The organism is Mesorhizobium sp. M8A.F.Ca.ET.161.01.1.1 (genome assembly GCF_004792105.1).
Taxonomy (GTDB): domain Bacteria; phylum Pseudomonadota; class Alphaproteobacteria; order Rhizobiales; family Rhizobiaceae; genus Mesorhizobium.
The window spans coordinates 115343-282120 of sequence record NZ_SRTD01000009.1; the positions used below are offsets into that span (position 1 = coordinate 115343).

General features: G+C 63.8%; 165 protein-coding genes and 1 pseudogene. 85 read left to right on the forward strand and 81 right to left on the reverse strand.

The window, feature by feature from the left end:
* Positions 1-38: 38 nt before the first annotated feature.
* Both EN804_RS21675 and EN804_RS21680 read right to left on the reverse strand, forming a co-directional pair.
* Positions 39-818: an alpha/beta fold hydrolase gene (locus tag EN804_RS21675; protein WP_127870581.1), complete on the reverse strand. Its 780-nt coding sequence runs from the start codon at positions 816-818 to the stop codon at positions 39-41.
* Positions 815-1693: a fumarylacetoacetate hydrolase family protein gene (locus EN804_RS21680; RefSeq protein WP_135921323.1), complete on the reverse strand. Its 879-nt coding sequence runs from the start codon at positions 1691-1693 to the stop codon at positions 815-817. Before EN804_RS21680 ends, EN804_RS21675 begins: the two co-directional genes overlap by 4 nt.
* A gap of 222 nt (positions 1694-1915) precedes the next feature.
* Between EN804_RS21680 and EN804_RS21685 the strand changes: the two genes are divergently transcribed.
* Positions 1916-2587, forward strand: coding sequence for an FCD domain-containing protein (locus tag EN804_RS21685; RefSeq protein WP_127277803.1), 672 nt, complete (start codon positions 1916-1918; stop codon positions 2585-2587).
* Between the two features lie 42 nt (positions 2588-2629).
* Here the strand turns inward: EN804_RS21685 and EN804_RS21690 are convergent, their stop codons facing one another.
* From EN804_RS21690 to EN804_RS21720, 7 genes are read right to left on the reverse strand one after another with little or no spacing between them, the layout of a single operon-like run.
* A complete protein-coding gene (locus EN804_RS21690) occupies positions 2630-3421 on the reverse strand; it encodes an SIS domain-containing protein (protein ID WP_135921326.1) in 792 nt (263 codons plus the stop codon).
* Positions 3422-3460: 39 nt separating this feature from the next.
* Complete coding sequence (locus tag EN804_RS21695; protein WP_135881657.1) at positions 3461-4231, reverse strand: GntR family transcriptional regulator; 771 nt, start codon at positions 4229-4231, stop codon at positions 3461-3463.
* Entirely contained in the window at positions 4228-5103 is an 876-nt protein-coding gene (locus EN804_RS21700) for an ROK family protein (protein ID WP_127870577.1), read from the reverse strand. The genes EN804_RS21695 and EN804_RS21700 overlap by 4 nt, the downstream gene beginning before the upstream one ends.
* The gene (locus EN804_RS21705; RefSeq protein WP_127277766.1) at positions 5100-5840 is read right to left on the reverse strand and encodes a PIG-L family deacetylase; all 741 of its coding nucleotides are present in this window, start codon (positions 5838-5840) and stop codon (positions 5100-5102) included. The genes EN804_RS21700 and EN804_RS21705 overlap by 4 nt, the downstream gene beginning before the upstream one ends.
* On the reverse strand, positions 5837-6691 hold the full coding sequence (locus EN804_RS21710; protein ID WP_135921328.1) for a carbohydrate ABC transporter permease: 855 nt from the start codon (positions 6689-6691) through the stop codon (positions 5837-5839). Before EN804_RS21710 ends, EN804_RS21705 begins: the two co-directional genes overlap by 4 nt.
* A complete protein-coding gene (locus tag EN804_RS21715; RefSeq protein WP_127277764.1) occupies positions 6688-7620 on the reverse strand; it encodes a sugar ABC transporter permease in 933 nt (310 codons plus the stop codon). The genes EN804_RS21710 and EN804_RS21715 overlap by 4 nt, the downstream gene beginning before the upstream one ends.
* Before the next feature lie 48 nt (positions 7621-7668).
* Positions 7669-8940, reverse strand: a complete 1272-nt coding sequence (locus EN804_RS21720) for an extracellular solute-binding protein (protein WP_135921330.1) — start codon at positions 8938-8940, stop codon at positions 7669-7671.
* A gap of 325 nt (positions 8941-9265) precedes the next feature.
* Between EN804_RS21720 and EN804_RS21725 the strand changes: the two genes are divergently transcribed.
* From EN804_RS21725 to EN804_RS21735, 3 genes are read left to right on the forward strand one after another with little or no spacing between them, the layout of a single operon-like run.
* Complete coding sequence (locus EN804_RS21725) at positions 9266-10558, forward strand: extracellular solute-binding protein (protein ID WP_135921332.1); 1293 nt, start codon at positions 9266-9268, stop codon at positions 10556-10558.
* A gap of 13 nt (positions 10559-10571) precedes the next feature.
* Positions 10572-11462 (forward strand): sugar ABC transporter permease, encoded by an 891-nt coding sequence (locus tag EN804_RS21730; protein ID WP_135921334.1) that lies wholly within the window; start codon positions 10572-10574, stop codon positions 11460-11462.
* Entirely contained in the window at positions 11459-12322 is an 864-nt protein-coding gene (locus EN804_RS21735; protein ID WP_135916165.1) for a carbohydrate ABC transporter permease, read from the forward strand. The genes EN804_RS21730 and EN804_RS21735 overlap by 4 nt, the downstream gene beginning before the upstream one ends.
* 98 nt (positions 12323-12420) lie before the next feature.
* Here the strand turns inward: EN804_RS21735 and pobA are convergent, their stop codons facing one another.
* Genes pobA through pcaD form a run of 6 tightly spaced genes read right to left on the reverse strand, consistent with a single transcriptional unit; the run spans position 12421 to position 17232 of the window.
* Positions 12421-13593 (reverse strand): 4-hydroxybenzoate 3-monooxygenase, encoded by a 1173-nt coding sequence (gene pobA, locus EN804_RS21740; protein WP_135921336.1) that lies wholly within the window; start codon positions 13591-13593, stop codon positions 12421-12423.
* The gene (locus EN804_RS21745; protein ID WP_127277758.1) at positions 13593-14645 is read right to left on the reverse strand and encodes a 3-carboxy-cis,cis-muconate cycloisomerase; all 1053 of its coding nucleotides are present in this window, start codon (positions 14643-14645) and stop codon (positions 13593-13595) included. Before EN804_RS21745 ends, pobA begins: the two co-directional genes overlap by 1 nt.
* Positions 14646-14660: 15 nt before the next feature.
* On the reverse strand, positions 14661-15275 hold the full coding sequence (gene pcaG, locus EN804_RS21750; protein ID WP_135921339.1) for a protocatechuate 3,4-dioxygenase subunit alpha: 615 nt from the start codon (positions 15273-15275) through the stop codon (positions 14661-14663).
* Positions 15275-16027 carry a protocatechuate 3,4-dioxygenase subunit beta gene (gene pcaH, locus EN804_RS21755; protein ID WP_127277756.1) on the reverse strand — a complete coding sequence of 251 codons (753 nt, stop codon included), beginning with the start codon at positions 16025-16027 and terminating at the stop codon, positions 15275-15277. Before pcaH ends, pcaG begins: the two co-directional genes overlap by 1 nt.
* Positions 16020-16430: a 4-carboxymuconolactone decarboxylase gene (gene pcaC, locus EN804_RS21760; RefSeq protein ID WP_127277755.1), complete on the reverse strand. Its 411-nt coding sequence runs from the start codon at positions 16428-16430 to the stop codon at positions 16020-16022. The genes pcaH and pcaC overlap by 8 nt, the downstream gene beginning before the upstream one ends.
* Positions 16423-17232, reverse strand: a complete 810-nt coding sequence (pcaD, locus tag EN804_RS21765; RefSeq protein ID WP_135921341.1) for a 3-oxoadipate enol-lactonase — start codon at positions 17230-17232, stop codon at positions 16423-16425. Before pcaD ends, pcaC begins: the two co-directional genes overlap by 8 nt.
* A gap of 93 nt (positions 17233-17325) precedes the next feature.
* Here pcaD and pcaQ point away from each other — a divergent pair, with 93 nt between their 5' ends.
* The 8 genes from pcaQ to EN804_RS21805 all read left to right on the forward strand — a co-directional run bounded on the left by pcaQ (position 17326) and on the right by EN804_RS21805 (position 25408).
* Positions 17326-18243: a pca operon transcription factor PcaQ gene (pcaQ, locus tag EN804_RS21770; protein ID WP_135921343.1), complete on the forward strand. Its 918-nt coding sequence runs from the start codon at positions 17326-17328 to the stop codon at positions 18241-18243.
* 140 nt (positions 18244-18383) lie between these two features.
* Entirely contained in the window at positions 18384-19700 is a 1317-nt protein-coding gene (locus EN804_RS21775; RefSeq protein ID WP_135921345.1) for an ABC transporter substrate-binding protein, read from the forward strand.
* 21 nt (positions 19701-19721) lie between these two features.
* Entirely contained in the window at positions 19722-20465 is a 744-nt protein-coding gene (locus EN804_RS21780) for an ABC transporter ATP-binding protein (protein WP_127870563.1), read from the forward strand.
* Positions 20462-21190 (forward strand): ABC transporter ATP-binding protein, encoded by a 729-nt coding sequence (locus tag EN804_RS21785; protein WP_127870562.1) that lies wholly within the window; start codon positions 20462-20464, stop codon positions 21188-21190. Before EN804_RS21780 ends, EN804_RS21785 begins: the two co-directional genes overlap by 4 nt.
* The gene (locus tag EN804_RS21790) at positions 21187-22083 is read left to right on the forward strand and encodes a branched-chain amino acid ABC transporter permease (protein WP_135881673.1); all 897 of its coding nucleotides are present in this window, start codon (positions 21187-21189) and stop codon (positions 22081-22083) included. Before EN804_RS21785 ends, EN804_RS21790 begins: the two co-directional genes overlap by 4 nt.
* Positions 22080-23141: a branched-chain amino acid ABC transporter permease gene (locus EN804_RS21795; RefSeq protein ID WP_135921346.1), complete on the forward strand. Its 1062-nt coding sequence runs from the start codon at positions 22080-22082 to the stop codon at positions 23139-23141. Before EN804_RS21790 ends, EN804_RS21795 begins: the two co-directional genes overlap by 4 nt.
* Positions 23142-23143: 2 nt before the next feature.
* Complete coding sequence (locus EN804_RS21800; protein ID WP_135921411.1) at positions 23144-23929, forward strand: coniferyl-alcohol dehydrogenase; 786 nt, start codon at positions 23144-23146, stop codon at positions 23927-23929.
* 33 nt (positions 23930-23962) lie between these two features.
* Positions 23963-25408 carry an aldehyde dehydrogenase gene (locus tag EN804_RS21805; RefSeq protein WP_135921347.1) on the forward strand — a complete coding sequence of 482 codons (1446 nt, stop codon included), beginning with the start codon at positions 23963-23965 and terminating at the stop codon, positions 25406-25408.
* A gap of 25 nt (positions 25409-25433) precedes the next feature.
* Here EN804_RS21805 and EN804_RS21810 read toward each other — a convergent pair whose 3' ends face one another.
* Positions 25434-26363, reverse strand: coding sequence for an aldose 1-epimerase (locus EN804_RS21810; RefSeq protein ID WP_135921348.1), 930 nt, complete (start codon positions 26361-26363; stop codon positions 25434-25436).
* Between the two features lie 61 nt (positions 26364-26424).
* On the opposite strand from EN804_RS21810, the gene EN804_RS21815 reads away from it, so the two are divergent.
* From EN804_RS21815 to EN804_RS21850, 8 genes are all read left to right on the forward strand, one after another.
* Positions 26425-27216, forward strand: coding sequence for a FadR/GntR family transcriptional regulator (locus EN804_RS21815; protein WP_189524545.1), 792 nt, complete (start codon positions 26425-26427; stop codon positions 27214-27216).
* A complete protein-coding gene (locus tag EN804_RS21820) occupies positions 27213-28940 on the forward strand; it encodes an IlvD/Edd family dehydratase (RefSeq protein WP_135921349.1) in 1728 nt (575 codons plus the stop codon). Before EN804_RS21815 ends, EN804_RS21820 begins: the two co-directional genes overlap by 4 nt.
* An 11-nt stretch (positions 28941-28951) precedes the next feature.
* On the forward strand, positions 28952-29731 hold the full coding sequence (locus tag EN804_RS21825) for an SDR family oxidoreductase (protein ID WP_135865110.1): 780 nt from the start codon (positions 28952-28954) through the stop codon (positions 29729-29731).
* 32 nt (positions 29732-29763) lie between these two features.
* Positions 29764-30762: an AraD1 family protein gene (gene araD1 / locus EN804_RS21830; protein WP_127870555.1), complete on the forward strand. Its 999-nt coding sequence runs from the start codon at positions 29764-29766 to the stop codon at positions 30760-30762.
* Between the two features lie 53 nt (positions 30763-30815).
* Positions 30816-31841 carry an ABC transporter substrate-binding protein gene (locus tag EN804_RS21835; protein WP_127279053.1) on the forward strand — a complete coding sequence of 342 codons (1026 nt, stop codon included), beginning with the start codon at positions 30816-30818 and terminating at the stop codon, positions 31839-31841.
* Positions 31842-31917: 76 nt separating this feature from the next.
* The gene (locus EN804_RS21840) at positions 31918-33021 is read left to right on the forward strand and encodes an ABC transporter ATP-binding protein (protein WP_127279052.1); all 1104 of its coding nucleotides are present in this window, start codon (positions 31918-31920) and stop codon (positions 33019-33021) included.
* On the forward strand, positions 33018-33890 hold the full coding sequence (locus tag EN804_RS21845; RefSeq protein ID WP_127279051.1) for an ABC transporter permease: 873 nt from the start codon (positions 33018-33020) through the stop codon (positions 33888-33890). The genes EN804_RS21840 and EN804_RS21845 overlap by 4 nt, the downstream gene beginning before the upstream one ends.
* Complete coding sequence (locus EN804_RS21850) at positions 33887-34687, forward strand: ABC transporter permease (RefSeq protein ID WP_127279050.1); 801 nt, start codon at positions 33887-33889, stop codon at positions 34685-34687. The genes EN804_RS21845 and EN804_RS21850 overlap by 4 nt, the downstream gene beginning before the upstream one ends.
* A 17-nt stretch (positions 34688-34704) precedes the next feature.
* Here EN804_RS21850 and EN804_RS21855 read toward each other — a convergent pair whose 3' ends face one another.
* The 7 genes from EN804_RS21855 to EN804_RS21885 all read right to left on the reverse strand — a co-directional run bounded on the left by EN804_RS21855 (position 34705) and on the right by EN804_RS21885 (position 40659).
* On the reverse strand, positions 34705-36108 hold the full coding sequence (locus tag EN804_RS21855) for an FAD-binding oxidoreductase (RefSeq protein WP_135921350.1): 1404 nt from the start codon (positions 36106-36108) through the stop codon (positions 34705-34707).
* Positions 36109-36299: 191 nt separating this feature from the next.
* Positions 36300-37559: an ABC transporter substrate-binding protein gene (locus tag EN804_RS21860; RefSeq protein ID WP_135881684.1), complete on the reverse strand. Its 1260-nt coding sequence runs from the start codon at positions 37557-37559 to the stop codon at positions 36300-36302.
* A gap of 47 nt (positions 37560-37606) precedes the next feature.
* Complete coding sequence (locus EN804_RS21865) at positions 37607-38029, reverse strand: DUF4440 domain-containing protein (protein ID WP_135881685.1); 423 nt, start codon at positions 38027-38029, stop codon at positions 37607-37609.
* A 4-nt stretch (positions 38030-38033) separates the two neighbouring features.
* Positions 38034-39089: an aldo/keto reductase gene (locus tag EN804_RS21870; RefSeq protein ID WP_135881686.1), complete on the reverse strand. Its 1056-nt coding sequence runs from the start codon at positions 39087-39089 to the stop codon at positions 38034-38036.
* Positions 39086-39445, reverse strand: coding sequence for a TIGR04076 family protein (locus EN804_RS21875; protein ID WP_127280858.1), 360 nt, complete (start codon positions 39443-39445; stop codon positions 39086-39088). The genes EN804_RS21870 and EN804_RS21875 overlap by 4 nt, the downstream gene beginning before the upstream one ends.
* The gene (locus EN804_RS21880) at positions 39446-39928 is read right to left on the reverse strand and encodes a DUF3830 family protein (RefSeq protein ID WP_135881687.1); all 483 of its coding nucleotides are present in this window, start codon (positions 39926-39928) and stop codon (positions 39446-39448) included. It abuts the gene before it with no gap.
* A complete protein-coding gene (locus EN804_RS21885) occupies positions 39925-40659 on the reverse strand; it encodes a GntR family transcriptional regulator (protein ID WP_135881688.1) in 735 nt (244 codons plus the stop codon). Before EN804_RS21885 ends, EN804_RS21880 begins: the two co-directional genes overlap by 4 nt.
* A 126-nt stretch (positions 40660-40785) precedes the next feature.
* Between EN804_RS21885 and EN804_RS21890 the strand changes: the two genes are divergently transcribed.
* The 5 genes from EN804_RS21890 to EN804_RS21910 are packed head-to-tail and all read left to right on the forward strand — an operon-like array spanning position 40786 to position 45515.
* Positions 40786-41586, forward strand: coding sequence for an ABC transporter ATP-binding protein (locus EN804_RS21890; RefSeq protein WP_135881689.1), 801 nt, complete (start codon positions 40786-40788; stop codon positions 41584-41586).
* Complete coding sequence (locus EN804_RS21895) at positions 41583-42329, forward strand: ABC transporter ATP-binding protein (RefSeq protein WP_135921351.1); 747 nt, start codon at positions 41583-41585, stop codon at positions 42327-42329. The genes EN804_RS21890 and EN804_RS21895 overlap by 4 nt, the downstream gene beginning before the upstream one ends.
* Complete coding sequence (locus EN804_RS21900) at positions 42326-43234, forward strand: branched-chain amino acid ABC transporter permease (RefSeq protein ID WP_127280491.1); 909 nt, start codon at positions 42326-42328, stop codon at positions 43232-43234. Before EN804_RS21895 ends, EN804_RS21900 begins: the two co-directional genes overlap by 4 nt.
* Positions 43231-44214, forward strand: a complete 984-nt coding sequence (locus EN804_RS21905; protein WP_189524546.1) for a branched-chain amino acid ABC transporter permease — start codon at positions 43231-43233, stop codon at positions 44212-44214. Before EN804_RS21900 ends, EN804_RS21905 begins: the two co-directional genes overlap by 4 nt.
* Complete coding sequence (locus tag EN804_RS21910; RefSeq protein WP_135921352.1) at positions 44211-45515, forward strand: FAD-dependent oxidoreductase; 1305 nt, start codon at positions 44211-44213, stop codon at positions 45513-45515. Before EN804_RS21905 ends, EN804_RS21910 begins: the two co-directional genes overlap by 4 nt.
* Before the next feature lie 22 nt (positions 45516-45537).
* Here EN804_RS21910 and EN804_RS21915 read toward each other — a convergent pair whose 3' ends face one another.
* The 4 genes from EN804_RS21915 to EN804_RS21930 are packed head-to-tail and all read right to left on the reverse strand — an operon-like array spanning position 45538 to position 49878.
* Entirely contained in the window at positions 45538-46194 is a 657-nt protein-coding gene (locus tag EN804_RS21915) for a GntR family transcriptional regulator (RefSeq protein WP_135916119.1), read from the reverse strand.
* Positions 46195-46207: 13 nt separating this feature from the next.
* The gene (locus EN804_RS21920) at positions 46208-47521 is read right to left on the reverse strand and encodes an aspartate aminotransferase family protein (protein WP_189524116.1); all 1314 of its coding nucleotides are present in this window, start codon (positions 47519-47521) and stop codon (positions 46208-46210) included.
* Entirely contained in the window at positions 47522-48580 is a 1059-nt protein-coding gene (locus EN804_RS21925) for a phosphotransferase (RefSeq protein ID WP_127277725.1), read from the reverse strand.
* Positions 48577-49878: an ArgE/DapE family deacylase gene (locus EN804_RS21930; RefSeq protein ID WP_167531353.1), complete on the reverse strand. Its 1302-nt coding sequence runs from the start codon at positions 49876-49878 to the stop codon at positions 48577-48579. The genes EN804_RS21925 and EN804_RS21930 overlap by 4 nt, the downstream gene beginning before the upstream one ends.
* A 177-nt stretch (positions 49879-50055) precedes the next feature.
* On the opposite strand from EN804_RS21930, the gene EN804_RS21935 reads away from it, so the two are divergent.
* From EN804_RS21935 to EN804_RS21970, 8 genes are all read left to right on the forward strand, one after another.
* On the forward strand, positions 50056-50703 hold the full coding sequence (locus EN804_RS21935; protein WP_135865074.1) for a GNAT family N-acetyltransferase: 648 nt from the start codon (positions 50056-50058) through the stop codon (positions 50701-50703).
* On the forward strand, positions 50700-53414 hold the full coding sequence (locus EN804_RS21940) for a LuxR C-terminal-related transcriptional regulator (protein WP_135921353.1): 2715 nt from the start codon (positions 50700-50702) through the stop codon (positions 53412-53414). The genes EN804_RS21935 and EN804_RS21940 overlap by 4 nt, the downstream gene beginning before the upstream one ends.
* A gap of 84 nt (positions 53415-53498) precedes the next feature.
* Complete coding sequence (locus EN804_RS21945) at positions 53499-54620, forward strand: class II histone deacetylase (RefSeq protein ID WP_135921354.1); 1122 nt, start codon at positions 53499-53501, stop codon at positions 54618-54620.
* 4 nt (positions 54621-54624) lie between these two features.
* Complete coding sequence (gene urtB, locus EN804_RS21950) at positions 54625-55482, forward strand: urea ABC transporter permease subunit UrtB (protein WP_135921355.1); 858 nt, start codon at positions 54625-54627, stop codon at positions 55480-55482.
* Positions 55479-56465 (forward strand): branched-chain amino acid ABC transporter permease, encoded by a 987-nt coding sequence (locus EN804_RS21955; RefSeq protein ID WP_135921356.1) that lies wholly within the window; start codon positions 55479-55481, stop codon positions 56463-56465. Before urtB ends, EN804_RS21955 begins: the two co-directional genes overlap by 4 nt.
* The gene (locus tag EN804_RS21960; protein ID WP_135921357.1) at positions 56462-57166 is read left to right on the forward strand and encodes an ATP-binding cassette domain-containing protein; all 705 of its coding nucleotides are present in this window, start codon (positions 56462-56464) and stop codon (positions 57164-57166) included. Before EN804_RS21955 ends, EN804_RS21960 begins: the two co-directional genes overlap by 4 nt.
* 2 nt (positions 57167-57168) lie before the next feature.
* Positions 57169-57870, forward strand: coding sequence for an ABC transporter ATP-binding protein (locus EN804_RS21965; protein WP_135921358.1), 702 nt, complete (start codon positions 57169-57171; stop codon positions 57868-57870).
* A 42-nt stretch (positions 57871-57912) separates the two neighbouring features.
* Positions 57913-59082 carry a substrate-binding protein gene (locus EN804_RS21970; protein WP_135921359.1) on the forward strand — a complete coding sequence of 390 codons (1170 nt, stop codon included), beginning with the start codon at positions 57913-57915 and terminating at the stop codon, positions 59080-59082.
* A gap of 36 nt (positions 59083-59118) precedes the next feature.
* On the opposite strand, the gene EN804_RS21975 is transcribed toward EN804_RS21970, so the two are convergent.
* Together EN804_RS21975 and EN804_RS21980 are read right to left on the reverse strand one after the other, a co-directional pair.
* A complete protein-coding gene (locus tag EN804_RS21975) occupies positions 59119-60765 on the reverse strand; it encodes an acetolactate synthase large subunit (protein WP_135921360.1) in 1647 nt (548 codons plus the stop codon).
* A gap of 94 nt (positions 60766-60859) precedes the next feature.
* On the reverse strand, positions 60860-61762 hold the full coding sequence (locus tag EN804_RS21980; RefSeq protein WP_135921361.1) for a LysR family transcriptional regulator: 903 nt from the start codon (positions 61760-61762) through the stop codon (positions 60860-60862).
* 102 nt (positions 61763-61864) lie between these two features.
* Between EN804_RS21980 and EN804_RS21985 the strand changes: the two genes are divergently transcribed.
* The 3 genes from EN804_RS21985 (at position 61865) to EN804_RS21995 (ending at position 64405) form a co-directional block, all read left to right on the forward strand.
* Positions 61865-62854 carry a zinc-dependent alcohol dehydrogenase family protein gene (locus EN804_RS21985; RefSeq protein WP_135921362.1) on the forward strand — a complete coding sequence of 330 codons (990 nt, stop codon included), beginning with the start codon at positions 61865-61867 and terminating at the stop codon, positions 62852-62854.
* Positions 62855-63041: 187 nt separating this feature from the next.
* Complete coding sequence (locus EN804_RS21990) at positions 63042-63341, forward strand: zf-TFIIB domain-containing protein (protein WP_167531354.1); 300 nt, start codon at positions 63042-63044, stop codon at positions 63339-63341.
* 71 nt (positions 63342-63412) lie between these two features.
* Positions 63413-64405, forward strand: a complete 993-nt coding sequence (locus EN804_RS21995; protein WP_135865051.1) for a Tim44 domain-containing protein — start codon at positions 63413-63415, stop codon at positions 64403-64405.
* A gap of 21 nt (positions 64406-64426) precedes the next feature.
* Here EN804_RS21995 and EN804_RS22000 read toward each other — a convergent pair whose 3' ends face one another.
* Positions 64427-65533: a lactonase family protein gene (locus tag EN804_RS22000; RefSeq protein ID WP_135921363.1), complete on the reverse strand. Its 1107-nt coding sequence runs from the start codon at positions 65531-65533 to the stop codon at positions 64427-64429.
* A gap of 198 nt (positions 65534-65731) precedes the next feature.
* Here EN804_RS22000 and EN804_RS22005 point away from each other — a divergent pair, with 198 nt between their 5' ends.
* Genes EN804_RS22005 through EN804_RS22015 form a run of 3 tightly spaced genes read left to right on the forward strand, consistent with a single transcriptional unit; the run spans position 65732 to position 68588 of the window.
* Positions 65732-66283 (forward strand): MaoC family dehydratase, encoded by a 552-nt coding sequence (locus EN804_RS22005; RefSeq protein ID WP_127278599.1) that lies wholly within the window; start codon positions 65732-65734, stop codon positions 66281-66283.
* 2 nt (positions 66284-66285) lie between these two features.
* The gene (locus tag EN804_RS22010) at positions 66286-67446 is read left to right on the forward strand and encodes a CaiB/BaiF CoA-transferase family protein (protein ID WP_127278598.1); all 1161 of its coding nucleotides are present in this window, start codon (positions 66286-66288) and stop codon (positions 67444-67446) included.
* Positions 67443-68588, forward strand: coding sequence for an extracellular solute-binding protein (locus EN804_RS22015; RefSeq protein ID WP_135921364.1), 1146 nt, complete (start codon positions 67443-67445; stop codon positions 68586-68588). The genes EN804_RS22010 and EN804_RS22015 overlap by 4 nt, the downstream gene beginning before the upstream one ends.
* Before the next feature lie 18 nt (positions 68589-68606).
* Here EN804_RS22015 and EN804_RS22020 read toward each other — a convergent pair whose 3' ends face one another.
* A complete protein-coding gene (locus EN804_RS22020) occupies positions 68607-69446 on the reverse strand; it encodes an amidohydrolase (protein WP_135865047.1) in 840 nt (279 codons plus the stop codon).
* A gap of 66 nt (positions 69447-69512) precedes the next feature.
* The gene (locus tag EN804_RS22025) at positions 69513-70298 is read right to left on the reverse strand and encodes an IclR family transcriptional regulator (protein ID WP_127870527.1); all 786 of its coding nucleotides are present in this window, start codon (positions 70296-70298) and stop codon (positions 69513-69515) included.
* A 168-nt stretch (positions 70299-70466) separates the two neighbouring features.
* On the opposite strand from EN804_RS22025, the gene EN804_RS22030 reads away from it, so the two are divergent.
* The 8 genes from EN804_RS22030 to EN804_RS22065 all read left to right on the forward strand — a co-directional run bounded on the left by EN804_RS22030 (position 70467) and on the right by EN804_RS22065 (position 77776).
* Positions 70467-71786 carry a sugar ABC transporter substrate-binding protein gene (locus EN804_RS22030; RefSeq protein WP_135921365.1) on the forward strand — a complete coding sequence of 440 codons (1320 nt, stop codon included), beginning with the start codon at positions 70467-70469 and terminating at the stop codon, positions 71784-71786.
* A 119-nt stretch (positions 71787-71905) separates the two neighbouring features.
* Positions 71906-72802: a sugar ABC transporter permease gene (locus EN804_RS22035; protein WP_135921366.1), complete on the forward strand. Its 897-nt coding sequence runs from the start codon at positions 71906-71908 to the stop codon at positions 72800-72802.
* Positions 72803-72819: 17 nt separating this feature from the next.
* The gene (locus EN804_RS22040; protein ID WP_127279176.1) at positions 72820-73686 is read left to right on the forward strand and encodes a carbohydrate ABC transporter permease; all 867 of its coding nucleotides are present in this window, start codon (positions 72820-72822) and stop codon (positions 73684-73686) included.
* A 4-nt stretch (positions 73687-73690) separates the two neighbouring features.
* On the forward strand, positions 73691-74788 hold the full coding sequence (gene ugpC / locus EN804_RS22045; RefSeq protein ID WP_135921367.1) for a sn-glycerol-3-phosphate ABC transporter ATP-binding protein UgpC: 1098 nt from the start codon (positions 73691-73693) through the stop codon (positions 74786-74788).
* Between the two features lie 5 nt (positions 74789-74793).
* Positions 74794-75906 carry a mandelate racemase/muconate lactonizing enzyme family protein gene (locus tag EN804_RS22050; RefSeq protein WP_135921368.1) on the forward strand — a complete coding sequence of 371 codons (1113 nt, stop codon included), beginning with the start codon at positions 74794-74796 and terminating at the stop codon, positions 75904-75906.
* Between the two features lie 10 nt (positions 75907-75916).
* Positions 75917-76246, forward strand: a complete 330-nt coding sequence (locus EN804_RS22055; RefSeq protein ID WP_135921369.1) for an L-rhamnose mutarotase — start codon at positions 75917-75919, stop codon at positions 76244-76246.
* Complete coding sequence (locus EN804_RS22060; protein WP_127870522.1) at positions 76239-77324, forward strand: Gfo/Idh/MocA family oxidoreductase; 1086 nt, start codon at positions 76239-76241, stop codon at positions 77322-77324. The genes EN804_RS22055 and EN804_RS22060 overlap by 8 nt, the downstream gene beginning before the upstream one ends.
* Positions 77321-77776, forward strand: a complete 456-nt coding sequence (locus EN804_RS22065; protein ID WP_189524549.1) for a MaoC/PaaZ C-terminal domain-containing protein — start codon at positions 77321-77323, stop codon at positions 77774-77776. The genes EN804_RS22060 and EN804_RS22065 overlap by 4 nt, the downstream gene beginning before the upstream one ends.
* Positions 77777-77786: 10 nt before the next feature.
* On the opposite strand, the gene EN804_RS22070 is transcribed toward EN804_RS22065, so the two are convergent.
* From EN804_RS22070 to EN804_RS22110, 9 genes are all read right to left on the reverse strand, one after another.
* Positions 77787-78584: an ABC transporter permease subunit gene (locus EN804_RS22070; RefSeq protein ID WP_135921371.1), complete on the reverse strand. Its 798-nt coding sequence runs from the start codon at positions 78582-78584 to the stop codon at positions 77787-77789.
* 1 nt (position 78585) lies between these two features.
* On the reverse strand, positions 78586-79446 hold the full coding sequence (locus EN804_RS22075; RefSeq protein ID WP_135921372.1) for a 2-aminoethylphosphonate ABC transporter permease subunit: 861 nt from the start codon (positions 79444-79446) through the stop codon (positions 78586-78588).
* On the reverse strand, positions 79439-80584 hold the full coding sequence (locus EN804_RS22080; protein ID WP_127275868.1) for an ATP-binding cassette domain-containing protein: 1146 nt from the start codon (positions 80582-80584) through the stop codon (positions 79439-79441). Before EN804_RS22080 ends, EN804_RS22075 begins: the two co-directional genes overlap by 8 nt.
* Before the next feature lie 32 nt (positions 80585-80616).
* Positions 80617-81645 (reverse strand): 2-aminoethylphosphonate ABC transporter substrate-binding protein, encoded by a 1029-nt coding sequence (locus tag EN804_RS22085; RefSeq protein WP_127870518.1) that lies wholly within the window; start codon positions 81643-81645, stop codon positions 80617-80619.
* Positions 81646-81899: 254 nt separating this feature from the next.
* Positions 81900-82910: an NAD(P)-dependent oxidoreductase gene (locus tag EN804_RS22090; protein WP_135921373.1), complete on the reverse strand. Its 1011-nt coding sequence runs from the start codon at positions 82908-82910 to the stop codon at positions 81900-81902.
* A 2-nt stretch (positions 82911-82912) separates the two neighbouring features.
* Positions 82913-84271, reverse strand: a complete 1359-nt coding sequence (locus EN804_RS22095) for an aspartate aminotransferase family protein (RefSeq protein ID WP_135921374.1) — start codon at positions 84269-84271, stop codon at positions 82913-82915.
* 71 nt (positions 84272-84342) lie between these two features.
* Positions 84343-85800 carry a phosphonoacetaldehyde dehydrogenase gene (phnY, locus tag EN804_RS22100; RefSeq protein ID WP_135921375.1) on the reverse strand — a complete coding sequence of 486 codons (1458 nt, stop codon included), beginning with the start codon at positions 85798-85800 and terminating at the stop codon, positions 84343-84345.
* Positions 85801-86033: 233 nt separating this feature from the next.
* The gene (gene phnA, locus EN804_RS22105; protein ID WP_135921376.1) at positions 86034-87293 is read right to left on the reverse strand and encodes a phosphonoacetate hydrolase; all 1260 of its coding nucleotides are present in this window, start codon (positions 87291-87293) and stop codon (positions 86034-86036) included.
* 24 nt (positions 87294-87317) lie between these two features.
* Entirely contained in the window at positions 87318-88517 is a 1200-nt protein-coding gene (locus tag EN804_RS22110) for a 2-aminoethylphosphonate--pyruvate transaminase (protein ID WP_135881811.1), read from the reverse strand.
* Positions 88518-88782: 265 nt separating this feature from the next.
* Between EN804_RS22110 and EN804_RS22115 the strand changes: the two genes are divergently transcribed.
* On the forward strand, positions 88783-89652 hold the full coding sequence (locus tag EN804_RS22115; protein ID WP_135865027.1) for a LysR substrate-binding domain-containing protein: 870 nt from the start codon (positions 88783-88785) through the stop codon (positions 89650-89652).
* Positions 89653-89702: 50 nt separating this feature from the next.
* Here the strand turns inward: EN804_RS22115 and EN804_RS22120 are convergent, their stop codons facing one another.
* The 13 genes from EN804_RS22120 to EN804_RS22180 form a co-directional block, all read right to left on the reverse strand.
* Positions 89703-92180 carry an FAD-dependent oxidoreductase gene (locus tag EN804_RS22120; protein ID WP_135921377.1) on the reverse strand — a complete coding sequence of 826 codons (2478 nt, stop codon included), beginning with the start codon at positions 92178-92180 and terminating at the stop codon, positions 89703-89705.
* 82 nt (positions 92181-92262) lie between these two features.
* Positions 92263-93051 carry a DeoR/GlpR family DNA-binding transcription regulator gene (locus EN804_RS22125; RefSeq protein ID WP_135921378.1) on the reverse strand — a complete coding sequence of 263 codons (789 nt, stop codon included), beginning with the start codon at positions 93049-93051 and terminating at the stop codon, positions 92263-92265.
* 105 nt (positions 93052-93156) lie between these two features.
* Positions 93157-93825, reverse strand: coding sequence for a GntR family transcriptional regulator (locus EN804_RS22130; RefSeq protein WP_167531369.1), 669 nt, complete (start codon positions 93823-93825; stop codon positions 93157-93159).
* 174 nt (positions 93826-93999) lie between these two features.
* Complete coding sequence (doeB, locus tag EN804_RS22135) at positions 94000-95001, reverse strand: N(2)-acetyl-L-2,4-diaminobutanoate deacetylase DoeB (protein ID WP_135921379.1); 1002 nt, start codon at positions 94999-95001, stop codon at positions 94000-94002.
* Positions 95002-95006: 5 nt separating this feature from the next.
* Positions 95007-96185 (reverse strand): ectoine hydrolase DoeA, encoded by a 1179-nt coding sequence (gene doeA, locus EN804_RS22140; protein ID WP_127275879.1) that lies wholly within the window; start codon positions 96183-96185, stop codon positions 95007-95009.
* Positions 96186-96323: 138 nt separating this feature from the next.
* The gene (gene eutC, locus EN804_RS22145; RefSeq protein ID WP_135921380.1) at positions 96324-97316 is read right to left on the reverse strand and encodes an ectoine utilization protein EutC; all 993 of its coding nucleotides are present in this window, start codon (positions 97314-97316) and stop codon (positions 96324-96326) included.
* The gene (gene eutB / locus EN804_RS22150; RefSeq protein WP_135921381.1) at positions 97313-98305 is read right to left on the reverse strand and encodes a hydroxyectoine utilization dehydratase EutB; all 993 of its coding nucleotides are present in this window, start codon (positions 98303-98305) and stop codon (positions 97313-97315) included. The genes eutC and eutB overlap by 4 nt, the downstream gene beginning before the upstream one ends.
* Positions 98306-98310: 5 nt before the next feature.
* Positions 98311-99090 (reverse strand): ectoine utilization protein EutA, encoded by a 780-nt coding sequence (eutA, locus tag EN804_RS22155; RefSeq protein WP_135921382.1) that lies wholly within the window; start codon positions 99088-99090, stop codon positions 98311-98313.
* A gap of 3 nt (positions 99091-99093) precedes the next feature.
* Positions 99094-99753 carry an ectoine/hydroxyectoine ABC transporter permease subunit EhuD gene (gene ehuD, locus EN804_RS22160; protein WP_127870505.1) on the reverse strand — a complete coding sequence of 220 codons (660 nt, stop codon included), beginning with the start codon at positions 99751-99753 and terminating at the stop codon, positions 99094-99096.
* Between the two features lie 34 nt (positions 99754-99787).
* Positions 99788-100447, reverse strand: coding sequence for an ectoine/hydroxyectoine ABC transporter permease subunit EhuC (gene ehuC / locus EN804_RS22165; protein ID WP_127275884.1), 660 nt, complete (start codon positions 100445-100447; stop codon positions 99788-99790).
* Positions 100448-100613: 166 nt separating this feature from the next.
* Positions 100614-101465 carry an ectoine/hydroxyectoine ABC transporter substrate-binding protein EhuB gene (gene ehuB / locus EN804_RS22170; protein ID WP_135921383.1) on the reverse strand — a complete coding sequence of 284 codons (852 nt, stop codon included), beginning with the start codon at positions 101463-101465 and terminating at the stop codon, positions 100614-100616.
* Positions 101466-101536: 71 nt separating this feature from the next.
* A complete protein-coding gene (gene ehuA / locus EN804_RS22175; protein ID WP_127279510.1) occupies positions 101537-102328 on the reverse strand; it encodes an ectoine/hydroxyectoine ABC transporter ATP-binding protein EhuA in 792 nt (263 codons plus the stop codon).
* Positions 102329-102509: 181 nt separating this feature from the next.
* Positions 102510-103895: a PLP-dependent aminotransferase family protein gene (locus EN804_RS22180; protein ID WP_127870502.1), complete on the reverse strand. Its 1386-nt coding sequence runs from the start codon at positions 103893-103895 to the stop codon at positions 102510-102512.
* 83 nt (positions 103896-103978) lie between these two features.
* Here EN804_RS22180 and EN804_RS22185 point away from each other — a divergent pair, with 83 nt between their 5' ends.
* From EN804_RS22185 to hutH, 5 genes are all read left to right on the forward strand, one after another.
* Entirely contained in the window at positions 103979-104470 is a 492-nt protein-coding gene (locus EN804_RS22185) for an Lrp/AsnC family transcriptional regulator (protein ID WP_127870501.1), read from the forward strand.
* 130 nt (positions 104471-104600) lie between these two features.
* Positions 104601-106094 carry an NAD-dependent succinate-semialdehyde dehydrogenase gene (locus EN804_RS22190; RefSeq protein WP_135921384.1) on the forward strand — a complete coding sequence of 498 codons (1494 nt, stop codon included), beginning with the start codon at positions 104601-104603 and terminating at the stop codon, positions 106092-106094.
* Between the two features lie 36 nt (positions 106095-106130).
* Positions 106131-107510, forward strand: coding sequence for an aspartate aminotransferase family protein (locus tag EN804_RS22195; protein ID WP_135921385.1), 1380 nt, complete (start codon positions 106131-106133; stop codon positions 107508-107510).
* 9 nt (positions 107511-107519) lie between these two features.
* On the forward strand, positions 107520-108623 hold the full coding sequence (locus EN804_RS22200) for an alcohol dehydrogenase family protein (protein ID WP_135921386.1): 1104 nt from the start codon (positions 107520-107522) through the stop codon (positions 108621-108623).
* A 142-nt stretch (positions 108624-108765) separates the two neighbouring features.
* The gene (gene hutH / locus EN804_RS22205; RefSeq protein WP_135921387.1) at positions 108766-110262 is read left to right on the forward strand and encodes a histidine ammonia-lyase; all 1497 of its coding nucleotides are present in this window, start codon (positions 108766-108768) and stop codon (positions 110260-110262) included.
* Positions 110263-110272: 10 nt separating this feature from the next.
* Here the strand turns inward: hutH and EN804_RS22210 are convergent, their stop codons facing one another.
* Positions 110273-111715, reverse strand: coding sequence for a 2-hydroxyacid dehydrogenase (locus EN804_RS22210; protein WP_135921388.1), 1443 nt, complete (start codon positions 111713-111715; stop codon positions 110273-110275).
* Positions 111716-112035: 320 nt separating this feature from the next.
* On the opposite strand from EN804_RS22210, the gene EN804_RS22215 reads away from it, so the two are divergent.
* The 3 genes from EN804_RS22215 (at position 112036) to EN804_RS22225 (ending at position 116304) form a co-directional block, all read left to right on the forward strand.
* On the forward strand, positions 112036-113889 hold the full coding sequence (locus EN804_RS22215) for an ABC transporter ATP-binding protein (RefSeq protein ID WP_135921389.1): 1854 nt from the start codon (positions 112036-112038) through the stop codon (positions 113887-113889).
* Positions 113889-115781: an ABC transporter ATP-binding protein gene (locus tag EN804_RS22220; protein WP_135921390.1), complete on the forward strand. Its 1893-nt coding sequence runs from the start codon at positions 113889-113891 to the stop codon at positions 115779-115781. Before EN804_RS22215 ends, EN804_RS22220 begins: the two co-directional genes overlap by 1 nt.
* Positions 115782-115974: 193 nt before the next feature.
* Positions 115975-116304, forward strand: coding sequence for a hypothetical protein (locus tag EN804_RS22225; RefSeq protein ID WP_127276165.1), 330 nt, complete (start codon positions 115975-115977; stop codon positions 116302-116304).
* 30 nt (positions 116305-116334) lie between these two features.
* On the opposite strand, the gene EN804_RS22230 is transcribed toward EN804_RS22225, so the two are convergent.
* The 8 genes from EN804_RS22230 to EN804_RS22265 form a co-directional block, all read right to left on the reverse strand.
* Entirely contained in the window at positions 116335-117117 is a 783-nt protein-coding gene (locus tag EN804_RS22230; protein WP_127276163.1) for an ABC transporter ATP-binding protein, read from the reverse strand.
* Positions 117118-117127: 10 nt separating this feature from the next.
* Positions 117128-117991: an ABC transporter permease gene (locus tag EN804_RS22235; RefSeq protein WP_127276161.1), complete on the reverse strand. Its 864-nt coding sequence runs from the start codon at positions 117989-117991 to the stop codon at positions 117128-117130.
* Between the two features lie 28 nt (positions 117992-118019).
* Positions 118020-119030, reverse strand: a complete 1011-nt coding sequence (locus EN804_RS22240; RefSeq protein WP_127276159.1) for an ABC transporter substrate-binding protein — start codon at positions 119028-119030, stop codon at positions 118020-118022.
* 233 nt (positions 119031-119263) lie between these two features.
* Positions 119264-120559 carry a hypothetical protein gene (locus tag EN804_RS22245; RefSeq protein WP_189524547.1) on the reverse strand — a complete coding sequence of 432 codons (1296 nt, stop codon included), beginning with the start codon at positions 120557-120559 and terminating at the stop codon, positions 119264-119266.
* Positions 120560-120660: 101 nt separating this feature from the next.
* A complete protein-coding gene (gene hutC / locus EN804_RS22250; protein ID WP_127870491.1) occupies positions 120661-121392 on the reverse strand; it encodes a histidine utilization repressor in 732 nt (243 codons plus the stop codon).
* A 1-nt stretch (position 121393) separates the two neighbouring features.
* The gene (locus EN804_RS22255; protein ID WP_135921392.1) at positions 121394-122422 is read right to left on the reverse strand and encodes a zinc-binding dehydrogenase; all 1029 of its coding nucleotides are present in this window, start codon (positions 122420-122422) and stop codon (positions 121394-121396) included.
* 14 nt (positions 122423-122436) lie between these two features.
* A complete protein-coding gene (hisD, locus tag EN804_RS22260) occupies positions 122437-123759 on the reverse strand; it encodes a histidinol dehydrogenase (protein ID WP_135921393.1) in 1323 nt (440 codons plus the stop codon).
* An 87-nt stretch (positions 123760-123846) separates the two neighbouring features.
* Positions 123847-124620, reverse strand: coding sequence for a glucose 1-dehydrogenase (locus EN804_RS22265; protein ID WP_135921394.1), 774 nt, complete (start codon positions 124618-124620; stop codon positions 123847-123849).
* Between the two features lie 216 nt (positions 124621-124836).
* Between EN804_RS22265 and EN804_RS22270 the strand changes: the two are divergent.
* Together EN804_RS22270 and EN804_RS22275 are read left to right on the forward strand one after the other, a co-directional pair.
* Positions 124837-125939, forward strand: a pseudogene (locus EN804_RS22270) (histidinol-phosphate transaminase).
* A 129-nt stretch (positions 125940-126068) separates the two neighbouring features.
* Complete coding sequence (locus EN804_RS22275; RefSeq protein WP_135921395.1) at positions 126069-127352, forward strand: FAD-binding oxidoreductase; 1284 nt, start codon at positions 126069-126071, stop codon at positions 127350-127352.
* A 24-nt stretch (positions 127353-127376) separates the two neighbouring features.
* Here the strand turns inward: EN804_RS22275 and EN804_RS22280 are convergent, their stop codons facing one another.
* Together EN804_RS22280 and EN804_RS22285 are read right to left on the reverse strand one after the other, a co-directional pair.
* Positions 127377-128183 (reverse strand): SDR family NAD(P)-dependent oxidoreductase, encoded by an 807-nt coding sequence (locus tag EN804_RS22280; RefSeq protein ID WP_127870485.1) that lies wholly within the window; start codon positions 128181-128183, stop codon positions 127377-127379.
* A complete protein-coding gene (locus EN804_RS22285) occupies positions 128180-129034 on the reverse strand; it encodes an NAD(P)-dependent oxidoreductase (protein WP_127870484.1) in 855 nt (284 codons plus the stop codon). The genes EN804_RS22280 and EN804_RS22285 overlap by 4 nt, the downstream gene beginning before the upstream one ends.
* Positions 129035-129269: 235 nt before the next feature.
* Between EN804_RS22285 and EN804_RS22290 the strand changes: the two genes are divergently transcribed.
* From EN804_RS22290 to EN804_RS22300, 3 genes are read left to right on the forward strand one after another with little or no spacing between them, the layout of a single operon-like run.
* Entirely contained in the window at positions 129270-129914 is a 645-nt protein-coding gene (locus tag EN804_RS22290) for an isochorismatase family cysteine hydrolase (protein ID WP_127276138.1), read from the forward strand.
* Between the two features lie 43 nt (positions 129915-129957).
* Positions 129958-130506 (forward strand): MarR family winged helix-turn-helix transcriptional regulator, encoded by a 549-nt coding sequence (locus EN804_RS22295; RefSeq protein WP_135921396.1) that lies wholly within the window; start codon positions 129958-129960, stop codon positions 130504-130506.
* Positions 130507-130548: 42 nt separating this feature from the next.
* Positions 130549-131742, forward strand: coding sequence for an amidohydrolase family protein (locus tag EN804_RS22300; protein ID WP_135921397.1), 1194 nt, complete (start codon positions 130549-130551; stop codon positions 131740-131742).
* Between the two features lie 21 nt (positions 131743-131763).
* Here the strand turns inward: EN804_RS22300 and EN804_RS22305 are convergent, their stop codons facing one another.
* Both EN804_RS22305 and EN804_RS22310 read right to left on the reverse strand, forming a co-directional pair.
* Positions 131764-132348, reverse strand: coding sequence for an amino acid synthesis family protein (locus tag EN804_RS22305; protein WP_127278034.1), 585 nt, complete (start codon positions 132346-132348; stop codon positions 131764-131766).
* Entirely contained in the window at positions 132345-132929 is a 585-nt protein-coding gene (locus tag EN804_RS22310) for an amino acid synthesis family protein (RefSeq protein WP_127278033.1), read from the reverse strand. Before EN804_RS22310 ends, EN804_RS22305 begins: the two co-directional genes overlap by 4 nt.
* A gap of 256 nt (positions 132930-133185) precedes the next feature.
* Here EN804_RS22310 and EN804_RS22315 point away from each other — a divergent pair, with 256 nt between their 5' ends.
* The 6 genes from EN804_RS22315 to EN804_RS22340 all read left to right on the forward strand — a co-directional run bounded on the left by EN804_RS22315 (position 133186) and on the right by EN804_RS22340 (position 139843).
* The gene (locus EN804_RS22315; protein ID WP_127278032.1) at positions 133186-134190 is read left to right on the forward strand and encodes a BMP family ABC transporter substrate-binding protein; all 1005 of its coding nucleotides are present in this window, start codon (positions 133186-133188) and stop codon (positions 134188-134190) included.
* 104 nt (positions 134191-134294) lie between these two features.
* A complete protein-coding gene (locus EN804_RS22320) occupies positions 134295-135860 on the forward strand; it encodes an ABC transporter ATP-binding protein (RefSeq protein WP_127278031.1) in 1566 nt (521 codons plus the stop codon).
* Positions 135857-136900, forward strand: a complete 1044-nt coding sequence (locus EN804_RS22325) for an ABC transporter permease (RefSeq protein WP_167531357.1) — start codon at positions 135857-135859, stop codon at positions 136898-136900. The genes EN804_RS22320 and EN804_RS22325 overlap by 4 nt, the downstream gene beginning before the upstream one ends.
* Positions 136888-137874, forward strand: coding sequence for an ABC transporter permease (locus tag EN804_RS22330; protein WP_127870479.1), 987 nt, complete (start codon positions 136888-136890; stop codon positions 137872-137874). The genes EN804_RS22325 and EN804_RS22330 overlap by 13 nt, the downstream gene beginning before the upstream one ends.
* Positions 137875-137884: 10 nt before the next feature.
* The gene (locus EN804_RS22335) at positions 137885-138898 is read left to right on the forward strand and encodes a nucleoside hydrolase (RefSeq protein WP_127870478.1); all 1014 of its coding nucleotides are present in this window, start codon (positions 137885-137887) and stop codon (positions 138896-138898) included.
* Between the two features lie 12 nt (positions 138899-138910).
* The gene (locus EN804_RS22340; protein ID WP_127870477.1) at positions 138911-139843 is read left to right on the forward strand and encodes a nucleoside hydrolase; all 933 of its coding nucleotides are present in this window, start codon (positions 138911-138913) and stop codon (positions 139841-139843) included.
* A gap of 65 nt (positions 139844-139908) precedes the next feature.
* Here the strand turns inward: EN804_RS22340 and fghA are convergent, their stop codons facing one another.
* The 6 genes from fghA to EN804_RS22370 form a co-directional block, all read right to left on the reverse strand.
* Entirely contained in the window at positions 139909-140766 is an 858-nt protein-coding gene (fghA, locus tag EN804_RS22345) for an S-formylglutathione hydrolase (RefSeq protein WP_189524548.1), read from the reverse strand.
* 208 nt (positions 140767-140974) lie between these two features.
* Positions 140975-141535, reverse strand: a complete 561-nt coding sequence (gene msuE, locus EN804_RS22350) for an FMN reductase (RefSeq protein ID WP_127870476.1) — start codon at positions 141533-141535, stop codon at positions 140975-140977.
* A gap of 300 nt (positions 141536-141835) precedes the next feature.
* Positions 141836-142855, reverse strand: coding sequence for an NADP-dependent oxidoreductase (locus EN804_RS22355; protein WP_135921398.1), 1020 nt, complete (start codon positions 142853-142855; stop codon positions 141836-141838).
* A gap of 25 nt (positions 142856-142880) precedes the next feature.
* Positions 142881-144206 carry an LLM class flavin-dependent oxidoreductase gene (locus EN804_RS22360; RefSeq protein ID WP_135921399.1) on the reverse strand — a complete coding sequence of 442 codons (1326 nt, stop codon included), beginning with the start codon at positions 144204-144206 and terminating at the stop codon, positions 142881-142883.
* Positions 144207-144304: 98 nt separating this feature from the next.
* Positions 144305-145420: an alkene reductase gene (locus EN804_RS22365; RefSeq protein WP_127279602.1), complete on the reverse strand. Its 1116-nt coding sequence runs from the start codon at positions 145418-145420 to the stop codon at positions 144305-144307.
* 33 nt (positions 145421-145453) lie between these two features.
* Positions 145454-145744, reverse strand: a complete 291-nt coding sequence (locus EN804_RS22370; protein WP_127279601.1) for a metalloregulator ArsR/SmtB family transcription factor — start codon at positions 145742-145744, stop codon at positions 145454-145456.
* A gap of 74 nt (positions 145745-145818) precedes the next feature.
* On the opposite strand from EN804_RS22370, the gene EN804_RS22375 reads away from it, so the two are divergent.
* The 7 genes from EN804_RS22375 (at position 145819) to EN804_RS22405 (ending at position 151479) form a co-directional block, all read left to right on the forward strand.
* Entirely contained in the window at positions 145819-146253 is a 435-nt protein-coding gene (locus tag EN804_RS22375) for a hypothetical protein (protein ID WP_245464446.1), read from the forward strand.
* Positions 146254-146346: 93 nt separating this feature from the next.
* Positions 146347-147318 carry an SDR family oxidoreductase gene (locus EN804_RS22380; protein WP_135921400.1) on the forward strand — a complete coding sequence of 324 codons (972 nt, stop codon included), beginning with the start codon at positions 146347-146349 and terminating at the stop codon, positions 147316-147318.
* A 10-nt stretch (positions 147319-147328) separates the two neighbouring features.
* Positions 147329-149041, forward strand: a complete 1713-nt coding sequence (locus EN804_RS22385) for an HAD-IIB family hydrolase (protein ID WP_135921401.1) — start codon at positions 147329-147331, stop codon at positions 149039-149041.
* A 107-nt stretch (positions 149042-149148) separates the two neighbouring features.
* Positions 149149-149466 (forward strand): hypothetical protein, encoded by a 318-nt coding sequence (locus EN804_RS22390; RefSeq protein ID WP_023771230.1) that lies wholly within the window; start codon positions 149149-149151, stop codon positions 149464-149466.
* A gap of 8 nt (positions 149467-149474) precedes the next feature.
* Positions 149475-150476: an ATP-dependent DNA ligase gene (locus EN804_RS22395; RefSeq protein WP_127870471.1), complete on the forward strand. Its 1002-nt coding sequence runs from the start codon at positions 149475-149477 to the stop codon at positions 150474-150476.
* 137 nt (positions 150477-150613) lie between these two features.
* Positions 150614-151132: a ferritin-like domain-containing protein gene (locus EN804_RS22400; RefSeq protein ID WP_127281179.1), complete on the forward strand. Its 519-nt coding sequence runs from the start codon at positions 150614-150616 to the stop codon at positions 151130-151132.
* Between the two features lie 65 nt (positions 151133-151197).
* Positions 151198-151479, forward strand: a complete 282-nt coding sequence (locus EN804_RS22405; RefSeq protein ID WP_127281180.1) for a hypothetical protein — start codon at positions 151198-151200, stop codon at positions 151477-151479.
* A gap of 23 nt (positions 151480-151502) precedes the next feature.
* Here the strand turns inward: EN804_RS22405 and EN804_RS22410 are convergent, their stop codons facing one another.
* The 8 genes from EN804_RS22410 to EN804_RS22445 all read right to left on the reverse strand — a co-directional run bounded on the left by EN804_RS22410 (position 151503) and on the right by EN804_RS22445 (position 157765).
* On the reverse strand, positions 151503-151667 hold the full coding sequence (locus EN804_RS22410) for a hypothetical protein (RefSeq protein WP_127281181.1): 165 nt from the start codon (positions 151665-151667) through the stop codon (positions 151503-151505).
* A gap of 119 nt (positions 151668-151786) precedes the next feature.
* Positions 151787-151981 carry a hypothetical protein gene (locus EN804_RS22415; protein WP_127870469.1) on the reverse strand — a complete coding sequence of 65 codons (195 nt, stop codon included), beginning with the start codon at positions 151979-151981 and terminating at the stop codon, positions 151787-151789.
* A 174-nt stretch (positions 151982-152155) separates the two neighbouring features.
* Positions 152156-153178 carry an acyltransferase gene (locus EN804_RS22420; protein ID WP_246693463.1) on the reverse strand — a complete coding sequence of 341 codons (1023 nt, stop codon included), beginning with the start codon at positions 153176-153178 and terminating at the stop codon, positions 152156-152158.
* 104 nt (positions 153179-153282) lie between these two features.
* Complete coding sequence (locus EN804_RS22425; RefSeq protein ID WP_135921402.1) at positions 153283-153822, reverse strand: prepilin peptidase; 540 nt, start codon at positions 153820-153822, stop codon at positions 153283-153285.
* Position 153823: 1 nt separating this feature from the next.
* On the reverse strand, positions 153824-154384 hold the full coding sequence (locus tag EN804_RS22430) for a tetratricopeptide repeat protein (RefSeq protein ID WP_167531359.1): 561 nt from the start codon (positions 154382-154384) through the stop codon (positions 153824-153826).
* A 52-nt stretch (positions 154385-154436) separates the two neighbouring features.
* Positions 154437-155387, reverse strand: a complete 951-nt coding sequence (locus EN804_RS22435; RefSeq protein WP_135864984.1) for a type II secretion system F family protein — start codon at positions 155385-155387, stop codon at positions 154437-154439.
* Between the two features lie 18 nt (positions 155388-155405).
* Positions 155406-156263, reverse strand: coding sequence for a type II secretion system F family protein (locus EN804_RS22440; RefSeq protein WP_245512068.1), 858 nt, complete (start codon positions 156261-156263; stop codon positions 155406-155408).
* Positions 156264-156376: 113 nt separating this feature from the next.
* Entirely contained in the window at positions 156377-157765 is a 1389-nt protein-coding gene (locus EN804_RS22445) for a CpaF family protein (protein ID WP_127870465.1), read from the reverse strand.
* A gap of 540 nt (positions 157766-158305) precedes the next feature.
* Between EN804_RS22445 and EN804_RS22450 the strand changes: the two genes are divergently transcribed.
* From EN804_RS22450 to EN804_RS22500, 11 genes are all read left to right on the forward strand, one after another.
* Positions 158306-158521, forward strand: coding sequence for a Flp family type IVb pilin (locus EN804_RS22450; protein ID WP_135864980.1), 216 nt, complete (start codon positions 158306-158308; stop codon positions 158519-158521).
* A 16-nt stretch (positions 158522-158537) separates the two neighbouring features.
* Complete coding sequence (locus EN804_RS22455) at positions 158538-158753, forward strand: Flp family type IVb pilin (protein ID WP_135864977.1); 216 nt, start codon at positions 158538-158540, stop codon at positions 158751-158753.
* Positions 158754-158847: 94 nt separating this feature from the next.
* Positions 158848-159882 (forward strand): Flp pilus assembly protein CpaB, encoded by a 1035-nt coding sequence (gene cpaB / locus EN804_RS22460; protein WP_135864975.1) that lies wholly within the window; start codon positions 158848-158850, stop codon positions 159880-159882.
* Positions 159883-159945: 63 nt separating this feature from the next.
* Positions 159946-161382 carry a type II and III secretion system protein family protein gene (locus tag EN804_RS22465; RefSeq protein WP_135921403.1) on the forward strand — a complete coding sequence of 479 codons (1437 nt, stop codon included), beginning with the start codon at positions 159946-159948 and terminating at the stop codon, positions 161380-161382.
* 4 nt (positions 161383-161386) lie between these two features.
* On the forward strand, positions 161387-161662 hold the full coding sequence (locus EN804_RS22470; protein ID WP_245511741.1) for a hypothetical protein: 276 nt from the start codon (positions 161387-161389) through the stop codon (positions 161660-161662).
* Positions 161663-161706: 44 nt separating this feature from the next.
* Positions 161707-163248: a pilus assembly protein TadG-related protein gene (locus EN804_RS22475; protein ID WP_135921404.1), complete on the forward strand. Its 1542-nt coding sequence runs from the start codon at positions 161707-161709 to the stop codon at positions 163246-163248.
* Between the two features lie 4 nt (positions 163249-163252).
* Positions 163253-163747 (forward strand): TadE/TadG family type IV pilus assembly protein, encoded by a 495-nt coding sequence (locus EN804_RS22480; RefSeq protein ID WP_167531360.1) that lies wholly within the window; start codon positions 163253-163255, stop codon positions 163745-163747.
* On the forward strand, positions 163741-164376 hold the full coding sequence (locus EN804_RS22485; RefSeq protein ID WP_135921405.1) for a TadE/TadG family type IV pilus assembly protein: 636 nt from the start codon (positions 163741-163743) through the stop codon (positions 164374-164376). Before EN804_RS22480 ends, EN804_RS22485 begins: the two co-directional genes overlap by 7 nt.
* Positions 164373-165536, forward strand: a complete 1164-nt coding sequence (locus tag EN804_RS22490) for an AAA family ATPase (RefSeq protein WP_135921406.1) — start codon at positions 164373-164375, stop codon at positions 165534-165536. Before EN804_RS22485 ends, EN804_RS22490 begins: the two co-directional genes overlap by 4 nt.
* The gene (locus EN804_RS22495) at positions 165523-166095 is read left to right on the forward strand and encodes a L,D-transpeptidase (RefSeq protein WP_135921407.1); all 573 of its coding nucleotides are present in this window, start codon (positions 165523-165525) and stop codon (positions 166093-166095) included. Before EN804_RS22490 ends, EN804_RS22495 begins: the two co-directional genes overlap by 14 nt.
* The gene (locus tag EN804_RS22500) at positions 166092-166655 is read left to right on the forward strand and encodes a hypothetical protein (protein WP_135921408.1); all 564 of its coding nucleotides are present in this window, start codon (positions 166092-166094) and stop codon (positions 166653-166655) included. Before EN804_RS22495 ends, EN804_RS22500 begins: the two co-directional genes overlap by 4 nt.
* The last annotated feature ends 123 nt before the right edge of the window (positions 166656-166778 follow it).

Genomic DNA, 166778 nt, shown 5'->3' on the forward strand with positions numbered 1-166778 from the left:
CTTGCCGAGCGCATAAGTTTACGCCCGATCGGAATTCCTCACCTATCAACCCGTCTCAAAAAATCAGCGAGCTTTTGGGTGCTTTCGCGCGGGCTCTCGACCGTTGCCCAATGTCCGCACCGATCCAGCGATGAGAATACGGCGCCCTTGATTCTATCGGCAAGCGCCTGGGCGACGCCGGGCGGATTGACCGTGTCGGCATCGCCGGTGACCAGCAGTGTCGGCGCCGAGATCCGGCGCACATCGACGGCGGTCGCCTTGGCCAGCACCTCGCAGGTGCGGGCATAGGATTCGGGATCCTGCCTCGTGATCGATTCCCGCACGAAGGCGACTGCCGCCGGCGAGGTTTCCCTGCTGTGTGCCGAGATCGCGTTGGCGACGATCTGGTCGGCTATGTCGGCCATGCCGCCCGAGCGCGCCAGTTGCGCCCGCTTGCCGAGCCCTTGCCGTGTCGCTTCGGTCGGCTCGGCCAAGGCCCCAAACAGGGCGAGCGACCTAACCAGCGAAGGCTGCGCCGCCGCGATCTGCTGACAGACGATGGTGCCCATCGAATGGCCGACGAAATGGGCTGACGTGACCCCCATGCCGGCCAAGGCGCGGATCACCGCCTCGCTCATGCCTTCGATGGTCAGCGGCTCGATCGGACGCGGCGAACGGCCGGAGCCCGGCAAATCGAGCCGGATGACGCGATAGGCGGACAATGCCGCCATCTGCGGCTGGAACATGTTCGAGGTGCCGCCAAGGCCGTGGATCATCGCCACGGCAGCCCCCTCGCCGACAGTTTCGGCAACGACCTGGCCAACCGTCACCGTCGTCATTGAGCATGCTCCGCGAAGCGGTTTTCCAGCGTGCCGATGCCGTCGATTTCGATGCGCACAACGTCGCCAGCCTTCAGGTATTTCGGTGGATCGAAGCCGATGCCGACGCCGACCGGCGTGCCGGTGGCGATGATGTCGCCGGACTTCAGCGTGATGCCCTGCGACAGGGTGGCGATGATGGTGGGAATATCGAAGATCAGCAGCGATATCCTGGAATCCTGGCGCAGATCCTCGTTGACGAAACACCTTATTCCGGCGGTCGCCAGGTCGAGTTCGTCCCTGGTCACCGCCCAGGGGCCCATCGGGCAGAACGTGTCCTGCGACTTGCCGATCAGCCACTGGCTGTACTTGCCCTGCAGGTCGCGCGCGGTGACGTCATTGACGATGGTGTAGCCCCAGACGTGATCGAGCGCGTTCTCCCTGGAAATGCCGCGTCCACCTTTGCCGATGATGACGGCGAGTTCCGCCTCGTAGTCGATAGCCGTCGAGACGGAGGGATCGATCAGCACGCTGGCATGGTTGGCGACCACCGATTCCGGCACTTTGGAAAAGATGATCGGGTGCTTCGGGATCGCGCCGGCGCCGGCACTGGAATCAAAGCCCGAGCGGGCGAACTCATGCGCGTGCTCGTGATAGTTCTTGCCGACACAGAAAATGTTGCGGCGCGGCTGGGGGATCGGCGCCTCGATCTCGACCTGCGCAAGCGGGATCGGCGACAAGGTACGCGGGATGCCGGCGCCGTTGCGCTCGACCAGCGCCAAGATGCCGGACCTGGCCTGGTCGACCGAAAAAGCGAAAGGCGCGATAGTCTGGGCATCGAGGTCGACAAGACCGACGCGACGTTCGCCGGATATCGAAAAAGTCGCGACCCGCATCCAGTTCCTCCCTGAACCAATATTGAGCCAATTTTTTGCTCTTTCGCTACACGCTATCGCCGATTGGTTTAGGCCGCAAGCGGAATCTCGGCTGATCGCACCAAAAGTATCCGGCCGCGATATGCCAGTTTCAGCGGACTCGCTCCGGTGCTGCGTAATGGACGGCGGCGCAAGAAGCTGATATGCGTGGTTCAGTATCGGATCAGATAAAAGTTGCCAGACATGCCAAAGCTCGTCGCCAACGATATCGCCACCGTCCTGAAAAAACGCATCTCCTCGGGCGAGTGGATCGAGAATGGCCGCATGCCGCCGGAGCGCGATCTGGCGAGTGAGTTCGGCGTCGCGCGCAACACGGTGCGGCGCGCCGTTTCCTTCCTCGAGGAGGACGGCACGGTGGTGCGCCATGTCGGGCGCGGAACTTTCCTGACCGCCACCAATCCGGCCTCGATGGCGGCGGTTGTCGGCCGGATGGAAGGCACCAGCCCTGCCGATATGATGGAGATCCGGCAGTTGCTGGAACCGGCGGCGGCATCGTTCGCCGCGACCAATGCCAGCGCCATGGAACTCAACGCGGTGCGCGAGGCGCACAAGATCGCCTGCGAAGCGCAGGACATGCCGACCTTCGAACACTGGGACGCGGAGTTCCACCACCGCATCTTCGCCTGCTCGCGCAACGAATTCCTCAAGGAGATCCACAATCTGATGCGCATCCTGCGCAATCAGGCACCGTGGTTCGAAATGAAGAAGCGCTCCTTTTCCGAGGAGCGCCGCGGCATCTATTGCAGCGAACACCAGACGGTTCTCGACGCGCTGCTGCGCCGCGATCCGGAGAGCGCCAGCCAGGCCATGCTAGCGCATCTGAAAACCGTCGAGCGCAATCTTTTGGGGCGGTGATCGCGCCGGGAAGGCGCGGCAGCGCCTCCCCCGCCCCTAGTATCACTCGCCGCGCATCGTTGCCTGGAAAGTCGGCAGGTGCTTCTTCTGCGCTTCCAGCATGCGTTCGCGGTAGACACCGTAGATGACGTCGGTGTCGTGCAGCGTGACGCCCGCGATCGTCGGCGAGGCAAAGACCGGCAGTTCGATGCCGCGCTTGGCGAGCTGCTCGGCGGTGCGGGCAATCAGCTCATGCGCCAGGATCATGGCGAGCACCGTCGACGAACCGGACACCGGACGACTCCAGCCCTCGACCGGCACGATGGCGTCCTCGATCGGCGAGCAGGTGTCGATGACGAGATCGGCCGCATCCGCCAGCCGCTTGCCGGAGGAATGCGTGGCAGGCTTGTCGAGATTGTTCTTGCTGGTCACCGCGACGACGAAGATGCCGCGTTTTTTCGCGTAGAGCGCGGTGTCGATGCCCGACGAATTGCGGCCGCTATGGCCGAAGATGATGATGGAATCGCCCTTGTTGAGCGGCTGGTGATCGAGGAACTTCTCGGCGTATTTCTCGGTCCGCTCCAGCCACAGAAGCTCGCGCACGCCGCCGGCGCCGAGCACGTTGTGCCACATCACGCGCGGGTCGGTCAGCGGATTGAAGCCGACATAGCTGCCGTAGCGCGGGAACACTTCCTGCACCGGCAGCACCGAATGGCCCGAACCGTAGAGATGGACCAGACCGCCGCCTTCAAGCGAATCGGCGAAGCGGGTGGCGGCCTGGCCGAAGGCCTCTTCGTTGGTTTTCGCTGCCTTGTCGATGAGAGCGGCGAGACGGTGGATGTAGAGATCGGACACGTGGGTACTCCTGTTTAAGTGTCTGCTTGGGAGGGTGGATCAGCTTCGCGGGTTCGACGGGACGCGCCCGGCGCGCAGCGTCGAGCGGATTTCGTAGCGGTCGCCGCGCATGATGGAGACGGTGAATTCGAACGGGCCGCGCTCGTCGGTGGTGATGCGTTCGACGATGAAGGCGGGGCTGCCGGCGGGCAGATCGAGCAGGTCGGCGTCCGCCGCGCCAACGGCACCGACGCGGTAGTTTTCCCGCGCGGCCACCGGCACGATGCCGTAGTGACGCTCGAGCGCTTCGTAGAGCGAGCCTTGCAGCAGGCCGGCGTCGAGGAACCCCGGCACGCGCGCCGCCGAAAGCTGCGCCGTCTGGATGCCGATCGGCTCGTTGTTGCCCAACCTGAGACGCCGGATGCGCACCACCGGATCGCCTTCCTCGATCTCCAGCGCGCCGGCCGCCGCAGCATTGGCCGTCGTCAGGCTGCAATCGAGCAGGCGCGAGCCGGCGACCACGCCCATATTGCCCATTTCCTGGGTGAAGCTGGTCAGCTCGCGCGTGCCGGCCACCAGCGTGGTCGAGCGCACGAAGGTGCCGCGGCCATGCTCGCGCCGCAGCAGCCCGCCTTCCTCCAGATTGCGCAGAGCATGGCGCAAGGTGATGCGGCTGACGCCAAACAGAGCGCACAGCCGGTCTTCCGCCGGGATCTGGTCGCCGGTCGCCCATTCGCCGCTCTTGACGATGGCGCGGATAGCCTCCTCGACCTGATACCAGAGCGGCTCCGGGCGTCTGCGGTCCGGCTGCTGAAAGCTCGCTTCGCTCATCGCACCTGTCTCCACTCTTTCCCGGCGCGACCAGCCAGCGCCGCGCCGACAAGACCGGCACCCGGACCGAACCGGCCGGGCCGGACATCGATGCCACGCAGATGCGCCGGCAACTGACGCCGCAGCGCGGCAAGCAGCGGCGGCCGCATCACCTCCAGCGCCTCGGCCAGTCCCCCCGAAATCAAAACCGCCTGCGGATCGAGAAGCGCCACGGCCCCGGCCAGCGCCGTGCCGAGCCGCCGCGCCGGCACTTCCAGCAAGGTCTGCGCTGCGAGTTCGCCTGCCTGAGCGGCGGCGATCAGTTGGCGGCCATCGGTGAGGCCGATCTGGCCGGCAAGCGCATCGAGCGCCCGGCCCGAGGCGACGCGCTCCAGCCAGCCGCTGCGCTCCTCGCCATGATCCTTGATGTCGGCGCAAGCCCAGCCGAACGAGCAGGCGCCGCCATGCGCGCCGGCAACGATGCGGCCGTTGGCCAGCACCGCCGAGCCGATGCCGGTGCCAATGGCGAGCAGGATCGCATCCGACATGCCTTTTGCCGCACCCTCGACGGCTTCCGCCAGCAGCGCGATCTGCGCGTCGTTGCCGAGCGCCACGGGCAGGCCTGGAAACAGGGCCTGGACGTCGACGCCGTCGAGAAACGGCAGGTTCGGGATCCAGCGGCAGACGACACCTTCGACGAGCCCGGGCACCGCGATGCCGAGCGCCTCGACCGCCCCGGCTCCAGCGCGCAGCGCCTGGGTGCGGGCGACGAACGCATCAAGGCTTGCCGGAGCCGGCTCGCGGCTCGGCATGTCCAGCGCGCCGACATCGCCGGTGAAGACGGCGGCGCGCAGATTGGTGCCGCCGAGATCGATGGCCAGAACCCGCGTCATCGGCCGGGCCCCTTGCCGAACGGCGGCGCGAACAGGCCGCTGCCGGCATTCCACGAATGCGACGCCGCCGCGAAGGCTTGTGCGTAACGCGTACCGCGCAGGCAGCCGCGCAACCGGTAGAGCGCGCTGTAGTAATCGACATAGGGAAAGCTGCTCAGGCCCCGCGCCAACTCGTACTCCTTGACCGCCTCGCTCCAGGCCTCGAAGCCGTCGCTGACATCGACGAGATGTTCGGGCCGAAAACCGTCATCATCCTCCCAGTTCTCGCCGAACAGGAGCAGTTGCGGCGTGTGCGCCGGGTTGTCGCTGGCTACCGTCGGCAGGGCGGCGTAGAAGATGCCGGTTTGCGTCAGATGCGCGGCGGCGCGATGGTCCTTGTGCCAGCTGCCGTGCCAATGAGTGATGACGATCTCGGGTTTGAGTTCGCGAATGATGTCGCATACCTCGAGCGCCGTCTCGTCGTCCGACGGTAGGAAGGCGTCGCGCAGGCCGAGGCTGCGCACCTTGACACCAAGCCGCTCGGCGGCCCTGCCCGCTTCCTCTTCCTTCTGCACGCAATAATGCGCGGGGATGAGGCAGGGATGCCCCTGCTCGCCCATGGTCAGGTGCAGGAAGGTCACCGAAGCGCCGCGTTTAACGGCGGCGGCGGCCAGCGGCCCAGCGATCACCTCGGCATCGAAGGCGTGCGCGCCGACGACCAGGATGGAGCTTGCGGCGTAGATCCTGTCTTCGATCATTTCATGCCTCCCCCGGCGCCGACGCCTTCGCGAATCTGGCGGGCGAGCAGACAATACATGATCAGGATGGGCGCCATGGAGATCGCCAGCGAGGCGAAGACCAGGCCCCAGTCGGTGCGGAACTGGCCGACGAAGACGCTGATCGCCAGCGGCACGGTCTTGTAGCGGTCGTCGAAGATGAAGATCAGCGGGAAGAAGAAGTCGTTCCACACGGCGATCGCCGTGAAGATGGCGACGATCGACACCGCCGGCTTCACCATCGGCAGGATAATCTGGAACAGGATGCGGGCCTCGCCGGCGCCATCCATGCGCGCCGCCTCGTCGAGTTCGGAGGGCAACACGCGCATGAAGTTGGCGAAGATGAAGACGGCGAAGGGAATGCGGATCGCCGAATAGACGAGGATCAGCCCGGTCAGCGAATCGAGCAGGCCGAGATTGCGCATCAAGGTAAACAGTTCGACCGAGGCCAGCCTGATCGGCAGCATGATGCCCGACAGGAACAGGCCGAGCATGATGGCGTTCCAGCCGAGCCGGTAGCGGCTGAGCGGATAGGCGGCCATCGCCGAGACGACGATGGTGAGAATGACCGCGCCGCCGGTGACGATCAGGCTGTTGATGAAATTGTGGCCGAGATCGGCGCGCGTCCACGCCCGGACGAAATTGTCGAAGGCCCAGCTTTGCGGCAGGCCGAGCCGATTGTCATAGATCTCGGCGGTCGTCTTGAAGCAGGAGACGACGAGGATGTAGAGCGGCAGCAGAACCGCGGCCGTCCAGCAGACCAGCACCGTCCAGCCGGGCAGCCGCGCCAGTCTCGGCGAGAAGGTCCTGTGCGGGATCGCCAGCGCGCTCACAACTGCACCGTGCGGCGATCGAAGAAGCGCAGCATCAGAAGCGTGCCGATGCTGAGGATCAGGAACAGTACGGTGCCCAAGGCCAGCGCCAGCCCGATATCCGTGATGCCGACAGCGCCCTCGGCGCCAAAGGCCAGCCGGTAGAAATAGGTCACCAGCGTGTCGGTCGCGTAGCTCGGATTGCCCTGCACGCCCTGCATGACATAGACGATGTCGAACTGGTTGAAGGTGTTGATAAACGACAGCGTCGTCAGCGTGCCGAGCGCCGGCATCAAAAGCGGCAGCGCGATCGAAAACAGCATGCGTGCATTGCCGGCGCCGTCGAGCTTGGCCGCCTCGAAGATCTGGCCGGAAATCTGCCGCAGGCCGGCCGTGTAGATCAGCACCGGCAAGCCCATCCAGTTCCAGACGTCGACGGCGATCAGCATTCCGAGGGCCGTGTGGCTGTTGCCGAGCACGGTGAGGCTGCCCTCATGCAGGCCAAGCCCGTTCAGCGCCCATTCGACGACGCCGCCGGGCGCCAGGAGCAGCCGCCACAGCGCACCGACGATGACCGGGCTCAGCACCGCCGGAAAGAAAAACACCGACTGGAAGAAGGCCGCGCCCCTGTCGCGCAGGAACAGCAGCCAGGCGAACAAAAGACCGATGCCGTTCTGGAAGACCATGATGCCGAAGAACCAGGCGGTGTTGTGCCAGAGCGCGCCGTAGAGCCGCGCGCCGCTCGGGAAGACGAACAGCCGCGAGAAATTCGACAAACCGGCAAACTCGACCATGCGCAGCCCCTTCCAGATGAAGAAGCTGCCCCACAGCGACATCGCCAGGGGATAGAGGACGAAGAGCGCATAGACGGCCAGCGCCGGCAGGATGAAAAGCACGGCCATGCGCTGCTGCGTGCGTTTCAGGCTGCTTGTGCGGTGAAGGTTGGCCATACGTTCTGTCCGGCGAGAGGCCGGCCGCGATGCGACCGGCCCGGCTCCTCACTGCTTCGGCTTGAACCAGGTGGCGACGGCGGCCTGAATATCGGCGGCCAGCTTCTCGGGTGCGATGTTGCCTTCGACCATGTCGATGATCTCCGACTGCAAGACCGAGGAGGCCGTCGGCGACTGCCAGCGAAAGCCGACCAGCGTCAGATAGGGTGTCGAGTTCTTCGACATTTCCATCATCTGCGCCAGCACAGGATCCTTCACCGTCACATCGGTGCGGGCCGGAGGCCAGCCGAGCTCGTCTGCGAACAGCTGGGCGAATTCGGCCGAGGCCATGAAGCCAAGCACCTTGGTGGCGGCCTCCTTGTTCTGACTCTCGGAGACGAGACCGTAGGAGCCGTCCGAGAAGGCCGAGGTATAGAGCTTGGTCCCGGCATCGTCGGCCGGGAATGGGAAGATGGAGAATTTCAGCTTCGGATTCTGCGCCTTGAAACTGCCGTTCTCAAAGGACCCGCCGAGGAACATCGCCGCCTTGCCGCCGATGAACTGCTGCGTGGCCGTGGTGTAGTCGATGCCGGCGAAGCCGTCGGGAAAATAGGGCTTCAGCTCGGCGAAGCGCTTCAGTGCCGCGACATAGCGGGGGTCCTCGAAGGTCGCCTTGCCGGTCATCATCTCGTCGTAGAAGCCGGGGCCGTAGACGGTCGGGCCGATGACGCCGACGCCGATCTCCAGTTCCCAGGCGGAGCCATTGGCGCCGCCGGTGGCGATCGGGGTGATGCCGGCCGCCTTCAGCCTCTCGCAGGCGGCGACGAAATCCTTGTAGGTCTTGGGGATCTCGATGCCTTGCGCGGCAAAGATATCCTGGTTGTAGAACACCCCCATCATCGGCACCGAATAAGGCACGCCGTAGACCTTGCCGTCGGTGCGGCCGCGCGCGCCGCCAAGGGCTGCGTCCGGCATGTTCTTCAATTCCGGCACGCTGTCGTCGAGCACGTCGAGATAGCCGGCATCGACGAAGGGCTGCAACTCGCCATAGGCCTTGAGCTGGGCGATATCAGGCCCGCGGCCGCCGCGCAGCGCCGTGCTCAGCCGGTTCTGGTAGTCGGCATCCGGGGTGAACTGGATGTTGACCTTGATGCCGGGGTTCTTGGCCTCGAAGGCGTCGAAGATGCGGCGCATCGCCGCCTCGTCCTCGGTGCGCCAGCTCCACAATGTCACCGTGCTGTCGGCCCTGGCCGGCAGGGTCGTGAAGATGCCCGCGCAGGCGGCGGCAAGGCCGCCGATCAGCCCTAGCGCGGCGCGCCGGTGAATTGAAAGCATGCTCATTGCCAGTTCTCCCGTTTTTCTCTGTCCTTGGCGTCCCGCGACACTTCGATGCCGCGCGAGAGTCATTCGCTCGGCCTAAGTCATTATAACGACATAGCGTTGTTAGCAAGAGGTGTCATTTTCCCTCAGAACGGCATCGTCGAATGATCTGATTCAATAAATTCTAATAACTTATTGTTTTTGAATAACTAAATATCTCACTGTGGTGGCCATGGAAAGATGGTGCCAGTTTCTGCATGCAGCTTTTTCGCAAACGGGCCTTGCGCGATCGCTTCATGTTGTCATAACGTCATCGTGATCGCTATGCTCAAGTGGAGGATGAGGGATGTCGTTTGCCTGGACGTCGAAACTGGCACTGGCCGCAGGTCTTGCCATCCTGCCCGCCAGCGGCTGGGCGCAATCGGTCAACATCTCCTACCTGACGCACTGGTCGCCCGAGACGGTGGCGCTGCTGGAAGCGGCGGCCAAGGATTATGCCAAGACCAATCCCGACATCAGCGTCACCGTGCGCGCCGTTCCTTTCGGCGATCTCCTGACCACGCTTCGCTCCCAAGGCGGCGGTGCGGACGGTCCGACAATCGGTGGCATCTACGATCTCTGGCTGCCGGAACTCGCCCGCGACAAGCTCGTCGCTCCTGCCCCCGATGCGGTGGCGAGCGAGGTCAAGGGCGCCTGGCCGGCGGGCGTCGTCAGCGCCGCTTCGGTCGGCGACAAGCTCTACGGCATACCTAACGAGATCGACGTCTACGCGCTCAACTACAACAAGGCGCTGTTCAAGCAGGCCGGCATCGCCGCTCCGCCAAAGACGTGGGACGAGTTCAAGGACGCGGCGCGGAAACTGACCAACAAGGACGCCGGCCAACAGGGTTTTGGCATGATCAATTCATGGGCCGCGGGCGTCGTCCATCCCTTCGCGTCACTGCTGGTTTCCAATGGCGGCGAGTTGGTTAGGGAGGGCAAGCCGGCGCTGGACAGCAAGCAGGCCGGCGAGACGTTCCAGCTTTATGAAGACCTCATCAAGTCCGGCGCCAGCGTGCCGGCCATGGCGACCGCCGACGCCAACACGACCGGCCCGTTCCTCGACAATTTCGTCTCCGGCAAGACCGGCATGATCATCATGGCCAACTGGTGGGAGAGTGCGCTGAAGACCGGCATGGGCGACAAGTTCACCGACATCGCCACGGCCCCCATCCCCGTCGGCCCGAGCGGCGACAAGCCGCATGCGATCTCCTATTCCTGGATGACCGTGGTCAACGCCAATGCGGGCCAGGCCGAGCAGAAGGCGGCATGGGATTTCCTGGCCTGGCTCAACAATCCGAAGTCCGGCAAGAACGGCGCGTCGGCCATGTCCGACATCCTGATGTCGATGGGCATCCTGCCGTCGCGCACCTCCGACATCGAGGCGCACAAGGACAAGCTCGGCTCGGAATTCCTGTCCGGCTATGTCAGCGTGCTCGCCGACGCAAAGCCCTTCCCGGTGGTGCCCGGCGGACAGGAATTCTCGGAATCCCTGCAGCAGACGATCGAGGCGTTGCAGTATGGCCAGGTCTCGGCCAAGGATGCGCAGGCGACGGCGCAGGCCGACGCCACCTCGATCCTGGAGCGCGCCGCCAAATAATGATCAGACCGTAATGATCCAGAGGTACTGTGCCTCGGCGGGCATCATGCTTATGCCCGCCGTGACGCTGATCGGCATCTTCATCCTGCTGCCGATGCTGCTCACCGTCTGGCTGTCCTTTCAGGACTGGTCGACGCAGACACCGTTTTCCAGCGCCAGCTTCATCGGCCTTGACAATTTCCGCGAGATCTTCGGGCCGACCTCGGTCGGGCGCGACTTCAAGGGCGCGCTGACCAACACCGCCATTTATACCGCACTGTCCGTCGTCCTGATCCTGCCGCTGTCGGTGGCTTTCGGCCTGATGGTTTACCAGCACGATGTCGCCGGCGGCACGGCGCTGAGGACGGTGCTGTTCTCCACCTATATGGTGCCGATGATCGCGGTGGGGCTGGTCTGGTCGAAACTCTATTCGCCGAGCGAGGGGCCGCTCAACCAGATGCTCGGCCTGATCGGCGTCGGACCGCAGCCCTTCTTGTCGTCGCCGCGCTCGGCGCTGATCTCGATCGTCTTCCTCAACGTCTGGCAGCAGGTCGGCTATTTCACCGTGCTGGCAATCGCAGGGCTAACGCAGATTCCGGGCAGCCTCTACGAGGCGGCGAAGCTCGACGGCGCCAACCGATTCGAGCAGTTCCGCTTCATCACCTTGCCGCTGATGCGGCGCACGCTTTTGTTCAGCGCCGTCATCGCCATCATCAACGCAGTGCAAGTGTTCGAGCCGGTGGCGCTGATCACACAGGGCGGGCCGGTTGGCTCGACCAATGTCTTGACCTATCACATCCGCCGTGTCGGCATCGAACGCGCGCAGGGCGGACTGGGCTCGGCCATGGCTGTCATGCTGATGCTGTCGCTGATCGTCGTTGTCTGTGCGCTCTTCGCACTCGCCAACCGGAAGAACCAGGAATGAGCGCGGGATCGTCGAGCTGGCTTCCGCGCGGACGCCCCTCCGGCCGCAAGGCGCTGCTGGCGACGCTGATGCTGCTGGCCGCCGTCGCATCCGCCTTCCCGCTGGTGTGGATGGTGCTGTCGAGCCTGAAAACGCCGGCCGAGAGCATGCAGGTGCCACCGGTCTGGATACCGCATGCGCCGAGCCTCGAGGCCTATGAAAAGGTTTCGGGTGTGGTCAATGTCGGCCGGTCGATGTGGAACTCGCTGGTGATCGCCTCGATCACCACGGGCGGCGTGCTGGTCACCAGCATGATGGCCGGCTACGCCTTCGCCAAATACCACTTCCCCGGCCGCTCGCTTTTGTTTTCGGTGCTGATCGCCACCATGTTCCTGCCGCCGATCGTGACGCTGATCCCGCTCTATCGTCTTGTCGGCTCGATCGGCCTCAATGCCAGCCTTGCCGGCATCATCGTGCCCAACCTCGCCAATGCCTTCGGCATTTTCCTGATGCGCCAGTTCATCGCCGGGGTGCCCGACGACCTCATCGACGCCGCGCGCATGGACGGTGCCTCGGAACTTTTGATCCTGTTCAAGATCGTGGCGCCGAGCGTGGCGCCCGCGATCGCCGCACTTGCGCTGTTCGCCTTCGTCTATCACTGGAACAGCTATCTGTGGCCGCTGACGGTGCTGCAGGGCAACGCCGACGCCTATCCGATCGTCATCAGCCTCAGCCGGCTGTTGAGCTACAACAGGGGCGCGGTCAACACCGGACTGGTGATGGCCGGCGCGACGCTGGCCGTGCTGCCGCCTCTCATCCTGTTCGTCTTCCTGCAGCGCTTCTTCGTCGATTCCATCGTCGGCTCGGCGATCAAGGGGTAGCCAAGGCATGATCCCGAAAAGTGGATACCGGTTTTCGAATAAGATCATGCTCAAACAGAGATAGAGCCCCATCCCGATCCATCGGGATGGAACAGGCTCTAATAAGGCAGGCCGACATAGTTTTCCGCCAACGCCGTCGACGCTGCGCGCGAGTGCACGAGATAGTCGAGTTCGGCCTCCTGGATGCGCTGGCCGAAGTCGCCGGTATCGGGAAAGCGATGCAGCATGGTCGTCATCCACCAGGAAAAGCGCACCGCCTTCCACACCCGCGCCAATGCCTTTTGCGAATAGGCGTCGATGCCGGCCATGGATTTCTCGCGGTAGAAGTAGCGCAAACCGGCAAAGAGATAGCGCACGTCGCTGGCGGCGAGGTTGAGACCCTTGGCGCCGGTCGGCGGCACGATGTGGGCGGCATCGCCGACCAGGAACAGCCGGCCGAAGCGCATGGGTTCGGCGACGAAGGAGCGCAGCGGTGCGATCGACTTTTCGAAGGACGGTCCGGTGGTGACGCCTGCTGCCGTCCGCTCCGGCAAGCGGCGGCGCAGCTCGTCCCAGAAGCGGTCGTCGGACCATGCCTCGACCCTGTCGTCCTGAGGGCACTGCACATAGTAGCGGCTGCGGTGCGTCGACCGCATCGAGCACAGCGCGAAGCCTCGCTCATGATTGGCATAGACCAGTTCATGATCGGCCGGCGGCACTTCCGCCAGCACGCCCAGCCAGCCGAACGGATATTGCCGCTCGAAGGTTTTCAGCGCCCGCGCTGGTGCCGATTTGCGGGAGACACCGTGATAGCCGTCACAGCCGGCGATAAAGTCGCAGTCGATGCGATGGCTGACGCCATCCCTCTCATAGGTGACGAAAGGCGCGGCACCGTCGAAATCGTGCAGCGCGACATCGGCTGCTTCATAGACGGTGACCAGTCCCGCCGCTTCGCGCTTGTCCATCAAATCATGTGTCACCTCGGTCTGGCCATAGACGGTGACATGCTTGCCACCGGTGAGTGCAGTGAGATCGATGCGGTGCAGCCGTCCGTCGAAAGCAAGCGAGATGCCGGAGTGCGGAAGGCCTTCGGCATGCAGCCTTTCAGCAGCACCAGCCTCCCCAAGCAGGTCGACCGTGCCCTGTTCGAGCACGCCGGCCCGCACGCGGCCAAGCACGTGCTCGCGGCTCGACCGCTCGAGGATGACGGTCTCGACGCCGATGGTGGCGAGCAACTGGCCGAGCAGCAGGCCGGACGGTCCCGAGCCGACGATGACGACCTGGGTGCGCATCAGTGGCCGAGGCTTTCGACCTGCGCGGCCAGTTCGGCGGCAAGGCGCAGGGATGCGGCCGTCGCGACGACCATCTGCGGCAGCAGCAGCCATTCCAGCGTCCAGGCGGAACCCGAACGCTCCTGCTCATGCACCAGCGCCTGATGCATGCCGGAAAGTTGCGTGGCGTTGAAACGAGCAAGCGCCACCAATGCTTCGGCCTTCACCGGGTTCTGCTTGTGCGGCATCGCCGACGAGCCGCCACCGCCCGATAGCTCGATGTCGGTGCCGCCTTGCGCCAGCAGCGCGATGTCCTGGCCGAACTTGCCGAGACTTCCCGTTATCAGCGACATCAGGCCGGCCAAGTCAGCGAGCGCATCGCGCTGGCTCTGCCATTGCGAGGCATCGCCGAGGCCGAGCCTGGCGGCAAGTGCGGCGCGCACCGCCAGCCCCTTGTCGCCAAGCTTTTCCAGAGTGCCGGCGGCGCCGCCGAACTGGAGGACGAGCAGGCGCGTCGACTGTTGCGACAGCCTCTCCTGGTGCCGCTGCAGTGGCGCCCGCCACGCCGTCACGCGATCCGCCACGGTGATCGGGATCGCCGGCTGCATGCGGGTCACCCCGGTCAGCGCCCTACCCCCGAAGCGCTCCTCCAGGGACGCGAGCCTTATGATTGTCTCGGTCAGCAGCAGGCCGAGATGCTCGACGACGGATTTCAGCCGGAGCACAAGGCTGGTGTCGATGACGTCCTGGCTGGTGGCGCCGAAATGGACCGAACCGCCATGCGGTTCGCCGACGGCCAGTTTGATCTGGCGCACCAGCTCCGGGACCACGACGCCATCCTTGGTGACCCCAGCGCGCAGCTTGCCGGTATCCGGCCGGAACGAGGCAATCGCCTTGACGATCGCCGCCGCGGCCTCCCTGGGGATGATGCCGCGGTCGGCCTCGGCTTCGGCCAAGGCACGTTCGAAATCCAGCATCGCGGCAATGTCGGCTTCCACCGAAAAATGCCGCGCCGCCTCCTCGTCGCCGAGCAGGCCCGAAAGCAGCGGATGGTCGAAGGGCGATACGGTCATGTCCTGCTCCGTCCATCAACTGTCGAAGAAGACGGTTTCCTTCTCCCCCTGGAGATGGATATCGAAGATATAGGCGTCGCCCTGGCGCTCGGCGATCAGCGTCGACACGCGAACGCGGTGCTCGATACGCGCCAGGATCGGATCCTCGCCATTGGCTTCTTCCTCGTCGGAAAAATAGAGCCGTGTATGCAGACCGAGGTTGATGCCGCGCGCGACGATCCAGAGCGTGATGTGTGGCGCCATCAGGCGACCGTCGCGGAACGGCACGCGGCCGGGCTTGATGGTCTCGAACGAGCAGAGCCCGGTTTCCATGTCGGTCGGGCAACGGCCCCAGCCGAAGAAGTTCGGATCGGCGGCACCGCGCATCTCCGCGGACGAATTGTAGAGCCCGTCGGCATCCGCCTGCCAGATCTCGATCAGCGCGTCCTTCAACGGCGTGCCGGTGCCGTCGAGCACGCGAATGCGCAACTCGATGCGCTCGCCCTTGGTCCGCTCATTGACCATGGCCGAGCCAAGATCGTCCTCATAGACGCCGCCGATGCCGCAGAAATTCGGCGTCAGCCCGATATGGACATAGGGTCCGGCGGTCTGCGAAGGGCTCTCTTTCGGCCGGTCGAGCGACTGCGCCATCAATTGCCCTCCGGTCTGTTTTCGAACAGCGTCGAGCGGCGCCCGCGCAGCACGATATCGAATTTGTAGGCAAGCGCGTCCATCGGGATTGTCGATTGCATGTCGAGCGCGGCAATCAGCGCTTCGACGGCCGCCTTGTCGCGAATGCCGCCGACGATCGGACAGCGCCAGATCAGCGGATCGCCCTCGAAATACATCTGCGTGATCAGCCGCTGCGCGAAGCCGTGGCCGAAAACCGAAAAATGGATGTGCGCCGGCCGCCAGTCGTTCGGGCCGTTCGGCCAGGGATAAGGACCGGGCCTGACAGTGCGAAAGGCATAGGCGCCGTCCTCGCCGGTGAGGGTGCGGCCGCATCCGCCGAAATTCGGATCGAGCGGCGCCAGATAGCCGTCCTTCTTATGGCGATAGCGGCCGCCGGCATTGGCCTGCCAGAATTCGAGCAGCGCACCAGGAACGCCAACGCCGCGCTCGTCGAGCACCCGCCCATGGACGATGATGCGCTCGCCGATGGCGCTCTCGCCCGGCCTGGCGAAATTGTGGATCAGGTCGTTGTCGCGTTCACGGATCATGGCATGGCCAAACACCGGGCCGGTCAGTTCCGACAGCGTGTTGTCGAATGACAGCAATGCCTTCTGTGGAGAACGCAGCACAGAACTCTTGTAACTCGGCGTGAACGCCGGCGGGTGCCATTGGCGGTCGCGCTGGAAGAAGGCGCCGGTTTCCGGCGTCTGGTTGGAGCCGGGCTCAGCCATGGGCAGCCTTGTCTGCGTCCATTTCCGCAAACACCTCCTTGGCAATCCTGAAGGCGCGGTTGGCCGCCGGCACGCCGGCATAGATCGCGACATGCAGGAAGGCCTCGCAAATATCCTCGCGCGTCGCACCGGTGTTGGCGGTGGCGCGCACATGCAAGGCGACCTCTTCATCATGGCCGAGTGCGGCCAGCAGCGCCAGCGTGACGATCGAGCGTTCGCGCTTGCTGAAGCCTGGTCTGGCCCACACCGTTCCCCAGGCAGCCTCGGTGATCAGTTCCTGGAAAGGCTGGTCGAAATCGGTGGCAGCGACCTCGGCCCGGTCGACATGCGGATCGCCGAGCACGGCGCGCCGCACCGCAAGGCCGGTGCGATATCTGGTCGCGTTGCCGGGGACTTCATCCATGAGTTTGTGCTCCAGGGGCAAGCGATGCGATGAAATCGCGGATCAGCGCGGTGAGCGCCTCGGGTTGTTCGACGCAGGGAATGTGCCCGGCGTCGCGGATGATCTCGAAACGCGCACCGGGGATCAGGGCGGCCAGCGAACGGACGAGATCGGGTGGTGTCGAGCCATCCTGGTCGCCGGCGATACAGAGCGTGGGCACCGCGATGCGGCGTGCGGCATCGGTGAAATCCGCGTCGCGAACCGCCGCGCAAGTCCCGATATAGCCGGCGGGCGATTGCCGGGTCATCATGTTCCAGTAGCCGTCAAGCTCGGCCACCCGCGCCGCGTGAAAGGCAGGGGTGAACCACACTTTGAGGACGCCATCGGCAACGGCCTGAATGCCCTTGCTTTCGACCGTCGCAATGCGTGTGTTCCAGCTGTCCATAGTGCCTATCTTGTGGGCCGTGTCGCAAAGGATCATGGCCTCGACGATCCCAGGGCGCCTGGCATAGAGCCCTTGCGCGATCATGCCACCGACCGACAGGCCGCACAGCACGACCTTCTCCAACCCGAAATGATCGATGAGCGCCGAGAGATCGTCGACATGATCGTCGATCGACCTGATGTCACCGATGTCGGACAGTCCGTGGCCGCGCTTGTCGTAGACCAGCAAGGGCATTTCCCCCTCAAGCGCCGAGACAGTTTCGTCCCAGATGCGAAAGTCGGTGCCCAGCGAATTGATGAACACCACCGGTGGCGTCCTGCCGTTCGCCTCGACATATCGGTGATGCAGCGTGATGCCGCCAAGGGTGACGAATGGCACGATTTCAATCCTCCATCTCCACATTGCACAAGGCGTTTGGTTCGGTAAAATGATATTTTGCGCCGTTTCATTAACTCAGGGGTTATCAAATTCATGTCCGAGAGCCGCATCCGGTTCCGTCACCTGCAGGCATTCCTGGAAGTCGCGCGACAAGGCAGCGTGGCCCGCGCCGCCGATTTTCTGCATGTCAGCGCGCCGGCGGTGACCAAGACGCTGCGTGAACTGGAAGAAGCGCTCGGTGTCGCCGTCGTCGAGCGTGACGGGCGCGGCATCCGCGTCACGCGGCTTGGCGAGATCTTCCTCGGCCATGCCGGTTCGGCGATAACGGCTCTCAAGCGCGGTGTCGATTCCGTCCGCCAGGACGGCGCCGTCAATCGCCATCCGATCCGCATCGGCGCGCTGCCGACCGTGTCGGCGAAGGTCATGCCGCGAGCCATGAGCCTGTTCCTGCGGGAAAATACCGGCGCCGCGCTCAAGATCGTCACAGGCGAAAACGCCGTTCTGCTCGAACAGTTGCGCACCGGCGCGCTCGATCTCGTCGTCGGACGGCTGGCGGCGCCCGAGAACATGACCGGCTTCTTCTTCGAACATCTCTACTCCGAACAGGTGCTGTTCGTGGTGCGGGCCGGACATCCGCTGCTGCAGCCGGGAGCCGACATCTTCGCCAGCCTCGACGAATTTCCGGTGCTGATGCCGACCCGGGAATCCGTCATCCGGCCCTTTGTCGATCGCCTGTTCATAACCAACGGCATGACCGCGCCGGCCACGGAGATCGAGACCGTCTCGGATTCGTTCGGCCGCGCCTTCATGCGGCAGAGCAATGCGGTGTGGATCATTTCGGCCGGCGTGGTCGCCAACGAGATCGCCAACGGCGCCTTCGTCTCCCTGCCGGTCGACACCGACGAGACCAAGGGGCCGGTCGGCCTGACGATGCGCACCGACACCGCCCCCTCGCCGGCCTTCACCATTCTGCTGCAAACCATTCGCGAGGCGGCCAGATCGGGCAGCTAAGGCATCGACTGGTCAGACGGGCTCCGTCTTCCCTCAGGAATCCGCTAACCCCAGGGTTAATGAAACACCGCAAAATATCATTTTACCGAACCAAATCACTGGTGCACTGTACCGATGGAGGACCACAGAGGGAGGAATGCATGACCTACGCTAGCAGTAGCAGATCCAGTATTCGTGGCGTGTCGCGGCGCCAGTTTCTCGCCACCTCGATGGCTGGCGGCGCGGCACTCGCGCTTGGTGGCGGCAAGGCCTTCGCCCAGGCTGAGAACAAGCTGAAGGTCGGCTTCGTCAGCCCGCGCACCGGACCGCTCGGTGGCTTCGGCGAGACCGACGGCTATGTGCTCGACCTAGCCCGCAAGGCGCTGGCCGGCGGCATCGAGCTCGGCGGCAAGAAATACAGCGTGGAAATCCTCGACCAGGACACGCAATCGGATCCCTCCCGCGCGGGCCAGCTCGCCAAGGACCTGATCAACAACCAGGCCATCGACCTGATGCTCGCGGTATCGACGCCCGAGGTGATCAACCCGGTGGCCGATGCCTGCGAAGCCGCCGGCGTGCCGTGCCTGTCGACGGTCATGCCGTGGGAAGCCTGGTATTTCGGCCGCGGCGCCAAGCCCGGCGCGCCCTCGCCGTTCAAATGGACCTATCATTTCGGCTTCGGGGTCGACGAATTCTTCAGGGCCTACGTCTCGCAGTGGAACCTGATCGAGACCAACAAGAAGGTCGGCGTCATGTATCCGAACGACGCCGACGGCAACGCCATCCGAGCTCATCTCGCGCCGTTGCTGGCCAAGCAGGGTTTCACCATCGTCGACCCGGGCGCCTATGAGACCGGCACCACCGATTATTCCTCGCAGATCGCGCTGTTCAAGCAGGAAGGCGTCGAGATCTTCAACTCGTTCCCGATCCCGCCTGACTTCGCCGCCTTCTGGCGTCAGGCGGCCCAGCAAGGCCTGATCAAGCAGATCAAGATCTGCCAGGTCGCCAAGACCGGGCTGTTTCCCTCCGACATCGAGGCGCTCGGCGACCTCGGCATGAAGATTTCGAGCGCCGCCTACTGGCATAAGGCCTTTCCATACAAGTCGCCGCTGACCGGCGTCTCGGGGACCGAGCTTGCCGACGGCTACGAGGCGGCGAGCGGCAAACAATGGACGCAGCAGCTCGGCGCCTCGATGTCGCTGCTCGACGCCGGCTTCGAGGCGCTGAAAGCGAGCTCCAATGCCAAGGACAAGGCGGCGGTCGCCAAGGCGCTGAGCACGCTCAAGACCGAAACCATGATCGGCAAGGTCGACTTCACCGGCGGCCCGGTGGCCAACGTGTCGCCCGGCCCGATCATCGGCACGCAATGGATTGCCGCCAAGGAAGGCAGCAAGTTCCCGCTCGACTACGTCGTGACCGAGAACGCCACCGATCCGAACGTTCCGGTCGAAGCCAAGCTTCTGCCTTACAACGGCTGATGGACCGCTGACGAGGACCACCTGGTGACCCATCCGCAACAACAGGCTGTTCTCGCCGCCGCCGGCATCCACAAGCGCTTCGGCGCGCTCGTGGTGCTGGAGGCCGTCGACTTCGCTATGGCCGCCGACGAGGCGGTCGGCATTGTCGGCCCGAACGGTGCCGGCAAGACCACGCTGCTCAGCGTGCTTTCAGGCGCCTTTCCTCCGAGCGCCGGCTCGGTCTCCTTCAAGGGCGGCGATGTAACAGCGCTGCCGGCCACGGCGCGCTGCCGGCTGGGCCTGGTGCGCACGCATCAGGTGCCGAAACCATTCAGCGGCATGACCACCTTCGAGAATGTTTTTGTTGCCGCGTCACATGGCGCGGGGCTCGGCCGCGACGAGGCCTATGAGGAGGCGCTCGGCTCGCTGAAGCTGTGCGGCATGCTTGGGGTCGCCAACCGGCGCGCCGAGACGCTCGGCCTGCTCGACCGGAAACGTCTGGAATTGGCACGCGCATTGGCGGCCCGGCCAACGCTGCTGCTGCTGGACGAGATCGGCGGCGGCCTGACCGATGGCGAAGCCGGCGAGCTTGTCGACACGATCAAGGAATTGCGCCGGCGCAAGATCGGCATCGTCTGGATCGAGCATATCGTGCACATCCTCTTGCAGGTGGCCGAACGGCTGATCTGCATGGACGCGGGAAGGATCATCGCCGATGGCGAGCCGCAAACGGTGATGGCCGACCCGGAGGTCGTGCGCGCCTATCTCGGCGGAGGCCCGAAATGAGCCTGCTGTCGGTCGAGAACCTGGTTGTCCGGCACGGCCTGCTGCAGGCGGTGCGCGGCGTCAGCTTCGGCGTCAAGCGCGGCGAAACGCTGGCGCTGGTCGGCGCCAATGGCGCCGGCAAGACGACGCTGCTCAGGGCCATCGCCGGCGCGCACCAGCCGGCGGCCGGCCGTGTGCTTCTGGATGGCGCCGATCTCACCAGCGTGCCGTCGCACAGACGCGTCGGCATGGGCATAGCGCTGGTGCCGGAAGGGCGAAAACTTTTCGTGCGGATGACGGTCGAGGAGAACCTGCTGCTGGGCAAGACCACTGGGCGGCCGGGCGACTGGAGCGTCGACAGAGTGCTGGACATGTTTCCCAATCTGAAGCCGCGCCGACACGCCAAGACCGGTCATCTCTCCGGCGGCGAGCAGCAGGCGACGGCGATCGGCCGGGCGCTGATGAGCAATCCCGACGTGCTGCTGCTCGACGAGGTTTCGCTTGGTCTTTCGCCGCTGATCGTCGACCGGGTCTATGCGGCACTTCAGGGGCTGATCGCTTCGGGCACGACAATCATCCTCGTCGAACAGGACCTCAATCGGGCGCTGTCGGTTTCGGACAAGGTCATCTGCATGCTGGAGGGGCGCATCGCGCTCGAAGGGCCGAGCAGGAGCGTTTCGCGCGACGCGGTGACGAAAGCCTATTTCGGCCTGCACCGGAAGGGCACCGGGAGCGTTCCCGCATGAGCAACCAGATCATCCAGGGCATCCTGCTCGGCGGCTATTACGCGCTGATCGCCTGCGGCCTGTCCTTCATGTTTTCGGTGATGCGCATCATCAACCTCGCCCATGGCAGCCTTGCCGTGTTCGCCGCCTATGCGCTGTGGTTTTTGGCCTCGCAGTTCCACATCCCGCCGTTTCTCGGCCTGCTCATCGTCTTGCCAGTGATGGCGGCGATCGGCTGGGCGCTGCAGCGCTTCCTGCTCGAGCGCAGTGCGCGCGGCGGCGCCCTGCTGCCGATCCTGACCACGTTCGGCCTCGCCATCGTCATCGACAACATGCTGTTCCAACAGTTCGGCGCCGACACCCGTTCGCTGGCGCCCTTCATCGGCAGCCTGTCCTATGATTCCTGGGAATGGCCGGGCAGCATCTATGTCGGCAAGCTCGCGGTGATCATGTTCGCCACCGCCGTGGTCCTGCTTGGCGGGCTGCAGCTGTTCCTGACCCGCACCCGGCTTGGCCGCTCGATCCGCGCCACCTCGGAAGACCCCGACACCGCCGGCCTGGTCGGCGTCGATGCACGGCGTGCCAACGCCGTTGCTGCCGCCATCGCCATGGTCACCGTCGGCCTTGCCGGCGCGTTCCTCGGCATGCGCGCGACCTTCGATCCCTATGCCGGCGCGCCGCAATTGCTGTTCGCCTTCGAGGCGGCGGTGATCGGCGGCGCCGGGTCGCTGTGGGGAACGCTGATCGGCGGCATCGTGCTGGCGCTGGCCCAGACGCTCGGCGCGCAAGTGCATCCGCAGGGATTTCTGATCGGCGGTCATGCCGTGTTCCTTGTCGTGCTGTTCGTGCGGCTTTCGGCATCCGGCTTTGGCCTGCGCTGGCTGTTGCACCTGCCTTCCCGGAGCGCACCATGAGCGTCGGTCCGACTTCGCCCATGATCGAGCGTGGTACCGCGACCTCGCGCATCGCGGCTATCGCCGTGGCCATCGTCATCGCGCTGCTCGCCATCGCGCCGCAATTCCTCTCGGCCGGCGCGGTCGACCGCATGACGGCGCTGTTCATCTATGTGATCCTGGCGGCGATGTGGAACGCGCTGGCCGGTTTCGGCGGCCTGGTCTCGGTCGGCCAGCAGGTGTTCTTCGGGCTTGGCGCGTATTTCGCCATCCGTCTTGCCGATGCCGGTCTCAATCCTTTCCTGGCGCTCTTTGCATCGGGAATTATCGTCGGCGCGGTTTCCTGGCCGCTGTCGCTGTTCATGCTGCGGCTGAGGAATGGCGAGTTCGCCATCGGCATGTGGGTGATCGCGGCGCTCACCCATCTGCTGGTCAATCTCGACCGGCTGGTGCAGGGCGAAACCGGCACCTCGCTGATCTCGCTCAACGTCTACGATGCCTCGATAAGGCGGGTGACCATCTACTGGCTGGCGCTGGCCTCGATGACGGCCCTGCTCGCTGCCCTCTTCGGCCTGCTGCGCGGCAGCACGGGCGCCGCCATCCGCGCCATTCGCGACAATGAGGATGCGGCCGCTTCGGTCGGCGTGCGCGTCACCGGCACCAAGCGGCTGCTGTTCGTGCTTGCCGCCTTCGGCATCGGCATTGCCGGCGCATTGTGGCTGGCGACCTCCATCACCTTCCAGCCGAAAACCTACTTCAACGTGCAGTGGACAGCCTACATGATCTTCATGGTTCTGGTCGGTGGCATCGGCACGTTCGAGGGCGCCATTCTCGGCGCGCTGGTCTTCTTCCTCATCGAGACCTGGTTCGGCGGCGCCGGCGTCTGGTACCTGATCGGCCTCGGCGCCACCGCCGTGCTGTTTTCGCTTTTCCTGCCGCGCGGCCTGTGGGGAACGATCGAGGAGCGCTTTGGGCTGCGCCTGCTGCCGGTCGGCTACCGCGTCAAGCTGCCGGCGAACGTCGCCGATGGCGGCATGATCCCGTCGCAGCAAGCCACAACATATCAGGAGAAGGCATGAGCATGCTTTTCGGCAAGACCATCCTCATCACCGGGGCTGCCTCCGGCATCGGCGCACGCACGGCGGAGCTTGCCGGCCAGCTCGGCGCCGACGTGATCGGCGCCGATGTGCGCGAGCCGGCCGCAGCGGTTGGCAGTTTCGTCAAGGCCGACATCTCGTCGAAGGCGGGCGTCGATGAGCTCATCGCGCGCCTGCCGCAGCGCATCGATGCACTCTGCAACGTCGCCGGCCTCTCCGGCAACACCGGTGCGGCCTCGACGCTGGCCGTCAACTTCTTCGGTCTGCGTGCGCTCTCGGAAGGGCTTGCGCCCAGCCTTCGCGAAGGCGGCGCCATCGTCAACGTCGCCTCGATCGCCGGTTATGGCTGGCGCGCCAATCTCAACCGCGCCGCCTCGATGGTCGGCATCGAAGGTTTCCCCGATGTCGCCAAAGTGGTCGCCGACCACGCGATGAAGAACGAGGAAGGCTACCCCGTGTCCAAGGAACTGCTGCTCCTGTGGACGATGCGCGCGGCACATCAGGAGCTGTTCAGGAACCGTGGCATCCGCGTCAATGCGGTGAGCCCTGGCCCGGTCGAAACACCGATCCTGAAACAGTTCCGCAGCGTGCTTGGCGATGCCCGCGTCGACAGCGATATCGCCCGGGTCGGACGTACCGGCACTTCGGGTGACATCGCGCCTGTCGTGCTGTTCCTGTGCTCGGACGGCGCGCGCTGGGTCAACGGCGCCAATGTGCCGGTTGACGGTGGCCTCGAAGCATCCATCAATGCCGAAGTGCTCGGCTTCTAATCTGTGAAGCTCCATCGAGCGAGGGAAACAACTATGGATATCGGACTTCTGATCGACGGCGACGAAAAGGCGGCAACAGGCAAGGCTTCCTACGAGCGCATGGACCCGTTCACCGGCAAATTGGCGACGCGCGCGGCGGCGGCAAGCGTGGCCGATGCCAACGCCGCCGTCGAAGCAGCCGCCGCTGCCTTTTCCGCCTGGTCGAAGACCGGGCCCGGCGAGCGGCGGGCACTGCTCTCTAGAGCGGCCGATGTGATGGCCACCAAGGTCGGTGAATTCACCAGGCTGATGATGGAAGAGACCGGCGCCACAGGCCCCTGGGCCGGCTTCAATGTCATGCTGGCAGCCAACATGCTGCGCGAGGCTGCGGCCATGACGACGCAGATTTCGGGTGAGATCATTCCGTCCGACAAACCGGGCACGCTCGCCATGGCGATCCGCCAGCCGGCCGGTGTATGCCTCGGCATCGCACCCTGGAATGCGCCGGTCATTCTCGGGACACGCGCCGTGGCCATGCCGATCGCCTGCGGCAACACCGTGGTGCTGAAAGCCTCCGAAATGTGCCCGGGCACGCATCGGCTGATCGGCCAGGTGCTGGTCGAGGCAGGGCTGCCCAAGGGCGTCATTAACGTCGTCACCAACGATCCTAAAGACGCTGCCGGTATCGTTGAAGCGCTGGTCGCGCATCCCGCGGTGAAACGCGTCAACTTTACCGGCTCGACCAAGGTCGGCCGGATCATCGCCGAGCTCGCCGGCCGGCACCTGAAGCCCGCGCTTCTCGAACTCGGCGGCAAGGCGCCGCTGGTTGTGCTGGACGATGCCGACATCGACGCGGCGGTCAATGCCGCGACCTTCGGCGCCTTCATGCATCAGGGCCAGATCTGCATGTCGACCGAGCGGCTGATCGTCGACGAAACGATCGCCGACGAGTTCGTCGCCAAGCTCGCCGCCCGCGCCTCGAAGCTGCCGGCGGGCGATCCGCGCGGCCATGTCGTGCTGGGCTCGCTGATCAGCAGCCAGGCGGCCGACAAGATGGAAGAACTTGTCGCCGATGCCGTGGCCAAGGGCGCGACGTTGCTAGCGGGAGGCAAGCGCACCGGCACGGTCGTGGAAGCAACGCTCCTCGACCACGTGACGCCCGCCATGCGCGTCTATTCGGAAGAGTCCTTCGGACCCGTGAAGCCGGTCATTCGCGCGCGAGGCGAAGACGAGGCGGTACGCATCGCCAACGACACCGAATACGGCCTGTCGTCCGCCGTCTTCAGCCGCGACATCCGCCGCGCCATGGCCGTCGCCGCCCGCATCCAGGCAGGCATCTGCCACATCAACGGGCCGACGGTCGGCGATGAGGCGCAGATGCCGTTCGGCGGCGTCAAGGGCTCCGGCTATGGCCGTTTCGGCGGCAAGGCCTCGATCGCCGAATTCACCGATTTGCGCTGGGTGACGATCGAGGACCCTGGCCAGCATTATCCGTTCTGACCGGACTGCTTTGGACGGCTGACCGTCAAACAGCCAGCGACGGTGTGAAGCGAATACTGGCGGATTGCTTCTGGCCAGGCGCCAGTACGATGCAGCCGGTATGGATCTTCTTGTCATCCATCCGGTTGAAAGCGTCGGTGATGTTGCTGACCGGCTCGGCGCAAAAGAACGGTTCGCCCGGCGGCGTGTAGAGGACGAGGAAATCGAGCGGCGCCTCCGCCTCGATGTCCAGCTGCCGTTCGTGTTCGGGCCAGGAGATTCGGGCGCGGCGCGTCCATTCCGTGAAGACCGTGTCGAAGTCGACCTCCGATACGTCAAAGCCGATGGATGGATCGGCCCCAGCAGGCGGCGGGACATGCCGGATGGGCAGGACCTCCGCATCGGTTTCCCACATGCCTGATACCCGGGCCTGGACATGCGTCCACGGTGTCGACGGGAAATACGGATGGAGGCCGAAGCCAACCGGCATCGGCGCGTCCGACAGGTTGTGCACCGCAATGGTCATGCAAAGCCTGCCGTCAGCCAGAAAGATCTTCTGCTCGGCTTCATAGCTCCATGGCCAGGTATCGGCGGTGTGCCGGTAGCGCAGGACGATCATGCTGGCTTGGTGGCTGACGACCGTCCACGGGTGACGCCAGCCATGGCCATGCTCGTAGTGTGGATCGTCAGGCTGGCTGGGCAATTGGATCGAACGCCCCGCGAATTCGAAGCGGCCACCCCTGATACGGTTGGAGTAGGGAACGAGCGGAAAGCAAGCCATGGCGCCAGCATCGCGACGGCTGATCGCCACTGGATCGGCCGGGCGCAGCCAATCCACGGCTGAACAATCCTGCCACCACCGATACGACGCCAGCGCTCCGCCGGCGGCCGGAGCAATCTCGACCGTCGCGATGCCGTCACTGATCGAGACCAGCTCCGTGCGCTGCGCGACTGCCACAGCGGAATTCTTTGTCATCGGCACTCCCCAATCCCTTGACTCCAATCGCCATGGCGATAAGACATATCATATGAATAGTATGAAGAATAGAAAATCGTTCAGCACGGCACGCACGTCACGGGTTGCCGTGGCGGTTTCCAGCGGCTCCACCGCGCTGCACGCCACCGTTGTCGAGCAGATCGGCTTGCGCATCGTGCAAGGCGACTTCCTGCCCGGCGAGGCCCTGCCCAATGCCGACGATTCCAGCGAGATGCTGGGGGTCAGCCGCACGGTGCTGCGCGAGGCGATCAAGGTGCTGGCCGGCAAGGGGCTGGTCGAATCGCGGCCAAAGACCGGAACGCGGGTGCGACCGCGTTCCGACTGGAATTTCCTCGACCCCGACGTCCTGTCCTGGCGCTATGCCGGCGGTGTCAGCGCCGAGGATGTGCGGGCGCTGTTCGAATTGCGCCGCGCCATCGAGCCGATGTCGGCAGCCCTCGCCGCGCGGCGTGCAACGCCGGCACAGATCGCCGAGATCCATGCGGCACTAGCCGAAATGGAAGCAGTCAGCGATGACGGCGACCGCTTCGCCAAGCCCGATTTGGTGTTCCACCAGACCATCCTGCGCATGACCGGCAACGAGTTGATCGGCTCGCTGGCGGCGCTGGTCGAGACCGCATTGGTAATGAGCTTTCGCCTTTCCAACGACAATCCGGAAGGCCAGCGCCATTCCTTGCCGCTGCACCGGGAAGTGGCCGAGAAGATTGCCGCCGGCGACGCCGCCGGGGCGCAAAAGGCGCTGCTGGTGCTCATCGACAATGCGGAGGACGACGTGCGCCGCAGCGTCGAGAACCGCAACAAACGCCGCAACGACCGGGGCCAGCAATCGTGACCGAAACCAAACGTAAACTGCGGTCCGAAGCCTGGTTCGGCGGTGAGGGCAAGAATGCCTTCATGCACCGCAGCTGGATGAAGAACCAGGGCATTCCCGCAGACGCTTTCGACGGCCACCCGGTGATCGGCATCTGCAACACCTGGTCGGAACTGACCCCGTGCAATGCGCATTTGCGGGCGCTGGCAGACCACGTCAAACGTGGCGTCTACGAGGCCGGCGGCCTGCCGCTGGAATTCCCGGTCATGTCGCTGGGCGAAAGCAACATGCGCCCGACCGCCATGCTGTTTCGCAACCTCGCCAGCATGGATGTCGAGGAATCCATCCGTGGCAATCCGATCGATGGCGTCATCCTGCTGGTCGGCTGCGACAAGACCACGCCGGCGCTCTTGATGGGAGCTGCCTCGTGCAACCTGCCGACGATCGCCGTCTCCGGCGGGCCGATGCTCAACGGCAAGTTCCGTGGACAGGATATCGGCTCGGGCACGCATGTCTGGAAATTCGCCGAGGAGGTCAAGGCCGGGCGCATGCCGGTTGCCGACTTCCTCGCCGCCGAGCAGGGCCAGAGCCGGTCGGCGGGCAGCTGCATGACGATGGGCACCGCTTCGACCATGGCAAGCATGGTGGAAGCGCTCGGCATCGGCATGCCGGACAACGCCGCGATCCCCGCCGTGGATTCGCGCCGTGGCGTGCTCGCCCAGCTGGCCGGACGCCAGATCGTCGATCTCGTCCGCCGCGACGTGACGATTTCGCAGATCCTCACCAGGCAGGCCTTCGAGAACGCCATTCGCGTCAACGGCGCGATCGGCGGTTCGACCAATGCGGTGCTGCATCTGATCGCCATCGCCAACCGGGTTGGTGTCGATCTCAGCCTCGATGACTGGGACCGCCTTGGCCGCGACGTTCCGACCATTGTCGACCTGATGCCGTCGGGCCGGTTCCTGATGGAAGATTTCTACTATGCCGGGGGGCTAGCTGCGGTCATGGCGTCGCTTGATGAAGTGGGGCTTCTTCATCGCGACGCCATGACCGTCAGCGCCAAGACCATCGGTGAACTGATCGACGGTGCGCCCAACTACAACCGTGAGGTCATCCGGCCGCTGAGCGAGCCGCTGACCAAGGAGGGCGGCATTTCGATCCTGCGCGGCAATCTGGCGCCCAACGGAGCGGTCATCAAGCCGTCCGCGGCAACACCCGAGCTGATGCAGCATCGCGGCAGGGCCGTCGTCTTCGAGAATATCGAGCACTACTACGCCCGCATCGACGATCCGGAACTGGATATCGATGCCTCCTCGGTGATGGTGCTGAAGAACTGCGGGCCGCGCGGCTATCCCGGGATGGCCGAGGTCGGCAACATGCCGCTGCCGGCCAAGCTGCTTAGAGAAGGCGTCTCCGACATGGTGCGCATTTCGGACGCGCGCATGAGCGGCACGGCCTACGGTACGGTGGTGCTGCATGTGGCGCCCGAAGCCGCGGCAGGTGGCACGCTTGCCCTGGTGCGTGACGGTGATCTCATCGAGCTCGACGTTGCCGGCCGTCGTCTCGAGCTTTTGGTGTCGGATGAAGAGTTGGCCATCCGCCGCCGTGACTGGAAGCCCCCGACGCCACCGCTGGGCGGCTACCAGAGCCTCTATGTCGAGCGCGTGCTGCAGGCCGACAAGGGCTGCGACTTCGACTTTCTCGTCGGCCGGCGCGATGCCGGCGTCCCCCGGCATTCCCACTAGAGAGGCGCGCGATGACGGATCAGATCGGCAGCTACGCGACCTATCCCAGCCTCAAGGGCCGCAGCGTGTTCATTACCGGCGGCGGAAGCGGCATCGGCGAAAGCCTGGTGCGCCATTTCTGTGCGCAAGGCAGCCGCGTCGCCTTCGCCGATCTGGCCGAGGAGCCTTCGCGGCGCCTGGTCGATGCGATCGTGACCGAGGGGCATGCCGCGCCGCTGTTCATTCCCTGCGACCTGCGCAATGTCGAGCAGTTGCAGGCGGCGACCGCGGAGGCGATGCAGCACAACGGCCCGATCCAGGTGCTTTGCAACAATGCCGGCAATGACGACCGCCACCAGACCAAGGACGTGACGGTGGCGTATTGGGACGACCGCATGGCGGTCAATCTGCGCCACCAGTTCTTCGCGGCCCAGGCAGTGCGCCCGCAGATGAGCGCGCAGGGCGGCGGCTCGATCATCAATTTCGGCTCCATCACCTGGATGGTCGGCGATCCCGATTGCCCCGCCTATGTGACCGCCAAGGCGGCGGTGTACGGCATGACGCGGGCGCTGGCCCGCGAACTCGGCCCCGAGCGCATCCGCGTCAACTGCATGGTGCCGGGCTGGGTGATGACCGAGCGCCAGATGAGCCTGTGGCTGAACCCGGCCGGCGAACGCCAGATCGACGAGAGGCAGTGCCTGCCCGACCGGCTGCAGCCTTCCGACATCGCGCGCATGGCGCTGTTCCTCGCCGCCGACGACAGCCGCATGTGCACGAGCCAGCAGTTCATCGTCGATGCTGGCTGGGTGTGACCGGTACAGCCTCAAAGGAAGAAGGGTATTTCATGCGTCTGGTACAGTACACAACGCCCGATGGCGGCAGGCGGGTCGGCCGGGTTTCCGATGACGGCAACCGCCTGCATCCGCTCGACAAAACCAGCACCGTGCTGGAACTCGCCGAAGCGGCGATTGCCCAGGGTGCATCGATCACGGCCCTGGTCGAGAAGCGGACGGGTGCGGCCACGGTCGACTATGGCGAACTGCTGCGCGATGGCCGCGTGCTCGCCCCCGTCGACCACCCGGAGCCGGCACGCTTCCTGGTCACCGGCACCGGCCTGACCCACACCGGAAGTGCCGCCGCGCGCGACAAGATGCATGTGCTGACCCATGGCGAGGACGCCGAGGAATCGGATTCGCTGAAGATCTTCCGCATGGGCCTGGAAGGCGGCAAGCCCGGCGCCGGCAAGATCGGAATCCAGCCCGAATGGTTCTTCAAGGGTGTCGGCACCTGTGTCGTGCCGCCCGGCGCCGATCTGCCCATGCCGGCTTTCGCACGCGCCGGTGCCGAGGAGGCCGAGATCGTCGGGCTCTACCTCAATGGGCCTGATGGCCGCCCCTATCGCATCGGCTATGCGCTCGGCAATGAATATTCCGACCATGTGACGGAGGCCGAGAACTACCTCTATCTCGCCCACTCCAAACTCCGCTCCTGCTCGATCGGCCCGGAGCTTTTGATCGGCGACCTGCCCGAAGAAGTGCGCGGCCATTCCCGCATCCTGCGCGACGGCGCGGTCATCTGGGAACAGGAATTCCTGTCGGGCGAAGCGCACATGTCGCACTCGATCGCCAATCTCGAACATTTCCATTTCCGCTACCCCATGCACCGCAGGGCGGGCGACCTGCACGCCTATTTCTTCGGGGCGGCGGTGATGAGCTACGCCTCCGGTATCAAGACGGCTTCCGGCGACGAGTATGAAATCCAGGCACAGGCATTCGGCAAGCCGCTGCGCAACCGGATGGTGTCGGTGCCGGACGAGGGACTGGTCGCCGTCACCCAGCTGTGACGGCAAAAGCCCCGGAAATTACGGTCCACCAGAACGACAATGGGAGATTAAAAATGGGACTGAAGAAAGCATTTCTGAGATTAGCGACAATCGGGCTCGGCATCGGCCTGATGACATCGGCGGCGCTGGCCGCGAACCTTCGCGTGCTGGCCTGGGACGGCTATGCCGACCCGGACTGGGTGAAAGACTTCACCGCCGCCACCGGCATCGGCGTCGACGTCGTCTTCATCGGCAGCGATGACGAGATCTGGGCCAAGATCAAAGGCAGCGAAGGGCAGGACTTTGATGTCTTCGCCGTCAACACCGCCCAGTTGCAGCGCTACATCAAGGCTGATCTGGTATCGCCGATCGACATCACGAAACTGCCGAACCAGAAGGACGTGCTGCCGCGCTTCCGCGATCTGTCGCAGGTCAGCGGCGACACCAAGGACGGCAAGGTCTACGGCATTCCGTTCTGCTTCGATTCCATCGGGCTGATCTACGACACGGACAAGGTCAAGCCGGCGCCGACCTCGATGTCGGTGCTGTGGGATCCGGCCTACAAGGGCAAGATCCTCGCCTATGACAATGGCGAGCACAATTTCTCCTTCACCGCGCTGACGCTCGGCTACAAGGATCCGTTCAACCTCAATGCGGAGCAGATGGCGGCGGTCAAGGCCAAGCTGGTCGAACTCAAGCGCAATGTGCTGAGCTTCTACACCACCGCCGACGAGGCGCAGCAGATATACCAGAACAATGACGTCGCCCTGATCTGGGCCAATTACGGCCAGCAGCAGGTCAAGGCGTTGCAGAAGATCGGCGCCCATGTCGCCTACGTCAACCCGAGCGAAGGCGCGCTTGCCTGGCTCGACAACTGGGTGATCTCCAAGGGTGTCCGCGACAATGCGGCGGCCGAGAAGTGGATCGACTTCATGCTGAGCAAGAAGATCGGCGGCGAGCTTTCCGAGCGTACCGGCTTCGGCAACACCGTGGTCGAGTCGAGCAGCGCCGGCGGCAACGACAAGCTGGTCTGGCTCAACAATGTCGAGGATCCGCTCAAGCGTTCGGACATGTGGAATGAGGTCAAGGCGACGCCCTGATCTTTTCCGCGCCTGACCTCGAAGGACCCGGCGGTCCGGACGTTCCGGACCGCCGAAGCGTATGCGAGAATATTCCATGAACCAGAACACCGACCTCTTGACGCTGCGGTCCGTCTCGAAATCCTACGGCACGGTTCCCGTGCTGCACGACATCGACCTGTCGATCCGGGACGGTGAGTTCCTCACCGTTCTTGGACCGTCGGGTTCGGGCAAGACCACGGTCCTGCGGCTGATCGGCGGGCTGGAGCCGCTGACCGCCGGCGAAATCCGGCTGGACGGCCAGGAGATCAGCCGCATGCCGATCAACAAGCGGCCGTTCAACACCGTGTTCCAGGACTATGCGCTGTTCCCGCATATGACCGTCTCCGGTAATGTCGGCTACGGGCTTTCGGTGCGCCATATCAAGCGCAAGGAGATCGCAAGCCGTGTGTCGCAAGCCCTCGAACTTGTGCAGCTCGGACGTTTCGCCGACCGCTTTCCGGCGCAGCTTTCCGGCGGCCAGCGCCAGCGTGTCGCGCTCGCCCGGGCGCTGATCTGCCAGCCGCGCCTGATCCTGCTCGACGAGCCTTTGGCGGCACTCGATCTCGAACTGCGCCGGCAGATGCAGGAATTCCTGAAATCCATCCAGCGCGAGATCAAAACCACCTTCCTGTTCGTCACCCATGACCAGGAAGAAGCGATCGGCATGGCCGATCGGATCTGCGTCATGCAGGCCGGCCATATCCGCCAGCTCGGCACGCCGCATGAGCTCTACTACAAGCCAAATTGCGAGTTCGTGGCGCGCTTCTTCGGCGAGAACAACCTGGTGGCCGGAAAGCTCGGTCCCGTGCAGGGCGAGCAGCGGCCGATCGAGACCGCGCTTGGCCGCCTGGTCTGCTCGGTCAGCGGCCAGCCGCATCTCAAGGCCGCCGCCGACGGCGCCAGCGCCTTCGCGGCGTTCCGTCCCGAAGCCTTGCGTCTTGCTGATGCCAATGATGGCGACAACCGCTTTTCCGGCGTCATCGCCGATCTGGCCTTTGCCGGCTCGTCGACGGTTGCCACGATCATGGCGGGCGCGGACAACGCCGCTCAGCGCCTGCGGTTGCGCATGCCGAGTCGGATCGACGGCAGTATTTTGAAATCAGGCGAGACGGTCTCGCTTTGCTTTGCGCCGCATGAAGGCCATCTGGTGCTGGCATGAGCGGAGCCGGGTCGACACAGGCGGCGGAACGGCGATTGTCGCGGCTGGTGACGGTGCTGGCCTTCGCCTTGCCGGTGATCTTCGTCCTCGTGCCGCTGGCGATCTTCCTCGTCTACAGCTTCTTCAGCGTCGACCAGGGCACGATCGTCCATGCACCGACGCTCGGCAACTATGTCAGGTTCTTCACCGACCCGATCTTTCTGCCGGTGTTCTGGAACACCATCGTGCTGTGCGTGTCGGTGGCGGTGATCTGCATCCTGCTCGCCTATCCCGCCGCCTATTTCCTGACGACGCTGAAAGGACGGTGGCGCTACGCCTTGCTGATGCTGCTCCTGGTGCCGCTGCTGATGAGCTACGTCATCAAGATCTATGCGATCCGCAGCATCCTCGGCCTCAACGGCTTCCTCAACAAGGCGCTCGTGGCGCTCGGCATCCTGGATCAGCCGTCGACGCTTTTTGTCTTCAACATGAACGCTATCCTTTTGACGCTGAGCCTGCTTTTGATCCCCTTCGCCATCCTGCCGATCTTCCTCTCGCTGGAGCGGATTCCGCAGACCTTGCTGCGTGCCTCGGACGATCTGGGCGCCAGCAGCCTGCAGACGTTCCTGCGCATCACCTTGCCGCTCAGCCTGCCCGGCGTCGCCTCGGCGGCGAGTTTCGTCTTCGTGCTGGCGATCGGCGATTTCCTGACGCCGCAGATGGTCGGCGGGATCAGCGGCTTCACCTTCGGCCGCATCCTCTACAGCCAGTTCGGCACCGCCTATAACTGGCCGTTCGGCGCGGCGCTGTCGGTGGCGCTTGCGATCGTGGTGATCGCCGCCATCCTCATCGGTGAACGGTTCGGACGCAGCCGGGGGACGTCGGTATGAGTGCGCTGCCCCGGCCGTCCACCATCTTCCTGGCCGCGATCACGTCACTGGTCGCGGTGCTGCTCTACAGCCCGCTGTTCGTGCCGATCGTGTCGTCGTTCTTCATCGTTTCACATGGCAATGTCGACTGGTCGTCGCCGACCCTTTCGACCTATGTGGCGCTGGCGGGGAACCACGACATCCTGGCCGCCCTGCGCACCACGCTGGTCGTCGGCGTCTGCACCGTAATCCTGTCGGTGGTCAGCGGGACGCTGCTGGCGCTCTACTATCACGGCCGCCGCTCAGGCCGTTCGGTTCTGCAATTCATCATCTTCCTGCCATTCCTGATGCCGCCGATCATCAGCGGCCTGGCGCTGCTGATCTTCTTCCGCGAGATCGGCCTCGAACGCTCGCTGCTGACCGTCGTCATCGGCCACACGGTCTTCGTGCTGGCGATCGTCTATCGCACCGTGCTGATGCGGCTGCAGTCGATGAGCCGCACGCTGGTCGAGGCCTCCTACGATCTCGGTGCCAGCGGCTGGCAGACCTTCTGGCGCGTCATCCTGCCGAACCTGTCGAGCGCCATGGTCGGCGGCGCCATCCTGGCCTTCGCTCTGTCGTTCGACGAGACGATGATCACCATCCTGGTCACCGGCACGCAAAGCACGCTGCCGGTCAGGCTGTGGGCGATGATGCGGCTTGGCTTCTCGCCCGACATCAACGCGCTGGTGGCGCTGATCCTGATGTTCACTGTCCTGCTCTGCGTGCTCGCCGCCCGTTTTCTCATTCCCAGGCAGATGGCGACGGAACGGAATTGAGGTTTAAGCCAGGATGATCATCCGGCAGAAGCAGCCGGGCCGAGATCGAAGACTCGTCCTGGATTGAGGATGTTCTTCGGATCAAGTGCCGACTTCAGCCGCCGCATCGCATTGATTTCGGCGTCGCTGCGCACCAGATGCAGCCACTGCTTCTTGTCGAGGCCGATGCCATGCTCGGCCGACACGCCGCCTCCGGCCGCCGCCACGCCGCGATAGATGATGCCATAGGCCGCCGCCGGATCCTTGGTCAGGACCTGATAGTGCAGGTTGCCGTCGCCGAGATGGCCAAAGACATAGATGTCGGCGCCGGGATCGACAGCATGGATGGCGGCATCCGCTTCCTGCAGGAAGGCTCCCATGCGCGCCAGCGGGATGCTGATGTCGACGCCGATCAGGCCCTTGATCGAAAACAGGACGCGGTTGGCGTCTTCGCGCACATCCCAGAGCGTGCGGAATTCGCGCGGCGATTGCGAGATGACGACATCGTCGACGACGCCGTCCTCGACCGCCTGCATCAGAACCTCGGCGAAGCGCTCGCTATCGCGGTCCGGCTCGCTGCCCTGGATTTCGGCCAGCACATAGACGGGTGAGCCAGCAGGCAACGGCGCCGGCATGGCCATGCTGGCAACCATGACGTCATAGAGCGGCGCGAAGTTGACCTCATAGGCGGACAGAAGCGGGCCGAGCTTTTGCCGCAGCAGCCCAAGCAAGGCGATCGCCGCATCGAGCGAAGGCAGCGCGCAGAAGGCGTTCACCTCGGAGGCAGGCTTCGGATGCAGCCTGAGCGCGGCGCGGGTGACGACGCCAAGCGTCCCTTCCGCGCCGATGAAAAGCTGGCTTAGATCATAGCCGGAATTGTCCTTGGGCAGGCCCTTCAGCGAGGACAGCACACTGCCATCGGCCAGCACCGCTTCCAGCCCCAGCACCTGCGCCCGGTACATGCCATAACGCAGCACGCGGATGCCGCCGGCATTGGTGGCGATGTTGCCGCCGACCGTGGCCGAACCGCGCGCGCCGATATCGACGCCGAACATCAGCCCGGCGCCGTCGGCCGCCTCCTGCACCGCCTGCAGCGTGGCGCCGGCTTCGGCGACAATACTGGCGGCTTGGATGTCCGGCGCGGCAAGGCCGTTCATCCGCTCCAGCGACAGCACGATCTCGCCCGACTGGACGCGTGTGCCGCCGGCCAGCCCGGTGCGCCCGCCCTGGATGACGACCGGCTGACAGAGAGCGTTGCAGCCAGCGAGTGCTGCCGCCACGCCAACGGTATCGCGCGGACGCAGCACCACTTCGGGCAGCAAGCCAAGCTTGCCGTCGGGATCGTCGCGGTAGCGCTGGTCGACATCAGAGCCGGCGAGCACGCCGCCCGCGCCCAGCCGATCGCCAAGCGCGGACAGAAGTCGTTGCGTTTCAGGCGACATCGGGCTCAGGCGCCCGTGTGGCAAAACGCGTCATCCGCATACACCGACCGGACGGCCCGATGGGTAGCCTTGTTCAACACGCTCGCATCCTTCAATTGCAGCCGGCCGATCCTATTCGTGATCGCATGCCGTGCAAGCGATATCGGCATCGATCGCGAGAGCCGAGATTGATGCCGGAAGGACCGCGCAGCTCACTGAAGCTTGGCCTGCAGGGCGTTGACGTCGTCGGTGGTCATTTCACCATCGGTGGTCACCTTGCCGTCGACGATCTTCCACAGCCGGAACGGGCCGGTGATGTCGCCGAACTTGTCGAAGGCGACCGGTCCGATGACGCCTTCGTAACGGATCGGCTTGCCATCCTTGATCAGGCCGAGCGCCTTGGCGAACTCCTCCTTGCCGGCATAGATCGGCGTGCCGGCGGGATCGACCGCCTTGTACATGGCGTCCTTGATCTTGGCTGGGTCCTCGGAGCCGGCAATGGCGATGGCCAGGCCGACGATGGCGCCGGCATCATAGGAGCGGTCGGCCGCCGGGTTCGACGGTTCGATGCCGGAGAATGCCTTGTAGTTCTTGGTGAAATACTCGGTCGATGCGGTAGGGCTGGTGCCGGAGGACGTGCCATAGGCATCCTTCAGATAATCAGCGCCGACGGAGTCGATGAAGTCGGGGCTGTTCATGCCGTCATTCAGCAGGAACTTCTGCACGCCGCCCTGGGAAATCCAGGTGCGGGCAACGGTGGCGCCATCGACCGGCGTGCTGACGAGATAGAGACCGTCCGGCTCGCCTCCCATCGCCGCGGTGACCTCGGAGGCATAGCTCGATTGCTTCTCATTGTAGGGCGTGTCGGAGACGATGGTGCCGCCTAGCGCTTTGTAGGCACGCGAGAATTCTGCCACCATGTTGACGCCGAAGTCGTTGTTGACGTGGATGATCGCCAGCTTCTTGAAGCCCTTGTCGATGGCGTATTTGGCGGCGGCCACGCCCTGCAGCGCATCCGAGGTGATGGTGCGGAAGAAGATGCCGTTGGTCTTGCCGTCGCGACCGAGTGTCGTCAGCGTCGGCGAGGATGACGCCGGCGAGACCTGGACGATCTTGGCCGGAGCGGTGACCGAGGTCAGGATCGGAATCGACACCGAGGAAATGATACCGCCGATGATGACCGGCACCTTCTTGACCTGGACCAGCTGGGTCGCGGCGTCGACCGCGATGTTGCCCTGGCTCTGGCTGTCACGGGTATCGGTGACGAGATCGCAGCCGCGCACCCCGCCGGCATCGTTGATGTCGCGGAAGGCCATCTCGACCGACTTGGCGCCGGCCTGGCCATATTCGCCGGCCGGACCGGTCAGTTCCATGACGAGGCCGACGGTGATCTTGCAGTCGGCGGCCTGCGCAGCACCGGCAATCGTGACAAGAGCAAGCGCGGTGGTGAGTTGGAGTATCGTCTTTCTCATTGTTGTTCCCCTTGAGTTACACGAACTGATTTGACGTCTGGAAAGTCTCAGTGTTCCGGCACCTGCAGCCAGGTTTCATGCAGATGCCGCCATTGGACGCCATTGGGCGCCGATGAACTGGTGGTGAAAACGGCACTAGACTGGCGGCGGCTATGCCTGCCGCCACGCGACTGCGCCTCGACGTAGAGGACGACGATCGTATCGCCATCCTGCCATCCGGGCTTGATGTCTTCGATCGAAATGGCGAAGCCGTCGTCGCAAGTGGCGCGGCTGGAGCGCACATGGTTGATCACGGCATCGCGGTCGAGGATCTGGCCGCCTGGTGCGATCATGGTCAAGCCTTCGCCCATGACTGCTTCGAAGCGGCCGAAATCCACTTTGTCGGCCCGCGCGGCGACGAACCAGTCGACGAAAAAGCGGTGCAGGTCGGTGATCTCGGCGCTAGCCTGCGAAAACAGCCTGTCGTCCATGGTTTCACACCCGGCCCGCGTTCAGATTGTAATGCATGATCGAGCCGTGGCGGCCGTGGCGGTCACGCTCCAGCGTGTAGACGTCCCCCTCAAGGCCGGTGCCCCGCGCGATGGCGGCGGCAATCCGTGCCCGGTCATCGGCGTCGAGTGCGACATTCATGATCTCCGCATTGGCCAGCGCGTGCGCCTGGTTGCGGGCGCCGACGATGACGGCGGCCACTTGCGGCCGCTCCAGCACCCAGGCGCTGGCTATCGTGGCGATGTCGACGCCGTGGCGGTCGCCGACGGTCTTAAGCACCTGGAGCAGTTGCTGGAACAGGTCCCAGCCGCCGAAATCATCGATGATCAGCTTGTACTTGACCAGCGAGCGGTTTTCGAGCGGCGTGACAGGTTCGGCCACGCCAAGCCATCTGTCGCTAAGGAAGCCGCCGGCTACAGATCCGTAGCACAGGAAACTGACATCGTTTTTCTCGGCAAGTGCCGCGAGGCTGTTCGCCGGACGCTGGTCGAGCACCGAATATTGCAGCTGCTGGCTGACCAGCGGAATGCCGGCGGCCAGGATTTCGGCGAGCCGTGGCGTGTCGAAATTGGTGGTGCCGAGATTGCGCACCTTGCCCTCGCGCCGAAGCTCCTCGAGCCAGCCCATCGCCTCGACGTAGCCGGCCATCGCATAATCCCACCAGTGGAACTGGACGAGATCGAGCCGCTCGGTCTTCAGCCGCCGCAGCGACTGGTCGACGATGCCCCTGATATAATCGCGGCTGATGTTGGCCAGCCGTTCCAGATCAGGCACTAGCTTGGTGTGCACCTTCATTTTGGCCGCCGCATCGAGGCCGCGTTCATTGGCCAGCCGCAACCGCGCGGCGCCGATCAGTTCCTCGACGCCTGTGTAAATATCGGCGCAGTCATAGGTCCAAATCCCGGCATCGAAGGTGGCGATCAGGTCGGTCACCGCTTGGCTCCGATCAATGGCGCCATGGCCGCCGGCCAGTTGCCAGCCGCCTCGTATGACACGTGAGACGGTATAGCCGGGGCTGAGCTCGAAGGCCTTGGCGGTCATGTCCGGTCATTCTCCTTCGGCAGCGGTACGGCCGTGGTTTCGGCATGGCTGAACCGCCGCTTGGCCAGCCTGACGATCCGCAACCGGCTGGCGCAATTGGGATCGGGACAAGCGATCTCGGCGTCCGAGGTCATCCAGTCGTTCCGGTGGGTCGGGCGCTGTTTCGCCGCCAGCAGCGGCAGCACCGCGGCGAGCGAATAGATCGAAAAACCCTGCCCCGCTGGCATCGACAGCATCTCGCCCTTGAGCTCGAAATAATCGCCGGCCTTGGCGCCGCAGTAGATCGGTTTGCCCTCGGGGATGACCGCCTCGACGCGAAGATCGAAGAGCTCGAAACTGTCGTCGCGTTCAGCCATTCAACCCTCCACCAGGCTAAAGGTGATTTCGCAGGCGCCGTTACGCCGGATCACCCCACACGCGGCGGCGAATTGATCGCGCTCCTCGGCAAGCACCTGCGCCACCACGCTGCCGGCCAGCCAGCCGATCGGGAACAGAAGCCGAGCACCCTGCCCGTAGAACAGGCCGATGTCGAAGATGGCATTGGGATTGCCGCCCCATATGCGTGGCGGCACGTAGGACAGCACGATGTCGCCCGGCTGCGGCGTCAGCGTCGCGTTCTCCGCCGGCAAGGGCTTGGCATAGGTTTGGCCTTCAAGATCGGCGGCGGGAACCGGACAGGAAATCTCCGGTCCCGTCCACATCGCGTGGATGCCGGGGACGACGCGTGGCGTGGCCAGATACGCCGTGAGAAAGGCGGCGTTTTCCGGCGCTTTCCCGGGCAACAGGAGCGCGGTGACGGAAAGCTTCGAACGAGGCTCGCTGATCCTGATGGAGGTCATGTCTGGCCTTTCGCGGCGGCGGATTGCAGCTTGTTCCGCAGGAAGGTGAAGGGCCGGCTGATGTCGGCGGCCAGCGCCTCGCGCGCCGCCGGCGCGTCCTGCGTGGTCAGCGCCTCGACGATACGGCGGTGATACTGGGCGGTGTCGACCTCGCCGGCCTCCGAGAAGGCGTAGATGGCGACGCGGATGCAAGGACCTGATTGCAGCCACAGGCTCTCGATCATCGGGATGAGCACGGCCGAGCCGCAGGATCGGTAGATCTCGAAGTGAAAACTCTGGTTGAGCGTCACTTCTCGGTCGACATCCTTCTTGTGTTTCGGCGCCCGCATCTCGTCCCATTCACCGAGAATGGTTTCGATGGCGGCGATCTGGCGCGGCCCCATGCGCGCCGCGGCAAGTGCGATCGCCTCGCCCTCGATCAGGACGCGGGCACGCAAAAGATCGTCGAGACGTTCCAGCGTGATCGGCGGCACGCGCACCGAGCGGTTGGGCAGCGCCTCCAGCGCCTTTTCCGTGATCAGTCGGCCGAGCGCCTCGCGCACCGGCATGGTCGAGGTGACCAGCGCATCGGCCAGACCGCGGATGGTCAGCACCTGGCTTGGCTCGAACAGGCCGCCGATCAGCGCGCGCCGGAGTTCGGAATAGACGCGATCCTGCACAGTCTCACGGCCGACCGGCGCGAGCTGGGCCGCGATCGCCTCGTTGTTCTTTCCGACAGCAGCCTTTTGCATGGAATTCCGTTCTCGGCGGGTTTTCGGCTTGCGGATGAAATTAAAGCCGAATAGCGTGATCAAAGCAAGTGTGATCACAAATCATAATCAGGAGGCGGCAACGATCGTCTTCGGCCAGAGGGTTCGATGAGCGAGGTAGCGGAACGCCAAGCGCGGGAGACCCGTGTGCCGGTTCTGACGGCGAGCCAGGTCGTCAGGCGGTTCGGCGGCCTTGTCGCCGTCAACGATGTCTCGTTCGACGTCAAAGCGGGCGAAATCCTTGGCCTGATCGGACCCAATGGCGCCGGCAAGACGACCATGTTCGACTTGCTGGCCGGCAGTATCCTGCCCACCAGTGGCAACATCTTGCTCAATGGCGTGCGCGTCTCCGGCGAAGCCGCTCACCTGCGCATCGGCCGAGGTCTCGGCCGCACCTTCCAGATCCCGCGCCCGCTCCCCAATCTGACGCTGATCGAGAACATCATGCTGGCGGCACAGGGCCAGGCGGGCGAAAGGCTGCTCGCCAACTTCGTCACGCCGTGGCGGGTGGCGGCGCAGGAAAGAGCCGCCCGGGCAAAGGCGCTCGAACTGCTGGAACTGGTCACCCTCACCCACCTCGCGCATGAGCCGGCGCGCGTGCTTTCCGGCGGCCAGCGCAAGCTGCTCGAACTTGCCCGGGTGATGATGGCCGATCCGGCGATCATCCTGCTCGACGAACCGGCGGCCGGCGTCAACGCGACGCTGCTCGAAGTCATCATCGACCGCATCCGCGACATCAATGCGCGCGGCATCACCTTCCTGCTCATCGAGCACAACATCGACATGGTGACGCGGCTCTGCCACCGCGTCCTTGTGATGGCGAGCGGCCAGTTGCTCAGCGAAGGCACGGCGGAAGAAGTCGCCCGCGACCCGCGCGTCATCGAGGCCTATCTCGGGGGCGCCGCATGAGCGAGACCGTCCTCGATGTCCACAATCTCGAAGCCGGTTACGAACCCGGCGTGCCGATCGTGCGCGGCGCCTCGATCACGGTCAGAAAAGGTGAAATCGTCGTCGTCCTCGGTCCCAACGGCGCCGGCAAGTCGAGCTTCATCAAGGCGATCGCAGGCCTCGTGCCGATCACCGGCGGTTCAGTGTTCCTGGACGGCCAGGATATCACCACGGCACCGGCCCACACCATGGTGCGGCTTGGCCTCGCCTTCGTGCCGCAGACCGAGAATATCTTTCCGCTGATGTCGGTCGAGGACAATCTCAGGGTTGCCTGCGGCATCCTCGAGCGGCGCGACATCCCGGCCCGCCTCAAGGAGATGTATGCCGCCTTCCCCGACCTTGTCCGCCAGCGCCGCACGGCCGCCGGCAATCTGTCCGGAGGACAGCGGCAGATGCTCGCGGTTGCACGTGCGCTGATCGTCCACCCCAAGGTGCTGGTGCTGGACGAACCGTCGGCTGGCCTGTCGCCAAAGTTCGTCTCGGCGGTGTTCGAGATGCTGGCCGGCATCCGCAAGTCCGGAGTCACCATCCTTTTGGTCGAGCAGAACGCCAAGGCAGCGCTTGCCATCGGCGACCGCGCCTATGTTCTGGTCGAAGGCAAGGACCGGCATGAGGGCGTCGCCTCGGAATTGTGGAACGACCCGGTCGTCGCCGAACTCTATCTCGGCCAGCGTCCCCAGCGCCAGCAGGGAGGCGCTGCATGAGCCTGCAGTTCATCGTCGACGGATTGCTGACCGGCTCGATGATCGGCCTCGGTGCCATCGGCGTGACGCTCACCTATTCGATCCTGCGTTTCTCCAACTTCGCCCATGGCGACTTCATGGCCTGGGGCACCTATGCGACGCTGGCCGTGGTCAGCGCCATCGGCGCGACATTCGGCAAGGTGGCGCCGATCGGGCCGCTGTCCTTCGGCTGGCCGCTCCTTGTTGCCCTGGTCGTCGGCATGGCGTTCACCGCACTGCTGGCGCTGCTGCTCGACAAGGTGTTGTTCTCGCGGCTGCGCTCGCAAGGCCAGGCGATCATCGTCGTGATGGCGAGCTTCGGCGCCTCGATGGCGCTGCGGAGCCTGTTGGAGTTCACCTTCACCTCACGGCCAACCTATTTCAGCCGAGCCATCCAGATCGCCATGCCGGTCGGCTTCGGCATCCGCATCACGCCCGACCAGATCGCCTTGCTGGCGCTGACCGCCGTGCTCGTGCTCGGCGTGCATCTGTTGATGACACGTACGCAGACCGGGCGTTCCATGCAGGCGCTGAGCCAGAACGCGGCGCTGGCCCGGATCGTCGGCATCGACGTCGCCAAGGTGGTGCGCGTCACCTGGATCGTCGGCGGCGCGCTTGCCTGCGTTGCCGGCGTGATGATCGGCATTCTGGTGCAGATCCGCCCCTTCATGGGCTTCGACATGCTGCTACCGATGTTCGCCGCCGCCATCCTCGGCGGCATCGGCAGCATCCCGGGCGCGGTGCTCGGCGGCCTGATCATCGGGCTCGCCGAAGCCGGCGCCGTGCAATTGATCGGTGCCGAATGGCGCGCCGCCGTCTCCTTCATCATACTGATGGCGGTGCTGTTCGTGCGGCCGATCGGCCTTTTCGGAGTTCGGGAAAGATGATCGATCTCGTCGGCTACGGCGCCTTCTTCCTGACCACGGCGCTGATCTTCTCGCTGGTCACGCTGGGGCTCAATCTGCAGTGGGGGCTGACTGGCCTGTTCAATGTCGGGCTCGCCGGCTTCGTTGCCATCGGCGCCTACACATCGGCGCTGCTGACGACACCGGACGACGCCGCGAGGCTGGGCGGTTTCGGCCTGCCGATCCTTGTCGGCTGGGCAGGCGCCATGGTGGTTGGCGGTATCGCCGCGGCACTTACCGGCATGGCCACATTGCGTCTGCGATCCGACTATCTGGCGATCACCACATTCGGTGTCGCCGTGGTCGTGCAACTGGTCGCGCTCAACGCGCAGAAGCTGACGGGTGGCCCATTCGGCATCGGTTTCATCCCGCGCCCCTTCGGCGGCCTGGCGGAGACGCCACTGCTGTTCAACCTGTCCAACCTTGCCGTCGTCTCGGTGGTGACGCTGATCGCCTATCTCGCCTTGGAGCATCTGTCGCGCAGTCCCTGGGGCCGCGTGCTGAAGGCGCTGCGGGAGGACGAGCGTGCGGCGATCTCGCTCGGCAAGAGCGCGCGTTTCTACCGCGTCCAGGCCTTTGCCGTCGGCGGCGCCATCATGGCGCTGGCCGGCGCATTGCAGGCGCATTTCACCGGCTTCATCGCACCCGACAATTACCTGCCGATCCTGACCTTCCAGGTCTGGGTCATGCTGATCGTCGGCGGCTCCGGCAGCAATCTCGGCGCCGTCGTCGGCAGTGTGCTGGTCTGGGGAATATGGGCCGGATCGGGCACGGCGACCAGCGTGTTCTTCCCGCCCGAGCAGCAGGCGCGCGCCGCCTCGCTGCAAATCGTTGCCATCGGCGTCATGCTCTGCGTCATCCTTCTGATCAGGCCAAACGGCCTGTTCGGCGACAGGCCGCGGCGGGCACGCTTCGGCAAGCGGGCGAAACTGGCCACGGCCAAAAGCAGTTCCAACTCATGAATGCCATGGTCAGGCAGGAGGCGCATGGCGCTTCGCTCTGGCACGCCGTCAGCCACGATCGTCGCCAGCGACCTGCGCTGAATGGCGACCTCGATGTCGACCTCGCCATTGTCGGCGGCGGTTTTTCCGGGCTTTCAACCGCACTGCATGCCGCCGGAAAAGGACTTTCCGTCGCCGTTCTCGAAGCCGAAATTATCGCCTGGGGCGCGACCGGCCGGAATGCCGGTTTCGTCGTGCCGAACTTCGCCAAGATGGACCCGGACGGCATCCTTGCCCATCTCGGCCCGGAACGCGGCGAACGCCTCATCGATTTTGCCGCCGACAGCGCCGACCTCGTCTTCGGCCTGATCCGGCAGCACGGCATCGATTGCGACGCGGTGCAGAACGGATGGATCCAGCCGGCGCACTCGCCGGCGGCCCTGGAGAAGGTCAAATCACGCGCGGGACAATGGGCGCAGCGTGGACGGCCTGTCGTCACCCTGGATCGGCAGGATGTCGCAACGCTGACCGGCGCGCGCGGCTATCTCGGCGGCTGGATGGACCGTTCCGGCGGCGTACTCAATCCGGTCGCCTATGCACGCGGATTGGCCGATGCGGCGGAAAAGGCCGGCGCGCGGATTTTCGAACAGGCACGTGTCACGTCGATTGATCGCGTGGCCGACGGCTGGGCGCTGAAAACGCCATCGGGCTCGGTGCGCGCCGCCAGGGTGCTGATCGCCACCAACGCCTATGGCGGGTCGCTCGATCCGTCGCTGCAGCGGACTTATTTTCCGCTGAAGGTTTTCCAGATCGCCACGGCGCCGCTACCGCTCGAAATCCGCACGCGTCTGCTTCCCGGGGGGCAAGGCGTCGGCGACACCAGGCGCAATCTCTTCACCTTCCGCTTCGATGCCGATAACCGGCTGATCAGCGGCGGCATGCATATTCTAAGCGCCGGTGCCGACAGACGCGTACCGCAAACAATCTGGCGCCGGCTCGCCGCCCGTCTCGACCTGCCCGACCTGCCCCCGCTTGTCTATGGCTGGTCGGGAATGGCCGCCGTCGAGCCGGATTTCCTGCCGCACCTCCTGGACCTCGGCCCGGGCCTGATCGCCGGCCGCGCCTGCAATGGACGCGGCATCGCCATGACGACGGCGATGGGCAAGGTACTGGCCGACTGGGCCGCTGGAACCGACGCCCGCGAGTTGCCACTGCCTTTCGCGCCACCGGCGCCGATTCCGTTTCACGCCCTGCTGCGACACGCACCCAACATGTTGCTCGGCTGGAGCATGCTGCGCGACCGGATGGACGAAACAGCATAGGCCGACCGGGCCTGCCGTCCGATCAGTTTGTCGTGCGAAGATTTTCGGAGAGAACCGCGGCCGCCACGGCGATGTCCTGTTCAAGGGATACACGAACGGCCGGACCGTTGCGCTGTTCGAGCGCGGCGACAATCCTGTGATGTGCGTCATTGGACTGCGGAATGTAGCGATCGGCCCGCATCAGGAGCTTCAGATAAGGTCCGACGCGCCCCCAGAGATCGCGGATCATGTTCAGGAGGATCGGCGCGCCGGCGTGCTCATAAATAGCAAAATGGAAGGCCTCGTTCAGGGAAAGATAGGTCCTGGCGTCCTGCGCCTCGATGGCGCGTTGCATGCCGGCGAGCGCGACCTGTATGTCGGCCAGCGCGCTCTCACTCATGCGCGTGGCGGCCATCTCGCCCGCCAATCCCTCGACGGCGATGCGGATGCGCGTCAGCTCCGCGAAGGCGGGCTCCGACAGCAAGGGCACGATGATCGAGCGGTTGTTCTGCAGTTCCAGAAGCCGCTCGGCGACCAGCCTTTGCAACGCCTCGCGGATCGGGGTGGTCGAAATGCCAAAGGTTTCCGCGAGCTTGCGGATGACCAGTGTCTGGCCCGGGCTGAAACCGCCTGAAATCAATTCCTGCTTGAGCGCGCCATAGGCGCGGTCGTTGAGGGTTTGATGCTCGAGCTTCAGCATGCGCCCGCTCAGCTCACCATGCCGACAGCGCGCGATCGAGCGTCTCGGCCAGCTGCTCGGCATTGTCCCTGGCAAAGGGCAGTGGCGGCCTGATCTTCAGGACATTGCCGCGCGGACCGCAGGACGAGATCAGCACGCCATCCTCGCGCATGGCTTCAACGGCGGATGAGGTCTTGGCGGCGGCAGTGGCCTCATCCTCCGCCGTCAACTCGACCCCGAAATAGAGACCGTTGTGCCTGACATCGGCGACCATGCCGTGGCGGCCTTTCAAGGCGTCCAGCAATTCTCCGGTATAGGTGCCGACCGTGCGCGCGTTCTCGATCAGCCCCTCGCCCTCGATCACGTCGAGCACGGCGATGCCGACAGCGGCCGCGACCGGATTGCCGCCGAAGGTATTGAAGTAGCCGGTGTTCGAACCGAACGAGCTCACAAGCTGCGGCCGCACGATCACCGCGCCCATCGGATGTCCGTCGCCGATCGGCTTGCCCATGGTGACGATGTCAGGTTCGAGGCCATAATTGGCGAAGCCCCACATGCCCCGGCCAAGCCGGCCGAAACCGGACTGGACCTCGTCGGCAATGACGATGCCGCCCGCCTTCCTGACGTGATCGGCCGCCTCGCGCATGACTGCAGCATCAGGGAAGAAGATGCCGTCGCTGGAAAAGGCGGAATCGAGAAGCAGCGCCGCCGGACGGATGTTTCGCGCGCGCATATCCTCGATGGCGGCGGCGACATTTTTGGCGAAATCATGCGCGGCGCGGCCGCCGTCACGGAAGGTGTCCGGCGCCGCCACGGTCCGGTGTTGCGCGGGCACGCCCTTGGCCCCGACCGCCGCCGGCGACAACTGCGCGGTGGCGATGGTGGCGCCGTGATAGGCGAATTCGGTGATGATCACACCGGTGTTGCCGCTGGAGTGCTGGGCGATGCGGATGGCGAGATCGTTGGCCTCGCTGCCGGTGCAGGTAAACATGGCATGGCCGAGATGGGGCGGCAGCGTGCCAAGCAGCTTTTCGGCGTAATCGAGGATGATCTCGCTGAGGTAGCGCGTGTGCGTGTTGAGCGTGGCGGCCTGTCCCGACAATGCCTCGACGACGCGCGGATGGCAGTGTCCGACCGAGGCGACGTTGTTATAGGCGTCGAGGTATTTTCGGCCCTGGGCATCGTAGAGCCAGACACCGCTGCCACGCACCAGATGGATCGGGTTGCGGTAGAAGGCGCGATAGGTCGGCCCGAGCAATCTGGCGCGGCGTTCGAGCAGCGCGTGCTCTCGTGCGGAAACTCCGGTGTCGGCGGAGGCACTTGCGGGCGAGGACTGGGACACGGGCATCTACTCCGGCTTGGAATGGTCGAGAAAATAGCGGCGGGCGTCAGCGGGCGATAGACCGTCCAGCCGTTCGAGCGAGGTCCAGACCTCGGTGATGAGGCGAAGCACATAGTCGCGTTTGGCCGGAAACCGCCCGGCCTGCCAGCTGGCAATGTTGGCGATGAGCGCAAGCCGTGCACGAATGAGGTGGAAGAGGATGCCAAGCTCTTCGATTTCGAGCGGCTGCACCGACTGATAGCCGGCGACGAAGCGGGCCGCGGGCGCCAGAGGGTGACCTTCAGCCGGCCAGCGGTAGACGGCACCGATGGCGAGGTCGCAGATCAGCGGCGAATGGATCATGTCGCCGAAATCGAGGATGCCGCTCACCACTTCCGGCCGCGCGGCATCCATCACCACATTGTAGGAGTTCATGTCGTTGTGGACGATCTGGGCGCGCAGGCCGGGGATCACCGGCGCCGCATGTTCCTCGAAGGCGTCGATGACGCGCTCGACCATGGCGCGATGGCCGGCATCGGCGATGTGCGCCAGCATGGGCCGCGTCTTGGCGACCTTGCGAATGTCCCACAAAAGGTCGCTGCCGGCGGCCGGATGGAAGAAGCCGCGCAGTGCCCGGCCAAGCCGGGCGAGGAAGATGCCAAGATTGCGGTCCTGCGCCGCTGACGTGGGCGAGCGCGAAAGCAGCTGGCCGGGCAGATAGCTGACCAGCCGGACGATGCGCGGCGGCGATCCGCCGACGCCTACCATGAACTGTGCTTCGCCTTCGACGCTCTTGCGCACGGAAGGAACTGGCAAGGAAGGGTCGACCGTCAGAATGTGGTCGAGCGCCTTGTTCTGGAAATCGGTGAAGCCGGCCTCTTCAGCCGGATGCGAGACCTTCAGGACGAACTCGCCCTCGCCTTCGGTCTGGATATGGAAATTATGGTCGCGTTCGCCCGGCAGCGGGCGCGCGCTGCCGGTGAGCCCATAGTGCCGGCGCAACAGGGCAAGCGCCTCGGCGATCGAGACATCAGGCGCATCCTCCGCAAGCGTCTCGCCGAAGGCATCCGATACGGCCGCGTTCATGGCCTGACCTCGGCATTTATGGGTTCAAGACCGCACCAGTCGGCGATGAAGAGCGCAATGGTCTGCGTGACCTTGCGCACGGAGTCGAGATCGACGGCCTCGTCATAGCCATGCGGCATGCGGCAGATCGGGCCGTAGACGATTGCGGGCGTGTCGGCATAAAGGCCGAAGAAGCGCGCATCGGTGGTGGCCGAGGTGACGTGTTCCGTCAGCGGCTCACCCCACACGGCGGTGTGGCTGCGCCGCAGCACGGCTTCCATCTCGTCGGCCCCCTCAAGTACGTAACCCTCGGCCATGAAGCCGTTATAGGTCATCCTTGGCGGACGATTGGCGAGGAACGGATCAGCGCGCGCCGCATTCGCGATGCAAGCTTCCAACTCGGCCCTGGCGTCCTCGAGCTTCTGGCCGGGATAGGTCGCGACACGCATCTCGAAGACGCAACGCGCCGGAACGCTCGACGTCCACTCGCCGCCTTCGATCTTGCCGAGATTGAAGCGGATCGGGTGCGGGTGATCGCAGAAATGCCTGTCGTCGACCTTCCTCGCATTCCAGACGATTTCGAGCTGCTTCAGCGCCTGGATGATGAGGAAGGCCTTTTCGATGGCATTGGCGCCGGCCGAGAAGGCGCCCGACGCGTGCTGCGGGTCGCCATCGACTTCGACCCTGAACCAGATCGGGCCGACCTGCGCCCGCATCAGCCTTGGCTCCAGCGGTTCGGGAATGAAGGCCGCGTCGGCGCGGTAGCCACGCTGCAGGCAAGCGAGCGCGCCATTGCCGGTGCACTCCTCCTCGACCACCGACTGCAGAAACACTTTCGCGGCCGGCTGGTAGCCGAGGCCACGCAAGGCGGCCAGCGCATAGAGGCAGGCCGACAGGCCGGCCTTCATGTCGCCGGCGCCACGGCCATGCATCCAGCCATCCTCGATCACCGGATCGTAGGGGTCGCGGACCCAGCGATCGAGCGGTCCCGTCGGCACGACATCGATATGCCCGTTGAGGATCAGCGAGCGGCCGGTGGCGTTTTTCGGCGTGTGAGTGGCGACGACGTTGAATGCGTCGTCATAGGAAACCGCAACGGGAGAAAATCCGGGCAGGTCGCGGATCGCGTCGACATCGACACGCCACATATCGACCGCATAGCCATCGGCTTCATAAGCCGCCGCCATGAAGGATTGCGCGGCATGCTCCTCGCCGCGTTGGGAGGGAAAGCGCACGAGATCGGCCATAAAGGCGAGCTGACGGTCGAAACCATCGTCGACCGCCCGCAAAATGGCCTCATCCGCAATTCGCTCAGGCATGATATTCCGCTTTCCTGTGAATGGTGTATCATATCTCATATGCCATCTCTGGAAAAGGCAAGAAGACAGGCCGGCCAAAATTATGGCCCACCCCTGCAGCCTCTTGGCAGGCGGCCGCAGAATTGGCATCAGCTTCTTGACATGCCGGTAGGCTGCGCGACGGAAGATCGAGGACAGATGCAAGTCACCGAAGGCACATTGCCGGATGAAATCACCGATCTCGCGTCCGGCTACCGGCGTATCCCGGCCGGCAAGATCGTCAATGCCGTGACATGGATGGAAGCGCGCGCGCCGGTGCAGGGTCTCGCGCATCCGCTGGCGATGACCCGCGTCACCAACCCCGAGCCCGCCTTCTACCGTTCGGTCTTTCTCGAGATCGGCGCTCCCTGGCTCTGGGATCGCGCCGCCGAAATGTCGGACGCCGACATCGCGGCGCATTTCGCCGACCCGCGCCAGCATCTCTATTACGGCCACGATGAAAGCGGCAGCCATGTCGGCATGGCCGAATTCACTGTCGCCGACGTGAACGAGATCGAGATCACCTATTTCGGTCTCTTCCCTTCCTTGACCGGCCGAGGCCTTGGCAAGCGACTGATGGCGGGCGCGCTCGATCAGGCATGGCGCCTAAAGCCGGAGCGTATCTGGCTGCACACCAGCAGCATCGATCATCACAGCGTCATTGGCTTCTACCGGGCTTGCGGGTTTGAACCCTTCGCGGCCGGCTTCGAGATCACCGACGATCCGCGGATCAAGGGAACCCTGCCGCGCGATTGCGCGCCGCAAATTCCGCTGATCGAAACGGAATGGGTGCCCGGCGCCAGATGAGACCGTCTTCGCAACCCGCGGGCCAGGCATCGCCCCACCACCGAAGGTGGGTACGGCGCGAGCGCATCCTGTCGAGGTTGGAGCGGCATGTCGACACGCGCATCGTGCTGTTCGCCGCGCCCGCCGGCTTCGGCAAATCGACGACGATGGCGCAATGGGCAGCCGAGGTCTCGCGCCACGGCCGGCTGACGGCATGGCTGTCCTGCGAAGCGACGGACAATGACGAAGGCGCCTTCCTGTCGCATCTGGTTGGGGCGCTGCGCCATCTCGTGCAGAACCCGGCCGAGCTCGACCTCGCCTTCCAGTCGAGCCCGATCCCGCAGCTTGACGTGGTGCTGGCGGCCCTTGTGGCGGGTCTTGCGGCACGCCATGCCGACATCACTCTGTTCTTCGACGACTATCACGCTGTCGAAGCACCGGCGGTAAAGCGGTTCATGGAGCGCCTGACACGGCAGGCCCCCGCCAACGTCGCCTTCGTCATCGGTTCGCGCAACCTGCCCGACCTGCAGCTCGGCAAGCTCAGGGTGCTCGGCGATGTCTTCGAAATCGGCCCGGACGATCTGCGTTTCGCCTCGTCCGAAGCCGAAGCCTTCTTCAACGACAAGCTTGGCCTCTCGATCGGCAGCGGCACGGTGGAAACCTTGTGCTCGCGCACCGAAGGCTGGGCCGCGGGCTTGCAGCTCGCCTCACTGTCGCTCAGCGCCGCCCATGCGCCCGAAACCGTCATCGGCAATTTCACCGGCGCCAACCGCAACGTCGCCGACTTCCTGATGGGGGAAGTGTTCCTGGAGCTGCCGCCGGCGCTGGCGAAGTTCCTGCTCTACTCCTCGATCTTCGAGCGTTTCAGCGCCGAGGCCTGCCGGGCGGTGATACGCGCGGCGGACGCCGAGGCTGCTATCACCGAGATCGAGACCCGCAACCTGTTCCTGGTACCGCTCGACGAGGAGCGCCGCTGGTTCCGCTATCATCATCTGTTCCATGACTTTCTCAGCCGCGAGATGGAACGGCGCGAACCGGAGATGATCGCCCCGCTGCACCTGGCGGCTTCGGAATGGTTCGCCGAACGCAAGATGCTGACCGAGGCCATCGGCCATGCGCTCGCGGCCGGCGACCAAGCCCGCGCGGCCGTGTTCGTCGAAAACAGCGCGCTCGAACTCATCGCCCAGTGCCAGCTTCTCTACGTGCGCCAGTTGCTGGCGCTGCTGCCGAGGAAACTGATCGACCAGCGCATCCGGCTGCAGCTTGTCGTGCTGTGGCTTGCGGTGCACTCGAGCCAGCCCGAGATTGCCCAGCAGACGCTCGCCAATGCGCGCAAGCTGGTCGAGACCGGGCCGACTGATAGCAATGATCCGGGCACGCTGACCGGCACCACGATCGAGGCAGAACTCGAGGTCCTTGCCGCTGCGGTCCACAGCACGCTGGAACAGTTCGAGGACGCACGCGACACCGCGCTGGCCGCGCTGCGCATCATCGCGCCCGATGCCTGGTTCATGGAAGGCGCGACCGCCAACGTCATCGGCTATAATCTCTATGCGTTGGGCGACCTCGAAGGCGCGCGCGCGGCGGTGGACGCGGCGCGCAAGGCGCATGAGCGAAGCGGCAGCCTGCTCGGCGTCACCATCGCCAATTGCTACATGGCCGTCATCGAGCGATCGGCCGGCCGGCTGCCGGCCGCCGAACGGCTGCTGCGCAACGCGATCATCGAAGCCAGGACGCGGATCGGCGCGAACTCCTATGCCGAGGCGCTCGCCGGTACGCTGCTTGCCGAACTCGCCTACGAGACCAACGCGTCCGGTGAAGCACTGGCGCTGGTCGAGAATCTCGGCCCGCTGATCGAGGGTGCCGCGGTCATTGTCTATCCCCTGGCCAGCGTGCCGACCTATGCCCGCGTGCTGCAGCTGACCGGCCGGGGCGACGCGGCCCTGGACATGCTGGAGCGCGTCTATCAGCGCGTGCGCGGCTCCGTCTACCGCCGCCTCGCTTCGGTGCTGGTGCATGATCGCATCCGGCTGCTGATCGATCAGAACCGCGTCGCCGAGGCACGCGCATTGCTGAGCCAGCATCGCGGCGAAAGCGCCGAGACCGTCCCAACGGTCGCCAACGAATTCGAGTTCTTCGCCGAAGGCCGGCTGCTGACGGCGGAGAAATCCTACGCAGGGGCGGCCGCGATTTTCGACGCGCTGCTGGAGCGAACGAAAGGCAGCGGGCGCATGCGCCGTCACATACTGGCGCAGATCCTGCGCGCCAAGAGCGCCGGCCATGACCAGCGCGAGGTCGACCGGCATCTGCTCGAAGCACTGCGCCTTGCCCAGCCCTCCGGCTTCATCCGCTCCTTCGTCGACGAGGGCAGGCTTGTCGTCGAGGCATTGATGCGGCTGCGCGCGGCACAGGCAAAGACCGACCCGGCATTGTCGGCCTATGCAACGCGCATCATCGATGCCGCGCAGACACCGCCGGTGGCGACGCGCAAGCCGGCCATCCCGGTTGCCGAGAAGGAACAGCTCACCCAGCGCGAGTCCGAGCTGCTGCACTGCTTGTCGGAAGGCATGTCCAACCGCGATATCGCCGTTGCGCTGTCGGTGAGCGAAACGACGGTGAAGTGGCATTTGAAGAACATTTTCGGCAAGCTCTCGGTATCCAACCGCGTCCAGGCCGTGCGCGCCGCGCAGGCCGCCACAAACGTCCGCACCCCTCCGAAAGGAGGGGCATAGATTGCAGACATGGCCCCCTCTTTAGGGTCGGGCCAGGCGATTGTTAGCCTGCTAGCGTCATCTGGTTTTCGGAGGATGCCGCGGATGGCGACAGGCTACGTCTTTCACGAACAGCTGATGTGGCATGATACCGGCTCCAGCGCCGACATGATGCCGCCCGGCCGTTTCGTGGAGCCTGGCCGGCATCTGGAATCGCCTGGCTCGAAGCGCCGGCTGAACAACCTTATCCAGGTGAGTGGCCTGTCGCGCCATCTGGTGCCGATCATCGCCGAGCCCGTGACGGTCGAGGACCTGCTGCGCGTGCACACCCAGCGCCATATCGACGATATCCGCATGCTCAGCGAGCGCGGTTCCGGTTTCGCCGGGCCGCAAGCGCCGATCGGCCTCAACAGCTTCGATATTGCCCTGCTGTCCGCCGGTACCACCTATGCGGCGATGCGCGCGGTGCTGACCGGCCGCGTCGACAATTCCTATGCGCTGGCGCGTCCCCCAGGGCACCATGCCGAACCCGATCAGGCCATGGGCAACTGCCTGTTCTCCAACATCGGCGTGTCGGTGCGCCGGCTGCAGCATGAAGGGCTGCTCGGCCGCGCCGCGGTGGTCGACTGGGACGTGCATCATGGTAACGGCACCGAGACAGTGTTTTATTCCGACCCGTCTGTGCTGACGATTTCCCTGCACCAGGACAATCTCTATCCGACCGGGCGCGGCGCGCTGGCCGACAACGGCAAGGGCGAAGGCGAAGGTTACAATATCAACATCCCGCTGCCGGCCGGCAGCGGCACCGGCGCCTATGAAGCGAGCTTCGACCGCGTCGTCGCCCCTGCGCTGCGCGCCTATAAGCCGGACCTTGTCATCGTCGCCTCCGGCTTCGATGCGTCGGGCTTCGACCCGCTCGGCCGCATGATGCTCAACAGCGAATGTTTCCGGCGCCTTGCCGCGCGCATGGTGGCCCTGGCCGCCGAGGTCTCGAACGGGCGCCTGATGATGACGCATGAAGGCGGCTACTCCGAAGGCTACGTGCCGTTCTGTGGCCACGCCGTCATCGAAACCTTGGCCAACCATCGCACCGAAGTGGTCGATCCCCTGTCGGACCATATCGACGAATGGGCCGGCCAGGAGTTGCAACCACACCAGGCTCAGGTGATCGACGCCGCCGAGGGCCTGCTCGCGGGCCTGCGCCAACGCCTCGCCAGCGCAGCCTGACGCGATGGACTTTGTCGTCACCACGCTGCTCAACGCGCTGACGCTGATCAGCATCCTGATGCTGGTCGGGCTCGGGCTGGCGATCAGCTTCGGCCTGATGAACGTGACCAATCTGGCCCATGGCGAGTTCGTCACGGTCGGCGCCTTCGCGGTCTATTTCGTCCAGAGTATCGGCGGCTCCTTCTGGCTGGGGCTGCTTGCTGCCCCGATAGCCGGCGCGGTGGTCGGCTGCATCCTGGAATTCGCCATCATCCGCCACCTTTACTCGCGGCCGGTCTCGACCGTGCTCGCCACCTGGGGTGTCAGCCTGATCCTGCAGCAAGGGCTGGAGCTGACATTCGGGCTTGGCGCCAAGCCGGTGACGCCGCCGATCGAGGGTACGTTGGACCTGTTCTTCACTGTCTATCCGGCCTACCGGCTGATCCTGATCGGCATCGCCATGCTGACTTTGCTCGGCGTGGTCCTGCTGATCAGCCGCACATCCTTCGGGCTCGACATCCGCACCGTCATCCAGAACCGGGAAATGGCCGAGGGCGTTGGCATCAACACGCGCCGCACCTACGCCATCGCCTTCACCTTCGGTGCGGCAATCGCGGGCCTGGCCGGCGGGCTGGTCGCGCCGCTGGCGATCGTATTGCCGCAGATGGGGGTGAACTATCTCGCCAACGCCTTCTTCGTCGTCATCGTCGGCGGTGTCGGCTCGATCGGCGGCCTCGTCGCCGGCAGCGTCTTCGTCGGCGGGCTGACCAGCATCCTCAACTACCAGATCTCGCCATCGCTGGCGCAGGCGATCGTGCTGCTCGCGGCCATCGTTGCCGTGCGGCTGCGGCCAAACGGCCTGTTCAACGGAGCGTCGCGATGATCGCCCGCGACCGCAACTGGCTGCTGATCTTCGCCGTCTGCGTGGCGCTCGCGGTTCTCTATCCCTTCATCGCCGACGGCTATCAGTTGACGGTGATCCGCGATGCGCTGATCTTCGGGCTGTTCGCGGCGAGCCTCGATTTCTTCTGGGGCCGTACCGGCATATTGTGCTTCGGCCACGCCGCCTTCTTCGGCATTGGCGGCTACATCATGGCGCTGGTCACGCTCAACGACGCCATTCCTGTCGGCAGCGTGCTCGGCATCATAGGCGCGGTCACGGGTGCGGCCTTCGTCGCGGCCATCATCGGCTACTTCCTGTTCTTCGGCGGCATCCGCGGCAGCTATTTCACCATCGTCACGCTCGCCATGGGTGTCATCTGTCAGCAGGCCGCGATCTCCTGGAGCTCGGTCACCGGCGGCGACAGCGGCCTGATCGGCATCCCGCCGATCGCATTCGATCTTGGCGGGATGCATGTCGAACTCAGCCAGGACCTGCCGAGCTATATCTTCGTCGCGGCCATCGTCGCTGTGGCCGTGCTGGTGCTGTGGTCGATCAGCCGTGGCCGCTGGGGCACCGTGCTGACCGCAATCCAGGACAATGAGGTCCGGGCGGCGGCACTTGGTCACAATGCACCCTTGCGGCTGCTTGTCACTTTCGTCCTGTCCGCGGCGATCGCCGGCCTTGCCGGCGCGCTCTATGTCTGCATGGCGGGGCTTGTGGCGCCAGATCTCTCCGGGCTGCTGCTGTCGACGGAAGTCATCGTCTGGGTGGCGGTCGGCGGGCGCGGCACGCTGCTTGGCCCGGTCCTGGGCGCCATCGCCATCCAGCGCGCGCAGCAGACCATCAGCAGCTTCAATCCGAGCCTGTGGCCGCTGCTGCTCGGCTGCGTCTTCGTCATCATCGTCTTTGTGCTGCCGGACGGCATCCTGTCGATCTACGCGCGGCTGAAGAGCCTGTTCAAAGGCCGGAGGCACGCGCGATGAGCGACGTCCTGCTCCAGGCCGAAAATGTCGGCATCCGCTTTGGCGGGTTGCAAGCGCTGGAAGGGTTGAACCTGACGGTGCGCGACAAGGAACTCTGTTGCATCATCGGGCCGAACGGCGCCGGCAAGAGCACCTTCCTCAACGTTTTGACCGGCACGCTTCGCCCGACCAGCGGCAACGTCCGTTTCCTCGGCCACGACATTGGCGGCCTGCCGCTGCACCGCATCGCCCGGCTCGGCATCGCCCGAAAATTCCAGATCCCGTCGGTCTTCCCCAGCCTCTCGGTTGAGGACAATCTCAAGGTCGCACGGTGGGGCGCCCCATCGCCGGCCCGGCCAATCGGTGAATTGATGGAGCTGGTCGCGCTGACCAATCGGGCGGCTACATTGGCCGGCGAACTGGCGCATGGCCAGAAACAATGGCTGGAAATCGGCATGGCGCTGGCGATCGAGCCACGGCTGCTGCTGCTCGACGAGCCGACCGCCGGCATGACGCCGCTGGAGACGCTTGCCACAGCCGAAATGCTGCTGCGCCTGAAGGGTGAGTTTTCTATCGTCGCCGTCGAGCACGACATCCGCTTCGTGCGGGCGCTGAACTGCGAGACGCTGGTGCTGCATCAGGGCCGCCGGCTGCGCAGCGGTCCTTTCCACGACATCGAGGCCGACGAGATGGTCCGCGACGTCTATCTGGGGAGGCGCTGACGATGCTGCGGACACTTGCCGTCTCCGCCGGCTACGGCCTGCTTCCGGTGCTGAACGGCATCGATATGAGCGTGGCACCGGGCGAAGTCGTCGGCCTGCTTGGCCGCAACGGCGCCGGCAAGACGACGCTGCTGCGCGTCATCGCCGGCGCCTTGAAGGCGAGCGGCGGCGCGGTGGTTCTCGGCGACCAGGATCTGACCAACGCGCCGGCCTTCCGCCGGGCGCGGGCGGGCATCGCGCATGTGCCGCAGGGGCGTGGCATCTTCAACCAGCTCACCGTGCGGCAGAACCTGGAGGTCGGCACCCGCGCCGCCAGGGACCGCGGCGACGGCGGCATTCCGGCCGACATTTTCGGCTACTTTCCGATCCTGCGCGAACGCGAGGCGCAAATCGCCGGCACGCTCTCGGGCGGTCAGCAGCAGATGCTGGCGATCGGGCGGGCGCTGTGCGGCCTGCCGTCGGTGCTGCTGCTCGACGAGCCCTCGGAAGGCATTCAGCCCAACATCGTGCAGTCGATCGCCGAGCTTGTGCCGCGCATCGCGCGCGAGCGCGGCATCGCGATCGTTCTGGTCGAGCAGAATCTCGATCTCGTTCTCAAGGCGGCGGACCGCTGCCTGGTGATGGAGAAGGGCAGGATCGTGCACGAGGGCACGCCGGAAGCATTCGCCGACGAGACCCTGCTGAAGGATCTCCTGGCTTTGTAAGGCGTGCATGGGGCGCGCCTGGGATTGGAAGGGAACACAACAATGATAAGCAGAAGAACTATCCTGAAATCCGGCGGCGCCGCGGCCGCCTTCGCCATCGTCGGCGCGCCGTCGATCCTGCGTGCCGCCGATACGGTCAAGGTCGGACTGTCGATCCCGATCACCGGGCTGCAGGCGATCCTCGGCGAGACGCTGCTCAATTGCTACAAGCTCGCCGCCGCAGAGCTCAACGCCGCCAACGGCATCGGCGGCCGCCAGGTCGAGCTCTTCATCGAAGACAACCAGACCACGACGAAGGGGTCGATCGACAAGGCGCGCAAGCTTCTCAACGAAGACAAGGTCGACGTGATCATGGGCACGATCATCTCGCCCGAGCGCAGCGCCACGCTGTCGGTGACCGCGAAAGCCAAGAAGCTGTTCTTCTACCCGACCAATTTCGAAGGTGGCGAATGCAACCGCTACTTCGTCGCCACCGGCCCGATCCCGATGCAGCAGGTCGACCCGATGATGCCATGGGTGGCCGACAACCTCGGCAAGACGATCTACATCATGGCCTCCGACTATGCCTGGCCGCAGAAGATGACCGAGGCGATCACCTTGGCTTACGAAAAGGCCGGCGGCAAGATCATCGGCGCCGACTACTATCCGTTCGGTACCACCGATTTCGGCCCGGCGTTCCAGAAGATCAAGTCTCTGAAGCCCGATGTCGTCTGGTCGATGGTGGTCGGCAACGACGCCGTCACCCAGCTCAAGCAGTACCGCAGCTTCGACATCAAGCAGCCGCTGATCGCGCCGCTCGACGAGGTCTTCAACAAGGACGCGCTGCCGCCCGGTGTCGCCGCCGGCACCTACGCGCCGCAGCCCTACTGGATGGCGCTCGACAATCCGGTCAACAAGAAGTTCATCGCGAGCTTCCGCGAAAAGTTCGGCCAGGAGAAGATGGTCAACGGCATCGGCGAAGCCGGCTACAACGGCCTGCATCTCTATGCTCTGGCCGCCGAGAAAGCGAGCTCGCTGAAGGACGACGATGTGCTGAAGGCGCTGCCGACGATCGAGTTCGACGCACCGCAAGGCAAGATCCGCGTCGATGCCTCGAACAACCACACGCTTTGCCATTCCTATGTCGGCAAGGCGGCGGCGGACGGCATCGGCTACGAGATCGCCAAGGATTTCGGCACCATCGCCCCGGTAACGCCTTACTGCAAGGTGTAGGCCACAACCGGTCTGACGGCGGTGGTGCCGCTGCCGTCAGCTCGCCTTTGGCGCCGGCAGGCGCTCGCGCAATTCGTCGACAAGCACCCTGGTGTTTTCGGAATAGTCGATCGGCACGACGACGAGGTGGACCCCACCACCGGTGAAGGCCTGTTCCAGCGTCGGTTGCAGGTCGGCTATCGCGCCAACCCTGGTCCCCTTGGCGCCATAGGCCTCGGCGTATTTGACGAAGTCGGGATTGCCGAAGGTCATGCCGAAATCCGGGAACTCGTCGACCGCCTGCTTCCAGCGGATCATGCCATAAGCATGGTCTTCGAGCAGCAGGACGACGAGGTTGAGCTTGAGCCTGACGGCGGTCTCCAATTCCTGGCTGTTCATCATGAAGCCGCCGTCGCCGCAAATGGCCATGACACGGCGCTGGGGATAGAGCAAAGCCGCCATCATCGCCGACGGCAGGCCAGCGCCCATGGTGGCGAGCGCATTGTCGAGCAGCAGCGTGTTTGCCATGCGCGTGCGGTAGTTGCGCGCGAACCAGATCTTGTACATGCCGTTGTCGAGCGCGAGGATCCCCTCGGCCGGCATCACGGCGCGCACGTCGTGCACGATGCGCTGTGGCGTGAAGCGGTCTTCGGTGGCGCGCGCGGCGATGCGGCTCAGAATGCCTTCGCGCAGCGGCAGCAGAGCTTGCGCGTTGTGGATCTTGCCTTCGACGCGGTCCGCCAGCAGCGCCAGCGACGGACCGAGGTCGCCGACGATCTCGGCCTGCGGAAAATAGACCTGCTCGACGTCGGCTGAGTGGTAGCCGACATGGATGACCTTCGGTCCGTTGGCGCCCATGATGAAGGGCGGTTTCTCGACCGTGTCGTGGCCGATGGTGATGATCAGATCGGCCTGCTCGATGGCTTCGTGCACATAGTCGCGTTCCGAGAGTGCCGCCGTTCCCATGTAGAGTTCGGTGCCGCCGGGCACGGTGCCCTTGCCCATCTGAGTGGTGAAGTAGGGGATCTGCGTGCGCAGCACGAATTGGGCGATGTCAGGGGTGACGCGCGGGCGCGACGCCGCCGCGCCGAACATCAGCAGCGGACGCTTGGCCTCGATGATCATGCGGGCGGCGCGATCGAGCGCGTCCGCGCTGGCTATGGGCAGGTCGACCGGGTGCGTCGGCACCAGCGCGACCGGCTCGCATTGCGCCGCCGCGATGTCTTCCGGCAGCTCCAGATGCACGGGGCCGGGGCGCTCCTCCTGCGCGACGCGGAAGGCTTCGCGCACCAGCGAAGGGATCATCCTGGGCGAGACGATCTGGCGCGACAGCTTGGTCAGCGGCTTCATCGCCGCGACGATGTCGACGATCTGGAAGCGCGCCTGCCGCGACGACAGGATACCCTTCTGGCCGGTGAGCATGATCATCGGCATCGCGCCGAGCAGCGCATAGGCAGCCCCTGTCGTCAGATTGAGCGCGCCGGGACCAAGGGTGGTGATGCACACACCCGGCTTGCCGGTGAGCCTGCCATAGGTGGCGGCCATGAAAGCGGCCGCCTGCTCGTGGCGGGTCAGGATCAGCTGGATCGACGAGCGGCGGATAGACTCGACGATGTCGAGATTCTCTTCGCCCGGGATGCCGAAAATCCGATCGACCCCTTCGTTCTCGAGGGCCGCCACGAACAGATCCGAACCCTTGGTCATCAACCGTCTCTCCTGCGATGCGCGCATTCCGCCAGCCACCTTCATATGGCACCGGAACGCGACACCTCAAAGAGGGCTAGTCGCCTGCTGGCGATCACGCCATCATTTTCGGCAAGCCGGCCGCCAATGCGTCGACGGCCAGCCGGACCTTGAGCGGCAGATGCGGCGTCTGCAGCCAGAGCGCATGACAGTCATAGGGATAGCGTGGCTGGTCCGGCAGCAGCTCGACCAGCGCGTCGGCCTGGATACGTTCGCGAACCAGCCAACGAGGCAGCCACGCGAGGCCCATGCCGCCGACGGCGGCATCGGCGATGGCATCGAGATCGTCGAGCCGCAGCCGGCCGTTTGGCATGACCTCGAGCGCGGCTTGTCCCTCGCGCGGAAACAGCCAGGGCTGAGCGATCATGCCCAGCCGGCGGTAGACAATCGCCTGATGACCGGCGAGGTCCTCGATCCGCCGTGGTTCGCCATGAATTTCCAGATAGGAAGGCGCGGCACAGACGACCATGTCCTGGCGTGCAACGCGGCGCGCAATCACGCCTGCCTTGTCGTCCAGTTCACCGGTCCGAATGGCGAGGTCGTAGCCATCCTCGGCGAGATCGGCGAAGCGGTCGCTCAGCGACAGGTCGAGCTCCAGCATCGGATACCGCCGCGCCAATTGCAGCAATAGAGGGGTCACGCAGTGGCGACCGAAATGCGCCGGCATGGTGACGCGCAATTTTCCCCGCGGTTCCGAGAGCTGATCAGCAGCAAGCGCATCGGCGGCTTCGGCCTCGGCCAGCACCAGCCGGCACCGCTCATAATAGGCGCGGCCGAAATCGGTCAGGCTCTGGCGGCGCGTGGTCCGGTTGATGAGACGCACGCCAAGCCTGTCCTCAAGAAACCGGACATGCTTGCCGACCATCGGTCCGGATAGATCGAGCACGGTAGCCGCCGCCGCGAACGAACCGAGATCAACGGCCCTCACAAACACGGCCATGCTTTCAAGCCTATCCATTTTCGAAACTCCTGGTTTCTACTGCACAATATAAACAGCCATTTATCGCCAACGGGCTTCGCCTCATAGCTCATTCGGTTCAGATAATTTGGAGTGAGCAAAATGACCCGTATCGTCCGCTTCCACCAGCATGGTGGTCCCGAGGTCCTGCGCATCGAGGAGGTCGATCTTCCCCCGCCGGGCCAGGATGAGGTTCAAATCCGCGTCAAGGCACTCGGCCTCAACCGCGCCGAGGCGCTGCTGCGCGCGGGCAGCTATATCGAGACACCCGTGCTGCCCTCCGGGCTTGGGCTGGAAGCGGCAGGCGTCATCGAGACAATTGGCGAAGGCGTGACCGGGCTGAGCCCCGGCGATGCCGTCAGTGTCATCCCGCCGCAATCGATGGTTCGCTGGCCGGCTTATGGCGAGCTTGTCACCTTTCCCGCCGGGCTTATCGTCAAACACCCGCCGTCCCTCGACTGGGGGACGGCGGCGGCGATCTGGATGCCGTACCTCACCGCCTATGGTGCGTTGATCGATATCGCTGGGCTGTGTCGACAAGACTTCGTCGTCATCACCGCCGCCTCCAGCAGCGTCGGGCTCGCCGCGATCCAGATTGCCAACAGGGTTGGTGCGACAGCGATCGCGGTGACGCGGACGTCAGCGAAGAGGCAAGCACTTCTCGACGCCGGCGCAGCGTATGTGGTGGTGCTCGAGGAAGAGGAACTGGCGGAAAGACTGGGCCAGATCGCCGGGCCGCAAGGCGTACGCGTCGTGTTCGATCCGATCGCCGGGCCGATCTTCGAGCCGTTGACCGCGTCCATGTCGTCGGGCGGCATTTTGATCGAATACGGTGGCCTCAGCCGCGAGCCGACGCCGTTCCCGTTGCCTGCGGTGCTAGGAAAGACACTGACGTTGCACGGTTATCTCGTCCACGAGATCACCGGAAATCCGGAGAAGTTGGAGGGTGCCAAGGCGTTCATCCTCCAAGGGCTTGAGGACGGCACGCTGAGGCCGATCATCGACAGAACGTTTCCCTTCGACCAGATCGTCGAGGCGCATTGCTATCTCGAATCGAACGAGCAGTTCGGCAAGATCGTCATGACGGTTTGAGCAGCAATCATTCTCACCGGCAATATTACCCCTTGAAGGCGCCGCCCCGCATTCCTAAATCCCGAATGCGGGCCGGGCCCCTCTGACTGTCGCTTTTCGGCGACCGTGATGTCGGACCGCTATAACGGGCCCCTTTCCATTCTTTTCGGTCGAGCGGGCTCATTCCTTCATTGGTTCGGAGCCCCTGATGACATCATCTCTGCTTGGTATGGTTTGCCCCTCCTGCCGCGTCGCGCTCGTAATGAGCGAACGCCAGGGGATCGAGATCGACTATTGTCCGCAGTGCCGCGGCGTCTGGCTCGATCGTGGCGAACTCGACAAGATCATCGAGCGCTCCGGCAGGGATGCGCCGCCCGCGCCGCAACCACAGCCGGCAGCATTCTCCCAGCCGCACCATGGCCGGGACCGCGATGACGACTATTCCCGCTCGCATGGCCAACGCTATCCGAAGCGGAAGAAGTCGTTCTTCGAAGAGTTGTTCGATTGACCGCATGACGCCCGCCACCCAGCCGACGTCTTGCTGAAATTTCCGAAACCACATCGATAAAGGTCATCACGATGACTTCCCGCACAAGCCGATTTGCCGCCCTCTTCGCTGGATTGTTCCTCGCCTTCTCCATGGTCGCGATCGATCATGCCGAGGCGCGTCGCGGCGGCAGCTTCGGCAGTCGGGGCACGCGCACCTTCCAGTCGGCACCGCCGACCAGGACCGCGCCGGCGCCGACCGCGCCGGTCGAGCGTTCGATGACACCCAACACCGGGGTCAACAATGCTGCCCGGCAGCCGCAGGCCGGCCCGCAGAGGCCCGGCTTCATGAGCGGCTTCGGCGGAACGATGATGCGCGGCCTGCTGCTCGGCGGCCTGATCGGACTGCTCGTGGGCCAGGGCTTCGGCGGCCTCGCCGGCATGTTCGGATTCCTGCTCCAGGCCCTGCTCATCGGTGGCGCCATCATGCTGGCCATCCGGTTCTTCCGGTCGCAATCCGCGCGTGGTCCCGCGCCCGCGCTCGCCGGCATGGGCAATGCCCAGGCTTCGCGGTTCGAGAACCGCGCAACGGCACAGAAGGAGACCGGAACCGGGGGTTCCTTCACGATTCCCGGCTTTGGCGGCGGTTCGGGCGGAGGCCATGAGGCCACCGGATCCGAGGAGATCACGCTGGCCCAGACGGACCTCGACGCCTTCCAGCAGTTGTTGACCGAGGTCCAGGAAGCATTCGGCCGCGAAGACCATGCCGCATTGCGCCGGTCGGTGACGCCCGAGATGGTGTCCTATCTGTCGGAAGAACTGGCCGACAATGCCCAGAAAGGTCTCAGAAACGAAGTGTCCGATGTCACCCTGCTGCAGGCCGACATCGCGGAAAGCTGGCGCGAGGATGACCGCGACTACGCCACGGCCGCATTGCGCTACGAGTCTCGCGACGTGACGCGCGAGCGGGCGAGCGGCAAGGTCGTCGACGGTGACGAGGATCATCCGACAGAGGCGACAGAGTTGTGGACGTTCACGCGCCAGAATGGCTCGACCTGGAAGCTCTCGGCAATACAAGAGGCTTGAGTCCGGCGAGCCTGCTGGCGATCAACCCACGATCTTGACGCACATCGGCGTGCCGATCTCGATGGCGCGTCCGGTGTCGGTCAGCATGCCGGTGCTGGCATCGCGGGCAAAGATCGAGATGCGGTCGGCGTTCTGGTTGGCCGAGAACAGATGACCGCCCGACGGTGTCAGCGCAAGGTTGCGCGGCGTGGCACCCCCGCAAGGAACATAGCCGACAAGGCGCAAGCCGCCGGTCTCCTGATCGACCGCCATGATGACGATGCTGTCGTGGCCGCGGTTGCCGCCATAGACAAAACGGCCATCCGGCGAGATCTGGATATCGGCGCAGTGGTTGGTCTCACGCGCCTCGTCCGGCACCGCCGGCTTGATGTCGATGATCGACAACCTGCCGGTCGCATTGTCGAGTGCCATCGAGACAATCGTCGAATCCAACTCGTTCATGACAAAGACGAAGCGGCCGTTCGGGTGCAGGGCGATGTGACGCGGACCGGCACCCGCTGGCAGTGCGGATTCGGCGAGCTTCACCAGACCCCCGTCCTGACCGATCCGGTAGGAGACCAGCCGGTCGATGCCGAGGTCGGCGACGATTGCCGTTCCACCGGCAATGGTTTCGTTGACGCTGTGCGCATGCGACCGCTCCTGCCGCGCCGCATTCGTTCCGATGCCCTTGTGCGACACGCTGGCCAGCGGCGCGGACAGCGCACCGTCCTTGTCAAAAGCATAGATCGCCACCGCCCGATCCGGGCCACCCTGCCCGGCGCCATAGTTGGCAACCAGGAGTTTCGTCCCGTCACGGGTAATGCTGTTGTGGGCGGTGATGCTGCCAAGGGCGGGCTGCTTGTTCAGATAGCTCAGCCTGTTCGAGGCCCGATCGAAGCTGTAGGCGGAGACAGTTCCCTCCCGCCAGGTAGACACTTCCGAGTTGGCATAGAGGCGCGAACCATCGGGGGTGACGGACAGGAAGGTCGGGTTGTCGATGTCGTTGGTCTCAGCCAGCTTTTGAACAGCCAGCGTCCTTTCATCAAAACTGTAAACACCAAGACCAACACCGCGGGCGCCCTGAAAATACGGCGCCTCGCGGTTCAGACTGCCGACAAACACCAGACAGGCATTCCAGACACCGCGCATGATTTCCTCCTGCCTGCCCGCGCTGCCGCGCGCCAAAACCGGTGAAAATTTCGCCTGTCCTCGCTTGCAACGCAACCCCATATGTGAAAATAGTATTTACAAAAGAAGATTGACGGGAGGAGACGTCGTGCAGTCAGGCGCCTTGATGCGTGCTCGAATGATAGACCGGGCGTTCTCGCGAGATCGGTGGATTGCGCCATGAACGATTTCGCGCCAACCGTCGGCGTTGCCTCGACGCACCCTGCGAACATGCCTGCCGATCATGCCGCCCTGCCGGTGTGGAACGCCGAGAACTGGTTCTACGAGGACTGGCCGGTCGGCCAGAAAATCCGCTCGTTGCGCCGCACCATGGCCGAGGGCGACAGCCACCTCTTCAACACACTGGTCCTCGACATCCACCCCTATGTGCAGGACCAGATGTTTGCCGAGAGCGAGGGCATTTTCGGCAAACGGCTGATTGCCGGCGCGTTCGTCTTCTCGGCGGGCCTCGGGCTGGTCGCCACCAACTGTGTCAACGCCTTCTCCTATGGCTACGACAAGCTGCGCTTCATAAAGCCCGTCTTCATTGGTGACACGATTTATTCGATCCGCTCCAACCTCGACAAAAAGCCCCGCTACAAGGAGATGGGGCTGATCCGCGCCAGCTACGAGGTCTTCAAGGGTGAAGGCGAACTCGTTTTGTATTGCGAGCATTTGCAGACGGTGAAATACCGCAACCCTGCTGATTTCGTCGGCAAGACGGAGAAATGAAGATGCCGGCAGCAGCCGAATTGCCGCTTGCCGGCCTCGTCGTCGTCGACATGAGCCAGTTCCTGTCCGGGCCGTACTGCTCGCTCAGGCTGCTCGATCTCGGCGCCCGCGTCATCAAAATCGAACGTCCTGACGGGGGCGACCTGTCGCGCCGGCTCTATCTCAGCGACACCGAGATCGGCGGCGATTCCACCATCTTCCATGCCATCAACCGGGCCAAGGAAAGCCTGGCCATCGATTTGAAGAACGAGGCGGACCTCAAGGCATTGCGCGGGCTGCTGGCCAAGGCCGATGTGCTGATTCAGAATTTCCGGCCGGGTGTCATCGAACGGCTCGGCCTCGACTACGAGGCCGTCCGCCAGATCAATCCGCGCCTGGTCTATGCCTCGATCAGCGGCTATGGCGAGGAAGGTCCCTGGGTCAAGCGGCCCGGCCAGGACCTGCTGGCGCAGTCGCGCTCCGGCGTGATGTGGCTGAACGGCGACGAGGACCAGGGGCCGGTGCCGTTCGGCCTCGCCATCGGCGACATGCTGGCGGGCGCGGCCTGCGCGCAAGGCATATTGGCCGCGTTGGTTCGGCGCGGCATCACCGGCCAGGGAAGCCATATCGAAACCAGCTTGTTGGAAGCGCTGGTCGACTTCCAGTTCGAGGTGCTGACCACGCATCTCAATGACGGCCGCCGCCTGCCCAGACGCTCAAGTTTCCGCAGCGCGCATGCCTATCTGTCGGCGCCTTACGGCGTCTATCCGGCCAAGGATGGCTACCTCGCCATCGCCATGACGCCGATCCCCAAGCTGGCCGACCTTTTGTCGCTCGGAGAACTGGCCCCCTATCGCGACAGACCGGCATCGTGGTTCACCGCTCGCGACGACATCAAGGCAATCATCGCGCGGAGAATTGCCACCAAGACCATCGACGAATGGCTTGATATCCTCGAACCAGCCGACATCTGGTGCGCCAAGGTGCTGACCTGGCCCGAGATGCTGGCAAGCGAAGGCTTCCAGTCGCTCGACATGCTGCAGACGGTGACGCGCGAGGATGATGTTTCCATCCTCACCACCAGTTCGCCGCTCAGGGTCGATGGGATCAGAGCCAAGGTCGACCGCGCGGCGCCGCGCATCGGCGAACACAGTGCGAAAATCCGCGCGGAGTTCGATCTGTGAGCGTGCATAAACTCAAGGGCATGACCTGGAGCCACCCGCGCGGCTACGATCCGATGGTCGCGTGTTCATCCCGGTGGGAGCAGAAAACCGGCGTTGCCGTCGAATGGGACAAGCGCTCGCTGCAGGATTTCGAATCTTTCCCGGTCGAGGAATTGGCGCGGGCCTATGATTTGATCGTCATCGACCATCCGCATGTCGGCCAGATCACGGCGGAGCGCTGCCTTGAACCGCTCGATGTCGCCGGCCGCGAGGCCGAGCGCGCGGCGCTCGCCTCCGGCAGCGTCGGCCAGTCCTATCCGAGCTACAGCTGGCAAGGCCGGCAATGGGCGTTTCCGATCGACGCGGCGGCGCAGGTGCAGGCCTGGCGGCCGGATGCGCTCGATGCGCCGGCAGCGACCTGGGGCGAGGTGCTCGATCTCGCCCGCCAGGGCCGCGTGCTGCTGCCGCTGCGGCCGCCGCATTGCCTGATGACCTTCTACACGCTGGCCGGCAACCTCGGACGTCCTTGCGGGACCGACCCGTCCCACGATCTCATCGCTATCGAGACAGGCAGCGAAGTCTTCGAGAGGATGCGCGAGATCGCGGCGCTGCTCGACCCGGCCTGTTTCGACATGGACCCGATCGCCGTTTCGGAGCGCATGGCGGAGGCCGGCTCCCGCATTGTCTGCGCACCGCTGATCTACGGCTATGTCTCTTATGCGGCGTCGGGTTTTCGCGCGAACAGGCTGGCCTTTGCCGACATCCCGGTCATTGGTTCCGATGGTCCGATCGGCTCGGCACTCGGCGGCACGGGCATAGCCGTTTCAGCTTTCTCTGAGGCTAAAGAGGCGGCGATCGATTTCGCCTATTGGGTCGCCAGCTGCGATGTCCAGCGCGGCATCTATGCCGCCGCCGGCGGCCAGCCGGGCCACGCGGCTGCCTGGGAGGACCAGGCTGTCAATGAAGCGACCGGCAGCTTCTATCGGGACACGCGCGCAACGCTGGTGGGCGCCTGGGTGCGGCCGCGCCATGACGGCTACATGGCGTTCCAGCAGGCGGCGTCCGACCGCATCAATTCCGGGCTGACCTCCGGCCATCCGGCCGGCCAGGTCGTCGCCGATCTCATCAGCCTGTTCCGGGCCAGTACCCAGGCGCCCACCTGAGGGACCTGAACTGCATCGTTACTTCAACCGCCATAGCCTGCGGGCATTGCCCGACAGCAGCCCGTCGCGCTCCGAAATGCCGCAGCCCGAAAGCAGCGCATGGGTCGCCGCCACCCAGGTCGACAGACCCCCGCCAAGCGTGCAGACCGGCCAGTCGCTGCCCCAGACGACACGGTCCCAGCCAAACGCACCGATCGTGTGTTCGACATAAGGCCGCAGCGTCTCGACGGTCCAACTGCCGGGATCGGCATAGGCGACCACGCCTGAAACCTTGGCCATGACGTTCGGACGCCGCGCGATCTCGCTCATATGTTCGCGCCAGGGATGCTCGGCGTTGCCCTTGATGTCGGGGACGCCGCAATGATCGAGCACGAACTGGACATCGGGAGCCAGATCGGCGAGCGCGATCGCCCTGGGGATCTGGTGCGGCAGCACGACGAGGTCGAAGGTCAGGCCGGTGCCGCCAAGCCGCTTGATGTTGTCGCGGAACAATGCCCCTTCCGAAAGCTCATCCGGCACGACGTGAAGGACGCGGCGGAAACCCTTGACGAAGGGGTTCGCACGCTGGCGTTCGAGATAGGCAGGAAAGTCACCCTCTTCCGGTCGGCAGGATGCGATCACCCCGGCCAACATGCTGCCGGACTGCCGCGACAGGCCTTCGACACGGGCGGTTTCCGCCTCTATGTCGGCCGGATCGACATCGACCTCCATATGCAGCACGCGCCCGACACCGACACGCTGGGCCTCCACCGCATATTCCTCATAAGAGAAATCGCGGTTCAGCGCCGGCACGCCGGCAAGCCAGGGATAGCGCAGGGCCGAGCGATCGATGAGATGCAGATGGGTGTCGATGATCATGGCGAGGCTCCTCCGATAGCTTTTTTCAGATCATCTCACGGAGGAATTCTTCATTCAAATAAGAATTCACGCCGCTGAGCCGACAGCCGACCCGGCCAGATGCGACAGCTTTTCGCAGGTTGCCAGCAACAGCTCGATGGTCCGTGTGATATCGGGCGCGGACGGCGCATTGACCACCGTGATGTAGGGGATGGATAGCGCCGCGATGGCCTTGCCGTCGGAACCGCGCACCGGGGCCGAGAGGTTGAAGACGCCTGCCGTCTGCATGGAAGCCATCATCTCGTAGCCGCGGTCGCGGATCTGGTCGAGACGGGCGAAGAACTCGGCCGGCTGCGCAGTCTTGTCAGTGCTGCGGACGTGCTCGGAAATCATCATCTGGCGCTCTTCCGGCGAACGGAAGGCGAGCAGGACGTGGCCCGAACCGGTGTCGAACAGGCTGATGTGGGAACCGACGCGGATCGAGATGCCCCAGTAATTCGGCGCTTCCTGCTGGCCGATCACCACGGCGGAACCGCGATCAAAAACAACGAGTTGGTTGGCCTGTTGCGAGGTCTCGGCAAGCTCGCGCATCAGCGGCGTCGCATAGGAAACCAACCGCCGCACCGGCGCGTGCAACTGGGCCAGGCCAAACAGCTTCAGTGTCAGCGAATAGCGGTCGCCATCGAGCCGCGTGACGTAGCCGCGCCGCACCAGCCGGTCCAGCATGCGGTAGAATTCATTGGGGCTGCGGTCGAGCTTCTTGGCGATTTCGGCCTGCGTCAGGCCGCCGTCGACGCCCGCCAGCAGTTCAAGAATGTCGAGCCCCTTGTCGAGCGCCGGCGCGCGGTAGCGCTCGTCTTCGCTGTCGTCCATGGCCCATCCCTCCAGTGAATTCAGCTCTTCATATACGCAGGAACGCCGCCGACGGAAACAAATTTCGCCTTGACGTACGTATGAATGTTTTGTTTGTATATGAATGTAGCATCTTTTGTCACGTGACGAGTTGCGGGCGCCATCGAGGCGCACCCAGGGAGGATATCGATGAACAGACTGCTTTCCGGCGTGTGCGCCGGCGCATTGGTGCTTGCGTCAGGCGCAGGCGCAGCCCTTGCCGGCGACCTGCCCGGCAAGTTCGAGGGCGTGACCGTCGACGTGAAGCTGATCGGCGGCCAGCAATATGAAAAGCTCTACGAGCGCATACCCGAATGGGAGAAGGCGACGGGCGCCAAGGTCAACATCCTGACCAAGAAGAACGGCTTCGACATCGACAAAGAATTGAAGTCCGACATCGCCTCGGGCAGCACCAATTGGTGCGTCGGCTGGAACCATTCCTCGTTCGCGCCGCAATATACGGGCCTCTACACCGACCTCAGCAAACTGCTGCCGAAGTCGGAGATCGAGGCCTTCGTACCCTCGACCATCAAGGCGGCAACCATCGACGGCAAGCTGGAGATGCTGCCGCGCGCGCAGTTCGACGTTTCGGCCCTCTACTACCAGAAGAGCCTGTACGAGAACGCCGACAACAAGACCAAGTTCAAGGCGAAATACGGCTATGACCTGGTGCCGCCGGACACCTGGAAGGAAGTCACCGACCAGGCCGAGTTCTTCGCCAATCCGCCCAATTTCTACGGCACGCAATTCGCCGGCAAGGAAGAGGCGATCAACGGCCGCTTCTACGAGATGGTTGTCGCCGAGGGCGGCGAATATCTCGACAAGGACGGCAAGCCCGTCTTCAATTCCGAGGCTGGCATCCGGGCACTCGACTGGTTCGTCAACCTCTACAAGGCCAAGGCCGTTCCGGCCGGCACCACCAACTATCTCTGGGACGATCTCGGCCAGGGCTTTGCCTCCGGCACCGTCGCCATCAATTTGGACTGGCCGGGCTGGGCAGGCTTCTTCAACGATCCGAAGTCGTCGAAGGTCGCCGGCAATGTCGGCGTCAAGGTCGCGCCGAAAGGCTCCGCCGGAGTACGCACCGGCTGGTCGGGCTTCCATGGATTCTCGGTGACCGAGAACTGCCCGAACAAGGAGGCTGCCGCATCGCTGGTGTGGTGGCTGACCAACGAGGACAGCCAGAAGTTCGAGGCCGCCGCCGGCCCGCTGCCGACCCGCAGCGCGGTCTGGGACTGGGACCTGCAGCAGGCGGCCAACGATCCCTACAAGAAGGAGGTTCTGTCGGCTTTCCAGGAAGAAGCCAAGCACGCCTTTGCCGTGCCGCAGACGCCCGAGTGGATCGAGATTTCGAACGCCGTCTATCCCGAGCTGCAGGCCGCGATCCTCGGCGACAAGACCTCCAAGCAGGCACTGGATGAAGCCGCCGCCAAGGCGACGCAGATCCTGCAGGACGCCGGCAAACTCTAACCAATGCTCCAAAGGCCGCCTCTCCCATCGTGAATGGGGGAGGCGATCGCGTCTTGCCGGTACTGTTCACCGGGTCGGGCCTCGGCCCAACATTGCATGCCAGACACCAAAGGACCCCGATGAAGGGCTTCAAGCCATCCGCGCCATTCCTGCTGCTGCTTCCGGCTATCATCGTGCTGGCGGCGGTCGTCGTGGTGCCGTTGCTGCTCTCGCTCTATTCCAGCTTCACGCCGTTCCGGCTGACCAAGCCCGAGACGTTTTTCGTCTTCGTCGGTTTACGCAACTATCTTTCGATCCTAGGCAACACCGATTTCTGGTGGGCGTTCGGGCGCACGGTTCTGCTGCTGACGATCGCGCTCAATCTCGAAATGCTGCTTGGCCTCGGCCTGGCGATGCTGGTCGAGAAGGCGGCGCGCGGGCAGCGCATCCTGCGCACTCTGATGATGTTTCCGATGATGTTCTCGCCGATCCTCGTCGGCTTCCAGTTCAAGTTCATGTTCAACGACAATATCGGCCTGGTGAACAACGCCCTGCAGTCGCTTGGCATCACCAGGGATGCCATCCCCTGGCTGATCGAAGGCCATCTCGCCTTCATCGCCATCTCGATTGCCGAGATCTGGTCCTCGACGGCGATCTTCGCCATCCTGATCCTCGCCGGGCTGCTCGCCATGCCCAAGGAGCCGATCGAGGCGGCGCGCGTCGATGGCTGCACGCCGTGGCAGACATTCCGCTATGTGACGTGGCCTTTCGTCATGCCATTCGCCTACATCGCCATGACCATCCGCTCGCTCGACGTCGCGCGCGCCTATGACATCGTCAAGATCATGACCGATGGCGGGCCGGCGGGGCGCACCGAGCTGTTGTGGACTTTGGTGGCCCGCACCGCCTACAGCGACGGACGCATGGGCATGGCCAACGCCATGGCCTATTTCTCGATCCTGCTGTCGATCGCCTTCACCGTCTATTTCTTCAACAAGCTCGCCGCGGCGCGCACGCAGATCGGCGCTGAGTGGTGAAGGGCGGAGTGGTGAAAATGGACGAGAATTCTTCCGCCCGCCTGAAGCGCCGGCTCTTTGGTATCGTCTATCGCGTCGGCCTGTTCCTGGCGATGCTGACCATCTGCCTGCCCGGCCTCTGGATCGTGCTGTCGTCGCTGCGGCCGACGGTCGAGATCATGGCCAAGCCGCCGGTGTGGATCCCGCAGGATATCTCGTTCGACGCCTATGTCGCGATGTTCTCAGGCATCGGCAAGGGCGGCATCCCGGTCATCGAATATTTCCGCAACTCGCTGATCATCTCCGTGACCTCGACGGTGATCGCGGTCGCCATCGGCATGGCCGGCGGCTATGCCTTCGCGCGTTACCGCTTCCGCGGCAAATCCGGCGTTTTCCTCGGACTGATGCTGACGCGCACGGTGCCGGGCATCGCGCTGTCGCTGCCGCTGTTCTTCCTCTATGTGCGGCTCGGCATCATCGACACGCATTTCGGCCTGATCCTCGCCTATGTCGCGCTCAACGTGCCTTTCACCATCTGGCTGATCGACGGCTTCTTCCGCCAGGTGCCGAAGGACCTTGCGGAAGCGGCGCAAATCGACGGCTGCACGCGCTGGCAGGCCTTCTGGCAAGTCGAGTTTCCGCTTGCCGGCCCGGGCATTGCGTCGGCGGCAATCTTTGCCTTCCTGACCTGCTGGAACGAGTTCGCATTGGCCTCGCAACTGACCCGCTCGGTCAGCGCCAAGACGCTGCCGGTCGGCCTGCTCGACTACACGGCCGAGTTCACCATCGACTGGCGTGGCATGTGCGCGCTCGCCGTGGTGATGATCATTCCGGCGCTCACCCTCACTTACATTGTCCAGAAACACCTTGTCGGCGGCCTGACCTCCGGCGCGGTGAAAGGCTGACCCCATGGCAACGGTTTCCCTCAAAAAACTGACCAAGCGCTACGGCAATATCGGGATCGTGCATGGCATCGATCTCGATATTACCGACCGCGAATTCATCGCGCTGGTCGGCCCGTCCGGCTGCGGCAAGTCGACGACGCTGCGCATGATCGCCGGGCTGGAGGAGATCAGCGCCGGCTCGATCGAGATCGGCGGGCGCGTCGTCAACGATTTGCCGCCGCGCTCGCGCAACATCTCCATGGTGTTCCAGTCCTACGCGCTCTACCCGCATATGACGGTGCGCGAGAATCTAGGCTTTTCACTCAAGATCGCCGGGGCCGCCAAGGACGACATGGACCGCCGCGTTGCCGAGGCCTCGGCCATCCTCGGCCTCGATGCGCTGCTCGACCGGCGCCCGTCGCAGCTTTCCGGGGGGCAGCGTCAGCGCGTCGCCATGGGTCGCGCCATCGTGCGCGATCCCGATGTCTTCCTGTTCGACGAGCCGCTCTCCAATCTGGACGCCAAGCTCAGGACGCAGATGCGCACCGAGATCAAGAAGCTGCACGCCAAGGTGCAATCGACGGTGATCTACGTCACCCACGACCAGGTCGAGGCGATGACGCTTGCCGACCGCATCGTCATCATGCGCGACGGCTACATCGAACAGGTCGGCACGCCCGACGAAGTGTTCCGCCGGCCGGCGACGCGTTTCGTTGCCGGCTTCATCGGTTCCCCGCCGATGAACCTGCACGAGGCGACGATCGATGATGGCAAGCTGGTTTTCGCCAGCGGCGAGAAGCTGCCTTTGCCCGCCCAGTTCAAGGTCAATGTCGCCACCGGCGACAAGGTCGTGTTCGGGCTGCGGCCCGACGACATCTATCCGACCGGCCATGGCATCAGCTCCGGTGGTGCCGCCGACGTGCATCAGATCGAACTGCCGATCACCGTCACCGAACCGCTCGGCAACGAGACGCTGGTGTTCGTCGAGTTCAACGGCAGCGACTGGGTCTCGCGCATGTTGAACCCGCGACCGCTGAAGCCGGGCGAACAAGTGGCGATGAGCCTCGACCTGTCACAGGCGCATCTGTTTGCCGCCGACACCGGCAAGACTTTGCGGAGATGACGGACATGGCCAAGATCGAAAAGATAGAGTTGCGGATGGTGGACCTTGTGCCCAAGGTCAAGCGCACCGACGCTATCCAAAGTTTCGTCAGCCAGGAAACGCCAATCGTGACGATCACCGATTCCGACGGCGCGGTCGGCACCGGCTACAGCTACACGATCGGCACTGGCGGTTCCTCGGTGATGCGGCTCTTGTGCGACCATCTGGCGCCGCGCCTGATCGGCCGCGACCCCGACATGATCGAGGCGATCTGGCACGATCTCGAATTCGCCACGCATGCGACCACGATCGGCGCCATCACCGCCATCGCCATCGCGGCGATCGACACGGCGCTCTGGGATCTCAGGGCGAAGAAGCAGAACCTGCCGCTGTGGAAACTGGCCGGTGGCGCCAAGGACCGCTGCCCGCTCTACACGACCGAGGGCGGCTGGCTGCACATCGAAACGCAGGCGCTGGTCGATGATGCGCTCGCTGCCAAGGCCAAGGGATTTCGCGGCTCGAAGGTAAAGATCGGCAGGCCGCATGGGTCCGAGGATCTTGCGCGCCTGTCGGCGGTGCGCAAGGCGGTGGGCGACGGCTATGAGATCATGACCGACGCCAATCAGGGATTTTCGGTCGACGAGGCGATCCGGCGTGCGGCAAGGTTGCGCGAACTCGACCTCGCCTGGATCGAGGAGCCGCTGCCGGCCGACGACATAGACGGGCATATCAGGCTGTCGAACTCGACGCCGACGCCGATCGCGATCGGCGAGTCGCTCTATTCCATCCGCCATTTCCGGGAATACATGCAGAAGGGCGCCTGCTCGATCGTGCAGGTTGATGTCGGCCGCATCGGCGGCATCACGCCCTGGCTCAAGATCGCCCATGCGGCGGAGGCCTTCGACATTCCGGTCTGCCCGCATTTTCTTATGGAATTGCATGTCAGCCTGACCTGCGCTGTTCAGAACGGCAGGTATGTCGAGTACATTCCGCAACTCGACCAGTTGACCGGCAAGCGCATGCGCATCGAGGATGGGCACGCCCTGGCGCCCGACGAACCGGGTATCGGCATCGACTGGGACTGGGACGCGGTGAAGAGCATGAGCATCGCCGAATTCACCACGGCGATCACGGCATAAGGGAGCTGATATGCAGCGGATGGGATTTGTACTGGGGCTAAAACCGGAAAAGGTCGAGGAATATGTTCGCCTGCACGCCGCCGTCTGGCCTGACGTGCTGACAATGATTTCGGCCTGCAACATCAAGAACTACTCGATCTACCTGAAAAGGCCGGAGAACCTGCTGTTTTCCAATTTCGAATACCATGGCACCGATTATGCCGCCGACATGGCCAAGATGGCCGCTGATCCCAGGACGCAGGAGTGGTGGGCGGTCTGCATACCTTGCCAGGAGCCGCTGGCGACACGCAAGGAGGGCGAGTGGTGGGCCGCGATGGACGAGGTTTTTCACCATGACTGAAGGGACTGAGGGCGGTTTCGACCCTGCCTCGCTCGTCCAGTCCTGGCCCAAACCCTCAAAGTCCCGGCCGATCGTCACCTTCGGCGCCGGCTCCATCGTCGGCGATGCGCATTTTCCCGCGTACCGGAAGGCGGGATTTCAGATCGCCGGCCTCTATGATCCGGACCAGGCCAAGGCGCGGGTCCTGGCCGACACATGGGGTGTGACGGCGTTCCGTTCGGCGGAAGAAGCCGCTGCAGTGAAGGACGCGATCTTCGATCTGGCAACGCCACCGGGGCGGCATGCCGAGATCCTGAAGGCTCTGCCCGACGGTGCGTTCGCACTGATCCAGAAGCCGATGGGCAACTATCTCGGCGAAGCAACCGAAATCCTCGAAATCTGCCGCGCCAAGAAGCTCAAGGCGGCGGTGAATTTCCAGCTGCGCTTCGCGCCGATGATGCTGGCGCTGAAGGACGCAATCGCCAAGGGTTGGCTCGGCGAGGTCGTCGACTTCGACGCCTGGCTGGCGCTGGCGACGCCGTGGCAGTTGTGGGAATTCCTGCTCAAGGCGCCGCGCGTCGAGATCGCCATGCACTCGATCCACTATCTCGACCTGATCCGGCAATTGCTCGGCGATCCCAAGGGCGTGCATGCCAAGACGCTTGGCCACCCCAACCATAAGGTGGCGCAGACGCGCACCAGTGCCATTCTCGACTATGGCGACACGGTGCGCTGCGCGCTGTCGATTAACCACGACCACAAGTTCGGGCGCCGGCACCAGGCCTGCGAGTTCCGCATCAGCGGCACCGAGGGTGCGGCCTATCTGAAGCTCGGCCTCAACCTCGACTATCCCAAGGGCGAGCCGGATATTCTGGAGATCTATCCGAAAGGCGGGAGCGATTGGATATCAGTGCCTTTGGCCGGCGAATGGTTTCCCGACGCCTTCGTCGGCCGCATGGCCAATGTCCAGCGCTTTGCATCAGGCGAAGACGATGAGTTGATCAGCTCGGTCGACGACGCCTGGAACACAATGGCGCTGGTGGAAGCGGCCTATCGTTCGAGCGCGGCGCCTGCGACGCCGATCGCGGAAAGGCCCTGATGGAACAGATCACCTATTTCGAGGACTACGAGATCGGCTCGTCACGCCTCACCAGCGGCCGCACCATCACCGAGACCGACTTCATCGTTCATGCCGGCCACACCGGCGATTTCTTCCCGCACCACATGGACGCCGAATTCATGAAGACGACGCCGTTCGGCCAGCGCATCGCGCATGGCACGCTGGTGTTCTCGGTCGGCATCGGGCTGACGGCGAACGTGATCAACCCTGTCGCCTTTTCCTATGGCTATGACCGGCTGCGCTTCATCAAGCCGGTGTTCATCGGCGACACGATCCGTACGCGCACCACCATCGTGGCCAAGGAGGACGATCCGAAGCGGCCTGGGTCGGGACGCGTGATCGAGCGATGCGAGGTCATCAACCAGCGCGGCGAGGTGGTGCTGGCGGCCGACCATATCTACATCGTCGAACGGCAGCCGGCGCAGAGCTGAGCTTCAGCGCCTACGAACCGGTGGCACGCTTGGTGATGCGCTCCAGCCCAAGCAGCAGGATCAGCGTCGCCGCCACCAGGATCATGGTGAGCGCGGCCCCGGCAAAGATGTCGCCACGATCGGTGAGGCTGAAGATCGACACCGGCAGCGTCACCCAGCCCGGCGGATAGACCATCACGGTCGCGCCAAGCTCGCCCATGGAGAGCGCGAAGCTCAGTCCGAAGGCCGCAACCAGGTAAGGCGCGAGCAAGGGCAGCGTGACATGCCAGAGCCGGTAGGCTGGCCTCGCGCCAAGGCTTGACGCGACCTGCTCGAAGTCGGGCGACAGCCGCGCAAGTCCGGCCGAGACGTTGCCGAAGGTGAAAGCCGAGATCAGCACGAAATGCGCGATCATGACGATTGCGATCGTGCCGTTGAGCAACAGCGGCGGATGGCTGAACGCAACCAGCAGGCCGAGGCCGACGGACACCGAAGGCACGGCGCTCGGGATGAAGAACAAGAGGCCGAGCAGCCGCTTCATGGCCGGCCCTTGCAGGCGAAGCGACAACGCCGCCCAGGTACCGCTGACCAGCGCCAATGCGCTTGCCGCGAAGCCGGTGACGAGGCTCGCCTTGACCGCGTTCCAGGCCGCGCCCTTGGCGACATCGGCATAGTGCTCCGTGGTCAAGCCATTGGGAAGCACGCCGTTCCATTGGTCGGCGAGGCTGGACAAGAGGATGACCGCCAGCGGCGCCAGGAACAGCACGCCGAAGATCAGCGCGAAGATCACCCAGATGATCAAGCGGCCGGAGCGCGACCAGACCAGCATGCTAGACTCCCAACCGGCCGGCGGCAAACCGGTAGAGACCGAACAGGCCGAGCGACAGCGCGATGTTGACCACGGCGATGATGCAGGCGACCTGGTAGGCCGATTCCTGGATCGCCTTGCCGTAGATCAGCAGCGGCAGCGTGATGACGCCCTTGGCGCCGATGAACAGCACGATGCCGAATTCGTTGACGGTGAGCAGCAGGCATAGGCTGCCGCCGGCGATGAGCGCGGGCACCGCCGCCGGCAGGATGACCTGGCGGACAATGCGGAACGGCCGCGCGCCGAGTACGCTCGCGGCTTCGATCTGGCCGCGATCGACCAGCGAGAAAGCGGCGAGCAACGGCCGCAGGATGAACGGCGTGTACACCGTGACTTCCGCCAGCACGACGCCCCAGGTCGAATAGAGGAAATCGACCGGCGGCAGCGGCAGCGAGAAGGCCTCCATCAGCCCCGAGTTGAGCATGCCGGCGGAGCCGTAAAGGAAGGTGAAGGCCAGCGTCACCAGGAAGGTCGGCAGGGCGATGAAGGTGTCGATCAGCCGGGCGATGAAGCCGCTGCCGGGAAACGGCACGAAGGCGAGGATCAACGCCAGCAGCAGGCCGACGATCAGGCATCCGGCCGTCGCGGTGACCGAGATCGTCACCGTGTTGACCAGCGCGTTGAGGAAGAAGCGCGAATGCAGGACGCGGATGATCTCCGCGACATTGGCGACACCGCTGTCGTCGAGGAACGCCTGGCGTACAATCAGCGCCAGCGGGTAGAAGAACAGCAGCGCCAGCAGGGCCGCCGGCGGCACGATCCACAGCCGGCCCGGCTCTCGCTTCCTGGCCGTGGGCGCACCAATGGCGAGCGCTTCAGACACCGGCGTCTTCCGGAAGAAGCGACGTATCGGCTGGCGCAAAGAACAGCGGTACCTTTGTGCCGGGTTCCGGCAGGGCCATAGGCAGCTTTGTTGCCGAGACGCGCACCGGGGTGCCATCGACATCGAGAACCAGATGGGTGAGTTCGCCCTGCCAGTGCACTTCCCTGAGCGTGCCGACAATGCGGTTGGTGTGCTCGCTGTCTGCCGTGAGGCTCAGATGCTGCGGCCTGATGCAAAGCAGGCTCTTGTCGCCGGCCTTCTCGTCGCGACCGGCACTGGTGAGCACGGCATGACCATGCCTTGCCGTGGCAAAGCCTTTCGGGCCGGCAGCTTCGGCAACCGTCACCGGCAGAAGGTTGGCGCGGCCGAGGAACTCGGCGGTAAAACGGTTTGGCGGGCGGCGATAGAGTTCGGTCGTCGGCCCATGCGAACAGACCCTGCCGTCGCGCATGATGGCGATCTTGTCGGCAAGCGTCAGTGCCTCGGTCTGGTCATGCGTGACGTAGAGGATGGTGAGGCCGGGCAGGCTGCGGTGCAGCCGGGCAATTTCCTCAACCATGTTGCGGCGGATCTGCGCGTCGAGCGCCGAAAGCGGCTCGTCGAGCAGGAGCACGCGTGGCCGCACCGCAAGGGCGCGGGCAATCGCGACGCGCTGCTGCTGGCCGCCCGAAAGTTCGCGTGGATAACGCCGGGCAAACGTCGCCATGCCGACGGTGGCGAGCGCATCCTTCACCCGTTCGCCGATAAGCGCCTTGTCGGCGCCTTGTGCCCGCAGGCCAAAGGCGACGTTGTCCTCGACCCGCATATGCGGAAACAGCGCGTAGTTCTGCACCACCATGCCGAGCCCGCGTTCGTAGGGCGGCAGATCGGTCACGTCGGTGGCGCCGATACGGATACGTCCGCTTCTCGGCCGCACGAAGCCGGCCACGGCCCGCAAGGCGGTCGTCTTGCCGGACCCGGACGGGCCGATCATCGCCAGGATTTCGCCCGGCGCGATGTCGAGGGTCAGCGGATGCAGGACGACATGCGCGCCATAGGCGACAACGACCTTGTCGAAGTGGACATTGGAGCCGGCGCCGCGAACTTTCGCGGCGTCGATATCCGTGACTTCGGAACCCGTGAAGGCGGCTGCCGACATGGCGTTGTTCTCCGGACTGTTTCCTTGGCGGATCAACTTCCGGTCGCTTCGTTCCATTTCTTGACGTAGTCGGGCAGCTTGCTCAGCGCCTCGTCCCAGTTCGGCGACCAGATGGTCAGGCCCTTCATGGCCTCCTGCAGCTTGGCGAAGTTGGCGTCGGAGGGCGTCACGTCCTTGCGGGCAGGCAAGCCGATGGCAATCGAGCTTACAGTCGACTGGGCTTCCTTGGACAGCAGGAAATCGATCAGCTTCTTGCCATTGTCGGCATTGGGCGCACCGGTGACCAGCCCGATTTCGTAGGGCAGCGCGAAGGTGGAGCGCACGCCGTCAGGCCCCGCCGGCCAGAACACCTTGATGTTGGGATTGTCGGCCATCTGCGACATGTTCATCTGAAGGTCGCCATTGGCGACGTGCAGCTCGCCCTTGTTGACCAGCGCGGTCAGCTTGCCAGTCGAGGCGGATGGGCCGACATTGTTGTCCTGCAGCTTCTTCATGAACTCGAAGCCGGCGTCCTCGCCGCCGAAGGCATGAATGATCTGCAGCATGACGGCGGTGCCGTCACCGGCCTGGCCGGGGGTCGAATACTGGATCTTGCCCTTGAACTTCGGATCGAGCAGATCGTTGTAGCTCTTCGGCGCTTCCGACAGCACGGCGCTGTTGTAGATGAAGTTCATGTAATTGTTGACCAGCGGCCGATACTTGTCGGTGCCACCGTCGATCTGGGACGCGGCCTCCGGCTTGTAGTCCTGCAACAGGCCGTCGGCGGCGGCGCGCTGGATGAAGGGCGGCAAGGTCACAAGCACGTCGGCCTGCGGGTTAGATTTTTCCTTAGCGACGCGCTCGACGACGCCGCCCGAACCTGCCTCGATATACTGAACGGTAATGCCGGTGGCCTTGGTGAAGGCGGCGAATTCGGTCTCGTACCAGCTGCCATTGCCATCATGCAGGCCATCGGCGGAGTAGACGGTGACGACGCCGTCGGCGAGCGCCGGCCCGACGAGGGCCGCCGATGCAAGCAATGCGGCGAAGGCCGCGACCATGGTTGCGTTTCTTGATTTCATGACGAGTTCCCCTTTGATTGAAGGCACATTCTGCGATGCACTAGGACCAACCGGCCTTGGGTTTCTGACGGACGTTGAGCCGGTTGGATGTCTTCGTTGTGACAACTCTGGGGATCGGCGATCGATAAGTAAAATCTATTTATTTTATGAGAGCCAAAATTCCTCTGATATTTGTCATGGAACTGTCGCATCCACGTCTTGACCATGAATGTGGCTGGGCCGAAGGCAGCTATCAGCTTGAAAAATCTCGCTTATCAGCCGAACACAATACCTCCCGTCTGCGCCCGCAATCGCGGATCATGCGAACGGACGGTCACCGGCCGGCCTTCGAGAATCTCGAAACAGCGCGCGAGCGTGTCGTCCTCGAGCCGGCGCATCGCCTCATGCGTGAAGAAGGTGAGATGCGGAAACAGGATCACATTGTCGCGACCGAACAGCGCGCTCATCGGATGGCCTGACTTCGACAGCGGCTCCGCCGAATAGACATCGAGCCCGGCACCACCGATGCGACCGGCGACGATCGCCTCGACGAGGGCCGCCTCATCGATCAACGCACCGCGCGAGACATTGACGATGATGGCCGAGGGTTTGAGGCAGGCGAGCTCATGCTTGCCGATCAGGCCGCGTGTCTGGTCGTTCAGAACGCAATGGATGGAAATGAAATCGCAGGCGCCCAGCATGGCATGGAGGTCGTCGGCCTTCTCGATGCCGGCGGCGCGCATTGTCGCTGCATCGACAGCGGGATCAAAGCCAAGGACGCGTGCGCGGAATCCCTGGCCTGCCATGCGCGCCATGCTGCGGCCGATCTTGCCGCAGCCGACGAGCCCAAGCGTGGCGCCGGAAATATCACGCCCCAGCCAGCGTTGCTCGGGCCAGATCCAGCGATCGCGCGACATTGCCTGCGTGATCGCAGGCAGCCGCTTGGCGAGCGCGATCATCAGCGCAAAGGCGCCTTCGGCAACGGTTTCCTCGGCATATTCGGGCACGTTGACCACGGGAATACCACGTCGCATTGCGGCGGCGATGTCGATTGCATCGATACCAACGCCATATTTCACGATGCCCTTCAGCCTTGGCGCCGCGTCTATCACCCGCGCGGTGATCGGCGTGTAGCACATCAAGAGAAGGTCGGCGTCGGCAACCGCGTTGGCGAGTTCAGCTTCGGGAATGCCGTCCGGCAACGTCACCAGGTCGACGCCCCTAGCCCGCAAGCCGGCATCGATTTCAGGACATTCGAGTTCGTGGTCAGTGCGGACGGCCTTCATGGTCAGGCCGCCAGCACCGCGGTCTCGACGATGTCGAGCGCCCGGTCGAGATCGGTCTTCGAAATGACCAATGGCGGCGAGAGTGTCAGCACGTTGCCCTGGCTGACCTTGAAGCTCAGTCCCTGTTCCAGGCAGGCATAGAAGACACGTTCGGCGAGGTCGCGTGCCGGCTGGCGCGAGGCGCGATCCTCGACCAGTTCGACCCCGACCATCAGCCCCCTGCCCCTGACATCGCCGACATGGGGCGAACGCGCCATCAGGTCCTGCATCCGTCCAAGCATATGCCGGCCAAGTTCGGCCGAACGCTCCACCAGCCCGTCCTCCAGGATGATGTCGATGGTCGTCAGCGCGGCGCGCGTCGTCACCGGGTTCTTCTCATGGGTGTAGTGACCGATGGCGAAGCCGCCGGTGACGTCGAGGTCGCGGCGCGCGATGACGGCGGCGATCGGCAGGATGCCGCCGCCCAGCGACTTGCCGAGGACGACGATGTCGGGCGTAACGCCGTCATGTTCGTGGGCGAAGAATTTTCCGGTCTTGCCGAGGCCGGTTGGGATTTCGTCGAAGATCAGCAGCGTGCCATGCCGGTCGCAGGCTTCGCGCACCCGCTTCCAGAAACCGGGCGGCGGCGGATTGGGCGTCGCGCGCATCGGCTCGGCAACGACCGCCGCCACATCCTGCTCGCGGCCGAGCACATAGGCGATCATGTTGGCGCAAGCGAGCCCAGAAGCCTCTAGGGAATCGTGGCCATAGGGGCAGCGATAGCCGTCCCAGGGCGCGACATGCTCGGTGCCGGTCATCATCGGACCTGATATGTGCGAGCGAAAGGTCGCCTCGCCGCCGACGCTTGCCGCGCCAAAGCCGGCGCCGTGGAAGGCGTCCCAGAACGACACCGTCTTGAAACGGCCGGTCGCGGCGCGCGCGATCTTCAGCGCGACCTCGATGGCATCCGAGCCGCCGGTGGTGAACAGCACCTTGCCGAGGTCGCCAGGCGCGAGGGCCGCCAGTCTCTCCGCCAGTTCGACGGCGGGCTCGCAGGTAAAGCGGCGCGGCGCGAAGCAGAGTTCGTCGAGCTGTCTCTTGATCGCCGCCACCAATCTCGGGTGGCCGTAGCCGAGATGGTGGACGCTGTTGCCGTGGAAATCCATGAAACGGCGGCCGGCGGTATCCTCGATCCAGATGCCTTCAGCCTTGGCGATCGTCGAAAGGCAGGGGCTGGACAGGCTCTGGTGCATGAAGGCTGCGGCATCGCGATCAAGCAGGCCGCGAATGCGGGGATCGTCCTGGCCGGCATCCCAGCGGCCGCGCGCCGCCGTGGTGTTGGAATCGCCCTCTGTATGCACAAGCTCGGATATCGCGGCCATCATCATCTCCGAAACGCGAATGAGGGAGCGTTGGCCGCTCCCTCTGTTTTCTGTCCGTCGGTCGCGCCTGGTCAGGACCAGGGCAGCGAAAATGTCTTCACATTGGTGTAGCTCTTCATCGCTTCGATGACGCCTTCCTTGTAGCCATTGCCCGAATCCTTGATGCCGCCGAAGGGCGACATCTCGATGCGGTAGCCCGGCACTTCCCAGATGTTGACGGTGCCGACCTGCAGGCCGGCAATGTATTTCTGCATGCGGGGAAACGAGTTGGTGCAGACGCCCGACGACAGGCCGAAGGCGGTCGAGTTGGAGAGCGCGATCAGCGCCTCGTCGTCATCGGGCGCGCGCACGATGGGGATGATCGGCCCGAACGTCTCTTCCATCACCAGTTCGGATGTGTGCGGCACGTGGTCGACAACGATCGGCGGAAGCAGCGCGCCCTGGCGGCCCGGATTGTAAAGAATGTCAGCCCCCTGCTCGGCGGCCATGTGGACGCGGGTCTCGAACAGTGCCGCCGCCTTCTCGTGCACAACGGTGCCGAGATCGGTGGAACGGTCCATCGGGTCGCCGAAGCGGATTTTTTTCGCGCGCTCCAGCACCAGCGGCACGAAACGATCGGCGACGCTTTGCTGGACCAGGATGCGCTTGACCGCCGTGCAGCGCTGGCCGGAGTTTTTCGTCGCTCCGGCCACTGCCAGGTCCGCCGCCTTTGCCAGATCCTCGTCGGAGAGATCATTGAGGATGATCAGCGGATCGTTGCCGCCGAGTTCCAGCACCTGGCGCTTGTAGCCGGCGGTGCGGGCGATCATCTTGCCGACCGGCACGCCGCCGGTGAAGGTGATCAGATCGATATTCTCGTTGGTGATCATCTCGTTGCCGATGTCGACCGGCCATCCCGTCACCACCGACAGCATTTCCGGCGGCAGGCCGGCTTCATAAAGGATGTCGGCCAAAAGCAGCGCCGTCATCGGCGTCAGCTCGGTCGGCTTGACGACCACGCAATTGTTGGTGGCGATGGCCGGCGCCACCTTGTGCGAGACCATGTTGAGCGGGTGGTTGAAAGGCGTGATCGCCGAGATCGCCTTCAGCGGCTCACGCGTGGTGAAGATCTTGCGCGCCTTGCCGTGCGGGGTGAGGTCGCAGGAGAAGATCTGGCCATCGTCCTGGATGCACATCTGCGCCGACAGCGTGAACACGTCATAGGCGCGGCCGACTTCGTAGAGCGAATCCGTCTTGGAGATGCCGAGCTCGAGCGTGATGAGATCGGAAATTTCTTCCCGGCGCGACGCCAGAGCTTCCGCCGTGCGAAACAGGATCTGCTGGCGCTCGTAGCGGGTCAGCTTCGACCGGTAGCCGGCGGCGATCTCGAAGGCCTGACGGGCGTGTTCGGCCCGACCAGCGGCGACGGTGCCGACCACAGCATTGGTATAGGGGTAGTGGACGGGGACGACGTCGTCGGCGTCGACCTTGCGCCCCGCAATGCGCATCGGCTCGTGGCGGACTGTGATGGACGTATCGAGTATGGTCATAGGCTCTGCTCCAGCAGATTTATGGACGCGTTGCGGCGGAGGATCGCCCCCCACTCCGGCCCTCCGGGCCACGTCTCCCCCGATCGACGGGGGAGAGGAAGTTCGGCAAGGTCAGCGCTTAGTCGTTTACGGCCCAAAGCGCGGCGCAATCGGCTGGGCGGCTTTCCTCTCCCCCGTCGATCGGGGGAGAGGTGCCGAGCGAAGCTCGACGGAGTGGGGGTCGACATCAGCGCTCAGCCTGCCAGCGCCGCCGCCATCGTCGCATAGTAGAAGGCGTCGAAATTGCGCAGTGTCGGCTCATTGGGCAGATCCGGCAGCACGCGATTGACGATGAACGGTACTTTCTGCTCAGTCAGGCCACCATGCGAGCGCAGCGGTTCGTTGAGGGCCGCCAGATCGTGCCTGTGCTCGCTGGTGCCGATCGTCTTGTTCTCCGTCGAGATCAGCACGATGTCGCCGATGCGGTCGGCCGGCAGTTCGAAACGCTCGCAGGCATCAGGGCTGTCGACGACCAGCATGATGCCGTCGATCTTGGCCAGCCGCGCCATGATGCCGGCCTGATCAGCGCCATCAGGCAAATAGGCGGTGGCGAAAGAGCCGAGAGCGCCGTGATGCACCACATAGGGGTCGGTGATCGGCAGGATGACGCGGGCGGCGTCCTTGCCCAGCCATTCATCGAGCAGGTCCTGGACGTAGACGACGTCGGGCGAACCGTCCGCCTTGTGCTTGGGCTTCATGCCATGGTCGGCGGTGACGACGATCGCCGCGCCCAGCGCATCGAGCTCGGTCAGGTACTTGTCGAACATTTCGTAGAAGGCATTGGCCTGCGGCACGCCAGGCGCATATTTGTGTTGCACATAATCGGTCGTCGTCAGGTACATGATGTCGGGGCGGAATTCCCTGAGCAGCTGAACGCCGGCGGCGAAGACGAATTCCGACAGTTCGGCCGAATAGACTTCCGGCACAGGGAGGCCGAAATGCTTCGAGGCATTGTCGATGCCGTGCTCGGCCACTGTCGTGGTGTCCGACTTTTCAGCCGAGAAGCACAGCGCGCGGCCTTCGTCGAAGGCGAGGCCCTTGCCGAGCAGCGCACGCAGCTTGTCCTTGGCGGTCACCACCGCGACCTTGGCGCCGGCATCGTAGAAGGCCTGGAAAATGGTCGGCGCGCGCAGGAAGCGCGGGTCGTTCATCATCACTTCCTTGCCGGTCTCGCGCTCGTAGAGATAGTTGCCGCAAATGCCGTGCACCGAGGGCGGGCGACCGGTGGCGATCGACAAATTGTTGGGGTTGGTGAAGCTCGGAATGACCGAGTGCGCAAAGCGCACCGTGCCCTTCTGCTTGATCCTGACCAGGGCCGGCATCAGCCCGGCCCTGATCGCCTCGTCAAGATAGGCCGGCTCGCAGCCGTCAAGGCAGATGGCGATGGCTGGCACACGCGGCCAGGCGTAGGTGCGGCCATTGACCGCGACGTTGATGGGAGACATCTGGTTCATCAAAAATCCTCGAAAACGGCCGCTTCAGGCGGCGAGTTTGGCGCGCTCGGCGATTGCCGCCGCGGGTGGAGCGGCGGTGTCGACGCCCATTTCATCAAGCGATTGCGCCGCCGCCTCGACGACGCGGCGCATGACATGTTCGTCCATCTGGCCGATGCAGCCGACGCGGAAGGAATCCACGACCGTCAGTTTGCCGGGATAGATGATGAAGCCCTTGTCCTTCATCAGTTCGTAGAAACGATCGAAGGCGAAGTTGGCGTGGGCCGGGTTGAAGAAGGTGACGATGATCGGCGACAGCCAGCGGTCCCTAAGCAGCGTCTCGAAGCCGAGTTCGCGCATGCCCGCCACCATGACGTCGCGGTTCTTGACATAGCGGGCGCCACGGCCGGCGACGCCACCTTCGGCCTCGTGCTGGCGCAGCGCCTCCAGGAAGGCGGCGACGACATGCGTCGGCGGCGTGTAGCGCCACTGGCCGGTCTTGTTCATGTGCGCCCATTGCGCGTGAACGTCGAGCGACAGGGAATGGCTGCGCCCCTTGGCTGCTTCGAGTTCGCTCTTGCGGGCGATGATGAAGCCGAAGCCGGGCACGCCCTCGATGCATTTGTTGGCCGACGACACCATCGCCTCGTAACGGATCTCGTTGACGTCGAGCGCGACTGCGCCGAAGGCACTCATGGAATCGACCAGCAGTTTGCGACCCTTGGCATGGACTGCTTCGGCGATCTCGGCGACAGGGTTCAAAATGCCGGAGCTGGTCTCGCAATGAATGGCGATGACATGCGTGATCGCAGGATCAGCCTCGAGAGCGGCCGCCACCTCGTCGCCGCGCGGGGGCAGGTAGTCACCCTTGTCGATCAACGTATGGGCGCGGCCGAGATATTGCATGGTCTGCGCGGCGCGCAGGCCGTAGGCCCCATTGGCCAGCACCAGAACCTTGCCATCCCTGGGCACGAACGAGCCCAGCATCGCCTCGACGCAGAAGGAGCCGCTGCCTTGCATCGGCACGCAGTCGAACTCGCCTTTCGCGTCGCCGGTCAGCGCCAGCAGGCGGCGGCGCATGTCTGATGTCATGGCGCGGAAGTCGCCGTCCCACGATCCCCAGTCGCGCAGCATCGCCTGCTTGACCGAATAGGCCGTGGTGAGTGGCCCGGGGGTCAAAAGATAGGGCTCGCCCAGGGCCGGCCTGGCCAGCGGCTCCGCGGCAAATTTCGTCTCGGCGAGCATGATGTCCTCCGACAGGTCGCTGCTTTTTTGATGTGGCGCCATTGTTGGTCCGGACGACATATTTGTAAAATCGTTATTTTGTATCGATGTATCGATTAGAACGATGAACACAACTGTATTGGACAGGCTGCATGCCGCTCATGACACGGCTGTGAACATGGGAGGGCTCATCCCCAGACATCAGCGGAATCGTTTATTCCGTCCTTTTGGCGAGCCAGGCTTATGATAAGGTACAGGTGGCTTCGAGACCCGAAAGGCACACAGGATGCGCTATGTTCAGCTGCGAGCCTTTCACCAGGTGGCGATCTCCGGCGGCTTTTCGCGGGCCGCCGAAGCACTGTTCCTGACCCAGCCGGCGATATCGGACCAGGTGCGCAAGCTGGAGGAAGAGTATGACGTGCTGCTGTTCAATCGGAACAAGAAGCAGGTTACTCTGACCCATTCCGGCCAGAAGCTGCTCGAAATAACCCACCGCATGTTCGATACCGAGCAACAGGCGCTCGAGCTCCTGACCGAGTCGCGCGCTTTGCGTTCCGGCACGCTGCGCATCGTCGCCGATGCAGCGCACCATCTGCTTCACATCCTCGGCAGCTTCCGGGCCCGCTATCCCGGCGTACAGGTCTCAGTGCGCGCCGGCAACACCGAGACGGTGATCAGCAGCCTCTATAGCTACGATGCCGACATCGGCGTGCTGGGCGAGGTGCCCGCCGGGCGCGATTTCGAGGTGCTGAAACTGAACTCGACGCCGATCATCGCCTTCACCTCGATCGACCATCCTTTGGCAGGGAAAAAATCGCTGACGCTCAAGCAGCTCGCGCAGGAATCGCTGGTCATGCGCGAGCGCGGTTCCAAGACGCGCCAGAAGCTCGAAGACCTGGCGGCGACGTCGAAGGTCGAGCTCAGGCCGGTGATCGAAGCCGAGGGCCGCGAAGCCGTGCGCGAGATCGTCGCCTCGGGCGCCGGCATCGGCTTTGTCTCGGCGGCCGAATTCGGCCAAGATTCGAGGCTCGTCCCGATCACCATCGATGCGCCCGAGACCTTGATGGACGAGGCGCTGATCTGCCTGCGCGAGCGCAGCGGCGGCAAACTGGTGCGCGCCTTTCTCGACATGGCGCGCTCGATGTCGGCGGACTAATTGAGCATGATCTCTTCCGAAAACCGGTTCCCACTTTTCGGGATCATGCTTTAAGCCGCGACCTTGATCTCCACTGCATCGGCCTTCACCCGCTCCGACTTCGGATCATAGGGGCTGCGCAAATGCGCGGTAACCGCATGGCGCCCGCCGGCAAGATCGATCTCGAAACGGCCGTTGGCCAGGAATGAAGCATCGACGCCCGTTCCGTGCTCGATCAGCCCGAGCGCCACCGAACGGCCGAGTGTGTGGCCGTAGGCAGCCGAGCGCACCTCGCCGACCGGCTTGCCGTCGCGCAGGATCAGCTCGCCGCCCCACAGCATCGGCTCGGCATCGTCTGTTGTGAACAGCACGATGCGCCTGGTCGGCGCCGACGAGGATTTCGCGGCGGCGAGCGCATCACGGCCGATGAAGCCGCCCGGCTTGTCCATGGCGACGGCAAAGCCAAGGCCGGCCTGCCACGGGTTGATATCAGGCGTCAACTCGCGACCCCAGGCGCGAAAACCCTTTTCGATGCGCAAGGCGTCGAGCGCGTAGTAGCCGGCGTCGGCAAGGCCGAATTCACGACCGGCTTCATGCAGCGCCTCGTAGACGCCGACCGCGAATTCGGTCGGCACGATCAGTTCCCAGCCGAGCTCACCGACATAGGTCATGCGGTTGGCGTAGGCTGTGGCATAGCCGATATCGATTTCGCGGATGGTGGCGAAGGGGAAGCCGCCATTGGAAAGATCCGCCGATGACAGTTTGGCCAGGAGGTCGCGCGAACGCGGTCCCATCAACGCCAGCACCGCATAGGATGAGGTGACGTCGGTCAGTATCGCATGCGCGTCCGCCGGGATATTCTTGACGATCCAGTCTGCATCGTGGACGGCCTGGGCGGAGCCGGTGACGATGAGGAATTTTTCCGCGCCAAGCCGCATCACGGTGAGATCGCTTTCGTAGCCGCCACGCGCATTGAGCACGCCGGTGTAGACCGACGTGCCGACCGGCACGTCGATGTCGCCGGCGCAGATCCGGTTCAGCACGGCACAGGCGTCGCGCCCCTGGACAAGAAGTTTGGCGAAGGAGGTCTGGTCGAAGATGGCGACGGCTTCGCGCGTCGCCTTCATCTCGCGTTGCACCGCCGCGTGCCAGTTCTGGCGGTCGAAGGCATAGTCGTTCCCGGCTGTCTCTCCTGGACCCGCAAACCAGTTGGCGCGCTCCCAACCCATCTTAGAGCCGAAGCACGCGCCCTTGGCGGCGAGCCGGTCGTAAAGCGGCGAACGGCGGAATGGCCGCGCGGTGTCCAGTTCGCGGTTCGGCCATGGCATGGCGTAATGCAGGCCGAGCGTCTCCTTGACCCGGTCATGCAGCCAGCGCGGATTGTTGTTGAACGAGGCGAAGCGCCTGATGTCGACCGGCCACAGATCCATGGTCGGCGCGCCGTTGACGATCCATTCGGCCAGCGCCCTGCCGGCGCCACCGGCACTGGCAATGCCCATCGAATTGAAGCCAGCGCCGACATAGAAATTCTTCAACTCCGGCGCCTCGCCGAGGAGGAAATTATTGTCTGGCGTGAAGCTCTCGGGACCATTGTAGAATTTCTTGACCTCGGCCTGCGCCAGCTGCGGCACGCGCACCAGCGCGTTTTCCATCAGGATTTCGAACTGGTCCCAATCATCCGGCAGCAGCGCGAACTCGAAATTTTCGGGAATGCCGTTCATGCCCCACGGCTTGGCATGCGGCTCGAAGCCGCCCATGACCAGGCCGCCGACCTCTTCCTTGAAGTAGATGAAGCCATCGGGATCGCGCATGACGGGCAGATCCGGATGCACGCCTTCTATCCGGCCAGTGACGATGTACATGTGCTCGGCCGAATGCAGCGGCACCGACACGCCGCACATCAGCCCGACCTTGCGCGCCCATTGGCCGGCGCAGTTGACGACGATCTCGGCAGCGATGTCGCCATGGTCGGTCTCGACACCGCAAGCGACGCCGTTGCTGACGCTGATACCAGTGACCTTGACCCGCTCGAAGATTTTGGCGCCGCCATTGCGCGCGCCCTTGGCAAGCGATTGCGTGAGATCGGTGGGATTGGCCTTACCGTCTCCGGGCAGCCAGACAGCGCCGACGAGATCGTTTGTCGCCATGACAGGCCACAGATCGCCAGCCTCCCTGGGCGAGATGACGTCGATCTCTACCCCTTGGGCGCGCGCCGACGCAGCCGTGCGCTTCAGCACCGTCATGCGGTCGGCCGTGCGCGCAACTGAGAGCGAGCCGCAATTCTTCCAGCCGGTGGCAAGACCGGTCTCGGCCTCCAGTTCGCTGTAGAGCTGCGTGGAATAGCGGATCAGGCTGGTCATGTTGGAATGGCTGCGCAACTGGCCGACAAGACCAGCCGCGTGCCAAGTGGTGCCGCCGCTGAGTTGCCCCTGTTCGAGCACGACAACATCGGTCCAGCCGAGTTTTGTCAGATGGTAGGCGACCGAGCACCCAATGATGCCGCCGCCGACAATGACGATTCGAGCCTGGGTGGGAAATTCATGGGCCATGAGCGTTCCGCCATTTGAAGGATGGCCGGGACATTAGCACGAGAAAACCAAATATCAACCCATAAAGTCACAAAATGTCACATCAAGCTGCGACGATGAGTTCTGGACCCTTTTGCGAAAGCGCTTCGGCAAGCGCCGGTTCGGGATTGGCGTCGACGATCACCCCGGCGGCACGTTCGAAGTTGGGAATCCTGAGCGGCGTCAGCTTGCCGAACTTGCTGGCGTCGAGCACGAAATAGGCCTTCCCGGCAAGGGCGATCATGCGGCCGCGCTGTTCGGCGCCGGCGCGGGTGAAGTCGGTCACCTCCCCGTCCGGCGACAGCGCGCCGCCACCAAGAAAGGCGATGTCGACACGAAAGCGGGCCATCGCATCGAGCGTGTCGATGCCGACAGCCGCCTCCTCGCCGGGGTCGACTTCGCCGCCCAGCATGTGCACGCGCATGCCGGGGACATGGCATAGATGCAGCGCTATCTTCAGGCTGGCCGTGCAGATCGTCAGATCGTGCAGTTCCGTCATGGCATGGGCGACGGCCAAGGTGGTGGTGCCGGAATCGAGAAAGACAACCATGCCATCCCTGACCAGCCTGGCGGCAGCCCTGCCGACCGCCGCCTTACCGCCGGCATTTTCCTGGCTGCGCAAGCTCATCGCCGGCTCGCTCGGCTCGAAACGGGCGGCCCCGCCATGCACGATGCCGAGCCTGCCCTGGTCCGAAAGCAACTTCAAATCGCGGCGAATGGTTTCGCGCGAGACATCGAAGAACCCAGCCAGTTCGGCGACGCTGACAGAGCCCTGGGCACCCAGCCGCCGCAGGATCTCATCATGGCGGCGCGGGGCAAGGGCACGTGCCGGCAGGTGGCTGACGGGAGACATGGTGATCCTCTTGTCGAACGTTGATGTTGCAATATGTGGCAGCGAACCGCCGCGCTGGCAACCGCGGGCCACGGCATCGATCGCGGACGGCCCTGCCCCTCGGGCTCAGGATTTTCGCGACAGTCCGCCGCCGTCTATCGCATTGACGAGTGTGTCGCTGCCTTCGCGAAGATGCTGCCTCAGAACGCTCACGGCCTTCTTCTCGTCACGCCGCCGGCAAGCGGCCAGCAGATCGCGATGCTCGCTCTGAGAGCGGGTGCGGTAGTCGAGGTTCGACAGCAGGATGCGGACATAGCGGTCGGCCGCGTTGTGATGCGCCTCGATCAGGTCAAGCAAACGGCGGTTGCCGCAGGCATCGTAGAGCGACAGGTGAAAGGCCCTGTTCAGGGCGCCCCAGCGGCCCGCATTGCGCTCCGCGTCGATCTGGTCGAGCACCTGCTCGGCTTCTTCAAGCTTGGCGCCGGGCAGGGCCGGAACGGACAGCCGGAGCGCCTCGCATTCGAGCAATTCGCGCACCGCGTAGATTTCGGCGATCTCGGCACCGTCCATACCGGCGACATGCGCGCCCTTCGTGGGATGAATGGAAACAATGCCTTCCGCCTCCAATTGGCGAAGCGCGTCGCGGATGGGCATGCGGCTGAAACCGAATTGCTCGGCCAGTTCATCCTGACGCAGCGTGGTGCCTGCCTTCAGCGATCCGCTGGCTATAGCCTCGCGCAGGACATTGGCGACCTGTTCCGCCACCGTCTGCGGCCTCTCGATCAGGCCTTCCATAAATCCGCGCAATCGATGCTCCCATGCCACGCGATCGCCAGCCTAGTGGAAAACATCCGGCGATATAAGTATCCCCGTGTACGAGAGCGGTTTGGTTTCTGGCCGAAGAGCGACACGAGAAGCTGTCGATGGCTGGGTCCGCCCGGTTTGGTCCGGGCGGAGAAATCACGTCAGTCAATCGACCTTCACGGCGACCACCGCGGCGCAGTCGCCGGCCTTGACCAGTCCGGGGAAATGCCGTGCCGCCAGCATGCCCGACATTTTCGCCCGGATCTCCCGCGGAGCAACGCCGGTGCGGCCGGTGGAATGGATGCGGGCCAGTACCGCGCCTTCTTCGACGGGCTCACCAAGATCGACCATGGTTTCGATCATGCCGTCGTCCTCGGCAAAGCAGAAGCAATCTCCCGAGGGCATGTCCAGCCACTGGGTTTTGCGCGTCTCGACCGCCCCGGCGACGATACCGGCGTGACGCAACACGTTGAGGATGCCGCGCCGGGCGATCCGCACCGTTTCGGCTCGCGATGTGCCGCCGCCGCCGAGCTCGGTGGTAACGAAGACCTTGCCCATCTCTTCGGCCGCCGTGTCATACATGCCGATCGCATCGATCTCGGTCATGCGCATCGAGAACGGCGCTGAGAATGCCGCCACCGCCGCAAAGGCTTTCTGCTCCTGTGCCTTGTCGGGCAAGGTGTGAGCAGCGCAAAACGGCACGAAATCCAGCGTCCTGCCACCGGAATGGAAGTCGAAGACGATGTCGGCGCGGGGAAGCAACTCGCGTTGGAAATAATCGGCGATCTTCTGCGTGACCGTACCGTCCGGCCGGCCGGGAAAGCTGCGGTTCATGTTGCCCTTGTCGATCGGCGAGGTGCGCGTGCCGGCCCGAAAAGCCGGATAGTTCATCGCCGGCACGATGATCACCGTGCCGCTGACCTGGCTGGGATCGAGCGTTCGGGCGAGTTCGTAGAGCGCCAGCGGCCCCTCATACTCGTCACCATGGTTGCCGCCGGTCAGCAGTGCCGCCGGCCCCTTGCCGTTGCGGATGACGCAGATCGGGATCATCACCGAGCCCCAGGCCGAGTCGTCGCGGCTATAGGGCAAGCGCAGGAAACCATGCTGGACGCCGTCGCGATCGAAATCGACGGTCGGCGCGATCGGCGACGGGCGATGACTGGACATCGGGCTCAATCCTTCACCACCAGCTTGCGCGGCACATTGGCCAGGCACTCCACACCGGTTTCGGTGATCAGGATGGACTCGGTGATCTCCAGCCCCATTGTCTCCAGCCAAAGGCCGGTCATGAAATGGAAGGTCATGCCGGGCTTGAGCTCGGTGCGGTCGCCGGGACGCAGGCTCATGGTGCGTTCGCCCCAGTCCGGCGGATAGGAAATACCGATCGGATAGCCGGTGCGGTTGTCCTTGACGATGCCGTATTTCTTCAGGACGGCAAAGAAGGCGTTGGCGATGTCCTCGCATGTGTTGCCCGGCCTGGCGGCGGCAAGACCTGCTTCCATGCCTTCCAGCGTCGCCTTCTCGGCATCGAGGAATTCCTGCGTCGGTTTGCCGAGGAAGACGGTGCGCGACAGCGGGCAGTGGTACCTGTTGTAGCAGCCGGCGATCTCGAAGAAGGTGCCCTCGCCCCGCTTCATCGGCTTGTCGTCCCAGGTCAGGTGCGGCGCCGAGGCGTCCGCGCCTGACGGCAGCAGTGGCACGATCGCGGGGTAGTCGCCGCCGATGCCGTCGACGCCGCGGGTGCCGGCATCGTAGATCTCGGCGACCAGATCGCATTTGCGCATGCCGACCTCGATCTTGTCGAAGATGCGCTGGTGCATCGCCTCGACGATGCGGGCGGCCTTGCGCATATAGTCGATCTCGGTCGGGCTCTTCACCGCGCGCTGCCAGTTGACCAGCGCGGTGGCGTCGACGAAGCGGGCGTTGGGCAGATGCTTCTGCAAAGAGGCGAAGGCGGCGGCGGAGAACCAGTAATTGTCCATCTCGACACCGACGACAAGCTTGCCCCAGCCGCGATCGCTTAGCACGCTGGACAGGAAGTCCATCGGGTGGCGTTCTGTCGACTGCACATAGTGGTCGGCATAGCCGACGATGTTGTCATGCGCGAGATAAGCAGTGCGCTTGGCGCCGTTGGCGTCCTGGCCACGGCCATACCAGACCGGCTCGCCCGACGGCGGCACGATGACCGCCTGATGCACATAGAAGGACCAGCCGTCATATCCAGTCAGCCAGGCCATGTTGGATGGATCGCTGATAACAAGGAGATCGACGCCTTTGGCTTCCATCGCCTTGCGCGTCTTGGCGAGGCGATCCGCGTATTCGCTTCGCGAGAATTTCAGGTTCGGCTGCATTTTTTGTTGGTCCTCGTTTGTTGGGCCTGGAGCCCGCTTCAACTTCGTTGAATCTGTCTCCAGGTATTGTTTTGTCGGAGCACGATCTGGTCGGAAAACCGGTTGCCACTTTTCCAGATCATGCTCCCGCGGCCAGGATCAGCTTTCGAAAATGGTTCCGGCATTGGCCGCCAGCGCGCGGTCGCGGGCGAGCGTGGCGATCGCAGTGTCCTGCACGCCGGTGCCGGTCAGGTCAGCGATGGTGATGTCGCTGGCCGAGCGCCTACCGTGTTTTTCGCCGGCGATGATCTGGCCAAGTTCGGTGACCTCGGCACCGGCTGCCATCACGCCGGCGGCGATGGCATGGTGCAGTTCGCCCAGCCGCTGCGTCTGCTTCGCGCTGTCGGCGACGTACAGATCGGCCATGCGCAGGATCGCCGGCGCGATCTCGTTCTTGTGCTCGGCGTCGGACCCCATGGCGGTGATGTGCTGGCCGGCCGAGACAAACCCGGCCTTGATCAGCGGCTCGGTCGACGGCGTGGTGGTGACGATGATGTCGGCGCCGGCGACAGCGTTGGCTGCGTCTGATACAGCGCCCACGTCGATGCTGAGCCTTTCGCGCAAGGCGGCCGCGGCCGTCTCTGCCTTGGCGGCATCGCGCGCCCAGATGCGGGCCCGCGTGATCGGCCGCACCAGCATCAGGGCTTGGAGCTGTAGCCCGGCCTGGACGCCGGCGCCGAAGATCGCGGCGACGGACGAGTCCTCTCGCGACAGGTGTTTGGCCGCGACGGCGCCGGCGGCGGCGGTGCGGACGTCGGTGAGATAGCCATTGTCGAGCAGCAAGGCGTCGACCACACCGGTCTTTGCCGAAAGCAGCACCATCATGCCGTTGACGCTGGGCAGGCCGAGCTTGGGATTGTCGAAGAAGCCGGGGCTGATCTTGATGGCGAAGCCGTCGATACCAGGCACATAGGCGGTCTTCACATCGACCTCGCCGCGATGCTGCGGAATGTCGAGCCGCAGGATCGGCGGCATCGCCACCGGCAATGTTGCCAGCGCGCGGAAAGCATTCTCGACGCAAGCGACGGCGTCGAGATCGAGCGTCACGATCGTGCGCAGTTCAGCTTCGGTGAGGATGGTCATCCTGCTCATGCGGCGCGCTCCGAAATCGATGGCATTTCCCCGCAGACGATCTTCCTGTGCAGTTCCATGTCGATGTTGCGGCCGGAAAGCAGAACCACCACCGGCCCCTCCGCCCTGACCTTGCCGGCGAGCAGTGCTGCGATGCCTACCGCACCTGCTCCTTCGACGATCTCGCGTTCCAGTTCATAGGCATGGCGAATGCCGGCGGCGATTTCGTCCTCACTGAGCAGGACGACATCGTCGAGCAGGTCTCGGCTCATGGCGAAGGTCAGCCGGTTGTCGAGGCCGATGCCCCCGCCGAGCGAATCCGCCAGCGTCGGCAGTTCCTCCACCAAGACGGGACGGCCCGCATCGAGGCTGGCCTTCATCGCGGCGCCGCGCGCCATCGACACGCCGATTATCTTTGTGCCGGGGCTAACGCCTTTGATTGCGGCCGCTACACCCGAGGCCAGCCCACCTCCGGAGAGTTGCACCAGCACCAGAGCGGCATCCGGGACCTGCTCGATCATCTCCAACCCGAGCGTGCCTTGCCCGGCGATGATCGCGGGATGGTCGAAGGGCGGCAGCATGACAAGCCCCTCCTCCGTCACCAGCCGCTCGACCTCCTGCTGGGCATCGTCCTGGCTGTTGCCGACAATACGGACTTCCGCGCCGAGGCGGCGGATTTCGTCCAGCTTATTCTTGGGTACCAGCCGAGACATGCAGATCACCGCGCGCATGCCCTCGAGCTTCGCCGCGTGGGCGAGCGCGCGGCCATGATTGCCGGTCGATGCCGCGACGACGCCGCGCGCCTTCTCCTCGGCATCGAGCGATGCAACGGCGTTGGATGCACCGCGCAATTTGAAGCTGCCGGTGGTCTGGCGATGCTCGAGCTTGAGATGAACCGGCACGCCCAGCCGTTCGGAAAGACTCGCCGAAAGCACGATCGATGTGCGCTCGACCTTGCCGGCAATTCGCTCGCGCGCGGCACGGATATCGCCAAGGGTCACTGTCGCCATGGTCGTCAGCCGCACGGCAAGGGCAGCGTCATCAGACTGCCGAATTCGGGATGGGCCGTCTCATCGCTGCAAAGGCGCAGACAGTACCAGGCGGTCGCCTGGTTGCTGGTCACCACCGGGCGGCCGATCGCCTGTTCCATGCCGGTGACCGCGAGCGCAGCGCGCAGCGCCGTGCAGGACACGAACAGCGCATCGGCCTGCGGATGCATTGCCTGGCGTGCGAGGTCGACAAGCGCTGCCGGGGCAATGCGCGCCATCTCGCGGTCATCCTCGAAGCCGAGACAGGTAAAGCCTAGGATGTCGAAGCCGCGTTCGGCGAAATAGGTCGCCATCGGCCTGGCGGTTTCCATGGTGTAGGGCGTGAGGATGCTGATCCGGCGCACGCCGAACGCGTTCAGCCCGCGCACGCCGGCCATTGTTGGCGTGACGACGGGCACGCCTGGCTTGGCGGCCTGGATCGCCGTCTCGATCTCGGCATCGCCAATCACCACCGAGGCCGACGTGCAGGAATAGCAGACGGCGTCGAGCGGCTCGTCAGGCAGGATCAAGGCCGCGCCCGCCGTCAGCGCCGGCTGCATCTTGCGCAAGTTCTCAGGCGTCGTCGGATTGGCATAGGGGATGCGCGCGACATAGACGCCGATCCGTTCGCTCGCCACCATGCGGCGAAAATCCGGCTCGGTCGTATGGTCGGTGGCCAGGATGATGAGGCCAACGCGCCGCTCCAGCGGACGCTCATCGAGCGCTGGCCGGTTGGGCACAAGCTTGATCTGGGGCAAAGGCTTCATCCGTTATCTTTCGATCTTGCCGTAGCGGCGTTCCAGCCAGCGCAGCAGCACGACCGAAATCAGGCTGATGGCAAGGAAGAAGGCGCCGACCAGCGTGATCGGCTCGAGGTAGCGATAATAGGTGTTGGCGACGCTTTTTGCCTGGTTCATCAGTTCCAGCACGGTGATCGCCGAGAGCAGCGGCGTCTCCTTGAACATGGCGATGAAGTAGTTGGCCAATGCCGGGATCATCGGCGGAATGGCCTGTGGGATGATGATGTGGGACCAGGTCTGCCGGGCGCTGAGATTGCACGCCTTGGCGGCCTCCCACTGGCCACGCGGCACATTGTCGATGCCGGCGCGGTAGACCTCCGCCGTGTAGGTGCCGTAGTGCAGCCCGAGCCCGATGACGCCGGCGACCAGCGGCGGCAGCAGGATGCCGATGTCGGGCAGCACATAGAAGATGAAATAGAGCTGCACCAGGAGCGGTGTGCCGCGGATGAATTCGGCTACCCAGCCGACAGTGCGAGACACCGCCTTGTTGGGCGAGCGGCGCGCCAGCGCGATGCCCAACCCGACGATCGCCGCCAGCACCGAACCGAGCAGCGTCGCCAGGATGGTGATCTTCACCCCCTGGATCAACGTCGGCAGGATCTGCCGGACAAAATCCCAATCCCAATCCATCAGCGGACCCAATTCATCAGGAATGCGCCGGCCATCAGACGCGCACTCCGTCGAGGCCGCGCGCCATGCGGCGTTCCAGCGAGCGCACCCCCCACGAGATGAGCAGCGCCAGGATGAAATAGATGACGAGAATGGTGGTGAACGGCACCATGGTGTTGCCGGTCTGGGCGCGCACCACCTGCGCCTGGAAGGTCAGGTCGGCGAGCGAGATCAGCGAGACGACCGATGTCGCCTTGAGCAGCTCGATCGCATTGTTGCCGAAGGTCGGCAGCATCACCAGAAACGCTTGCGGCAGGATGACATGGCGCATGCCTTGCCAGCGGCCCAGATTGAGCGCGATGCAGGCCTCATGCTGTTCGCGGCCGATCGATTGCACGGCGCCGCGCACCACCTCCGCGGCATAGGCGCCGACATTCAAGCCCAGCGCCAAGACGCCGGCCTGCAGCGGGGTCAGTTCGAAACCCACCAAGGGCAACACGAAATAGGCGAAGAACAGCTGCACGAAGATCGAGGTGCCACGGAAGAATTCGATATAGGCCGTTGCCAGGGCCCGCAGCACGAAGAAGCGCGATAGGCGCCCCATGCCAGCGAGAAAGGCCATGATCAGGGCAAGCACCGACCCCATCAGCGTCAGCTCGATGGTGACAAGCGCTCCCTGCAATATCAGGCCGAAATAGCCGGACCACTGGGTCATCTGGGTTCCAACGTTGGCGGTTAGCTTCCTTCTCCCCGTTCAACGGGGAGAAGATGCCGGCAGGCAGATGAGGGGCAGTGCCAGCGTAAGCAAAGCTTGTGCTGCCCCTCATCCGGCCCTTCGGGCCACCTTCTCCCCGTTCACGGGGAGAAGGAAAAAGGAAGCGCTACTTCGCGGCGCAGAGCTTGTCGCGCGTGGTCGACATCGCCGCCGCCGCGGAGAAACCGTAGGGCTCGATGATCTTGGCGAACTCGCCCGACTTCTTCATCTTGGCGAGTTCGACGTCGAAGGCGTCGCGCATCGCCTCGTCGCCCTTCTTGAAGGCGGCGCCGTCGCAATAGACCGGCGCACCCTGCACCGGGGCGATGACTTCGAGGTTCGGATCGGCGGCCTTCTTCATCAGATCATTGATCGAGAGCACGGGCAGCGAATAGGCGTCGATGCGGCCGTCCTGCACCATCTTCAGGCCGCTCTGGCCGTCCGGCACGACGATGACACGTTCACGCGGCACGCCGGCGTTGAGCGCCAGCTTCTCCTCGGTGCCGCCGCCCGGCGCGCCTATGGTGGCGGACGTGTCCTTGGCGACATCCTCGTAGCTCTTGAAGCCTTTCGGATTGCCCTTCTTCACCAGCATCGCCTCGGCGTCGCACAGGACCGGTTCGGAATAGGCGACCGCAGCGCAACGCTCCGGCTTCATGAACAGGCCGGCGGTGACGACGTCGAAGCGGCCGGCCTGCAGGCCGGGGATCATCGCGCCATATTCCGAGATCGAGGCGACGACGTCGGCGACGCCAAGCCGCTTGAAGATCTCGCGCGCCACGTCGGGCGCGGCACCCGAAACCTTGCCGTCGGCGGCGACCGCCGTATAGGGCGGCTCATTGGCGATGGCCAGGCGAGCGAAGCCCTGCGACTTCAGCTGCTCGAGCTTGCTGTCGTCGGCCGAACCCGGGATCGAGGCGGCCAGCATGGCCGAAAGTGCGAGACCGGCGACGCCGGCCAGAATGCCAAGTTTCTTCATTGTTCCCAACTCCTTTGTTCTTGTCTTGGTTTGCGTGATTTCAGGACGGCATTGCCGCCTTCGGCATGCGGTCAGACACGGTGTCCGGCCGCGATGATCTTCTTCAGGAACCCTTGCGTGCGTTCCTGCTTGGGATTGCGGAAAATCTCGTCGGGCTTGCCTTCCTCGACTATTCGGCCGCGATCGAAGAACAGCACCCGGTCGGCGAAGTCGTGGGCGAAACCCATCTCGTGCGTGACCAGCAGCATGGTCATGTCGGTCTCGGCGCAGAGCCGCCACAAGACGTTAAGCACTTCCTCGACCAGTTCCGGGTCGAGCGCCGATGTCACCTCGTCGAACAGCATGATCTTCGGCTGCAAAGCGAGCGCGCGGGCGATCGCCACGCGCTGTTTCTGGCCGCCGGACAATTGGGCCGGCATCGCCTTGGCCTTGTCGGCCATGCCGACCATGTCGAGCAGTTCCATCGCGCGTTTTTCGGCGGCGGCGCGCGGTGTGCCCTTGGTCAGCATCGGGGCCAGCGTCACATTGTCGATGACGCTCTTGTGCGGAAACAGGTTGAACAGCTGGAAGACCATGCCGGTCTTCTGGCGCATTTTTGCCAGATGCCGCTCGTCGGCCGGCAGCAGCTGGCCGTTGCGCTCCATGTGGTAGAGCTGCTCGCCGTCGATCTGGATGTGGCCGCCGTCGATGCGCTCCAGCGTCATCAGGATGCGCAGGATCGTGGTCTTGCCCGAGCCAGAGGGGCCGATCAGCGCCAGCTTCTCGCGCGGCATGACCTGCATGGACAAGCCGTCCAGCACCTTGAAGGCGCCGAAGCTCTTCGAGATGGCGTCGACCTTGATGATGGGCGCGGTTGCGGACAAATGAATTTCCCCGTGCTGGAGAAGCCTGTGCCCTTAACGATGGGGAACACGCCAAATCATGTCAATTGGTAAAATAATATCATGACAATTATTCTGATTGCGCACATTTTCCGGTCAATCGCAGCTGGCTTTTTGGGCATGCCGTTGCCCCAGAACCACCTGGCGATAGTGGGTGGCGCGTTCAGATTGCGAGCAGCAGATGCTCCGGATCGCCAAGCAAGAGCTTGGTGACAACGCCGAGACCGGCGCGCAGTTCCCCCTCGGTGGTCGAACCCAGCGAGATGCGCACTGCCGGATGCCAGGGCGCATCCGATATGCGGAACGAGGTGCCCGGGGCTATGGCCACGCCTTGCAACCGAGCCTGGGCGACAAAGCTCTCCTCGGAACGGTCGGCCGGCAGTTGCAGCCAGATATGCAATCCGTCGCGACGGGCACGGTAGTCGACGCCGGCCAGTACCTCGCCAGCGATATCCTGCCGGCGACGCAACGCCGCGCGCTGCCAGCGCACCAGCTCCATCGCGGTGCCGTCGGTTACCCATTTGGTGGCGATCTCGGCCACCATTGGTGTCGCCATCCAGTTCGAGACGAGATGCCGGTTGGCGACGGCCGCAACGTAACGGTCGGGCGCGGCGAGATAACCTATGCGCAGGCCGGGCACGGTGATCTTGGTGAAGGAGGTGACGTAGAGCGTCCGCTCCGGCGCGAAAGCAGCGACCGGCGGCGGTCGATCCTCGACCAGGGGACCGAGCACATCGTTCTCGATGATGGCGATGTCATGCTTGCGCGCCACCGCCGCGATCTGCTCACGGCGCGCCCCATCCATGAGCGTTGCCGTGGGATTGATCACCGAAGGCTGCACGAATACGGCGCGGATATCGGACAGCCGGCAGGCCTCGTCCAGCGCTTCCGGAATCAGGCCGTTTTCGTCGATCGGCAGGCCTTCGAGGTTGAAACCGAGATAGCGGGCGAGCGGCACCAGCGTGTGATGGCCTATCGCCTCGGTGGCAACGGTGGAGCCCGGTGGCGCGACGCTCATCAGCGCCACCGTCATGCCGGCGGTGGCGCCATTGGTCAGGCTGATGTTCTGCGCGGAGGCTTCGAGGCCGCACAGTTTCAGCCATTCGACCGCCACGGCGCGGTGGCGCGGGAACACCATGTTTGGCCGGAACGACAGTGCCGAACTCGACGGCAGGTTTTCGGCAAGCCAGCCCAGCGCCTGCTTCATCCGCTCCAGGTGCATCGGCTCGCAGACCGGTTTCAGGATCGAGAGGTCGATGACCTCACCGAGGCGCTCGGGCAGATAGGGCGGGTCCGGCTCGCGGCGCTGTGTCTGGACGAAGCTGCCGCGCCCGATCTCGCCCGAAATCAGGCCGCGGCGGATCAATTCCTCATAGGCCCGGCTGACCGTCTGCACCGAGAGCTTGAGATCGTCCGCCAGCCGGCGATGCGTCGGCAGCCTCGCGCCATTGGCCAGGCGTCCGTCATGGATGGCGCGCGCGAACTGGTCGGCCAATGATTGATAGGCTGGCCGGCGGATAAGCGCGGGATCGGGTTGCCACAATGTCATGACTTATTAGAGATCGAAATCAGTGCAATTGACAATCGAAATAATGCGCCCTCATGGTAGGATGGACGAAAAAGTGGGCGCTGATGACTGCTGCGAAACTCGACCCGATCGATCTCAAAATCCTCGACGCCATCCAGCGTGACGGACGCATCACCAAGCTGGCGCTGGCCGAGCAGGTCGGGCTGTCGCCGACGCCATGCTGGATGCGGCTGCGCAAGCTGGAAAAAGCCGGCATCGTCTCGGGCTATCACGCCCGCATCGCCATGCGCGTCGTGGCGCCTGTCGCCACAGTGCTGATGGAGGTGACGCTGGCCAGCCACCGTCAGGCCGATTTCGACCGCTTCGAGCGCGTCATCCGCGATATCCCCGAGATCGTCGCCTGCTGGTCGGTGGGTGGCGGCGTTGACTATGTGCTGAAGGTGATGGCGCGCGACATCGACGCCTATCAGCGGCTGGTCGACGGCTTGCTCGATCGCGAGATCGGCATCGACCGCTACTTCACCTACATCGTCATCAAGACGGTGAAGGATGATATCGCGCTGCCCATTGCGGACCTGTTGCCGGCATCGGCATAGCGCCGGAGAAACGGGCTGCCCTCACGGCGCAATAGAGAGATTCTCTCTCTGATCAGGCGCCCAAACAGCCTCTCTGTCTGCCGGTGAAGGATAGTCTTCCCGCATCAGACCGAACCGGGAGGCTTCGACCATGTCCGCGCATTTCGCCCGCTCGCATCGCCACGAAGCGCTCGACCGGCTCGCCGACCGCCGGCTGCTGCGCGAACTCGCTTACGTCGACGGCCATTGGACGGCGAGCGATGCGGCCGAGAGTTTCGAGGTCACCGATCCGGCGACCGGCACCACCGTCGCCTTCGTCGCAGCACTCGACAGCCGACAGACGACAAAGGCCATCGACGCCGCGGCGCGCGCCTTTCCGGCCTGGCGGACGCTGTTGCCGCAGGAGCGCTCGAAAATCCTGCGAAAATGGTTCGAGCTGATCATCGCCGCCAAGGCTGATCTGGCTCTGCTGATGACGCTTGAGCAGGGCAAGCCGCTCAAAGAGTCGCTCGGCGAAATCGACTACGCCGCCTCCTTCATCGAATGGTATGCCGAGGAAGCGAAGCGCCTCAACGCCGAGAGCGTCACCGGCCATCTGCCGAACGCGGAAATGATGGTGCGGCGCGAACCGCTCGGTGTCGTTGGCGTGGTCACGCCGTGGAATTTTCCGTCGGCCATGTTGACCCGCAAGGCGGCGGCGGCGCTTGCCGCCGGCTGCACCATCGTCGCGCATCCCTCCTCGGAGACGCCACTTTCGGCGCTGGCGCTGGCCGAACTCGGCGAGCGCGCCGGGTTGCCGGCCGGCGTCTTCAACATCGTCACAGGCAAGGCCGCGACGATCGTTGGACGCATGTGCGAAGATCCGCGCGTGCGGGCCATGAGTTTTACGGGCTCGACCGAGATCGGCCGGCTGATCGCCGCGCAAAGTGCGCCGACGATGAAGCGGCTGGTCATGGAACTCGGCGGCCACGCGCCGCTGATCGTCTTTGCCGATGCCGATATCGACAAGGCGGTGACCATTGCTGTCGACGCCAAATTCGCCACATCAGGCCAGGATTGCCTCGCCGCCAACCGAATCTATGTCCAGCGTCCGCTTTACGACCGCTTCTGCACCGCATTCGCCAAGCGCATTGACGCGCTGCGGACCGGCAGCGGCCTTGCCGAGGAAACCGACATCGGGCCGCTGATGCATGAACGTGCCGTCCAGAAGGTCGAGGAGCAGGTCGCGGATGCCCTCGCCCACGGCGCCCGCTGCCTTGCCGGCGGCAAGCGCCATCAGGCCGGGCCGCTGTTCTACCAGCCGACGCTGCTGGCCGATGTGCCCGACCAAGCGCTGATCATGCGCGAGGAGACCTTTGGTCCGGTCGCCGCCGTCACTTCCTTCGACGACGAGGACGAGGTGATCGCCCGTGCCAATGCCACCGAATATGGCCTCGTCGCCTATGTCGTGACCGAGAATGGCGCGCGTCAGCAGCGCATGGGTCGCGCGCTCGACTATGGCATGGTCGCCATCAACCGTGTGAAGATCACCGGCGCGCCGATCCCCTTCGGCGGCGTCAAGCAGTCCGGCATCGGCCGCGAAGGCTCGCGCCACGGCTTGGAGGCCTTCACCGATCTCAAATATCTATGCCTGGATGTGGCTTAAGCCGCGCCCGGTCTGTCCTTCAAGGAGTTAAAAAAGATGCTCGACCAGTCCAACGAACTCAACGCCTGGGATCGCGACCATTTCTTCCATCCGTCGACCCATATGGGCACGCACGCTCGCGGTGAATCGCCGACAAGGATCATGGCCGGCGGCGAAGGCGTCACCGTCTGGGACAACAACGGCAGGAAGAGCATCGATGCCTTCGCCGGCCTCTATTGCGTCAATGTCGGCTATGGCCGCCAGAAGATCGCTGATGCCATCGCCACGCAGGCGAAGAACCTCGCCTATTACCACGCCTATGTCGGGCACGGCACCGAGGCCTCGATCACATTGGCAAAGATGATCATCGACCGCGCGCCGAAGGGCATGTCGAGGGTCTATTTCGGCCTCTCCGGTTCGGATGCCAACGAAACCAACATCAAGCTGATCTGGTACTATAACAATGTGCTGGGCCGGCCGGAGAAGAAGAAGATCATCTCGCGCTGGCGCGGCTATCACGGCTCGGGGGTGATGACGGGCTCGCTGACGGGGCTGGACCTCTTCCACAACGCCTTCGACCTGCCGCGGGCGCCGATCCTGCATACCGAGGCGCCTTACTATTTCCGCCGCTCCGACCGCTCGATGAGCGAGGAGCAGTTCTCGCAGCATTGCGCCGACAAGCTGGAGGAGATGATCCTCGCCGAAGGTCCCGACACGGTTGCAGCCTTCATCGGCGAGCCGATCCTGGGTACCGGCGGCATCGTGCCGCCGCCGGCCGGTTACTGGGAAAAGATCCAGGCCGTGCTGAAGAAATACGATGTGCTGCTGGTCGCCGACGAGGTGGTGACGGGCTTCGGCCGGCTGGGCACGATGTTCGGCTCCGACCACTACGGCATCAAGCCCGACCTGATCACCATCGCCAAGGGCCTGACCTCGGCCTATGCGCCGCTGTCGGGCGTCATCGTCGCCGACAAGATGTGGCAGGTCCTGGTGCAGGGTTCGGACAAGCTCGGTTCGCTTGGCCATGGCTGGACCTATTCGGCGCATCCGATCTGCGTCGCAGCCGGCCTCGCCAATCTCGAACTGATCGATGAGATGGACCTGGTGCGGAATGCCGGCGAGACCGGCGCTTATTTCCGTGCCGAACTGGCCAAGGCCGTCGGCGGTCACAAACACGTCGGCGAGGTGCGCGGCGACGGCATGCTCGCGGCGGTGGAATTCGTCAGGGATCGCGACGACCGTGTCTTCTTCGATCCTTCGCTCAAGATCGGACCGCAGGTCGCAACGGCCCTTGCCGCCAGCGGCGTCATCGGCCGCGCCATGCCGCAGGGCGACATTCTCGGCTTCGCGCCGCCGCTGTGCCTGACCCGTGAGGAGGCCGACATCGTGGTGGCCAAGACCGCCGATGCCGTGAACAGCGTATTCGCCAATCTCTGAGACCGACCCATGAATGCCATGACCAAAACCCTCCCCGCCACCATGGCCGCCGTGCTGCTCACCGGGCATGGCGGACCTGAAAAACTCGTCTACCGCACCGATGTCAAAGTGCCTGCCCCCGCTTCAGGTGAAGTGCTCATAAGGGTCAGCGCTTGCGGGATGAACAACACCGATGTCTGGGTGCGCCAGGGCGCCTATGGTACCGAGGAGGATGCGGGCGCGGTGTCGACCTGGCGAAGGCAGGGCAATACGCTGACCTTCCCGCGCATCCAGGGCACCGACACTGTCGGCACCATCGCCGCCGTCGGCGAAGGTGTATCACCGGACCGTATCGGCGAACGGGTGATGGTCGATTTCTCCATCTACAACCGCGACGACGATTCACTCGCCGATATCGACTATATGGGCCACGGCCGCGATGGCGGTTACGCCGAGTATCAGGCCGTGCCGGCCGAGAATGCGCATGTCGTCGACACAACGCTGAGCGATGTCGAACTCGCCACTTTCTGCTGCGCCTACCTCACCGGCGAACAGATGCTGGAACGCGCCGGCCTGAGAGCCGGCGAGCGTGTGCTGGTCACCGGCGCCTCCGGCGGCGTCGGCTCCGGCATCGTGCAACTGGCCCGCGCACGCGGCGCCATTCCCTATGCCGTCGTCGGCAAGGGCAAGGAACAGGCCGTGCTCGGCATCGGTGCCGAGGCTGTCATCACCCGCGGCGTCGCCGACCTGCCGCAAGCCGTGGCCGAGGTGACCGGCGGCCAGCCGATCGACGTCGTGGCCGACCTGGTCGGCGGCGCGATCTTCAACGACCTGCTGCGTATCTTGAGGCCCGAGGGCCGCTACACCACCGCCGGCGCGATCGCCGGACCTGTGGTGCAGCTCGACCTGCGCACCATGTATCTGAAACAGCTGCAGCTGCATGGTTCGAGCCAGGGCACGCGTGCCGATTTCCGTCGCATCGTTCGCTACATCGAGGAAGGCAAGATCAGACCGTTGGTCGGTGGCGTCTACAAGCTCTCCGATTTCCACCACGCGCAGGCCGATTTCGTCGCAAAGGATTTTGTCGGCAAGCTGGTGGTGGTGCCGGACGCTGTCGCGGAGCGATCGGCGTAATCGCAAAATCCTGGTCCCTGCGCCTGCCTTCTCATCGCTGCCATAATGGGAATGGCTTGCAGTCCAGCCGGCATGCCGCCACAAATGGCGACGCCCGCCGCGCCGCTGGTCCGGGCCTCTGGTCAAAGGATACAGGCGAGACATGACAGCCCGAATGATACTGCTCGACGCCAAGCCGCTTGGCGCGGCCGACGTCGCCGAGATCTCGCGGCGCAACGCGCGGCTGATGCTGGGCGAGGAGGCGATGCGGCGCATCCGGGCGAGCCGCGCGCTGATCGAGCACCTCACCGGGCTCGGCAAGCCGATGTACGGCGTCACGACAGGCCTCGGCGCCTGTGTCGACACGCCGCTCGCGCAGGCCGATCTCATCGCCTTCCAGCACAGCGTGCCCCTCAGCCACAGCATGGGCATCGGCCCTGCCCTTCCGACCGAGGCGGTGCGCGCGCTGATGACCGCGCGCATCTCAGGCATGGCCGCCGGCGGCACCGGCACTTCCGAACGCGTGGTGATGGGCCTTGTGGCGGCGCTCAACGCCGGCGTCCATCCGGTGATCCCCACCTGGGGATCGATCGGCGCGGCGGACCTTGCCCATCTTGGCCACATGGCGCGAGCGCTGCGCGGCGACGGCGAGACGGAGTTCCAAGGCAGGATCATGCCGTCGGGCGAGGCGCTGGCGCTGGCCGGGCTCGAACCGCTTGACCTGCGCGAGAAGGACGGCCACGCCATCATCGTCGCCAACAGCCTGTCGACCGGCACGGCATGCCTGTGTCTCGAGGATGTCGCCCATCTCATCGATTGGGCGCTGGCCGCGGTGGCGCTCAACTATGAGGCGTTCCGTTCTTCGCTGACCGCGATCGACGAGGATGCCCTGGCCGCGCGGCCGGCCTTCGGCCAGCGCGAGATCGGCGCACGGCTGCGCGCGGAACTCGCCGGAAGCGGCCTGTGGAAGGACAGAGCGGCGCGGCGGCTTCAGGATCCGCTCAGCTATCGCTGTGTGCCGCAAGTCTGGGGCGGCCTGCTCAACGCGTTCGAACAGGCGAAGCTCGCGACGGAGATCGAACTCACCCATTCCGGCGACAACCCGGTGATCCTGCCCGAAGACGAACGCGTCGTCTCGAACGGCAATTTCGACCTCACTGCCATGACGCTGGCCTGGGAACAGCTCGGCCAGGCGCTCGCGCATTGCGCGGTGGGCACCGCCAACCGCTGCATGAAGCTGATGTCGCCGACAATTGCCGAGCTGCCGCGCTTCCTGTCGGCCAGGGGCGGCAGCCGCCAGGGCTACGCGGAACTGCAGAAGCCGCTGGCCGCGCTGGAAGCCGAGATTCGGCATCTGGCCAATCCGATGTCACTCAGCCCGCTGGCCGTTTCGGATGGGATCGAGGACCAGTCGTCGATGGCGCCGCGCGTGGTGGCCAAGACCGCCGAGATTGTCGAACGCCTGCGCTATCTCGTTGCGATGGAACTGATCTTCGCGGCCACGGGCGTGGAGTTGCGCGGCGTCGTCGACAGCATGGGCGAAGGACCCCAGCGCACCTTTGCTGCGGTGCGTGCGCTCGTCAGCCCGCTCGACGACGATCGTGAGATGAGCGCCGACATGACGCGGGTCGCCCGTATGGTGGCCGGTCCCCGGGACTGAGAACTCCGGACTATTTCTGAAAAGGTCCCCTGAGATTGAGGTTATCGGCCAGAAGGCAGAAGCGGTCGATCAACCGGACAAGCTCGTCGCCCTGTTCGACGACAATCGCGCCTCGCTCGGCAGGCGGGGTATCGGAGAGAGCCTTCCACAGACGGCCTTGCCGATCGCAGAGATCCGCCAATTCGGCGCAGTCGCTGGAGGTCAGTTTCAAAAGGTGGTCCGCCGTCACAGGTCCAATGCCTGGAGGCGTGGTGGCGCCAAGGGAAAGGTAGCCTTGCGGCATTGTGCCTTTCGCATTCGTTACCGATTTGCGGCAGATGACGTCGAATATCTGGTCGACAGCCTGCTTGGCGCCTGCGACGCGCGACGGGTGGTCCGTATCGGCGGCAGCGTGCGGCAGGAGCTCAAGCCTGGCGCCATGCTTCTCGGCGAGGCCGAGATAAGGCAGCATCGGCCCGGACAGGCGGCCGGTCGAGGCATCCCTGAACAGGTCGGCATCGATGGCGGCGTGGCGTAGCCGGCCTGTATTCAGAGCTTCATCAAGAGCCCCGACATCGACAAGCTCGCCGCGATCGTAGTTGACCAGCACCGCGCCCTTGTTCATGCGGGACAAGACGTCCGCGCCAATGAGCCCGGCATTGGCGTAGCGCCCGGTCTGCGCATCCTGCTTGCCCAGGCCAACGTGAACGCTGAGCACATCGGCGCCTCCGGCCGCCTCTACAAGGTCCGCGGCAAAGGCAAAGCCCTCGGCTTCTATCCAGTCGCGGTGCCGTGGCCGCGCGTGGATCACCACGCGCATGCCGAAGGCGCGGGCAAGCTTGGCCACCTCGCGGCCGATATTGCCGTAGCCGATGATCGTGATGGTCTTGCCTTCGAGCTTTTCGGTGGGGAAATCGCGCAGGTCCCTGCCGGTGTCGAAAGCACCACGCGCCACACGGCCGTGAAGCGTGTCGACTGGGAGATCCGGCAGCACTTTCAGGATCGCCTTCATCACCATCTGCGCCGTGGCGCGGCTGTTGATGCCCGGCGTGTTCATCAGCACCGCGGTGCCGCCCTCGCCACTGCCGCCACCCCAGGAGCGCGAGCCCATATTGCCGGTGCCGGCGCCGATCCGCACGCCGGCCAGCGGAAAGACGGTTTCGGCGGGCAGGAAGGTCGCGGCGGCTATGACGGCATCATAGCGTCCGTCGCCGGCGGCTTCGATCAGCTCTTCGCGAGTGCTGAGATCCGGCTGATAGAAGAAATGAACGCGCCCGCGTTCGAGAGCGGCCTTGTCGCCAAGTCCGGCCGCATGAAAGCGGCCGCCCTTGGCTTCGATATGGGCCCGCACCTCCGAAGGGTCCGGTTTTCCGTCAGCGTCGAAGCGCAGGCCGATCAGATCGCAGACCAGGACGGCGTAGGCGCGTTGCGGATCGATCGACTCAACGGCGTGTGTGTCTGTGGTCGCGGTCACGTCGTTCCCCTCATGCAGGACGGAAGGCCTGCTGGTAGAGCAGGCGCTGAACACTCCGACCCTATCCGCCCGGAACGGCGTGAGATCGATCACCGGCGGCAGACCAGCAGCGAGTTGCGACACGATCTTGCCGGTGACCGCGCCGCCGATCAGGCCCTGATGGCCATGGCCGAGAAGGCACGCGGTACCCCTTTCAGGTACAGTGCGATGTCGCCATTGGCCCCTTGTACGGGCAAGCCGGACGCGCGTAAAATCCAGCTATCTGATTGAGTCTGCTACATTCGTTCGGGCTAATGTCCGGATCGGTCTGGGTATTTTCCTTGCACACGGATGCAACCAGCGCGGCCAGGCGCGGCAAATCATTTGCCCATGTGGCGGAAGCCTCCTGGGGCAAGGGCCTCAGCACCTTGCTGCGCATCGTGCGCATGACGCTGCGCCATCCCTGGCAGGTTGCCATCACCCTCGTCTCGACCTTTATCGCTGCGACGCTGCAGCTCTTCATTCCGCGCCTCCTTGGGCGCGCCATCGATCAGGCGCAAGGCGTGATGGCCGCGGGGGCCGGCACCGCGGCCGAGCAGGCGCTCTGGAATACGGCCCTGACACTGCTGGCCGTCAGCATCCTGCGCGGCCTCTTCACCATGGCGCAGAACTACTATGGCGAGGCCGTCGGCCATCAGACCGGCTATGAGCTGCGGCTCGCCTTCTACGAGAAGATCCAGCGGCTCAGCTTTTCCTTCCACGACAAGGTCCATACCGGCGATCTCATCACACTCGGACTGCTCGACCTCGACGGCGTGCGCATGTTCTTTTCCACCGGCATCCTGCGCGTGGTGCTGCTCGGCGTGCTGATCGGCGTCGGCGCCTATCTGTTGATCAGCACCGATCTCGTGCTCGGGTTGTTGAGCCTCAGCTTCGTGCCGTTCGTCGCCTGGCGCTCTTCGGTGACGCAACTCCGACTGCGCAGCACCTGGCTGACGCTGCAGGAGCGGCTGTCCGTGCTGAGCCGGGTGATGGATGAGAATCTCGGCGGCATCCGTGTCGTGCGCGCCTTCGCGGCGCAGCGGCATGAGCTGGCAAAATTCGACCGCGCCAAGCAGGATGCGCTGGAACTCGCCAATGAGCGCGTCGACATCCGCGTCTCGAACACCAGCGCCATGAACTTTTCCTTCCTGGCCGCCATGGGCCTGGTTCTCTGGTTCGGCGGCCAGAAGGTGATCGCGGGGCAGATCAGCGTCGGCACACTGGCCCAGTTTCTCACCTTCATGACCATATTGCAGATGCCGGTGCGCCAGCTCGGCCTGATGGTCAACTCCTTCGCGCGCGCCTCGACCTGTGGCACGCGGCTGTTCGAACTGCTCGATGCCGAACTCGACATCAAGGACGCGCCCGACGCCAGGGAGCTCGTCATCACCGAGGGCGTGCTGCGCTTCGACAATGTCGGTTTCCGCTATGAGGGCGCGGGCGAGCGTCCGACGCTTTCGGGCGTTTCGTTCGAAGCCAGGCCGGGCGAGACCGTCGGTATCGTCGGCCCGCCGGGCAGCGGCAAGTCGACCATCGCGCATCTGATCCCGCGCTTCTACGACGTGACGTCGGGCGCGATCACCATAGACGGACAGGACATCCGCAAGGTCACGCTGCAGTCGCTGCGCAAGGCGGTCGGCGTCGTCCAGCAGGACGCGTTCCTGTTCACCACCTCGATCGAGAACAACATCGCCTATGGCAATCCCTGGGCGCGCGAGACCCGCATCGGCCAGGCCGCCGAGTATGCCCAGCTGCACAACTATATCATCGGCCTTCCAGCCGGCTACACCACGGTCGTCGGCGAACGTGGCGCGTCGCTTTCCGGCGGCCAGCGGCAGCGCCTGACCATAGCGCGCAGCCTGATGTTGCGGCCATCGGTGCTGGTCTTCGACGATTCCACGGCCGCCGTCGACGCCGGCACCGAGCAGCGTATACGAGCGGCGATGAAGCGCTTCGCCCGGGATCGCGTGACGCTGATCATCTCGCATCGGCTGAGTTCGCTGATGCATGCCGACCAGATCCTGTTCGTCGAGGGCGGGCGGATCGTGGAACGCGGCACGCATGAGGAATTGCTGGCGCTCGGCGGACGCTACCGCGCGCTTTACGACCTGCAGCTACGGCCGGACGACGATCGGCTCGAGGGAGCCGCCTGATGTCGACGCAGGACGACGACGAGAAGGAAGACACAAGCGGACGCCCGACCAAGGCGGTCGTCGGCTCGCACCGCGATGAGGAAGAGGTCTTCGGCAAGGCCTACGACCCGCGCATCGTCAGGCGCATCTGGAGCTTCGTCAGACCGTATCAGGGCCGGATTTTCATCTCGGTCGCCGCCGTGCTGGTGTTCACGCTGACACAGCTGGCGATCCCGCTGGTCATCCGCTACGCCATCGATCACGGCATGGCGCCAGGCAGGCTCGACCGCTCGGTGATGATATCCGCGATCGCCGCCTTCACCGTGATCATCCTCATCAACTATGCCGCCAGCCATGTGCAGGAAAGCGTCGTCGGCAAGGTGGCGGAGAACGTGCTGTCCGACCTGCGCCGCGCCATGTTCAGCCACCTGCAGCGTGTCTCGCTGAGCTTCATGGACAAGACCGAGGTCGGCAGGCTGATGTCGCGCCTGCAGGGCGACGTCAATTCGATGCAGGAGTTCCTCGAAACATCCGTCATGTCGGTAGGCGATATCGTGCTTCTTTTCGGCATCGTCACCGTCCTGCTCTGGCTCGATTTCCGGCTTGGCCTGCTGACGCTGTCGACCATGCCGATGCTGTTCATCGTGCGCCTGTTCTGGCTGCCGCGGGCCAAGGTCGCCTTCATGGCCGCGCACGAAACCAACTCGATCGCCAACGGCGCGCTTGCCGAAGGCATCCACGGCGTGCGTACGGTGCAGAGCCTGGAGCGCCAGCATGTCAATTTCGACCTTTACGACGAAAAGGTTCTGGCCAATCTCAACGCCCATCTGCGGTCGGCGAAATATGCACAGGTGATGGTGCCGATCGTCGACACGTTGACCGGCATCGCCATGGCGACCGTCATCGTCGTCGGCGGGTCGATGGTGCTGTCGCACAGCCTCGATATCGGCGTGATGGTGGCGTTCCTGTTCTACATCCAGCGCTTCTTCGATCCGATCCGCTCGCTCACCATGCAGTACAGCGTCATGCAGCGGGCCATGGCTTCGGGCCAGCGCATCTCCGAAGTGCTCGACGTGCCCGTCGACGTCAGCGACAAGGACGGCGCCATCGCGCTGTCGCGCGACATGGATGGTTCGGTCGAGTTCAGGAACGTCACCTTCGGCTACCGTCAAAATCAGCCGGTGTTGAAGAACATCTCCTTCCGCGTCAATCCAGGCGAGACAGTCGCGCTTGTCGGCCCGACCGGATCGGGCAAGTCGAGCTCGATGGCGCTGGTGCACCGCTTCTACGATGTCTGGTCGGGCGAGGTCCTGGTCGGCGGCCATGACGTGCGCGACCTGACGCAGGATTCGTTGGGCGACCAGGTGGCCATGGTGCTGCAGGAGCCGTTCCTGTTCTCCGGCACGGTGCTGGAGAACATCCGCTATCACAGGACCGGCGCCAGCCGCGAAGAAGTGGTGCGCGCAGCAGTTGCCGTCGGCGCGCACGACTTCATCGAAGACCTGCCCGACGGCTACGACACCGAACTCGAGCAGCGCGGCGGCAATCTCTCGCTCGGCCAGCGCCAGCTGATCAGTTTTGCGCGCGCGCTGGTGGCCGATGCCAAAATCCTTGTGCTCGACGAGGCCACCGCCAGCATCGATTCCTACACCGAGATGCTGATCCAGAAGGCGCTGATCAAACTGCTCGAAGGGCGTACCGGGCTGGTCATCGCGCATCGCCTGGCCACCATCCGCGGCGCAGACCGCATCATCGTCCTGCAGAATGGCGAGATCGTCGAAAGCGGCAACCATGAGCAGCTCATGAAGACGAAAGGTCTCTACGCCCGCCTCTACAACATGAACTACGCTTCCTTCGACGACATTTCCGACGAAGAGATGGGAATGGATGCGGCGGCCGGCAAGGCGACGTGAGCCGGTGCTGGCATGGCGCGAACCGGACGGATTGCTCCATATCCTTGCCGAGAAGACCTTATTTGCGAGATCCCCTGATGTGGCCGCTGACTGCACGCCGTCCCGGGACCGTGAAGCCCGATTTCGTGAAGGAACATGTGCAGCGAGGCGCGCGTTCTTTTCCATATGTCTCGAATGAAAAGGAGACATGCTTATGAAAAAGCCAAGTGTATTCCTCTGTTCCATCGTGTTGACGTTGGCGACGAGCGTTGTCCCGTTTGCCACAGGCGCCGATGCCACCGTTGTCAGGCGCCACTATGTCCGCGTCACCACCGCCCATAATGGCAACACGCACGCCGCGAACCGCGGACACAGACACCATTATGGTTGGGTCGGTAGCAGTTGGACCGGCGAGAATTCGACCGACAACAGCAACTGGATGGACAGCTATTACAATGGCTACGGCAGTTACCGTGGGTATGCCGGCGACTTTTGCGGAACCATCGCATGGACGCTCGAGATATGCAGTCCCCACGGCCCGTAATTCCTGACCGCCGGTGAGACCAACGAAGGTTTACGCCATTTCGGGACGTCTTGACGCCTCGCGGATCGCCTTGTGCACGCCGCGCTGCAAATCCATGAAGGCGGGCGTTTCCATCACCTCTTCGCGGCGCGGGCGCTCGATGTCGACGTTGAAGGTCTGCATGATGCGTCCCGGGCCGATCCCCATGACGACGATGCGGTCCGACAGATAGACGGCCTCCTCGACGTCATGCGTGACGAATAGCACGGTGAGCCTGTGCTCTTCCCAGATCTGGGTCAGGAGTTCCTGCATCTGGTGCCGCGTCAAGGCATCGAGCGCGCCGAAGGGTTCGTCCATCAGCAGCATTTTGGGGCGATAGGAGAGCGCGCGCGCGATGGCGACGCGCTGCTTCATGCCGCCCGACAGTTCGGACGGGAAGCGATCGGCGCTTTGCGACAGCTTGACGAGGTCGAGATGCTCGAGCGCGATCTCGCGGCAGGCGGAGCGATCATAGCCGGCGGCCTTGAGGGCAAACTCGATGTTCTGCCGCGCCGTCAGCCAGGGAAGCAGCGTGTAGGACTGGAAGACGACACCACGGTCGAGACCCGGTTGCAGAATCGGCGCGCCGTCGATGCTGAGATCGCCGGCGTCAAAATCCTGCAGTCCGGCGACGATCGACAGCAACGTGCTCTTGCCGCAGCCCGACGTGCCGACGAGGGAGACGAACTCGTTGTCGGCAAGGTCAAGATTGATGTCCCGCAGCACTTCCGTGCGCCGCTCGCCGGCGCCGAAGCTCTTGTCGAGACCCGCAATGCGCAATTTGGGAACAGTCATCGGCGGTTCCTCATTGCGAGTGGCCATCCTGCCGGAACAGCACCTTCTCCAATGCCTTCATGACCTGGTCGGTGATGAGGCCAAGCACGCCCAGGAGCAGGATGTAGCCGATGATGGTGTTGGTCTGGAAATAGCGCTGCGATACGGTGATGCGATAGCCCAGACCGGATGTCGCCGCGACGAGTTCGGCCAGAACCAGCCATGTCCATGCCCAGCCGAGGCTGATGCGCAGCGTGTCCCAGATGCCCGGCAAGGCGCTGGGCACGACGATGCGCGTCAGGATCTTGCGGTCCGGCAGGCCGAGCGTGCGCCCGAGGCCGATGAAGTCGGCGGGGACCCGTTTCACATTGTCCATGATCATCAGCACCTGCTGGAAGAAGGTGCCGATGAAGATGATCAGGAATTTCTGGGTATCGCCGGTGCCGGCCCACAGGATGGAGAGCGGTACGAAAGCGACAACCGGCATATAGCGGATGAAATCCACCAGCGGCTCGATCGCAGCCTCCCAGGAGCGGAAACTGCCGATCAGCACGCCGATCGGGATGGACAGTGCCGAGGCGAGAAGAAAGCCGATGGAAATGCGGTACATGGAGGCCCGGAGGTCCAGCCACAAGGTGCCGTCGGCCGCGAGCTTGGCGATCTGGGTCGCGACGCTGCCCGGCGACGGCAGGAAGATGGGTTTTACCCATTCCAGCCCGGTCGCCGCCCACCAGGCGAGGCCGAGGCCGACAAAGACGGCCACCGCTATCGCCAGGAAACGTGACCGGGCGATCGGCACGCCGATCCCGGAGGATCGGCGACGCGTGGCCTTCTTCGTGACTGGCTTCGCTGCGGAACGGGCCAGATCGGTTTTCGCGGTGGGTTCTCCCGACATCTGCGTTACCACCGCGATCCGGCCTTCGTCATTCCGCCGCCTTGACGAAGGACGGGTCGATCATCTGCTCCGGCGTCACATCGGCCTGAAGCAGCTTGGCGTTCTTCGCCGCCGCTTCGACATCGGCGAATGTCTTGGTGGTAAAATCGCCGGTGAGCGCCGTCTTGTTTTCGGCCAGGGAATAGTAGCGCACGCCGTCAAAGGCGGTGTTGAGGTCCTTGACGTCGGAACCGACCGCCTTGGCGATGATGGCGCGACCGCCTGATGTATCGGCATTGTAGTCCTTGAGCGCGGCGTCCCAGCTCTTGATCATGGCCAGCACCTGGCCGGGCCGCGACTTGATCACTTCGTCGCGCACCACCAGCACGTCGCTGATCAGGCCGGGATCCTCGCCGGCGGTGAACAACAGCTTGACGTCCTTGTTCTGCGCCATGGCGACGGTGAGATAGGGTTCATAGGTGACCGCGACCGGCACCTGACCCGCGATCAGCGCGCCGCCGGCATCGGACGCCGGCATCGGAACGGCCTTCACATCGTCGATCGACATGCCGTTCTTGGCGAGCGCGTATTTGAGTAGGATGTCGCTCGTCGTGCCTTCCTCGAAGGCGACTTGCTTGCCCTTGAGATCGGCGATGGAGGTGACGTCCTTGCCGGCGACGATGGCGTCTGCCGTCATGGAGACATCGAGCAGCAGCACGATCTTCACCGGAAGGCCGGCCGCAACCATGCCCATCGCCGTGTGGGTGGCGATGTTGGCGGCGTCGAGCTGGCCGCTGGCCAGTGCGGCGTTGATATCCTTGTCCTCGGCGAAATTGACGATCTGGACATCCGACAGACCGTTCGTCTTGAACAGGCCCTTGGCGTCGGCAACGTGCCACTGGCCATAGCCAAGCCAGGGCTCGATGCCGATCTTGAACGATCCGGCCTCGGGCGTCGTGGGAATGGCCGCATCGGCGGCATGGGCTGTCGGGGCGGCGGTGAGCCCGACGGCAACGGCCATCACCAACGCGCGAAATTGTCCTGCTAGGTTAAGCGTCATCTTTCGTTCCCCTTGGTGATCAGACCGCTTTTTTACCCAGGCATCCGGTCTGGTGAGACTGCGGGTTCTGCTCTTGCGGCACTGTGCCTCGGCGTCTTGCCCGCCACTTCGTGGTTGAAGTGCTGGCACATTTCAGCGTCAGCGGAAGCGGATGTCAAGGCTAAAATACATACATGCATATACAAGTTGAAGTGACTCAAATTTTGCGTTGATCCGGCGCGTCCCCTGCCTGACTACTCATGCTTTTCAGGATCGATCCGATCGAGAAAACCGGTCATCCGGTCGGTTCCGCCATCGGGCTCGCTGCCGACCATGACCGCTACCGAAAACCCGATGAGAGACGAGACCGGCGTGTGGCTGCGCGCGCCGGCCCGCAGGTTCATCACCAGGGTCGGCGACAGGAACAGCCCAGAGCGCAGCACCGTTCGCCAATCCGCCGGCAGCATGCCGCGACGCTTGAGTTCCAGCAGCAAGGGCCGCCACAGCTCCATCGCCTTCACCTCCAGAAGGTCGCGGCGGATCGGGCTCAAATCCCAGTCCGTGTCGACATACAGAAAGTCGCCATCCAGCCGCGCCCGCGCTTGAAAAGCCTGGGTCGCCATGGCCGGATCGTAGAGCCAGAAGGGATGGGCGAAGATGTTGTGGAACGTCGCCTTCACCTCGGCCAGCAGCGTCGGGATGTGCGAGCCGGCAAAGGCCGGATCGAAGAAGGACAGTTCCGCCCGTCCCGCCGTCTCCACGTACCAGACATTGGCATTGTGGGCGTCGCCATGCGCGACCACGCCGCCGGCATCGGCAAGCCGGTCCGGCCGCAGGCGCTCCGCGGCGGCGGCGAAGAGCTCGCCGATGCTGCTGATGTAGCGCTGCCCGTTGATGACGAATTTCAGCCGGGAAAACCGATCCCAATCCAGTTCCGCGCCGGGAAAGACAAACGACTTGCCGACGTAGAAATCGGCCAGGCGGCCACCTGGCGACAAACGCGTATCGGCGTCGATCAGCCGCTCATGAAACAGCCGGTGGATCGGCTCGGCCGACACCTGCGCGACGGTCACCGGATGCAGCGTTTCGAGATAGACATCGAGCAGCCTGGCGGACAGGTCACGCTCGGCAAGAACCGCCTCGCGCCGCCTGCCGGCATCGTCCTTGGTGTCCAGCGCGAACAGCACATCCGAAAATCGAGGATCCACGCGGCGGCTATAGACAAGGATCTGCTCGCCGGGCTGGGCGGACATATGCACGGGCTGGTCGACCGGCAAGCCGGCGCGCGACAGGATTTCGGCCCGGTAATACTCGCCGGCCATCGCCTCTTCCCGTTCTTCCTGATGGAATTTGAAGAAATACGGTTGGCCGTCACTGTCAAAGAAGCCATTCAGGGAGTTGAGGCTGTATTTGTCGACATTGATGCGGACGTTGCCGGGGTTCATCCCGAACAAGTCGGCCAGCAACGCAGTCAGCGCGCGTTGCGCTTCGGCCACATCATGCTGCGCGAGAGCCCGTATCCGGGCCGTGCGGCTCGGTGTCGCCGTCATCCCCAGACTCCGCAAGCCCGTGCGTCCACCAGCCGAAGCACTCTTATCGATACATGTATATACATTTGAACGAAGCCTCGGCTTGCATTGGTTCGTCGAAGTCAGCTTGCCCTGGAAGGCGAGTAGCGGCTGCCTAGCGAGTAGCGGCTGCCGGCATAGGTCAGCTTGCTGATCGTGGCCACGACCGCCCCAGTCCATGTCCGGCGATGCAGGAGAAGGCAGCAACTGCCGACATCGATGCCCAGATGCTGCGCCGACTCCCTGTCGGCCGGGACGGCGGAGATGATATGCTCGACCTCGGTGACCGGGGTCTTCTGCATCAGGTAGTCATAGGTCGCCGTCCTGGTGAAATCCTGCTTGTCATAGTCGGGGATCAGGCCCGGATTGACAAAGCGCTCTTCCAGTTGCACCGGCAGGTCGTTCTCGAAATTGACGACGACGGAGTGATAGATCGAGGTGCGCTTCGCAAACTCGAACGACAGCGCGAGTTCCTTCGTCGGCACGATGGTTTCGAGGACCAGGACTTCGGAGCGATGCCTGTTGCCGCGCTCGACGATCTCGGCGGCGATGTTGTTGATCTCGATCAGAGTCGATTGCGGCCGGGGTGGCGCGATGAATGTTCCGACGCCTTGCAGCCGGATCAGGAATCCCGCGGCGGTCAGTTCCCGCAAGGCCCGGTGAACCGTCATCCGTGACACACCCAGCGAAACCACCAGCTCGTTCTCGGACGGCAGCTTGCGGTCCTTGCCCCATTTGCCCGTTCCGATGTTGGTCAGGATGTAGTCCTTCACCTTCTCGTAAAGGGGGCTCGCCGTATCGGGCAAATCGATCATTTCAAAAATCCTTTCCGGCAGGTTGCCGCATGCGGATGATTGTTTTCAAGCCATCGCTCTTCCCGGCCAACAGCCGCTCATAGGCGGCTGGAATATCGTCCAGGCCTATCTCGCGGTCGACCAAGGCCAGAAGCGGCTCGCTGAGTTCACCCAGCATGCGGACAGCGTCGGGCAATTCGTCGGCGAAGGCGTGACATCCCAGCAATGCAATCTCGCGCTCGACCAGAAGATTGGGGTCGATGTCGAGGCGGCCATGAAATATCCCGACCATCGCCACCGCGCCACCGGGATCGAGAACGCCGAGCAACTGGTTGAACGCAGCGATGCTGCCCGTCGCCTCGACGGCCGCCAGCAACGGGGCCTCGGCGGTCGCGGCGGCAATGGCATCGCGGTGGAGATCGACGATCGTGGCGCCCGTCACCCGCGCCACGCGGGCACAACGTGCCTGGTTGCGGTCGGCGACAAGCACGGTTCCGGCGAAGGTTCGGGAGAGCAGCAACGCGGCAAGACCACCGATCGGCCCACAGCCGACGACAAGCACCGAACCGACCGTTTTCGGCAGACGCCGCACCGCGTGCAGCGCGACCGCGAGGGGTTCGGCCATGGCGGCGACCCGTTCGTCAAGGCCGGCGTCGATGACATGCAGCAGACGTGCGGGCAACACCGCCTGTTCGGCAAAGCCGCCGTCGCAGATTTCTCCAACGAAACCCAGCGACCCGCAGAGATGCCGCCTGCCGGCGCGGCATTGCGCGCAATCCCCGCACCAGAAACGGGAATCGGCGACGACTCTGTCGCCGACAGCGATTGTGTCGACGCCCTCGCCCAGCGCCATCACCGTGCCGGTCAGTTCGTGGCCAGCCGTCGAAGGCGAACGGCTTATCCATTGGCCGGTGCGGAAATTGTGCAGGTCCGAACCGCAGATTCCGGCGGCATCGATCCTGAGCTTTGCCCAGCCGGCATCCGGGATACCTGGCGCGGCGACATCCTCGACGCGCAGATCCCCCGGTCCATAAAGTCGCGCCGCCTTCATCGCGATGGCCCCCCTCAGCCGGCGAGATAGCGGTCGCGGATCTCCGAAACCGCGTTTTCATGCGAGCTGAAGCCTTCGTAGCGGGCGAGCCGGCGGGCATGCCGCGCCAGTTCCGGATAGGCGGCCGAGGTCACATAGCCAACCGACGAGCGCTTGACGAAATCCGTTACCGAGAGCGGCCCGTAGGTCCGCGCCCAGCGGCTGGTCGGCAGCACGGCATTCGGCCCGAGAACGAAATTGGCAAGTGTCACCGGCGTGTGCGGACCCATCAGGATTTCCGCCGCCTCGGTGATGTGGCCGAGATGCGCGAACGGCTCCTTCGAGAGGATCTCGAGATGTTCGGGCGCATAGTCGTTGATGAAGCGGTAAGACTCTTCCAGCGACCCGGTCAGCACGATGCCGCCGCGCTCTCCCGTCAGCACCGCGCGCGAGAATTCCACACGCTGTTCGGTCATACGCGACCAGTGTTCGGGAAGTGCCGCGAGCGCTGCTTCGGCAACCTTTCGGCTGTGGGTTACAAGATAGGCGGAGGAATCCGGCCCGTGCTCGGCCTCGATCAGCAGATCGAGCGCGGCAAGGCCGCCGTCGACGCTGTCGTCGGCAAAGATGATGGCTTCCGACGGTCCGGCCGGCAGACCCGTGTTGATGATCGAGGACAGAACGCTCTTGGCCGCCACCACCCAGGGGCTGCCCGGGCCGACGATCTTGAGTGCCGGCTTCACCGTTTCGGTGCCGTAGGCGACCGCGGCGACGGCCTGGGCACCGCCGCATTTGTACACGGTCTCGACGCCGGCAAGGCGAGCGGCGACCAGTGTGGCCGCGTCCACGGAACCATCCGGGGTTGGTGGCGTCACGATGGCAATCTGCGGCACGCCGGCGATGACGGCTGGAACCGACGTCATCATCGTCACCGACGGAAAGGCGCCCTTGCCGCGCGGCACGTAGAGCGCGACGGAGGCGATCGGCGTGTACCTGTCGCCGGCATAGGCGCCCGGGCGGACCTCCTTGAGCCACATGGTTTCCGGCTTCTGCTCTTCATGAAAATGCCGGATGTTGTCGATGCCGAACCTGATGCTCTCGACGACATCCTTCTCGACCTTGTCGAATGCCGCGTCGAATTCCGCTTCCGACACCTTCAGTCCGCCTTCGGCCACATTGGCCTTGTCGAGATCCCTGGCGAAGCGGATCAGGGCGGCGTCACCCTCGTCCCTGACCGCCTGGATGATCGGGCGAACCTTTTCGATGAAGACCGACAGATCGCCCTCGGCGCGTTTCAGCAGCCCGGCCCGCCGAGTGGCATCGAGGGATGACAGATCGTGGAAGCTGATGTCGGACATGGATTTTTCCTTCAGTTCAGAGCGCAATGTGCCGACCGGTCACATCTGCGGAAGACGACATTCAATTCGAAACATCGACGATCTACGTCAGACCGAGGCAAGGAACCCGCCGTCCACCGGAATGGACTGGCCGGTTATGTAGGCGGCGGCATCGGAGGCAAGGAACACGGCGATGCCGTGCAGATCGCGCAGATCGCCGAAACGGTGCTGCGGAATCTTGGCGAGCATGGATTGCCGCCATGCCTCATTGCCGTAAAACACCTCCGTCATCGCCGTCCTGAAATAGCCTGGGGCAATGGCGTTGACCCTGATGCCAAGCTGCGCCCACTCCGCCGCGAGAGCCCGTGTCATGCCGAGCAGACCCGACTTGGAAGAGCCATACGGCACCGCCGTTGGAATGCCGACTTCTGACGTCAGCGAACAGAGGTTGATGATGGCGCCGGGCCGGCCAGCATCCCGCATCTGCCGCGCCGCCGCCTGGGCACAGAAGAACGCCCCCTTGAGATTGGTGTCGACGATCCGGTCCCACAGCGCCTCGTCGACATCGAGCGATGGCCGGACCTCTTCCACCCCGGCATTGTTGACGAGAATGTCGAGGCCGCCAAGCAGACGGGCTGCCTCGGCAGCAGCCGCGCGGCACTGGCCGACGTCGGTCACGTCAAGAGCAATGGCATGCGCAACCCCGCCGCCCGCCCGAATGGCCGCCGCCGTCTCATCAAGCGAGTCCAGGCTACGCGCCGTGACCGCGACGTCGGCGCCGGCAGCGCTCAGCGCCTCGGCGATGCTGCGGCCAATGCCGCGGCTGGCGCCGGTGATAAGCGCCTTCCTGCCAGAGAGGTCGAAAAGAGCAGCGTTGCGCATATGATCCTCCTTGGCCGCTCCGGTTGCGTGGCACAGAGACTATCAGATCGACTTACATATACAAGCATATACAAACAGCCTCGAGTGCGATAGTGGTGACGTCGTCCGCCGCACGCGCGACCACATAGTTGGCTCTTTAATACGAGATGCCACGGGCGGCGATTGTTCGAGGTTTGTCTGGCGACAATAATCGGCCGGCGATGGAGGAGACCAGACATGTCCAACGCTTCAGACATGGTCCGCACCGAAGTCACGCGCCTGTCGCCTTACAATTCCGGGCTGACCATCGCCGAGGTCATGCTGCGATACGCCCCGGCCAGGATTGCCAAACTGGGCTCGAATGAAAACCCGATCGGCCCGAGCCCGACCCTGGCCAAGATGATGCAGGGCGGCTCCGAAATGTTCCGCCTCTATCCGGATCCGGCCGGGCGCGAACTGCGGCAGGCCATCGCCACCAGACATGCGGCCGGCGAGGATCAGGTCATCCTCGGCAACGGATCGGAAGATCTCCTCTCCGTCATCAGCCGTGCCGTCCTGCGGCCCGGCGACGTCGTCGTCACGCTCTATCCATCGTTCCCGCTGCACGAGGACTATGCGACGCTGATGGGTGCAAGCGTCAACCGTGTAACCGTCAACGGCGATCTCAGCATCAATCTCGACGCGCTGATCGAGGCGGTGCGCGAACGGCCTCGCATGCTGCTGTTCTCGAATCCGATGAACCCGGCCGGCAGCTGGCTCTCCGGCGGCGATCTGTCGAGGCTCCTGGACGCTGTCAGCGACGAGACGCTGATCGTCGTGGATGAAGCTATGCCGAATATGCCGAAGGCGACGACTATGTCTCGTCCCTGCCCTGTCTGAGCAAACGCGATCAACCCTGGATCGTGCTGCGGACATTTTCCAAGGCGTTCGGACTGGCAGGGCTGCGGATCGGCTTCGGCATTGTCGGCGACCCGCAATTGCGCGCGTTGCTCGACAGGGTGCGCACGCCTTTCAACGCCAATGGCGTCGCGCAGGCGGCGGCGCTTGCGGCGCTCGCCGATGAGGAGCACCTTGCCAAGGTCGTCGCGCTGGCCAGGACGGAGCGGGCACGCGTCGAGCGTTTCCTGGCGGGCAAGGGCCTCGAAGTCGCCCCGTCCCGAGGCAATTTCCTGTTCTTCGACTGCCGGCAAAACGCCTCCACCTTCGTCGAAGGCCTGCTGCGGAACGGCGTCATCGTCAAGCCATGGAAACAGGCAGGCTTCGACACTTATGTGCGCGTCAGCATCGGCTCGCCGTCGGAGAATGACCACTTCATGGCCGCCCTGTCGCAATTGTTGTGATTTCCCGACGCCACGCAGAATTGCCTGGCGTACCCGACACCAAAGTCTGGGTCTGCCACGCGCGCAAGATATCGGGCAATTGAAAGCCAGATATCTCAAGCCAGCCGCCTTGTCGTAAGAGCCTCGTCCATGCCCGCAAGCAGCCCGCCCAGGAGCCTCTATCGCGATACGGCCGGCGGCACAGCCAATTACCCTGCCCTTTCCGGGGCGCACAGGGCAAGGGTCGCCATCGTCGGCGGTGGCTTCACAGGCCTTTCCACCGCCTTGCACCTGGCGGAAGCCGGCGACGACGTCTGCGTGCTCGAGGCCCATCAGCCGGGCTGGGGGGCGTCGGGCAGAAATGGCGGCCAGGTCAATCCCGGTCTCAAATACGATCCCGACACGATCGAGGCGATGTTCGGCCCCGATCTCGGGCAGCGGATGATCGACTTCTCCTGCGGTGCGCCGGATTTCACCTTCGGCCTCATCAAGCGCCTGTCGATCGATTGCGAGGCCCGGCAAAACGGCACCATACGCGCGGCCATCCGGCCGAAGCCGGCAGCCGCGGTGCGGGCCACGGCAACGCAATGCAAGCGGCGGGGGATGCCGGTCGGCTTGCTCGACGCAAAGGCGATGGCGGCGCGAACCGGCACCGACAGATACATATCCGGCATGTTCGATGCCCGCGGCGGCGACCTTCATCCCTTGAAATACACGCTCGGCCTGGCTGCCGCCGCGCGGAAGGCCGGCGCGCGGATATTCGGCGGCAGCGAAGTCCTCTCGCTGAACAGGCAGGCCGGACGCTGGGTCCTCAAGACGGCAGACGGCTCTGTCAGCGCCGAAAAGGTCCTTGTCGCGACCAACGGCTATACCGGCGACCTGTGGCCGCGCCTGGAGCAGTCGCTCGTTCCGGTGTTCAGCGCCATCGCGGCGACCGAACCGCTGTCACCAACGGTCGCGGCCGCAATCCTCCCTCAAAGGCCCGTCGTTTACGAAGCCGGCAATATCACCGTCTATTACCGCGTCGATGCGCAAAACCGGCTTCTCATGGGCGGCCGGGGACCGATGAGACCCATCGGCGATGCTTCCGCCATCCGCTACCTTACCGACTATGCGCTACGGCTCTGGCCGGTGCTTGCTGGAACCGCGTGGACACATGGCTGGAACGGCCGGGTCGCCATCACCAAGGATCATCTCCTGCACGTTCACGAGCCGGAGGACGGCATCCTGATTTGCCTTGGTTACAATGGCCGTGGCGTCGCCATGGCCTCTGCGATGGGCAATGCGCTGGCAAATCGCCTTCGCGGCGACGCGACCACGCCCTTCCCGATGCCGATATCGGGGCTGAAGCCAATCCGGTTCCATCGCTTCTGGCCGCTTGGCGTCAAGGCGGCGATCCTTTCGGGCCGGGTGAAGGACCGGTTTGGCTTCTGACGAGAAGAGCCCGTCCGGCCTCTCCTAGCGAACCTTCGGAAACGTGTCGCCGGCCGGCGCGTTGGCCCAACTCTGCAGGGTCTGGCCGCCGTCGATCAGCCAGTCGACGCCGGTGACATGCCTTGCCTCGTCCGAGGCGAGGAAAGCCACCGCCGCGGCGACATCGTCCGGTTGGCCGATGCGGCGCAACGGAATCCGGTCGGCGAAATGCTGGACGCTGCTCTTGAAATCGCCCTCCCCAGAAGCCGGCACGCCGAGCGTCGTCTCGATGACGCCCGGACAGATGGCGTTGACCCGGATGCCGTAAGGCGCGGCATCGAGCGCCGCGACCCGCGTCAGTCCGACCACGCCATGTTTCGACGCGACATAGCCGGCGCCGCCTGACAGGACGTCCCAACCGGCCATCGACGATCCCATATTGACGATCGAGCCGCCGGTTCCGGCCTTGATCATGGCCTGGAGCGATGCCTGCAAGACGAGGAAGATACCGCGCAAATTGATGCGGATGACGGCGTCCCAATCCTCCACCGGCAGCTCGTGCACGGGAGCGACGACACCGGAAATCCCGGCATTGTTGAACACCACATCCAGCCCGCCGAAGGCCTCGACGGCCGTTTCGACGGCGCCGCGCACGCTGTTCTCGTCGGTGACGTCGGCCTCGATGGCGATGATTTTTTTGCCAAGCGAGCTGGCCAGTTGCCGCGCCGCCGCGCCGTTGCGGTCGACGATCGCGACCCGCGCGCCTTCGTCGAGAAAACGCCGGACCGCGGCGCTGCCAATGGCGCCGGCACCGCCGGTGACGAGGACTTTCTTCCGGTCGAACCGCTTCATCCCTGGGTCTCCGGCTTTGGATAGGAACGCCATGAGTGCCGCGGCTCGAAGCCGATCGTTTCGCGCGCATGGGCCGTATCGAGCACCGAACCGAAGCCGGCAATCGGCCGCGACAGCGGGACAGCTGGATAGACCCGGCGCACGAGCGGCTCGCTTTCCTCCTCCATGAAGGTGTCGGCGGCGCTGAGCAGGACGCGCAGATGGCCACTGCCTTGCCACTCGAGCGCCCGCAGAAAGCCTTGACCGGCATCGCGCGCGTCGAGATAGCTCCACAGGTCGCGGGCACTGTCGGCGGTGGCGCGGCGAGGACCGACGCCGGCGAAGAAGGACTGCGGGGTCTGGATCCACGGCATGCGGATGCTGACGGCTGAAAACGCGCCGCGGCGCACCGCGGCGTCGACGATCTCCTCACCCAGCCATTTCGACAGGCCGTAGGGATCCTGCGCACCGACCGGATGGTTCATATCGACCGGCAGATAAGGCGGAATGACCGTCTTCTCGAAGAAGGGATAGCCGAAGACGCTGAAGGACGAGGCATAGACGAGGCGCCTGGCGCCGGCCAGGGCAGCGGCCTCGACGACATTGTAGGCGGTCGCGATGTTGGTCTTGAACACCTCGCCGCCGGCCCGCCCGGTTGGGCGCGGGATCGCCGCCACATGCACCACGGCATCGCAATCGCGTACCAGCTGCAGGGTCGATCCCAGATCCGTCAGATCGGCGGTGGCGTGCCGCCATGCCGCGCCGGCGGGCGCCACCGCGTCGATGCCCAGCACATCGTGGCCGGCCGCAACCAGGGCCTCGGCCACATGGCGCCCAAGCAGACCGCTGGCCCCGGTGATGATTGTCTTCATATCACAGCCCTCGGCCCGGCAAACTTGGCGATCTGAATATCATTGATGGTCATACAAATCGAGCACATGATTGCCACCTCTTGTCAAGGCCATGTCGCGCCGGACAAATAGCGCATACGCTGGTGCGACCAACGTGCGCAAGGCTGGCGGTCACCGCTTTGCGTCGAACGGGATTGACTTGGCATTCGCCAGGGTTTTTTGTATGAGCATCAACGATCGACCCAAGGAGACCGCCATGGCCGTGGACGTCTTTTCCTCACACCGGCACGACGACGCGATGCGCCTCGATCGACACCGTGCGGCGATCGTGGTCATCGATATGGTCAATGAATTCTGCAAGCCCGGCGGGGCCATGGTCCTGCCTGGCTATGAGACGCTGGTCCCACCGCAACTGGCTGTCATCGAGGCTGCGCGCGCCGCCGGCGTCCCGGTGATCTGGGTTCACGACGCGCACCGGCCGGGCATGCGCCGCGAGCGCGAATGGGTGAAGCGCACGCCGCATTGCGTGGAAGGAAGCTGGGGACCTGAAATCATCGAGGACCTGGGTGCCCGCGACGATGAGATCCACGTGATCAAGCGCCGCTACTCGGCCTTCTTTCAGACCGACCTCGACCTGACGCTCAAGGACATGCAGGTCGACCAGCTGGTCATATTCGGCGTGGTCACCAATATCTGCGTGCGCTCGACCGTCCACGACGCTTTTTTCCAGGGCTATGAAGTGGTGGTGCCAAGCGATTGCTGCGCGGCGACGGGACCGCGCGAGCAGGAAAGCTCGCTCTACGATATAGCGACTCATTTCGGCGTGGTCAGCGGTTCGGCTGATGTCGTCGCGGCTCTTCGCGATGGAGCCTCACTGCAACCGGCTGAAGTTGCGGCTTGAGCCCTGGAGTGAGCAAATCCAAGACAGGCAACAGGAGTCCGGTTTGACGACCGAAAAGAAATCCGAGAAAGACGCGACACAGAAGCGGCAGCGCGGCAAGGCGCCGCCGCTGAGCCGCGAGCAGGTGCTGCAGCAATACGCGCAGACCGGATACGCGTTGGACCTCCATCCGGCTCACGTCATCCGCAAGGCGCATCAGCGCGCGACGCTGCGGTTCCAGCAGGTGATGGCGGGCGAAGACCTTTCGCCGACCCAGTTCGCCGCCCTTGCCACGATCCTCAAACATGGCGAGGTCTCGCAGAACCACCTCGGCCGGCTGACGGCGATGGACCCGTCGACCATCAGCATCGTGATGCGCAAGCTGCTCAAGCACGGACTGATCACGCGCAGCGCCTCCGATACCGACCAGCGTCTGTCGATGATCGCTCTGACCGAGAAGGGAACCGAGTATACGCTCGAACGGCTTGAACGCAGCGTCGAAGTCGGGCGCCGCTTCCTGTCGCCGCTTTCACCCGCCGAGCAGGCGACGTTGCTTCGCTTGCTCACGCGTATCAACGACGACGATCCATCGAATGGCGACAGCGGCAAGTAAGCCCGCGTCGGGACCTTTCCATGCCAGCAGAAGTGAGAACCGATGTCGTCCGACCCCAAGTCGTCTGCCAACACGCTCGTCGTCCGCAATATCGGCCTGATGCTGAGCGGTGACCTCGGCCGACCGATCCTCGAGGCCGACACCCTTGTCATTGCCGACGGGCGCATTTCCGCCATCGGCAAGGCAAGCGAGGTCGACGGCGGCAACGCCGCGACGATCATCGACGCGATGGGCTGCGCCGTGGCGCCGGGGCTCATCGACAACCATGTCCATCCGGTCGCGGGCGATTGGACGCCGCGGCAGAACCAGATCGGCTGGATGGATTCGACCGTGCATGGCGGCGTCACCACGATCATTTCGGCGGGAGAGGTCCACACACCGGGCCGCCCGCGCGACCTGGTCGGGCTGAAGGCGCTGGCGATCGCGGCACAGCGCACCTTCTCCAACTTCCGCCCCAACGGCATGAAGATCCTGGCCGGCGCTCCCATCCTGGAACCCGGCCTGGTCGAGGAGGATTTCCGCAGCCTTGCCGAGGCCGGCGTCACGCTTGTCGGCGAGGTCGGGCTCGGCGGCGTCAAGGACGGTCCGACCGGCCGCCAGATGATCGGCTGGGCGCGCAAATACGGCATGACCTCGATGACCCATACGGGCGGCCCATCCCTGCCCGGCTCCGGCCGCATCGGCGCCGATGTCGTGCTGGAGGTCGATGCCGACATCGTGGCTCACGTCAATGGCGGACCGACGGCACTGCCGGAAGTCGAGATCCGGCAGATCTGCGAGAACGGCTCGCGCGCGCTGGAAATCGTCCACAACGGCAATCTGCGCACCGGCCTGTTCGTGCTCGAGCTGGCAAGGCAGCGCGGCGAACTTTCGCGCGTCATCCTCGGCACCGACAGCCCAGCCGGATCGGGCGTGCAGCCGCTCGGCATCCTGAGGACGCTGACGATGCTCGCTTCGCTGGGCGGTATCGCCCCTGAAGTGGCGTTCTGCCTTGCCAGCGGCAACACGGCGCGCGTGCGCGGACTGGCTGACCGCGGCATCATCGAGGTCGGCCGCGCCGCCGACCTCATCTTCATCGACCAGGCGATTGGTGGCGCCGGTGACGGACTGCTGGACAGCGTGGCGCTCGGCAATCTGCCGGGCATCGGCATGGTGATCATCGACGGTGAGGTGCGCACCAACCGCAGCCGTAATACTCCGCCGGCGATGCGGGTGCCGGAAGTCAGGGCGGCGTAGCGGCAGCCACCTGCGAACGCATCAACTTACGCCGTCCTTGCCGACGATCTTGTCCTTGGTCAGCCCGCCGACACGCGGATGCGGCCTGCCGGAATCGGTGACGGCGATGGCGACGACGATCTCGTCGGCACGCGGTGCGTCGGGAACGCGAACCTCCATGCCGTCGAAATGGCTGCGCACCCGCGCCGCATCCTTGTGGCCGAGCGGAATGTCGAGCGGCACGCCAAGGCCGCCGCGTTTCTTCGATGAGGGGATGAGCGCGGCCCCCTTGCCGAGCACATCGCGGAACGGGGCACCGAGCGTTGGATGAAGGATGGCGGCGGCATGTTCTAGCTCGCCATCGGCGCCGACGGCGGCCGCCTTGCCGAAGCTCTCGACCTGGTCACCGCCAATGCCGAGGGCCGCGACGGCCCGCCTGGGCAAGATGTCGCCCAACGCCTCACCAACGACACTCAGCGCCGACAGATCCTCGACAAAAGTGCCGGCATAGGGATTGCGGATCACCGCGATCACCGCGGCGCGACGCGTTGGCGGATCGACGGGGCAGCCGCCTTCGATCAGGGTTTCCTCGACGATGGTAATGACGCGGCGGATTTCAGGGCTCATCGCAAGCCGTCCTCGCCCTTGATATCGGCTGCCGCCAGGCCGCCGACCCGAGCGTGAACGCGCGCCCCGGTGGTCATCGCCAGGATGACAGCCATCTCGTCGCTGCGCGGCGCATCGCCGACGCCGATCTCGATGGCGTCGAAATGGCTGCGCACATAGGAGGCGTTTATGTGCGTTATCGGAATGTCGATGCGCGTTCCCGGGCCACCGACCTTCTTGGTCGACGGCACGATAGCCTTGGCGTTGCCGAGAAGTTCGCGCATCGCGTAGCCGCCCGGATTGTGCCAGAGCGCACCGTGTTCGAGCTCGCCGGCGGCGCCGACGACGGCGCCCTTGCCATAGCCTTCGATGGCTGAAACCCCCTCGCCCATGGCGTCGATCAGGCGCCGGGCCATGTCGAGGCCGAGCGGCTTCAGGTCCTCCATGAATCCGGTGATCTCTTCCACGTAGCGTCCGGCAAAGGGGTTGGCGATGACCGCCACGATCGCGCCGCGCTTGGGCGGGCGGGCCGCGAAGGGGCCGCCCTCATGGAAGATCTCTTCGACCTGAACCAGAAATTTCCTGACCACAACAGCCGGCATGGCGCGTTTCCTTCGTCCCGTCGTTCTGATGAAACTCGTTAGAGTACCAACAATTATGCATCGCCGATATTTGTCAAGCGTCGACAAGGACCATGCGGACAAAGCGGTTAGAAAACTGCACCGGAGGACGATTGACAGCCTGTTTGGCCGCTCATAAACTCATATGACCATCAACGAACTCGCCAGTGTCCCGGCGATATTTAAGGGATGGTCAAGGCGTGGCTTCAAAAGCTGAAAAAAGCTGAAGGGGAATGACATGACAAGGGCGCTCAAGAGTTTGTTTCTGGCCGGCACGATGCTTGCCGTTTCGTTGGGATCGGCCGCCGCACAGTCCAAGGTTTCCGTGGCCGCCATCTCGGGATATTTCGCACAAGGCTTCGGCGTTTCGATCGTCAACGGCCTCAACAAGGCCAAGACCGATTTCGGCATCGACCTCAAGCTGGTCGACACCGGCAATCGTGCCCTCGACTATGAGGAGCAGTTCGAAAACCTCGCCAAGGGCAAGCAATACGACCTCATCTTCGTGATGGGCTGGGAGTTGGTGGACTCGTTGCAGAAGGTCAGCAAGGAATATCCCGACCAGCGCTTCGTGTTCATCGACGGCGTGCTCGACAATCCCAAGATGATCTACGCCAACTTCGCCGAGGAGCAGGGCTCGTTCATCGCCGGCGCGCTGGCCGGCATGGTCGAGGCCAAGGGCAGTGAATTTCCCAAGATCGGCGACGGCAAGGCAATCGGTTTCGTCGGCGGCCGCGATATCCCGGTGATCCGCAACTTCCTCGGCGGCTACGAGCAGGGCGCAAAATATGCCGCGCCCGATGTGAAGGTGAATTCCGTGTTCGCCGGAACCTTCGACGACCCGGCCAAGGGCAGCGAACTTGCCCAGGCGCTTTACGGCCAGGGCTCCGACATCGTCTACAACGTTGCCGGCCCGACGGGTGAAGGCGTGATGCAGGCAAGTGCCGCCGCCGACAAATATTCGATCGGCGTCGATATCGACATGTGCGGCACGGCTCCCGGGAATGTGCTCGGCAGCATGTTGAAGCGGGGCGACATCGCGGTCTACACGCTGATCAAGGACGAAGTCGGGGGCCACAAGGTGACCGCCGGCACCCGCACGTTCGACCTCGCTTCGGGCGGTGTCGAGTTCAAGGTGTGCGACGATATTGCCCCCACGATCCCGGCCGACGTGACCGCCAAGCTGGACGACATCAAAAAGGGCATCGTCGACGGCAAGATCGCGATCACCAAGGCGAAATAGGCCAACACCAGCGCATCCCTCCCAAGAAAGCGCTACGCTGATCCGCCGCGGCTTGCCGCGACGGATCAGCGTCCAGTTTATGTGAGCCCCCAATCTGGGAGAGCATCGTGTCGAACGCGCCGGGGTCACCGCCCCTCCACAGCACCTCCGCGATGGCCGTCGAACTGGCTGCCATCACCAAGCGGTTTGGCGCCTTCATCGCCAATGACGGCATCGACCTGGTCGTACGCCGGGGCGAAATCCACGCCATCATCGGCGAGAACGGCGCCGGCAAGACGACGCTGATGAACATCCTGTTCGGCCTGCTCCAGCCGGACGAGGGCTCGATCCGGCTGAATGGCGAGACGACCGTGGTCGCCGATCCGGCCGCCGCGATCAAGGCCGGGCTCGGCATGGTGCACCAGCATTTCAAGCTGGTGCCTTCGCTCTCGGTCGCCGACAACGTCTTTCTCGGCATGGAAATCCGCCGTCATGGATTGATCGACCATGCCGCCCAGATCGAACGCACACGCGACCTGTCGAAGCGTTTCGGGCTGCATGTCGACCCGACGGAGCGCGTCGGACTGCTCTCGGTCGGCATCGAGCAGCGCATCGAAATCCTCAAGGTTCTGGTGCGCGGCGCCCGCACCATCATCCTCGACGAGCCGACCGCCGTGCTGACGCCGCAGGAGAGCCGTGAGCTGTTCCAGACACTGCGCAGTTTCGTGGCCGAAGGCATGACGGTGATCTTCATCTCGCACCATCTGGAAGAGGTGATGGAGGTGTCCGACACGGTGACGGTGCTGCGCAACGGCAGGAAGGTGGCAACTCGTCCGACATCGGAACTCAGCAAGGACGAATTGGTGCGCATGATGGTCGGCCGCGAGGTCAGTTTCGACCGCCGGCCGCGCGCGGCGCTGCATGGCGGCGCCGTCCTCGAGGTCAAGGATCTGTGGGCGCGTGACGACCGCCGGCTGCCGGCTGTTCGCGGCGCCAGTTTCACCGTTCGCGCTGGCGAAGTGGTGGGAATCGCCGGCGTGGCCGGCAATGGGCAGACGGAGTTGGCGGAGGTGCTTTCCGGCCTGCGGCCGGCAAGCCATGGCGAGGCATGGCTGAAAGGCCGGGATCTCACCATGCTTTCCCCAGCCGCGATACGCGAGGCGGGCCTTGCCCATGTGCCGGGCGACCGCATGGTGCGCGGGGTCGATCGCAATGCGTCGATCGCGGCAAACACGCTGATGGGCCGCCAGCATCGTGCACCGTGGAGCCGCGGCGGCGTGCTGGACTGGAAGGCGATCGCCGGGAATGCCGGAGCGCTGATCAAGAGCTTCGATATTCGCGCGCAAGGGTCGGGCGATCCCGTCAAGCGGCTGTCGGGCGGCAATATCCAGAAGGTCGTGCTGGCGCGCGAATTCACCAATGGTGCCGACTTCCTGCTGATCGATCAGCCGACGCGCGGCGTCGACATCGGCGCCCAGGAGGCCATCCATGACGAGATCATGCGCCAGCGCGCGGCCGGCCGTGCGATCCTGCTGATTTCCGTGCAGCTTGATGAGCTGGCGGCGCTTGCCGATCGCATCCTGGTGATGTTCAACGGGCGGATCATGGGCGAAGTCGCCGGTGATGATGCCGACGAGGACCGTATCGGCATGATGATGGCGGGCGTGTCGCCTGAGCTGGAGCCCGCATGATGAATGACCGCTTGCGCGCCTTTTCCGGTCAGATCATCGCCATCGGCGTTGCCTTGCTGCTGGGAGCCATCATCATCCTCATGGTCGGCGAAAGCCCGGTCCGTGTCTTGATGACGCTGCTGCGCGGCGCCTTCGGCGACCAGGAGAAAATTGCCGGTACCTTGCTGCAGACGACACCGATCCTGATTTGTGGCGTCGCCGCCTGCATCGGGCTGCGCGGCGGCATGTTCAATGTCGGCATCGAGGGCCAGCTTTTCCTGGGCGGATTTGCCGCCGCCTGGGTCGGCTTCAGCTTTTCCCTGCCGCCAGGCATCCATACGCTGGCTGCGCTGGCGCTCGCGATCGCCGCAGGTGCCGCCTGGGTCGCCATCCCTGCCTATTTCCGCGCCCGCTACAACACCAACGAAGTGGTCTCGACGATCCTGTCGAACTACATCGCCGTTCTGCTCACCTCCTATTTCACCATCTTCCTGTTCAAGCGGCCCGGCGGCTGGTCGGAGACACCGCCGATCCTGGCGACGGCCTATCTGCCTGAGATCTTTTCATTCTCGCGGCTGAACTGGGGACTGGCGATCGGCCTGCTGCTGGCGGTCGGCGTCGCGCTGGTCTTCCGCTACACCAGCTGGGGCTACGGCGTGACCATGGTCGGTTCGGCGCCGAAATTCGCCGAATATGGCGGCGTCAACGTGAAACGTCAGGGCTTCGTGGTCCTGCTGCTTTCGGGCGCCGTCGGCGGACTGGCCGGCGGCGTCGAGACGCTCGGCGTGCACCACCGGTTCATGGAAGGCTTTGCGCCTGGCTTCGGCTTCGACGGGCTGATCGCCGCCCTGCTCGCCAACGGCTCGCCGGTTGCCACCATCGTCACGGCGCTGTTCTTTGGCGCGCTGCGCAGCGGGTCGCTGCTGCTCGAGGTCGATACCAGCGCGTCACGCGAAATCATCACCGTGATCCAGGCGTTGATCATCCTCAGCGTATCGGCGCAGGTTCTGATCAAACGCCGCGGCGACAGCCAGGCGGGGGAGCGGCGATGGAAATTCTAGATAAGCTCATCAACGTCGCGCTGATCGCGGCGACGCTGCGCACCACCGCGCCCATTCTCCTGGTCGCTCTTGGCGGGTCGTTCACCACCAAGGCCGGCATCTTCAACATCGGTCTCGAGGGGCAGATGCTGGCCGGCGCCTTCTTCGCCGTCATCGGCTCGATCTGGACAGGTTCGGCCTTCGCGGGTGTCGCCTGCGGTGTGGCCGCAGCACTTGCCTTCGCGCTCGCCTTTGCCGTTCTGGTGGTGACCTTCCGGGCCAATGAAGTGGTCGTCGGGCTGGCGCTCAACATCCTCGCCGGCGGCATGACGATCTCGCTGATGAAAGCGATTTTCGGCACGCGCGGATCGATCGTCGGTCACGGCATTGTCGGCCTGCCGAAGGTGCAGATACCCGGCGCGCAGGCACTGCTCGGCTCATGGGCGCCGCTGATCTCGGGGTTCACGCCGATCGTCTATGTCGCGTTCATCGCGGTGCCGCTGCTGGTGCTGTTCTACAACCGCACCCGGCTCGGGCTCTATATCCGCGTCGTCGGCGAGAAACCCGAGGCGGCCGAGGCGCTCGGCATCTCGATCACCCGCGTCCGCTACATCGCCTCGCTGCTGTGCGGATTGCTGGCGGGGCTGGCCGGCGCGCATCTGTCGCTCGGCTACATCACCATGTTCACCGAGAACATGTCTTCCGGCCGCGGCTTCATGGCGGTGGCGATCCTGATCTTCTCCAACGGCGATCCGCTCAAGGTGCTGGCCGGCTGCCTGCTGTTCGGCTTCGCCGACGCCTTCTCGCTGCGCCTGCAGACCTTCGGGTTTCCGTCCTATCTGGTGCTGACCGTGCCCTATGTCGTGGCACTGACGGCGCTGTTCGTGCTGTCCTACCAGGCACGGCCAAAGATCATCAAGGAGACGCTGGCGTCGATGCAGAAACTCTTGTCGACGGACAGGAACAGCGCCTCGGTCGACAAAAATCCGCAATGAAGGAACTCCCATGGAACGCATAATCCTCGACGTGGATTCCGCCGGCGACGACATTCTGGCCGTGCTGTTTGCCGCGGCGAACCCGAATGTCCGGCTCGAAGGCGTGACCACGGTGACCGGCGCGGCAGGCCCGATCGAGCAGGTCACCAATGTCGTGCTCAACACGCTGACGCTTGCCGGGCGCGACGACATCCCGGTTCATGCCGGCGCCTGGCGGCCGATCGTCGGCAATGCCAAGGCCGACATGGAGGCGCCGGTCCATTTCGAGAAGCGGCTCGTTGCCCGCTTCGGCGACCGGCTGAAGAAGTTCAACCCGCCGGCGCCGACCCCGTCGCGTCAGGCGACGCCGGGGCATGCCGTCGATTTCATCATCAATACCGTAATGGCCAATCCGGGCGAGATCACGCTGGTGACCACAGGCCCATTGACCAATGCGGCGATGGCGCTGCTGCAGGAGCCGCGCCTGACCGGCGCGCTGAAGCGGCTCATGGTGCTGGGCGGCAACTTCCAGACGCCCGGCAACATCACGCCGCTGTCGGAATACAACATATGGGCAGATCCTGAGGCCTCGCGCATCGTGCTCAACGCCGACGTCGACAAGATCCTGGTGCCGCTCGACATCTGCGAGGACAACCGCGTCGCCGCCTCGATGCTGACGCGCGACGACATCGCCGACATGCAGGCCGTGGCGCGGAAGAATGCCGTCCTGGAGATGATCACCGACAGCTTTCCGATCTACATCGACATCTGGCGCGAGTTCTTCGACCTCGTCGGCTTCCCGATGGATGACGTCATCACCGTGGCGCTGGCCTTCGACCCGGCCTTGGCCACGATGACCGAACCGCTCTTCGTCGATGTCGTGCTGGACGGGCGCCTCGCGCGCGGACAGACGGTTGCCCATCGCGGCCGGCAACTGCTGCCCGGCGGCGGACCGAAGACCACGCGCATCTGCACCGATCTCGACGGCCGCCGCTTCCTGAACATCTTCAAGCAAACCATCGCGCGCTACGAACAAGCGGCGTGAGGACCGATAAAAATGACCCTTGCAACTCCCATCCTGTTCGACTGCGATCCCGGCCATGACGACGCCATTGCGCTGGTCATGGCGCATCGCTCGCCGGCTATCGAACTCGTCGGCGTCACCACGACATGCGGCAATGCCGAGGTCGAGAAGACGACCGCCAACGCCTTGCGCATCCTGGAGTACATCGGCGCCGGCGACGTGCCGGTCGCGCGGGGGTGTCACCGTCCGCTCGCGCGGCCGCTGGTGCTCGGCACCGCCGACGGACCGAGCGGCCTCGAGGGCTCGCCCTATCTGCCGCAGGCCACGATCAAGCCGGTCGACCGGCACGCCGTCGATTTCCTGGCCGACAAGCTCCGCGCCGCGCCCGAGCCGATCCTGGTCGTCGCCACGGGACCGCTGACCAATATCGGCCTGATGATCCTCAAGCACCGCGATGTGCTGCCCAAGATCAAGGAACTGATCTGGATGGGCGGTGTGTTCTACCGCAAGAGCGAGATCATCACGCCGACGGAATTCAATGCCTTCTGCGACCCGGAGGCGCTGAAGATCGTGCTGGACAGCGGCGTACCGATCCTGATGGTCGGCCTCGACGTCACCATGCAGGTGCTGATCGAGGCGCCGCAATATGCCGAGCTTGCCACGATCGACACGCCGCTCGGCAAGCTCGTCAACGACTGGCTGCTGTTCTACGAGAAGCTGCACCGCAACTCGATGGGCGTCGGCGGCGCCATGCACGACCCGTTGGCTCTGGCGCTCGCCATCGACCCGACGCTGGTGCGCACGCGCCCGGCCCATATCGGCGTCGATCTGTCGGGCACCTATGCGTTCGGCGCGACGGTTGCCGATTTCTGGAGCGAGCGCGGTGAAAAAGACAATGCGCGTATCGCCCACGAAGTCGACGCGGACCGTTTCTTCAAGCTGATGTTCGACCTGCTGCGGGATTAGAGACCGCGAGGAAGCGCTGACCGCCCGGCGGATTTGTCGGGCAGCGGACGGAACAGCGAAAGGTCCTATGCTCCGGCGTCGGACAATCTGCGGGCGTGCCATCTCAGATGGTCGTCCATGAATGTCGAAATGAAGAAATACGAGTGATCGTAGCCGTCCTGCATGCGCAGCGTCAGCGCAATGCCGGCCTTGGCGCAGGCCGCTTCCAGGAGCCAGGGCCTCAGTCCGTCGTCGAGAAATCCATCCGATGTCCCTTGGTCGACGAAAAACTCGGGGAAGCGGTGGCCATCCTCGATGAGCAAGGTGGCATCGTAGCGCCGCCATGATTTCTCGTCGGAACCGATATATTTTTCGAAGGCCGGCTTCGACCAGCCGGCGGTGCTGGGCTGTACGATCGGCGCGAAGGCCGAACAGCTCTTGAAGCGTTCGGGATTCTTCAGCGCGATGGTCAATGCGCCATGTCCACCCATCGAGTGGCCGAAGATCGCCTGACGCGTCATGTCGGCCGGAAATTCCGCCGCGACCAGCGCCGGTAATTCCTCGGTGACATAGGAATACATGCGATAATTACTGGCATAGGGTTCCTGCGTGGCATCGAGATAGAAGCCGGCGCCGCTGCCGAACTGCCAATTGTCCTTCTCGTCGGGAATATCGGCGCCGCGGGGGCTGGTGTCGGGACAGACCATGATCAGGCCGAGCTCGGCGGCCATGCGCCTGTACTCTCCCTTGTCCATGACATTGGCGTGGGTGCAGGTGAGACCGGAGAGGTACCATACGACAGGGCAAGGTCTTTCACGGGCCTGCGGCGGCACGAAGACGGCAAACGTCATGTCGCAGGCGCAGACTTCCGAAGCGTGGGAATAGACGCCCTGCACGCCGCCATGCGACCTGGCAGCGGCGATGATCTTCATCCGATCCGACATGTGTTTCTTCTCCGCCAACGGAAAACGTGATTCACCACCGCTTGTCTACGGCATCGGCTGGGACCACGGCAACCTTGACGGATTGGACATTTGGATTGCTGGTCACGTCCGATTGCCACCCGGACGGCCAAGAGGTTCAGGCAGCGCCTGGAAGTCGCACCACCGCGCGCCTGACGAGGTTGGCGCGCGGGATTTATTCCGGAGCACGCTACTCGGCGGCGATCCTGGCGCGCTGCCTGCCGAAGAGCGCCAGGCCGACATCGTCAACCGCAAGGCCGACGCGGGCCCGGATCGCTTCGGATGCCAGCACGCCGTCGACGAAATCCTTCTCCGAGGCGTAGACGGCCGTCGGCAGCGCAAAGGCTTCAAAGAAGCCGAACAGCGGCCGCAGCTGATGCTCGACGATCAGCGCATGGCGGTCGCCGCCGCCGGTCGCCGCCAATAGCACCGGCTTGCCCCTGAGGGCGGCCGGGTCGACGAGATCGAAGAAATGCTTGAACAGACCGGTATAGCTGCCCTTGTAGGTGGGCGAGCCGACCACCAGGACATCGGCGGCCAGGATCCGCTCGAGAACGGCGCGGGCCTGTCCATCCAGGTCACGCGTCCCTTTGGCACTGCCAAGACTGGGACCGAGATCGACGATGTCATGGGTGCTGGCGGAGAGGCCGTATCGCCCGGCAATTTCCGTCACGATATGGTCAACGAAGCCACGGGTCTTGGAGGGCCGCGTGAAATTGCCGGAGAAGCCGACAATGGCCGGATTGGTCATGATGGACGCCTTGTTGTATGTTCGAGCCAGTGTGCCAGAATGTCCATAGTTTTTATAGACATTGGTACCGAACGAAAGGAATTGACGATCGCCGTAGGACGAAATCGGAGAAGATTTTTCTTCCCGGGACGCGCTGAAGAAGAAGCATGGCGGTGTCTGGCAGCGCGCTTATCAAGCTGCTCGACGGGGTTGCCTGCGGGGGCGAGTCCGGCCATGAAGCCGGCCGGCAGGCACGGAAGTGTATCGCCATGCTCTCATTCCTAAAAGACTGCCTCCCGAAATTGGCCGTCCGGGAGATGACTATCCCGCGACCCGCACAATGAGCTTGCCGAAATTCTTTCCTTCGAGAAGCCCCAGAAACGCTTGTGGCGCATTCCCTATGCCGTCCACGATATCTTCCCGGTACCGCACACGCCCGGACGCTATCCATTCGGCCATCTCGCGATAGAAGGCTGGGCGTTGATCGACAAATTCGCGCTGGATAAAGCCCCTTATCGTCAGGCTGCGATGCAGCACCTGCTGCATCAGCGCCGGAAGCCGGTCGGCGCCGGAATCCGCAGGGATGTTGTACTGCGCGATCAATCCGCAGACCGGAACGCGCGCGAACTCGTTGAGCAGTGGAAATACCGCATCCCAGACAGGACCGCCGACATTCTCGAAGTAGACGTCGATGCCTCCAGGACAGGCAACCTTCAGTTGCTCGGCAAAATTATCGGCGCGATGATCGACGACCGCGTCGAAGCCGAGCTCCTGGTGCACGAAAGCACATTTTTCGGGGCCGCCGGCAATGCCGACCGCACGAGCTCCCTTGATGCGCGCGATCTGGCCGACGGCCGATCCGACCGCGCCGCCGGCGGCCGCCACGACCACGGTCTCGCCGGCTTTTGGCCGTCCTATGGTGAGCAGGCCGGCATAGGCGGTGAAGCCTGGCATGCCGAGCACCCCGAGGGCGGTGGTGACGGGCGCCGCCGCTGGTTCGAGCTTGCGCAACCCGACGCCGTCGGAAACGGCAAAGCTCTGCCATCCCGAGTGGGACAGCACGATATCGCCCTCGGCGAAGCCGGCATGGCGAGATTTGACGACGCGCGCCACCGTGCCGCCCTCCATCACGCCGTCGATCTCGACCGGCTTGGCGTAGGACCTGGCGGCGTTCATGCGGCCGCGCATATACGGATCAAGCGACAGATAGAGGATCTGCAACAGCAGTTCGCCCTCCCCCGGCTCGCCGATGGCGACGGACTCGACGCGGAAATCGCTCTGCTTGGACCGGCCTTGCGGCCGCGCCGCGAGCACGATGCGGGTGTTCGTCAGCGTCGACATTGCATAGTTCTCCTCGGATGACGTTCTACGCGAAGAACCTGTTGGGAGGCCGCTTCAGGCCGAGATTCTCGCGCAGCGTCGATCCTTCATATTGCTGCCTGAATATGCCCCGCCGCTGCAGTTCAGGCACGACCTTGCCGACAAAATCGTCAAGTCCGGCGGGCAGATAGGGAAACATGACGTTGAACCCGTCGGAACCCTCGGCGACGAGCCATTCCTCCATGTCGTCGGCGATGGTCCCTGGCGTGCCGACGAAGGCAAGGCCGGAATAGCCGCCCAGCCTTTGCGCGAGCTGCCTGACGGTGAGTTTCTCCTGGCGCGCCAGTTCGATGACGCGCTCCCGGCCGCTCCTGCTGGCGTTGGTTTCGGGAATGTCCGGCAAGGGCGCGTCCGGGTCGAAGCCGGATGCATCATGCCCGAGCGCTATCGACAGCGAGGCGATGCCGCTTTCGTAATAGACGAGGCTGTCGAGCCTGGCCCGCTTGGCCTGTGCTTCCTCGGCGCTGTCGCCGACGATCACGAAGGCGCCGGGCAGGATCTTGATGTCGTCTCGCGAGCGGCCGAGTTTCTGCGCCCGGCCCTTGACGTCGGCAAAGAACCGCTGCCCGGCGGCGAGGTCGGCATGCGCGGCGAAGATGACCTCCGCCGTCTCGGCCGCCAGTTGCCGTCCGGCTTCCGACGCGCCGGCCTGGACAATGACCGGCCAGCCCTGCACCGGCCGAGCAATGTTGAGAGGCCCCCGCACCGAAAGATGCTCGCCCTTGTGATCCAGCACATGCAGCCTCGCCGGATCGAAATAAAGCCCGCTTTCAGGATCGCGGATGAAGGCGTCGTCGGCAAAGCTGTCCCACAGCCCGGTCACCACATCGTGGAACTCCCGCGCCCGCCGGTAGCGCTCATCATGCTCGACATGTTCGTCGAGACCGAAGTTCAGCGCCGCGTCGGGATTGGACGTGGTGACGATGTTCCAGCCGGCGCGGCCGCCACTGATATGATCGAGCGAGGCGAAGCGGCGCGCGACATGATAGGGCGCGTCGAAGGTCGTCGATGCCGTGGCGACCAGCCCGATATGATCGGTGACGGCGGCCAGCGCCGACAGCAGCGTGAATGGCTCGAACGACGTCACCGTATGGCTGCGCCGCAGCGCTTCGATCGGCATGTTGAGCACTGCCAGATGGTCGGCCATGAAGAAGGCATCGAACTTCGCCGCCTCAAGCGTCTGGGCGAAGCGCTTCAGATGGGCAAAGTTGAAATTGGCGTCCGGATAGGCGCCGGGATAACGCCAGGCGCCTGTGTGCAAACTGACCGGGCGCATGAACGCGCCGAGCCGCAGCTGCTTTTTATGTGTCATGGGCTGGGCATCCCGAGCGGCATTGAGTGATCCGCCGAAGTTCCGGCATGGCGGGATTGACCGCGACCCGCCGGAACTTCGGTTCAGTCGGCGAGCTGCTATGCCGCCGTCGGATAATCCGTATATCCCTTCGAATTGCCCCCGTAGAACGTATTGCTGTCGGGGGCGTTCAGCGCGATGCCTTGCTGTAATCTGCCTACGAGATCGGGATTGGCGATGAACAATTTTCCGAAAGCGACCAGATCGGCACGCCCTGCCTCCACCGCAGCTTCCGCGAGTTCCCTGTCATAGCCATTGTTGACCAGCCAGGCGCCGGCACCGCCCGCATCGCGATAGGCCGCCTTGAAGGCGGCATAGTCGAACGGCCGCTCGCCTTGCTGGAAATCACGGGCCCCGCCCGTCGCACCTTCAATGACGTGGACATAGGCCAATCCATGGCGGCCGAGTTTCCTGGCCACGTATTCGAACAAAGGCTGGGGTTCGGGATCGGAGGAGTCATTGGCCGGCGTCACCGGCGAGAGCCGAATGCCGGTCCGGCCGGCGCCGACTTCCCCGACGACCGCCTCCACCACCTCGAACAGGAAGCGGGCACGGTTCTCGATCGAACCGCCATAAGCATCGGTCCGATGATTGCTGCCCGAACGCAGGAACTGGTCGAGAAGATAGCCATTGGCCGCGTGGATCTCGACGCCGTCGAAACCGGCGACCTCGATTGCCGCTTTCGCCGCACGCCGGAAGTCTTGCACGATACCCTGGATCTCGCCTTCCTCAAGTGCCCGCGGCTCGGACGTCTCGGCAAAGCTGCCGCTGCCATCCGCTCCGACCAGGAAGGTCTTGGATTTCGCGCGGATCGCCGACGGCGCAACAGGCTTGCCGCCTCCCGGCTGCAGCGATGTGTGCGAAATCCGCCCCACATGCCAGAGCTGAACGACGATCTTGCCGCCTTCGGCGTGCACTGCGTCGGTGACCTTCTTCCACCCGGCGAGCTGTTCTGGCGCGTAAAGACCCGGCACATTCGCATAGCCCTGGCCCTGATGAGTGATCGCGGTCGCTTCGGTCACGATCAGGCCCGCGGTGGCACGCTGGCGGTAATAGGTGACGGACAGATCCCCTGGAACCGCATTCGGCGAGCGATTGCGCGTCAGCGGCGCCATGACGATGCGGTTGGCGAGGGCGAGGTCGCCGGCCGCTATCGGGTCGAAAAGTGTGGTCATCGGAAGGCCTTTCATACTCAAGCAAATGCAGGTTCAGATATCGGAGAGCGAAGCGCGGAAAGCGGCGATCGTTTCGTCGTTCCGCCTGTAGAAGACCCATTGACCAAGGCGGCGTGTGGTCACCAGATCCGCCGATGAAAGCGTGGCGAGATGGGCCGACACGGTTGATTGCGACAGACCGCAACGTTCGAACTGCCCCGCGCAAACGCCCATGGCCAGTGGATGTTCCTGGCTCGTGAAATGCATTTCCGGCTCTTTCAACCAGTTCAACATTTGGCGCCGAACCGGATGGGCCAACGCCTTCAGGATGGCATCGTGATCCATGAATTCCCCGTATATCGCCAGTAGCCGATATTTATATCGCACCTATGCGATCCGTAAGGAACGACATTCTGTTTTTGGCGACCGATGCGAAACACTTGCCCTGGCGGCACAGCCTGCATGGCGGTTCAAAGGCGTTTGTTCGGAACCTGATCGGCCCGCGGCTGTTTTGCGTTCAGGCAAACACGGAGGCAGCCATGGCACGCGACAGGACCGAATATGAAACCGGCGCACGGAAGTATCCCGCCAGGACCGGCCCGGATCCGAGCGACGATTTCTCGCCCGATGCGGCGGGCAACAAGCCGCCGGCAGGCGGGATGGGGCTCACGCGGCAGGCGGATCAGACAAATGAGAAAACACATCAGTCCGAAGGCCAGAACCCGCCTGGCAAGGCGACACCCAGCCCTGCAACCGAAAAGACATCCGGTGCGGGCCCGGCGATCTCCGAACGTTCGAAGGACGCGAAGTCTCCAAAATCGGGCCGCCAACCCGGCGCCTATGTCAAGGACTGACGCGGACGGGCGGCGACACCTCTCGACAAGCTTATGCGTCGCGCTGACCTTTCGGTTTGGCGCGCGAACTTTCTTCAGCCCAGGAGAACCACCATGGAGACGAAATCCCGGACCGCCGGTGAAGCCGCCAAGCAGCGCCATATCCAGCGCGGCGTCGATGCCAAGGACAAATCGAAGCGCAACGGCAAGGCGGAGCACGCCATGCAGGCAGGCGCGCGCACCTATCCCGAGCCGCCCTTCCCCAAGCAACATCAGGCCAAACCCGGGCATGAAGCGGCGATCGAACCTGCCCCGCTCTACGATGCTCCCTATTATCTCGGATCAAGGAAACTCGAGGAGAAGGTGGCTCTCATCACCGGCGGCGATTCCGGCATCGGTCGTGCGGTGGCGGTATTGTTCGCCCGCGAAGGCGCCGATGTCGCGATCGTCTACCTGGCCGAGGACAGGGACGCCGAAGAGACGAAATCCGCCGTCGAAAAAGAAGGTCGACGCTGCATCCTGATCAAGGCCGACGTCAGCGAACGGCAGGATTGCCACGATGCCGTGGCGGCCACGGTCAAAACATTCGGCCGCATCGACGTGCTGGTCAACAACGCCGCTTTCCAGATCCATTCCAGCGACTTCAGCGACCTGACCGAAGAACATTTCGACACGACGCTGAAGACCAATCTCTATGGCTATTTCCATATGGCACAGGAAGCGGTGCCGCACATGAAGCCAGGCTCGGCGATCGTCAACACCGGTTCGGTTACCGGCATAGACGGCTCGAAGCAACTGGTCGACTATTCGATGACCAAGGGCGGCATCCATGCCTTCACGCGCGCGCTTTCGGGCAATCTCATCGCCAAGGGCATCAGAGTGAACGCGGTCGCGCCTGGCCCGGTGTGGACGCCACTCAATCCGTCCGACAAGCAAGCCGGCGACGTCTCGAAATTCGGCGCGGACACGCCGATGAAACGGCCGGCACAGCCGGAGGAACTGGCTCCGGCCTATGTGTTCCTGGCCTCTCCGCACTGCTCGAGCTACATCACCGGCGAGATCCTGCCGATCGTCGGCGGCTACTGAGGTCATCGCAATGTATTTCATTGCCTTGGCGACCGATTATGACGGGACGCTCGCGCATGACGGGGCTGTCTCCAAGAAGACGCTCGCCGCGCTGGAGCGGTTCAAGAAAAGTGGCCGTAAACTGCTTCTGGTCACCGGACGCGAGCTGCCCGACCTCAAGCGCGTGTTTCCCGATGTCGGCCTGTTCGACAAGGTCGTCGCCGAGAACGGTGCCCTGATCTACACCCCGGCGAGCGAGGAGGAGCGGGTGATCTCGCTATCGCCGGAGCCCAAATTCGTCGCCAGACTGAAAAAGCAGGGGGTGAAGCCACTTTCGGTGGGACGTTCGATCGTCGCCACCTGGGAGCCACACCAGGCGACCGTGCTCGAAGTCATCAAGAAGATGGGGCTCGAGCTCGAAATCATCTTCAACAAGGGTGCGGTGATGATCCTGCCGAGCGGGGTCAACAAAGCCACCGGGCTGGCTGCCGCGCTCGAGGATCTTCGCCTGTCGCCGCATAATGTGGTGGGTATCGGCGACGCCGAGAACGATCATGCCTTCCTGCAGGCCTGCGGCTGCAGCGTTGCGGTCGACAATGCCATACCCGCGGTCAAGAGCACCGCAACCCTGGTCACGAGCGGTGCACGCGGCAAAGGCGTCGAGGAATTGATCGCCAAGCTGATCAAGCGCGACCACGGGATCGTGCCGAGGCGTCATGACGGCATTGTTCTGGGATCGTCCGGTGGCGACGACATCTATCTGTCGCCGACCGACAGCGTGCTCATCGCCGGCAGTTCGGGCATCGGCAAATCCACCCTGGCCACCGCGCTGACGGAACGCTTCGTCGAGAACCGATTTCAGTTTTGCGTCTTCGACCCTGAGGGCGACTATGATGGCCTCGAGGGTGCGGTTCGGCTGGGGGACGGATCGAGCGCGCCCACAAAGGCGCAGGTGCTGGATCTGGTCGCCAAGGCCGACAGCAATGTCGTCGTCAACGGGCTTTCGCTGCGTGTCAACGAACGGCCTGATTTCTTTGCCGACCTGCTGCCTGGCCTTGGCAGCTTCCGCCGCCGCACCGCGAGACCGCATTGGCTGGTCATCGACGAAGCGCACCATCTTCTTCCGAAGCGGCGCGACGATACGCGCTCCGTGCTCTCCCTGGAACTGCCGGGAACAATCCTGATCACCGTCCATCCCGAAGCGATTTCGACCGACGCCCTGCGCCTGGTTACGGCCGTTATCGCCCTTGGACCGACGGCGAAGGACGTGGTGAAGGCCTTCTGCCGCGAGACCGGCATCGAGCCACCGAAGGACATTCCCACGCCCAAGGGCGACCGGGTTCTTTTCTGGCGGCCGCAGGTGCGCAAAAAACTCACGACGGTCAAGGTGATCGAACCTCGCCAGTCTCTCAAGCGCCACAGCCGCAAATATGCCGAGGGCCAACTCGATGAGACCGGCAGCTTCTATTTCCGCGGTCCCGACGATGCAATGAACCTGAGGGCCCATAATCTGATGATCTTTGCCCAGATGGCCGAAGGCATAGACGACAAGACCTGGGAGTTCCATCTGCGCGCGGGCGACTATTCGAAATGGTTCCGCCACCAGATCAGGGACAAGGACCTCGCCCGCGAAACCGCCGAGGCGGAAAAGGACAGGAAGCTTTCGGCGGAAGAGAGCCGCAAACGGGTGCTCGATGCCGTACGGCGGCGCTACACCGCACCAGCGACGGCGCCTGAGGAGTAGCAGCCAGGCCGCGGTCATGGGCGATGTCGGGAACGGCGGTTCGCCGACCGCGTTGGAACCCGGGCGCCGGCCTAACGTTCAACCTCCAGCGAGAAGGAGTAGCGATCATGCCACGAGGCGAGAAATCCAAATACACCGACAAGCAGGAACGCAAGGCCGACCATATCGCCGAAGGCTATGAGAAGCGTGGCGTCTCCGACAAGGAAGCCGAGCGCCGCGCATGGGCAACGGTCAACAAGGACGATGGTGGCGGCAAGAAGGAAGGTGGCTCCGGGCGTGGCAAGCACACGGGCCATCCGGCAGCGCACAAGGGCGGCAAGAGCGGCGGAAAGGCGTCGGCTTCCCGATCGGCCGCGAGCCGGTCCGAATCGGCAAAGAAGGCGGCGGCGACGCGCAAGAGGAATGCCGAACACCACGCCCACTGAACGGCTCAATGAAGGACAGGTTTGCCCTCCCCCTGGACACGCCTCCCATGGAGGCCAAGGCCGCCGATGCCCTCCCGGAAGGCGAAGGCCTTTGGCAATACGAGCCCAAATGGGACGGGTTTCGCTGCCTCGCCTTCAAAGGCGACAGGGATGTCGACCTGCGCGCGAAATCCGGCAAACCTCTCGGCCGTTACTTCCCGGAGCTCGTCGCCATGCTGCAGCAGGTCGAGGCCCGCAACTTCGTTGTCGATGGCGAAATCGTCATCGAACTCGAAGGCCAGCTTTCTTTCGACGCACTGCAGATGCGGCTTCACCCGGCCGAAAGCCGTATCCGCAAGCTGAGCGTGCAAACGCCGGCGCGGCTGATCCTGTTCGACATGCCGGTTGCGCCGGACGGGACGATCCTGCTTGACGAACCGTTGTCGAGCCGCCGCCGGGCGGTCGAAGGCTTCGTTCGGGATAGCGCCAAACCCGGCTTGCGGCTCTCGCCCAGCGCGACCGATCCGGCGGCCGCCAGGCGCTGGCTGGAAGGGGCCGGCCACGGCCCCACCGATGGCGTCGTCGCCAAATTGCTGGCCGACCCCTACCGGCCTGGCGAACGCGCGATGGTCAAGGTCAAACGGTTGCGTACGGCCGACTGCGTGGTAGGCGGATTTCGCTATCTGGCCGGCAGCAAGGAGGTCGGCTCGCTCCTGCTCGGCCTCTACGAGGAGAGCGGCAAACTCAACCATGTCGGCTTTACCTCGACCATCGGCAGGGACGACCGGGCCGGCGTCACCCGAAAGCTGGAAAAGCTGCGTGGCGGACCTGGCTTCACCGGCAAGGCGCCAGGCGGACCGAGCCGCTGGAGCACGCAGCGCAGCGGCGAATGGGAACCCTTGCGGCCGGAACTGGTGGTCGAGGTCCGCTTCGATCACGTCACCGGCGACAGGTTCCGGCATGGCACCAAATTGTTGCGCTGGCGGCCGGACAAGGCGCCGCGCCAGTGCACCATGCGGCAGATCCAGTGAGGGAGTTCGCCCCGCGGCGGCGCGTGGGCCGAGCCGGAGGCAGCCTCTTTGCGAGACGGCTGGAACAACCGTCCCGATAGCAAGTTGAGTCCCAGCTACACCGATGGTGGGCTTCACGACAATTGGAGATGACAATTATGGCGACTGCGAAGAAAGCGGCAACGAAGGGCCTTGAAGCCTTGTTCCTCGACGGGCTGAAGGACATTTACTATGCCGAGAAGAAAATCCTGAAGGCGCTGCCGAAAATGGCAAAGGGCGCCGAATCCGAGGACCTTGCGGCGGCGTTCGAGAAACATCTGGCGGAGACCGAGGGCCAGGTCGATCGCCTCGAACAGGTCTTCGAGCTTCTCGACAAGCCGGCCCGGGGCAAGACCTGCCCCGCCATCGACGGCATCCTCGAGGAAGGTTCGGAAATCCTCGAGGAATACAAGGGCGCCCCCGCGCTGGACGCCGGGCTGGTTGGGGCGGCGCAGGCCGTCGAACACTACGAGATCGCGCGCTACGGCACGCTGATCGCCTGGGCCGAACAGCTCGGCAAGGGCGACGTGGTCAACCTCCTCAACGCGACCCTCGAGGAGGAGATGGCGACCGACGAGGCCCTTTCCAGCCTTGGCGAGGGCGGCGTCAACGAGCGTGCACTGGAACAGGCCGCCTAGCTGGCAAGTTTGTGCCCCGGGCGCCAGGCGACCGGGGCAACTCCTCAGGATTTCGGAGAACGACGATGGACCCCCGCAAAACAGAGCAACCGGCGGTGCAGGCCGAAGACCCCGACGAAACCGAAGGTCCCGCCATGGGGCAGCAGGACTGGGACGCGCTCGCAGGGGCGAAAATCCTTCCCGACAATGCGGCGGTGGAAGACGGGGCCGAGGAGGAAGGCGACTTGCCCGAGGAAGACGACGACAACCCCTACCAGGAAAGCGACGAGGCATTGCCCGACGATGTCGAGGAGGCGGTCATTTCACGCGATCCTTCGAGGGAAGGCGGCCGCTTCGACGAAGAGTGACCCCAACGACGTGCGCAATCCGGTCAGCCGGCCGCATGCATCGGGGGCTCTTCATTCTCGTCGGGATTGGGTAGCGGCGCCTCGTCGGGCAATCGGTCCGGCTCCGGTTCGCCGATCGGCTCGGGCTTCCAATTGGGAGCCGGCATGGGTACATCGCGGTTGGGATCGGGTTCTCTCGGATCGGGCATCAAAATCCTTTTCTCTCGGTTTGCTGGCCGGCAGTGAACCGGGCGGCTTTCGATGAGTGGTGTGACATGCAGAACCCATCCCGATTGCTCGGGACGGGCTCGGTGCCATCAAGCTCTGGCTAGCGATTCTTGTGACTTTGCTGGCCAGCCTTCACATGCTGTTCATGGGTCCCGCCGCGCGTGCCCGACCCGTCACCTTGCTGGCGTTGGCTGCCGCCCGCCGCCTGCTGCTGACGGTTCTTGTCGTCCATGTTCTTATGGCTCTGCTGGCCTGCTTTCACATGCTGCTCATGGCTTCCACCTTGATTGGGCATTCTTGATCTCCTTGGAGTTTTGAACGAGGCGACAACCGCCTCGATTGTCAAAGCTACTGGCGGCCCGGGCGTTCCCTCACGTAATATTTAGTGACTGCCGCCGCCGATCATGGAGAGTCGTCGGGAACAAGATTTCCGTCTCGAAGCTGGGCAGCTTCTGTCGAAGCGCATGCGTCAATCCCGTAGTGCCAGGCCAGTTGGATGGCGGCCAGTCTTCAGCTGGGGATCATACCGGCGCAGGAATTTGCGCAGCGGCAACTCGAACCGGATGTACATCCGCCAAGCGAAAAGAACTGATGTTGCGGTGCCGATCACGATGATGAGGTCGGCAGGAATCGGAAAAACGGTCCACACCATCAAAAGCAGCGTTATCGGCAGAGTGTGGATCAGATAAAGCATATAGGAGGCATCACCGAGAACCGTCCATGCGCTCGGCTGTGCGTCGATCTGCATCGTGCCGAAGACGATCATCGCCGCCGGGAGACCGTAAACCAGCACGCGCTGGAACCCGTTATCGCCGGCGAGAAACTCCATCGTCCCCCCTTGCGGCGCCATCCCGATGAATCCCACAGCGATCATCGCCGCGGCGCCGATCGGCAGGCACCACACCGCCGGTCTCCACTTGGGTGCATAGGCGAGAGCGATGCCAAAGCCGAACTCGATGATCAGCGGGTTGCCAAGAAACTGCAGCACCGGACCCGCCGAGCGAAACATCATTGCGAGGCCGAAGATACCGAGGAGACCCCAAAGCAGCCGCCGGTCGACGAGAACCATGGTTGCGGCGGCGTAGAACAGCATTTCGAAGCACAGCGTCCAGGCCGCGGGCAATGCTGGCGCGGTCATTTGATCCGTAGCGGGCCACAGCAGGAGTGTCGCCACCGCGTCCCGCCAGCCGAAGCCGGTTTTGTAGGCGACGATCGCATAGGGGATGCTGATCAGCAGGTAGAGCGGAACGATGCGCCGGAACCGTCTCCAAGCGAAGGATCGCCAGGTCAGGCAAGGTGCCGTCCTGGCAATAATCACCCCGGATATGACAAAAAAGATGTCTACGCCTGCGAAGCCGGCCACCTGCAAATCGTGAGGCAAAAGGCCATTGGATCCGGTGGCCGTAACGGCGGTCTGGGCCGCGTGGACATATACGACCATCAGCGCGGCAACGAAGCGAAGTACCTGCAAGGACCAGATCAAGGGCGCCAAGCCTATGTCCGTTGACCCCTTGGCAGTCGATCGCGCAGGTGCCATCCAATCGACGATCACAACCGGAATCTTCTGGTCGATGGCGGCTGCCCGCGCTGCCGGGGTTAGTTAAGCTGATTCAGGATTCCAGAACTGTTCGCCAACACCATATTTTCATAGATCACGAGGGCTGTCGTGCAGATCGCCGCGACCGAGATCGGCACGCCAAACGGCACAACGCCTTTGCGATCGAGATGCTGGACGTAGATGCGGAAGGCGCCCGCGGGCAGCAGGAATGGATTTTTCATTGCTCCTGCGGTGACGAGGGCGAAAACCAGGAGCAGCACGGAAAAAACGACGAGGTCTTCGCCGCCAGTCAGAAAAGGGACGACCGCCATCAGCTTGACGTCGCCGGCGCCGATCTTGCGCAAGACCCAGAACGGGAACAAGGCTACAAACAGCACGAGGCCGGCAGCCGCGCTCAAGCCCATGTCCAACCAGGATCCGGATCGGAGCACAAGCAGCAACAGGGACCCCACTCCCAGGCAGAGCAGCAGCAGCACATCGCGATTGGCAATCCTCTGCGTCGTGAAGTCGAGCCACGCAATCCTGGCGAGCAGCGGGATGGCGAGGGCCTTCAACAGCAGCGCTTCGACGAGCAGCATGCTAGCGCTCGATGTTCTGCACGCTCGACGACAGCAGCTTCAGATTGTTGGCTACGGTCGGATCGTTTGGTGCCAGCTCATAAGCCTTGAGGAAATTGCCGCGCGCGTCCTGCAGTTTGCCGCGCAGAAGATCGGAATAGCCGACATTGTTGTAGTATTCGGGCGACGGCCCCATCAGCTTGAAGGCGCGGCCATAGGCACGATCGGCGAGGTCGAAGCGGTGGATCCGGTCGCACGAAGCGGCCAGTCCCATCCAGGCGCCGCCGTCATTGGGGGCCAGTTGCGTCGCCTTGAAGAACAGCGCGCCGGCGTTGCCATAGTTTTCCGCGCGGAACTGGTTCTTGGCTTCGGCCACGGCCTGGTCCGATGCGTAATATTCGACGTCGCTGACCGTCTTCAATCCGTCGAACGCATCGCCAAAGGACGTCACATCGCCTTTCGAGGGTTCATTGGTGCGCACGACACCGCCAGTGGTGTCGGCGCCGTTTGTCTGGCAGCCGGCAAGGGCTGCCATCAAGAGACTGGCAGCGACGACGGTTGCGAGGCGCATTGGCCCTGTCATTTTATCCCCCAGAGTCCGGCGACTCTATTTTAGAATCAAAGCATAGAACCGTTTAGAAGAAAATGCCCTTCATGCGGATGATCACCGGCAACATGATCACCATCATGACCACCGGGAAGATGCATAATCCCAACGGGATCATCATTTTGACAGGCAGGGCGTTGGCCTTCTCCTCAGCGCTCAGAATTCTTTGTCCGCGCATCTCGTCGCTATAGACGCGCAGCGCATCCGTCAGACTGGTGCCGAGTTCCTCCGACTGCCGGAACAGCACGGCCAGGGAGCGCGCCTCTTCCAGCCCGATGCGGTCCGCGAGTTCACGCAGCGCCTCCCGCAACGGTTTGCCGGCCCGCAATTGCAGGTTCATGATCGCAAGCTGGATGCCCAGCCATTTGTGGGTGCCGGCCAGTTCGGCGCCGACACGTTCGACCGCCGCCTCCAGGCTCATGCCGGCGTCGGCACAGGTGATCATCATGTCCATGAAATCGGGAAATCCGCGACGATAGATATTTTTTTGAGCATTCTCGAAGCGGTCGAGCAGGATAGCTGGGATCACGATGCAGGCGAGTCCGAACAACGCGGAACCGGCAAAGGCCATGAAAGCAGGGAGTTGAGGCGGGAGTACTCGTACAAGGAGGGCATAGGCAACCAAAAAGCCGATACAGACCGCGCCCAGCCGCGACAAGGTGTAGATGAGCGGAGCACTGGGTTGATAAAACCCGGCGCGAAAAAGCTTCGCCTCGAGCGCATTTGGCTCGTTGCGTTCCTTCTCCATCGATCGAAAGTAGGCGTCAACTGGACGCTGCGCCGAGATTTTGAGCAACTGTTCCTGCCCCGCGAGCGAGCGGCGGTCGACGATGCCTTCCGACGTCAGGCTCTGGGCAACCAGCTTGCGCGTCTGCAACGCCGGCAAGAAGACAAGCGCACCGAACAGAAACAGCGACGCAGCCGCCACGAACACCGCGGTGGAAACCAGGAAACTCAGTCCCTGAATATTCGATAGCAGGTTTATGGCTCGCTCCTGTCAGAAATCGAAATTGACCATGCGATACATGATGAAGTCACCCAGCAGCGCCCATGTTCCGAAGATCACGAACACCGGCATGATCAAAGGGTCGTGCCATATCTGGCCGTAATATGTCGGAGCGGCGAGCTGGAGGAGCAGGAACATTACGAGCGGGAAAAGCGAAATGATCCACGCGGACACCCGGCCCTCCGACGAAAGCGCCCTGATCTTCATCCTGAGTTTTTGACGCTCGCGCAGAACCGACGAAAGATTAGCCAAGATCTCGGTCAGGTTGCCGCCAGTTTTCGATTGGATCGACAGCGACACAGACAATAGGTGGAGGCCTTCGAAGCCCACGCGCTGGGAAAGCTTCCGCACCGCCTGTTCGATGCTCAGTCCGAAGGTGATTTCGTCGGAGACGATGCCGAATTCCGTGCCAATCGGATCGGGCATTTCGCGCGCGACCAGACCTATGGCCACCGTTGCCGGGTGCCCCGCCCGCAGCGAACGCACGATCATGTCGAGTGCATTCGGGAGCTGTTTCGCGAATTTCTGGATCCGTTTCCTGCGCGCACGACGCAGAAGCAGAAGTGGCAGGACAAATCCGGTCACCAGAAAAATCAGGATGCAAGGCAATATGGAAAAACGCAGAAGGAATGAGAAAAGCAGCGCGATCGCAAGGGCTGAGGCCAGGAACATCGCGGCGAAAGTCAGCGGGTTTCCGGTAATGCCGGATTGGGTGTAGAGCCTGTTCAAGCCGACCATGCCGAAAAGAAAATCACCGGTATCCGTCAGGCCGCGTTCGCGCAGCAATCCCTGCAAGGTCCTTTCGGCCGGAACCTCATCGGACAATCGCTTCAGCCGCCGGTTGATCATGCCGGCACGGGATCGGCGATCGGCGAAAGACAGATAAAGCGCCTCGCCGGCGAGAATGACGGCCGCGGCCGTAAGCGTGTAAATAAAGTAGAGCAAGGTCTGGCCGGTGGGCATTAGAGCGCAACCTGGGGATTGAAGGCGTCCTTGGCGAAATGGTGCCCGAGAGTCGCCGCTTCCGGGGCAAAACGTGGGCGAACGCCGGTAGCGCGAAATTCCCCGACGATCTGACCGTCAACCGTCACCTCGCGACGCACGAAGGTGTAGATCTCCTGCATCTGGACGACATTTCCTTCCATACCGGTAATCTCCGATATCGATGTCACGCGCCGGCCGCCGTCGGACAGGCGCTGTGTCTGCACGATGACGTCGATGGCGGAAGCAATCTGCGCCCTGATGGACTCATGCGTCATCGGCATTCCCGCCATGCCGACCATCTGCTCAAGCCGCGAGATCGCATCGCGCGGCGTGTTGGCATGGATGGTGGTCATCGAGCCCTCGTGGCCGGTGTTCATGGCCTGCAGCATGTCGAAGGCCTCTTCGCCGCGAACCTCGCCGACGATGATACGGTCGGGACGCATGCGGAGCGCGTTCTTGACCAGCTCGCGCTGGCGAACCTCTCCCTTTCCTTCCACACTGGGCGGGCGTGTCTCCAGCCGGCCGACATGAGGCTGCTGCAGCTGCAGTTCCGCCGCGTCCTCGATGGTGATCAGGCGCTCCCTGGACGGAATGTAGCTCGACAGCGCGTTGAGCAAAGTCGTCTTGCCGCTGCCCGTCCCTCCCGAAACGAGGACCGACTTGCGCGCCTGCACGGCGATCCGCAGCAGATCGACCATTGGCGGACGGATCGAATTGAGCGCCACCAGGCGTTCGAGCGAATAGGGATTCTTGGAAAACTTTCGAATCGACACCAGCGGGCCGTCGACCGAGATCGGCCGCACCGCGATGTTGACGCGCGATCCATCCTCCAGCCTGGCATCGACCATCGGCGAGGATTCATCGACGCGCCGGCCGATGGCTGAAACGATCTTGTTGATGACCCGCAGCAGATGCGCCTCGTCACGAAACCGGATGGCCGTCTCTTCAACCAGGCCACGCCGCTCGATGAAGACGCGTTTGTGGGTGTTGATCAGGATATCGGTGATCGTGTCATCCTTGAGCAACGGTTCGATCGGGCCGAGTCCCAGCATCTCGTCGGCAGTCTCGCTGGTAATTTGATCAAGCTCGCGAGCGTTCAGCGGCACACTGTGGCTGCGCACGAACTCGCGCACGATCGGGCGGATCTCGTTCAGAATCTCGTCCTTGGACGCGGTTTCGAGCGCGGATAGATTGAACCTGTCAATCAAATGGCGATGCAGTTCGACTTTCAGCGTCAGGAAGTCGTCGCCATGGGGTTCTATATCAACAACTGGAGAAACAGCCGGAACGATGGGCAGTACAGTCAGCGGCTCGGCCTTTGTCGCGGCCTGCTGCTCGCTTGGTCCCTTGATAAACCGCCCCAGCATAATCCCTTATACCCCTCCAGCGCATATTAGCGGAAACTAAACGTTAACCAAGCGACGCACAAGCGCCGGGGCGCCTCACATGCCGGCAATACTTTCAACATAGTTAAGGAGCGCACCCAAAAAATATCGTTTTTATTTATGATCCCCGCGTTGCCAAACATGAGTGTGCGACTAAGCTTTAGATCCTCCTGTGCCCTTGCGTGCTCCGACATCGGAATCCACTCCATATCTGGCTATAACCCCCTAGATATAAAGGGATATGCTACACATCTAAAGTAGCTGTCACTTTATTAGGCCTTACGCATAATTGTGAACGAATGGTTAAGGGCGCTTGAAAAATTAGACGAATCAAGCTCTTGCTGAAATTTAAAGCCGCTCTCAACTCGCAAGTTCATGTATTGGGAAGTTAAGGAACCGTTAATCCCGTTTGACTCCGCAATTTCTCGGGACCTAGGATCGAGATGACGGGGGATGCTTGGGTATGGAGTTCATCCTTGGCTCTGTCTCGTCGGGTTCAAACCTCCAAAGGGAGAAATTGACATGAAGAAGCTCATGACGATGACCCGGCAGTTCCGCGACGATGAAAACGGCGCTGCCATGGTCGAATATTCCATTCTGATCGGCATCATTGCGGCGGCATCGATCATTGCGGTTATTGCCATCGGCGGATGGGTCGGCAGCCAGTTCACCGGCCTCTGCACGAAGCTGAACGGCAAGGGCCTGAAGGCTGATGGTACCGCTGGCGGCACCTGCTGAGGCGAAGGATACAGCCATGAAAAGGCTTATCATTGCAGCCAGGCAGTTCCGCGATGATGAGAACGGTGCTGCCATGGTGGAATACTCGATCCTGATCGGCATCATTGCGGCGGCATCGATCATTGCGGTTATTGCCATCGGCGGATGGGTCGGCAGTCAATTCACCGGCCTTTGCGCGAACCTGAACGGCAAGGGCCTGAAGGCTGATGGTAGTGCCGGTGGCACTTGCTAAAAACCTTCTGGGCCGGAATCGCTCGATTTCGGCCCAGAATTCTGCGCTTTGAAGGGGCTGACATTCGCCCGGCGGGCGATGGTGGGGTGGGAAGATGCGCGCTAATACGCTTATCATGATTGTCCTCGCCGGCGTGTTCGGCGTACTGGCGGTGGTGCTCGCCAATATCTGGCTGGCCAGCCAGCGCAATGCCATGGCGCGGACGGATGACGTCCCGCATGATACGGTGGTGGTGGCGGCCGTACCTTTGAAATTCGGTGACACGCTGACCGACGACAAGTTGCGCGAGATAGCGTGGCCGGCGGGCGCGGTTCCGGCCGGCGCTTTCAAGACAACGAAAGAGATGCTGGCTGGCGAAGGCGTAAAGCAGGCGCTGCAGGCGATCGGCACCAACGAGCCCGTTCTCGCCACCAAGATCACCGGCCCCGGCCAGCGCGCCACGCTCTCGGCGGTGCTGGGCGAAGGCATGAAAGCCGTTTCCATCAGGGTCAACGACGTGCTTGGGGTGGCTGGATTCGTTTTCCCCGGCGACCGCGTCGATATTCTGCTGACGCGCACGGTGCGTGGCGACGACGGTGCGGACAAGAGTTTCGTCGACGTGCTGCTGCAGAGCATGAAGGTGCTCGCCATCGACCAGGTTGCAGATGTGAGCAAGGACAGCCCGACCGTCGTCAAGTCAGTGACGCTCGAGGTCAGCACCAAGGACGCACAGAAGCTGACCCTGGCAGCCGGCGCCGGCCAATTGTCTCTGGCGCTGCGCCAGGCGGCGGCCAGCAAGGGCGAGGCCACCGAACGGGTGACGCTTTCCGACCTGACCGGCGAAATGCCAGAAGACGTCGCCAAGCGACAGGCCGAGCTCGAGAAGAAAGCTGCCGCGGACGCATTGGCGGAAGCTGAGCGCAAGCGTGCCGAGGACAAGATTGCCGGGCTCACCCAGGCCGTGGAGCGCGTTGGAAGCCGGCTTGACGAGCTGGGCAAGGCTAAGCCCGCTCCAGCGGCGGCAGCTGAAGTGCGGGAAGTCGTCAAGGAAGTGGTCAAGTATGTGCAGCCCGAGCCGCCGAAGAATGTGTCGGTGGGCGTGTTCCGGGGCGTGAAGCTCGAGACATATGACGTGCCGCGACAACCATGATAATATTGCGGCATAGTACCGCGCGACACGGTGGCTGCCTTAAGCAGCATTTGGGAGACGGGGATGCAGGGGACTTGGTTGAGGATGGCGGCGGGCGCGTTGTCCTGTCTGCTGGCGTTTTTGTTGACGAGCCTCGTGGCCGAGGCAGCCGACCGCTTCATCGACGTGTCCAACCCCAGCGTCCATCGAGTTTTCCTGCCGATGTCGCAATCGGTGACGATCCAGGTAAACGCCAATCTCGGCGACATCGTCGTCGGCGACGAGAAGATCGCCGATGCGCAGCCAATGACCGACCGCACGCTCTATGTCATCGGCAAGGGCGCCGGCACCACCACGGTCAACCTGTTCTCGCCCGACAAGCGCTCGCTCGGCGTCATCCAGATCGAGGTCGGCGTCGATGTCAGCGACATGGCGGCGGCGATCCGTCAGGTTTCGCCGAGGTCGCGCATCGAAATCGGCTCGATCAACGGCAAGGTCAGGCTTGGCGGCCATGTCAAGGACGGCGCCACGCTGTCGGCGATCATGGAAGTGGCCCAGCAATATGGTCCCGACGCCATCATCAATTCCGTCACTGTCGACGACAGCCAGCAGGTCAATCTCGAAGTGCGTGTGCTGGAAGCCAAGCGCAACGCCGGCCGCGATCTCGGCGTGTCGTTCAGAAGCAGGGACAGCAATGCAACTCATTTTGGAACGGGCATCGCAGCTACCACGCCAACAGGAACGGCCCCAGGGACCCTGCTGACGGGTTTGCTGTCGAAAAGCAATCCTTTCGCGACACTGATCACCCAGATCATCGACAGCAACATCAAGGTCGACCTGATTATTGAAGCGCTCGAAGAGAAGGGCGTCGTGCGGACGCTCGCTAATCCGAACCTCACCACGCTTTCCGGTGAGCAAGCTAGCTTCAACGCCGGCGGCCAGGTCCCCATCCGAAGCGTCGACGCCAATGGCGAGGTCCAGATCGAGTACAAGCAATTCGGCGTCAATCTTCTGTTCACGCCGGTCGTGCTCGACGACGACAAAATCCATATCAGCCTTGCCCCTGAGGTCAGCGACCTGACCGGCTTCACCAGCGCCGGCGATCCGATCTTCACCAACCGCAAACTGTCAACCGTGGTCGAGTTGCGCGATGGTCAGAGCTTTGCCGTCGGCGGGCTGCTGTCCAGCAAGATCACCAGGCTGCAGGAGCAGGTGCCGTGGCTCGGTCAGGTGCCGGTCATCGGCACGCTGTTCCGCAACTCGAGCAGCCAGAAGGAAGAGACCGAACTGGTCGTCATCGTCACGCCGCACCTCGTGCGGCCGGTGAAGCCCGGCGAACAGCTGGCGACGCCTTTCGACAAGACCCGGCCCGCCAACGACCCGGAGCTCTTCCTGCTCGGGCAGCTCGAAGTGAACAAGGACATGATCCGCAAATATGAAAAAGGCGACGGCGTCACCGGCCCGTACGGCCACATGCTGGACTTCAAATCGAAGGACAAGATGCTCTATGTCAAGAAATAGCGCCTTGATCCTCATTCTGTGCGCCGGGTCGCTTTCGGGCTGCGCCGCGGACTATCTGAACCACTACGACACGGTGACCTTGGCCGCCGGCGACACGCAGAAGTTCAACTCGATGCTTCAGACGGTCGACCCGCTCAATCCGGCCTCCAGGAACACGCATATCGAAGGCGACGGCACGCGCGCCGCCGCTATCGCGCACAACTACAAATTTCCGCCGCCACCCCCGCCACCGCCGGCCATCACGGTCAATGTCGGTGGATCGGGTGTGACGACGCCGTGAACTGAACGGAAGGATGCGGAGGGCGCTGGGCATGCGAGGGGCCCTTGCGCGAGAGAGCAGAGAGTAAGGTCATGTTGGGGACCATTCGAGCCTTCTGGAACGATCAACGCGGCATAGCGATGATCCTCGTAGCGATTATGATACCCGTGCTCATCGGCTTCTCGGTGCTTGCCATCGACATGAGCCGCGTCAACAGCCTCCACAACGATCTGCAGAAGGGCATCGACGCGATGGCGCTTGCCGCCGCCGCGGAACTGGACGGCAGATCGGATTCCATCACCCGGGCCAACTTGGCCGTGACAACCCTCGTCACCAACAACACCCTGTTTTCGACATCCGGGGATCATCCGCTGGTTTTAGCCGATATGACCGTCACCTATCTGACCGGCATCCCCGCCAGCGACGAAACCGCATTGAGTGCTGCCGGCGTCGATGCCGATGGCACAAACTGGGCAAGCACCGATCCCAAGGCTGTTTCATTCGCTGAAGTCACGATCAACGCTTCCGGCGTTGCGGCTGGCGCAGGTGCCTTCGCGACGATCTTTCCGGCAAGTCTGGTCGGCAGCAGGGACACCATGGATATCCAGCCGCAGGCGGTGGCCGGGTTCGTTCAATCAATCTGCGAAACCGTTCCCCTGTTCATGTGCAACCCGTTCGAGACAGCGGATTCTTCGACCAGCAAGACGATCCAGCAAGCCTTTGCCTCGGGCGATACTTACGGGCGAGAGTTCCGTATTTTGAAAGTCGATTCCAATCCTGGCCCCGGCAATTTCGGCCTGATCGACAACAATCTCAGCTCGCTGCGAGATGCCATTGCGATCGGCACCTCGGGAACCTGTTACAATCGCAACGCACTGACCACGAAGACCGGCGTCACCCTTGGCCAGGTCAACACTGGCCTCAACACCCGATTCGATCTCTACAGCGGCTCGTTGAACAACGACAGCAAGGACTTCAATTACAGGCCGGCGACCAACGTTCGCAAGGGCCAGAAGACCGGCTGCAGCAAGTACGATCCCGTGACGGACAACACCGCGTTGCCTTTGCCTCCGGGCACCAACTACGTCGATGCGAAGGGAATGTCCGACGCGATCGGATCGCAGAGCTTCTGGACAAGCTACTGGCAGGTCAACCACGGGACGGCGTATCCGAACGTCCCCAGCACCACCAACCCGACCGGCTCCACGAGCGCTCCCGCATCAAGATATGACGTCTACAAGTACGAGATCGCCAAAAGCCTTGTCGGTGACAAGTCGCTGAATCCGACCAAGGAAAGCGGCGATCCATCCTGCTACAAGGGTCCTAACCCGACACTCGATCCAGATCGCCGGCTGCTCAACATGGCGATCGTCAACTGCCTCGCCAACGAGGACAAGCTAAACGGTCACGTCTCGATCAAGCCGGACGGCTATGTCAGCGTGTTCATTAACACGCCGGTTCAGAAGCAGGACAACACGAAGGATCCAGACGATCCTTCCGCAGGCGAGAAACCCATCAGTCTGGAGATCGTCGACGTGGATGGCGCCTTTGCCAATAATACCCTTGTCGACAAGGCGTTTCGCAACGAAGCGCAACTGTACCGGTAGCGCCATGTTCATCAAACTAAGGCAGTTCCTCCAGCGGTTCCACCATGACGAACAAGGCTCTGCCTTGGTCGAGATAGCGATCGTCATGCCACTCGTGTTGCTGCTGTCGGCCGGCGTCTTCGAATTCTCGAACATCTTCAACACGCGTCTGCTTCTCGCAGCTGGCGTCGAGGATGCTGCTCGCTATATGGCGCGCTGCAGCAGCGACTGGGATACTTGTTCCGCGTTGGCAACAAACCTGGCCGTGAACGGGGCCGTCACGAACGGTAGCGCTAGGGTTACCGGGTGGACCACGGGTCAAGTCTCCATCACCAAAGCAAAATCGATCCAGGCGATCGATTCGACCGGCACCGAGCTCTATCTCAGCAGCACCGGCACGGTCATTGTGGTGAAGGTCAGCACCGCATATCCGTATCCCACTCTGGGCCTCTGGTCTTATCTTGGCTTTGGTGCCCTTACGCTCAATGTTTTCCATCAGGAGCGTGTCTTGGGATGGTGATGTCGCGCGGCAGGTTCTGGAGAAACCAATCCGGCGCGACAATGGTGGAGGCGGCCATTGCAATGCCCGTGCTGCTGACGCTACTGCTTGGTTTCGTCGACTTCGGCTATGCCTTCTACCAATGGAATGCCGGCAACAAGGCGGTGCAGGCTGGCGCCAGGCTGGCGCAGATTTCCGCTCCGATCGCCAGCGGACTTCTGCTCGAGGCAAAAACCCCCAGCGACCCACTGGACGTGGGAAAGGCGGTTCCAGCCAACACCTACAGCTACATCTGTACCGCCAGTGCCGCCGGAGCAGTATCTTGCACCTGCGGAACAGGCGCCACATGCCAGAACCTCAATGTGAGCCAAGCCGCTTTCGACTTTATCTTTAGCGGCAGCAGCTCCCGGCCGGGAATGCTGACATTCCTGCCAACCCTTCTGAAATCCGAGGTCCAGATCCAATATCAGGCTTCAGGCCTCGGCTACTGGACACGCCCCAGCGGGCCGGTGCCAACGATCACCGTCAGCATTCAAAATCATCCCTTCCAGTTCTTCTTTCTAGCCGGGTTTCTCGGATTGGGAACCATCACCATGCCCTCCATGCTGAGCACGGTCACGGGCGAAGACATGAAAAGCACGTATCCATGAACGCCATCAACACCAAGGTTCTGCCCACCAAGCGAAAGCAGGTCGCGCTGTTTTCCTCCGATCCGAATTTCAAGCGCGATGTGGCGACGCGGCTCGATGCGCTGGCGATCTATGACGTGCGGGTTGCCGAGACGGGCGACTTCCTCAAAGGCCCACCGGCCGAGACGCGCCCGGGCATCGTCATCCTCGATCTCGGCAATGGCGAATTGCTTGGCAATCCAGGCATCGTCGAGGCGCGTGGACTGTGGGCAACCGTGCCGCTGATCGCGGTTTCGGACGAGCTGACGTCCGAACAGACGCGCGTGCTGGTGCGCATGAATGCCTCCGACTGGCTGCACAAGCCGCTCGACGGCAAGGAGCTGCTCAACGCCGTCACCTTCCACGACAGCGGCAACCAGGGCACCAAAAGCCGCATCATCACCTTCATCGGCGCCAGCGGCGGCGCCGGCGCCACGACGCTGGCGTTGTCGGCAGCTGAATTCCTGGCCTCGAAATCGACTGAGCGCGCGGCCTCGACCTGCCTGGTCGACCTCGACTTCCAGAGCGCCAATTGCGGCGCCTATCTCAACCTGTTCAACCAGTTCGACCTTGCCGGCATCATCGGCCAGCCGGAACGGCTCGATGTCGAACTGATGGATGTCATCAAGCTGTCGCGGCCTTCCGGCCTGACGCTCTATGCCTTCGAGCGGCCGCAGTTGCCGTTCGAGCGGCAGGGCGCCGATTTCGTCTTCCGGCTGCTCGATCTTGTCGCCTACCGTTTCGACGACATCGTCATCGACCTGCCGAACATCGAAACGCCCTGGCAAAATTCCGTGCTGTCGACGAGCGACGAGATCTTCATCGTCTTCGAGCTCAATGTCGCTTCGCTGCGGCAAGGCAAACGGCTCTACAAGAAGATCCGCGAGCTGCGCGGCAATAACGTCAGCATCACGCTGGTGGCCAACAAGCACAAGCGCAAATGGTTCGGCAACCACTTCTCGCGCGGCGAGCTGGAAAAGATCTTCAAGGCGCCGAACATCAAATCGGTCAGCCTCGACAATGCCCTGCTGGCCGACGCCGTGAACCGCGCGATGCTGCCGTCCGAAGTGGATGGCCGGGCGCGCTTCAACAAGGATCTGAAGAAGATGTTCCGCGAGCGGCTCGACGATGCGGCCCGCTAGCGGCCATCGCTTTCGACTGACGGCCGCCTGCCTTCTCGGCCTGGCGCTGGCGCTTCCAGCCGGACAGAGCGCGTGGGCGGACAGCCGCCCGCCTTTGCCGGCCATGGGTCCCAGCCTGCGCAAGACGGTGGTGTTTCCCACGGCCGAGAAGATTGGAACCATAATCATCCGCAAGCAGGAAAAAGCGCTCTACCTGGTGACCGGCAAGGGCGAGGCCCTGCGCTACCGGATCAGCGTCGGACGCGATGGGTTTGGCTGGACGGGTACGGTCCAGGTGGGGTCAAAGACGGAATGGCCGGCTTGGCACCCGCCCAAGGAAATGCGCGCCCGCCGGCCGGAGTTGCCTGAGATGGTTCCCTCGGGGCCGTACAATCCGCTCGGCGCAAGGGCGCTCTATCTGCTTCGGGACGGTCGCGACACGCTCTATCGCATCCATGGCACCAACGACCCTTCGGGCGTGGGTTTCGACGGCACGTCGGGCTGTTTTCGCTTGACCAATACCGATGTCATCGATCTTTTCAGGCGCGTGCCTGTCGGCACCAAGGTGGTGGTCCAATGACAACGATCAGCGATCCCGACGAACTGGTGGCGGCGGTCGAGCCGCCGTTGCTCGACAAGGAGAAGAGCCGGTTCAGAGTGGCCGTTGCCGTCTGCGTCGGCCTGGCGCTGTTTGCCCTTCTGAACGCCACCGCGGCCGTCTATCTATACCGTGGCATCAACGACCTGCGCGCGATCGAGGCGCGGCTGGAAGACCTCGGCCAGTTCGAGCAGCGAATGGGCGCGCGGCTGGACACCGTCAACAACGGATTTCAAAGCCGGTTCGAGGCGCTGGATGACCGGTTGCGGGCGAGCTTCGGCGAGGTCAACGTCAGCATCGCCCGGCAGGCACCGGAAATGTCGGGAAATCACGGTGGCGACGAGCCGCGCGTCGTGGAGCTCCCCCCGCCCGCCGAAGATACGGCGGCGGTTGCCAGCGCCACCGAGGCGGAACCGGCCACCGAGGATATGCCGCGCACAACGCGACGGAGGCCGGCTCCGGCAGCGCCTCCCCCGCCAAGTTCCAACTACCAGCGGATCGTATCCCCGGAAGGCAAGGTCACCTATCACAAGATAAACTAGAGCGGTTCCTGTTTTGAGAGAATCGTAGGATTCCCAAAGCAGCTGGTTTGTGATTCAAGATGCTGGCTGGATTGGAGGCCAGCATCTGATGACGCGAGCGCTTTCAAACGATCTCCGTGAGCG

Coding starts and splice junctions, on each gene's coding strand:
- EN804_RS21675 (WP_127870581.1), bottom strand. CDS start 818: ATGACGACGGTGACGGTTGGCCAGGTCGTTGCCGAAACTGTCGGCGAG.
- EN804_RS21680 (WP_135921323.1), bottom strand. CDS start 1,693: ATGCGGGTCGCGACTTTTTCGATATCCGGCGAACGTCGCGTCGGTCTT.
- EN804_RS21685 (WP_127277803.1), top strand. CDS start 1,916: ATGCCAAAGCTCGTCGCCAACGATATCGCCACCGTCCTGAAAAAACGC.
- EN804_RS21695 (WP_135881657.1), bottom strand. CDS start 4,231: ATGAGCGAAGCGAGCTTTCAGCAGCCGGACCGCAGACGCCCGGAGCCG.
- EN804_RS21700 (WP_127870577.1), bottom strand. CDS start 5,103: ATGACGCGGGTTCTGGCCATCGATCTCGGCGGCACCAATCTGCGCGCC.
- EN804_RS21705 (WP_127277766.1), bottom strand. CDS start 5,840: ATGATCGAAGACAGGATCTACGCCGCAAGCTCCATCCTGGTCGTCGGC.
- EN804_RS21715 (WP_127277764.1), bottom strand. CDS start 7,620: ATGGCCAACCTTCACCGCACAAGCAGCCTGAAACGCACGCAGCAGCGC.
- EN804_RS21720 (WP_135921330.1), bottom strand. CDS start 8,940: ATGAGCATGCTTTCAATTCACCGGCGCGCCGCGCTAGGGCTGATCGGC.
- EN804_RS21725 (WP_135921332.1), top strand. CDS start 9,266: ATGTCGTTTGCCTGGACGTCGAAACTGGCACTGGCCGCAGGTCTTGCC.
- EN804_RS21730 (WP_135921334.1), top strand. CDS start 10,572: ATGATCCAGAGGTACTGTGCCTCGGCGGGCATCATGCTTATGCCCGCC.
- EN804_RS21735 (WP_135916165.1), top strand. CDS start 11,459: ATGAGCGCGGGATCGTCGAGCTGGCTTCCGCGCGGACGCCCCTCCGGC.
- pobA (WP_135921336.1), bottom strand. CDS start 13,593: ATGCGCACCCAGGTCGTCATCGTCGGCTCGGGACCGTCCGGCCTGCTG.
- EN804_RS21745 (WP_127277758.1), bottom strand. CDS start 14,645: ATGACCGTATCGCCCTTCGACCATCCGCTGCTTTCGGGCCTGCTCGGC.
- pcaG (WP_135921339.1), bottom strand. CDS start 15,275: ATGGCGCAGTCGCTCGACCGGCCGAAAGAGAGCCCTTCGCAGACCGCC.
- pcaH (WP_127277756.1), bottom strand. CDS start 16,027: ATGGCTGAGCCCGGCTCCAACCAGACGCCGGAAACCGGCGCCTTCTTC.
- pcaC (WP_127277755.1), bottom strand. CDS start 16,430: ATGGATGAAGTCCCCGGCAACGCGACCAGATATCGCACCGGCCTTGCG.
- pcaQ (WP_135921343.1), top strand. CDS start 17,326: ATGTCCGAGAGCCGCATCCGGTTCCGTCACCTGCAGGCATTCCTGGAA.
- EN804_RS21775 (WP_135921345.1), top strand. CDS start 18,384: ATGACCTACGCTAGCAGTAGCAGATCCAGTATTCGTGGCGTGTCGCGG.
- EN804_RS21785 (WP_127870562.1), top strand. CDS start 20,462: ATGAGCCTGCTGTCGGTCGAGAACCTGGTTGTCCGGCACGGCCTGCTG.
- EN804_RS21790 (WP_135881673.1), top strand. CDS start 21,187: ATGAGCAACCAGATCATCCAGGGCATCCTGCTCGGCGGCTATTACGCG.
- EN804_RS21795 (WP_135921346.1), top strand. CDS start 22,080: ATGAGCGTCGGTCCGACTTCGCCCATGATCGAGCGTGGTACCGCGACC.
- EN804_RS21800 (WP_135921411.1), top strand. CDS start 23,144: ATGCTTTTCGGCAAGACCATCCTCATCACCGGGGCTGCCTCCGGCATC.
- EN804_RS21805 (WP_135921347.1), top strand. CDS start 23,963: ATGGATATCGGACTTCTGATCGACGGCGACGAAAAGGCGGCAACAGGC.
- EN804_RS21810 (WP_135921348.1), bottom strand. CDS start 26,363: ATGACAAAGAATTCCGCTGTGGCAGTCGCGCAGCGCACGGAGCTGGTC.
- EN804_RS21815 (WP_189524545.1), top strand. CDS start 26,425: ATGAAGAATAGAAAATCGTTCAGCACGGCACGCACGTCACGGGTTGCC.
- EN804_RS21825 (WP_135865110.1), top strand. CDS start 28,952: ATGACGGATCAGATCGGCAGCTACGCGACCTATCCCAGCCTCAAGGGC.
- araD1 (WP_127870555.1), top strand. CDS start 29,764: ATGCGTCTGGTACAGTACACAACGCCCGATGGCGGCAGGCGGGTCGGC.
- EN804_RS21835 (WP_127279053.1), top strand. CDS start 30,816: ATGGGACTGAAGAAAGCATTTCTGAGATTAGCGACAATCGGGCTCGGC.
- EN804_RS21840 (WP_127279052.1), top strand. CDS start 31,918: ATGAACCAGAACACCGACCTCTTGACGCTGCGGTCCGTCTCGAAATCC.
- EN804_RS21845 (WP_127279051.1), top strand. CDS start 33,018: ATGAGCGGAGCCGGGTCGACACAGGCGGCGGAACGGCGATTGTCGCGG.
- EN804_RS21850 (WP_127279050.1), top strand. CDS start 33,887: ATGAGTGCGCTGCCCCGGCCGTCCACCATCTTCCTGGCCGCGATCACG.
- EN804_RS21855 (WP_135921350.1), bottom strand. CDS start 36,108: ATGTCGCCTGAAACGCAACGACTTCTGTCCGCGCTTGGCGATCGGCTG.
- EN804_RS21860 (WP_135881684.1), bottom strand. CDS start 37,559: ATGAGAAAGACGATACTCCAACTCACCACCGCGCTTGCTCTTGTCACG.
- EN804_RS21865 (WP_135881685.1), bottom strand. CDS start 38,029: ATGGACGACAGGCTGTTTTCGCAGGCTAGCGCCGAGATCACCGACCTG.
- EN804_RS21870 (WP_135881686.1), bottom strand. CDS start 39,089: ATGACCGCCAAGGCCTTCGAGCTCAGCCCCGGCTATACCGTCTCACGT.
- EN804_RS21875 (WP_127280858.1), bottom strand. CDS start 39,445: ATGGCTGAACGCGACGACAGTTTCGAGCTCTTCGATCTTCGCGTCGAG.
- EN804_RS21880 (WP_135881687.1), bottom strand. CDS start 39,928: ATGACCTCCATCAGGATCAGCGAGCCTCGTTCGAAGCTTTCCGTCACC.
- EN804_RS21885 (WP_135881688.1), bottom strand. CDS start 40,659: ATGCAAAAGGCTGCTGTCGGAAAGAACAACGAGGCGATCGCGGCCCAG.
- EN804_RS21890 (WP_135881689.1), top strand. CDS start 40,786: ATGAGCGAGGTAGCGGAACGCCAAGCGCGGGAGACCCGTGTGCCGGTT.
- EN804_RS21895 (WP_135921351.1), top strand. CDS start 41,583: ATGAGCGAGACCGTCCTCGATGTCCACAATCTCGAAGCCGGTTACGAA.
- EN804_RS21900 (WP_127280491.1), top strand. CDS start 42,326: ATGAGCCTGCAGTTCATCGTCGACGGATTGCTGACCGGCTCGATGATC.
- EN804_RS21905 (WP_189524546.1), top strand. CDS start 43,231: ATGATCGATCTCGTCGGCTACGGCGCCTTCTTCCTGACCACGGCGCTG.
- EN804_RS21910 (WP_135921352.1), top strand. CDS start 44,211: ATGAATGCCATGGTCAGGCAGGAGGCGCATGGCGCTTCGCTCTGGCAC.
- EN804_RS21915 (WP_135916119.1), bottom strand. CDS start 46,194: ATGCTGAAGCTCGAGCATCAAACCCTCAACGACCGCGCCTATGGCGCG.
- EN804_RS21920 (WP_189524116.1), bottom strand. CDS start 47,521: ATGCCCGTGTCCCAGTCCTCGCCCGCAAGTGCCTCCGCCGACACCGGA.
- EN804_RS21925 (WP_127277725.1), bottom strand. CDS start 48,580: ATGAACGCGGCCGTATCGGATGCCTTCGGCGAGACGCTTGCGGAGGAT.
- EN804_RS21930 (WP_167531353.1), bottom strand. CDS start 49,878: ATGCCTGAGCGAATTGCGGATGAGGCCATTTTGCGGGCGGTCGACGAT.
- EN804_RS21935 (WP_135865074.1), top strand. CDS start 50,056: ATGCAAGTCACCGAAGGCACATTGCCGGATGAAATCACCGATCTCGCG.
- EN804_RS21940 (WP_135921353.1), top strand. CDS start 50,700: ATGAGACCGTCTTCGCAACCCGCGGGCCAGGCATCGCCCCACCACCGA.
- EN804_RS21945 (WP_135921354.1), top strand. CDS start 53,499: ATGGCGACAGGCTACGTCTTTCACGAACAGCTGATGTGGCATGATACC.
- urtB (WP_135921355.1), top strand. CDS start 54,625: ATGGACTTTGTCGTCACCACGCTGCTCAACGCGCTGACGCTGATCAGC.
- EN804_RS21955 (WP_135921356.1), top strand. CDS start 55,479: ATGATCGCCCGCGACCGCAACTGGCTGCTGATCTTCGCCGTCTGCGTG.
- EN804_RS21960 (WP_135921357.1), top strand. CDS start 56,462: ATGAGCGACGTCCTGCTCCAGGCCGAAAATGTCGGCATCCGCTTTGGC.
- EN804_RS21965 (WP_135921358.1), top strand. CDS start 57,169: ATGCTGCGGACACTTGCCGTCTCCGCCGGCTACGGCCTGCTTCCGGTG.
- EN804_RS21970 (WP_135921359.1), top strand. CDS start 57,913: ATGATAAGCAGAAGAACTATCCTGAAATCCGGCGGCGCCGCGGCCGCC.
- EN804_RS21975 (WP_135921360.1), bottom strand. CDS start 60,765: ATGACCAAGGGTTCGGATCTGTTCGTGGCGGCCCTCGAGAACGAAGGG.
- EN804_RS21980 (WP_135921361.1), bottom strand. CDS start 61,762: ATGGATAGGCTTGAAAGCATGGCCGTGTTTGTGAGGGCCGTTGATCTC.
- EN804_RS21985 (WP_135921362.1), top strand. CDS start 61,865: ATGACCCGTATCGTCCGCTTCCACCAGCATGGTGGTCCCGAGGTCCTG.
- EN804_RS21990 (WP_167531354.1), top strand. CDS start 63,042: ATGACATCATCTCTGCTTGGTATGGTTTGCCCCTCCTGCCGCGTCGCG.
- EN804_RS21995 (WP_135865051.1), top strand. CDS start 63,413: ATGACTTCCCGCACAAGCCGATTTGCCGCCCTCTTCGCTGGATTGTTC.
- EN804_RS22000 (WP_135921363.1), bottom strand. CDS start 65,533: ATGCGCGGTGTCTGGAATGCCTGTCTGGTGTTTGTCGGCAGTCTGAAC.
- EN804_RS22005 (WP_127278599.1), top strand. CDS start 65,732: ATGAACGATTTCGCGCCAACCGTCGGCGTTGCCTCGACGCACCCTGCG.
- EN804_RS22010 (WP_127278598.1), top strand. CDS start 66,286: ATGCCGGCAGCAGCCGAATTGCCGCTTGCCGGCCTCGTCGTCGTCGAC.
- EN804_RS22020 (WP_135865047.1), bottom strand. CDS start 69,446: ATGATCATCGACACCCATCTGCATCTCATCGATCGCTCGGCCCTGCGC.
- EN804_RS22025 (WP_127870527.1), bottom strand. CDS start 70,298: ATGGACGACAGCGAAGACGAGCGCTACCGCGCGCCGGCGCTCGACAAG.
- EN804_RS22030 (WP_135921365.1), top strand. CDS start 70,467: ATGAACAGACTGCTTTCCGGCGTGTGCGCCGGCGCATTGGTGCTTGCG.
- EN804_RS22035 (WP_135921366.1), top strand. CDS start 71,906: ATGAAGGGCTTCAAGCCATCCGCGCCATTCCTGCTGCTGCTTCCGGCT.
- EN804_RS22040 (WP_127279176.1), top strand. CDS start 72,820: ATGGACGAGAATTCTTCCGCCCGCCTGAAGCGCCGGCTCTTTGGTATC.
- ugpC (WP_135921367.1), top strand. CDS start 73,691: ATGGCAACGGTTTCCCTCAAAAAACTGACCAAGCGCTACGGCAATATC.
- EN804_RS22050 (WP_135921368.1), top strand. CDS start 74,794: ATGGCCAAGATCGAAAAGATAGAGTTGCGGATGGTGGACCTTGTGCCC.
- EN804_RS22055 (WP_135921369.1), top strand. CDS start 75,917: ATGCAGCGGATGGGATTTGTACTGGGGCTAAAACCGGAAAAGGTCGAG.
- EN804_RS22060 (WP_127870522.1), top strand. CDS start 76,239: ATGACTGAAGGGACTGAGGGCGGTTTCGACCCTGCCTCGCTCGTCCAG.
- EN804_RS22070 (WP_135921371.1), bottom strand. CDS start 78,584: ATGCTGGTCTGGTCGCGCTCCGGCCGCTTGATCATCTGGGTGATCTTC.
- EN804_RS22080 (WP_127275868.1), bottom strand. CDS start 80,584: ATGTCGGCAGCCGCCTTCACGGGTTCCGAAGTCACGGATATCGACGCC.
- EN804_RS22085 (WP_127870518.1), bottom strand. CDS start 81,645: ATGAAATCAAGAAACGCAACCATGGTCGCGGCCTTCGCCGCATTGCTT.
- EN804_RS22090 (WP_135921373.1), bottom strand. CDS start 82,910: ATGAAGGCCGTCCGCACTGACCACGAACTCGAATGTCCTGAAATCGAT.
- EN804_RS22095 (WP_135921374.1), bottom strand. CDS start 84,271: ATGGCCGCGATATCCGAGCTTGTGCATACAGAGGGCGATTCCAACACC.
- phnY (WP_135921375.1), bottom strand. CDS start 85,800: ATGACCATACTCGATACGTCCATCACAGTCCGCCACGAGCCGATGCGC.
- phnA (WP_135921376.1), bottom strand. CDS start 87,293: ATGAACCAGATGTCTCCCATCAACGTCGCGGTCAATGGCCGCACCTAC.
- EN804_RS22110 (WP_135881811.1), bottom strand. CDS start 88,517: ATGCTCGCCGAGACGAAATTTGCCGCGGAGCCGCTGGCCAGGCCGGCC.
- EN804_RS22115 (WP_135865027.1), top strand. CDS start 88,783: ATGCGCTATGTTCAGCTGCGAGCCTTTCACCAGGTGGCGATCTCCGGC.
- EN804_RS22120 (WP_135921377.1), bottom strand. CDS start 92,180: ATGGCCCATGAATTTCCCACCCAGGCTCGAATCGTCATTGTCGGCGGC.
- EN804_RS22125 (WP_135921378.1), bottom strand. CDS start 93,051: ATGTCTCCCGTCAGCCACCTGCCGGCACGTGCCCTTGCCCCGCGCCGC.
- EN804_RS22130 (WP_167531369.1), bottom strand. CDS start 93,825: ATGGAAGGCCTGATCGAGAGGCCGCAGACGGTGGCGGAACAGGTCGCC.
- doeB (WP_135921379.1), bottom strand. CDS start 95,001: ATGTCCAGTCATCGCCCGTCGCCGATCGCGCCGACCGTCGATTTCGAT.
- doeA (WP_127275879.1), bottom strand. CDS start 96,185: ATGCAGCCGAACCTGAAATTCTCGCGAAGCGAATACGCGGATCGCCTC.
- eutC (WP_135921380.1), bottom strand. CDS start 97,316: ATGAGCAGGATGACCATCCTCACCGAAGCTGAACTGCGCACGATCGTG.
- eutB (WP_135921381.1), bottom strand. CDS start 98,305: ATGGCGACAGTGACCCTTGGCGATATCCGTGCCGCGCGCGAGCGAATT.
- eutA (WP_135921382.1), bottom strand. CDS start 99,090: ATGAAGCCTTTGCCCCAGATCAAGCTTGTGCCCAACCGGCCAGCGCTC.
- ehuD (WP_127870505.1), bottom strand. CDS start 99,753: ATGGATTGGGATTGGGATTTTGTCCGGCAGATCCTGCCGACGTTGATC.
- ehuC (WP_127275884.1), bottom strand. CDS start 100,447: ATGACCCAGTGGTCCGGCTATTTCGGCCTGATATTGCAGGGAGCGCTT.
- ehuB (WP_135921383.1), bottom strand. CDS start 101,465: ATGAAGAAACTTGGCATTCTGGCCGGCGTCGCCGGTCTCGCACTTTCG.
- EN804_RS22180 (WP_127870502.1), bottom strand. CDS start 103,895: ATGACATTGTGGCAACCCGATCCCGCGCTTATCCGCCGGCCAGCCTAT.
- EN804_RS22185 (WP_127870501.1), top strand. CDS start 103,979: ATGACTGCTGCGAAACTCGACCCGATCGATCTCAAAATCCTCGACGCC.
- EN804_RS22190 (WP_135921384.1), top strand. CDS start 104,601: ATGTCCGCGCATTTCGCCCGCTCGCATCGCCACGAAGCGCTCGACCGG.
- EN804_RS22195 (WP_135921385.1), top strand. CDS start 106,131: ATGCTCGACCAGTCCAACGAACTCAACGCCTGGGATCGCGACCATTTC.
- EN804_RS22200 (WP_135921386.1), top strand. CDS start 107,520: ATGAATGCCATGACCAAAACCCTCCCCGCCACCATGGCCGCCGTGCTG.
- hutH (WP_135921387.1), top strand. CDS start 108,766: ATGACAGCCCGAATGATACTGCTCGACGCCAAGCCGCTTGGCGCGGCC.
- EN804_RS22220 (WP_135921390.1), top strand. CDS start 113,889: ATGTCGACGCAGGACGACGACGAGAAGGAAGACACAAGCGGACGCCCG.
- EN804_RS22225 (WP_127276165.1), top strand. CDS start 115,975: ATGAAAAAGCCAAGTGTATTCCTCTGTTCCATCGTGTTGACGTTGGCG.
- EN804_RS22230 (WP_127276163.1), bottom strand. CDS start 117,117: ATGACTGTTCCCAAATTGCGCATTGCGGGTCTCGACAAGAGCTTCGGC.
- EN804_RS22235 (WP_127276161.1), bottom strand. CDS start 117,991: ATGTCGGGAGAACCCACCGCGAAAACCGATCTGGCCCGTTCCGCAGCG.
- EN804_RS22240 (WP_127276159.1), bottom strand. CDS start 119,030: ATGACGCTTAACCTAGCAGGACAATTTCGCGCGTTGGTGATGGCCGTT.
- EN804_RS22245 (WP_189524547.1), bottom strand. CDS start 120,559: ATGACGGCGACACCGAGCCGCACGGCCCGGATACGGGCTCTCGCGCAG.
- hutC (WP_127870491.1), bottom strand. CDS start 121,392: ATGATCGATTTGCCCGATACGGCGAGCCCCCTTTACGAGAAGGTGAAG.
- EN804_RS22255 (WP_135921392.1), bottom strand. CDS start 122,422: ATGAAGGCGGCGCGACTTTATGGACCGGGGGATCTGCGCGTCGAGGAT.
- hisD (WP_135921393.1), bottom strand. CDS start 123,759: ATGTCCGACATCAGCTTCCACGATCTGTCATCCCTCGATGCCACTCGG.
- EN804_RS22265 (WP_135921394.1), bottom strand. CDS start 124,620: ATGCGCAACGCTGCTCTTTTCGACCTCTCTGGCAGGAAGGCGCTTATC.
- EN804_RS22275 (WP_135921395.1), top strand. CDS start 126,069: ATGCCCGCAAGCAGCCCGCCCAGGAGCCTCTATCGCGATACGGCCGGC.
- EN804_RS22280 (WP_127870485.1), bottom strand. CDS start 128,183: ATGAAGCGGTTCGACCGGAAGAAAGTCCTCGTCACCGGCGGTGCCGGC.
- EN804_RS22285 (WP_127870484.1), bottom strand. CDS start 129,034: ATGAAGACAATCATCACCGGGGCCAGCGGTCTGCTTGGGCGCCATGTG.
- EN804_RS22290 (WP_127276138.1), top strand. CDS start 129,270: ATGGCCGTGGACGTCTTTTCCTCACACCGGCACGACGACGCGATGCGC.
- EN804_RS22300 (WP_135921397.1), top strand. CDS start 130,549: ATGTCGTCCGACCCCAAGTCGTCTGCCAACACGCTCGTCGTCCGCAAT.
- EN804_RS22305 (WP_127278034.1), bottom strand. CDS start 132,348: ATGAGCCCTGAAATCCGCCGCGTCATTACCATCGTCGAGGAAACCCTG.
- EN804_RS22310 (WP_127278033.1), bottom strand. CDS start 132,929: ATGCCGGCTGTTGTGGTCAGGAAATTTCTGGTTCAGGTCGAAGAGATC.
- EN804_RS22315 (WP_127278032.1), top strand. CDS start 133,186: ATGACAAGGGCGCTCAAGAGTTTGTTTCTGGCCGGCACGATGCTTGCC.
- EN804_RS22325 (WP_167531357.1), top strand. CDS start 135,857: ATGATGAATGACCGCTTGCGCGCCTTTTCCGGTCAGATCATCGCCATC.
- EN804_RS22330 (WP_127870479.1), top strand. CDS start 136,888: ATGGAAATTCTAGATAAGCTCATCAACGTCGCGCTGATCGCGGCGACG.
- EN804_RS22335 (WP_127870478.1), top strand. CDS start 137,885: ATGGAACGCATAATCCTCGACGTGGATTCCGCCGGCGACGACATTCTG.
- EN804_RS22340 (WP_127870477.1), top strand. CDS start 138,911: ATGACCCTTGCAACTCCCATCCTGTTCGACTGCGATCCCGGCCATGAC.
- fghA (WP_189524548.1), bottom strand. CDS start 140,766: ATGTCGGATCGGATGAAGATCATCGCCGCTGCCAGGTCGCATGGCGGC.
- msuE (WP_127870476.1), bottom strand. CDS start 141,535: ATGACCAATCCGGCCATTGTCGGCTTCTCCGGCAATTTCACGCGGCCC.
- EN804_RS22355 (WP_135921398.1), bottom strand. CDS start 142,855: ATGTCGACGCTGACGAACACCCGCATCGTGCTCGCGGCGCGGCCGCAA.
- EN804_RS22360 (WP_135921399.1), bottom strand. CDS start 144,206: ATGACACATAAAAAGCAGCTGCGGCTCGGCGCGTTCATGCGCCCGGTC.
- EN804_RS22365 (WP_127279602.1), bottom strand. CDS start 145,420: ATGACCACACTTTTCGACCCGATAGCGGCCGGCGACCTCGCCCTCGCC.
- EN804_RS22370 (WP_127279601.1), bottom strand. CDS start 145,744: ATGGATCACGATGCCATCCTGAAGGCGTTGGCCCATCCGGTTCGGCGC.
- EN804_RS22380 (WP_135921400.1), top strand. CDS start 146,347: ATGGAGACGAAATCCCGGACCGCCGGTGAAGCCGCCAAGCAGCGCCAT.
- EN804_RS22385 (WP_135921401.1), top strand. CDS start 147,329: ATGTATTTCATTGCCTTGGCGACCGATTATGACGGGACGCTCGCGCAT.
- EN804_RS22390 (WP_023771230.1), top strand. CDS start 149,149: ATGCCACGAGGCGAGAAATCCAAATACACCGACAAGCAGGAACGCAAG.
- EN804_RS22395 (WP_127870471.1), top strand. CDS start 149,475: ATGAAGGACAGGTTTGCCCTCCCCCTGGACACGCCTCCCATGGAGGCC.
- EN804_RS22400 (WP_127281179.1), top strand. CDS start 150,614: ATGGCGACTGCGAAGAAAGCGGCAACGAAGGGCCTTGAAGCCTTGTTC.
- EN804_RS22405 (WP_127281180.1), top strand. CDS start 151,198: ATGGACCCCCGCAAAACAGAGCAACCGGCGGTGCAGGCCGAAGACCCC.
- EN804_RS22410 (WP_127281181.1), bottom strand. CDS start 151,667: ATGCCCGATCCGAGAGAACCCGATCCCAACCGCGATGTACCCATGCCG.
- EN804_RS22415 (WP_127870469.1), bottom strand. CDS start 151,981: ATGCCCAATCAAGGTGGAAGCCATGAGCAGCATGTGAAAGCAGGCCAG.
- EN804_RS22425 (WP_135921402.1), bottom strand. CDS start 153,822: ATGCTGCTCGTCGAAGCGCTGCTGTTGAAGGCCCTCGCCATCCCGCTG.
- EN804_RS22430 (WP_167531359.1), bottom strand. CDS start 154,384: ATGACAGGGCCAATGCGCCTCGCAACCGTCGTCGCTGCCAGTCTCTTG.
- EN804_RS22440 (WP_245512068.1), bottom strand. CDS start 156,263: ATGATCAACCGGCGGCTGAAGCGATTGTCCGATGAGGTTCCGGCCGAA.
- EN804_RS22445 (WP_127870465.1), bottom strand. CDS start 157,765: ATGCTGGGGCGGTTTATCAAGGGACCAAGCGAGCAGCAGGCCGCGACA.
- EN804_RS22450 (WP_135864980.1), top strand. CDS start 158,306: ATGAAGAAGCTCATGACGATGACCCGGCAGTTCCGCGACGATGAAAAC.
- EN804_RS22455 (WP_135864977.1), top strand. CDS start 158,538: ATGAAAAGGCTTATCATTGCAGCCAGGCAGTTCCGCGATGATGAGAAC.
- cpaB (WP_135864975.1), top strand. CDS start 158,848: ATGCGCGCTAATACGCTTATCATGATTGTCCTCGCCGGCGTGTTCGGC.
- EN804_RS22465 (WP_135921403.1), top strand. CDS start 159,946: ATGCAGGGGACTTGGTTGAGGATGGCGGCGGGCGCGTTGTCCTGTCTG.
- EN804_RS22480 (WP_167531360.1), top strand. CDS start 163,253: ATGTTCATCAAACTAAGGCAGTTCCTCCAGCGGTTCCACCATGACGAA.
- EN804_RS22485 (WP_135921405.1), top strand. CDS start 163,741: ATGGTGATGTCGCGCGGCAGGTTCTGGAGAAACCAATCCGGCGCGACA.
- EN804_RS22490 (WP_135921406.1), top strand. CDS start 164,373: ATGAACGCCATCAACACCAAGGTTCTGCCCACCAAGCGAAAGCAGGTC.
- EN804_RS22495 (WP_135921407.1), top strand. CDS start 165,523: ATGCGGCCCGCTAGCGGCCATCGCTTTCGACTGACGGCCGCCTGCCTT.
- EN804_RS22500 (WP_135921408.1), top strand. CDS start 166,092: ATGACAACGATCAGCGATCCCGACGAACTGGTGGCGGCGGTCGAGCCG.